This window comes from Streptomyces sp. FXJ1.172 (assembly GCF_001636945.3).
GTDB lineage: Bacteria > Actinomycetota > Actinomycetes > Streptomycetales > Streptomycetaceae > Streptomyces.
Window position 1 is genome coordinate 7102501 of record NZ_CP119133.2, and the last position, 230686, is coordinate 7333186.

The 230686-nt window shown below is 71.8% G+C and carries 206 protein-coding genes, 1 tRNA gene, 2 rRNA genes and 3 pseudogenes (2 of these 212 running past the window's edge); 131 read left to right on the forward strand and 81 right to left on the reverse strand.

Annotated features, from left to right (window positions below):
* The 4 genes and pseudogenes from A6P39_RS31935 to A6P39_RS31945 form a co-directional block, all read left to right on the forward strand.
* Positions 1-2675, forward strand: a 23S ribosomal RNA gene (locus A6P39_RS31935) (it extends 434 nt beyond the left edge of the window).
* Between the two features lie 104 nt (positions 2676-2779).
* Positions 2780-2896, forward strand: a 5S ribosomal RNA gene (rrf, locus tag A6P39_RS31940).
* Between the two features lie 62 nt (positions 2897-2958).
* Positions 2959-3849 (forward strand): annotated as a pseudogene (locus tag A6P39_RS45595) (tetratricopeptide repeat protein); the annotation flags it as partial.
* 300 nt (positions 3850-4149) lie between these two features.
* Positions 4150-4932: a tetratricopeptide repeat protein gene (locus A6P39_RS31945; RefSeq protein ID WP_067052916.1), complete on the forward strand. Its 783-nt coding sequence runs from the start codon at positions 4150-4152 to the stop codon at positions 4930-4932.
* A gap of 102 nt (positions 4933-5034) precedes the next feature.
* Here the strand turns inward: A6P39_RS31945 and A6P39_RS31950 are convergent, their stop codons facing one another.
* Positions 5035-6318: a DUF1015 domain-containing protein gene (locus A6P39_RS31950; protein WP_067052721.1), complete on the reverse strand. Its 1284-nt coding sequence runs from the start codon at positions 6316-6318 to the stop codon at positions 5035-5037.
* A 73-nt stretch (positions 6319-6391) separates the two neighbouring features.
* Here A6P39_RS31950 and A6P39_RS31955 point away from each other — a divergent pair, with 73 nt between their 5' ends.
* From A6P39_RS31955 to A6P39_RS31970, 4 genes are all read left to right on the forward strand, one after another.
* Entirely contained in the window at positions 6392-7420 is a 1029-nt protein-coding gene (locus A6P39_RS31955) for an HAD-IIA family hydrolase (protein WP_067052724.1), read from the forward strand.
* An 86-nt stretch (positions 7421-7506) separates the two neighbouring features.
* Positions 7507-8550: a FecCD family ABC transporter permease gene (locus tag A6P39_RS31960; protein ID WP_067052726.1), complete on the forward strand. Its 1044-nt coding sequence runs from the start codon at positions 7507-7509 to the stop codon at positions 8548-8550.
* Between the two features lie 11 nt (positions 8551-8561).
* Positions 8562-9593, forward strand: a complete 1032-nt coding sequence (locus tag A6P39_RS31965) for a FecCD family ABC transporter permease (RefSeq protein ID WP_107304474.1) — start codon at positions 8562-8564, stop codon at positions 9591-9593.
* Complete coding sequence (locus A6P39_RS31970) at positions 9590-10441, forward strand: ABC transporter ATP-binding protein (protein WP_199840950.1); 852 nt, start codon at positions 9590-9592, stop codon at positions 10439-10441. Before A6P39_RS31965 ends, A6P39_RS31970 begins: the two co-directional genes overlap by 4 nt.
* A 12-nt stretch (positions 10442-10453) precedes the next feature.
* Here the strand turns inward: A6P39_RS31970 and A6P39_RS31975 are convergent, their stop codons facing one another.
* Positions 10454-10801 carry an SCP2 sterol-binding domain-containing protein gene (locus A6P39_RS31975; protein WP_067052731.1) on the reverse strand — a complete coding sequence of 116 codons (348 nt, stop codon included), beginning with the start codon at positions 10799-10801 and terminating at the stop codon, positions 10454-10456.
* 42 nt (positions 10802-10843) lie between these two features.
* Between A6P39_RS31975 and A6P39_RS31980 the strand changes: the two genes are divergently transcribed.
* The 6 genes from A6P39_RS31980 (at position 10844) to A6P39_RS32005 (ending at position 16854) form a co-directional block, all read left to right on the forward strand.
* Positions 10844-11122, forward strand: a complete 279-nt coding sequence (locus A6P39_RS31980) for a hypothetical protein (RefSeq protein WP_067052733.1) — start codon at positions 10844-10846, stop codon at positions 11120-11122.
* A gap of 33 nt (positions 11123-11155) precedes the next feature.
* Positions 11156-11971 carry a TlyA family RNA methyltransferase gene (locus A6P39_RS31985; protein WP_067052735.1) on the forward strand — a complete coding sequence of 272 codons (816 nt, stop codon included), beginning with the start codon at positions 11156-11158 and terminating at the stop codon, positions 11969-11971.
* Positions 11968-12885: an NAD kinase gene (locus A6P39_RS31990; protein ID WP_067052737.1), complete on the forward strand. Its 918-nt coding sequence runs from the start codon at positions 11968-11970 to the stop codon at positions 12883-12885. Before A6P39_RS31985 ends, A6P39_RS31990 begins: the two co-directional genes overlap by 4 nt.
* 39 nt (positions 12886-12924) lie before the next feature.
* Positions 12925-14667 (forward strand): DNA repair protein RecN, encoded by a 1743-nt coding sequence (gene recN, locus A6P39_RS31995; protein WP_199840951.1) that lies wholly within the window; start codon positions 12925-12927, stop codon positions 14665-14667.
* An 11-nt stretch (positions 14668-14678) separates the two neighbouring features.
* Positions 14679-15425, forward strand: a complete 747-nt coding sequence (locus tag A6P39_RS32000) for a hypothetical protein (RefSeq protein ID WP_067052739.1) — start codon at positions 14679-14681, stop codon at positions 15423-15425.
* 292 nt (positions 15426-15717) lie between these two features.
* Entirely contained in the window at positions 15718-16854 is a 1137-nt protein-coding gene (locus A6P39_RS32005; RefSeq protein WP_067052741.1) for a glycosyltransferase family 4 protein, read from the forward strand.
* Here A6P39_RS32005 and A6P39_RS32010 read toward each other — a convergent pair.
* The 3 genes from A6P39_RS32010 to A6P39_RS32020 all read right to left on the reverse strand — a co-directional run bounded on the left by A6P39_RS32010 (position 16851) and on the right by A6P39_RS32020 (position 21887).
* Positions 16851-18497, reverse strand: a complete 1647-nt coding sequence (locus A6P39_RS32010) for a PucR family transcriptional regulator (RefSeq protein WP_067052743.1) — start codon at positions 18495-18497, stop codon at positions 16851-16853. The two genes, A6P39_RS32005 and A6P39_RS32010, sit on opposite strands and share 4 nt — an antisense overlap.
* 68 nt (positions 18498-18565) lie before the next feature.
* A complete protein-coding gene (locus A6P39_RS32015) occupies positions 18566-19948 on the reverse strand; it encodes an FAD-binding oxidoreductase (RefSeq protein ID WP_067052745.1) in 1383 nt (460 codons plus the stop codon).
* 136 nt (positions 19949-20084) lie between these two features.
* Entirely contained in the window at positions 20085-21887 is a 1803-nt protein-coding gene (locus A6P39_RS32020; RefSeq protein WP_067052748.1) for a glycoside hydrolase family 15 protein, read from the reverse strand.
* 573 nt (positions 21888-22460) lie between these two features.
* On the opposite strand from A6P39_RS32020, the gene A6P39_RS32025 reads away from it, so the two are divergent.
* The 10 genes from A6P39_RS32025 (at position 22461) to A6P39_RS32070 (ending at position 34263) form a co-directional block, all read left to right on the forward strand.
* Positions 22461-24131 (forward strand): CTP synthase, encoded by a 1671-nt coding sequence (locus A6P39_RS32025; protein WP_067052750.1) that lies wholly within the window; start codon positions 22461-22463, stop codon positions 24129-24131.
* Positions 24132-24214: 83 nt separating this feature from the next.
* Positions 24215-24841, forward strand: a complete 627-nt coding sequence (locus A6P39_RS32030) for an NUDIX domain-containing protein (protein WP_067052752.1) — start codon at positions 24215-24217, stop codon at positions 24839-24841.
* A 206-nt stretch (positions 24842-25047) separates the two neighbouring features.
* Positions 25048-27114 (forward strand): tetratricopeptide repeat protein, encoded by a 2067-nt coding sequence (locus tag A6P39_RS32035; protein ID WP_067052754.1) that lies wholly within the window; start codon positions 25048-25050, stop codon positions 27112-27114.
* Between the two features lie 148 nt (positions 27115-27262).
* Positions 27263-28378, forward strand: a complete 1116-nt coding sequence (gene ald / locus A6P39_RS32040; protein ID WP_159396163.1) for an alanine dehydrogenase — start codon at positions 27263-27265, stop codon at positions 28376-28378.
* A gap of 424 nt (positions 28379-28802) precedes the next feature.
* Positions 28803-29936: a ParA family protein gene (locus tag A6P39_RS32045; protein ID WP_079133690.1), complete on the forward strand. Its 1134-nt coding sequence runs from the start codon at positions 28803-28805 to the stop codon at positions 29934-29936.
* Complete coding sequence (locus A6P39_RS32050; protein ID WP_079133691.1) at positions 29921-30472, forward strand: hypothetical protein; 552 nt, start codon at positions 29921-29923, stop codon at positions 30470-30472. Before A6P39_RS32045 ends, A6P39_RS32050 begins: the two co-directional genes overlap by 16 nt.
* 18 nt (positions 30473-30490) lie before the next feature.
* Complete coding sequence (locus tag A6P39_RS32055; RefSeq protein WP_067052759.1) at positions 30491-31699, forward strand: segregation and condensation protein A; 1209 nt, start codon at positions 30491-30493, stop codon at positions 31697-31699.
* Positions 31696-32346: an SMC-Scp complex subunit ScpB gene (gene scpB / locus A6P39_RS32060; RefSeq protein ID WP_067052761.1), complete on the forward strand. Its 651-nt coding sequence runs from the start codon at positions 31696-31698 to the stop codon at positions 32344-32346. The genes A6P39_RS32055 and scpB overlap by 4 nt, the downstream gene beginning before the upstream one ends.
* Positions 32347-32358: 12 nt before the next feature.
* Positions 32359-33420 (forward strand): pseudouridine synthase, encoded by a 1062-nt coding sequence (locus A6P39_RS32065; protein ID WP_067052763.1) that lies wholly within the window; start codon positions 32359-32361, stop codon positions 33418-33420.
* A gap of 99 nt (positions 33421-33519) precedes the next feature.
* Positions 33520-34263 carry a nucleotidyltransferase domain-containing protein gene (locus A6P39_RS32070; protein WP_067052765.1) on the forward strand — a complete coding sequence of 248 codons (744 nt, stop codon included), beginning with the start codon at positions 33520-33522 and terminating at the stop codon, positions 34261-34263.
* On the opposite strand, the gene A6P39_RS32075 is transcribed toward A6P39_RS32070, so the two are convergent.
* Together A6P39_RS32075 and A6P39_RS32080 are read right to left on the reverse strand one after the other, a co-directional pair.
* Positions 34189-34932 carry a nucleotidyltransferase domain-containing protein gene (locus A6P39_RS32075; RefSeq protein WP_067052922.1) on the reverse strand — a complete coding sequence of 248 codons (744 nt, stop codon included), beginning with the start codon at positions 34930-34932 and terminating at the stop codon, positions 34189-34191. The two genes, A6P39_RS32070 and A6P39_RS32075, sit on opposite strands and share 75 nt — an antisense overlap.
* A gap of 22 nt (positions 34933-34954) precedes the next feature.
* Positions 34955-35344: a Rieske (2Fe-2S) protein gene (locus A6P39_RS32080; protein WP_067052767.1), complete on the reverse strand. Its 390-nt coding sequence runs from the start codon at positions 35342-35344 to the stop codon at positions 34955-34957.
* 145 nt (positions 35345-35489) lie between these two features.
* Here A6P39_RS32080 and aroH point away from each other — a divergent pair, with 145 nt between their 5' ends.
* From aroH to der, 5 genes are all read left to right on the forward strand, one after another.
* On the forward strand, positions 35490-35852 hold the full coding sequence (gene aroH, locus A6P39_RS32085; RefSeq protein WP_067052769.1) for a chorismate mutase: 363 nt from the start codon (positions 35490-35492) through the stop codon (positions 35850-35852).
* Complete coding sequence (locus A6P39_RS32090) at positions 35849-36943, forward strand: prephenate dehydrogenase (protein WP_067052771.1); 1095 nt, start codon at positions 35849-35851, stop codon at positions 36941-36943. Before aroH ends, A6P39_RS32090 begins: the two co-directional genes overlap by 4 nt.
* A gap of 119 nt (positions 36944-37062) precedes the next feature.
* A complete protein-coding gene (cmk, locus tag A6P39_RS32095; protein ID WP_067052773.1) occupies positions 37063-37758 on the forward strand; it encodes a (d)CMP kinase in 696 nt (231 codons plus the stop codon).
* A gap of 62 nt (positions 37759-37820) precedes the next feature.
* Positions 37821-38408, forward strand: coding sequence for a lysophospholipid acyltransferase family protein (locus tag A6P39_RS32100; RefSeq protein WP_234379153.1), 588 nt, complete (start codon positions 37821-37823; stop codon positions 38406-38408).
* Positions 38409-38486: 78 nt separating this feature from the next.
* Positions 38487-39980, forward strand: a complete 1494-nt coding sequence (gene der, locus A6P39_RS32105; protein WP_067052777.1) for a ribosome biogenesis GTPase Der — start codon at positions 38487-38489, stop codon at positions 39978-39980.
* Positions 39981-40063: 83 nt separating this feature from the next.
* On the opposite strand, the gene A6P39_RS32110 is transcribed toward der, so the two are convergent.
* Positions 40064-40465, reverse strand: coding sequence for a hypothetical protein (locus A6P39_RS32110; RefSeq protein ID WP_067052925.1), 402 nt, complete (start codon positions 40463-40465; stop codon positions 40064-40066).
* 73 nt (positions 40466-40538) lie between these two features.
* Positions 40539-41333, reverse strand: a complete 795-nt coding sequence (locus A6P39_RS32115; RefSeq protein WP_067052779.1) for a hypothetical protein — start codon at positions 41331-41333, stop codon at positions 40539-40541.
* A gap of 537 nt (positions 41334-41870) precedes the next feature.
* Here A6P39_RS32115 and A6P39_RS32120 point away from each other — a divergent pair.
* Together A6P39_RS32120 and A6P39_RS32125 are read left to right on the forward strand one after the other, a co-directional pair.
* Positions 41871-42560, forward strand: a complete 690-nt coding sequence (locus A6P39_RS32120; RefSeq protein ID WP_067052782.1) for a LysM peptidoglycan-binding domain-containing protein — start codon at positions 41871-41873, stop codon at positions 42558-42560.
* Between the two features lie 370 nt (positions 42561-42930).
* Positions 42931-43146 (forward strand): I78 family peptidase inhibitor, encoded by a 216-nt coding sequence (locus tag A6P39_RS32125; RefSeq protein ID WP_067052784.1) that lies wholly within the window; start codon positions 42931-42933, stop codon positions 43144-43146.
* 123 nt (positions 43147-43269) lie between these two features.
* Here A6P39_RS32125 and A6P39_RS32130 read toward each other — a convergent pair whose 3' ends face one another.
* Both A6P39_RS32130 and A6P39_RS32135 read right to left on the reverse strand, forming a co-directional pair.
* On the reverse strand, positions 43270-44304 hold the full coding sequence (locus A6P39_RS32130) for a phosphatase PAP2 family protein (protein WP_067052786.1): 1035 nt from the start codon (positions 44302-44304) through the stop codon (positions 43270-43272).
* Between the two features lie 237 nt (positions 44305-44541).
* Positions 44542-45705 (reverse strand): glycosyltransferase family 39 protein, encoded by a 1164-nt coding sequence (locus A6P39_RS32135; protein ID WP_067052788.1) that lies wholly within the window; start codon positions 45703-45705, stop codon positions 44542-44544.
* A gap of 261 nt (positions 45706-45966) precedes the next feature.
* Here A6P39_RS32135 and A6P39_RS32140 point away from each other — a divergent pair, with 261 nt between their 5' ends.
* Both A6P39_RS32140 and A6P39_RS32145 read left to right on the forward strand, forming a co-directional pair.
* Complete coding sequence (locus A6P39_RS32140) at positions 45967-47574, forward strand: MFS transporter (protein ID WP_067052790.1); 1608 nt, start codon at positions 45967-45969, stop codon at positions 47572-47574.
* A gap of 116 nt (positions 47575-47690) precedes the next feature.
* Complete coding sequence (locus A6P39_RS32145; protein ID WP_067052792.1) at positions 47691-48884, forward strand: acyl-CoA dehydrogenase family protein; 1194 nt, start codon at positions 47691-47693, stop codon at positions 48882-48884.
* 37 nt (positions 48885-48921) lie between these two features.
* Here the strand turns inward: A6P39_RS32145 and A6P39_RS32150 are convergent, their stop codons facing one another.
* Positions 48922-49359 (reverse strand): cell division protein SepF, encoded by a 438-nt coding sequence (locus A6P39_RS32150; RefSeq protein ID WP_067052794.1) that lies wholly within the window; start codon positions 49357-49359, stop codon positions 48922-48924.
* Positions 49360-49625: 266 nt separating this feature from the next.
* Here A6P39_RS32150 and A6P39_RS32155 point away from each other — a divergent pair, with 266 nt between their 5' ends.
* Positions 49626-50753 carry a DUF5685 family protein gene (locus tag A6P39_RS32155; RefSeq protein ID WP_067052796.1) on the forward strand — a complete coding sequence of 376 codons (1128 nt, stop codon included), beginning with the start codon at positions 49626-49628 and terminating at the stop codon, positions 50751-50753.
* Here A6P39_RS32155 and A6P39_RS32160 read toward each other — a convergent pair.
* Positions 50750-51658 (reverse strand): ABC transporter substrate-binding protein, encoded by a 909-nt coding sequence (locus A6P39_RS32160; protein WP_234379149.1) that lies wholly within the window; start codon positions 51656-51658, stop codon positions 50750-50752. The two genes, A6P39_RS32155 and A6P39_RS32160, sit on opposite strands and share 4 nt — an antisense overlap.
* 472 nt (positions 51659-52130) lie before the next feature.
* Between A6P39_RS32160 and A6P39_RS32165 the strand changes: the two genes are divergently transcribed.
* The 9 genes from A6P39_RS32165 to A6P39_RS32205 all read left to right on the forward strand — a co-directional run bounded on the left by A6P39_RS32165 (position 52131) and on the right by A6P39_RS32205 (position 63959).
* Positions 52131-52988, forward strand: a complete 858-nt coding sequence (locus A6P39_RS32165; RefSeq protein WP_067052798.1) for an amino acid ABC transporter permease — start codon at positions 52131-52133, stop codon at positions 52986-52988.
* Positions 52985-54742, forward strand: coding sequence for an FAD/NAD(P)-binding protein (locus tag A6P39_RS32170; protein WP_067052800.1), 1758 nt, complete (start codon positions 52985-52987; stop codon positions 54740-54742). The genes A6P39_RS32165 and A6P39_RS32170 overlap by 4 nt, the downstream gene beginning before the upstream one ends.
* 52 nt (positions 54743-54794) lie before the next feature.
* Positions 54795-55556 carry an amino acid ABC transporter ATP-binding protein gene (locus A6P39_RS32175; RefSeq protein WP_067052802.1) on the forward strand — a complete coding sequence of 254 codons (762 nt, stop codon included), beginning with the start codon at positions 54795-54797 and terminating at the stop codon, positions 55554-55556.
* Positions 55557-55734: 178 nt separating this feature from the next.
* Complete coding sequence (locus tag A6P39_RS32180) at positions 55735-56604, forward strand: LLM class flavin-dependent oxidoreductase (RefSeq protein WP_067052804.1); 870 nt, start codon at positions 55735-55737, stop codon at positions 56602-56604.
* Positions 56601-57440: an LLM class flavin-dependent oxidoreductase gene (locus A6P39_RS32185; protein WP_067052806.1), complete on the forward strand. Its 840-nt coding sequence runs from the start codon at positions 56601-56603 to the stop codon at positions 57438-57440. The genes A6P39_RS32180 and A6P39_RS32185 overlap by 4 nt, the downstream gene beginning before the upstream one ends.
* Before the next feature lie 17 nt (positions 57441-57457).
* Positions 57458-58237: a DUF1684 domain-containing protein gene (locus A6P39_RS32190; protein WP_067052808.1), complete on the forward strand. Its 780-nt coding sequence runs from the start codon at positions 57458-57460 to the stop codon at positions 58235-58237.
* Positions 58238-58448: 211 nt separating this feature from the next.
* On the forward strand, positions 58449-59348 hold the full coding sequence (locus tag A6P39_RS32195; protein ID WP_067052810.1) for a S1 family peptidase: 900 nt from the start codon (positions 58449-58451) through the stop codon (positions 59346-59348).
* Positions 59349-59559: 211 nt separating this feature from the next.
* Positions 59560-62988 (forward strand): DNA polymerase III subunit alpha, encoded by a 3429-nt coding sequence (locus A6P39_RS32200; RefSeq protein WP_067052931.1) that lies wholly within the window; start codon positions 59560-59562, stop codon positions 62986-62988.
* Positions 62985-63959: a DNA polymerase Y family protein gene (locus tag A6P39_RS32205; protein WP_067052812.1), complete on the forward strand. Its 975-nt coding sequence runs from the start codon at positions 62985-62987 to the stop codon at positions 63957-63959. Before A6P39_RS32200 ends, A6P39_RS32205 begins: the two co-directional genes overlap by 4 nt.
* A 17-nt stretch (positions 63960-63976) precedes the next feature.
* Here the strand turns inward: A6P39_RS32205 and A6P39_RS32210 are convergent, their stop codons facing one another.
* Complete coding sequence (locus A6P39_RS32210) at positions 63977-64351, reverse strand: cupin domain-containing protein (protein WP_067052814.1); 375 nt, start codon at positions 64349-64351, stop codon at positions 63977-63979.
* Positions 64352-64438: 87 nt separating this feature from the next.
* Here A6P39_RS32210 and A6P39_RS32215 point away from each other — a divergent pair, with 87 nt between their 5' ends.
* Together A6P39_RS32215 and A6P39_RS32220 are read left to right on the forward strand one after the other, a co-directional pair.
* On the forward strand, positions 64439-64885 hold the full coding sequence (locus A6P39_RS32215) for a MarR family winged helix-turn-helix transcriptional regulator (protein WP_067052816.1): 447 nt from the start codon (positions 64439-64441) through the stop codon (positions 64883-64885).
* 168 nt (positions 64886-65053) lie between these two features.
* Entirely contained in the window at positions 65054-65917 is an 864-nt protein-coding gene (locus tag A6P39_RS32220; RefSeq protein WP_067052818.1) for an esterase/lipase family protein, read from the forward strand.
* 50 nt (positions 65918-65967) lie between these two features.
* Here A6P39_RS32220 and A6P39_RS32225 read toward each other — a convergent pair whose 3' ends face one another.
* On the reverse strand, positions 65968-66957 hold the full coding sequence (locus A6P39_RS32225; RefSeq protein WP_067052820.1) for a lytic polysaccharide monooxygenase auxiliary activity family 9 protein: 990 nt from the start codon (positions 66955-66957) through the stop codon (positions 65968-65970).
* A 168-nt stretch (positions 66958-67125) separates the two neighbouring features.
* Here A6P39_RS32225 and A6P39_RS32230 point away from each other — a divergent pair, with 168 nt between their 5' ends.
* Positions 67126-67575 carry a GNAT family N-acetyltransferase gene (locus A6P39_RS32230; protein ID WP_067052822.1) on the forward strand — a complete coding sequence of 150 codons (450 nt, stop codon included), beginning with the start codon at positions 67126-67128 and terminating at the stop codon, positions 67573-67575.
* Here A6P39_RS32230 and A6P39_RS32235 read toward each other — a convergent pair whose 3' ends face one another.
* The 3 genes from A6P39_RS32235 to A6P39_RS32245 all read right to left on the reverse strand — a co-directional run bounded on the left by A6P39_RS32235 (position 67576) and on the right by A6P39_RS32245 (position 69275).
* A complete protein-coding gene (locus A6P39_RS32235) occupies positions 67576-67710 on the reverse strand; it encodes a hypothetical protein (RefSeq protein ID WP_107304472.1) in 135 nt (44 codons plus the stop codon).
* A 157-nt stretch (positions 67711-67867) separates the two neighbouring features.
* Positions 67868-68368 carry a DUF402 domain-containing protein gene (locus A6P39_RS32240; RefSeq protein WP_067052823.1) on the reverse strand — a complete coding sequence of 167 codons (501 nt, stop codon included), beginning with the start codon at positions 68366-68368 and terminating at the stop codon, positions 67868-67870.
* Entirely contained in the window at positions 68349-69275 is a 927-nt protein-coding gene (locus tag A6P39_RS32245) for a GNAT family N-acetyltransferase (RefSeq protein ID WP_067052825.1), read from the reverse strand. Before A6P39_RS32245 ends, A6P39_RS32240 begins: the two co-directional genes overlap by 20 nt.
* Before the next feature lie 71 nt (positions 69276-69346).
* On the opposite strand from A6P39_RS32245, the gene A6P39_RS32250 reads away from it, so the two are divergent.
* Entirely contained in the window at positions 69347-69718 is a 372-nt protein-coding gene (locus A6P39_RS32250; RefSeq protein ID WP_067052827.1) for a GntR family transcriptional regulator, read from the forward strand.
* Positions 69719-69847: 129 nt separating this feature from the next.
* Here the strand turns inward: A6P39_RS32250 and A6P39_RS32255 are convergent, their stop codons facing one another.
* Positions 69848-70618: a DUF72 domain-containing protein gene (locus tag A6P39_RS32255; RefSeq protein ID WP_067052829.1), complete on the reverse strand. Its 771-nt coding sequence runs from the start codon at positions 70616-70618 to the stop codon at positions 69848-69850.
* Between the two features lie 15 nt (positions 70619-70633).
* The gene (locus A6P39_RS32260) at positions 70634-71743 is read right to left on the reverse strand and encodes a DUF5925 domain-containing protein (protein WP_067052831.1); all 1110 of its coding nucleotides are present in this window, start codon (positions 71741-71743) and stop codon (positions 70634-70636) included.
* 110 nt (positions 71744-71853) lie between these two features.
* On the opposite strand from A6P39_RS32260, the gene A6P39_RS32265 reads away from it, so the two are divergent.
* Positions 71854-73272 carry a GH39 family glycosyl hydrolase gene (locus A6P39_RS32265; RefSeq protein WP_067052833.1) on the forward strand — a complete coding sequence of 473 codons (1419 nt, stop codon included), beginning with the start codon at positions 71854-71856 and terminating at the stop codon, positions 73270-73272.
* A 16-nt stretch (positions 73273-73288) separates the two neighbouring features.
* Here the strand turns inward: A6P39_RS32265 and A6P39_RS32270 are convergent, their stop codons facing one another.
* From A6P39_RS32270 to A6P39_RS32290, 5 genes are all read right to left on the reverse strand, one after another.
* A complete protein-coding gene (locus tag A6P39_RS32270; RefSeq protein WP_067052836.1) occupies positions 73289-77113 on the reverse strand; it encodes a lipopolysaccharide biosynthesis protein in 3825 nt (1274 codons plus the stop codon).
* Positions 77106-77933, reverse strand: a complete 828-nt coding sequence (locus A6P39_RS32275) for a polysaccharide deacetylase family protein (RefSeq protein ID WP_067052838.1) — start codon at positions 77931-77933, stop codon at positions 77106-77108. The genes A6P39_RS32270 and A6P39_RS32275 overlap by 8 nt, the downstream gene beginning before the upstream one ends.
* Positions 77926-78915, reverse strand: coding sequence for a glycosyltransferase family 2 protein (locus A6P39_RS32280; protein WP_067052839.1), 990 nt, complete (start codon positions 78913-78915; stop codon positions 77926-77928). Before A6P39_RS32280 ends, A6P39_RS32275 begins: the two co-directional genes overlap by 8 nt.
* A complete protein-coding gene (locus tag A6P39_RS32285) occupies positions 78912-79733 on the reverse strand; it encodes a glycosyltransferase family 2 protein (protein WP_067052841.1) in 822 nt (273 codons plus the stop codon). The genes A6P39_RS32280 and A6P39_RS32285 overlap by 4 nt, the downstream gene beginning before the upstream one ends.
* Positions 79734-80126: 393 nt before the next feature.
* Positions 80127-80561: a hypothetical protein gene (locus A6P39_RS32290; RefSeq protein WP_067052843.1), complete on the reverse strand. Its 435-nt coding sequence runs from the start codon at positions 80559-80561 to the stop codon at positions 80127-80129.
* 266 nt (positions 80562-80827) lie between these two features.
* Here A6P39_RS32290 and A6P39_RS32295 point away from each other — a divergent pair, with 266 nt between their 5' ends.
* Positions 80828-81631, forward strand: coding sequence for an SGNH/GDSL hydrolase family protein (locus A6P39_RS32295; RefSeq protein WP_067052845.1), 804 nt, complete (start codon positions 80828-80830; stop codon positions 81629-81631).
* 55 nt (positions 81632-81686) lie between these two features.
* Here the strand turns inward: A6P39_RS32295 and A6P39_RS32300 are convergent, their stop codons facing one another.
* The 4 genes from A6P39_RS32300 to A6P39_RS32315 all read right to left on the reverse strand — a co-directional run bounded on the left by A6P39_RS32300 (position 81687) and on the right by A6P39_RS32315 (position 88323).
* Positions 81687-83330 (reverse strand): serine/threonine-protein kinase, encoded by a 1644-nt coding sequence (locus tag A6P39_RS32300; protein WP_079133693.1) that lies wholly within the window; start codon positions 83328-83330, stop codon positions 81687-81689.
* A gap of 43 nt (positions 83331-83373) precedes the next feature.
* Positions 83374-84993, reverse strand: coding sequence for a nickel/cobalt transporter (locus tag A6P39_RS32305; protein WP_067052847.1), 1620 nt, complete (start codon positions 84991-84993; stop codon positions 83374-83376).
* Positions 84990-86657, reverse strand: a complete 1668-nt coding sequence (locus tag A6P39_RS32310) for a tetratricopeptide repeat protein (protein ID WP_234379151.1) — start codon at positions 86655-86657, stop codon at positions 84990-84992. Before A6P39_RS32310 ends, A6P39_RS32305 begins: the two co-directional genes overlap by 4 nt.
* Before the next feature lie 112 nt (positions 86658-86769).
* Positions 86770-88323 (reverse strand): DUF4331 domain-containing protein, encoded by a 1554-nt coding sequence (locus A6P39_RS32315; RefSeq protein WP_067052849.1) that lies wholly within the window; start codon positions 88321-88323, stop codon positions 86770-86772.
* Positions 88324-88533: 210 nt separating this feature from the next.
* Between A6P39_RS32315 and A6P39_RS32320 the strand changes: the two genes are divergently transcribed.
* From A6P39_RS32320 to A6P39_RS32330, 3 genes are all read left to right on the forward strand, one after another.
* Positions 88534-89076 carry a sigma-70 family RNA polymerase sigma factor gene (locus A6P39_RS32320; RefSeq protein ID WP_067052851.1) on the forward strand — a complete coding sequence of 181 codons (543 nt, stop codon included), beginning with the start codon at positions 88534-88536 and terminating at the stop codon, positions 89074-89076.
* Positions 89073-89924: an anti-sigma factor gene (locus A6P39_RS32325; RefSeq protein WP_067052853.1), complete on the forward strand. Its 852-nt coding sequence runs from the start codon at positions 89073-89075 to the stop codon at positions 89922-89924. Before A6P39_RS32320 ends, A6P39_RS32325 begins: the two co-directional genes overlap by 4 nt.
* Positions 89925-90050: 126 nt before the next feature.
* A complete protein-coding gene (locus tag A6P39_RS32330) occupies positions 90051-90332 on the forward strand; it encodes a hypothetical protein (RefSeq protein WP_067052855.1) in 282 nt (93 codons plus the stop codon).
* A 61-nt stretch (positions 90333-90393) separates the two neighbouring features.
* On the opposite strand, the pseudogene A6P39_RS32335 reads toward A6P39_RS32330, so the two are convergent.
* The 4 genes and pseudogenes from A6P39_RS32335 to hmgA all read right to left on the reverse strand — a co-directional run bounded on the left by A6P39_RS32335 (position 90394) and on the right by hmgA (position 95051).
* A pseudogene (locus A6P39_RS32335) lies at positions 90394-91621 on the reverse strand (CaiB/BaiF CoA transferase family protein).
* 144 nt (positions 91622-91765) lie between these two features.
* A complete protein-coding gene (locus A6P39_RS32340; protein ID WP_067052857.1) occupies positions 91766-92920 on the reverse strand; it encodes a type ISP restriction/modification enzyme in 1155 nt (384 codons plus the stop codon).
* 25 nt (positions 92921-92945) lie between these two features.
* On the reverse strand, positions 92946-93695 hold the full coding sequence (locus tag A6P39_RS32345; RefSeq protein ID WP_067052859.1) for a GntR family transcriptional regulator: 750 nt from the start codon (positions 93693-93695) through the stop codon (positions 92946-92948).
* A 45-nt stretch (positions 93696-93740) separates the two neighbouring features.
* Positions 93741-95051 (reverse strand): homogentisate 1,2-dioxygenase, encoded by a 1311-nt coding sequence (gene hmgA, locus A6P39_RS32350; RefSeq protein WP_067052862.1) that lies wholly within the window; start codon positions 95049-95051, stop codon positions 93741-93743.
* A 185-nt stretch (positions 95052-95236) separates the two neighbouring features.
* Here hmgA and A6P39_RS32355 point away from each other — a divergent pair, with 185 nt between their 5' ends.
* The 8 genes from A6P39_RS32355 to A6P39_RS32390 all read left to right on the forward strand — a co-directional run bounded on the left by A6P39_RS32355 (position 95237) and on the right by A6P39_RS32390 (position 104642).
* Positions 95237-95863 (forward strand): hypothetical protein, encoded by a 627-nt coding sequence (locus A6P39_RS32355; protein WP_199840953.1) that lies wholly within the window; start codon positions 95237-95239, stop codon positions 95861-95863.
* 64 nt (positions 95864-95927) lie between these two features.
* On the forward strand, positions 95928-96545 hold the full coding sequence (locus tag A6P39_RS32360; RefSeq protein WP_067052873.1) for a TetR/AcrR family transcriptional regulator: 618 nt from the start codon (positions 95928-95930) through the stop codon (positions 96543-96545).
* Between the two features lie 123 nt (positions 96546-96668).
* Positions 96669-98900, forward strand: a complete 2232-nt coding sequence (locus A6P39_RS32365; protein WP_067052876.1) for a molybdopterin oxidoreductase family protein — start codon at positions 96669-96671, stop codon at positions 98898-98900.
* A 228-nt stretch (positions 98901-99128) separates the two neighbouring features.
* Positions 99129-99857: a hypothetical protein gene (locus tag A6P39_RS32370; protein WP_067052879.1), complete on the forward strand. Its 729-nt coding sequence runs from the start codon at positions 99129-99131 to the stop codon at positions 99855-99857.
* Positions 99844-100530, forward strand: a complete 687-nt coding sequence (locus A6P39_RS32375) for a class F sortase (RefSeq protein ID WP_067052882.1) — start codon at positions 99844-99846, stop codon at positions 100528-100530. The genes A6P39_RS32370 and A6P39_RS32375 overlap by 14 nt, the downstream gene beginning before the upstream one ends.
* 136 nt (positions 100531-100666) lie before the next feature.
* The gene (locus A6P39_RS32380) at positions 100667-102031 is read left to right on the forward strand and encodes an ABC transporter ATP-binding protein (RefSeq protein ID WP_067052885.1); all 1365 of its coding nucleotides are present in this window, start codon (positions 100667-100669) and stop codon (positions 102029-102031) included.
* Positions 102032-102154: 123 nt separating this feature from the next.
* The gene (locus tag A6P39_RS32385) at positions 102155-103543 is read left to right on the forward strand and encodes an aldehyde dehydrogenase family protein (protein ID WP_067052888.1); all 1389 of its coding nucleotides are present in this window, start codon (positions 102155-102157) and stop codon (positions 103541-103543) included.
* Positions 103544-103559: 16 nt separating this feature from the next.
* A complete protein-coding gene (locus A6P39_RS32390; protein ID WP_067052891.1) occupies positions 103560-104642 on the forward strand; it encodes a Zn-dependent alcohol dehydrogenase in 1083 nt (360 codons plus the stop codon).
* A gap of 4 nt (positions 104643-104646) precedes the next feature.
* On the opposite strand, the gene A6P39_RS32395 is transcribed toward A6P39_RS32390, so the two are convergent.
* The 3 genes from A6P39_RS32395 to A6P39_RS32405 all read right to left on the reverse strand — a co-directional run bounded on the left by A6P39_RS32395 (position 104647) and on the right by A6P39_RS32405 (position 107073).
* A complete protein-coding gene (locus tag A6P39_RS32395; RefSeq protein ID WP_067052894.1) occupies positions 104647-105597 on the reverse strand; it encodes a DMT family transporter in 951 nt (316 codons plus the stop codon).
* Between the two features lie 79 nt (positions 105598-105676).
* Positions 105677-106384, reverse strand: a complete 708-nt coding sequence (locus A6P39_RS32400; protein ID WP_067052939.1) for an ArsR/SmtB family transcription factor — start codon at positions 106382-106384, stop codon at positions 105677-105679.
* Between the two features lie 41 nt (positions 106385-106425).
* Positions 106426-107073 (reverse strand): TetR/AcrR family transcriptional regulator, encoded by a 648-nt coding sequence (locus A6P39_RS32405; RefSeq protein WP_067052897.1) that lies wholly within the window; start codon positions 107071-107073, stop codon positions 106426-106428.
* Positions 107074-107178: 105 nt separating this feature from the next.
* Here A6P39_RS32405 and A6P39_RS32410 point away from each other — a divergent pair, with 105 nt between their 5' ends.
* The 3 genes from A6P39_RS32410 (at position 107179) to A6P39_RS32420 (ending at position 109400) form a co-directional block, all read left to right on the forward strand.
* Positions 107179-108330: an acyl-CoA dehydrogenase family protein gene (locus A6P39_RS32410; RefSeq protein ID WP_067052942.1), complete on the forward strand. Its 1152-nt coding sequence runs from the start codon at positions 107179-107181 to the stop codon at positions 108328-108330.
* A gap of 85 nt (positions 108331-108415) precedes the next feature.
* Entirely contained in the window at positions 108416-108703 is a 288-nt protein-coding gene (locus A6P39_RS32415) for a YiaA/YiaB family inner membrane protein (protein ID WP_067052900.1), read from the forward strand.
* 73 nt (positions 108704-108776) lie between these two features.
* Positions 108777-109400: a TetR/AcrR family transcriptional regulator gene (locus A6P39_RS32420; RefSeq protein ID WP_067052903.1), complete on the forward strand. Its 624-nt coding sequence runs from the start codon at positions 108777-108779 to the stop codon at positions 109398-109400.
* Positions 109401-109413: 13 nt separating this feature from the next.
* Here the strand turns inward: A6P39_RS32420 and A6P39_RS32425 are convergent, their stop codons facing one another.
* A complete protein-coding gene (locus A6P39_RS32425; protein ID WP_067052906.1) occupies positions 109414-109875 on the reverse strand; it encodes a MaoC family dehydratase in 462 nt (153 codons plus the stop codon).
* Between the two features lie 105 nt (positions 109876-109980).
* On the opposite strand from A6P39_RS32425, the gene soxR reads away from it, so the two are divergent.
* Positions 109981-110439, forward strand: coding sequence for a redox-sensitive transcriptional activator SoxR (gene soxR / locus A6P39_RS32430; RefSeq protein ID WP_067052910.1), 459 nt, complete (start codon positions 109981-109983; stop codon positions 110437-110439).
* A 24-nt stretch (positions 110440-110463) separates the two neighbouring features.
* Here soxR and A6P39_RS32435 read toward each other — a convergent pair whose 3' ends face one another.
* The 3 genes from A6P39_RS32435 to A6P39_RS32445 all read right to left on the reverse strand — a co-directional run bounded on the left by A6P39_RS32435 (position 110464) and on the right by A6P39_RS32445 (position 113098).
* Entirely contained in the window at positions 110464-111531 is a 1068-nt protein-coding gene (locus A6P39_RS32435) for an RNA ligase (ATP) (RefSeq protein ID WP_275883927.1), read from the reverse strand.
* Between the two features lie 93 nt (positions 111532-111624).
* Positions 111625-112383 (reverse strand): 3-keto-5-aminohexanoate cleavage protein, encoded by a 759-nt coding sequence (locus A6P39_RS32440; protein WP_067050711.1) that lies wholly within the window; start codon positions 112381-112383, stop codon positions 111625-111627.
* A 112-nt stretch (positions 112384-112495) separates the two neighbouring features.
* Positions 112496-113098, reverse strand: coding sequence for a hypothetical protein (locus A6P39_RS32445; protein WP_067050689.1), 603 nt, complete (start codon positions 113096-113098; stop codon positions 112496-112498).
* Positions 113099-113328: 230 nt separating this feature from the next.
* Between A6P39_RS32445 and A6P39_RS32450 the strand changes: the two genes are divergently transcribed.
* A complete protein-coding gene (locus A6P39_RS32450) occupies positions 113329-116115 on the forward strand; it encodes a penicillin acylase family protein (protein ID WP_067050685.1) in 2787 nt (928 codons plus the stop codon).
* A 24-nt stretch (positions 116116-116139) separates the two neighbouring features.
* On the opposite strand, the gene A6P39_RS32455 is transcribed toward A6P39_RS32450, so the two are convergent.
* On the reverse strand, positions 116140-117435 hold the full coding sequence (locus A6P39_RS32455) for a serine-threonine protein kinase (protein ID WP_067050682.1): 1296 nt from the start codon (positions 117433-117435) through the stop codon (positions 116140-116142).
* 93 nt (positions 117436-117528) lie between these two features.
* Positions 117529-118752, reverse strand: coding sequence for an exo-beta-N-acetylmuramidase NamZ family protein (locus A6P39_RS32460; RefSeq protein WP_067050679.1), 1224 nt, complete (start codon positions 118750-118752; stop codon positions 117529-117531).
* Between the two features lie 105 nt (positions 118753-118857).
* On the opposite strand from A6P39_RS32460, the gene A6P39_RS32465 reads away from it, so the two are divergent.
* Genes A6P39_RS32465 through A6P39_RS32475 form a run of 3 tightly spaced genes read left to right on the forward strand, consistent with a single transcriptional unit; the run spans position 118858 to position 121915 of the window.
* Positions 118858-119631, forward strand: a complete 774-nt coding sequence (locus tag A6P39_RS32465) for an SDR family oxidoreductase (RefSeq protein WP_067050677.1) — start codon at positions 118858-118860, stop codon at positions 119629-119631.
* Positions 119628-121295 (forward strand): class I adenylate-forming enzyme family protein, encoded by a 1668-nt coding sequence (locus A6P39_RS32470; RefSeq protein ID WP_067050673.1) that lies wholly within the window; start codon positions 119628-119630, stop codon positions 121293-121295. The genes A6P39_RS32465 and A6P39_RS32470 overlap by 4 nt, the downstream gene beginning before the upstream one ends.
* A gap of 26 nt (positions 121296-121321) precedes the next feature.
* Positions 121322-121915 (forward strand): TetR/AcrR family transcriptional regulator, encoded by a 594-nt coding sequence (locus A6P39_RS32475; RefSeq protein ID WP_067050708.1) that lies wholly within the window; start codon positions 121322-121324, stop codon positions 121913-121915.
* Between the two features lie 63 nt (positions 121916-121978).
* On the opposite strand, the gene A6P39_RS32480 is transcribed toward A6P39_RS32475, so the two are convergent.
* The 7 genes from A6P39_RS32480 to A6P39_RS32510 form a co-directional block, all read right to left on the reverse strand.
* Positions 121979-123193, reverse strand: coding sequence for an acyl-CoA dehydrogenase (locus tag A6P39_RS32480; RefSeq protein WP_067050670.1), 1215 nt, complete (start codon positions 123191-123193; stop codon positions 121979-121981).
* Between the two features lie 7 nt (positions 123194-123200).
* A complete protein-coding gene (locus A6P39_RS32485; protein WP_067050668.1) occupies positions 123201-124232 on the reverse strand; it encodes a phosphotransferase family protein in 1032 nt (343 codons plus the stop codon).
* 165 nt (positions 124233-124397) lie between these two features.
* Complete coding sequence (locus A6P39_RS32490) at positions 124398-124697, reverse strand: hypothetical protein (protein WP_067050666.1); 300 nt, start codon at positions 124695-124697, stop codon at positions 124398-124400.
* Positions 124698-124813: 116 nt separating this feature from the next.
* A complete protein-coding gene (locus A6P39_RS32495; RefSeq protein WP_067050663.1) occupies positions 124814-125137 on the reverse strand; it encodes a DUF202 domain-containing protein in 324 nt (107 codons plus the stop codon).
* Positions 125125-125517, reverse strand: a complete 393-nt coding sequence (locus A6P39_RS32500; RefSeq protein ID WP_067050660.1) for a YidH family protein — start codon at positions 125515-125517, stop codon at positions 125125-125127. The genes A6P39_RS32495 and A6P39_RS32500 overlap by 13 nt, the downstream gene beginning before the upstream one ends.
* A gap of 21 nt (positions 125518-125538) precedes the next feature.
* The gene (locus tag A6P39_RS32505; protein ID WP_067050656.1) at positions 125539-126054 is read right to left on the reverse strand and encodes an NUDIX domain-containing protein; all 516 of its coding nucleotides are present in this window, start codon (positions 126052-126054) and stop codon (positions 125539-125541) included.
* A gap of 21 nt (positions 126055-126075) precedes the next feature.
* Positions 126076-126990 (reverse strand): DMT family transporter, encoded by a 915-nt coding sequence (locus A6P39_RS32510; RefSeq protein ID WP_199840892.1) that lies wholly within the window; start codon positions 126988-126990, stop codon positions 126076-126078.
* Positions 126991-127314: 324 nt separating this feature from the next.
* Here A6P39_RS32510 and A6P39_RS32515 point away from each other — a divergent pair, with 324 nt between their 5' ends.
* The 3 genes from A6P39_RS32515 to A6P39_RS32525 all read left to right on the forward strand — a co-directional run bounded on the left by A6P39_RS32515 (position 127315) and on the right by A6P39_RS32525 (position 129760).
* Positions 127315-128316 (forward strand): hypothetical protein, encoded by a 1002-nt coding sequence (locus A6P39_RS32515; RefSeq protein WP_067050653.1) that lies wholly within the window; start codon positions 127315-127317, stop codon positions 128314-128316.
* Positions 128317-128409: 93 nt separating this feature from the next.
* Complete coding sequence (locus tag A6P39_RS32520) at positions 128410-129150, forward strand: molybdopterin-dependent oxidoreductase (protein WP_067050650.1); 741 nt, start codon at positions 128410-128412, stop codon at positions 129148-129150.
* Entirely contained in the window at positions 129134-129760 is a 627-nt protein-coding gene (locus A6P39_RS32525; protein ID WP_067050647.1) for a cytochrome b/b6 domain-containing protein, read from the forward strand. Before A6P39_RS32520 ends, A6P39_RS32525 begins: the two co-directional genes overlap by 17 nt.
* 6 nt (positions 129761-129766) lie before the next feature.
* Here A6P39_RS32525 and A6P39_RS32530 read toward each other — a convergent pair whose 3' ends face one another.
* The 4 genes from A6P39_RS32530 to A6P39_RS32545 all read right to left on the reverse strand — a co-directional run bounded on the left by A6P39_RS32530 (position 129767) and on the right by A6P39_RS32545 (position 133594).
* Complete coding sequence (locus A6P39_RS32530; protein WP_067050644.1) at positions 129767-130786, reverse strand: L-idonate 5-dehydrogenase; 1020 nt, start codon at positions 130784-130786, stop codon at positions 129767-129769.
* A gap of 44 nt (positions 130787-130830) precedes the next feature.
* Positions 130831-131592: an SDR family oxidoreductase gene (locus A6P39_RS32535; RefSeq protein ID WP_067050641.1), complete on the reverse strand. Its 762-nt coding sequence runs from the start codon at positions 131590-131592 to the stop codon at positions 130831-130833.
* A gap of 10 nt (positions 131593-131602) precedes the next feature.
* On the reverse strand, positions 131603-133000 hold the full coding sequence (locus A6P39_RS32540) for a GntP family permease (RefSeq protein ID WP_067050638.1): 1398 nt from the start codon (positions 132998-133000) through the stop codon (positions 131603-131605).
* Positions 133001-133075: 75 nt separating this feature from the next.
* Complete coding sequence (locus tag A6P39_RS32545) at positions 133076-133594, reverse strand: gluconokinase (RefSeq protein WP_067050635.1); 519 nt, start codon at positions 133592-133594, stop codon at positions 133076-133078.
* A 140-nt stretch (positions 133595-133734) separates the two neighbouring features.
* Between A6P39_RS32545 and A6P39_RS32550 the strand changes: the two genes are divergently transcribed.
* Positions 133735-134436 carry a FadR/GntR family transcriptional regulator gene (locus A6P39_RS32550; RefSeq protein ID WP_067050633.1) on the forward strand — a complete coding sequence of 234 codons (702 nt, stop codon included), beginning with the start codon at positions 133735-133737 and terminating at the stop codon, positions 134434-134436.
* Positions 134437-134441: 5 nt separating this feature from the next.
* Here A6P39_RS32550 and A6P39_RS32555 read toward each other — a convergent pair whose 3' ends face one another.
* Complete coding sequence (locus A6P39_RS32555; protein ID WP_067050630.1) at positions 134442-134816, reverse strand: YchJ family protein; 375 nt, start codon at positions 134814-134816, stop codon at positions 134442-134444.
* 91 nt (positions 134817-134907) lie between these two features.
* Between A6P39_RS32555 and A6P39_RS32560 the strand changes: the two genes are divergently transcribed.
* Positions 134908-135219: a dsRBD fold-containing protein gene (locus tag A6P39_RS32560; RefSeq protein WP_067050627.1), complete on the forward strand. Its 312-nt coding sequence runs from the start codon at positions 134908-134910 to the stop codon at positions 135217-135219.
* A gap of 52 nt (positions 135220-135271) precedes the next feature.
* Here A6P39_RS32560 and A6P39_RS32565 read toward each other — a convergent pair whose 3' ends face one another.
* From A6P39_RS32565 to A6P39_RS32575, 3 genes are all read right to left on the reverse strand, one after another.
* A complete protein-coding gene (locus A6P39_RS32565) occupies positions 135272-136612 on the reverse strand; it encodes a M1 family metallopeptidase (protein WP_067050624.1) in 1341 nt (446 codons plus the stop codon).
* A 74-nt stretch (positions 136613-136686) separates the two neighbouring features.
* The gene (locus tag A6P39_RS32570) at positions 136687-140547 is read right to left on the reverse strand and encodes a Pls/PosA family non-ribosomal peptide synthetase (protein WP_067050621.1); all 3861 of its coding nucleotides are present in this window, start codon (positions 140545-140547) and stop codon (positions 136687-136689) included.
* 273 nt (positions 140548-140820) lie between these two features.
* Positions 140821-140908: transfer RNA gene (locus tag A6P39_RS32575), tRNA-Leu, on the reverse strand.
* Positions 140909-141122: 214 nt separating this feature from the next.
* On the opposite strand from A6P39_RS32575, the gene A6P39_RS32580 reads away from it, so the two are divergent.
* The 3 genes from A6P39_RS32580 (at position 141123) to A6P39_RS32590 (ending at position 143789) form a co-directional block, all read left to right on the forward strand.
* Entirely contained in the window at positions 141123-142448 is a 1326-nt protein-coding gene (locus A6P39_RS32580) for a M20/M25/M40 family metallo-hydrolase (RefSeq protein WP_067050618.1), read from the forward strand.
* Between the two features lie 148 nt (positions 142449-142596).
* Positions 142597-142830, forward strand: a complete 234-nt coding sequence (gene chpH / locus A6P39_RS32585) for a chaplin ChpH (protein ID WP_067050615.1) — start codon at positions 142597-142599, stop codon at positions 142828-142830.
* Between the two features lie 119 nt (positions 142831-142949).
* The gene (locus tag A6P39_RS32590; protein WP_067050613.1) at positions 142950-143789 is read left to right on the forward strand and encodes a chaplin; all 840 of its coding nucleotides are present in this window, start codon (positions 142950-142952) and stop codon (positions 143787-143789) included.
* Positions 143790-143946: 157 nt separating this feature from the next.
* On the opposite strand, the gene A6P39_RS32595 is transcribed toward A6P39_RS32590, so the two are convergent.
* Positions 143947-144135, reverse strand: a complete 189-nt coding sequence (locus tag A6P39_RS32595; RefSeq protein ID WP_067050609.1) for a DUF5703 family protein — start codon at positions 144133-144135, stop codon at positions 143947-143949.
* Positions 144136-144182: 47 nt separating this feature from the next.
* On the opposite strand from A6P39_RS32595, the gene A6P39_RS32600 reads away from it, so the two are divergent.
* Positions 144183-144920: a hypothetical protein gene (locus A6P39_RS32600; protein ID WP_067050607.1), complete on the forward strand. Its 738-nt coding sequence runs from the start codon at positions 144183-144185 to the stop codon at positions 144918-144920.
* Positions 144921-144974: 54 nt separating this feature from the next.
* On the opposite strand, the pseudogene A6P39_RS32605 reads toward A6P39_RS32600, so the two are convergent.
* Together A6P39_RS32605 and A6P39_RS32610 are read right to left on the reverse strand one after the other, a co-directional pair.
* A pseudogene (locus A6P39_RS32605) lies at positions 144975-147348 on the reverse strand (helix-hairpin-helix domain-containing protein).
* A complete protein-coding gene (locus A6P39_RS32610) occupies positions 147345-148328 on the reverse strand; it encodes an aldo/keto reductase (RefSeq protein WP_067050602.1) in 984 nt (327 codons plus the stop codon). The pseudogene A6P39_RS32605 and the gene A6P39_RS32610 overlap by 4 nt, the downstream one beginning before the upstream one ends.
* A 165-nt stretch (positions 148329-148493) precedes the next feature.
* Here A6P39_RS32610 and A6P39_RS32615 point away from each other — a divergent pair, with 165 nt between their 5' ends.
* Complete coding sequence (locus A6P39_RS32615; protein ID WP_067050599.1) at positions 148494-149549, forward strand: LLM class F420-dependent oxidoreductase; 1056 nt, start codon at positions 148494-148496, stop codon at positions 149547-149549.
* Positions 149550-149806: 257 nt separating this feature from the next.
* Positions 149807-150595 carry a hypothetical protein gene (locus tag A6P39_RS32620; RefSeq protein ID WP_067050596.1) on the forward strand — a complete coding sequence of 263 codons (789 nt, stop codon included), beginning with the start codon at positions 149807-149809 and terminating at the stop codon, positions 150593-150595.
* Between the two features lie 12 nt (positions 150596-150607).
* Here A6P39_RS32620 and corA read toward each other — a convergent pair whose 3' ends face one another.
* Positions 150608-151603, reverse strand: coding sequence for a magnesium/cobalt transporter CorA (gene corA, locus A6P39_RS32625; RefSeq protein ID WP_067050703.1), 996 nt, complete (start codon positions 151601-151603; stop codon positions 150608-150610).
* 62 nt (positions 151604-151665) lie between these two features.
* Between corA and A6P39_RS32630 the strand changes: the two genes are divergently transcribed.
* From A6P39_RS32630 to mshC, 4 genes are all read left to right on the forward strand, one after another.
* Entirely contained in the window at positions 151666-152364 is a 699-nt protein-coding gene (locus A6P39_RS32630) for a histidine phosphatase family protein (protein WP_067050593.1), read from the forward strand.
* Between the two features lie 90 nt (positions 152365-152454).
* Positions 152455-153045 (forward strand): DUF3090 domain-containing protein, encoded by a 591-nt coding sequence (locus A6P39_RS32635; RefSeq protein ID WP_067050590.1) that lies wholly within the window; start codon positions 152455-152457, stop codon positions 153043-153045.
* Positions 153042-153842, forward strand: coding sequence for an SCO1664 family protein (locus A6P39_RS32640; protein WP_067050587.1), 801 nt, complete (start codon positions 153042-153044; stop codon positions 153840-153842). The genes A6P39_RS32635 and A6P39_RS32640 overlap by 4 nt, the downstream gene beginning before the upstream one ends.
* Before the next feature lie 93 nt (positions 153843-153935).
* On the forward strand, positions 153936-155165 hold the full coding sequence (gene mshC / locus A6P39_RS32645; RefSeq protein ID WP_067050700.1) for a cysteine--1-D-myo-inosityl 2-amino-2-deoxy-alpha-D-glucopyranoside ligase: 1230 nt from the start codon (positions 153936-153938) through the stop codon (positions 155163-155165).
* A gap of 83 nt (positions 155166-155248) precedes the next feature.
* On the opposite strand, the gene A6P39_RS32650 is transcribed toward mshC, so the two are convergent.
* From A6P39_RS32650 to A6P39_RS32675, 6 genes are all read right to left on the reverse strand, one after another.
* Positions 155249-156247: a PAC2 family protein gene (locus A6P39_RS32650; protein ID WP_067050584.1), complete on the reverse strand. Its 999-nt coding sequence runs from the start codon at positions 156245-156247 to the stop codon at positions 155249-155251.
* A gap of 132 nt (positions 156248-156379) precedes the next feature.
* Positions 156380-157051, reverse strand: coding sequence for a FadR/GntR family transcriptional regulator (locus tag A6P39_RS32655; RefSeq protein WP_067050581.1), 672 nt, complete (start codon positions 157049-157051; stop codon positions 156380-156382).
* Positions 157052-157292: 241 nt separating this feature from the next.
* Positions 157293-158906 carry a glycerol-3-phosphate dehydrogenase/oxidase gene (locus A6P39_RS32660; RefSeq protein WP_067050578.1) on the reverse strand — a complete coding sequence of 538 codons (1614 nt, stop codon included), beginning with the start codon at positions 158904-158906 and terminating at the stop codon, positions 157293-157295.
* Between the two features lie 42 nt (positions 158907-158948).
* Positions 158949-160487, reverse strand: coding sequence for a glycerol kinase GlpK (gene glpK, locus A6P39_RS32665; protein ID WP_067050575.1), 1539 nt, complete (start codon positions 160485-160487; stop codon positions 158949-158951).
* Positions 160488-160558: 71 nt separating this feature from the next.
* Positions 160559-161353 carry an MIP/aquaporin family protein gene (locus tag A6P39_RS32670; protein ID WP_067050573.1) on the reverse strand — a complete coding sequence of 265 codons (795 nt, stop codon included), beginning with the start codon at positions 161351-161353 and terminating at the stop codon, positions 160559-160561.
* Positions 161354-161710: 357 nt separating this feature from the next.
* A complete protein-coding gene (locus A6P39_RS32675) occupies positions 161711-162475 on the reverse strand; it encodes an IclR family transcriptional regulator (RefSeq protein ID WP_067050570.1) in 765 nt (254 codons plus the stop codon).
* Positions 162476-162807: 332 nt separating this feature from the next.
* Between A6P39_RS32675 and metH the strand changes: the two genes are divergently transcribed.
* The 4 genes from metH to A6P39_RS32695 all read left to right on the forward strand — a co-directional run bounded on the left by metH (position 162808) and on the right by A6P39_RS32695 (position 170968).
* The gene (gene metH / locus A6P39_RS32680; RefSeq protein WP_067050568.1) at positions 162808-166323 is read left to right on the forward strand and encodes a methionine synthase; all 3516 of its coding nucleotides are present in this window, start codon (positions 162808-162810) and stop codon (positions 166321-166323) included.
* A 205-nt stretch (positions 166324-166528) separates the two neighbouring features.
* Positions 166529-167230: an HAD family hydrolase gene (locus A6P39_RS32685; RefSeq protein ID WP_067050565.1), complete on the forward strand. Its 702-nt coding sequence runs from the start codon at positions 166529-166531 to the stop codon at positions 167228-167230.
* A 455-nt stretch (positions 167231-167685) separates the two neighbouring features.
* Positions 167686-169290: an ABC transporter substrate-binding protein gene (locus A6P39_RS32690; RefSeq protein WP_067050562.1), complete on the forward strand. Its 1605-nt coding sequence runs from the start codon at positions 167686-167688 to the stop codon at positions 169288-169290.
* A 97-nt stretch (positions 169291-169387) separates the two neighbouring features.
* A complete protein-coding gene (locus tag A6P39_RS32695; RefSeq protein WP_067050559.1) occupies positions 169388-170968 on the forward strand; it encodes an ABC transporter substrate-binding protein in 1581 nt (526 codons plus the stop codon).
* 84 nt (positions 170969-171052) lie between these two features.
* Here A6P39_RS32695 and A6P39_RS32700 read toward each other — a convergent pair whose 3' ends face one another.
* On the reverse strand, positions 171053-171724 hold the full coding sequence (locus tag A6P39_RS32700; protein ID WP_067050555.1) for a response regulator: 672 nt from the start codon (positions 171722-171724) through the stop codon (positions 171053-171055).
* Positions 171725-171738: 14 nt separating this feature from the next.
* Positions 171739-172629: a RecB family exonuclease gene (locus tag A6P39_RS32705; RefSeq protein ID WP_067050552.1), complete on the reverse strand. Its 891-nt coding sequence runs from the start codon at positions 172627-172629 to the stop codon at positions 171739-171741.
* Between the two features lie 188 nt (positions 172630-172817).
* On the opposite strand from A6P39_RS32705, the gene A6P39_RS32710 reads away from it, so the two are divergent.
* The 3 genes from A6P39_RS32710 to A6P39_RS32720 all read left to right on the forward strand — a co-directional run bounded on the left by A6P39_RS32710 (position 172818) and on the right by A6P39_RS32720 (position 176406).
* Entirely contained in the window at positions 172818-174605 is a 1788-nt protein-coding gene (locus A6P39_RS32710) for a site-2 protease family protein (RefSeq protein ID WP_067050549.1), read from the forward strand.
* A gap of 52 nt (positions 174606-174657) precedes the next feature.
* A complete protein-coding gene (locus A6P39_RS32715) occupies positions 174658-175560 on the forward strand; it encodes a tRNA (adenine-N1)-methyltransferase (RefSeq protein ID WP_067050546.1) in 903 nt (300 codons plus the stop codon).
* A gap of 273 nt (positions 175561-175833) precedes the next feature.
* On the forward strand, positions 175834-176406 hold the full coding sequence (locus A6P39_RS32720) for a hypothetical protein (protein WP_067050541.1): 573 nt from the start codon (positions 175834-175836) through the stop codon (positions 176404-176406).
* 21 nt (positions 176407-176427) lie between these two features.
* Here the strand turns inward: A6P39_RS32720 and A6P39_RS32725 are convergent, their stop codons facing one another.
* The gene (locus A6P39_RS32725; protein WP_067050538.1) at positions 176428-176730 is read right to left on the reverse strand and encodes a ferredoxin; all 303 of its coding nucleotides are present in this window, start codon (positions 176728-176730) and stop codon (positions 176428-176430) included.
* A gap of 519 nt (positions 176731-177249) precedes the next feature.
* Between A6P39_RS32725 and arc the strand changes: the two genes are divergently transcribed.
* From arc to prcA, 5 genes are all read left to right on the forward strand, one after another.
* Positions 177250-179016, forward strand: coding sequence for a proteasome ATPase (arc, locus tag A6P39_RS32730; RefSeq protein WP_067050535.1), 1767 nt, complete (start codon positions 177250-177252; stop codon positions 179014-179016).
* Positions 179017-179257: 241 nt separating this feature from the next.
* On the forward strand, positions 179258-180769 hold the full coding sequence (dop, locus tag A6P39_RS32735) for a depupylase/deamidase Dop (protein ID WP_443053005.1): 1512 nt from the start codon (positions 179258-179260) through the stop codon (positions 180767-180769).
* 172 nt (positions 180770-180941) lie between these two features.
* Positions 180942-181160 (forward strand): ubiquitin-like protein Pup, encoded by a 219-nt coding sequence (locus A6P39_RS32740; protein WP_030744708.1) that lies wholly within the window; start codon positions 180942-180944, stop codon positions 181158-181160.
* A 202-nt stretch (positions 181161-181362) separates the two neighbouring features.
* Positions 181363-182208, forward strand: coding sequence for a proteasome subunit beta (gene prcB, locus A6P39_RS32745; protein ID WP_067050529.1), 846 nt, complete (start codon positions 181363-181365; stop codon positions 182206-182208).
* A 63-nt stretch (positions 182209-182271) separates the two neighbouring features.
* Complete coding sequence (gene prcA, locus A6P39_RS32750) at positions 182272-183027, forward strand: proteasome subunit alpha (protein WP_067050526.1); 756 nt, start codon at positions 182272-182274, stop codon at positions 183025-183027.
* Between the two features lie 99 nt (positions 183028-183126).
* On the opposite strand, the gene A6P39_RS32755 is transcribed toward prcA, so the two are convergent.
* Positions 183127-184164 (reverse strand): LacI family DNA-binding transcriptional regulator, encoded by a 1038-nt coding sequence (locus A6P39_RS32755; RefSeq protein ID WP_067050523.1) that lies wholly within the window; start codon positions 184162-184164, stop codon positions 183127-183129.
* 133 nt (positions 184165-184297) lie between these two features.
* Between A6P39_RS32755 and A6P39_RS32760 the strand changes: the two genes are divergently transcribed.
* From A6P39_RS32760 to A6P39_RS32835, 16 genes are all read left to right on the forward strand, one after another.
* Entirely contained in the window at positions 184298-185557 is a 1260-nt protein-coding gene (locus A6P39_RS32760; protein WP_067050520.1) for an MFS transporter, read from the forward strand.
* Between the two features lie 9 nt (positions 185558-185566).
* Complete coding sequence (pafA, locus tag A6P39_RS32765; RefSeq protein ID WP_067050517.1) at positions 185567-186928, forward strand: Pup--protein ligase; 1362 nt, start codon at positions 185567-185569, stop codon at positions 186926-186928.
* Between the two features lie 143 nt (positions 186929-187071).
* Positions 187072-188076 carry an FKBP-type peptidyl-prolyl cis-trans isomerase gene (locus A6P39_RS32770; RefSeq protein WP_067050514.1) on the forward strand — a complete coding sequence of 335 codons (1005 nt, stop codon included), beginning with the start codon at positions 187072-187074 and terminating at the stop codon, positions 188074-188076.
* An 84-nt stretch (positions 188077-188160) separates the two neighbouring features.
* Positions 188161-188532: an FKBP-type peptidyl-prolyl cis-trans isomerase gene (locus tag A6P39_RS32775; protein WP_067050697.1), complete on the forward strand. Its 372-nt coding sequence runs from the start codon at positions 188161-188163 to the stop codon at positions 188530-188532.
* A gap of 169 nt (positions 188533-188701) precedes the next feature.
* Entirely contained in the window at positions 188702-189727 is a 1026-nt protein-coding gene (locus tag A6P39_RS32780) for a helix-turn-helix transcriptional regulator (protein ID WP_067050511.1), read from the forward strand.
* 14 nt (positions 189728-189741) lie between these two features.
* Entirely contained in the window at positions 189742-190746 is a 1005-nt protein-coding gene (locus A6P39_RS32785) for a helix-turn-helix transcriptional regulator (RefSeq protein ID WP_067050508.1), read from the forward strand.
* A 165-nt stretch (positions 190747-190911) separates the two neighbouring features.
* Entirely contained in the window at positions 190912-191172 is a 261-nt protein-coding gene (locus A6P39_RS32790) for a hypothetical protein (RefSeq protein ID WP_107304432.1), read from the forward strand.
* A gap of 42 nt (positions 191173-191214) precedes the next feature.
* On the forward strand, positions 191215-191409 hold the full coding sequence (locus tag A6P39_RS32795) for a hypothetical protein (RefSeq protein ID WP_067050694.1): 195 nt from the start codon (positions 191215-191217) through the stop codon (positions 191407-191409).
* Positions 191410-191649: 240 nt separating this feature from the next.
* Positions 191650-191934, forward strand: coding sequence for a Sec-independent protein translocase subunit TatA (gene tatA, locus A6P39_RS32800; RefSeq protein ID WP_067050502.1), 285 nt, complete (start codon positions 191650-191652; stop codon positions 191932-191934).
* 47 nt (positions 191935-191981) lie between these two features.
* Positions 191982-192911 (forward strand): twin-arginine translocase subunit TatC, encoded by a 930-nt coding sequence (gene tatC, locus A6P39_RS32805; protein WP_275883928.1) that lies wholly within the window; start codon positions 191982-191984, stop codon positions 192909-192911.
* A gap of 83 nt (positions 192912-192994) precedes the next feature.
* Positions 192995-195847, forward strand: coding sequence for a DEAD/DEAH box helicase (locus A6P39_RS32810; protein WP_067046092.1), 2853 nt, complete (start codon positions 192995-192997; stop codon positions 195845-195847).
* 343 nt (positions 195848-196190) lie between these two features.
* Complete coding sequence (locus A6P39_RS32815; RefSeq protein ID WP_199840801.1) at positions 196191-197864, forward strand: sensor histidine kinase; 1674 nt, start codon at positions 196191-196193, stop codon at positions 197862-197864.
* Positions 197861-198265 carry a roadblock/LC7 domain-containing protein gene (locus A6P39_RS32820; RefSeq protein ID WP_067046090.1) on the forward strand — a complete coding sequence of 135 codons (405 nt, stop codon included), beginning with the start codon at positions 197861-197863 and terminating at the stop codon, positions 198263-198265. Before A6P39_RS32815 ends, A6P39_RS32820 begins: the two co-directional genes overlap by 4 nt.
* Entirely contained in the window at positions 198262-198684 is a 423-nt protein-coding gene (locus A6P39_RS32825; protein ID WP_067046089.1) for a DUF742 domain-containing protein, read from the forward strand. Before A6P39_RS32820 ends, A6P39_RS32825 begins: the two co-directional genes overlap by 4 nt.
* Positions 198665-199288 carry a GTP-binding protein gene (locus tag A6P39_RS32830; protein ID WP_067046087.1) on the forward strand — a complete coding sequence of 208 codons (624 nt, stop codon included), beginning with the start codon at positions 198665-198667 and terminating at the stop codon, positions 199286-199288. The genes A6P39_RS32825 and A6P39_RS32830 overlap by 20 nt, the downstream gene beginning before the upstream one ends.
* Before the next feature lie 50 nt (positions 199289-199338).
* Entirely contained in the window at positions 199339-200826 is a 1488-nt protein-coding gene (locus A6P39_RS32835; RefSeq protein ID WP_067046082.1) for a cytochrome P450, read from the forward strand.
* Positions 200827-200831: 5 nt separating this feature from the next.
* Here the strand turns inward: A6P39_RS32835 and A6P39_RS32840 are convergent, their stop codons facing one another.
* Complete coding sequence (locus A6P39_RS32840; RefSeq protein WP_067046080.1) at positions 200832-201758, reverse strand: pseudouridine synthase; 927 nt, start codon at positions 201756-201758, stop codon at positions 200832-200834.
* Positions 201759-201799: 41 nt separating this feature from the next.
* Between A6P39_RS32840 and A6P39_RS32845 the strand changes: the two genes are divergently transcribed.
* Entirely contained in the window at positions 201800-202738 is a 939-nt protein-coding gene (locus A6P39_RS32845) for a 5'-nucleotidase (RefSeq protein WP_067046096.1), read from the forward strand.
* 4 nt (positions 202739-202742) lie between these two features.
* Here A6P39_RS32845 and A6P39_RS32850 read toward each other — a convergent pair whose 3' ends face one another.
* Both A6P39_RS32850 and A6P39_RS32855 read right to left on the reverse strand, forming a co-directional pair.
* Positions 202743-203585 carry a siderophore-interacting protein gene (locus A6P39_RS32850; RefSeq protein ID WP_067046078.1) on the reverse strand — a complete coding sequence of 281 codons (843 nt, stop codon included), beginning with the start codon at positions 203583-203585 and terminating at the stop codon, positions 202743-202745.
* Positions 203586-203698: 113 nt separating this feature from the next.
* Positions 203699-204619, reverse strand: coding sequence for a 5'-3' exonuclease (locus tag A6P39_RS32855; protein ID WP_067046076.1), 921 nt, complete (start codon positions 204617-204619; stop codon positions 203699-203701).
* Positions 204620-204763: 144 nt separating this feature from the next.
* Between A6P39_RS32855 and A6P39_RS32860 the strand changes: the two genes are divergently transcribed.
* From A6P39_RS32860 to A6P39_RS32875, 4 genes are all read left to right on the forward strand, one after another.
* Positions 204764-205852: a quaternary amine ABC transporter ATP-binding protein gene (locus A6P39_RS32860; RefSeq protein WP_067046074.1), complete on the forward strand. Its 1089-nt coding sequence runs from the start codon at positions 204764-204766 to the stop codon at positions 205850-205852.
* The gene (locus A6P39_RS32865; protein WP_067046072.1) at positions 205845-207662 is read left to right on the forward strand and encodes an ABC transporter permease/substrate binding protein; all 1818 of its coding nucleotides are present in this window, start codon (positions 205845-205847) and stop codon (positions 207660-207662) included. Before A6P39_RS32860 ends, A6P39_RS32865 begins: the two co-directional genes overlap by 8 nt.
* 394 nt (positions 207663-208056) lie before the next feature.
* Positions 208057-208629 carry a helix-turn-helix domain-containing protein gene (locus A6P39_RS32870; RefSeq protein ID WP_067046070.1) on the forward strand — a complete coding sequence of 191 codons (573 nt, stop codon included), beginning with the start codon at positions 208057-208059 and terminating at the stop codon, positions 208627-208629.
* A complete protein-coding gene (locus A6P39_RS32875) occupies positions 208629-209348 on the forward strand; it encodes a helical backbone metal receptor (protein ID WP_067046068.1) in 720 nt (239 codons plus the stop codon). The genes A6P39_RS32870 and A6P39_RS32875 overlap by 1 nt, the downstream gene beginning before the upstream one ends.
* Here A6P39_RS32875 and A6P39_RS32880 read toward each other — a convergent pair.
* A complete protein-coding gene (locus tag A6P39_RS32880; protein ID WP_067046066.1) occupies positions 209260-210426 on the reverse strand; it encodes a TDT family transporter in 1167 nt (388 codons plus the stop codon). The two genes, A6P39_RS32875 and A6P39_RS32880, sit on opposite strands and share 89 nt — an antisense overlap.
* A 70-nt stretch (positions 210427-210496) precedes the next feature.
* Here A6P39_RS32880 and A6P39_RS32885 point away from each other — a divergent pair, with 70 nt between their 5' ends.
* The gene (locus A6P39_RS32885) at positions 210497-211420 is read left to right on the forward strand and encodes a LysR family transcriptional regulator (RefSeq protein ID WP_067046064.1); all 924 of its coding nucleotides are present in this window, start codon (positions 210497-210499) and stop codon (positions 211418-211420) included.
* Positions 211421-211965: 545 nt separating this feature from the next.
* Here A6P39_RS32885 and A6P39_RS32890 read toward each other — a convergent pair.
* Positions 211966-212652, reverse strand: coding sequence for a gamma-glutamyl-gamma-aminobutyrate hydrolase family protein (locus A6P39_RS32890; RefSeq protein WP_067054975.1), 687 nt, complete (start codon positions 212650-212652; stop codon positions 211966-211968).
* Between the two features lie 53 nt (positions 212653-212705).
* Positions 212706-213443, reverse strand: a complete 738-nt coding sequence (locus A6P39_RS32895; protein WP_067054978.1) for a FadR/GntR family transcriptional regulator — start codon at positions 213441-213443, stop codon at positions 212706-212708.
* Positions 213444-213539: 96 nt separating this feature from the next.
* Between A6P39_RS32895 and A6P39_RS32900 the strand changes: the two genes are divergently transcribed.
* The 3 genes from A6P39_RS32900 to A6P39_RS32910 are packed head-to-tail and all read left to right on the forward strand — an operon-like array spanning position 213540 to position 217074.
* A complete protein-coding gene (locus A6P39_RS32900; protein WP_067054982.1) occupies positions 213540-214898 on the forward strand; it encodes a glutamine synthetase family protein in 1359 nt (452 codons plus the stop codon).
* A gap of 23 nt (positions 214899-214921) precedes the next feature.
* The gene (locus A6P39_RS32905; protein WP_067054986.1) at positions 214922-216295 is read left to right on the forward strand and encodes an aldehyde dehydrogenase family protein; all 1374 of its coding nucleotides are present in this window, start codon (positions 214922-214924) and stop codon (positions 216293-216295) included.
* A complete protein-coding gene (locus A6P39_RS32910; protein ID WP_067054989.1) occupies positions 216292-217074 on the forward strand; it encodes a 3-oxoacyl-ACP reductase in 783 nt (260 codons plus the stop codon). Before A6P39_RS32905 ends, A6P39_RS32910 begins: the two co-directional genes overlap by 4 nt.
* Positions 217075-217080: 6 nt before the next feature.
* Here the strand turns inward: A6P39_RS32910 and A6P39_RS32915 are convergent, their stop codons facing one another.
* Positions 217081-218283, reverse strand: a complete 1203-nt coding sequence (locus A6P39_RS32915) for an amino acid deaminase/aldolase (RefSeq protein ID WP_067054992.1) — start codon at positions 218281-218283, stop codon at positions 217081-217083.
* A 270-nt stretch (positions 218284-218553) separates the two neighbouring features.
* Here A6P39_RS32915 and A6P39_RS32920 point away from each other — a divergent pair, with 270 nt between their 5' ends.
* The 3 genes from A6P39_RS32920 to mycP all read left to right on the forward strand — a co-directional run bounded on the left by A6P39_RS32920 (position 218554) and on the right by mycP (position 221601).
* Positions 218554-219144 carry a hypothetical protein gene (locus A6P39_RS32920; protein WP_067054995.1) on the forward strand — a complete coding sequence of 197 codons (591 nt, stop codon included), beginning with the start codon at positions 218554-218556 and terminating at the stop codon, positions 219142-219144.
* A gap of 127 nt (positions 219145-219271) precedes the next feature.
* The gene (locus A6P39_RS32925) at positions 219272-220441 is read left to right on the forward strand and encodes a hypothetical protein (RefSeq protein WP_234379231.1); all 1170 of its coding nucleotides are present in this window, start codon (positions 219272-219274) and stop codon (positions 220439-220441) included.
* Positions 220438-221601: a type VII secretion-associated serine protease mycosin gene (mycP, locus tag A6P39_RS32930; protein ID WP_067054998.1), complete on the forward strand. Its 1164-nt coding sequence runs from the start codon at positions 220438-220440 to the stop codon at positions 221599-221601. Before A6P39_RS32925 ends, mycP begins: the two co-directional genes overlap by 4 nt.
* Before the next feature lie 20 nt (positions 221602-221621).
* Here mycP and A6P39_RS32935 read toward each other — a convergent pair whose 3' ends face one another.
* Both A6P39_RS32935 and A6P39_RS32940 read right to left on the reverse strand, forming a co-directional pair.
* Positions 221622-222809 (reverse strand): alpha/beta hydrolase family protein, encoded by a 1188-nt coding sequence (locus A6P39_RS32935; protein WP_234379233.1) that lies wholly within the window; start codon positions 222807-222809, stop codon positions 221622-221624.
* 140 nt (positions 222810-222949) lie between these two features.
* Complete coding sequence (locus A6P39_RS32940) at positions 222950-223936, reverse strand: serine hydrolase (protein ID WP_443053007.1); 987 nt, start codon at positions 223934-223936, stop codon at positions 222950-222952.
* Here A6P39_RS32940 and A6P39_RS32945 point away from each other — a divergent pair.
* Positions 223920-224651: an SseB family protein gene (locus tag A6P39_RS32945; RefSeq protein ID WP_067055160.1), complete on the forward strand. Its 732-nt coding sequence runs from the start codon at positions 223920-223922 to the stop codon at positions 224649-224651. The genes A6P39_RS32940 and A6P39_RS32945 overlap by 17 nt on opposite strands.
* A 1-nt stretch (position 224652) precedes the next feature.
* Here A6P39_RS32945 and A6P39_RS32950 read toward each other — a convergent pair whose 3' ends face one another.
* Positions 224653-225009, reverse strand: coding sequence for a DUF1844 domain-containing protein (locus tag A6P39_RS32950; RefSeq protein ID WP_067055003.1), 357 nt, complete (start codon positions 225007-225009; stop codon positions 224653-224655).
* Between the two features lie 356 nt (positions 225010-225365).
* Here A6P39_RS32950 and infC point away from each other — a divergent pair, with 356 nt between their 5' ends.
* The 7 genes from infC to pheT all read left to right on the forward strand — a co-directional run.
* The gene (gene infC / locus A6P39_RS32955; protein WP_030654735.1) at positions 225366-226028 is read left to right on the forward strand and encodes a translation initiation factor IF-3; all 663 of its coding nucleotides are present in this window, start codon (positions 225366-225368) and stop codon (positions 226026-226028) included.
* Between the two features lie 112 nt (positions 226029-226140).
* Positions 226141-226335 (forward strand): 50S ribosomal protein L35, encoded by a 195-nt coding sequence (gene rpmI / locus A6P39_RS32960; RefSeq protein WP_003977225.1) that lies wholly within the window; start codon positions 226141-226143, stop codon positions 226333-226335.
* Between the two features lie 105 nt (positions 226336-226440).
* Positions 226441-226824, forward strand: coding sequence for a 50S ribosomal protein L20 (rplT, locus tag A6P39_RS32965; protein ID WP_006141703.1), 384 nt, complete (start codon positions 226441-226443; stop codon positions 226822-226824).
* Between the two features lie 198 nt (positions 226825-227022).
* On the forward strand, positions 227023-227880 hold the full coding sequence (locus A6P39_RS32970; protein WP_067055005.1) for a TrmH family RNA methyltransferase: 858 nt from the start codon (positions 227023-227025) through the stop codon (positions 227878-227880).
* Positions 227881-227930: 50 nt separating this feature from the next.
* Positions 227931-229073, forward strand: coding sequence for a sensor histidine kinase (locus A6P39_RS32975; RefSeq protein WP_067055007.1), 1143 nt, complete (start codon positions 227931-227933; stop codon positions 229071-229073).
* Between the two features lie 154 nt (positions 229074-229227).
* Complete coding sequence (gene pheS, locus A6P39_RS32980) at positions 229228-230349, forward strand: phenylalanine--tRNA ligase subunit alpha (RefSeq protein WP_067055010.1); 1122 nt, start codon at positions 229228-229230, stop codon at positions 230347-230349.
* On the forward strand, positions 230349-230686 hold the beginning of the coding sequence (gene pheT, locus A6P39_RS32985; protein WP_067055013.1) for a phenylalanine--tRNA ligase subunit beta. 2185 nt of this gene lie beyond the right edge of the window; the window shows 338 of its 2523 coding nt (coding positions 1-338); its start codon is at positions 230349-230351; its stop codon lies beyond the right edge, outside the window. Before pheS ends, pheT begins: the two co-directional genes overlap by 1 nt.

Consider the following 230686-nt stretch of genomic DNA (forward strand, 5'->3'; position numbering starts at 1 on the left):
GGCTCGTTTGAGAGATACCCAAGTAGCACGGGGCCCGAGAAATCCGTGTGAATCTGGCGGGACCACCCGCTAAGCCTAAATATTCCCTGGTGACCGATAGCGGATAGTACCGTGAGGGAATGGTGAAAAGTACCCCGGGAGGAGTGAAATAGTACCTGAAACCGTGTGCCTACAAGCCGTGGGAGCGTCGGATGCAGCTTGCTGTATCTCGTGACTGCGTGCCTTTTGAAGAATGAGCCTGCGAGTTTGCGGTGTGTTGCGAGGTTAACCCGGGTGGGGAAGCCGTAGCGAAAGCGAGTCCGAACAGGGCGTTTTAGTAGCACGCTCAAGACCCGAAGCGGAGTGATCTAGCCATGGGCAGGTTGAAGCGGAGGTAAGACTTCGTGGAGGACCGAACCCACCAGGGTTGAAAACCTGGGGATGACCTGTGGTTAGGGTGAAAGGCCAATCAAACTCCGTGATAGCTGGTTCTCCCCGAAATGCATTTAGGTGCAGCGTCGTGTGTTTCTTGCCGGAGGTAGAGCACTGGATAGGCGATGGGCCCTACCGGGTTACTGACCTTAGCCAAACTCCGAATGCCGGTAAGTGAGAGCGCGGCAGTGAGACTGTGGGGGATAAGCTCCATGGTCGAGAGGGAAACAGCCCAGAGCATCGACTAAGGCCCCTAAGCGTACGCTAAGTGGGAAAGGATGTGGAGTCGCACAGACAACCAGGAGGTTGGCTTAGAAGCAGCCACCCTTGAAAGAGTGCGTAATAGCTCACTGGTCTAGTGATTCCGCGCCGACAATGTAGCGGGGCTCAAGCGTACCGCCGAAGTCGTGTCATTCATATATATAGCCCCAACGGGTGTATGGATGGGTAGGGGAGCGTCGTCTGCCGGGTGAAGCGGCACTGGAAGGTAGTCGTGGACGGTTGACGAGTGAGAATGCAGGCATGAGTAGCGATTCACACGTGAGAAACGTGTGCGCCGATTGACTAAGGGTTCCTGGGTCAAGCTGATCTGCCCAGGGTAAGTCGGGACCTAAGGCGAGGCCGACAGGCGTAGTCGATGGATAACCGGTTGATATTCCGGTACCCGCTGTGAAGCGTCAAACATCGAGCATCGTGATGCTAAGGCCGTGAAGCCGTTCCGGACCCTTCGGGGAAAGGAAAGTGGTGGAGCCGCCGGACCAAGCGGTTAGTAGGTGAGTGATGGGGTGACGCAGGAAGGTAGTCCATCCCGGGCGGTGGTTGTCCCGGGGTAAGGGTGTAGGACGCTGTCTAGGTAAATCCGGGCAGCATGAGTCTGAGACCTGATGCCGAGCCGATTGTGGTGAAGTGGATGATCCTATGCTGTCGAGAAAAGCCTCTAGCGAGTTTCATGGCGGCCCGTACCCTAAACCGACTCAGGTGGTCAGGTAGAGAATACCGAGGCGTTCGGGTGAACTATGGTTAAGGAACTCGGCAAAATGCCCCCGTAACTTCGGGAGAAGGGGGGCCATTCCTGGTGAGGGGACTTGCTCCTCGAGCTGGGGGTGGCCGCAGAGACCAGCGAGAAGCGACTGTTTACTAAAAACACAGGTCCGTGCGAAGCCGTAAGGCGATGTATACGGACTGACGCCTGCCCGGTGCTGGAACGTTAAGGGGACCGGTTAGCTCCATTTCGGTGGGGCGAAGCTGAGAACTTAAGCGCCAGTAAACGGCGGTGGTAACTATAACCATCCTAAGGTAGCGAAATTCCTTGTCGGGTAAGTTCCGACCTGCACGAATGGCGTAACGACTTCTCGACTGTCTCAACCATAGGCCCGGTGAAATTGCACTACGAGTAAAGATGCTCGTTTCGCGCAGCAGGACGGAAAGACCCCGGACCTTTACTACAGTTTGATATTGGTGTTCGGTTCGGCTTGTGTAGGATAGCTGGGAGACTTTGAAGCAGGCACGCCAGTGTTTGTGGAGTCGTCGTTGAAATACCAGTCTGGTCGTGCTGGATGTCTAACCTGGGTCCGTGATCCGGATCAGGGACAGTGTCTGATGGGTAGTTTAACTGGGGCGGTTGCCTCCTAAAGGGTAACGGAGGCGCCCAAAGGTTCCCTCAGCCTGGTTGGCAATCAGGTGTTGAGTGTAAGTGCACAAGGGAGCTTGACTGTGAGACCGACGGGTCGAGCAGGGACGAAAGTCGGGACTAGTGATCCGGCGGTGGCTTGTGGAAGCGCCGTCGCTCAACGGATAAAAGGTACCCCGGGGATAACAGGCTGATCTTCCCAAGAGTCCATATCGACGGGATGGTTTGGCACCTCGATGTCGGCTCGTCGCATCCTGGGGCTGGAGTCGGTCCCAAGGGTTGGGCTGTTCGCCCATTAAAGCGGTACGCGAGCTGGGTTTAGAACGTCGTGAGACAGTTCGGTCCCTATCCGCTGTGCGCGTAGGAGTCTTGAGAAGGGCTGTCCCTAGTACGAGAGGACCGGGACGGACGAACCTCTGGTGTGCCAGTTGTTCTGCCAAGGGCATGGCTGGTTGGCTACGTTCGGGAGGGATAACCGCTGAAAGCATCTAAGCGGGAAGCCTGCTTCGAGATGAGGACTCCCACCCACTTGATGGGGTAAGGCTCCCAGTAGACGACTGGGTTGATAGGCCGGATCTGGAAGCCAGGTAACTGGTGGAGGTGACCGGTACTAATAGGCCGAGGGCTTGTCCTCAGTTGCTCGCGTCCACTGTGTTAGTTCTGAGGCAACGACCGTTGCCGGCTTAGAGCAGAACACACAACAGAAGAGTGTGCTTGTTCGCTCGAAACCATTAGGGTTTCGGTGGTCATAGCGTGAGGGAAACGCCCGGTTACATTCCGAACCCGGAAGCTAAGCCTCACAGCGCCGATGGTACTGCAGGGGGGACCCTGTGGGAGAGTAGGACGCCGCCGAACAATCTTTGGAGGACCCCTGGTCCCAGCGTTCAGCTGGGACCAGGGGTCCTTTTGTTTTTACAATGCTTGCGGTACCGAAGACAGGAGTCACCATGTCCACCAACTCTCCCGACGACCGACCGGAGCGCGACCAGCGGCGACGGGACAGTGGTGACCGGGGCGACCGTGGTGGCTACCGCGGAGACCGTCGGGACAGCGACCGTCGCGCCAACGACCGCGGTGGCTATGGCCGGCGCGATGACAACCAGGGCGGCTTCCGCCGTGACGACCGCCGTGACGACCGCCGTGATGATCGCCGTGATGATCGCCGTGGTGGTTTCGGCGACCGTGGTGACCGTGGTGGGTTCGGTGGTCGTAGGGACGATCGTCGTGAGGGGGACCGGGGTTCTCGTCCGGCGTTCCAGCGGGACGACCGTGACCGTGGGCCGCGTCGTGACGACCGCCGTGACGACCGTGGTTTCCGGCGTGACGACCGCGGGGGTGACCGTCCGGCGTTCCGCCGTGACGACGACCGCCGTGGCTACGACCGGCGCGACGACCGCCGTGACGACGACCGCCGTGGCTACGACCGGCGCGACGACCGCCGTGACGACCGGGGCGGCTACGGTCGGCGCGACGACAACCGCGGCGAGCGCGGTGGCTACCACGGCGATCGCGACCGCGGTGGCTTCCGCCGTGACGATCGCCGTGATGACCGGCGTGATGACCGTCGTGGTGGTTTCGGTGATCGTGGTGATCGTGGTGACCGTGGTGGGTTCGGTGGTCGTAGGGACGATCGTCGTGAGGGGGACCGGGGTTCTCGTCCGGCGTTCCAGCGGGACGACCGTGACCGTGGGCCGCGTCGTGACGACCGTCGTGACGACCGTGGTTTCCGGCGTGACGACCGCGGGGGTGACCGTCCGGCGTTCCGCCGTGACGACGACCGCCGTGGCTACGACCGGCGCGACGACCGCCGTGACGACCGCCGTGACGACCGGGGCGGCTACGGCCGGCGCGACGACAACCGCGGCGACCGCCGTGACGACCGGGGCGGCTACGGCCGGCGCGACGACAACCGCGGTGAGCGTGGTGGCGAGCGCGGTGGGTTCCGGGGCCGTGACGACCGCGGTGGCCGTGGGCCCCGCCGTGACGACCGCGGTGGCCGTGCCGGTGGCTTCCGCCGTGACGACAGGCGCGACGACCGTCGGGACGACCGCCGTGGTGGTGGCCGCTTCCGCGACGAGCGCGACCGGGACCGCGAGCCGATCAAGCGGCTGCCGATCCCGGAGGACGTCACCGGCGACGAGATCGACAAGGACGTCCGGCAGGAGCTGCAGAGCCTGCCCAAGACGCTCGCGGAGGATGTCGCCAAGAACCTGGTGATGGTCGCCCGGCTCATCGACGAGGACCCCGAGGGTGCCTACGGCTACTCCAAGGTGGCCCTGCGCCTGGCGTCCCGCGTGGCCGCCGTACGGGAGGCCGCCGGGTTCGCCGCGTACGCCAACCAGAAGTACAGCGAGGCCCTCGCCGAGTTCCGGGCCGCGCGCCGGATGAGCGGCAGCGTGGAGCTGTGGCCAGTGATGGCCGACTGTGAGCGTGGGCTCGGCCGGCCGGAGAAGGCGCTGGACATGGCCGGTGCCCCGGAGGTGCACAAGCTCGACAAGGCCGGTCAGGTCGAGATGCGGCTCGTCGCGGCCGGAGCCCGGCGTGACATGGGCCAGCTGGACGCGGCCATCGTGACCCTGCAGAGCCCCGAGCTGGCCTCCAACGCGGTCCAGCCGTGGACCGCCCGCCTGCGCTACGCCTACGCCGACGCCCTGCTGGCAGCCGGCCGGGACGGCGAGGCACGGGAGTGGTTCGCCAAGGCCGTCGAGGCCGACCGGGACGGCAGCACGGACGCCTCGGACCGGCTCGCCGAGCTGGACGGTGTGGAGTTCGTCGACGCCCTCGACACGAGCGAGACCGAGGCTGCCGGGGACGGCGAGGCCGCCAAGGCCTCCGAGGAAGACGCCGAGGACGGCGACCAGGACGTCGACCAGGACGGCGACCAGGACTGACGTCCGTCACCGAGACGAAGGACTGACGTCCGTCACTGAGAAGAGGGCAGGCTCCCTGGGAGCCTGCCCTCTTTCGTGTGCCCTCTTTCGCGTGCCGTCGGCTCAGATCTCCAGCGCTCGCAGCACCAGCCCCGACGCCGGTTTCGGGCCGAACGACGTCGACTTGCGGGGCATGGTGACTCCCTGGCGGGCCAGGTCGCGTACGACCTCCTCGCGGACCGGGTGCATCAGGACGGCCGTACCGCCGTCGCGTTCCGCCTTGGCGACCGTCGCGGCCGTGTCGTGGATGTAGGCGATGTGGGCGGGGGAGTCCTCGGGGATGTGCCAGACATGGTCGAGGAGCGCGGCGTGCAGGACGGTGGCGTCCAGGGAGCGCCAGGCGGCCGGGCGGTCGGCCGGGATCGTCCGGGCCAGCAGGTCGGGGTCGGGGTGGTCGAGCAGGTGGAAGGCGCCGTCGCCGGCCAGCAGGAAGGCGTTGCCCGTGCAGGTCGCGTCCGCGAGCACCTCCAGGGCCTCGGCGAGGGGCACCTCGAGGCGCCGTACCCGGAACAGGCCCTCCACCGCGGCCAGCGCGTCCGCCACCGGCAGGCCGTGCAGCAGGCGGTGGATGGCGCGGACGCGCAGCGGGTAGCGGGCGGTGTCGACGAGCAGGACCAGGCCGTAGTCCCAGGGGCTCGGGGCGGACTGTTCCGCGCGGAGCAGCCGGTAGGTGGCCCAGCGGTGGTGGCCGTCGGCGATCAGGGCCTGGTGCTGGGCGAGGTCCGTCCGGATGCGGTCCAGGTCGTCCGGGTCGGTGACCGACCAGAGACGGTGGTGGAAGCCGTCCTCGGTGGTCGTGGAGAGCAGCGGGGGTTTCTCCGCCGTGCGCTCGACGACCTCGGCGGTCCCTCCGTCGCCGCGGTAGGTCAGCAGCAGCGGTTCCAGGTTCGTGCGCGTGGCGCGCATCAGGGCCGCGCGGTCGGCGACCACCGGCGGCATGACGTCCTCGTGCGGCAGCACCACGCCCTCCGACGGCTCCGAGACCCGCAGCGCGCCGATCACACCGCGCTGCAGCAGGCCGTCGCCGTCCCGCTGCTCGTAGACGTACAGGCCGGGCTCCGGGTCCGCGGTGAGGATGCCCTCGGCCAGCCAGCGGCGCAGGGTGCCGGCCGCCTGCTCGGTGCGGGCGCTCGGGGTGCCGGCCTCGGGCAGGATCAGCCGGACGATGTTGTGCGGGTCGGCGGACTGGAGGTGGTGCACCCCGTCGGGGCGTACGACGACGTCGTACGGCGGGGAGGTGACGGCGGCGAGGCTGCCGACCCGATCGGGGTCGTAGCGAAGGCCTCGGAACGGCGTGAGTTCCAGGCCTCGGCGCACCGTTGCTTCCGAGTGACCTGCAGTGTTCATCCCGGCATCGTACGTGTGTCAGTGGTATGCGGGATGATCGGGGGAAAGGCCATCGAACGAGGAGCGATGTGGAATGAGCCAGGCGGTCAGGACGAGGCCCGAGGGCACTGGGCAGCCCCTGAACGAGGCGTACGACACGGCGCTGCTCGACCTGGACGGGGTGGTGTACGCGGGCGGGAACGCGATCGCGCACGCGGTCGACTCGCTGGCGGTGGCGCGCTCGGGCGGGATGCACCTGGCGTACGTCACGAACAACGCCCTGCGCACCCCGGACACCGTGGCCGCGCATCTGACGGAGCTGGGCATACCGACGGGCGCCGCGGACGTCATCACTTCCGCGCAGGCCGTGGCGCGGCTGATCAGTGAGCAGGTGCCGGCCGGGGCGCGGGTGCTGGTGATCGGCGGTGAGGGGCTGCGGGTGGCGCTGCGCGAGCGGGGGCTCGAGCCGGTGGAGTCGGCGGACGACGATCCGGCGGCTGTCGTCCAGGGCTTCGGCGGGCCCGATCTGACGTGGGGTCGCTTCGCGGAGGCGTCGTACGCGGTGGCGCGCGGGGTGCCGTGGTTCGCGTCCAACACGGACCTGACGATTCCGAGCGGGCGTGGGATCGCACCGGGCAACGGGGCGGCCGTGGAGGTCGTACGGATCGCGACGGGCAAGGAGCCCCAGGTGGCGGGCAAGCCGCTGCCGCCCATGCACAAGGAGACGATCATCCGCACCGGCGCCGAGCGGCCGCTGGTCGTCGGGGACCGGCTGGACACGGACATCGAGGGTGCGTTCAACGGCGGGGTCGACTCGCTGCTGGTGCTGACCGGGGTCACGGACGGCGCCCAGCTGCTCGCGGCGCCGCCGCAGCACCGGCCGACGTATGTCGACGCGGATCTGCGCGGGTTGCTCACCGGGCAGCCGGAGGTCACGGCGGAGGGCGACGGCTTTGGCTGCGGCGGGTGGACGGCGACGGCCGGGGCGGACCGGCTGGAGCTGGAGGGTGACGGCGAGGCGCTGGACGGGCTGCGGGCGCTGTGCGCGGCGGCCTGGACGGCGGCCGGACAGGGCTCCTGCGAGCTGGACGGAGGCAAGGCACTGGCGCGCCTCGGACTGTGACGGGCGGTCCCGGAGACCGAGCGGTCCCCGGGGCGGAGTGCACCCGGGGATCGAGATTGATAGCGAGGGTAGGCTAACCTAACTTCGTGTTGGTCGACAGTCCTCAGGAACAGCGCGCGGAGACCGCGCCCGCGCCCCCAACTCGACAGGCGGTAAGGGCCCTTGGGCTCCTGCTCTCCGTCGCGGCCTTGCTGCTCGTCGCCTTGGCGAGCATCGCGATCGGGGCGAAAGCGCTGTCGCCGGACCAGGTCTGGCACGGCCTGTTCCATGACACGGGGGCGTACGGCGACGTCGTCGTGGACGAGCGGCTCGCGCGCACCTGGCTCGGTCTGCTGTCCGGTGCCGCGCTCGGGCTGTCCGGCGCCGTTCTCCAGGCGCTCACCCGCAATCCGCTGGCCGATCCCGGGCTGCTCGGGATCAACGCGGGTGCCTCCGCCGCCGTCGTCACGGCCGTCACCTGTTTCGGCGTCACCAGCCTGACCGGCTATGTGTGGTTCGCCTTCCTCGGGGCCGCGGCGGTCGGTGCCCTGGTCTGGTTCCTCGGTGGCGGCCGGGGTGCCACGCCGGTCCGGCTCGCGCTCGCCGGTACGGCCATCAGCGCGGCCCTCTACGGCTATCTCCAGGCCGTGATGATCATGGACGACGCGGCTCTGGGCAAGATGCGCTTCTGGACGGTGGGTTCGCTGGCCTCGGCCACCGATGCGACCGTCCTGCAGGTGCTGCCGTTCCTCGCGGCCGGCATGCTCCTGGCACTCGCACTGGCCCGGCCGCTGAACGCCGTGGCGATGGGCGACGACACCGCCCGCGCCCTCGGTGCCAACCTGGGCCGCACCCGCGCCCTCGCCATGCTGGCCGCCACCGTGCTGTGCGGTGCCGCGACCGCCGCCTGCGGCCCGATCGTGTTCGTCGGCCTGATGGTGCCGCACGTCGTGCGCTCCTTCACCGGCCCCGACCTGCGCTGGATCCTGCCGTACGCCACGGTCCTGTCGCCCGTGCTGCTGCTCGGCGCCGACGTCATCGGCCGGGTCGTGGCCCGCCCCTCGGAACTCCAGGTCGGCATCGTCACCGCGATCATCGGCGGCCCGGTCTTCATCTTTCTCGTACGACGGCGGAGGACGGCCCAGCTGTGAAGACCCGATCCATGAACCGGGCCGTACGCACGCCGGGCGGCCTCTCCCTGCGCCTGGACCTGCGGGCCCTGACCGTCGTCGTCCTGCTGCTGGCCGCCGCCTGCGCGGCCGGCGTCGCGCTGATCGGCACCGGGGACGCGAAGATCCCCGCGGCCGACGTGCTCAGGACCCTCGCCGGCGACGGCAACGCGTACCAGGACTTCATCGTGCGCGAGCTGCGGCTGCCGCGCGTCCTCGTCGGCCTGCTGGTCGGCGCCTCGCTCGGCCTCGGCGGCGCCCTGTTCCAGTCCGTGTCCCGCAACCCGCTCGGCAGCCCGGACGTCCTCGGCCTGTCGCAGGGTTCGACGGCCGGTGCCCTGATCGTCATCGTGCTGCTGTCCGGCAGCAGCACGCAGGTCACCGTCGGCGCGCTGATCGGCGGCCTGGCGACCGGGCTCGCCATCTACGCGCTCGCCTGGAAGCAGGGGGTGCACGGATACCGGCTCGTCCTGGTCGGTATCGGTGTCTCCGCGATCGCCACCGCGGTCAACGGCTATCTGCTCACCAAGGCCGACCTGGTCGACGCCGCCCGCGCCGTCGTGTGGATGACCGGCTCCCTGGGCGGCCGCGACTGGGACCAGGTCTGGCCGCTGCTCGGCCTGTGCGCCGTCCTCGTCCCGCTGGTCCTCGTCAACGCGCGCGGCCTCAGGATGATGGAGATGGGCGACGACGTCGCGAACGCCCTCGGGGTGCGGGTGCAGCGTGTCCGGCTGGTGCTGATGGTCTGCGCCGTACTGCTCACCGCCGCCGCCACGGCCGCCGCCGGACCCGTCAGCTTCGTCGCGCTGACCGCGCCGCAGCTCGCCCGCCGCCTGACGCGCTCGCCGGGGCCGAACCTCGTGCCCTCGCTCTGCATGGGCGCCGCCCTGCTGGTCGCCGCCGACTGGGCCTCGCAGCGTGCCTTCGGCGCCGACCAGTTGCCCGTCGGAGTGGTCACCGGCGTGCTCGGCGGCGGCTATCTGCTGTGGCTGCTGGTCACCGAGCGCAGGGCGGGCCGGATATGAGCGCCGTCCCCGAGTCACTCAGCAAGAGGAGCACTGTGAACCGCCTGTCCGCCGAGAACGTCACCCTCGCCTACGACCAGCGCGTCATCGCCGAGCAGTTGTCGGTGGAGATTCCCGACAACTCCTTCACGGTGATCGTCGGCCCGAACGCGTGCGGCAAGTCGACGCTGCTGCGGGCGCTGTCGCGGATGCTCAGGCCGAGCGCGGGCCGGGTGCTGCTCGACGGGCAGGTCATCCAGTCGATGCCCGCGAAGAAGGTGGCCCGGACCCTCGGCCTGCTGCCGCAGTCGTCCATCGCGCCCGACGGCATCACGGTCGCCGACCTCGTCGGCCGGGGCCGCTACCCGCACCAGGGCCTGCTGCGCCAGTGGTCGGCCGAGGACGAGCGGGTCGTCCAGGAGTCCATGCGGCGGACCGGGGTCGCCGAACTGGCCGACCGGTACGTCGACGAGCTGTCCGGCGGGCAGCGCCAGCGGGTGTGGATCGCCATGGCGCTGGCCCAGCAGACCCCGCTGCTGCTCCTGGACGAGCCGACCACCTACCTCGACATCCAGCACCAGATCGACGTCCTCGACCTGTGCGCCGAGCTGCACGAGGAGCAGGGGCGGACGCTGGTGGCGGTGCTGCACGACCTCAACCACGCCGCCCGCTACGCCACTCACCTCATCGCGCTGCGTGGCGGCGAGGTCATCGCCGAGGGCGCCCCGAACGACATCGTCACGGCCGAGCTGGTGGAGAAGGTGTTCGGGCTGCGCTGTCAGGTCATCGACGACCCCGAGACCGGGACCCCGCTGGTGGTGCCGGCCGCGCGCGGGGCACGGGCGGAGCGGATCACGGCAGCTTCCTGAGCCGGAGGCGGATCACAGCAGCTTCCTGAGCCGGAACAGGTCCAGCAGGCTCGCCTCCAGCTTCACCCGGCCCGTGCCCCAGGCGGTCGCGAAGTTCAGCTCGCCGCCCACCAGGGTCACCAGGTCGTCCCCCGCCATGGCGAGCCTGATCTGCGCCTTCTCCCGTGGCGGACCGGTGTGGGTGTCGTCCACCTCGATCCGGCCGCCGGTCATCCGGCCCACGAAGGTGACGTCCAGGTCGGTGATGTGGCAGCTCACCGAGCGGTCCAGGGCGGCGGCCGCCCGGACGTCGCCCTCGGCGCCCTGCATGTTGTCCGAAAGCTTTCCCAGTGCGGCGCGGCACTCCTCGATCGTGGCCATCGCCCCCGACGGTACCCCAGCGGTTCGGGGTAGCGTCGGGGCATGAGCGAGTCCGTGTCCGAGGCCGACACCGTCACCGGGGCCGAGGCGGCCGTCGAGGCCGAACCCGAGTACGACCCTGCCGCGCCCGCCCCGTTGAACGTCCCGCGCACCCCCACCGGCAACGCCGAGGTCGACGCCCAGCTCGACCGGCTCGCCGACACCGACCACCTCGCCACCGACGGACATGTCGAGGTGTACGAGGATGTGCATCGGGGGCTGCGCGACGCGCTCACCGCGCTCGACGCCCGCCCGGGACCTCCGGCGCCCCCACGGTCGTAGACAACAACAGACAAAGCAGGAGCTGAACCGAACGTGGCAGGAGTCGCACGCCGTCGTCTGGACGCGGAGCTGGTCCGCCGGAAGCTCGCGCGCTCGCGCGAGCACGCCGGCCAGCTGATCGCCGCCGGGCGGGTCACCGTCGGCAAGACCGTGGCGACCAAGCCGGCCACCCAGGTGGAGACGGCCGCGGCGATCGTCGTGCGGGCCGACGACAGTGACCCCGACTACGTCTCCCGGGGCGGCCACAAGCTCGCGGGCGCGCTCGAGGCCTTCGTCCCGCTGGGGCTCGCGGTCGAGGGCCGGCGCGCGCTGGACGCCGGCGCGTCCACCGGCGGCTTCACCGACGTCCTGCTGCGCGCCGGCGCCGCCCACGTCGTCGCCGTCGACGTCGGATACGGACAGCTCGCCTGGTCTCTGCGAAACGATGAACGCGTCACCGTCAAGGACCGTACGAACGTCAGGGAGTTGACGCTCGATACGATCGATGGGGAACCTGTGGATCTTGTCGTGGGCGATCTGTCCTTCATCCCGCTCGGGCTGGTGCTGCCGGCCCTCAAGCGGTGCGTGAAGCCGGACGCCGACCTGGTGATGATGGTCAAGCCGCAGTTCGAGGTGGGGAAGGAGCGGCTCGGCAGCGGGGGTGTCGTACGGAGTCCGCAGCTGCGGGCGGAGGCCGTGCGGGCAGTGGCCGAGAAGGCCTGGGAGCTGGGGCTCGGGGTGCAGGGTGTCACCGCGAGCCCGCTGCCCGGGCCCTCGGGGAACGTCGAGTACTTTCTCTGGCTGCGGGCGGGGGCACCCGAGGTGGACCCGGCCGACGTCGACCGTGCAGTGGCGGAGGGGCCGCGTTGACACAGAACCTGGCGCGTACTGTTTTCCTGCTCGCCCACACCGGGCGGCCCGCGGCGATCCGCAGTGCGGAACTCGTCGTCAAGGGCTTGCTGCGGCATGACATCGGGGTGCGGGTGCTGGAGGAGGAGGCGCGCGACCTCCCGCTCCCCGAAGAGGTGGAGCTGGTCAAGGAGGCGACTCCGCAGTGCCTCGACGGATGCGAGCTGCTGATCGTCCTCGGCGGCGACGGCACGCTGCTGCGGGGGGCCGAGTTCGCCCGGGCGTCCGGGGTGCCGATGCTCGGCGTCAATCTCGGACGCGTCGGATTCCTCGCTGAGGCCGAGCGGGACGACCTCGACCGGGTGGTCGACCGGGTGGTGGCGCGGTCGTACGAGGTCGAGGAGCGGATGACCGTCGACGTCGTCGTGCACCGCAACGGGGACATCGTGCACACCGACTGGGCGCTGAACGAGGCGGCCGTGCAGAAGGCCGGCGCCGAGAAGCTGCTCGAGGTCGTGCTGGAGATCGACGGGCGGCCGGTGACGGGGTTCGGGTGTGACGGTGTCGTGCTGTCGACCCCGACCGGGTCCACCGCGTACGCCTTCTCCGCCGGCGGACCGGTGGTGTGGCCCGAGGTGGAGGCGCTGCTGATGGTGCCGATCAGCGCGCACGCGCTGTTCGCCAAGCCGCTGGTGACCTCGCCGGATTCGGTGCTCGCGGTGGAGGTTCTGCCCCATATTCCGCCGGGTGTGCTGTGGTGCGACGGGCGGCGGACCGTGGAGCTGCCGCCCGGGGCACGGGTGGAGGTGCGGCGGGGGGCGGTGCCGGTGCGGCTGGCCCGGTTGCACCATTCGTCGTTCACGGACCGGTTGGTCGCGAAGTTCGCGTTGCCGACCACGGGGTGGCGGGGGGCGCCGCACCACTCGACGGAGTGAGAAGGGCGGCCTGTGTGCACTCCCCGCCCCGGACCTCGTATGGTCTGTTCCGTGTTGGAGGAGATGCGGATACGGTCGCTCGGGGTCATCGACGATGCCGTCGTCGAGCTGTCGCCGGGGTTCACCGCGGTCACCGGTGAGACGGGTGCGGGCAAGACCATGGTGGTCACCAGCCTGGGGCTGCTGCTCGGCGGGCGGGCGGATCCGGCGCTCGTGCGGATCGGGGCCGGGAAGGCGGTCGTGGAGGGACGGATCACCGTCCCCGCGGGCGCGCCCGTCGTCGTACGCGCGGAGGAGGCCGGTGCCGAGCTGGACGACGGGGCGCTCCTGATCAGCCGTACCGTTTCCGCCGAGGGACGCTCGCGCGCGCACGTGGGCGGGCGCAGTGTGCCCGTCGGGCTGCTCGCCGAGCTGGCCGACGACCTGGTGGCCGTGCACGGGCAGACCGACCAGCAGGGACTGCTGAAGCTGTCCCGGCAGCGGCAGGCCCTGGACCGGTACGCGGGCGACGCCGTCGCCGTACCGCTGGCGAAGTACGCCGAGGCCTACCGGCGGCTGCGGGCCGTCTCCGCCGAGCTGGAGGAGATCACCACGCGCGCGCGTGAGCGGGCGCAGGAAGCCGACATGCTGCGGTACGGCCTCGACGAGATCGCCGGGACCGAGCCGCGGGCCGGGGAGGACGCCGAGCTGGCCGAGGAGGCGGAGCGGCTGGGGCACGCCGAGGCCCTGTCGGCCGCCGCGACGGCCGCGCACGCCGCTCTGGCGGGCAACCCCGAGGACCCCGAGGGGATCGACGCCCAGGCCCTCGTCGCGGGCGCCCACCGGGCGCTGGAGGCCGTGCGTTCGCACGATCCGGCGCTGGCCTCCCTCGCCGAAAGGATCGGCGAGATCGGGATCCTGCTCGGCGATGTGGCCGGCGAGCTGGCGGGGTACGCCGACGACCTCGACGCCGATCCGCTGCGTCTTGCGGCCGTGGAGGAGCGCAGGGCGGCCCTGACCGCCCTCACGCGCAAGTACGGCGACGACGTCAATGCCGTGCTGGCGTGGGCCGAGCAGAGTGCCGCCCGGCTCACCGAGCTGGACGGCGACGACGAGCGGATCGAGGAGCTGACCGCCGAGCGCGACGCCCTGCGGACCGGACTGGGCGGTCTGGCGCAGGCGTTGACGGACGCGCGGACGGAGGCCGCCGAGCGGTTCGCCGCCGCCGTGACCGCCGAGCTGGCCTCGCTGGCGATGCCCCACGCGCGCGTGTCCTTCGACATCAGGCAGACCGAGGACCCGGAGGGCGTCGAGGTCGGCGGGCGGACGGTCGCCTACGGGCCGTCCGGCGCGGACGAGGTCGAACTGCTGCTCGCCCCGCACCCCGGTGCTCCGCCGCGGCCCATCGCCAAGGGCGCCTCCGGCGGTGAGCTGTCCCGCGTGATGCTGGCCGTCGAGGTCGTCTTCGCGGGCACCGACCCCGTGCCGACGTACCTCTTCGACGAGGTCGACGCCGGTGTCGGCGGCAAGGCCGCGGTGGAGATCGGGCGGCGCCTCGCGAAGCTCGCCAGGACCGCGCAGGTCGTCGTGGTCACCCACCTGCCCCAGGTCGCCGCCTTCGCCGACCGGCAGCTGCTGGTCGAGAAGACCAACGACGGCTCCGTCACCCGGTCCGGGGTGAAGGTGCTGGAGGGCGAGGAACGCGTCCGGGAGCTGTCCCGGATGCTGGCCGGCCAGGAGGACTCCGAGACGGCCCGCGCGCACGCCGAGGAACTGCTGGCGACGGCCCGGGCGGATCTCTAGCGGGACTTAGGATGACCGGCAACCGAAAGTCCCGTTCCTTCCTGCTGTCCGCCGCGCTCACCCGGGTCGGCTACGCGATCGTGCGCGCCAACCCGCCAGGGGGAGCGGCGCGGTGGGAGAGGAAGAACCACGCCGGGCGGAGCGTCGGGCTGTACGCGGCGCCGGCCTCGGCGCTCGGCACGGCGGTCGCCGCCGCGCGGGTGCACCCCGGCGCCGGGCTCGCCGTGCTGGCCGCCGGGGCCTGCGGGGCGTACGACGATGTCGCGGGCGATCACCGGCGGGGCCTGCGGGCGCATCTCGGTGCGCTGCGCGACGGTGAAGTCACGAGCGGCACCGTCAAGTTGGCCGGGATCTCCGCGGCCGGACTCGTCGCGGGCGCGCTGCTGAAGGAGCGGCCGCTGGACAAGGTCCTCGCCGGGATCGTGATCGCGGGGACCGCGCACTTCGTCAACCTGGTCGACGTACGGCCGGGGCGGGCGCTCGGTGCCGTGCTGGCGCTCGGGGCGCCGGGGCTGCTGCGCAAGGGGCGGTCCGGTGAGCTGGCCGCCGCCGCGACGGGCGGCGCGGCGGCCGTGCTGCGGGAGGATCTGGGCGAGCGCGTCATGATCGGGGACACGGGGGCGCATGCCCTCGGTGCCGCGCTGGGGGCGGCCATCGCGGCGGGCAACCGGCGCGCGGGGTTGCTCGCGCACGCCGTCGCCGTCGTCACCGCCGCCGTGTACGGTGACCGGGTGACGGCGTGGGCGCGTTCGCTGTGACCGTCTGACCTCGTCGGACGCGTCGTACGGGATGGGTGCGCGCCGGGGGCTGTCCTCACCCGTGTGGGTGACGTGCTCCGGCGCATTGCCCCGGCCCACCGGACAGTGCGCCCGCCCGGGTTTCCCGGAACGACCGCACATCCTGGCATGCTTGGCGGGGAACGCGGGCGGTCGGCGGACCGGATCGGTCCGCGGGGGAGGCACGCGGGGTATGTCCTTCCGCCCCCTTGCGCCCGCTACCTTCTGTACGTTGCCTCGTGACCGCCCACGTCGAACCAGGAGCCCCGGCCCCGTGAGCCCCCTGAGCAGCAACGCGCCGCACGGCCAGTCGCCGCTGCGCACCGTGCAGGTGCTGGGCGGAGGCCACGCCGGCAGCAGCGCGCATGTGCGCTCCCTGGCCGAGGGGCTCGTGGCGCGGGGCGTGCGGGTGACGGTGTGCGCCCCCGTCGAGGCCGACCGCTTCTACGACTTCAGCGGCACCGGCGCCGAGCACGTGCACGTGCCGCGCAGCAGCGACCCCGTCTCCGTCGCCGCGCTCCGGGCGGCCTGCGCCCACGCCGACCTGGTGCACGCGCACGGGCTGCACGCCTCCTTCCGCACCGTGCTCGCGCTCAGCGGCCGGCCCACCCCGCTGGTGGTGACCTGGCACGACCGGGCCCGTGCGGAGGGCCCGCGGGCGCATCTGCTGCGGCTGCTGGAGCGCCGGGTGGTGCGCACCGCCGCCGTGGTCCTCGGCACCAGCTCCGACCTGGTGGAGCGGGCCCGGCGGACCGGGGCGCGGGACGCCCGGCTGGCCGCCGTCGGCCTGCCGGGACAGCGCACGCCCGTCGACCAGGACGACCCCGACCGGCGGCGCGCCAAGGTCCGGGCCGAACTCGGCGCGGGTTCGGGCCCGTTGCTCATCGCGGTCGGCTCCCTCGACCGGCACCGCGGCTACGACGTCCTGCTCGACGCCGCCCGCGCCTGGCGGGAGCTGGACCCCGTCCCGCTGGTCGTGATCGCGGGGGAGGGGACGCAGCGCCCGCACCTGATGCGGCGGATCGAGGACGAGGAGCTGCCGGTGCGGCTCATCGGGCGCCGCGAGGACGTGCCCGAGCTGCTCGCCGCCGCCGATCTGGCGCTGCTCACCAGCAGTTGGGAGTCGCGTTCCGTCCTCGCCCAGGAGGCGCTGTACGCGCGCGTGCCGCTCGTCGCGACCCGGGTCGGCGGCATCCCCGACCTCGTCGGCGACGCGGCCGAACTCGTCCCGTACGGCGATCCCGAGGCGCTCGCGGACACCGTCGTACGGCTCCTTGCGGACCCCGAACGCTGCCAGGAGCTGCGCGAGTCGGGGGTGCGGCAGGCCGCCAGCTGGCCGACCGAGGACGAGACGGTCGCCCAAGTGCTCAGCGTCTACGACGAGTTGACCCAGCCCCGGCCCCTCGCCTAGGGCACGTGGCGGCGGGCCCTGAGCGCCAGGCTCAACGCCAGTACCGCCTGCGGGTCGTCGAGGTCGGTGCCCAGCAACTCGCCGATGCGGGCGAGGCGGTTGTACAGGGTCTGCCGGTTCAGATGCAGTTCGCGGGCCGTCTCCGCCTTGCGGCCCGCGTGCGCCAGATAGGTCTCCAGGGTCGGCAGCAGCGGCGGCCGGGAGCGATGGTCGTGATCGCGCAGCGGGCCGATCGCGCGGTCCACGAAGGCGGCGAGGTCGGGGTGGTCGCGCAGCCGCCACAGCAGCAGGTCGATATCCAGGCGGCGGGCGTCGTACCAGGGGCGGTCCGTGAGGCCCTGGGCCGCCGTCGCGGTCTCCGCCGCGTGCCGCAGCCCGGCCGACGCGGCCGCCCAGCCGCCCGCCACGCCGACGACCACGACCGGCGGCGGCGAGCCCGGCCGGCGCATCCCGGCCCGCTCCACGCCCGCTCTGAGGGCCGCCGCCACCCGGTCGGCGACCGCCGCCCGCTCCGCCTCCGCGCGCAGCCCGAGCAGCACCGGCACCCGGCCCTCCACGGGCCGCACGCCCAGCAGCACCGGCACCCCGACCGAAGCCAGTTCCTCGGAGACCGCCCGCGCCAGCACCGCCCAGCCCCCGCCCGGGGAAAGGGAGTCGCCGATCCGCATCACCACGGGCAGCAGCGGGCTGTCGCCGGGCTTGAAGCCGAGCACGCGGGCCTGTGCCGGGGCGTCCTCCGCCGAGATGCGGCCCTCGGCGAGATCGGTGAGGAAGTCACCGCGCCCGCGGGCCGCCAGTTCCTCCTCCTGCCGGGCCTGCATCAGCACCACGGCCAGGATTCCCGCGGCCCGCTCCGCGGCGATCCGGTGCACGGGGGCCAGCGGCGAGCGGACCGGCAGCAGGGCGAGCCGGGCGCGCACCGAGCCCGCCGTACCGGGGCCGCCGCCGGGCACGTCCACGAGCACCGAACCGGCGGGCGGCGGCGCGTCCTTGTGCGGGTCGCGCAGCCCCTCCCACACCTGGAGCGGATCGGCGCCCTCAGGCCCCTCCCCGGCGGCGTACAGCAGCCGGCCGTCGGGTGTCTCCAGGAACACCGGGTTGCCGCTGAAGCCGGCCAGGATGCCCAGCACCTGCGGCACCCCGCCGCCGCCCAGCAGGGCCTCGGTGCAGCGCCGGTGCACCTCCTCGGCGCGCTGGAGCAGCGCGTAGTGGCCGTTGACGATCTCGGTGTGGACCTCCTCGGTCACCGTCACGAACGGCACCTCGCGGTGCAGCTGGACCAGTGGCAGCCCGGCGGCGCGCGCGGTGTCGACCAGAGCGGCCGGCAGCCTGGTGAACCGCGGGCCCAGCTCCACCACCAGGGCGGCGATCCCGCGCTCGGCGAGGGTGCGTACGAACGCCCGCTGCTCGGCCGGGCGGGTGCCGAGGCCGTAGCCCGTGGTCAGCAGCAGTTCGCCGCCCTTGAGCAGCGAGGCGATGTTCGGCACCTCGCCCGCGTGCACCCAGCGCACCGTCCGTCCCAGCCGGTCGGCACCCGCCAGGATCTCCGGCAGTCCGCTGCGCAGGCCCGGCAGCTCAAGGGCCCGCTGAACGGTGATCCCGGCGCCCTGGGTGTCGAATCGGCTGTCCGTACGGCTGTCCATGCAGCGGACGCTACCTGCGGGAACGCCCGGAGAACATCCCGGAGAACATCTCTGCGCACATCCGCGGGCTACACCGGTTTGACGTTGTGGCCGAAGCGGAAGACGTTGTCGGGGTCCCAGCGCCGTTTGACCTTCTCCAGGCGCAGGGTGTTGCCGGCGCCCAGTCCCGCCCGGACCCGCTCGGGGCCCTCGTCGCCGATGAAGTTGAGGTAGACGTCCCCGGTGCTCCAGGGCCGTACGTCCGAGCGGACCGCCCGTACCCAGGCGACGCACCGCTCGTCGTCGGCCGGGTCCTGCCAGATGCCGAACGGGTGCACCGCCCAGGGCGCGTCCCGGTACGGCACCGGGTACGCGTGCGGACCGGCCGCGACAGCCCCGCCCTGGGGGAACAGCATCTGCTGGTTGCCGGTCGGTACCGGCATGCTGTCCGCCCGGGCGCAGAAGACGTCCACCGCCTCGTCCGGCAGGGCGCTCAGGTACTCCGCCGACCAGTGGTTCCGCAGCCCCGGCGGCTGGTCGAGCATGCACTGCACCTCGGGGTACGGCATCGGGCCCACGACCTGCACCTCGTGCGGCAGCGCCAGCAGCGGCCCGGCGAGCTTGGGCAGGTTCTCCTCGCCGCCCGCGTAGGTCAGCAGCATCGCGCACAGCAGCCTGCCGACCAGCTCCGGCGGTACGAAGTCCCACGGCGGGCCGGTGAGGTACATCACCACGCCGCCCGCCTCGTCGGGGCCGGTGCGAAGGACCTCGCGGAAGGTGCGGACCACCCGCGGGCCGTACTCGGGCCGGCACAGCAGCAACGCGACGCAGAACTCCGGCAGTTCGTGCAGTTCCAGGGTGAGCGCGGTGGCGATGCCGAAGTTGCCGCCGCCGCCGTGCAGTGCCCAGAACAGCTCGGGGTTCTCGTCGGCGTTCGCGTGCACCCGCTCGGCGTCGGCGGTCACCAGCTCCACCGCGATGAGGTTGTCGACGGCGAGTCCGAAGGCGCGGTCCAGCCAGCCGGTGCCGCCGCCGAGGACGAAGCCGCCGACACCGGTGGTCGAGGCCCGTCCGCCGGTCGTCGCGAGACCGTACGGCTGGGTGGCCCGGTCCAGGTGGCTCATCGTGGCCCCGCCCTCGATCCGGACCGCCTCGTCCGCCGGGTCGACCGTGACCTGGTGCATCCGGCGCAGGTCCACCACCAGCGCGCCGTCGCCGAGTGCCGACCCGGCCACGCTGTGCCCGCCGCCACGCACCGCGATGTTCAGGTCCAGCTCCCGCCCGAAGCGCACCGCCCGGACGACATCGGTCACGTCCGAGCACTGGGCGATCACGGCCGGGCGCCGGTCGATCATGGCGTTGAAGACGGTCCGGGCCTCGTCGTAGTCCGGATCCCCCGGGGCGAACACCTCGCCGGATAGGTCCTCGCGCAGCGCGGCGAGAGCCGTGCGCGCCTTCGAGGGGGAAGCCATGGCCGCCCCTTCCGGAAGAGGGGTGTGCGTGCGTGCTCCCAGCCTAGGTGTGAGCCCCTCGACGGGGCGCGGGGAACTATGCGACCGGCCGCAACGGACCCGGGGACGGCCGACTCCCCGCCCCCGGGCCGAGCGCTCAGCCGCCGTACGCGCCCGAAGCCGTCAGCCGCAGGGCCGTGTCGATCAGCGGAACGTGGCTGAAGGCCTGCGGGAAGTTGCCGACCTGGCGTTGCAGACGCGGGTCCCACTCCTCGGCGAGCAGACCGAGGTCGTTGCGCAGCGCGAGGAGCTTCTCGAACAGCTTGCGCGCCTCGTCGACCCGGCCGATCATCGCGAGGTCGTCCGCCATCCAGAACGAGCAGGCCAGGAAGGCGCCCTCGTCACCGGGCAGGCCGTCGACGCCCGCGTGGGAGCCCTCGGTCGGGTAGCGCAGGATGAACCCGTCCGGGGTGGACAGCTCGCGCTGGATCGCCTCGATCGTGCCGATCACCCGCTTGTCGTCCGGCGGCAGGAAACCCATCTGCGGGATCAAGAGCAGCGAGGCGTCCAGCTCCTGGGAGCCGTAGGACTGCGTGAAGGTGTTGCGCTCCTTGTCGTAGCCCTTCTCGCACACGTCCCGGTGGATGTCGTCGCGCAGTTCCTTCCAGCGCTCCAGCGGGCCGTCCGCGTCCCCGGACTCGATCAGCTTGATGGTGCGGTCCACCGCGACCCAGGCCATCACCTTGGAGTGCACGAAGTGCCGGCGCGGCCCGCGCACCTCCCAGATGCCCTCGTCCGGCTCCTGCCAGTGGTCCTCGAGGTAGCGGATCAGCTTGAGCTGGAGCAGGGAGGCGTAGTCGTTGCGGGCCAGGCCCGTCATGTGCGCCAGGTGCAGGGCCTCGGTGACCTCGCCGTACACGTCCAGCTGGAGCTGGTGCGCGGCGCCGTTGCCGACCCGGACCGGGGCCGAGGCCTCGTAGCCCGGCAGCCAGTCCAGCTCGGCCTCGCCCAGCTCGCGCTCGCCGGCGATGCCGTACATGATCTGCAGGTTCTCCGGGTCGCCCGCCACCGCGCGCAGCAGCCACTCGCGCCAGGCGCGGGCCTCCTCGCGGTAGCCGGTGCGCAGCAGCGACGACAGGGTGATCGCCGCGTCGCGCAGCCAGGTGTAGCGGTAGTCCCAGTTGCGCACCCCGCCGATGTCCTCGGGCAGAGAGGTCGTCGGGGCCGCGACGATGCCGCCCGTGGGGGCGTACGTCAGCGCCTTGAGGGTGATCAGCGAGCGGATCACCGCTTCGCGGTAGGGCCCGTGGTACGTACAGTGCTCCACCCACTCGCGCCAGAACTCCTCCGTCGCCTCCAGCGAGGCCTCCGGCTCCGGCAGCGGCGGCGGCTCCTTGTGCGAGGGCTGCCACGAGATGGTGAACGCGATCCGGTCACCCGGGGCGACCGTGAAGTCCGCGTACGTCGTCAGTGACTTCCCGTAGGTCTCGGCCTCGGTGTCGAACCAGACCGAGTCCGGACCGGCGACCGCCACCGTACGGCCCTCGTTCCTGTGCACCCAGGGCACCACCCGGCCGTAGGAGAACCGCATCCGCAGGGCCGAGCGCATCGGCACCCGGCCGGTGACGCCCTCCACGATCCGGATCAGCTGCGGCGCGCCGTCACGCGGCGGCATGAAGTCCGTCACGCGCACCGTGCCGCGCGGGGTGTCCCACTCCGACTCCAGGACCAGCGAGTCCCCGCGGTAGCTGCGCCGGGAGGCCGCCGGCGGCTTCGCGTCGGCCGCGTGCGCCGGGCCGAGCCGCCAGAAGCCGTGCTCCTCGGTGCCCAGCAGGCCGGCGAAGATGGCATGCGAGTCGAAGCGGGGCAGGCACAGCCAGTCCACCGTGCCGTCCCGGCAGACCAGTGCCGCGGTCTGCATGTCTCCGATGAGTGCGTAGTCTTCGATGCGCCCGGCCACGTGCAACTCCAGTCGAACGGCCACGTCACCCCCGCGCAGGGGGGCTGTCGCTGATGCGGTCAAGGGGTCGTTGTTGTGCGTCGTTGAGCGGTGAAGCAAAGTAGCCCGCCGAGCCCTGAGGCAAAACGACAGTCCATGCTCAACGAACTGCCGCGCTCTCGTTGTTCCGGGGGTCTATCGGCGGGGGTGTGCCGTCGTTTCCGGCCTGGCTCGGCAGCGAATGTCCGAGCAGGATACGACGCACGTAGATGATCTGCGTGCCGCTCCGGGCAACCCGTGTGGGCCGAACGAGTGAGCAGCGGGTGATGACCATGTGACCGGCGCGTATCTGTGGTTGTGCCAGTACACCGCCCTGTGCCCGGCCAGGTGCGGAGCGTGGCCGTCCGCCATCGGGCCCACGCGCTGATACCCTGGTAGCCCGTGGACCGGTGGGCCCCCTTGACCAGCAGCGTCGAAGAATCAAGAAGGGTCCCCCGAACCGCAGCGACGGCGCCCCGCCCGGCAGTACAGCAGTGTCCGGGCCGGCAGCCGCACCGCACGACAGACAGCGACCACGGGAGCCCCCTCTTGGCCATGCCGCCGAAATCCACGACGACCAAGCACATCTTCGTCACCGGGGGTGTCGCCTCCTCGCTCGGCAAGGGCCTCACCGCCTCCAGCCTGGGCATGCTGCTCAAGGCCCGTGGCCTGCGCGTCGTGATGCAGAAGCTGGATCCGTATCTGAACGTCGATCCGGGCACGATGAACCCCTTCCAGCACGGTGAGGTCTTCGTCACCAACGACGGTGCCGAGACCGACCTCGACATCGGACACTACGAGCGCTTCCTCGACCGTGACTTGGACGGCACCGCCAATGTCACTACAGGACAGGTGTACTCGACCGTGATCGCCAAGGAGCGGCGCGGCGAGTACCTGGGCGACACCGTGCAGGTCATCCCGCACATCACCAACGAGATCAAGCACCGCATCCGGCGTATGGCCACCGACGAGGTGGACGTCGTCATCACCGAGGTCGGCGGCACGGTCGGCGACATCGAGTCGCTGCCGTTCCTGGAGACCGTCCGCCAGGTCCGCCACGAGGTCGGCCGGGACAACGTCTTCGTCGTCCACATCTCCCTGCTGCCGTACATCGGCCCCTCGGGCGAGCTGAAGACCAAGCCGACCCAGCACTCCGTCGCCGCGCTGCGCAACATCGGCATCCAGCCCGACGCCATCGTGCTGCGCTGCGACCGCGAGGTCCCGACCGCCATCAAGCGCAAGATCTCGCTGATGTGCGACGTCGACGAGGCCGCCGTCGTGGCCTGCCCCGACGCCCGCTCGATCTACGACATCCCGAAGACCGTGCACGGCGAGGGCCTGGACGCCTATGTCGTCCGCAAGCTGGACCTGCCGTTCCGTGACGTCGACTGGACGACCTGGGACGACCTGCTGGACCGCGTCCACAACCCCGACCACGAGATCACCCTCGCACTGGTCGGCAAGTACATCGACCTGCCCGACGCCTACCTGTCGGTCACCGAGGCGCTGCGCGCCGGCGGCTTCGCCAACCGCGCCCGCGTGAAGATCAAGTGGGTCACCTCCGACGACTGCAAGACCCCGGCCGGCGCCAAGGCCCAGCTCGGCGACGTCGACGGCATCTGCATCCCGGGCGGCTTCGGTGACCGCGGTGTGCTCGGCAAGGTCGGCGCGATCAAGTACGCCCGTGAGAACAAGATCCCGCTGCTCGGCCTCTGCCTCGGCCTGCAGTGCATCGTGATCGAGGCCGCGCGGAACCTGGCCGACATCCCGGACGCCAACTCCACCGAGTTCGACCCGGCGACCGCCCACCCGGTCATCTCCACCATGGCCGAGCAGATGGACATCGTGGCCGGCGAGGGCGACATGGGCGGCACCATGCGCCTCGGCATGTACCCGGCCAAGCTCGCCGAGGGCTCGATCGTGCGCGAGGTGTACGACGGCAAGGAGTACGTCGAGGAGCGCCACCGCCACCGCTACGAGGTCAACAACGCCTACCGCGCGGAGCTGGAGAAGAAGGCCGGCATCCTGTTCTCCGGGACGTCGCCCGACGGCAAGCTCGTCGAGTACGTCGAGTACCCCCGCGACGCGCACCCGTACCTGGTCGCCACGCAGGCGCACCCGGAGCTGCGCTCCCGCCCGACCCGCCCGCACCCGCTCTTCGCGGGCCTGGTGAAGGCGGCTGTCGAGCGTCAGCTGGAAGAGGGCGCGCGGAAGATCGCGAAGTAACACAAGAGCTGTACGGTGGCCGGGGCGCGGGTGTGCGACACGCCTGCGCCCCGGCCGCTTGCGCATGTGTGGAAGGACAGGGCATGACGATCAAGGACACCCCGCAGGAGTGGGAGATCCGGGCCACGGACACCCCCTTCGTGGGCAACAAGACCTCTGTGCGCACGGACGACGTGGTCATGCCCGACGGCTCGGTGGTCCGTCGCGACTACCAGGTCCACCCCGGCTCGGTCGCCGTCCTCGCCCTGGACGAGGAGGACCAGGTCCTGCTGATCAACCAGTACCGCCACCCCGTGCGGCACAAGCTGTGGGAGATCCCGGCCGGTCTGCTCGACGTCCCCGGCGAGAACCCGCTGCACGCGGCCCAACGCGAGCTGTACGAGGAGGCGCACGTCAAGGCCGAGGACTGGCGGGTGCTGACCGACGTCTACACCACGCCCGGGGGCTGCGACGAGGCCGTACGGATCTTCCTCGCGCGCCAGCTGTCCGAGGCCGAGGGCGAGCGCTTCGCGGCGGAGCACGAGGAGACCGACATGGAGCACGCGCGCGTGCCGGTCGAGGAGCTCGTGCGCCGCGTCCTGGCCGGCGACGTGCACAACAACTGCCTGGTCGTCGGCGTGCTCTCGCTGGTCGCCGCCCGCGGCGGTGACGGTCTCGACGCCCTGCGCCCGGCCGACGCCCCCTGGCCGGCGCGCCCCTTCACCTCCTGAGCCACCCGTCCGGGGCACGGAGCAATGCCGGTCGGCACCCGTGCGGCCCAGTGGTGTGACGAGTGGTGTGACGATCGCCTGATCCGATCAGGTGATCCGTTCGCCGCGCTCCACACAGGACGTCGCAGAGCGTGAACTAGGCTCTGAGACGCCCGTCTCGGAAGACCCGGCGGGCTTGCGCGTGCGGTGGGACGGGAGTGTGGCCCGTGACGGATCAGGTGGTGGACACAGGCGGGGCGCGACTGTCGGCGCACGAGGTCGCCCACGACCATTTCCTGGGCCGTACAAGGGAGTTGAAGGAGCTGCGCGCCGACATCGAGCGCGCCGGCCTGGACACCCTCTCCGGCCGCAAGGCACCCCGCGCGCGCGTGCTCCTGATCGCGGGCCGCCCCGGCTCCGGGCGGACCGCGCTCGCCGAGGCACTCGTGCGACGGATCGCCCACCGCTACCCCGACGGGGTGCTGCGCGCCCGGCTCAGCGAGCCCGACGGCACCCCCGTCCCGGTCGAGCGCACCGCCCGCGAGCTGCTCACCGCACTGGAGCTGCCGGCCCCGGCCGGTGCCGCCGAGGACGACCTGACCGAGGCGCTGCGCACCGCCCTGGCCGGCCGGCGCGCGGTGCTGCTCCTGGACGACGCGGCCCGTGCCGAGCAGGTCGACGCGCTGCTGCCGGACGCCCCGGACTGCCTGGCGGTGGCCGTCTCGAAGGGTCCGCTCACCGGCATCGCGGACGTCCGCCCCTGCACCGTCGGCGGCCTCGACACCAAGTCCGCGGTGGAGCTGCTCACCCGGTACACCGGCTCGGTGCGCATCACCGTCGACCCGCGCGCCGCCGAGAGTCTGGCCGAGGCCTGCCAGGGCCACCCGGCCGCGCTGATCCTGGCGGGCGGCTGGCTCGCCGCCCGCCCCAAGGCCGCCGTCTCCGACCTCGCCAAGCGGCTGCACGCGGCCCCCGACGACGGCCCGGACGGCACCCCGCCGGCCCGGGTCTTCCGGCATGTGTACGACGACCTGTCCGCTCCCGCCGCCAGGATCCTGCGGCTGCTCGCGCTCGCCCCGGCCGGCCTCGTCGACCCGCACACCGCCTCCGCGCTCGCGGGCTGCTCGGTCGGCTTCGCACGCGCCACCCTGGACGACTTCGTCGCCCTCGGCCTGCTGCGCGCGGCCGGCTCCCCGCTGCCCCAGTACGAGGTCCCCGGCTGCCTGCACCCGCACCTGCGTGCCCTCGCCGAGAGCCAGGAGCGGCCCGCGGAGCTGCAGCTGGCCCGGGCCCGGATGCTGGAGCGGACGGTACGGCTGCTGCAGGCCTGCCGGGCGATCACCGAGACGGACAGCCCGCAGGCCCGCGAGAAGCTGAACGCCATGCCCCGCGAGGTGCGCTTCCCGAACCCGAGGGCGGCCGCCGACTGGCTGCGCGTCCGCCGCCCCGCCCTGCTGGCCTCCGCGCGGCTCGCGGTGGCCGACGGCGAGCTGGACACGCTCGCCCGGCGGCTGATGTCCCAGCTGGTCAGGGCCCTGGTGGCACACGAGGGCACCCAGGCCGCGGCCGCCGACCTGTACGGCGTGCACAGCCTCGTCCACGATGTCGCCGAGCGGCGCGGACTGCCCCGTGAGCAGGCCGCCGCCCTGCTGAACCTGGGCGACGTGGACGCGCAGACCGGCCGTACCCGGGACGCGCTGGCCCGGTACCGGTCGGCACTGGCCGCCGGACGCAGGGCGAACGACCCGTACGCGACCGGCCGCGCGATGGAATCCGTAGGCGGCGCGTACCAGGAGCTGGGCGACTACGACCGGGCCGCCGACTGGTTCGGCCGGGCCCTGGCCGAGCGGCTGGCCCGGGGCGAGCGCGAGCAGGCCGCCCGGCTGTACGGCCGGATCGCCACCGCCCACACCTACGCGGGCCGCTACGGCGAGGCCCTCAGGAACTGGCGGGCGGCCGTCGTCGGCTACCGCAAGGGCGGCGATGTCGCCGCCCACGCCCGGGCGTTGAGCGAGCTGGCCCGGGTGCAGGAGTACGCGGGGCGGTTCGAGGAATCGCTGCGGACGTGCCAGGAAGCGGTGGAGTGGGCCCGGCGCGCCGATGACGTCCGGTTGCAGGCCGCGCTGCAGCTCAGGCTCGCCGACACCCTGGAGCACCTCGGCGACCCCGCCGCCGCCCGCCTGCACCGCACGGCGGCCGAGCGCATGCTGGGTGAGGAGGCCCTGGAAGGCGACACAAGGTCGGAACGAGACAGGAACGCCTGCGAAATCCGCAGCACATCCAGCGAAGATTGATGCAATGAAAGGCTAGACAGGCGGAACACCTTCATTAAACTGGCTCTGCCGCGCGTTCTCCTGCGGTGTCTCCCGGTGTGCCCCGGCATGCCTGGGTATGTCTTGTAATGCACCCCCCATACCCTCTGAGCCAAGGACCGTGATCGACGTGAAGGTCGGCATCCCCCGCGAGGTCAAGAACAACGAGTTCCGGGTGGCCATCACCCCCGCCGGTGTGCACGAGCTGGTGCGCAACGGCCACCAGGTCGTCATCGAGCGGGGCGCCGGCCTCGGCTCCTCGATCACGGACGAGGAGTACGTCTCCGCCGGCGCCGCGATCCTCGGCACCGCCGACGAGGTCTGGGCCACCGCCGACCTGCTGCTGAAGGTCAAGGAGCCCATCGCGGAGGAGTACCACCGCCTCCGCAAGGACCAGATCCTCTTCACCTACCTGCACCTGGCCGCCTCCAAGGAGTGCACGGACGCGCTCATCGAGTCCGGCACCACGGCCATCGCCTACGAGACCGTCGAGCTGCCGAACCGCTCCCTGCCGCTGCTCGCCCCGATGTCCGAGGTCGCGGGCCGCCTGGCCCCGCAGGTCGGCGCCTACCACCTGATGGCCCCGGCCGGCGGCCGTGGTGTGCTGCCGGGCGGCGTCCCGGGCGTGACCCCGGCGAAGGCCGTCGTCATCGGCGGCGGTGTCTCGGGCTGGAACGCCACCCAGGTCGCCGTCGGCATGGGCTTCGAGGTCACCCTGCTCGACCGCGACATCAACAAGCTGCGCGAGGCCGACAAGGTCTTCGGGACGAAGGTCAAGGCGATCATGTCCAACGCCTTCGAGCTGGAGAAGGCCGTCCTGGAGGCCGACCTCGTCATCGGTGCCGTCCTCATCCCGGGCGCCAAGGCCCCGAAGCTCGTCACCAACGAGCTGGTGTCCCGCATGAAGCCGGGAAGTGTTCTTGTCGACATCGCGATCGACCAGGGCGGCTGCTTCGAGGACTCCCGCCCCACCACGCACGCCGAGCCGACCTTCAAGGTGCACAACTCGGTCTTCTACTGCGTCGCCAACATGCCGGGCGCGGTGCCGAACACCTCCACCAACGCCCTCACCAACGCCACGCTGCCGTACATCGTCTCGCTGGCCAACAACGGCTGGGTCGAGGCGCTGCGCCGCGACGCCGCGCTCGCCAAGGGGCTCAACACTCATGACGGCAAGGTCGTTTACAAGGAGGTCGCCGAGGCCCACGGCCTGGAGCACATCGAGCTGGACTCGCTGCTCGGCTGACCCCCGACCGGCCCCGTGACCTGGTGAGTCGCTAAGTCGCCAGCAGGTAAAAGGCGATTCGTCAACACGTCACGTCAACGGCGCGCACCCGGCCGGACCTTGCCCGACAAGGTCCGGCCGGATGTGTGTATGGTCACTTTGCGACTCTCGGTCAACTCGCCTCGAACGTAACGCTTGGACCGATTCGCACACCGGTGAAACCTGCCGTGCGACGGCCGTACGCCCTTGACAGCGAGATGTTTCATTGCCGACACATCGTGCCGGGTCCGGCGGATTGTGTTGCTGCGGACCGCCGACACGCCATAGAGTCGCCAACCGTCGGCATGGTGCCACGCTGACCTTGTCTAGAAGTTCCCTGGTCACCAAGGAGGTAAGACGACTTGTGAATGAGTCGACATTTTCTCCCGGGGGTGGTCAACCAGGAATGCCCGCACGGGGCCAGGGCCCCGCGGGATTCGAGGCTGTCGGCTCCGTAGCTGTGCGCACCTTCGCAGCCCACCAGAGTTCCGGTCCGCAGGCGGCCGGGACAGCACACCAGAGCATGGATGGCCATCACGTGAACGCCATGGCCGGCGACGGAAGTGGCGCGCCCCACAACCACTTCGCCGACTACGACGAACTGCCCGAGGGGCACTTCTACGACCCCGACGCCGAGTACGAGCCCGATCCGGAGTACGCGGCCACGCTCGCGCCCGACGCGGCCCGCCAGCGCCGCGAGCGCATCGGCCCGACCGGACGCCCGCTGCCGTACTTCCCGATCCCCGGTCCGCTGACCGACCACGGCCCCGCGAAGATCATCGCGATGTGCAACCAGAAGGGCGGCGTCGGCAAGACGACGTCGACCATCAACCTGGGTGCCGCGCTCGCGGAGTACGGCCGGCGCGTGCTGCTCGTGGACTTCGACCCGCAGGGCGCGCTGTCGGTGGGACTCGGCGTCAACCCGATGGAACTCGACCTGACGGTCTACAACCTGCTCATGGAGCGGGGCATGTCCGCGGACGAGGTCCTGCTGAAGACGGCGGTCCCCAACATGGACCTGCTGCCCTCCAACATCGACCTGTCGGCCGCCGAGGTCCAGCTGGTCTCCGAGGTCGCCCGCGAGTCGACCCTCCAGCGCGCCCTGAAGCCGCTGATGGACGACTACGACTACATCGTGATCGACTGCCAGCCCTCGCTCGGCCTGCTCACCGTCAACGCGCTCACGGCCGCGCACAAGGTGATCGTGCCGCTGGAGTGCGAGTTCTTCGCGCTGCGCGGTGTGGCCCTGCTGACCGAGACCATCGAGAAGGTCCAGGAGCGGCTCAACCCCGAGCTGGAACTGGACGGCATCCTCGCCACGATGTACGACTCGCGCACGGTCCACAGCCGCGAGGTCCTGGCCCGCGTGGTCGAGGCCTTCGACGACCACGTCTACCACACGGTCATCGGCCGTACGGTCCGCTTCCCGGAGACCACGGTCGCCGGTGAGCCCATCACCACCTACGCCTCCAACTCCGTCGGTGCCGCCGCCTATCGCCAGCTCGCCAGGGAGGTGCTCGCCCGGTGTCACGCCGAGTGAGTCTGCCGGGGGCCGACGAACTCTTCCGTACGACAGGGGGGATGGCGCTTCAGCCGTCGACTCCCCGCCGCGGGGCCAACGGTGAGGCCCGGGTGCCGGCTCCCGCGGGGGAGAGCGACGACGTGGCCGCCGCCGAGGACGCACCGCAGTCGGTGCCCGTCCAGGGCGGCGACGGAGAGGGCGCGGAGCATGTCGCGGCCGAGGCCGAGCAGGCCGAGGCCGGCGAGTCCCGCACCCGTCCGGCTCGACGGCAGGCGGCACAGGACGGCTCCGGTGCCGCCGCGCAGCCGCGCAAGCGGGGGCGGGCGGCGAACCGGCGGCCCAGCGGGCGCGAGCGGCACGACGAGAAGATCACGGTGTATGTGTCCGCCGAGGAACTGATGGACCTGGAGCACGCGCGTCTGGTGCTCCGGGGCGAGCACGGGCTGGCGGTGGACCGCGGGCGCATCGTGCGCGAGGCGGTGGCCGTGGTCCTGGCCGACCTGGAGTCCCGCGGGGACGCGAGCATCCTCGTACGACGGCTGCGGGGACGGTAGGGGTAGCCTGCGGGGGCTATGACCTCGTCCGACGTTCCTGCCCCCGCTTCCGGCCCGGCTCCGGGGCGTCGGCGTGCGCTGGGGCGCGGCCCGGGGGCCGTACCGCCTCCGGAACCGGAGGCACCCGACCCCGAGGTCCGGCCCGAGGTCCGGCCCGGCGCCCGGTCCGGGACCCAGCCCGAGGCCGTCCCGGCACCGCGCCCGGAACCCGGATCCGGAGAGCCGGAGTCCGCATCGGGTCCCGGGCCCGGAGACCTCGAGTCCGCGCCGGGTCCCGGACCCGGAGACCTCGAGCCCGCATCGGGACCCGGACCCGAAGAGCCCGAGCCCGTCCCCGAGTCCGGACCCGAAGGCCCTGTCCCCGGGTCCGGACCCGAAGGCCCCGTCCCCGAGTCCGGAGGAGTCCGTGACGGTGTCTTCAAAGTCCGTCTCTCGAATTTCGAGGGCCCCTTCGACCTGCTCCTCCAGCTGATCTCCAAGCACAAGCTGGACGTCACCGAGGTCGCCCTGTCGAAGGTCACCGACGAGTTCATGGCGCACATCCGGGCCATGGGACCCGACTGGGACCTGGACCAGACGACGGAGTTCCTCGTCGTGGCCGCCACCCTGCTCGATCTGAAGGCGGCCCGGCTGCTGCCCGCCGCCGAGGTCGAGGACGAGGCCGACCTCGCGCTGCTCGAGGCCCGGGACCTGCTGTTCGCGCGGCTGCTGCAGTACCGCGCGTACAAGCAGATCGCGGACATCTTCAACGCCCGCCTGGAGGAAGAGGCCCGCCGCCATCCCCGTACCGTCGGCCTGGAGCCCCAGTACGCCGAGCTGCTGCCCGAGGTCGTCATCAGCATCGGCCCCGAGGGCTTCGCCAAGCTCGCGGTCAAGGCCATGCAGCCGAGGCCCAAGCCGCAGGTGTACGTCGACCACATCCACGCCCCGCTCGTCAGCGTGCAGGAGCAGGCCGGGATCGTGGTGGCCCGGCTCAAGGAGCTGGGCGAGGCCAGCTTCCGGGCCCTGGTCGAGGACACCGACGACACGCTCACCGTGGTGGCCCGGTTCCTCGCCCTGCTGGAGCTGTACCGGGAGAAGGCCGTCGCCCTGGAGCAGGAGGCCGCGCTCGGGGAGCTGCTGGTGCGCTGGACCGGCGGGGACACCGACACGGCACCGATGGTCACCGACGAGTTCGACCGGCCGCCCGAGCCGCCCGAGCCGCCCAAGGAGGAGAAGAAGCCGTGAGCGAGCGGACCACCGAGGTGCCGGACGAGCTGCGGGCCGTCGCCGGCCTCGACCTCAAGCCCGCCCTGGAGGCGATGCTCATGGTCGTGGACGAGCCGGCGGCCGAGGAGCACCTGGCGAAGCTGCTGGAGCGGCCGAGACGGCAGATCGCCGACGCGCTGCGGGAGCTGGCCGACGAGTACGCGGTCCAGGGCCGCGGCTTCGAGCTGCGCTACGTCGCAGGCGGCTGGCGTTTCTCCACGCGCGCGGAATACGCGCCGGCCGTCGAGAGGCTCGTCCTGGACGGGCAGACCGCCCGGCTCACCCAGGCGGCACTGGAGACGCTCGCGGTCGTCGCCTACCGCCAGCCGGTCAGCCGCAGCCGGGTCTCCGCCGTGCGCGGGGTCAACTGTGACGGCGTGATGCGCACCCTGCTCCAGCGCGGTCTGGTCGAGGAGGCGGGCGCGGAACCCGAAACAGGTGCGATCCTGTACAGGACGACGAACTACTTCCTGGAGCGGATGGGCCTGCGCGGCCTGGACGAGCTTCCGGAACTCGCGCCCTTCCTCCCGGAGGCGGAGGCGATCGAGGCCGAGACTCAGGAGGGGGTCCCGTCGTTCGACCCGGACGCGCCCGACGCGCCCGGCGTAGAGGACGCAGACGACTAAGACGGAACTTTGATGCGAAGCAGCGGCAGCGGCAAGAGTGGCGGGCGGGGTAACTACCGCGGCGCCGGCAACAACCGGGACGAGCGGCAGGGGCAGGGCCGTCCCCGCAAGCCCCGCCCCGAGGAGCGCCGCTACGACGTGGGCCCCGGCGCCACCCAGGACGGCCCCAAGTCCGGGCGCGGCGGTGCGGCCCGTGGCGGCGCGAAGGGCGGCCCGAAGAAGCCCCAGCAGGGCGGCCGTACGGCCCCCGCGCGCTCCCGCGAGTACGAGACGCGGGTCGAGGAGCGCAACCGGGAGCGCTACGCCGGCAAGAAGGACATCAAGCTCCCCAAGACCTTCCCGGGTGCCGAGCAGGAGGGCGAGCGGCTGCAGAAGGTCCTCGCGCGGGCCGGCTACGGCTCGCGGCGGGCCTGCGAGGAGCTGATCGAGCAGGCGCGGGTGGAGGTGAACGGCGAGATCGTCCTCGAGCAGGGCCGCCGGGTCGACCCGGAGAAGGACGAGGTCAAGGTCGACGGCCTGACGGTGGCGACGCAGTCGTACCAGTTCTTCTCGCTGAACAAGCCCGCCGGTGTCGTCTCCACCATGGAGGACCCCGAGGGCCGGCAGTGCCTCGGTGACTACGTCACCAACCGTGAGACACGGCTCTTCCACGTCGGCCGGCTGGACACCGAGACCGAGGGTGTCATCCTGCTCACCAACCACGGGGAGCTGGCGCACCGCCTCACCCACCCCAAGTACGGCGTGAAGAAGACCTACCTCGCCGCGATCGTGGGCCCGATCCCGCGTGACCTGGGCAAGCGCCTGAAGGACGGCATCCAGCTGGAGGACGGCTACGCGCGCGCGGACCACTTCCGGGTGGTGGAGCAGACCGGCAAGAACTACCTGGTCGAGGTGACCCTGCACGAGGGCCGCAAGCACATCGTCCGCCGCATGCTCGCCGAGGCGGGCTTCCCGGTCGAGAAGCTGGTGCGCACCTCCTTCGGCCCGATCACCCTGGGCGACCAGAAGTCGGGCTGGCTGCGGCGCCTGTCCAACACCGAGGTCGGGATGCTGATGAAGGAAGTCGACCTCTAGAACGCCTTGCTGTGATCACCATCTCCCTTTGCCGCCATGGTGGCGGCAAAGGGAGATGGGACCTTTTGGCGCCGGGAGCGCTCTGGGACGCTTGGGCCCATGATCGAAGACCTCGACCTCGCGCCCGTGGTCGCGGAACAGCCCGACCCGCTGCTGTTCGCGACCGTCTCCGGAGCCCATCTGTACGGCTTCCCCTCGCAGGACTCCGACGTGGACCTGCGCGGTGTGCATCTGCTGCCCGCCGCCGACCTCGTCGGACTGCGCGAGCCGGAGGAGACCCGTTCGCGGGCCTGGGTGCGGTTCGGCGTCGAGCTGGACCTCGTCACCCACGACCTGCGCAAGTTCGCACGGCTGATGCTCCGCCGCAACGGCTATGTGCTGGAGCAGCTGCTCTCGCCCCTGGTCGTGCACACCGGCGACGCCCACCGGGAGCTGGCCGCGCTGGCGCCCGGCGTCCTCACCAGCCACCACGCCCACCACTACCGGGGCTTCGCGGTGACCCAGTGGCGGCTGTTCGAGAAGACCGGCGAACTCAAGCCGCTGCTCTACACGTTCCGCGTGCTGCTCACCGGCATCCACCTCATGCGCAGCGGCGAGGTCCAGGCCCATCTGCCCACCCTGCTGGACGAGGTCGACGCCCCCGGCTATCTGCCGGAGCTGATAGCCGCCAAGGCGGAACGGGAGCACGGGAAGGCCGGCGTCGGGCACGCGCGCGTGGAGGCCGACGTGGAGCGGCTGCACGCCGTGCTCGACGAGGCCCAGGCCGCCTCAGCCCTCCCCGACGCCCCTGCCGCGTACGACGCCCTGCACGACTTCGTGGTCCGGACACGCCTGCAGGACTGACCGCCGGCGCACCCGGAACAGGAAGTCGGCCACGCGCGCGTGATCCGGCTCCGGCGGGAGCGGGCTGCGGTGCAGGGCCTGCTCCGTCTGCGCCCCCAGCCCGGCCATCCACGCCTGGACCTCGGGCCAGGGGACCTCGCCGCGCTTCACCGCGAGCAGCGGCTCGCGCTGGTCGCCGACGTCGATGCGCAGCTCGCCGGTGCGCAGCAGGTCACGGGCGCTCATCAGCAGCCGCAGCAGGTGCATGGCGTGCTTCCAGCGCGGGGCGCCCGTCGTACGGACATCGGCGTCGAGCTTCTTGCGCTGGCCGAGGGCGTAGCGGGTGAAGGTGCCGTAGCTGCGGCGGGAGAGGAAGGCGCCGCGCAGGGACAGCAGCTCCCGGCCGGTGTCGTCCACGTGCTCCACCAGCGGGGAGTGCAGACACTCCAGGATGTTCGGGTTGCCGCGCAGCGCCAGCTCGCAGAACCGCTCCAGCTCCCAGGAGAACTGCTCCTCGCCCGGCCCCTCCACATGCGTCGGCGGCTTGTCGAACCGCCAGAACAGGGGAGTGGGGGCGAGGAACACCCCCCGCCGGTCGGTGTCGCTCGTGTCCGTGGCCAGGCCGAACGCTCTTGAACCCATGACACAGGCGTAGATCGTGTGCTCGCGCACCAGGTCGTCGGGCTGCATGCCCGGAGCGTACGCGGGCACCTCAGGCCAGACGGATCGAATTTCCCTTCACCGTGATCGACTTCGCGGGCAGCGGCCGCGCCGCGGGGCCATGGGCCACCGCGCCGTCGGCGATGTGGAACTTGCTGCCGTGGCAAGGGCAGTCGATGGTGCCGTCCGCGACCCGGCTCACCGTGCAGCCCTCGTGCGTGCAGATCGCGGAGAAGGCCTTGAAGTCGCCCTTGGACGGCTGCGTGACGACGACCTTCTGTTCCTTGAAGACCTTGCCGCCGCCCTCCGGGATCTCGCTGGTGTCCCCCAGGGCCTGCCCGCCGCTCTTGGCGCCGCTGCCGCCGCCGCAGGCCACGAGGGGCACGGTCAGCACCGCCGCCCCCGTCACCAGAACCGTGCGCCGCTTCGCACCCTCGGTCATGCCACCCTCCGTACAGACGTCGAAATCGGTGAATACCGGATGCCTGGCATCGTCTCAGCGATCGGGCGTCGCGCGCCCGGCCCGCACGGGCTGACTACGCTGGACGGACCAACAACAGATCCGCACGTCAGCAAGGAGCAGCGCCGTGGCGGTACGAGCGGTCCGTGGGGCCGTCCAACTGGAGCGGGACGAGGCCGGGCACATGGACGAGCAGGTCGGAGCGCTGCTCACCGCCGTGCTGGAGCGCAACGGGCTGACCGCCGACGACCTCATCAGCATCTGGTTCACGGCCACCCCCGATCTGCACAGCGACTTCCCGGCGGCGGCCGCCCGCAAGCTCGGCATCGTCGACGTCCCCCTGATCTGCGCCCAGGAACTGGACATAGCGGGCGCCATGCCCCGGGTCGTGCGCATCCTCGCCCACATCGAGTCCGACAAGCCCCGCGCCGGCATCAACCACGTCTACCTGGGCGCCGCGGCCGCCCTGCGCAAGGACATCGCCCAGTGAGAACGGCACTCGTCATCGGCACCGGCCTGATCGGTACCTCCGCCGCCCTGACCCTCGTCCAGCGCGGTGTCACCGTCCACCTCGCCGACCACGACCCCGAGCAGGCCCGCACGGCCGCCGCGCTGGGCGCCGGCACCGACGAGACGCCCGAGGGCCCGGTCGACCTCGCGATCGTCGCCGCCCCGCCCGCGCACGTGGCCGGCGTGCTCGCCGACGCCATGCGCCGCGGTGCGGCCCGCGGCTACGTCGACGTCGCCAGCGTCAAGGGCGGCCCGCGCCGCGAGCTGGAGGCGCTCGGCCTGGACCCGTCCGTGATGTCGAGGTACCTCGGCACCCACCCCATGTCCGGCCGTGAGAAGTCCGGCCCGCTGGCCGCGACCGCCGATCTCTTCGAGGGCCGCCCCTGGGTGCTCACCCCGACCCGGGACACCGACACCGAGGTGCTGAACCTCGCCCTGGAGCTGGTCTCGTACTGCCGGGCCGTACCGGTCGTCATGGACGCCGACGCCCACGACCGGGCCGTGGCCCTCGTCTCCCACATGCCCCACCTGGTGTCCAGCATGGTCGCCGCACGCCTGGAGCACGCCGAGGAGGCCGCCGTACGGCTGTGCGGACAGGGCATCCGGGACGTGACCCGGATCGCCGCCTCCGACCCGCGCATGTGGATCGACATCCTGTCCGCGAACCCCGGCCCGGTCGCCGACCTGCTCTCCGACGTCTCCGCCGACCTCGACGACACCGTGCGGGCCCTGCGCGCCCTGCAGTCCTCCGACGAGGCCAAGCGGCACGAGGGCACCACCGGCATCGAGGGCGTGCTGCGCCGCGGCAACGCCGGCCAGGTGCGGGTGCCCGGCAAGCACGGCAGCGCGCCGCGCGCGTACGAGACCGTCGTCGTCCTCATCGACGACCAGCCCGGCCAGCTGGCCCGCATCTTCGCCGACGCGGGCCGGGCCGGGGTCAACATCGAGGACGTCCGCATCGAGCACGCGACCGGACAGCAGGCGGGTCTGGTGCAGCTCTCCGTCGAGCCGAAGGCGGCGGGGGTGCTGACGAAGGCGCTGCGGGAGCAGGGCTGGGCGCTGCGGCAGTAGGGCTCCCGGTACGGGCGGGTGCGCACGCGTCCGGACGAGTGACCCGCACCCAGTAACCTTGTGCAGGGCGCTCCTGCTCCCCGCACCCCGCCCACACCGCACCAGGAAGGTGTCCCTCCGTGGAAAACGGCGCCGCCCCGACCGCCAAGCCCGTGATCGTCGCGATCGACGGCCCCTCCGGCACGGGCAAGTCGAGCACGTCGAAGGCCGTGGCCGCGCAGCTCGGTCTGAGCTACCTGGACACCGGCGCCCAGTACCGGGCGATCACCTGGTGGATGGTGACCAACGGCATCGACCTGGAGGACCCGACCGCCATCGCCGCCGTGGCCGGCAAGCCGGAGATCGTCTCCGGCACCGACCCGGACAAGCCGACCATCACGGTCGACGGCGTGGACGTGGCCGGCCCCATCCGCACCCAGGAGGTCACCTCCAAGGTCAGCGCCGTCAGCGCGGTGCCCGAGGTGCGCACCCTGATCACCGAGCTGCAGCGCTCGATCGCCGCCGGCGCGGAGCCGGGCATCGTGGTCGAGGGCCGTGACATCGGTACGACCGTCCTCCCGGACGCCGACCTGAAGATCTTCCTCACCGCCTCCCCGGAGGCCCGCGCGGCCCGCCGCAGCGGCGAGCTGAAGGGCGCCGACGTCCACGCCACCCGCGAGGCGCTGATCAAGCGGGACGCGGCCGACTCCTCCCGCAAGACCTCGCCGCTCGCCAAGGCGGACGACGCGGTCGAGGTGGACACCACCGAGCTGACCCTCGCCCAGGTCATCGAGTGCGTCGTCACCCTGGTCGAGGAGAAGCGGGCCGGGAAGTGACCCAGCTGTCCGAGCCCTCCGCGAAGGGCGCCGAGGTCGGGCGGCGCATCGGCGTCGGCCTGATGTACGGGCTGTGGAAGCCGCGGGTGCTCGGCGCCTGGAAGGTGCCGGCCACCGGCCCGGTGATCTTCGCGGTGAACCACTCCCACAACATCGACGGCCCGATGGTCATGGGCGTGGCACCCCGGCCCACGCACTTCCTGATCAAGCAGGAGGCGTTCGTCGGCCCCCTGGGTTCCTTCCTGACCGGCATCGGCCAGCTGAAGGTGGACCGCACCACCGCCGACCGCACCGCCATCACCCGGGCGCTCGGTGTGCTGGAGGCCGGCGGCGTGCTGGGCATCTTCCCGGAGGGCACCCGGGGCGAGGGCGACTTCGCCTCCCTGCGCTCCGGGCTCGCCTACTTCGCCGTCCGCAGCGGGGCGCCGATCGTGCCCATCGCCGTACTGGGAAGCGCGGAGGAGCCCGGGCGGTTGATAAAGGCGCTGCCCCCGCTGCGCTCCCGCGTCGACGTCGTCTTCGGCGACCCCTTCGACGCGGGCGACAGCTCCGGGCGGCGTACGCGCAGGGCGCTGGACGAGGCGACCGAGCGCATCCAGAAGCAGCTCACCAGCCACCTGGAAAACGCCAGGCGCCTGACCGGGCGCTAGGCGACACTTGAGTAGTGGATCAGCCCATGCGGGGCTTTTCCACCGATCACCACGAATGAACGACGAGGTACGGACTTCATGAACGACGACATCCAGCCCGACGGCTCGGACGCGTACGACGCCGCGCACGAGTACGACCACGGGGCTCTCGGCGACGCCGAGTACGCGGAGTTCATGGAGCTCGCCGCGGAAGAGGGCTTCGACCTCGCGGACGTCGAGGGCGCCATCGAGGCGGCGGGCCACGGCCCGCTGCCCGTGCTCGCCGTCGTCGGCCGCCCCAATGTCGGCAAGTCGACCCTGGTGAACCGGATCATCGGCCGCCGCGAGGCCGTGGTCGAGGACAAGCCCGGTGTCACCCGCGACCGCGTCACCTACGAGGCCGAGTGGGCCGGCCGGCGCTTCAAGGTCGTCGACACCGGCGGCTGGGAGCAGGACGTCCTCGGCATCGACGCCTCCGTGGCCGCCCAGGCCGAGTACGCGATCGAGGCGGCCGACGCGGTCGTCTTCGTCGTGGACGCCAAGGTCGGCGCGACCGACACCGACGAGGCGGTCGTCCGGCTGCTGCGCAAGGCCGGCAAGCCGGTGGTGCTGTGCGCCAACAAGGTCGATGGTCCGAGCGGCGAGGCCGACGCCGCGTACCTGTGGAACCTGGGCCTCGGCGAGCCGCACCCCGTCTCCGCCCTGCACGGCCGCGGCACCGGCGACATGCTGGACGCCGTCCTGGAGGCGCTGCCCGAGGCGCCCGAGCAGACCTTCGGCACCGCGATCGGCGGCCCGCGCCGCATCGCGCTCATCGGCCGCCCGAACGTCGGCAAGTCCTCGCTGCTGAACAAGGTGGCCGGCGAGGAGCGCGTCGTCGTCAACGAGCTGGCGGGCACCACCCGCGACCCGGTCGACGAGATGATCGAACTGGGCGGCAAGACCTGGAAGTTCGTGGACACCGCCGGTATCCGCAAGCGCGTCCACCTCCAGCAGGGCGCCGACTACTACGCCTCCCTGCGCACGGCCGCCGCCGTGGAGAAGGCCGAGGTCGCGGTCGTCCTCATCGACGCCGCCGACAGCATCTCGGTGCAGGACCAGCGGATCGTCACCATGGCCGTCGAGGCGGGCCGCGCCCTGGTCCTCGCCTACAACAAGTGGGACACCCTGGACGAGGAGCGCCGCTACTACCTGGAGCGGGAGATCGAGACGGAGCTGGGCCAGGTCGCCTGGGCTCCGCGCGTGAACGTCTCGGCGCGCACCGGCCGTCACATGGAGAAGCTGGTCCCGGCGATCGAGACCGCCCTCGCCGGCTGGGAGACCCGGGTCCCCACCGGCCGCCTCAACGCCTTCCTCGGCGAGCTGGTCTCGGCCCACCCGCACCCGATCCGTGGCGGCAAGCAGCCGCGCATCCTGTTCGGCACGCAGGCCGGCACCAAGCCCCCGCGCTTCGTCCTGTTCGCCTCGGGCTTCATCGAGGCGGGCTACCGCCGCTTCATCGAGCGCCGGCTGCGCGAGGAGTTCGGCTTCGAGGGCACCCCGATCCACATCTCGGTGCGGGTGCGCGAGAAGCGCGGCGCGAAGAAGAAGTAGTACCGCCACGGCACGAAGCCGTACCGCTGCGGCACACAGGGCGGCCCCCGACCACGAAGGTCAGGGGCCGCCCTTGCCGTGCCTCACAGGCCCTGGCGCGGCCCTGGCGGCAGCGCCGCCGGGACGTGCAGCATCCCGGTGTCGTGCGGCTGCCGCCCCAGGGTGCCGATCCGCTGCCACTGCGACTGCTGCCGCGCGCTGTAGGCCCCGGCACTGTAGGCGCTGTACGAGCTGCTGAACGATCCCGCCCGGTGGCCTCCGTAGGAGCCCGTGACGCCCGGGAGTTCACCGAAGGGACTGAACCTCAGCCCCTCCTCCCCGCTGCGGTCCCCCGGAAGTGTGCGGAAGGTCTTGACCCATTCCGCGTAGAGCATGTCGTAGATCGGCGTGGCCGAGCCCCCACCGATCCCGTCCTGCGCCAACCGGGCGGACGGAACGGAGACGAAGGCGGACCGGCGTGGGGGAGGAGTGTCGTATGCGTGCACGTATGTCCAAACGACCGGGACCTCAAAGAGATGCGGCCGTACCACTCCCAGCAGCTCCCCGCCCGGCGGCGAATCAGGTCCCGGCGAGCGGCAGCGCCGCAGCGACCAGCTTCCCCTGCGCCGCGGCCTTGTCGAGGGACTCCCGCAGCAGATCCTCCCGGGGCTGCCGCCCGATCGACCCGACCGGTGCCGCGAACATGAGCACCTGCTGGTGCTTGTTCGCGGCGGCCCGCCAGCTGTCGGTCACCTGGAGCGGCTGGTGCGCCTGCCACCAGGCCACCGGCTGGCCCCCGTTCACCCCCGGCTGGAGCACCGCGTGCAGCTGGCCCATGGCGAGCAGCACCGACCAGCCGTGCAGCACCGGCGGCACGGACGTCAGCTCGGTCACCGGCAGGAACCGCTGCTCGATGAGCAGCGGGAGGAATTCGTCGTCGGTCGACGCGGAGCCGGGACGCACGATCGGCGTGGTCGGCTCGACGACCAGCGCGGGGTGCAACTCGCCCTCGATCAGGACGAGTCCGCTGGTCACGCCGAGCACGGCCTGCTCGGGTGCGGACTTGTGCGGCTCGCCGGGGGCGCCACCGCCGGGAGCGACGCCGCCGATGGACCGGACGGCACCCTGGAGCTGCTCCTCGGTGACCTGGACGACCTGCGAGGGCAGGCAGCTGGCGTGGGCGAAGGCGAGGACGGCGGTCTCGTCGCCGACGAACAGGACGGTGCTGGTGCGCTCCTGTCCGGAGTCGCCCGGAGTGCGGCAGGAGGTGCAGTCGTAACTGCCCGGGGTGTTCTCGTCGGCGAGCAGCCGGTCGGCTTCTTCGTCGCCGATCTCGGCGCGTACCTCGTCACTGACGTCGAGCATGCGCGGCACGGTGGCTCCCTCGGGATGCTGTGCTGGGTCGGCCGGGTGGCTCCCGGCCGATGAGCCCCGGGTGTCCGGGCTCATGAAGAAGACAACGGACGTCCTGTGGTGGGAGTCACGCCCCGACAGGAACCGGTTCGCACCAACCGCCGCACACAGTCACCAGGCGTGCGGAATCGGCCACTCATCGTCAACTCCCCGGCCAGTCAAGGAGCTTGAACGGGTGAAGTGAATCACAGATCACCTCGGCCGTTGGTCGACATATAGGGAAATCGGCGGATGTAGTGGGTGGCTGAAAATTGTCGCTACCGGCGGTAACGGCCAACTGGCCTGGAAGGACGGGGAGTTGGTTGATTCCAGCAGGTCACCCTCCCTACATTCCTCCGCCGTGTGCAACGAGCACCGCTCGGGTACGTCCACCGCCCGGCACCGGCAGCACGATCGCCGGCACCGGACACGGCGGACGGGGCGGGCGCGAGGAGCCGCGTCCATGCGCGGCGAGACGTGTTCCGCCTGGGGGATCCGGGTTCGTGGAGAGGGAATTACATGTCCGAGTGTGCCGATACCACCCGCAACACCGCCCGTCACGACGGCACCCGCAGGGGCCGTACGACGGCCGCGCTCGCCTCGGCCGCGCTGCTCGCACCGCTGGGGCTGCTGGCCGCGACCGGCAACGCCGCGGCGGCGGACAACGGGGTGTGGGACCGCATCGCGGCGTGCGAGAGCGGCGGCAACTGGCACATCAACACCGGCAACGGCTACTACGGCGGGCTCCAGTTCTCCGCCTCGACCTGGCGCGCGTACGGCGGCACCGCCTACGCCCCGACGGCCGACCAGGCCTCCAGGAGCGCTCAGATCGCCGTCGCCACCAAGGTCCAGCAGGCCCAGGGCTGGGGCGCCTGGCCCGTCTGCTCGGGCAGCGCCGGAGCCTCTGGCGCGGCTCCCGCGGCCGACCGCACGAGTTCCTCCGGTACGGCCGACCCGAAGGGCGTGACGACGAAGTCCGCCCCGGCCCGGTCCGCCCCGGCCGCGTCCGCGGCGGCGCAGACCCCGCAGGCGTCCACCGGTCGCAGCGCCGCCCCCGGTGACCGTGACTACGTCGTCCGCGAGGGCGACACGCTGAGCGCGATCGCCGCCCGGCACGGGACCACCTGGCAGCGGATCTACGCCGCCAACAAGAAGGTCGTCGGCGGCGACCCGAACCTGATCGTGCCCGGCCAGCGCCTGGCACTCTGAGCGCCGAGCACCCGCGGGACAGCCGCTGCCCACCCAGGGCAGTGGCTGTCCCGCGTCCGGCGGTGTGTGAGGAACCCGTGAAATTCCCATGCGGTGTCAGATGTCCGGGTACCGCGAGGGATTGCACGGGGAATGCCGCCCCCGACGCGCTCCGGTCCCTGCCGGGTCGCTTTCCGCCGGGCAATTCGAAGCGGCCCCGCGTGAGGCGTGAATTCCGTTCGATTGTCCCGGCGGGCCGTACGGAAACCCCCGTACGTGTGATGCCCGGTGGGGAGTAGTTGATGTCAGTGCGAAGGAAACGCGGGCCGCGAACCTGTGACAGAAGTGTGACCCAGGACTGATGTTCTTCTTACCTTGCTAGCTTGGTGACATGGCACCGATTCCCACTCCGCCAGCGGAGCCCCAGGACAGTCCGGACGGGTACGTCGGCCTCGATGCCGCGCAGGCCGAGCGGCTCGCCCGGCAGCGGGGGTGGTCGACGGTACGGTCGCTGCCGCCGGGCGCGATCATCACCATGGAGTACCGGGCGGGGCGGCTGAACTTCGAGGTGCGCGAGGGCCTGGTGGCCCGCGCCTGGAAGGGCTGAACGCCTCCGTTGTACGGCACGGGACGCCAAAGGGGCCCCGCTCCCGGAGAGGGAGGCGGGGCCCTTGCCGCGCCGGAGGCGGGGCGGGTGTGTGCGTACCGGACCCCGCCGCCGAAGCGGCCGTCAGCCGCCCGTGAGCGGGCGGGCCGGCTGGGACGTGCCGCGCGGGACGCGGTGGTCGGTGTGCGGCGGGCGGCGGCTGCCCACCGGGGTGACCGGAGTGCGCTCCGAACGCGTCGTGTGCGGCCCCGGGGCCAGGTGCGCCAGGCCCCGGGAGGCGCGGGTCGAGGCGACCGGCTCGCGCGCCGGGGACGGCTGCTCGGCCGGCGGGGCGCTGCGCGGCTTGAGCACCACGGGGGTGACCGGGGGGAGGGCCGGTTCGGCCGCGGGACGGCTGCGGCGGGCCCGCCAGCGGTCGCGCAGGTCGAACAGCCAGTCCTCGGTCCTGGCGATCAACGGCTCGAACCAGGGCAGGGCGAGCAGGATCAGCAGGCCCGCGGCCCAGCCCAGCAGCACGTCGCTCAGCCAGTGCGTACCGAGGTAGACGGTGGTGAGGCCGACGCCGAGCGCGGTGATCGCCGACAGGGCCGACAGCCAGCGGCGGGCTCGCGGGGTGGAGGCCAGATACGCCAGGATTCCCCAGGTCACGACCGCGTTGGCGGTGTGGCCGCTGGGGAATATATCGCCGCCCAGGCCCATCTCGTTCGAGCCGATCACGGTCGCGTAGTGCGGACCGAGCCGCCCCATCCCGTACTTGGCGGCGCCGACCGTGATGTTCAGCAGCAGCAACGAGGCGCCCAGGGTCAGCAGCGGGCGGAGCGTGTGCTGCCGCCAGGAGCGCCAGCCGAGCCAGGCCGCGACCATCACGGCGGTGGGGCCGCGCTGGCCGAGCACCACGTAGTAGTCGAGGAAGGCGTGGATCTGGGGCCACTGCTGGTACGGCCGGAAGAACATGACCTGCCAGTCGAGCCGGACCAGCCAGGACGTGATCACGATGGCCCACACGATCGCCACATAGAAAGCCAGGGTCGCCGTGAACAGCACGACCCGGTGCCGGCTCATCTTCGGCACATCGATGTGGGCCGGTCGTTCCGGCTCACGGTCGAGTCTGGCGAACACCCGGTCCAGACGCCGGGTGAGGTTTCGTTCGGTACGCACCCAATCGACGTTACAGCGGGTGAGCTGTGGTCCCCGTCGAAACTGCGGCTTTGTGATGACGATGTGATGTGGCAAACCTCTCAAGGACCGCTCGAATTCCGGGGATTCCACAATCCGCTGACGCGACTGACTTCAATTCCTTTGATCATGCCGGGTGTTGTTTATATGGCGCTTATGAATGCGTTAACCCGGCCCTGGCGCGGAATTACCCGCGGCGTCACCGCCCGTAGAAGTCGATCATGGTGGGCCGGAGCCGTTCAGCCAGAACGCCCCGTAGACCGCCGAGACGGCCGTCAACCCCGCCGTGACCAGCACGAAGCGCGAGGTGTGCAGCCGGGCGAGGGCGCGGGCGAGCGGCAGCAGCACCGGGAAGGCGGGCAGCAGCAGCCGGGGCTTGGAGCCGAAGTAGCTCGACGCGCACAGGGCGAGCGCGAGGACGACACCCGTGTACACCAGCAGTTCGACGGGCTGACGCTGGCGTACGCCGGTGACGTAGAGCCACAGCAGCAACGCGACCCCGACGATCAGGCCGACGCCGGCGAGCGCGGACGGAAATGACGTGAACTTGTCGGCCACGAAACGCGCGAAGGCGTAGCCGCCGTCGAACCCGTTGCGCCAGCCGGCCTGGACGTCCAGATAACCGAGCGGGCCCCTGCCGGTGCGGTGCCCGACCCACAGGACGTAACCGGCGGCGCCGAGCGGAGCGAGCAGCATGCCGAGGGCGCGCCGCCGGGCGGGAGCCTGTGCGCCGTGCGCACCGCGGTCGCCTCTGAACGACAACACCCCCGCGACCCACACCGCCGCGACCACCGCCGCCCCCACCGGCCGGGTCAGCCCGGCCAGGGCCGCGAGCGCACCGGCGCTCACCCAGCGCCCGGTCAGCAGCGCGTACAGCGACCAGGCCGCCAGCGCGGTGAACAACGACTCGCTGTACGCCATCGACTGCACGATCCCCACGGGCAGCGCGGCCCACAGCAGCACCGCGCAGGCCCCGGCCCGGGGGCCGTACACCCGGTCCGCGACCGCGAAGATCCCGCAGGCCGCAGCCAGCGAGGCGAGCAGGCTGATGACGAGACCCGCGTCCGCGTACGACAGCGGCATCAGTGCGTGCAACAGCCGCTCCAGCCACGGCAGCAGCGGGAAGAACGCCAGATTGGAGTGCACGTCGCCGTTCGGCAGCCGCACCTGGTAGCCGTAGCCCAGCTCGGCGACCCGGGTGTACCAGAGGGCGTCCCAGCGTGCGGTCAGCAGGGTGTGCGCGCTCTTGCCGCGCGCGGCGCTCCACACCGCCAGTACCACCAGCCCCAGGGCGCGCACCACGGCATAGCCCAGCAGGGCCGGGGCCGCCCGGCGCAATACAGGGGCGCGGGGCGGGGTCACGCGCGCTTCAAGATCGGTCACGGGCTCGATTATCGACCGGGCGGGGAACCGAACCCGTCCCCGGACCGTGGTCAAGAGGGGGCGAAGTGGGGTACGCCACACGGGTTCGGTCAGGCGTGTGAGAGGTCCGCCACGTGCCCCCGTGGTGAACTCGCGTACGCTGACGAGTCACCCGCGTGGGTTCGAGCGGGCCGGAGACACCGCTCCTCTCCGGTCGTACGACAGGGAAGTCCCCACCCCGTCGGTCCGCCGCACGCGAGGGATCAGCTGGGAGGTACGTGCATGTCCGGGACGACCACGGCTGCCGTGCGCCCGCGCCCTCGGGCGGCCGGAGCCGGTGCCAACCGCTGGGTCGTCCTCGTCGTCCTCTGCGTCAGCCTGCTGCTCGTCGCCCTCGACGCGACCGTGCTGCACGTGGCGGTCCCCGCCGTCACCGAGGACCTCAGGCCGGGCGCCATAGAGCTGCTCTGGATCGTCGACGTCTATCCGCTGGTCTGCGCCTCGCTGCTGATCCTCTTCGGCACCCTCGGCGACCGGATCGGCCGCAGGCGCGTCCTGCTGCTCGGCTACGGTCTCTTCGGTGTCGCCTCCGGCGTGGCCGCCTTCGCGCAGAGCGCCGAGATACTCATCCTGGCCCGGGCGCTGCTCGGCGTCGGCGGCGCGATGATCATGCCCGCCACCCTGTCGATCCTGCGTCAGGTCTTCCCAAACCGGCGCGAGCGCGCGCTCGCCATCGGCATCTGGAGCGCGGTCGCCGCCGTCGGGGCGGCGGTCGGCCCGCTGCTAGGCGGCTTTCTGCTGGAGCACTTCTGGTGGGGCGCGGTCTTCCTGGTCAACATCCCGCTGATGCTGGTCAGCCTGCCGGTCGGCCGGACCCTGCTGCCCGAGTCCCGGGGGGAGCAGAGCGGCCCCTGGGACGTGACCAGCGCCCTGATGGCGGCCGGCGGTCTGTTCGGTGTCGTCCTCGGCGTGAAGCGGCTGGGCGGGGGGGAGGCGCCGGCCAGTGCCTTCACCGTGCTGCCGCTGCTGGTCGGCGCGGTTCTCCTCCTCTTCTTCGTACGGCGCCAGCGGCGGCTGCCGCATCCGCTGGTGGACCTGCGGACGTTCCGCCGGCCCGCCTTCAGCACCTCGGTGGGCTGCATCGTGCTGGCGATGCTCGCGCTGGTCGGCCTGGAGCTGATCGCCGCGCAGTATCTGCAGCTGGTGCTCGGACTGTCGCCGCTGCAGACCGGCCTCAGGCTGCTGCCGCTGACCGTCGCGGCGATGGCGTCGGGCCTGGCGGGTGCCCGGATGCTGCGCCGCTTCGGGCCACGCCGGATGGTGTGCGCCGGGTTCCTGCTGACCGCCACCGCCGTCCTGACGCTCACCGCGATGGGCGCCACCGACAACGCGCCCCTGCTGCTCTGCGGATTCCTGCTGCTCGGCTTCGGCCTGGAGACCACGCTCTTCGGGGCGTACGAGTCGATGCTCAGCGAGTGCCCGGCGGACCGGGCCGGCGGCGCGGCGGCGATCGGCGAGACGTCGTACCAGCTCGGGGCCGGCATCGGGATCGCGCTGCTCGGCAGTGTGATGAACGCGGCCTACGCGCCGGGCCTGCGCTCGGTGCCGGGTGTGTCACAGCACACGTCGGACGCGGCCGGGCACTCGCTCGGCGAGGCCTACGACATCGCCGGACGGCTCGGCGGCGGCGCCGGGGCCGCGCTGCGCCGGGCCGCGCGCGACTCCTTCGTGCACGGACTGCATGTGACGCTGCTGGTGAGCGCCGGGCTGTTGCTGCTGGGCGCGGTGATGGCGCTGCGGCTGCCGCGGATCATGCACTGCCCGCAGTCCACGGCGGCCGTGGAACTGCCCGCACCGAGGGAAGTGGCGGAGTCCCGCGTCTCGGCCTGACGTCCCGCACGTCCTGACCGACGCACCGGACGTACTGGACGTGCGAGGCGGTGCGCCGTAACGTCGGCGGCAAAATGTGACTAGCGCTGCTAGTTTTCTGTGCCGGAGGGTGTCTCATGTCCGCGTCCTCGAAGTTGCCCGCCTTCGATCCCGCCGACCCGCTCGGGATCGACGACCTGCTGGAACCGGAAGACCTGGCCGTCCGGGACACGGTCCGCAGCTGGGCCGCCGACCGCGTGCTGCCGTACGTCGCCGACTGGTACGAGAAGGGCGAGCTGCCCGGCATCCGGGAACTCGCGCGCGAACTCGGCTCCATCGGCGCCCTCGGCATGTCCCTGACCGGGTACGGCTGCGCGGGCGCGACGGCCGTGCAGTACGGCCTGGCCTGCCTGGAACTGGAGGCGGCCGACTCCGGTATCCGCTCCCTGGTCTCCGTGCAGGGCTCGCTCGCGATGTACGCGATCCACCGGTTCGGCAGCGAGGAGCACAAGCAGCAGTGGCTGCCCCGCATGGCGGCCGGCGAGGTGATCGGCTGCTTCGGTCTCACCGAACCCGACCACGGCTCCGACCCAGCCGCCATGCGCACCCACGCCAAGCGCGACGCCGGGGGAGACTGGGTGCTCAACGGGCGCAAGATGTGGATCACCAACGGCTCCGTCGCCGGGGTGGCCGTCGTCTGGGCGCAGACCGAGGACGGCATCCGCGGCTTCGTCGTCCCGGCCGGCAGCCCCGGCTTCTCGGCGCCCGAGATCAAGCACAAGTGGTCGCTGCGCGCCTCGGTCACCAGCGAACTGGTCCTGGACGACGTACGGCTGCCCGCAAACGCCGTACTCCCGGAGGTCACCGGCTTGCGCGGCCCGCTCAGCTGTCTGTCCCACGCCCGCTACGGCATCGTCTGGGGTGCGATGGGCGCGGCTCGCAGCAGCTTCGAGACGGCCCTCGACTACGCCAAGTCGCGTGAGCAGTTCGGGCGGCCCATCGGCGGCTTCCAGCTCACCCAGGCCAAGCTCGCCGACATGGCGGTGGAACTGCACAAGGGAATCCTGCTCGCCCACCATCTCGGGCGGCGGATGGACGCCGGCCGCCTGCGCCCCGAGCAGGTCAGCTTCGGCAAGCTCAACAACGTCCGCGAGGCCATCGAGATCTGCCGTACGGCGCGGACGATCCTCGGTGCCAACGGGATCTCCCTCGAGTACCCCGTGATGCGGCACGCGACCAACCTCGAGTCGGTGCTCACCTACGAGGGCACCGTCGAGATGCACCAGCTCGTGCTGGGCAAGGCGCTCACCGGGCTCGACGCCTTCCGCTGATCCCCGTCAGCAGGCAGGGCCGGTGAGCGGCCCTGCCTCAGCTCTGGTTGAAGAAGCCGTCCTCGCGGCGCGCGGCCGGCTCACCGCTGACGATCTCGGTGTTGGCCGGCGTCAGCAGGAAGACCCGGGTCGCCACCCGCTCGATCGTGCCCCGCAGGCCGAAGGTCAGCCCCGCCGCGAAGTCCACCACGCGCTTGGCGTCGGCGGGCTCCATCGCCGTGAGGTTCATGATCACGGGGACGCCCTCCCGGAACAGCTCGCCGATGGCGCGGGCGTCCCGGAAGCTGTCCGGTGTGACCGTGCCGATCCGGCGGCCCCTCTCCTCGGCCGTGTCCGTGGCCACCTTCACCCGCGGGTCCGTGACCCAGGCGTCCCCGGACTCCGTGCCCTCGGAGTACTCGTCGTCGTAGTAACGCTCGTCATCGTTGTCGTCGACGAGGCCGAGCCACGCACTCGCCTTGCGTACCGATCCCATGGACGCCTCCTCTCACAGCGGTCTTTCTGCTTTCCGCATCCCTATGGTCATCCATGATGCGGACGGCGCGCCAAGTGGATAGACGCCGCGCGGGGGGTTTGTGACGGTACTGGTGCACAGCCGATCCGTCGAGAGCCCTTGTGCCTCAAGGGTCATGACTCATATGGCTGCTGACTGAGAGTGAAATATGATCGTCGGCGGCGGACGGGTGATCAGCACTGCGTACGGGTGAAGCCAACGCCGCACCACACCACGGGGGATCGAGAGTGTTCGGAATCGTCAGACCCTGCTCACATCGGCTCGGTGAGCGGCTTAAAACCGACTGGATGGCGCACTTGTGCGGGCTGTGTCTCGCGCTGCGCCGAGACCACGGACAGTTCGCGCGTGTCGTGACCAACTATGATGGCCTGCTCATCTCGGTCTTGACGGAGGCTCAGACCGGCCCGGCCGCCGACGCCCGCCGCACGGCCGGACCGTGCGCACTGCGCGGGATGCGGACGGCGTCCGTCGCCCAGGGCGAGGGCGCGCGGCTCGCCGCCGCGGTCTCGCTGGTGCTCGCCTCGGCCAAGCTCCGCGACCATGTCGCCGACCAGGACGGGCTGCTGGCCCGCCGGCCCGTGGCCGCCGCGGCGCGCAGGGTCGCCGCGGGCTGGGACCGGGCCGGCGCCCGTGGCGGGGCGTCGGTCGGCTTCGACACCGGCGTCCTCGTCGAGGCCGTGGACCGGCAACTGGGCCTCGAGGCACTCGCCGGGTACGGCACTGCGGTCCTGTCGGTCACCGAGCCGACCGAGACCGCGACCGCCGCCGCCTTCGCCCACACCGCGGTGCTGGCCGGGCGGCCGGGCAACGTGCGGCCCCTGGAGGAGGCCGGCCGGCTCTTCGGCCGGCTCGCGCACCTGCTGGACGCCGTGGCGGACCAGGAAGCCGACGCCGCGTCGGGTGCCTGGAACCCCCTCACCGCCACGGGCACGTCCCGCGAAGAGGCCCGTCGTCTCGCCGAGGACGCCCTGCACGGCATCCGGCTCGCCCTGCGGGAGGCCGAGTTCGCCGACGGCAAGCTGGTCCATCTGCTCCTCGTACACGAGTTGCGCCGCTCGGTGGACCGCGCGTTCACCCCTCATCCCCAGCACCCCCACTCCCGTCCCCCGCATCCGCAGGGGCGCATGGAGCCGCGCGGGTTTCTCCCCGGGTGCGGGATGTTCCTGCTGCTGTGCTGCAGCTGCCAGATGTGCTGTGCGGACGAGTACGAAGGGCCCTGGTCGCGGAAGAAGCGGGAAGGGTGCTGTTCGAACTGCGACGACTGCGACTGCCCTTGTGACGGCTGCGACGGGTGCGACTGCGACGGATGCGGCTGCGACGGGTGTGACTGCTGCTGTCCGTGTGACGGGTGTTAGCCCTTCAGTTCCGGCGGGCTGATCCGGGACTCCTTGATCGCTGAGCCCGTCGTGCCCCACTTCCGGAGGATCCTTTCGTAGGTGCCGTCGGACAGGAGCCTGTTCACCGCCGCCCGGAAAGCCGGGGCCAGTTCCGTGCCCTTCTTGAAGGCGAAGCCGACGTCCAGGCGGTGGTACTCGTTCAGGAACTTCAGGCCCGGCTGGTGTGCCACGGCGTAGCGCAGGCCGTTGATCGTGGACATCACGACGTCACTGCGGTCCTGCTGCACCGAGGACCACATCGCGCTCGGGTCGGCGTACGTCTGCACCTGGTACGCCTTCTTGCCCGCGTCGGTGCACACGTGCTTGTTCTCCTCCAGCGTGGCCTCGAACGTCGTGCCGGCGCCGGTCGCGACGTTCAGGCCGCACAGCTGCCCCAGGCCGGTGATCCTGGACAGCTTGCTGTCCTTGCGGGCGGCGAAACCCTGTCCGTCGTTGACGTAGGTGACGAAGTCGATGGTCCTGCGGCGCTCGTCCGTGACGCCGAAGTTGCTCGCGCCGAAGTCGTACTTGCCGCTGTCCAGGGCGGGCAGGATCGCCTCGAAACTCGCCTGCTCCACCTTCAGCCTGATGCCGAGGACCTTGGCCACCGCCTTGGTGAAGTCGACGTCCTGGCCGGTCAGCGTCCTGCCGTCGGAGAGGTAGGTGGTGCCGGGCGGGGTGCCGCCGACGCTGATCGCGACGGTGAGGCTCGTGGTGCCGGCGGGCAGCAGCCGCGCGGCCGCCTCGTCCTTCTTCTCGGCCGAGACGACATCCGTGGTGGGCACCTCGCCGGACTTGGCGGCGACCCCGGACGCGTCCGTCCCGCCCGGGCCGCTCGAGCCGGAGCCGCAGGCGGTGAGGAACAGGGTGGCCGACGTAATCATGACAAAAGGCAGCAAAAGACGTGAACGCATCGGACAGCGGTCTCCTGTGAGCAGCGATGTGCGGAAGCGCGAGGGGAGGGGTGCGCGTGTGAAGGCACGGAGGAAGGGGTGGCGCAAGGGCGGAGCAAGGGGTGGCGCAAGGGGGGAGAACGCGGATACGCCTGCTTCGGACGCAGGCGTGCGCAGGGGGTCAGCTCAACAGGAACAGGACCACACGCGACCGAAGTCGATGTGGGAGCGGGTGACCAGCCACTGCTGTGGATGCATGGGCCAAGTGGAACAGGCATGCGGTTCCGCGTCAACTGACTTGAGACGTACGGCTCACAGTGTGGACGGCCTTGACAGCGCGCGGAAACGCCCACGTACTCTCTGGGAACGGCCCTGCTGAGGGGCTCGGCCGTGTCCGCGCCGCGCGGCGCGCCCGTGTGAAGGCATCACTTTCCGACGATTCCACGCGTCACGGAGCCTTCGCATGTCATCCGACACCCTCGCCAAAGCCCCCGCCGCCCCCGGGACACCCGGGCCCGCGGACATCCCCCGGATCGTCCCGCGGCGCCGGTACGGACAGTGGGCCGCCGCCGCTGCCGTCCTCGTCCTGCTGGCCTTCGCGGCCAACTCCGTCGCGCGCAACCAGGCGTTCCAATGGGGCGTCGTCGCCGACTACTTCACCACCGACTCCATCCTGCGCGGACTGTGGCTCACGCTGTGGCTGACCGCCGTGGTCATGGTCCTCGCCTTCGCTCTCGGCGCCCTGCTCGCCGCCTTCCGGCTGTCCGCCAACCCCGTGCTGCGCGCGGTCAGCTGGGGCTACGTCTGGCTGTTCAGGTCGATCCCGATCCTGGTGCAGCTGCTGCTGTGGTTCAACATCGGTGCGCTGTACCCGCAGGTGTTCGGCGTCAAGACCGTCAACCTGCTCACCCCGGTCGCCGTCGCGATCGTCGGACTCACCCTGCACGAGGCCGCCTTCGCCGCCGAGGTGGTGCGGGCCGGCGTCCTCTCCGTGGAGCGCGGGCAGATCGAGGCCGCCCAGGCGCTCGGCCTGAGCCGGTGGCGGCGCCGGCGCCGGATCGTCCTGCCGCAGGCGATGCGCTCCATCGTGCCGCCCGCCGGCAACATGCTGATCGGCACCCTCAAGGGCACCTCGATCGTCAGCGTCATCGCCGTCAACGACCTTCTGTTCTCCGCCCAGTTGATCTACCACCGCACCTACCAGGTCATCCCCCTGCTGATGGTCGCGACCCTCTGGTACGCCGTCGTCACCTCGCTGCTCGGCATCGGTCAGGCTTACGTCGAGAAGCACTACGCGCGCGGCACGGAGCGTGCCCGGTGAGGCCGCAGCTGGTGATCGTGGGAGCCGGGCCGCGGGGGACCGGACTCCTCGAGCGCATCGCCGCCAACGCGCCCGAGCTGTACGCCGGTACGGGCCTGGACATCCATCTGGTCGACCCGCACCCGCCGGGCGGCGGGCGCATCTGGCGCGAGGAGCAGTCGCCGCTGCTGTGGATGAACTCGCACGCCGAGGACGTCACCATGTTCACCGACGAGACGGTGGCCATGGACGGCCCGGTGCGCGAGGGCCCCACCCTGCACGAATGGGCCGGACTGCACGGCGGCACCTTCGCCGGCCGGCAGCTTCAGGGCCGCTATCTGCGCTGGGTGTACGAGCGCGCGCTGGCCGCACTGCCCGAGGGCATCACCGTGCACCACCATTCCCGGCGCGCCCTCAGGGTCAGCGGTCCGCGCGAGGGCCGTCAGCAGGTGTGGCTGGAGGGCCGCCCACGCCCCCTCCTCGCCGACCTGGTGATCCTCGCCCTCGGCCATCTCGACGCCGAACTCCCCGACGAGCAGGCGGAGTTGGCCGCCTATGCCCGCGAGCACGGGCTGGTGCACCTGCCGCCCGACTTCACCGCCGACACCGACCTGTCCCCGTTGCGGCCCGGCGAACCCGTGCTCGTGCGCGGCTTCGGGCTGGCCTTCGTCGACCTGATGGTGCTGCTGACCGAGGGGCGCGGCGGGCGCTACGAGGGGGACACCTACGTCCCCTCGGGGCGCGAGCCGGTGCTGTACGTCGGCTCGCGGCGCGGGGTGCCGTACCACTCGAAGATCGGCTACGACTGGAGCGGCGACCGGCCCCCGCTGCCCCGCTTCTTCGGCCCCGCCGAGGTCGAGGGGCTGCTGGCCCGGCCGGCCGGCTTCGACTTCCGGCGCGATGTGTGGCCGCTGGTGGAAAAGGAGCTGGGCTTCGCCCACTACCACCGGCTGTTCACGGCCCACCCGGAACGCACGGCGATGGCCTGGGCCGGCTTCGAGGAGAAGTACACGGCCGCGGACGGCCCCGCCGAGACCCGGGCGCTGGTCGGCGCCGCCGTACCCGACCCGGCCGACCGGCTCGACCTCGCCGCGCTCGACCACCCGCTGGAGGGGGTGCGGTACGCCTCGCACGAGGCGTTCCAGGACGGCCTGCGCGCCTATGTCGAGAACGACCTGAACCGGCGTCATGACCCCTCGTACAGTGCCGACTTCGCGGTGTTCCTCGGACTGCTGTCCGTCTACGGGCAGATCGTGCGGCTCGGGAACGCCGGGTCCTGGTGGCACGGGTTCTTCAGCTATCTGGCGTCCGGACCACCCGGACCCCGGCTGCGGCAGATGCTCGCGCTGTCCCGGGCCGGGCTGCTCAGGTTCGTCGGCGCCGGCATGACCGTCACCGCCGAGGACGGGGTGTTCCGGGCCGCCAGCCCCACCGTGCCGGGCTTTTGCGTCGAGGCCCGGGCGCTGGTCGAGGCCCGGCTGCCCGCGCCCACCGTCGGGCGGGCCCGCGACGACCTGCTGCGCGACCTGCACGCCGACGGGGCCGCCGAGACCGCCGACGGGCTGCTGCGGGTCGACCCCGGCGACGGCCGCGTCCTCGACGGAGCCGGGCGCCCGCATCCCCGGCGCTTCGCGCTCGGCCCGTACACCGACGCCCGCACCCCCGGCGCCTTCACCCGGCCGCGCACCGGCGGGCCCGCCTTCCGGCAGAACGACGCCACCGCCCGGACGGCGCTGGTCTTCCTGCGCGGCCTGTCCGGCCGGGCCGCCGCCTGACCCGGCTTTCCCGACCAGCTCCGACCAGTTCTGACCAGTAAGGGAATCGTCTATGAGTGTCATGGTGGACATCAGCTCCGTGCACAAGAGCTTCGGCTCGCTCGAGGTCCTCAGAGGCATCGATCTGACGGTGCGCGCCGGTGAGGTCACCGTCGTGCTCGGCCCCTCCGGCTCCGGCAAGTCGACGCTGCTGCGCACCATCAACCACCTGGAGAAGGTGGACCGGGGCGAGATCAGCGTGGACGGCACGCTGATGGGGTACCGGCGCGCCGGGAACAAGCTGTACGAGCTGCCCGAGCGCGAGGTGCTCCGGCAGCGCACCCGGATCGGCTTCGTCTTCCAGAACTTCAACCTCTTCCCGCACCTCACGGTCCTCGACAACGTCGTCGAGGCGCCCGTCTCCGCGCTGCGACGGCCCCGCAAGGAGGCGGTGGAGCAGGCGCGCCGGCTGCTGGCACGGGTGGGGCTCGGCGACAAGGCGGACGTCTATCCGCGGCGGCTGTCCGGCGGGCAGCAGCAGCGGGTGGCCATCGCCCGGGCACTCGCGCTGGAGCCGAGGCTGCTGCTGTTCGACGAGCCGACCTCGGCGCTCGATCCCGAGCTGGTCGGTGAAGTCCTCGATGTCATGAAGGACTTGGCCGGCCAGGGCACGACGATGATCGTCGTCACGCACGAGATCGCGTTCGCCCGGGAGGTCGCCGACACGGTGGTGTTCATGGCCGACGGAAGGATCGTCGAACAGGGGCCGCCGGGCGAGGTGCTGGACCGGCCGCGGCACGAGCGGACACGGGCGTTTCTTTCGAAGGTGCTGTGAGGGTGGGTGCGGTCGTGAGGCGCGGTGGGTCCGGGTGCGACGGGCTCGGGGCCGGTGGGCCGGAGTGCGGCGAGGTCAGGCGCGGTGCGTGCGGCCGCGGTGGGTGCGGCAGCGGTGCGTTCGGTGCCGCTGGGCCGTGTTGTCGCGGTGGCTCGCCGTCGCGGCGGGACGAGGCCCGGTGAGCGGGCGGTATGCCCGGGGGCTGCTCCATCTCGCCGCCGGTATCGATCAGGCGGGTTCCTTCGACGCCGGCTCCTACCTCGAGCTGGCCCTGCTCGCCGAGCGCGGCGGGCTGGACTTCGTGACGCTGGACGACGCCCGCGGCGGGCTCGGGCCCGACGCGCTCGGAGTGCTGTGCCGGGTGGCGCCCGCGACCAGGCGGCTCGGCCTCGTCCCGGCGGTCACCGCCACCCGCACCGAGTCCGGCCGGGCGCGGGCCGCTGTGGCGACGCTGGACTGGGTCAGCCGCGGCCGGGCCGGGTGGCGGATCGACGTGTCCGCCGAGGTGTGGGACGGCTGGGAACCGCCGCAGGGCCGTCCCGTCCGCGTGGCCGACGCCACCGAGGACCACGGCCGAACCGTCGCCGCCCGGTACGCGGACGTGGCCCTGGTGCGCGCCGCCACCGCGGAGCGGGCCGCCGCAGTCCGCGGCGAACTGCGCCGGCTGGCGGCCGAGTCGGGGCGCGGGCCGGATGCACTGCGGGTCCTGGTGAGCCTGCTGATCGACCTCGGCGACGGGGAGTACGCGGCCGAGCCCGTACACGGCGGGGGAGGGCTCCGGCCGACCGCGCGGGGCCCGCTGTACCGGGGCGGTCCGGTCGACCTCGCGGACCTGCTCGCCGGCTGGCACGCCGACGGTGCCGCCGACGGCTTCCATCTCGTGCCCGTGGAGCCGCGCCGTGACCTGGAACGGCTCGTCAACGGCACGGTGGCACTGCTCCAGCACCGCGGCCTGTTCCGCACCTTCTACCCGGGCAGCACCCTGCGCGACCACCTCGGCCTGGCCCGGCCCGCCCACCGGTACGCCGTGACAGGGGGAACGTCATGACCGTACGGCGGCGGCAGGTGCACCTGGCCGTGCGGGTACCGGCCGCCGACGGCACCGCCGACGCCGATGTCTCTGCTTCCTCCGCTTCCTCTGATTCCTCTGGTCTCTCTGGTTTCTCCGGTTTCGAGCGTCTCGCCCGCGTCGCCGAGCGCGGGCTGTTCGACTTTCTGCTGGTCGACGCGGGCCCGGAGGGCCGGCCGGAGCCGATCGCCCTGCTGAACGCGCTCGCCGGGGTCACCGCCCGGGTGGGGCTCGCCGCCGTGGAAGGCACCGGTGGCGAACCGTACGAACTCGCCCGCAGGCTCGCCACCTTGGATCATCTCAGCGGGGGGCGGGCGGGATGGCCGGGGAGTGGCTGGACGGCCGACGGGGTGCCGGACGGGTCCGGGCCGGCGCGCTGCCCGCAGGGGCGGCCCGTGGTGATCCGGACGGGGGAGGACGAGGGGGCTCTCGAGGCGGCCGCGGCCACGGCCGATGTGATCGTCGTGCCGCACCGGTCCTTGGCTGCGTCCCGCGCCCGGTACGCCGACGTCAAGCGGCGGCTCGTGGCGCACGGCCGTGCGCCGCAGGAGCTGAAGGTCATGGCCGGGGTGCGGGCGGGGGTGCGGGCCGGCCCCGGGGACGCCGCCGGGGCCGTCGCCGCCGAGCTGCACTCCTATGTCCGCGAGGAGGCAGCCGACGGGTTCCTGCTCCTCGTCCCCGGGGCGGCGGAGCTGGAGGAGTTCGTGGACCGGGTGGTGCCGCTGCTTCAGGCACGTGGCGCGTTCCGCAGGAAGTACACGGGGACCACGCTTCGGTCGCATCTCGGGGCCGACGTCTTCGGGGCTGACATCTGATGAGAGGGACGGACGGTATGGCTGACGCCCACGACGCGTGGAAGCAGTGGCACGAGCGGCGTGTGGAGGCCGTCTCGGCGCCCTACGGGCCGCTCGCGCTGACCGCCACGCACTGGGTCGAGGACTATCCGGAGGGGCGACTTCCGGACATTCCCGGGATCTGGGTGGCGGACGATGACGGGATCGTCCTCACCACCACCGACGCCGAGGGGCTGACCGTGGACGGCCGGTCCTTCTCCGGTGGGATCCGCCTCGCCGCCGACCTCGGACCGGAGGCCGGATCCCGCGTCGCCTTCGGCGCGAAGCGGCTGGTGGTGCTGGTGCGTGAAGGGGTCTGGGGGGTGCGGGTCTTCGATCCCGCGTCCGCGGGCCGGCGCGCCTTCGGCGGCATCGAGGCCACCCCCTACGATCCGCGCTGGTCGGTGCCGGGGCGGTTCACACCGTACGACGGCACGCGCACCGTGCGGGTCGGCAACGCGGACGGGCGGGAGCGGGGGCTCGCCCTCGCCGGCGAGCTGGCCTTCGTCCTGGCCGGGCACGAGCTGACGCTTCAGGTCGCGCGGCAGGGCGACGGGGCGCTGTGGGCGGTGTTCGCCGACGCCACCAGCGGTGACACCAGCTTCCGGTTCCGTTTCCTCCATCCGGCCGCGCCGGACGCCGAGGGCCGTGCGACCGTCGACTTCAACCGTGCCCAACTCCCGCCCTGCGCCTTCGCCGACCACTTCATCTGCCCCTTCCCGCCGCCCGGCAACGCGCTGGACCTGGCCGTCGAGGCGGGGGAGCGCGGGGTGAGGTGATGTCAGGGCAGCTTCGGGCAAAGAGGGTTCCAAGCCGACCTAAAGCGCGACGGCCGAAAGGCACTCTTGTGGCGACCGGTCGTCCGGCCGAATACTGCCCCTCAGCGCTTGTCAGGGGCATGCGTGGCACGGGATCCGGTCGCGTCCCTGACTGCGCCTCACGGGCCCCCACCCCACGCGGGCCCCCGACTTCCCTTGGAGGGAACGAAACGTGAGGATCAAGCGCACCACTCCCCGCAGCGGCACTGCCAGACGGACCCGGCTGACCGCCGTGGCCACCGGCCTCCTCGCCGCGGCTGCGTTCGCCGCCCCCACCGCGAACGCCAGCGACGCCCACACGTTCAGCGCGACCCAGCTCACCAGGGCGAGCGACTCCGTCCGCCAGGCCGACGTACCCGGTACGGCCTGGGCGGTGGACAGCAGGACCGGGCGTGTCGTGGTCACCGCCGACAGCACCGTGTCCCAGGCCGGGATCGCCAGGATCAAGCGGCAGGCCGGTGCCGAGGCGGGCGCGCTCACCATCAAGCACACGCCCGGCAGGTTCAACAAGCTGATCACCGGTGGTGACGCCATCTACGGCGGCGCCTACCGCTGCTCGCTCGGCTTCAACGTGCACAGCGGCAGCACGTACTACTTCCTCACCGCGGGTCACTGCGGACAGGTGGCCTCCACCTGGTACAGCAACTCCAGCCACAGCACGGTGCTCGGCACCAACGTCGGCTACAGCTTCCCGGGCAACGACTTCGCGTTGGTGCGCTACACCAACTCCTCGATCGCACACCCGAGTTCGGTGGGCAGCCAGTCCATCACGAGCGCGGCTACGCCGTCCGTGGGAACCACCGTCTACCGGCGTGGTTCCACCACCGGTACGCACAGCGGACGGGTCACCGCGCTGAACGCCACCGTCAACTACGGCAGCGGGGACATCGTCTCCGGGCTGATTCAGACCACGGTCTGCGCCGAGGGCGGTGACAGCGGCGGTCCGCTGTACGCCGGGTCCGTGGCGTACGGGCTGACCTCTGGTGGCAGTGGTGACTGCACCTCCGGCGGTACGACCTTCTTCCAGCCGGTCACCGAGGCGCTGAGCTACTACGGGGTGACGCTGCCGTAGCTGGTCCGGTTCCGGGTTTCCTGGGCCCCCGTGCGCTTGACGCGTGCGGGGGCTTCGGTGTCGCAGGCCCTCTCTGTGGCATGTCTCCACGGTTCGCGCGGGGTGTTTGTGCAGGTGGGAGAGGGTCTCGTGGATGTCGTACAGATGTTCGAGATTGGAGGTATGGTGGAGGCGGAAGTAGGGAACTGATGTTCGAGTGCAGGAGGTGCGTGTGCCGGGCTTCGCGCATCTGCACACCGTCTCCGGGTTCTCCCTGAGGTATGGGGCGTCCCATCCGGAGCGGCTGGCCGAGCGCGCCTCGGAGCGGGGCATGGACACGCTCGCCCTCACGGATCGTGACACCGTCGCGGGGGCGGTGCGCTTCGCCAAGGCCTGCGCCCGGGCGGGGGTGCGTCCCGTCTTCGGGGTGAATCTCGCCGTGGAGGGGGCCGAGACCGTGCGGCGGGAGCGTCGGCGGGTGCCGGTACGGGGCGGAGCCTTCGTCGATGAGTCGGCTCCCCGGGTGACCTTCCTCGCGCGTGATGGCGCCCGGGGGTGGGCCGAGCTGTGCCGGATCGTCACCGCCGCGCATGCGGGGACGGCCGCTGCGCCACTGCTGGCCTGGGGTGACAACCATGGCGACGGGCTCGTGGTGCTGCTCGGGCCCGGTTCCGATGTGGGGCGTGCTCTTGCCGCGGGGCGCCCCGACCGGGCCGCCCGGCTGCTCGTTCCCTGGCGTGAGACCTATGGGGACGCCCTGCGGCTGGAGGCCGTCTGGCATGGGCGTACGGGGACGGGGGACGGTTCGCTGCGGCTCGCCGCCCGGACGGCCGGCTTCGCCGCCGAGCAGGGGGTGCGGCCGGTGCTGACCAATGCCGTCCGGTATGCCGATCCGGGGATGGGGCCCGTCACCGATGTACTGGATGCCGCCCGGCGGCTGGTGCCGATCGATCCGCGCGGGGAGCTGAACTCCGGGGAGGCCTGGCTCAAGGGGGCGGGCGACATGCTGCGGGTCGCCGAGCGGGTCGTGGAGGCCGCCGGATATCGGCGGGACGCCGCGCATCGGCTGCTGGAGCAGACCGTGGGGACCGCTGCCGAGTGCCTCGTCGATCCCGAGGACGATCTCGGGATCGGCACGGTTCATTTTCCCGAGGCTCACCTCGTGGGCGCCGGGCGGCGGACCGCTCAGCGGGCCCTTGCCTCGCGGGCGGCGGCGGGGATGGTGCGGCTCGGGTACGGCGGGCGGCGGGCGTACTGGGAACGGATGCACCAGGAGCTGGACATCATCGGTCATCACGGGTTCGCGTCCTATTTCCTCACCGTGGCCCAAGTCGTCGATGACGTACGGGAGATGGGGATCCGAGTGGCCGCACGGGGATCCGGGGCCGGGTCTCTCGTCAACCATCTCCTGGGGATCGCGCACGCCGACCCGGTCGAGCACGGGCTGCTGATGGAGCGCTTCCTGTCCAAGGAGCGTGTGGTGCTGCCCGATATCGACATCGACGTGGAGTCCGCGCGGCGGATCGAGGTGTACCGGGCGATCATCGGGCGGTTCGGTGAGGAGCGGGTCGCCACCGTTGCCATGCCGGAGACCTATCGGGTGCGGCACGCCGTCCGGGACGTGGGTGCCGCCCTGTCGATGGATCCGGCCGAGATCGACCGGGTCGCCAAGTCCTTTCCGCACATCCGGGCCCGGGACGCGCGGGCCGCGCTGGAGGAGCTGCCCGAGCTGCGGCAACTGGCCGGGGAGAAGGAGCGGTTCGGGCGGCTGTGGGAGCTGGTCGAGGCGCTTGACGCCCTGCCGCGCGGGGTCGCCATGCATCCGTGCGGGGTGCTGTTGTCCGACGCCTCGCTCCTCGCCCGTACGCCGGTGGTGCCGACCAGCGGCGAGGGGCTGCCGATGTCGCAGTTCGACAAGGAGGACGTGGAGGACCTCGGGCTGCTCAAGCTCGATGTGCTGGGCGTGCGGATGCAGTCGGCCATGGCGCACGCCGTCGCCGAGGTGGAGCGGGTGACCGGGGAGCGGATCGATCTGGATGCGGTGCCGGCGGGGGACCCGGAGACGTACCGGCTGATCCGTTCGGCCGAGACGCTCGGGTGTTTCCAGATCGAGTCGCCGGGCCAGCGGGATCTGGTGGGCCGGCTGCAGCCGAGCACCTTTCATGACCTCGTCGTGGACATTTCGCTGTTCCGGCCCGGGCCCGTCGCCGCCGACATGGTCCGGCCGTTCATCGAGGCGCGGCACGGGCGGGCGCCGGTGCGCTACCCGCATCCGGATCTGGAAGAGCCGTTGAAGGGCACGTACGGCGTCGTCGTCTTTCATGAGCAGGTCATCGACATCGTCGCCGTCATGACCGGGTGCGGGCGGGGTGAGGCCGACCGGGTGCGGCGGGGGCTGTCCGATCCGGAGTCGCAGGGGCGGATCCGGGTGTGGTTCGCGCAGCAGGCCGCGGCCAGGGGATACGGGGCGGAGACGATCCAGCGGACCTGGGAGATCGTGGCGGCCTTCGGGTCGTACGGGTTCTGCAAGGCGCATGCCGTCGCCTTCGCCGTGCCGACCTATCAGTCCGCCTGGCTGAAGGCCCATCATCCGGCCGCCTTCTACGCCGGGCTGCTCACGCATGACCCGGGGATGTATCCGAAGCGGCTGCTGCTGGCCGATGCGCGGCGGCGTGGGGTGCCGATCCTGCCGTTGGACGTGAATGTGTCCGGGGTCGCCCATCGGATCGAACTGGTGTCCGAGCCTGATGGATGGGGGCTGCGGCTCGCTCTTTCCGATGTGCACGGCATCGGCGAGGCCGAGGCGAAGAGGATCGAGGACGGGCAGCCGTACTCCTCGCTGCTCGACTTCTGGGAGCGGGCCCGGCCGAGCCGGCCGCTTGCCCAACGGCTGGCCCAGGTGGGGGCACTGGACGCCTTCGGCGCCAACCGGCGTGATCTGCAGCTGCACCTGACCGAACTGCACCGGGGAGCCCGGGGTGCCGGTGGCGGGCAGCTGCCTCTGGCCGGTGGGCGGAAGACCGCTCCGGCCGGGCTGCCGGATCTTTCACCGGCCGAGCGGCTCAGCGCCGAGCTGGGGGTGCTGTCCATGGACGCCTCGCACAATCTGATGGACGACCACCGGGAGTTCCTCGAGGAGCTGGGCGTGGTCTGTGCGCGCCGGCTGCGCGAGACCCGGCACGGGGAGACCGTGCTGGTGGCGGGCGCCAAGGCGGCCACCCAGACCCCGCCGATCCGCTCCGGCAAGCGCGTCATCTTCTCCACGCTGGACGACGGCACGGGCCTGGTCGACCTGGCGTTCTTCGACGATTCGCATGACGCGTGCGCCCACACCGTCTTCCATTCGTGGCTGCTGCTGGTGCGCGGCGTGGTGCAGCGGCGTGGTCCGCGCAGCCTGAGCGTGGTGGGCTCCGCCGCCTGGAACCTCGCCGAACTGGCCGAACTGCGCGCCGAGGGCGGGCTGGACGTGGTGGCTGCACGGCTCGCGGAGCCGGTGGCCGAGGGGGCGGGTGGCGATGCCACGGGTGGGCGGCGGATCCATATGCCCACCGGATACGCGATGCATCCGTGGGCCGATCTGCGGCCCGCGGGACAGGAGGCCGCACAGGGACCCGCGGCCGTGAGGAAGTTGTGGCACCAGAGCCCGGGGAGTGCGGGATGACCATCCTCTGCGTACGTTTCCAGCTGCCGCCGATGTACGAGGCGGCCCTGCCCGGACTGCTCGGGCTGCTGGAGGACTTCACCCCCGTGGTCGAGGCGCTGCCCCCGGACGGGGCGCTGGCCGATCTGCGCGGCGCCGAGCGGTACTTCGGGCGCAGCGCCGTCGAACTGGCCGCGGTGATCCGGGTGCGGGCCCTCGCGCGGTACGGCGTCGACTGCGCGATCGGCGCCGGTCCGGGGCCGGCGCTGGCCCGCGTGGCGCTGCGCGACGCCCGGCCCGGGGTGACCTGCGCCGTGCCCGAAGACCCGGGCGGCATCGCGGAGTTCCTCGCCGGGCGGCCGGTGTCCGCGCTGCCCGGCGTCGGCGCGGCGACCGCCCGCACCCTCGGTGAGTACGGCCTGGACACCCTGGGGCTGGTCGCCGCCGCGCCGCTGTCCACACTCCAGCGGCTGATCGGCGCGCGGGCGGGCCGTGAGCTGCAGGAGAGGGCGAGCGGCATCGATCGCGGCCGCGTGGTGCCGAATGCCGTTTCGCGGTCCCTGGTGGCCGAGCGTCCCTTCGACATCGACGAGCTGGATCCGGGCCGGCATCGCAGGGCGCTGCTGTCGGCCGCCGAGGAGCTGGGCTCCCGGCTGCGTGCGGTGGAGAAGGTCTGCCGCACACTGACGCTCACCGTGCGCTACGCCGACCGCTCCTCCAGCGTCCGCAGCCGCACCCTGAAGGAGCCGACCGCGCACTCGGCGGCCCTGACGAAGGCGGCCTACGGCATGTACGAGGCGCTCGGTCTGCAGCGGGCCCGGGTCCGCGCGATCGCCCTGCGCGCCGAGGGCCTGGCCCCCGCCGGCCAGGCCTCCCACCAGCTCACCTTCGACCCCGTGGACGAGAAGGTCCGCCGTATCGAGGAGGTCGCGGACCGCGCGCGGGCGAAGTTCGGGCCCCGGGCGGTGATGCCGGGGACCCTGGCGGCGTAACTCGGTTCAGCCGGACGTCAGTTGGCCCAGGGCGGGGTGATGCGGGTGCCGTCCGCCAGCTGAGCCTCCAGGCCGATGGAGGTGGTGACCCAGGAGATCGCCGTGTGGTCGGCCGGGTTCTCCACGGCGAGGGTCGCGCCCGGATTGACGATCACCGTGTCACCCGCGCCGATGCGGTCGGTCCGGCCGTCGACGGTGATCAGCAGTTCGCCCATGAGCAGATGGAAGATCTCCTCGCGGCTGACGGTGTGGGCCGGGGCCCTGGTGCCCGCCGGGATCTCCCCGCGCCAGGCGCACAGCTCCTTGCTGCCGGTGAGGGGGGTGGCGTACGAGACGAAGCGGGCGCCGTGGATCTCATGGGTCGTGGCCTGTGCTGCGCGGATGACGGGCATGGCGGTGATCTCCGTTCCAGTGGTCAAGCGGCTTGACCATATGGTCAAGCCGCTTGACTGATGTGTCAAGGGTGTTTCAATGCCTCCGTGCAGAACTCCGAAGCCATGACCCTGTCCGCCTCCGTGCTCGCCGCTGCCGGTGACCTCACGCAGCGCATCCATGAGGGGGTGGTCGCGCGCGGGTTCACCGACCTGAGGCCGGTGCACGGCTTCGCCTTCGGGCGGCTCGCCCCGGACGGTGCCACGGTCACCGAACTCGGCGTGCATCTCGGGGTGACCAAGCAGGCCGCGAGCCAGCTGGTGGACGAGATCGTACGCAAGGGGTACGCCGAGCGCCGGCCGCATCCGCAGGACGCCCGGGCCCGGCTGGTCGTGCTGACCGGGCGCGGCTGGGCCTGCACCCGGGCGGCGGAGGAGGCGGCGGCCGAGGCGGTGCAGGGGTGGGCCGACCTGTTGGGCGAGGGTGAAGTGCGGCTTTTGGGGGAGAAGTTGGCGCGTATCGCCCCGCATGGCCCGATCAGGCCTGCATGGTGACGATCCGTCAGGCTTCAGTGGGGCTCTACTAGCACTGGAAGTTTTTACTGGCGCGTAACTTCACACTTGCACTACTCGCCCGTAACTTGACGAGTGAACAGCATCCTCGTGATCCGGATCACAGGGTAAGGCCGTCGCACCTCCCTTGAGCCGCAAGGAGATCACCCGATGCTGCCCTGGAAGCGAGTTCTCAGACCCCTGGCCGCGCTCCTGCTCACCGCCGCCGTCGCCGCCGTTCCCGCCGCCACCGCGAGCGCTTCCGATGCCGCTCCCAGCAGCGGCTGGAACGACTTCTCCTGCAAGCCCTCCGCCGACCATCCCCGCCCGGTCGTCCTGGTGCACGGCACCCTGGGCAACTCGGTCGACAACTGGCTCTCCCTCGCCCCTTACCTGGAGGCCCGCGGATACTGCGTCTTCTCCCTCGACTACGGACAGCTGACCGGCGTCCCCCTCTTCTACGGCCTCGGTCCCATCGACAAGTCGGCAGAGCAGCTGTCCGCCTTCGTCGACAAGGTGCTCACCGCGACCGGCGCCGCCAAGGCCGACCTCGTCGGCCACTCCCAGGGCGGCATGATGCCCCGCTACTACCTGAAGTTCCTCGGCGGCGCCGCCAAGGTGAACGCCCTCGTCGGCCTCGCCCCCGACAACCACGGCGCCACCCTCAGCGGCCTCACCAACCTGCTGCCGTACTTCCCCGGCGCCGGGGACCTGATCAAGGCCACCACTCCCGGCCTCGCCGACCAGATGCCCGGCTCGGACTTCCTCACCAAGCTCAACGCGGGCGGCGACACCGTCCCCGGAGTGCACTACACGGTCATCTCCACCAAGTACGACGAGGTGGCCACGCCCTGGCAGAGCCAGTACCTGAGCGGCTCGGACGTCCACAATGTCCTGCTCCAGGACCTGTGCCCGCTCGACCTCACCGAGCACGTCGCGATCGGTCTGTTCGACCGCATCGCCTTCCACGAGGTGGCCAACGCGCTCGACCCGGCCCACGCGAGTGCCACCACCTGCGCGTCGGCCTTCAGCTGACGCGCGCCGGGGCCTGTCCGACCTGAGCCGCCGGACGGGCCCCGGAACCCTCAGCGGCGGCCGGCCGCGCGCCGCCGCACCGACAGGAACAGTGCGGCCGAGCCCAGCGCCAGCGCGGCCGCGCCGCCGAGCGCGAGGTACGAGGTACCGGTGGAAGCGCCGGTCTCCGCCAGGTTCCGTGAACCGCCCGCGGTCGTGGGCGCGTCGGCCGCGTCCGGTCCCGGGGACGCCGCAGTGGGCTGCCGGGCCGGTGCGCCGGGCGCGTAGCCGCCGTGATCGTGGTGGCTCATCGTCGACTTGTCGGCACCGGCCGCAATCTGCCGGTCGGTGGGCGCGGAGGCGGCCGGGGCGGGAGCGGCGTCCGGCTTTCCCGCGCCCGCCGTGTCTCCCGCGCCTGCGGTGCCTCCCGCGGTGGCGCCGCCGAAGTCGACGTCCGAGCAGGAGTAGAACGCCTCCGGACTGTCCGAGCGCTGCCAGATCGCATACAACAGCTGCCTGCCCGAGCGCTGGGGAAGCGTGCCCGGGAAGGTGTAGAAGCCGCCCGAGGCGACCGGGTCGGTGGCCGTCGCGACCGGGTGCGCCAGATCCAGCCCGGACCAGGCCAGCGGCTTCGCCGGGTCGTAGCCCGGCTTGGTCGGATAGACCGTGAAGGTGCCCTTGTGCGGGGCGGTCACCCGGTACCTGAAGGTGTACGGCCCGCTGCGCACGCTCGTCGCCGGCCAGTCGGTGCGGGCCAGGTCGAGGCCCTTGAACTCCTCGTTGCCGGCGCTGCACAGCTTGCCGTCCGGGATCAGCTGCTGGTGGTGGCCGGCCGCGTCGCCGATCCGGATGCCGTTCCAGTCGTAGAGAGCCTGGGTGCCGCCGGCCGCCACGGCCGCCTTGCACGCGGCCGACTTCGGGCTCTCGGGCCCCTCCGCGTAGCACTGCGAGACCCGGCTGACCGGGTCGCCCATCGAACCGTGCGCGGACGCGGGAGCGGCACAGAGCGCGAGGACGGCGCCGCCGAGGGCGGCGACGACGGCCGTGCGGCGTGTGGACATGGGGGAACTCCTCGCAACGGTCCTCGGGGGCGGGCTGGATCCCGTGGGGGCGATCCGAAGCTAGCTCCAAGAAACCGCGAAATCGCCTGCTGGGGGCGGGCGATGGAGATCCTTATGGTGGCGTTAAGGGAGTGCTCAGACTGCGCTGAGGTAGATAGCGTTCGCGCCATGACGCACGACGAGATCCGGCCCGCCCGGGCCACGGACGTACCGGCCGTGAAGGCCGTGACCGACGCGGCCTACCACCACTACATCGAGCGCATCGGGGTGGTGCCGCAGCCCATGGGGGCGGACCACGCGGCGGACGTGGCCGCGGGCAGGGTGTTCGTCCTCGGGGAGCCGGTGACCGGACTCGTCGTCGTCGACGCCCACGACGACCACCTGTTCCTCGACAGCATCGCCGTCCACCCGGACGCGCACGGCAAGGGGGCGGGACGGCGCCTGCTGGAATTCGTGGACGCCCGCGCGCGTGCGCTGGGCCTCGGCGAGATCAGGCTCTACACCAACGCGCTGATGTGGGAGAACCGGCGGATCTACCCGAAGTTCGGCTACGAGGTGGTGGAACGGCGCGTGGACGGACCGTACGACCGCGTCCACTACCGCAAACGGCTGGTCTGATCAGCCGTCGGGCCACCAGGTGCGCGCGATGTCCTTGCGCACCTCGGGACGTCCCGCGGGGCGCTCCTCCGCCTCTTCACGGGTCCGGCGGCTGTCCGTCCTCTTCAGGGGCTTCTGCACGGTTGCGCGGCGCATGGCTGCCTCCTTCAGTGCCTGCCGGGTCCCGCGTGTCGGCGGAGGCAGACGCTTGGGGGGAGAGAGTTCCTCATCGCAGCCGGATTGTCAGTGGCGGGTGTCACTCTTCGGGTATGACGCACACGAACGACCGCCCGGCAGGCTGCCGCCGACGGGATCAGGTCAGAAGCTGCGCGAAGCCGCCGGCCCGGGCCAGCCCCTCCAGCTCGTCCAGGGCGGCCACGGCGGCGGCCGCGGCCACGGGATCCGTCCGCGCCAGCCCGCTCGCGGCGAACTCGTCCTCGTCCAGCCGTCGTACGTCCCTGCCGTCGGCGGAGCGCCACAGGTCCAGGTCCAGGTCCTCCACGACCAGTTCGGCGCCGGTGCGCACCGCCGGGCGGGTGATGTCGCAGTACCAGCCCTTCACGGTGCCGTCCCCGGCGCGGACCTCCTTCACCGAGTACCAGCGGTCCCGCCAGTAGTACTCGGTGAAGACGTCACCCGGCTCGAAGCGGACGAAGCCGAAGTCCCGGACGCCGGCGCCCGCCCACGGCGCGCGGACGGCGACGCGGGTGCCGTCGTCGTGGAGCAGCTCGGCCGGGTAACGGATCTTCGTACGGCCGGCCTTGACCAGGACGACCTCCAACCGGTCGGCCGGCTCAGCCGAGTTCGCGGACATAGCGGACCTCCGTCGCACAGATCTCGTACCCCAGGGACTTGTTGATCGCGAGCATCGGTCCGTTGCCGGAGTCGTTGCCCGTCAGCGCCTCGGTGCAGCCGGCGGCGCGGGCGCGGTGCAGCGCGTGGGTCTTGGCGAGCTTGGCCAGACCGCGCCCGCGGCGGCTGCGGGCGGTACCGGTCATGGCCGTGGCGTACCGGGACCCGTCGGTGTACGCCACGCTGAACGCGGCGGGGCGGCCGTCGGCCAGTACGACGGTGGTCAGGTCGCGGTCGAGCAGCGGATGCTTCCAGGTCTCCTCGAGCCAGGCCTCGTAGTCGGTGAACTCGTAGTCCACGTCGCTCGGTTCGTCCGCCGCCGCCTCCGCGTCCAGCCGGAACAACGGGCGCGGGTCGGCCAGGAAGTCGGCGGCCGTGCGCACGTCGACACCGGCGGGGAGGGCGGGCAGCGGCGGCAGGGCGGCCTCGGCCAGGTCCAGGCGCAGGAAGTGCGCGGTCCGCCCGGCCCGGTAGCCGCGCCGCTCGGCGAAGGCCCGGTTGGCCGGCTCGTCCAGGAGCCAGGCGAACAGCTTCGTCGCCCCGTGCGCGGTCAGGTGCTCCTCGGCCGCGCGGACCAGCAGCCCGCCCGCGCCGCGCCCGGTCCGCTGCGGGTGCACATAGATGTTGAGCAGCCCCTGGCCCGGTTCCGGACCGTCCTGCACGAGGGACACCTGGGCGGTGCCGATCGTCTCGCCGTCCTCCTCCGCGACCAGGGACCTGAAGCGGGCCTCGGGCGGGGTGCGGGTGAGGTGGTGGAGGATGGCTTCCGGGGTCCACAGGATGTGGGGCAGGGCCAGGTGCCGTACCCGTGCGAAGGTCTCGACATCGGAGCGGTCGCCTGGGCGCAGGTCGCGCACGATCACTGTCATGGGCAGGGACGGTAGGCGCAGGCGGCCCGGGGATGCCTCCCATTTTCCGGCGGGTGCGGGAGAATCGGGCCGTGAGCCTGAAGATCCGCATCGATGACAGCGCGCCCCCGTACGAGCAGGTACGGGCGCAGATTTCCGAGCAGGCGCGGGCCGGGGCGCTGCCGGTGGGGTACCGGCTGCCGACCGTGCGGGGGCTCGCCGAGTCCCTCGGACTCGCGGTGAACACGGTGGCCAAGGCGTACCGGGCCCTGGAGACCGACGGGGTGATCGAGACGCGGGGGCGCAACGGCACGTTCGTGGCTGCCGCCGGCTCGGCCGCGGAGCGGGAGGCGTCCTTGGCCGCGCAGGCGTACGTGGAGCGGGTGCGGCGGCTGGGGCTGGGGGAGCCGGAGGCGCTGGCCGCGGTGCGGGATGCGCTGCGGGCGGCTTACGGAGAGGGCTGAGGGGAGTCCGGCACCGCCGGGGTCCGCCGCCTGGGCCGAGCACGGCACAGGGCCGCGGTGGCAAGGAGCCGGCGGCGGGAACGGCGTGGGAACGACGCGCACACGACGGGGAACGACGCGCACACGACGTCAGGAGCGTTGCGACAGCTCCGGGGTCCGCGTCACCGTCCATCCCGCCCGCTGCGCCGCTCTCCCGAACGCCACCGCGTCCTGCACCGCCGCCCCGCCCGGGTCGTTGTTGAAGTACGCGTACACGTCGTCCCTGCGGGACCACGTCGTCGCGACGCGGTCCACCCACGTCTCCAGTGAGCGGCGGCCGTAGCGGGGCCAGGGGTGGGCCCGGCCCTCGTGGAAGCGGACGTAGCCCCAGCCGGTGGTGCGCCACAGCGGGGTGACCGGGCGGGCCAGGACGTCCGCCCAGCACAGGGCCGCGCCCCGGGCCGACAGCACCTCGCGCACCTCGGGTGTCCACCAGGAGTCGTGGCGTGGCTCGACCGCGACCCTCGTACCTGACGGGAAGCAGGCCAGGCAGGCGTCCAGCAGGGCCGGGTCGGCGCGCAGGGTCGGGGGCAGCTGGAGCAGGACCGGGCCCAGGCGGTCGCCGAGGCCCGCCGCGTGGGTCATCAGGCGGTCGACCGGTTCGGCGGGATCCTTCAGGCGCTTGATGTGGGTCAGATAGCGGCTCGCCTTGACCGCGACGACGAAGTCTGCCGGGACCCGCTCGCGCCAGGCAGCGAAGTTCTCGCGGGACGGCAGGCGGTAGAACGCGTTGTTGATCTCCACCGTCGCGAACAGGCGCGTGTACTCCTCCAGCCACAGCCGCGTGGGGACCCCGGCCGGATAGACGCGGTCCCGCCAGTCCTTGTACTGCCACCCGGAGGTGCCGACCAACAAGGTCACAGCACCATCAAAGCACTACAGGTACAGCCCCGCGTCCGCACCGTCCCGGGCCCCCGGGACCGAGGTGGGGGCGGTGCCCCGGCGCAGCGCGTACAGCTCGGCCAGCGTGGCGCCCTCGCGGCCGACGGCGGCCTCCTTGTCGCTCGCCTCGCCGCCGAGCCAGTCCATCGCCTCCCGGCGGCTCAGCGGGCCCACCTCGATCCGGGCCAGACAGCGGCCGGGGCGGACCACGGCCGGGTGCAGGCGCTCCAGGTCCTCGTTGGTGGTGACGCCGACCAGGACGTTGCGGCCCTGGCCGAGCAGGCCGTCGGTCAGGTTCAGCAGCCGGGACAGGGCCTGGCCCGCCGTGTGCTTGGCCTCGCCGCGGATCAGCTCGTCGCAGTCCTCCAGGAGCAGCAGGCGCCAGCGGCCCTTGCCGGCGCTGTCCTCCTCGCCGATCGCGATGTCCATCAGATAGCCGACGTCGGAGAAGAGGCGCTCGGGGTCCAGGACGCAGTCGACCTGGCACCAGTCCCGCCAGGAGCGGGCCAGCGTGCGCAGCGCGGAGGTCTTTCCGGTGCCGGGCGGGCCGTGCAGCAGCAGGAGGCGGCCGGCGATGTCCTGCGGCGTCGTCTTCATCAGGCGGTCCATCGCGCCTGCCACCGGCGCCGAGTAGTTGCACCGGACCTCGTCCCAGGTGCCGGCGGAGATCTGGCGGGTGGTGCGGTGCGGGCCGCGGCGCGGGGAGACGTACCAGAAACCCATCGTCACGTTCTCGGGCTGCGGCTCGGGCTCGTCGGCCGCGCCGTCCGTGGCCTGGTCGAGGACCCGCTTGGCCAGCTCCGCGGTGGTCGCGGTGACCGTGATGTCGGCGCCGCGGTTCCAGCGGGAGACCAGCAGGGTCCAGCCGTCGCCCTCGGCCAGGGTGGCGCTGCGGTCGTCGTCGCGGGCGGCGCGCAGCACCCGGGCGCCGTCGGGCAGCAGGGTCGCGCCGGAGCGGACCCGGTCGATGTTCACCGCGTGCGAGTACGGCTGCTCGCCCGTCGCGAAGCGGCCGAGGAACAGCGCGTCGACGACGTCGGACGGCGAGTCGGAGTCGTCGACGTGGAGCCGGATCGGCAGAGCGTCGTGTGGGTTAGCAGACATGCCGCCATGATCGGGCACGGATGGGCTCCGCGCACGGCATTTCCTCCCCTTGTTCCAGGTGTCCCGAAGTCCTCCCGGACCCGCTCCCTCCGCCGTTACTGTTGTCCTTGATGGGACGTCATGGGTGGGAATCGCATACTCGGCGGTGGCGGCTCACCGCCCTGCTCGGTGTCGGCGCGGCCGCGCTGGCCCTGGTGGTGACCCTGTTCGGCACGCTGTCCGGCGGCCCCGGCACCGCCGGCACCACCCGCGACGGCGACAAGGTGCACGGCACCCCCGCAGTCCCCGGCGCGAAGCCGCAGCCGTACGTCGGCTGGGGCTTCACGCACACCCAGTACAGCGCCGACGAGGGCGCCGCCACGGCCACCTCGCGCGTGGAGCGGTTGCTCGCACGAAACCGCGGGCTGGCGCAGAACCAGCACATCATGGGCTGGGGCGCCGACAATCCCGAACCGGTCGAGGGCCACTACGACTTCGGCGCCCTGGACCGCCGTGTCGACTTCATGCGCGCTTCGGGCGGCACCCCGGTGATCACCCTGTGCTGCGCCCCGGACTGGATGAAGGGCGGCAGGGCCGGGGTCGACCACACGAACTGGAGCCAGGCCGCCCTGGAGACCGCCCCCACCCCCGGCCACTACCAGGACTTCGCCGACCTCGCCGCGACCGTCGCCCGGCGCTACCCGGACGTGAAGCACTTCATCGTCTGGAACGAGTTCAAGGGATTCTGGAACGACGCCAAGTCCCGCTGGGACTACGAGGGGTACACCAAGCTGTACAACCTCGTGTACACGGCGCTGAAGAAGGTCGACAAGGACATCATGGTCGGCGGGCCCTACCTGGTCATGGACAGCGTCGACCCACGCGACCAGAACGCCTCCGCCACACTGAAGGGCCCCTGGGGCGCCATGGACCGGCGGGTCCTGGACGCGTTCGCCTACTGGAACGCGCACCGGGCGGGCGCCGACTTCACCGTGGTCGACGGCTCCAGCTACACCAATGACGACGAGCTGCTGCCCGACGAGTTCGCGGCCACCGACAAGCTGACGGCCGTCAGCCGGTGGATCCGGCAGCAGACCCATGACCTGCCGCTGTGGTGGGCCGAGTACTACGTCGAGCCCGGCGACGGCAACGGCAACCGCACCGGCTGGACCGAGCCGCACCGCGTCGCCGTCCAGGCCACCGGCCTGATCGCCATGGTCAGGGGCGGAGCCGGCTCCGGCTTCTACTGGAACCCGCAGCAGAAGACCGGCGCCGGCTGCGGCGGCTGTCTGTGGACACCGACCGACGGCGCCGACGGCGGCCGGGAACTGCCGATGTACGACCTGGTGTCCCGGTTCGCGAAGGCGTTCCCGCCGGGGACGGCGTACGAGACGGTGTCCGTCGCCCCGGACGACCAGCCGAACCTCCGGGTGCTGGCGAGCAGCAGGACCGTCCTCGTGGTCAACACGCGGAACCGGACGATCAGCACACAGGTCGACGGCCACCGGTTCGCCATGGGGCCGTACGAGGTGAAGTGGCTCGACCGCTGAGCCACCCCACCACCTCTCATTTCATCGTCAGGAACCGCTGCACCAGCGAGGCCAGCACCACTGCCAGCAGCGGCAGTGCGAACCAGAACGTGCTCTGCAGCAGCCGCAGTTGGCGCACCCCCGGCCGCAGGGCGACCCGGGCGGCCTCCCGGGCGGCCAGCAGCAGGATCAGCACGACGGCGGCCAGCGCCCCGACGACCGACCACGGCGTCCAGGTCACCCGCGGCCCGATCGGACCGGGGTGTGGCAGCGGCACTGCGCCCGCCGGCTGCTTGCGCATGGCGTACACGGTGACGTCGTCGTTGACGTAGGCCTTCGTCAGCTCCCGCCGGCCGTCCAGGTTCCCGGTCAGCCGGTGCTCCCAGGTGGCGGGGTAGCCCGCGTCCAGCTGCAGATAGGTCGCCTGACTTCGGTTGATCATCAGATACGAGTTCGGGCCGGCGTCCTTCAGCGCCTTGACCAGGCCCGACACCAGCACCGGGTCGGTCGGCGCCAGGGTCGGCACATAGTCGACCCGCTCCATGTCCCGCGCGCCCCACGGCATCGCCGGGGTCACGTCGTTGACCGGGTCCTGCGTCAGCCACAGCAGCCGCACCGTCGGCCTGTCGTGGGCATACACCCAGTTCATCGCCGCGACCTCGCCGGGCCGGGTCCGCTCGAACGTCTCGTTGCCCCAGCGCGCCACCAGGAAGCCGCCCATCAGCAGCAGCCCCGCGAGCAGCGCGGCCAGCGGGGCGAGGCTCAGCCGGTCCTTCTCGCGCTCCTTCGCGGTGGCGCCGGTACGCGGGAACAGGGCGAGGGCGCCGAGCAGGGCCGCGCCCGGCACCGCGAACATGAAGACGCGCAGCGCCATCTCACCGCCGTACGACTGCATGCCGAAGCCCAGGAACGGCACGAAGGTCAGCACCAGCAGCGAGCGTTCGCGGTAGCGGTTGGAGCGCCGGCGCCACCAGCCCCAGCAGGCGAACGCCAGTACCGAGCCGGCCAGCAGCACCCGGACGTACAGCACCAGCTTGTGCGTCGAACTGCCGCCCTGGATACGGCCGGAGACGGAGGTCGAGACATTGCTGCCGACCCCGCCGACCCCGCCGAACAGGTCGTTGAAGTGCCCGGACCAGTACGGCTCGGCCATGAACCCGACCCACACCGCCACCACGACCGCGAACAGCAGTGGCAGGCCGCGCAGTTCGGACCGGCCGAGCAGGACGAGGGCCGTGAGCACGCCGAGCATGACGAACGGGGTGAGCTGGTGCGCGGGTACGCTCGCCGCGTACAGGCCGATCAGCACCAGCAGGAGCACGGGCCGCCCGCGCCGGCCGGCCGGTGCCGGCTCGGCCTCGCCCGGGCGGAGCCTCGTCCAGATCATGCGCGGCGGGCGGAACCACACCAGCAGGATCGCCACGAACATCAGGTACAGCAGATAGGTGAAGCCCTGCGGGGAGAAGTAGTCCTGGCCGACCCAGCCGCACAGCACGAACAGCCAGACGCCGGTCCACTTCGCCCGCCAGCTCGCCCGCAGCGACCGGGTGAGCAGGAACATCGGTGCCAGATAAGCGAGTTGGACGGCGGTCGGCCACCAGCGGATGACCTCGGTGAAGTCCGTGACCCCGCAGGCCCGGCCGGCGAACGCGGCCACCGCGAAGAAGCCCGGCCAGCTCCAGCGGGCGTCCAGGTACGGTACGGCCGAGCCGGTGCGGTCGATGTAGTCGATGAAGCCGAGATGCTGCCAGGCCGTCGGGAAGCGCGGCTCGGTCTCGATCACGGCGGGCAGCGCGTGCAGGGACACCACGGTCGCGAGCAGGGTGAGCAGCAGCAGTGCCCGGTGTTCGCGGCGCAGCCACAGCAGCGCGGCGAACACCGTGACGAGAAGCCCCGCCCCGGCCAGGGTCGGCAGCGGCAGTACGGAGACCAGGCCGAGCCCGCCCATCCGGTCCAGGTCGGCCTCGCCGAGCCGCAGCGCGGGCACCCAGTACAGCAGCAGCGCGGCGATCAGCAGACAGCCGAGGACGAGTCCGGAGCGGGTGGGCCGCAGCCGCTGCCGCGGCGGCACGGGAACCGGCGCCTCCCCGGGCACGGCCTCGTCCGCCGCGGCGGGGCCGGGAGCGGTCCTGGCGGTCGGCGTGTCGGCCCTGGCCAGGGACGCGTCCAGTTCCTCCGCCGTGAACGGCGCGTCGACGCCGGCCGCCTCCGCTTCCCGCAGCAGCGCCGCCTCCGCCGGACCCAGCGAGGCCTCGCTGCCGGGCTCCCGGGCCTCCACCGGAAGTCCCAGCACGGGCACGGGCGTACCGGCGGGCGGGGTGCCGGGGCCCGGACGGACGTCCGGCCGGCGCTCCACATGGTCGAAGTCGACATGGATGCCGAGGGCGAGGGTGTCGGAGTCCAGCGCCCAGGCCGGGCTGTGCCGACGCGTCGTCGCGGCGGGGACGGGGACGGGCGGGGCCTCGCGCGCCCCCAGGTCGGCGAGGTCCCCGTCGGGTGCCGCCGTGTCGGGCACGGCGGCGGGCGCGGTCCGGATCGTCCGCCACAGCCTCGGTGCGGCGATCGCGGCGATCACCGCGAGGCTGCCGGCCTCGGCGACGCCCGCGCCGGTCAGCCCCATGCGGGGCAGGAGCAACAGGGTCAGACCCAGCACCAGCGCGCACAACAGGCCCTGGAACACGGCGAGTCCGGCGGTGCGGCTGCGTGCCCGCAGCACAGCGAAGTACGTCTCGATCACGACCCGCAGCACGGAGCCGACCGCGAGCCAGCGCAGCAGTCCGGTGGCCGCATGCGCGTAGCCCGCGCCGAACACGCCGAGGATCCAGGGCGCGCCGATGATCAGCAGGCCCGCGATCGGCAGCATGATCCGGGCCATGCGGCGCAGCGCGGCACGGGTGTGGGCGGCCAGGCGTTCGGGGTCGTGCGAGCCCTCGACCGTGAGGGACGCGCCCATGTTGATGGCGAGCAGGTCGGTGGTGCCGCCGATGGTGGTGGCGATGTAGAAGTACGCGTTCTGCGCGGAGCTGACCTGCGCGGCGACGATCACCGGGACGAGGTAGATCACCGCGAGCGAGAACAGCGAGCCGGTGTAGTCGCCGGCCAGGAACCTGCTGACCTGTTTCAGCGTGGGCGGCTCTGTGCGGCCCTCGGTCGCCTTGACGTGCCGGGGCACCAGCCGCCGGAACACCAGCCAGCCCAGCGGCACCACCGAGGTGGCGATCGCGGCCACCCAGGAGACGAAGACACCGGTGGCGGGGATGGCGGCGGCGAACGCGGCGAGCAGGGCCAGCTTCACGGCGGAGAACACGGTGTTGCCGACCGGCACCCAGGTCGCGCTGCGCAGCCCGGTCAGCACCCCGTCCTGGAGGGTGAGCAGGTTCCAGGCGACGACGGCCACGATGAAACCGAGCCCGTTCAGCGTTCCGTGCAGGAAGCGGTACGACGGCCCCCAGGTGTTCAGGGTGAGCAGGAAGACCCCTGCCGCGAGCGCCACCAGCAGGGAACTGCCGGTGTAGGTGCGGAAGATGAGCCTGCCGGTGTGCTTGCCGGACACCGGGATGAAACGGGCGAGGGCGCCGGTCAGGGTGACCGCGGTCAGTCCGGCGAGGAACTTCATCGCGGCGATTGCGGCCGAGCCCTGCCCGACCGCGGACTCGGAGTAGTAGCGCGCCGCGGCCAGCCAGAAGCCGAGCCCCAGGACGGCGGAGATGCCGGTGTTGAGCATCAGCGCGTAGGCGTTGCGGAACAGGGGGCTGCCGCCGGAGGACCGGCCCGTCCCGGGCAGCCGTAGGCGGCGCCCGGACCTGCCGGGCGCCGCGGTACCGGTCGTCGTGGCCTCGGTGGTGGTGGTCGTGTCAGACACGGGAACGGATGGCCTTCCGGCTGACCTGGCGGATCTGGCTGACCTGGCGGATCTGACGGGCTCTGCGGACGAGGGCGTACCCCTTGGTGAGGACGCGGTCCCTGGCGAAGGTGCGGGCGACGGCACGGCCCTGGAGCAGCCGCTCGAACTCCTCGGCACCCGTGGCGCGGCGGACCGTGACCCGCTCGAGCGCGTACGGCCCCTGGCGGCGGCGGGCGAGGGCGTTGCCGACGGCGAGCGCCTGGGCGTAGCCGTTCGCGCGCACGGCCTGGCGGACCCGGCGGCTGGAGTAGCCGTACGGGTAGGCGAACGACACCGGCCGGGCCCCGAGTTCGGCGCCCACGATCTCGGTGCACCGCTCCAGCTCGCCGCTCAGTTCCCCGTCGCCGAGCTGGTCGAGCTGCGGGTGGGTGTGGCTGTGCCCGCCGATCTCGACCCCGGCGGCGGCCAGTTCGCGCACCTGCCGCCAGTCGAGCATGGTGTCGAGGCCGCCTCCGGTGTCGTAGGCGCCCCTGATCCAGCCGGTGGAGACGAACAGCGTGGCCGGGAAGCCGTGCTTGGCGAGCACGGGCAGCGCGTGCCGGTGCACGCCCTCGTAGCCGTCGTCGAAGGTGATCAGCACCGGCCGGGCGGGCAGCGGGCGGCGGCCGCGCCAGCGGTCGGCCAGCTCGGCGGTGGTCAGGGGGGCCAGGCCCAGGTCGCCGATGAGCGCCATCTGCTCGGCGAAGGCCTCCGGCGCGACCGACAGGGCACGGGTGGCGTCGTTGGGCGCGGTGGCGACGGAGTGGTACATGAGGATGGGCACGGGTGCGTCACTCATGGGCGGCCTCCTCGATCCGTACCACCGAGAACGTGGTCCCGCCCCGTCGCGCCCGCACGCTGCCCACCGCGTAGCCGCCCGCCGCGGTGAGCACCCCGGCGACGATGGCGCCCGCGCGGCCCGCGCCGCCCGGGCGGGCCAGCAGGGCGTCCCGCAGGCCACGGGCGATGCCCGCGGGCAACACCCGGGTGGCGTACCGGCGTTCGGACTCCAGCCCCTTGCCGGTGCCGACACTGCGGGCGACCAGCGCCTTGGACAGGCCTTCGGCGTAGGCACGGGTGCGGAAGTAGGCGAAGTGCTCGCGGGGCGCGGGCACCCGGTGGTGAATGACGGCGCGGTCGTCGATGAGCAGGACGGCGTCGGGGCGGGCGCGGGTGAGGCGGATGCACAGTTCCGTCTCCTCGCAGCCCAGCGGGCGGCGGTCGCCGTCGCGGCCGATGCCGGTGGCGAAGCCGCCCGCCGCGTCGAACGCCGTACGCCGGAACGAGGCGTTTCCGCCGAGGACGTTGCGGACCCGGACCCGGCCGGGCGGCAGCCCCCGGTAGGTGCAGCCCACCACCCAGTCGAACTCCTCCGGGAACCAGGCCGGCCGCCGGCCCGACGCCCAGACCGGCACCGTACGGCCGCCGACCGCCATGACGCGCGGGTCGGCGTAGGATTCGGCGAAGCGGCGCAGCCAGTCGCGTTCGGCCACGGCGTCGTCGTCCAGGAAGGCGATCACGTCGCCGCGGGAGGCGGCGATGCCGGTGTTGCGGCCGGCGGACAGGCCGCGCGGGCCCGCGTTGGCCAGCACCCGGACGCCCTCGGCCGCCTTGTACTCACGGGCCAGCCGGTCCCTCAGGGCCGGGTTGTGGTCCACGACCAGAAGTGTCTCCAGCGCCGGGTACGACTGTGCGCGCACCGAGGAGACCGCCGCGAGGATGTCCTCCCAGCGGTCCTCGGTGTACACACAGATCACGACGCAGATGCCGGGATCTCTCAAGACACCTCTCCCCGGACCGCGTCGAGCATCGGCGAGTGGTGTTCCTGGCGGCGCAGTTCACGCCGGTTGGAACGCTCCCCGAGGATGACCTTGAGCACCCGGATGCCGTCCCGCACGGCGCGCAGGTTGCTGGTGCCGTGGATGCGGAGGTACTCGTGGCTCGGGATCTCCTGGACCTTCAGGCCGGCCTTGACCACTCTGATGTTCATCAGCGTCTCGACCTCGAAGCCGGTGCAGTCGAGGTCGATCTTGTCGAGGCAGTGCCGCCAGAAGGCGTTGTAGCCGTAGCACAGGTCGGTGTAGCGGGCGCCGAACTTGCGGTTGACGACCGTGCACAGCGCCCAGTTGCCCAGCTTGCGGATGAAGGTCATGTCGTCGGTGCCGCCGCCGTTGGCGAATCTCGAGCCCTTGGCGAAATCGGCGCCGGAGACGAGGGCGGAGACGTACGACACGATCTCGCCGCCGTCGGCCGAGCCGTCCGCGTCGACCATCACGATGATGTCGCCGCCGCACGCCTCGAACCCGGTGATCAGGGCATCCCCTTTGCCCTTGCCGCGCTGTTCGACGACCTTGACGCCGGGCCACAGGGACCGGGCCACCTCGACCGTGTCGTCCGTGGAATTGCCGTCCACCAGAACGACTTCGTGTATCCAGTCCGGAAGGGTCTTGAAGACGTAGGGCAGATTCTCCGCCTCATTCATGGCGGGAATCACCACGCTCACCGGCGGAGTGATCGCGAGGTGAGAGGAGATCGGCCGGTAATGCGTGGCGATTAACGGATCTTGCCCGGAACTCGGCGGGCGCAGAACAGAACTCATGAATCTCTTTTCCCTCTCGTCCGGTGGACCGCCCGCCCCTGGGCGGCCCCGTTGTGTGTCCGGTTCGAAAGGGGGGTTCTCATCTTCGGCACGGCGAATCGATCTCCGTGCACGCCGATGAGCTGGCAAAGCAGGCCGGTCTGCCCGGGAAAAACGGCAGCCGGTCGCGCGGCACGGCCCGGAGACGATTGCGGTCACCGAGCACGGCACCCCCCTACCGCGCCCCGCGCCGGTGACGCCGTGGCCCTGAGCCCTCCCCTGGAGCCATGTGCCGACGTGCCGGTGCGGGTGAGATGTACGACGGTATTGACGATTGAACCCGAAAGGCAAGACCTGTGAGGCTGCCTCACATTTTTGTTGGTTTGGCCGTTACACAACTTTGGCCTATGTTGCTCAGACTTGTGTTCGCTTCCTCGAACTGGTTTTTTCCCTGACGAGGACCGATCCGAGCAGCAGCAGGCTGAGCGCGGTCACGGCGATCACTCCGCCGCGGACCGACCACCGGTGTACGGCCAGCATGCCCTGGGCAACCAGCATGTTCAGGACGACGGCGCCCGCAAGTGCGGTGAGCGCCCGGCCGAACGGATCCAGCCCGCGCAGCGCCGTGCCGACCGCCGCCGCCGGTGCGGCGAGCAGGAAGAACAGCGTGCACGGGCCGCGCAGCGGTGAGGCGGAGCCGAGCAGGGCGAGCAGCGCGCCGGCCCCGGCGACGGCGGTCGCGGCCCCCGCGAGCAGCGGTGTCAGGGCCCCCCTCGGCCCCGGCCGTGCCCCGTCGGTGTCCTCTGTACTGCCGTCCGATGAACGTGACTTGATGCGTAAGGTCTGCATTGGCGACCGTGCCCCCCGATTTGACCCCGACGCGCCGGATGTCGGGCTTCAATGTGGCGCAGGCCGGGGCGGGCCGTCAAGACGACGGCCGAGGGCGAGTTGACCCGTAGTCAACATGTTTGACATGCCCACGCAAGATGTGGGTCGGTGAAATTCTCCGGTTGATCTGGTTCAGGCTTCAAAAAAGTCTTGGCATGGACACTTCCGGTCAACGCGCGTAGGAGTTACCACAGTTGTAGGCAGAGATCCTGCTATAGGGAGGCACCATGAGTCGTTTCAGACTTACCGGATATGTGACCTCACTCCTCCTCGCCGCCGGCCTCGGGCTCGGCGGGGCCGCCACGGCCCAGGCCTCGACCGCAGCAACGGGCGGTTATGTGGCGCTCGGTGACTCCTACTCCTCCGGAGTGGGAGCGGGCAGCTACATCAGCTCGAGCGGCAGCTGCGACCGCAGCACCAACGCGTACCCGTACCTGTGGAACGCCGCCCACTCCCCGTCGTCGTTCGCCTTCAACGCCTGCTCGGGCGCCACCACGGACGACGTCATCAACAACCAGCTCGGCTCGCTGACCTCCGGCACCTCACTGGTGTCCCTCACGATCGGCGGCAACGACGCCGGATTCTCCGACGTCATGACGACCTGTGTGCTGCAGTCCGACAGCGCCTGCATCAGCCGGATCAACACCGCCAAGGCGTACGTCGACTCCACGCTCCCGGGCAAGCTCGACAACGCCTACAACGCGATCAGCGCCAAGGCCCCCAACGCCAGGGTGGTCGTGCTCAGCTACCCCCGCTTCTACCTGCTCGGGCAGACCTGTCTCGGGCTCTCCGACACCAAGCGCTCCGCGATCAACGACGCGGCCGACTACATGGACGCCGCCATCCAGAAGCGCGTCGCGGCGCACGGCTTCGTCTTCGCCGACGTCCGCTCCGCCTTCTCCACCCACGAGATCTGCTCCGGCGACTCGTGGCTGCACAGCGTGAACTGGCTCGACATCAGCGAGTCGTACCACCCCACCGCGGCCGGCCACTCCGGCGGCTATCTGCCGGCGTTCACGGACAACGCGTGAGCCGGAACGACGCGTGACCCGCAACGGCAACGCGTCACCCGTATGGGCTCGCCCGTCAGGGTGAACTTCCCGGCGAGCCCGACGCGGAAGCGGAGGCCCCGCCCGACGGGGTCTCCGTCGGCGTCGTACAGCGCACCGAGAACGGCACCGGGTCGGACACCGCCCGCACCGGGGCGCGCACCTCGACGCTGATCGCGTTGCCGGCCGTCCCGCCGCCGGTGCTTCCCGGGTACGCGGTCACGGTCACCCGCACCCGCTGCGTCTTCCCGCCACCCGCCGCGAACGACAGCGTCCGCCAGCCGGGGTCCGCCACCGAGCCGTGCGCGAGCACCCACCGGTACTGCACCTGCGCCGGCACCCGCCCCACCGTGAACACAGCCGTGAACACGGGCGCCTGCGCGCCCGGCGGCGGACAGGAACCGGCGTACGCCGTGTGCGCGCCGGCCAGGGCGACCTGCACCGACTGGGCGGGCTGGGCCGACGAGGAGGTACTGCTCCGGGAGGCCGTCGGGCTCCCGGTGTCCGAGCCGGTGTCGCTGCTCGGCGGGTGCGAGGACGTCGTCGCCGTGGTCGGACCGCCGCCCGCCTCGGCGTTCCCGCTGCCGCGGTGCATCAGCGCGTACGCCAGCCCCGCCAGCGCCAAGGCGAGCGCGAGCAGCCCCGCCACCAGCGCGACCACGGCCCCGCGCCCGCGCCGGGGCGGGTCGGAGGGGACAGGGGCGGTGTCGAAGGCGGGGGCGGCGGGCTGGGGCAGCGGCGGTGTGGCGGACGGCTGCCGGGGCGGCCACGGCTCCTGGCCGGCGACCGGCGGGCCGTACGCGAAGGGCCCCGGCGCCGTGTCCGCGCGGAACGCTCCTTCCTGGGAGGGTGCGCCCCCGGCCGCGACGAGCCGCAGCTCCCGCTCCGCGCGCTCGGCGTCCATCCGCTCGGCGGGGTCCTTGCGCAGCAGCCCCTCGATCACCGACGCGAGCGGCCCGGCCCGGTGCGGCGACGGCAACTCCTCGTCCACCACGGCACGCAGCGTGCCGATCGGGGTCTCGTACCGGAACGGGGAGACGCCCTCGACGGCCGCGTACAGCAGTACGCCCAGGGACCACAGGTCCGACTCGGGGCCCGGGGTCCGGCCCAACGCCCGCTCCGGAGAGAGGAATTCGGGCGAACCGACCACTTCGCCGGTCATGGTGATCGCCGAGCTGCCCTCGACCGAGGCGATGCCGAAGTCGGTCAGCACCACCCGGCCGTCGTTCGCGAGCAGCACGTTGGCCGGTTTCACGTCCCGGTGCAGTACGCCGGCGGCGTGCGCGGCGCGCAGTGCGGACAGCACCTCGGCGCCGATGTGCGCGGCCCGCTGCGGTGGCATCGGGCCCTCGGCCTCCAACTGGTCGGCCAGCGACAGCCCGCGCACCAGCTCCATCACGATCCACGGCCGGCCGCCCTCCACCGCCACGTCGTACACCGTGACCACGTTGCGGTTCGCGACCCGGGCCGCCGCCCACGCCTCCCGCTCCAGACGCGCGTACATCCGCTCGACGTCGAAGGCGGGCAGCCCGGCCGGGGCCCGCACCTCCTTGACGGCCACCTCCCGGTGCAGGACCTCGTCGCGGGCCCGCCAGACGGTGCCCATGCCGCCCTCGCCCAGCGGGGACAGCAGACGGTAGCGGCCCGCGATCACACGGTCGCGGTCCGGTTCTCCGGACACGGGCGCCCCCAGGCATGTCGCGTGATTCCTCCACAAAAGTAGCTCAGCCGAGGGCCGATGCGGCCCCCCTGAGCACCAATCCGGCCCCCAGGGCCAGGACGGTGAGCGCGGACGCGAACGGCAGGGTACGGCGCACCAGCGCGGCCAGCGGGTGCCTGCTCCAGCGCGGGCGCCGCGTCAGCACCCGGCTCGCCCCGGAACCCAGCCGGACCACGGCGAAGCCGGCCGCGGTGAGCGTCAGCGCGAGCCCGGCGCCGTAGGCCACGACGAGCAGCAGCCCGAACCAGGCCTTTCCGAGCGCGGAGGCGCCGACGAGCACGACCACGGCCGACGGACTCGGCACGAGCCCACCGGCGAAGCCGAGCAGGATGGTGCCGCGGAGGGTGGGGGCGGTGGGGTGGGTGTGGGTGTGACCGCCATGGGTGTGCGTCATGGCGTGTTCGTGTGCGTGGTGGTGCTGATGCACATGCTCTTCGTGCACGTGGTCCCCGCGCCCATGGTCTCCGTGCACATGTTCCCCGTGCACATGGTCTCCGTGTCCATGGTCCCCGTGCACATGGTCCGCCGCCGGGTCCGTGTGGCCGGCGCCCACCAGGGCCAACTGCCGTGGTGCGGCGGGCTGCACGGGGTGCGGGTGGGCGTGGGCCCGGTTGCGCCACGCTCGCCGTACGAGGTTCGCGCCCGCCGCCAGGACCAGGGCGCCGCTCGCCAGGCCCAGCCAGGCGATCACCGACGGCGTGGCGGCGGATCCGGCCGTGACGAGCAGGCCCAGCGCGACGACGCCGAGGGTGTGGGTGACGGTAACGGACGCCGCCAGTGGCAGGACGTCACGGAGCCTGGCCTTCCCGCCGCGCGCCACCGCGGTGGCCGCCATCAGGGTCTTGCCGTGGCCCGGGGCGAGGGCGTGCAGCGCGCCGAGGACGACCGCGACGAGCAGCGCGAGGGCGGCGAAGCCGAGGGTGAGGTCACGGCGGGCCACCAGGCCGTTCAGGGCCTGCGTCCAGCGGTCGGCGCCCCGGGGCAGCACGGAGGCGACCGGGCCGTCCTGACGGTCCTCGGCGAGGGCCGGGCCGCCGGGCCGCACCCGCAGGGACGCGGTGGAGGTGTCGGCCGGGGAGGACAGCAAGTCCTTGGGATAGGTGGTGAGTTCGTGCGAGACGGACGTCTTCGGCACGTTCGACCCGGTGAGCGTCATCCGGTCCCCGCGCGCGGTGATCTCCCGCCAGCCGGGGCCGGACCAGCCCGTCTCGGCGTGGAAACCGAGGGCGACCGAGCCGGCCCGCACGACAGGCGCGGTCCAACGGCACTGCACGCGCAGGGTGTTGAGACCGGCCTGGCCCGGGCGCAGGGCGGCCGAGCTGTCCCGCACGGTGAGCGGGACCCGGCGCCCGGCCACGGTCAGCTCGCTGCCCCCGGCGGCCCGCTCGCAGCGCTGCCGGGCCCACCGCGTCATGCCCAGCCGCCCGATGTCCGGCTTGGCCTGGGTCGCCGGGATCTCGGCCAGGTCCTCGACGTGGTCGACCCGGAGCAGACCCGGCGCCGCGACGAGGCCGTCGTACCGGTTGACGGTGAAGTTGCCGAGGGGATGGGCGCTCGCGCCGGTGGCGGGCAGGAACACGAGGGCGCACACGGCGACGAGGACGAACGGCAGCCGCAGTCTCACTTGGCGGCCTCCAGTGCCGTACGGGCCTTGGCCGCGCCCAGCGGGGAGAAGCCGGGGTTCAGCTTCAGGGCCGAGGCCAGTGAGGCGCGGCCCGCCGCGCGGTGGCCGGTGGCCAGCTCGATCACGCCGCGGTGGTAGAGGAAGACGGCGTTGCGGTAACCGGTGGCGGTGGCCTGCCGGGCGTAGCGGAGCGCCTCCTCGTCATGGCCGTTGACGTGCAGGGCCCAGGCGAGCGCGTCGGCGGTGTGCACGGTGTGCCGGCGGGCCCATTCGGCGCGGGCCGCGCGCAGGGCGGCCGCCTTGTCACCGTGGTCGGCGGCGGCCAGCGCGGTGTCGAGGTCGGCGTTGACGCCATTGGCCCGGGCCAGCGAGATCCAGGCGTCCACCAGGGCGTACTGCTCCTTGGCCCTGGCCCGGTCGCCGGCCGCGCCCCGTGCCTCGTACAGCTCGCCCAGTTCGACGAGCGGGCCCGGCAGCGGATAGCGGGACACCACCGTCTCCATGCCCTTGATCGCCGCGGCCCGGTCACCGCTCGCGGCCTGCGCCCGGGCCCGGCCCTCCAGCGCGGGAAGATAGGTGTCGTCGGCGGCGAGGGCGCGGGCGTAGCAGGTGAGGGCGGTCTTGTAGTCGCCCTGGTTCCAGGCGAGCTGGCCGAGCTGGGCCGCCACGTAGGCGATGTCGCCGGGTGAGGTGGCGCCGGACAGCGCCTGCTGGAGGACCCGGCGCGCGGTGGCCACGTCGCCGCGCAGCTCGTGCACGTACGCGTACCGCGTGAAGACCGGGACGCCCGGCTTGCGGGCGTCGGCGGTCTCCGCGGCCTGCGACGCCTCGGCGTAGCGGCCGAGTTCGACCAGGGCGTCGATGCGGGAGGACAGCGCGCGCTCGCTGTACGGGTTCTGCCGCAGGGCCTGGTCCGCGTAGGTCAGGGTGTCCGCGAAGTCGTGCCGCGCGGCGGCGAGGGCGGCCCGGCCGGCCAGGGCCTGGTCGTTGTCCGGGGCCAGTGCCAGGGAGCGGCCGAGCGCCTTGTCCGCCTGCGGATACCGGGAGGGATCGCCCTTGGTCCGGGCCTGCTCGACATAGGCCAGACCGAGAGTCGCCCAGCTGCCGGAGTCCTTCGGCTGGGTCCGCAGGTGCGCCTGGACCGCGGCGATGCTCGCGTCCAGACCGCCACTGCCGAGGACCCCGGGGTCCACGGCACTGGATGCCGTCGGCACGGACGCGGGCGCCCGGTCCGCACCCACGGCGATCGCACCACCGGTCAGGGCTATCGCCAGCAGCACGACGGACCCGCCGAGCTGAAAGGCCCGCCAGCGCCGCCCGGCAGCGGCGACGCGCCGTACGGCGATGACGCGGTCGTCGCGGTCGCGGGCAGCGGACTCCTCGGCGCCGGAGGCCGCAGACTCCTCGGTGCCGGAGGCCGCAGACTCCTCGGTGCCGGAGGCCGCGGGGGTGTCGGTGCCGTGGTGCGCGGGCCTGTCCGGTCCGGCGGCGGCCGAGGGCTCGTCCGCGGGGCGCGGGCCGGGCTGTGCGGATGCGGTGTCCGAGGGGGCCTCGGGGCCGAGAGGCGAGGCCGCTGTAGGGGAGGCCACCGCGAGAGCGGGGCCGTCGGCGCCGTCCACCCTGTTCCCGCCCTTCTCGTCGTCGTCCTGTGTACGCGGGCCCATGCCCTGCCTCCTGCTGCTGCGTCTGCTCGTCTGCTCGGCCGGTGGTGCAAAAGGCGCGGCCCGCCGTGGGGGAAGGAGATACGGGCCGCGCCGGTCTGTGGTGGGGGCGGGATCAGTAGGGGCGCTGGATGCGGCGGCGCCACCAGGCGACGGCGGTGCCGAGCAGCAGGATCCCGGCCGCGCCCGAGGCCGCCGAGGCGGCGATCAGCACGGTGTTGCCGGAGCCGGACCCGGACCCGGCCGGCTGGAGGGCGTCGCCGAGCTGGCTGCGCACGTCCGTTCCCGCGGTCGTGCCCTTGGCGAGCGGGCCGCGCGAGCCGGAGGTGGGCTCGGCGACGTACGGGAAGTACTTCTCGAAGTTCTGGTCGTTCTTGTCGACCCCGTCGCCCAGGTTGTTCTTCATGCCGACCAGCGAGCCCTCCATGACCTGGAGCGCCTCGTCCACCACGTCGTCGGTGAGCCGGCGCCCGTTGGGGAAGCCCGCGTTGTCGCCGTCCAGGACGCCGAGCCGCTTGGGGTGCATGCTCGGCTTGATCGAGGTGTTCAGCCGAAGCATCTCCGAAGGCCGCACGTTCGGCGGCTGGTTGAGGCCCTTGACGCCCTTCAGGAACACGTCGACCAGGTCGTTGCGCGGCTCGCTCGGCGCCTTGATCTTGTAGATCTGCTCGATGAGCTTCGGCAGCTCGGGGTTGGTGACGTTCTTGAGGAACTGGCCGTCGTACGCGGGCTGCGAGGCGTTGAACCTGTCCTTGTCCTTCTGCGGGTTCACGACCTCGTTGACCAGTGGGTTGCCCAGGCGGGAGACCTGGGTGTAGTAGCCCTGCGCGTTACGGCGCTGGGTCGTGGACCAGACACCGACCACCGGCTGGCCCGCCGACTCGCGGATCAGGGCGGTGGGCACCTGCAGGGCGATGGTGTTGACGTTGTAGCCCTTGAGGGTGTCGTTGCCGACCTCGCTGAGGTTGCCGCCGTACAGCAGGTCGAAGACGCGCAGATCGGCGAAGAACGGGTCGTCCGCCTGCCCGGCGAAGGTAGTGCCACCCCCGGCCGTCTTGTAGACGGCCTGCGAGCGCAGCTTGGCGTAGTCCGGCATGGAGGCCTTGCCGACGTTCGAAGGCGCCGCCGGCACGTCGTCGGCGAGCTTGGTCCGGTACACCACCCGGTCGTGCTTGAGCCGGAGCAGTTCGAGGTCGTAGGTCTGCGTGATGTTGAGGTTCGGGTCGTCGAGGCTCTTCACGGCGCCGGTGTTGTAGAGGAACGTGTTGCGGTTCTTCGTGTGCGTCTTGAAGGTGTAGCGGAAGATCAAGTCGTCGTGCGCGTCACCGTTGTTGTCGACGTGGATGTCGTACTGGGCGTCGTCCGCGAACGTGTAGAAGTTCGGCCCGCCGGCCGGCTCCTCGAACGGGATCCAGTTCGCCACGATCGTCGTCGTGTCGGGCTTGTCCGGGCTGACGAACGCGTACAGGTCGGTGTTGTCGTACTGCGGGGTCCCCGAGATCAGCGGGGCCTCTCGGTGCGAGGAGGCAAAGGCCGCCCCGGGTGCGAGCGTGGCGACGCCGGCGGCGGCGAGCCCGCCGGCCGCGAGTGCCCCGCACAGCAGCGCGACCAGGCCCCTGCGCCCCGTACCGCGCCCCGGTCCGCCACTCCTGGAAACAAGAGGTGTCATGCCGTCCGTCCTCAGTGCCGACTTGCCTTTGACGGACGGGTATACGGAGCGGGGACGCCGATCGGATTGGCCCGGCGCGAAAAAAGTTTTGGATGTCCTCGGACCCGCGTTTTCGGCCCGCTGATACGTATCACCTGCGGGAGGTGGGCGTTCATGCGGATGCGTGGAACGCGGGGAAGAGCCGGCTGCGGTCACGGAGAAGGGGCCCGCATGCAGGCCGACGAGCTGCTGGTGCTCGTCGCGGACGGCGACCAGAGGGCGTTCGAGGACCTGTACACCCTGGTGTCCGGCCCGGTGTACGGACTCGTCCGGCGGGTGGTGCGCGATCCCGCCCAGTCCGAGGAGGTCGCCCAGGAGGTGCTGCTCGAGACCTGGCGCTCCGCCGCGCGGTTCGACCCCGGCCGGGGCAGCGCGCTGTCCTGGATCCTCACCCTCGCCCACCGCCGCGCCGTCGACCGGGTGCGCAGCGCCCGCGCGGCCGGCGAACGCGAGCAACGGGAGGCGCTGCGCGCCGGGGAGACCGCGTTCGACCAGGTCGCCGAGGAGGTCGAGGCGGGACTGGAACGCGAATGGGTGCGCCGCTGCCTGAAGCGGCTCACGGACCTCCAGCGCCAGTCGGTGACCCTCGCCTACTACGACGGTTACACCTACCGTGAGGTGGCCGAGCGGCTCTCGCTGCCGCTCGGTACCGTCAAGACGCGGATGCGTGACGGACTCACCCGGCTGCGCCAGTGCCTGGGAGGCGCCGCATGAGCATCCTCGGCAGGCTGACGGGCCGTGGGGACCTGCACACCCTCGCCGCGCCCTACGTGCTCGACGCCCTCGAACCCGGTGAGCGGCGCCGGTTCGAGAAGCATCTGCGGGGCTGCGACCGCTGTGCCGCCCAGGTGCGTGACCTGGCCGAGGACGCGGTGCGCCTCGCCTGGTCCACGGCCGCCCCCGCGCCGGCCGGCCTGCGGGACCGGGTGCTGACCGCCGTACGCGCCACACCGCAGGAGCCGGCCCCGGGCGGGGTGGCGGGGCGCGCGCCGCGGGAGCGGAACCGGTCGCGCGAGCGCACGCCCCCGCTGCCGCCGCACGTCTGGGGCACCCAGCCCCTGCCGGGACGCACCCGTACACCTCGCACGCGCCCCTTGTTCGTGCCGCTCGCCACGGCCACCGCGGCGGCGGCCCTCGTCGTCGCCTCCCTCTTCGCGGTCCAGGCGCACCACGCCCAGGACCGGCTCGACGCCGCACAGGTGCGGGCACGTGAGATCGCCCACGTTCTGGCCGCTCCCGACGCCCGCGCCACGAACGGCAAGGACGCGCGGGGCCGCGGTATCGGAGTGATCGCTTCCGCCTCGCGGCGCGAAGCCGTCGTCACCCTCAGCGGGTACGCCACCCCGCCGGGCGGGCGCGTACGCCAGCTCTGGCTCATGCGCCCCGGTGCGCCACCGCGCTCCCTCGGGCTCTTCGCGGGCGACACGCCCCTGCTCGCCAGGGGGCTCGACAGCTCCTCGACGTCACTCGCCGTAACCGTCGAACCTGACGGCGGCTCAGCGCAGCCAACCAGCCAGCCCATTGTGCAACTCACCCTGAAATCGGTCGGATTCGGAGAGTAGTCGAAGCGGCATGGTCAACCGCCTTGTGGGGAAGGTGAATCCTGTGGGCGCGATACACGCGTGCCGCCTTGGGGCGATAGGGTTACTCTGCCCGGGCCGGGTGGACTCGTACGGGTGGGGAGTGACATGGATCAGATAACAGTGCGCAGCAGGGCCAGGGTCCCTGCGATCACCTGCGGGAGCAGCGCGACCAGTTCGCGTCTCGACCGTCATCTGTCGGTGCTGGCGGGTCCCGCCATACCGCAGCAGAAGGCCGCCGAGGCGACCTCGCTGATGCGTGAGCTGACGGCGCGTGACACCGCGCAGCAGCGCAGCGACCGGGGCAAGCGGGTCAGCCGCGTCTCCCTGTTCGCGCCGCTGCGCCGGCTGCGCCGCTCGCTGTTCGGCGGGCACGGACGCGGCCATTGAGCGGGCGGAGCCGCCGCTGACCTGGCGAGCGGCCCCCTGAACCCGTCCGGGGTGCCCGTGCTCAGGCCGCCACACCATCCCGGCGCATCGCTGCGATCTCCTCGTCCGTCATCCCCACGGCACGCAGCAGCGCCTCGGTGTGCTGTCCGAGCGCGGGCACATCACCCATCCGTGCCTCGTCCCCGCCCGGCAGTGTGATGGGGGGCAACAGCGCCTTCAGCGGCCCGACCGGCGATCCCACCTGACGCCACCGCTCCCGGGCCGCCAGCTGCGGATGCGCCGCCACCTCGGGCAGGTCCCTCAGCCGGGCACAGGCGATGCCCGCCCGCTCCAGCCTCTCCAGCGCCTCCTCGGTGGCCAGCGCGCCGAGCGCCCGCGTCACCAGCTCGTCCGTCCTGTCCCGGTGCGCGACGCGCGAGGCGTTCGTCGCGAACACCGGATCCGTCCCCAATTCCGGGCGGCACAAGACCTGTTCGGCCAGCCGCCGCCACTCCCGGTCGTTCTGCACGGACAGCAGCACCCGCCCGCCGTCCGCCGTGACATAGGCGTCGTACGGCGCGATGACGGAGTGCGCGAGTCCGGTCCGCGCCGGGGGTTCGCCCCCGTGCATCGCATGGTGCAGGGGATGGCCCAGCCACTCGGCGAGCGCCTCCAGCATGGACACCTCCACCGGCCCGCCCCGCCCGGTCGTGCCGCGCCGTACCAGGGCCGCCAGCACGCCCGAGAACGCGTACATGGCCGCCGCGATGTCCGCCGCCGGGATCCCGGCCTTCACCGGCTGCTCCGGCGTCCCCGTCACCGACACGAGCCCCGCCTCGCACTGCACGAGCATGTCGTACGCCCGCTTGTCCGCGTACGGGCCGAAGGAGCCGTACCCGGAGACGTCCACGGCGACCAGCCGGGGGTGCGCCGCGCACAGCGTGGCCGCGTCGAGCCCGAGCCGGGCCGCCGCCCCGTGCGCGAGGTTCTGCACGAACACGTCCGCGTCCGCGATCAGCCGCCGCACGGCGTCCAGGCCGCGGGGGTCCTTCAGGTCGAGCGCGAGGGACTCCTTGCCGCGGTTGCACCACACGAAGTGTGAGGCGAGGCCGCGGGCCGCCGTGTCGTAGCCGCGCGCGAAGTCGCCGCCGTCGACCCGCTCCACCTTGATGTGCGCCCAGGTCGGCGAGCTGCCGGGTCGCGAAGGGCGCGGCCACGGCCTGTTCGACGGCGACGACGGTGATGCCCTCCAGGGGCAGGGGCTGTTGGTCCGCGGGCTGGTGCCCGGGCCGGTCCTTGGGCTGGTCCATGAGCGGGATCATGCCCCTGAGCGGCGGTTTTGTCAGCAGTGCGGTGCTGCTCGCCGCGACTGTGGCGGCGCACGGCCGGCGGCAGGAACACGGCGACCAGGGCGAGGCTCCGGGCGAGCGGCCCGGCGGCCGGCGCGGGGGCCGTCAGAGCAGGGTGAACTGGCCCTCCGGGCCCTCCTCGTGGTGGTCGAGGACCGAGGCGGGGCGCCGGGCCGCCTCCGGTGCCGGCAGGACGCCCGCCGCCCGCAGATCACCGGCGGTGAGGGGCGAGGTCACCTTCAACTCCGCCCGCAGCGGGCGCAGTTCGGCCAGCAGGGTCAGGACGGTGATCAGTTCCAGCAGCTCCGACGTCCAGGTCTGCGGCCAGGTGGCCGGGCGGATCGCCGCCAGGGTGCCGGGCTCGGCCTGGGCCGTACGGGCCGTGAACCAGGATTCCAGGACCCGGATTCCGGCCACCTCGAACTCCCAGGCCTGCGGCGGGACGGGGGAGACACGGCCCTCGTCCAGGTGCAGGGTCTCCTCGCCGGGGTCGTAGTGGAGGGTGCGGGGGAGGCTCGGCAGGGGTGCGCGGACGTAGGGGCGGCGGCCGCCCGGCAGCTTGGGGCGCTCGCCGTCACGGCGCATCAGCCATAGCAGGCGGTGCCCCAACTCGGTTCCGGAGCGCCATACTTCGGGGTCGCCCGTGAGCGGGACGGTGAGGTCCGGGCGGATCGCGGCCAGGATCCAGGCCAGCACGTCGGGTGCCGTGGGGCGGCTGCCGAGGCGGTCCGCCAGGTGGTCCAGCAGACCCGGGGCCAGGTTCGGTTCCGTGCCGCCCGGGCGGCGGTACAGGGGGCGGACGCGGCCCGTGCGGAGCGTCGGCAGGAGCGAGGTCGCCAGCAGGGGGGTGCCGTCGTCGGCCGTCTCCGCCGTGAACACCTGGCGGGCGTCCGCCACCCGCCACAGCTCCGGGCGGGCCGCGTCGAGCAGCCGGTGGTCCGGGATCAGCCACTGTTCGTCGAAGGGGGCCGTCAGGACCCGTACCGGCTCCGCGCAGGGTCCGCCGGCGCGGGCGAGCCGCTCCGTGCCGGACGGCTGACCCGGCAGCTGGCCCACCGCGGAGTCGAGGGTGCGGGCGCGGCTCGGCTCGAACAGGGCCCGGCGGTCCGGGCCCTCGGCCTTCAGCAGCGCCTGCCAGCGGGCCTTCAGGGAAGCCGGATCGGGGCCCGCCGGCCAGGCGCGGCCCGGCCGCAGCGGTGCGACGGACCACGGCATGAGGTCCGCCAGCGGCGGAGCGTCGTCGTACGTCACGCAGGGCATGGTACGGCCTCACCGGGAGCCGGGATCAGGTCGCCTCGAGTGTCACCGTGAACGAGAACCGGTCCCCCCGGTAGTGGATCACCGCCACGTCCAGCACCCGCCCCTCGGTGTCGTACGTCACGCCCGTGTAGTGCAGGATCGGGCTGAGCAGCGGGACTTGGAGGAGACGGGCGGTCTCCGGATCGGCGAGTCTTGCCTCCACCGTGTCCGTGATGCGGCTGATGTCCGCCCCGACCACGTCCCGCAGCACCTTCGTCATCGGCCAGCGGATCAGGTCCTCCAGGTCGATGCGCGCGGCCAGGTCGGGGCGGACGTGGTTGACGGCGTGGTTGGTCGGCTCGCCGGTCTTCTCGTCGCTGCGCAGCCGGTGGTACGCCGCCACCTCCTCGAAGTCCGGGAAGTACTCGGTCAGTCCGGCCGGCACGGGCACGGTGCCGTGGTCCAGCAGCTCGGTCGTCATGCCCGACTGCTGGGCCACGATCGCGTCCACCGAGCCCAGCAGCCGCACCGGGGCGCCCCTGCGGACGCCGGGCTCGATGAACGTGCCGCGCCGCCGGTGCCGGCTGATCAGCCCCTCGTCCTCCAGTTCCTTCAGCGCCTGCCGCATGGTGAGCACGCTCACCCCGTAGTGCTCCGCCAGCTGTTCCTCGGTGGGCAGCCGCAGCGGGTCCTCCGTCGAGCGGCCGAGTATCGAGGCGCGCAGCGACTGCGACACCTGGTACCAGAGCGGCAGCTTGCGGTTCAGGACGATCGAGTCAGGGGCGAAGGAGGTCACGCGATTATCCGTACCTGTCGATGAACATCAGGCGCAACCGAGGTGTCATGCGCGGAAGTGGGGCTCGAGGCCCCGCCATACGTCGTCGTAGCGCTGCTGGAGGTGGTCCGCGGCGGCCGCGTGCGGGGCGAGGGTCACCGGCCAGCGGGTCTCGAACATGAACGCCAGCCCGTCGTCGATCTTCTGCGGCTTCAGCTCGGCCGCGCTCGCCCTGTCGAAGGTCTCCCGGTCCGGGCCGTGCGCCGACATCATGTTGTGCAGCGACCCGCCGCCCGGCACGAAGCCCTCTGCCTTCGCGTCGTAGGCCCCCTCGATCAGGCCCATGTACTCGCTCATCACGTTCCGGTGGAAGTACGGCGGCCGGAAGGTGTCCTCGCCCACCAGCCAGCGTGGGGCGAAGACGACGAAGTCGACCCCGGCCAGGCCCGGGGTGTCCGACGGAGAGGTCAGGACCGTGAAGACGGACGGGTCCGGGTGGTCGTAGGAGATGGAGCCGATCACATTGAACCGGCGCAGATCGTAGACGTACGGCACATGGTTGCCGTGCCAGGCGACCACATCGAGCGGGGAGTGGTCGTAGGTGGCCGTCCAGAGATTGCCGCAGAACTTGTTCACCACCTCCACCGGACCCGCCACTTCCTCGTACGCGGCGACCGGCGCCCGGAAGTCCCGGGCGTTGGCGAGCCCGTTGGCGCCGATGGGCCCGAGGTCCGGCAGCCGGAACGGTGCCCCGTAGTTCTCGCACACATAGCCGCGGGCGGACTCGTCCATCAGCTCCACACGGAAGCGCACCCCACGCGGGATCAGTGCCACGTGGGCGGGCTCCACATGGAGGCGCCCGAACTCCGTGTGCAGCAGCAGCCCGCCGCGCTCCGGCACGATCAGCAGCTCCCCGTCGGCGTCGGAGAAGACCCGCTCCATCGAGGCGTTGGCGTGGTACAGGTGCACGGCCATGCCGGTGCGCTGGGTCGCGTCGCCGTTGCCGCCGAGCGTCCACAGGCCGGCGAGGAAGTCGGTGCCGGCGGGCGGCTCGGGCAGCGGGTTCCAGCGCAGCCGGTTGGGGTCGGGCACGGCTTCGGCGAAGGGGGCCGTACGGATCGCGCCGTTGCCGGTGCGGGTGAACGCGGGATGCGCGGCCGACGGGCGGATGCGGTAGAGCCAGGAGCGCCGGTTGTGCGCCCTCGGCTCGGTGAAGGCCGCACCGCTCAGCTGCTCCGCGTACAGGCCGAGCGGCGCGCGCTGCGGCGAGTTGCGGCCCTCGGGCAGGGCGCCCGGCACCGCCTCCGAGGCGTGTTCGTTGCCGAACCCGGTCAGGTACGACAGTCCCGCGGCGGTCTTCCGCGCGTCCCCGCTCATGATCGCTCCCTTGCGCTCCTGCGGCGCGTCTGATGCGCTCCCGATTCCTATGCATCACCGTAGGAATGAGTGGGGGGTGGACGCAAGAGGGGCCCGGCTACTCCGTCCGGGGGATCACGAAGGACGGCCGGAACCAGACTTCAGAGGGATCCGGAAGACCGGAACGGTGTTCTACTCTCGCGAGCATGTCGTGGACGCCGTGGACCCGCAGAACTCTCGCCGCGCTCGCGGTGTGCGTCCTGTTGCCGCTCGGAGCGGCGGGCTGCGCGACCGGGCACGCCCGCCCATACGTGCAGTCGCCCGCGCCGGTCGGCAAGGTCTTGGGCGACACCGACGAGACCGGCCGGCATCTGCGCGAGGTCGGCAAGAAGGACGCACCCGAGGTCGGCGTCGAGGTCACCCCGGACACGCGCGGCGGCTGGGACGTGCGCCTCACCTTCGGCCACTTCCGCTGCTCCGCGCCCGGCGCCGGACGCACGGCGGTCACCGGGCGCGGACTCGCGTACCTCTTCGTCGACGGCCATGAGGCCGCCCGGCTGCGCTCTCCCGACTACCACCTGCCCGACCGGCTCGTCCCGCGCGGCACCCACCATGTCACCGCCCGCCTGTACGCCGACGACGGCACCGCATGGGCCGTGCACGGCAAGCCGGTCCAGAGCACGGCCGACATCACGGTGTCGGACCCGCAGCCCCCGCAGGCGCCCCCCGCACCGTCCTCGGCGCCGCCCTCGTCCCCGGCCTCGAAGGCGACTTCCGCGCGGTCTCCCGGAGCGGCGGCCACGCCCACCATGGGGGGCTCCCCGGTGCGATGAGTGCACCGGCCACCTTTGCCCGTAAAGGAGGGCGAGGTTCACCGGAACCCGGCGGAGAGGCATCATGAAGCCCGTGCCCCACGCGACATCGCTCCGTCGCGCGCCCGTCCAGCGGCGCAGCGCCGAACGGCTGACCCGGATCCTCGACTCCTGCGCCGAACTCCTCGACGAGGTCGGCTACGACGCCCTGAGCACCCGCGCGGTCGCCCAGCGCGCCAACGTGCCCATCGGCTCCGTCTACCGCTTCTTCGGCAACAAACGGCAGATGGCCGACGCCCTCGCGCAGCGCAACCTCGAGCGGTACACCGAGCGCGTCACCGAGCGGCTGAAGCAGGTCCGCGAGGGGGACTGGCGGGCCGCGACGGACGCCGTCCTGGACGAGTACCTCGCCATGAAGCGCACCGCGCCCGGCTTCTCCCTGGTCGACTTCGGCAATCAGATCCCGGTCGGCGTCCGCCAGGCCGAGCCCAACACCCTGGTCGCCGACCGGCTGATCCACCTGCTCTCCGGCTATGTCGGGCGCGCCCCGGACGACGATCTGCGCCGGGTCTTCCTGGTCGCCGTGGAGAGCGCGGACACCCTCGTCCAGCTGGCCTTCCGTACGGATCCGGAGGGGGACGAGGCGATCATCACCGAGACCCGGGAACTGCTGCGGGCGTATCTGGGGCGCGTGCTCGACTGAAGGATCCCCGCTGCGTTCATCCCAGGGGGCTCCGGGGGCTCCCCTCCATCCCTACCGGTCGGTATGCTCGCCCCGAGCCCGTACGCGCTCGCCCGGCACCGCCGCCGACCCCCGGGAGGATCCGTGTCCCGCACCGCCCTGCGCATCTGCCCGCTCTGCGAGGCCACCTGCGGGCTGACCCTCAGTATCGAGGGCACCCGTGTCACCGGCGCCCGCGGCGACCGCGAGGACGTCTTCAGCAAGGGGTTCATCTGCCCCAAGGGCGCCTCCTTCGGCGCCGTCGACGGCGACCCCGACCGGCTGCGCACCCCGCTCGTCCGGGTCGACGGCCGTCTGCGCGAGGCGAGCTGGGAGGAGGCCTTCGACGCGGTCGCCGCCGGCCTGCGCCCGGTCGTGGAGCGGTACGGCCCCGACTCCGCCGGCGTGGTCCTCGGCAACCCCAACGTGCACACCGTGGCCGGCGCCCTCTACCCGCAGGTCCTGCTCGCCGCCCTGCGCACCCGCAGCGTGTTCACCGCCTCCACGCTCGACCAGATGCCCAAGCACGTCTCCAGCGGGCTGCTCTTCGGCGACGCCAACGCCATCCCCGTACCGGACCTGGACCACACCGGTCATCTGCTCCTCATCGGCGCCAACCCGCTGGAGTCCAACGGCAGTCTGTGCACCGCCCCCGACTTCCCCGGCAAGCTCAAGGCGCTCAAGGCCCGCGGCGGCCACCTGACCGTGATCGACCCGCGCCGCACCCGCACCGCCAAGCTCGCCGACCGGCACCTGGCGATCCGCCCCGGCACCGACGCCCTGCTGCTCGCGGCGATGGCGCACACCCTCTTCGAGGAGGACCTGGCCGACCTGAAGGCCCTCGCCCCGCACGTCCAAGGAGTCGATGAACTCCGGCACGCCCTGGGCGACTTCACCCCGGAGGCCGTGGCCGAGGCCTGTGACGTCGACGCGGACCTCATCCGCACCCTCGCCCGCGAACTCGCCGCCGCCCCCACTGCCGCCGTCTACGCCCGCATCGGCAGCTGCACCGTCCCGCACGGCACCCTGGCGAGCTGGCTGGTCGACGTGCTCAACATCCTCACCGGCAACCTGGACCGGCCCGGCGGCGCCCTGTTCCCGCAGGCCGCCACCGACAAGACCCCTCGCCCGGCGGGCCCCGGGCACGGCTTCGCGCTCGGCCGCTGGCACTCCCGGGTCCGCCGACTGCCCGAGGCCAAGGGCGAGTTGCCGCTGTCCGCGCTCGCCGAGGAGATCGACACCCCGACCCGTGAGGGCGAACCGATACGCGCGCTGATCGCCGTCGCCGCCAACCCGGTCCTGTCCGCGCCCGACGGCGACCGCCTCGACAAGGCCCTGGACTCCCTCGACTTCATGGTCTGCGTCGACCCGTACCTCAACGAGACCTCGCGCCACGCCCACGTCGTCCTGCCTCCGCCGCCACCGTCCCAGAGCCCGCACCACGACTTCGCCTTCAACACCCTCGCGGTCCGCAACCAGGTCCGCTACAGCCGCCCCGCCGTCCCGCTGGAGCCCGGCCGCATGGCCGAGAGCGAGATCCTCGCCCGGCTGATCCTCGCGGCCACGGGCATGCACGGCGCCGAACCGGACACCGTGGACGCGATGGTCGTCGACCAGACCCTCGGCAGGGCCGTACGGGAAAAGCACTCCCCGGTGCACGGCCGTGATCCGAAGGAACTCGCCGCCCGGCTCACCGGTGACACCGGCCCCGAGCGGCGGCTGGACATGATGCTGCGCCTCGGCCCCTACGGCGACGGCTTCGGCGTACGGCCCGACGGGCTGACCCTCGCGAAGCTGCTCGCCCACCCGCACGGCATCGACCTCGGCCCGCTGCGCCCCCGGCTGCCGCAGCCGCTCAAGACCCGCAGCGGCAAGGTCGAGCTGCTGCCCGAGCCGATCGCCGCCGATCTGCCCCGGCTGCGGCAGGCGCTGGGGGAGCGGCCCGCGGGCCTCGTCCTCGTCGGCCGCCGGCATCTGCGCTCCAACAACAGCTGGATGCACAACGTGCCCGCGCTCACCGGCGGTTCCAACCGCTGCACGCTGCACATCCACCCCGAGGACGCGGCCCGGCTCGGCGTGCGCGACGGGGCGGACGTACGCGTCAAGGGCGCCGGGGGAGTGGTGGTGGCCCCCGCCGAGGTCACCGACGGGGTCCGGCCGGGTGTGGTGAGCCTGCCGCACGGCTGGGGCCACGACCGCCCCGGCACCCGCCTCTCCCACGCCGCGACCAGCCCGGGCGTCAACGTCAACCAGCTCCTCGACGGCAGCATGCTCGACCCGCTGTCGGGCAACGCTGTGCTCAACGGCATCCCCGTCCAGCTCACCGCAAGCCTGTGACCTGGAGTTTCGCGCTTATTGCTGTCCTCAGGGGTCGGGCTGCGCTCACCCGGGAAGTCCGAGGGGCGCGGGCGCCCTCGCGGCAGGGGCCGAAGCGCTCCGGATTGCGCCGCACGAGCGATCTCTGACGGCGCACCGGGTGTCGGTTCGTCAGAAGAGGTGTGCATCAAGCACAGTCCAGTCGAAAGAACGATTTGTATGAAAATCGTCTAACTCGGAGGAATGTGCATGCCCACCACGACCTCACCACGTGCCTTTGCCGCCCGTGCGGGTGCCACTGCCGTCCTCACCGCCCTTGCCGCGGTGGGTGCGTCGTGGGTGGCGGCCCCGAACGCGGCGGCCCAAGGGGAAAACGGAGACATCAGGGTGCACAGCGTGGGCGTGCCCTACGGTGTGACGAGGGACGAGCCGACGGTCTGCAAGTTCTACCTCGACGCCGTCAACTTCGACATCCTGCCCAACATCCCCTACATCATCCAGGCGCAGCCCCCGCTGCCCAGCGCCGCCACCGTCACCGGCGTCATCACGCTCGCCGGCGGCGCCGGACACACCGACGCGATCGGCCTGACCGACGGACAGTACAAGCTGACCTGGGTCGCGGCGGGCGCCGTGAAGGAGAAGCTCTTCCGCGTCAACTGCCACGACGGCCGGCACGAGGGGGCGAACGGGCAGATCGAGGACCACCAGGAACACCGGGACCACGACGACCACGACGAACACGGCGACCGCGGCGACCATGGCGACCGCGGCGACCGCGAGCGGCACGACGGCCCGGGCTGGGGCAGGGGAGACCACGACGATCCGCCGAGGGGCGGTGTGCACGCGGGCGGCGGCGGTCTCATGGACACGGCGGCCGCCTACTCGCCGGTGGCCGCCGCGGGTGCCGTGGGCCTGATCGCGGTCTGCGGCGCCGTGTACGTCCGGCGGAACCGCCGTCGGCCTCATGGCGCCGCGTAGGCGCAGCCGCAGGCCCTGGTACCGCACCCGCGCCTACCGCCTCACCAGGACGGCCCTGCTGGTGACCGTCCTGGTGACGGTGGGGAGCCGGTGCGGGAGCGGGCACACCGGGCCTGGCCGTGCGGGCGGCCCGGACGCGGTGGCAGCCGCCGGCGGACCGGGCGCGAGCGGGGAGAAGTCCTGCACCGCCCCTTCCGGGCCGCCGCCCCGCCCGCTGCCCCGGTCCCGGCCGACGTCCTTCCGCATCCCCTCCCTGGACGTCGACGCCCCGGTCGCGGCCCTCGGGCTGGACAACGGGCGGCAGCTGGAGACTCCGCCCGTGGACAACCCCAAGCTGGTCGGCTGGTACGAGGGCGGCCCCACACCGGGCGAGTCCGGCACCGCGATCGCCGTCGGCCACCGGGACACCATGACCGGCCCGGCCGTCTTCGCCGCGCTCGCCCAGGTCAAACCCTGCAAGCTCATCGAGGTCGAGCGCGCCGACGGACGCACCGCCCTCTACACCGTGGACCGGATCAAGGTCTACGACAAGGCGGGCTTCCCGGACAAGGAGGTCTACGGCCCGGCCCGGCGACCGGAACTGCGCGTGCTGACCTGCGGCGGCCTCTACAGCCGCCGGACGGGTTACACCAGTAACGTGGTGGTCTTCGCGCACCTGACCGCCACCAAGTGACGAGACGTGCCGTGTGATGTCTTCCCCCGGCCCGCCACATTCCGTTAACTTCCGTGACTCACAGGCCCCGTTCGACCCACGGGGCCTTCGGACCACGGAGCAGCGGCGCTCCGGACAGCCCCCGGGGGCAGCAGTCATGACACGCGCCATCTCACTGCACGACGTGAGCAAGTCCTACACACGCGGCACGCGCGTGGTCGAGGGGCTGTCGCTGGACATCACGCCCGGCGAGTTCCTGGTCCTGCTCGGCCCGTCCGGCTGCGGCAAGACCACCGTGCTGCGGATGATCGCCGGCCTGGAGGACATCGACGAGGGCGAGCTGCTGCTCGACGGCGAGTACGCCAACGACTGGCTGCCCGCCGAGCGGAACATCGCCATGGTGTTCCAGAACTTCGCCCTCTACCCGAGCATGACCAGCCGCGACAACATCGGCTTCCCGCTGCGCATCGAGGACCCCGGCGCCGACCCCGGCCCGCGCGTCACCGCCACCGCCCGCAAGCTGGGCGTGGAGGAGCTGCTCGACCGCTTCCCGAGCCAGCTCTCCGGCGGCGAGCGGCAGCGCATCGCCATGGGCCGGGCCATCGCCCGGCACCCCTCGGCCTTCTTGATGGACGAGCCCCTGTCCAACCTGGACGCCAAGCTCCGAGGCCGGCTGCGCGCCGAAATATCCCAGCTCACCCGGGAGCTGGGGGCCACCACGGTGTACGTCACGCACGACCAGGCCGAGGCGATGTCCCTCGGCGACCGGGTCGCCGTGCTGCGCGGGGGAGTGCTCCAGCAGGTCGGCACCCCGCGCGAGGTCTACGCGCTGCCCCGCACGGTCTTCGTCGCCGCCTTCATCGGCACCCCGCGCATCAATCTGCTCCAGGGCGTGGTCCGCGCCCCGCTCGACGGCGCCATGACCGTCAGCCTGGGCAAGCAGGCCCTGCGGCTGCCCGAACCCCTCTCCCTGGACCACCGGTTGCTGCGGGTCCAGCAGGGCCGCGAGGTCATCGTCGGGCTGCGCTCGGAGGCGGTGCGCATCGCCGGCCGGGACTCCGCCCGGCCGGAAGAGGTGCTGATCACCGGGCTGGTGGAGCACATGGAGTTCCAGGGGCACGAGGTCCTCGTGCACTTCAACACCGGCTCGCGGCCCGCCGTCGTACCGGAACTGGAGGCCCCGCGCCCGGCCGCCCGGCCTCCGCGCCGGCGGCGCAGGCAGGGACCGGGCATGCTGGACCGGCTGCGGGAGCGCGCGGGGTCCCTGCGGCCGGGCCCCTTGCGGGACGGACCGGTGGCCGGGCCCGTCGTCGTCCTGGAGCAGGCGCCTCAGGATCCCGAACCGGCGCCGTCGGCGGTCCGCGTCCCCGGCGACCTGGTCGTACGCACCACCCCGGAGGTCCGGCTGCACCACGGCATGCAGGTCCCGCTCCTCGTCGACCTCGACCGTCTCTTCGTCTTCGACCAGCACGGCGAGCGGATCTGCCCGTGCCCCGACCGGCTGCCGGACCTGGACGAGTGAGCGCGGCCCGGCCCGGCGATGATGTCCGGGAACGTCCGGCAACGGCAGGGCACGTATGGCGCAGAAAAACTAACGCCGCTAGTTTGTGTGCCGGACGACGCGGACCCGCCGGGAGGAAGCAGCATGAAGGCACATGACGCCCTGTACATCGACGGCGCCTGGCGCCCCGCCGAGAACAGGGACGTGATCGAGGTCGTGAACCCGGCCGACGAGCAGATCATCGGCCGCGTCCCGGCCGGCGGCGCGCTGGACGTCGACACCGCCGTCCGCGCGGCCCGGGCCGCCCTGCCCGCCTGGGCCGCCACACCCCCGGCCGAGCGCGCCGCACGCCTGACCGCGCTCCGGGACGTCCTCGTGGCCCGCAAGGACGAGATCGCCGAGACGGTCACCGCCGAACTGGGCGCGCCGCTGCCGTTCTCGCAGGCCGTGCACGCGGCCGTGCCGATCGCGGTCGCCGGCTCCTACGCCGAGCTGGCCGCCGCCCACCCCTTCGAGGAGAAGGTCGGCAACTCCACCGTCCTGCACGAGCCGGTCGGTGTGGTCGGCGCGATCACCCCCTGGAACTACCCCCTGCACCAGATCGTCGCCAAGGTCGCCCCGGCCCTCGCCGCCGGCTGCACGATCGTCCTCAAGCCCGCCGAGGACACCCCGCTCACCGCCCAGCTGTTCGCCGAGGCCGTCCATGAAGCGGGCGTCCCGGCAGGTGTGTTCAACCTGGTCACCGGCCTCGGCCCGGTCGCCGGCCAGGCCCTCGCCGAGCACCCGGGCGTCGACCTCGTCTCCTTCACCGGCTCCACGGCCGTCGGCCGGCAGATCGGCGCGGCGGCCGGCGCTGCCGTGAAGCGGGTCGCCCTCGAACTCGGCGGCAAGTCCGCCAACGTCATCCTGCCGAGCGCCGACCTCGCCAAGGCGGTGAACGTCGGCGTGGCCAACGTGATGTCCAATTCGGGCCAGACGTGCAGCGCCTGGACCCGCATGCTGGTCCACCGCGACCGGTACGACGAGGCCGTCGAACTGGCCGCCGCGGCCGCCGCCAAGTACGGGGACCGCATCGGCCCGGTCGTCAACGCCAAGCAGCAGGCGCGGGTGCGCGGTTACATCGACCAGGGCCTCGCCGAGGGCGCCCGCCTGGTCGCCGGCGGCTGCGAATCCCCGCACGAGAAGGGCTACTTCGTCAGCCCGACGGTCCTCGCGGACGTCACCCCGGAGATGACCGTCGCCCAGGAGGAGATCTTCGGCCCGGTCCTGTCGATCCTGCGGTACGACGACGAGGAGGACGCCCTGCGCATCGCCAACGGCACGGTGTACGGCCTCGCGGGTGCCGTCTGGGCCGGCGACGAGGCCGAGGCGGTCGCCTTCGCCCGGCGCATGGACACCGGCCAGGTCGACATCAACGGCGGCCGGTTCAACCCCCTCGCCCCCTTCGGCGGTTACAAGCAGTCCGGGGTCGGCCGGGAACTCGGCGCGCACGGACTCGCCGAGTACCTCCAGACCAAGTCCCTCCAGTTCTAAGGAAGCACGCGAACCCATGGCCGTACGAGCCGCCGTCCTGCCCGCCATCGGCGCCCCCCTGGAGATCACCGCCGTCGACCTGCCCGACCCGGGCCCCGGACAGGTCCGCGTCCGCCTCGCCGCCGCCGGTGTCTGCCACTCCGACCTGTCCCTGTCCAACGGCACCATGCGGGTGCCGGTCCCGGCCGTCCTCGGCCACGAGGGCGCGGGCACGGTCGTGGCCGTGGGCGAGGGCGTCGCCCATGTCACCGAGGGCGACCCCGTGGTCCTCAACTGGGCCCCGTCCTGCGGGGGTTGCCACGCCTGCGCGCTCGGCGAGGTCTGGCTGTGCGCCAACGCCCTGGGCGGCGCGGCCGACGTCTACGCCCGCACCGCCGACGGCACCGACCTGCACCCCGGGCTGAACGTGGCCGCGTTCGCCGAGGAGACGGTGGTCTCGGCGTCCTGCGTCCTCCCGCTCCCCGAGGGCGTACCGCTGGCGGACGCCGCCCTCCTCGGCTGCGCCGTCCTCACCGGCTACGGCGCCGTCCACCACTCGGCGAAGGTCCGCCCCGGCGAGACGGTCGCAGTGTTCGGCGTGGGCGGGGTGGGTCTCGCCACCCTCCAGTCGGCCCGGATCGCGGGCGCGTCCCGGATCATCGCCGTCGACGTCTCCCCGCAGAAGGAGGAACTGGCGCGGGCGGCGGGCGCGACGGACTACGTCCTCGCCTCCGGCACGACCGCGCGCGAGATCCGCGCCCTCACCGGCAAGCAGGGCGTGGACGTCTCGGTGGAGTGCGTGGGCCGCGCGGTGAGCATCCGCGCCGCCTGGGACGCCACCCGCCGGGGCGGCCGTACGACGGTCGTCGGCATCGGCGGCAAGGACCAGGAGGTCACCTTCAACGCCCTGGAGATCTTCCACTGGGGCCGCACCCTCTCCGGCTGCGTCTACGGCAACACCGACCCGGCCCGCGACCTGCCGGTGCTCGCGGAGCACGTGCGGGAGGGCCGCCTGGACCTGGCCGCCCTGGTCACCGAACGCATCACCCTGGAGGACATCCCGACCGCCTTCGACAACATGCTGGCGGGGAAGGGGGGCCGGGCGCTGGTGGTGTTCTGACGCCTCAGACGACCTTCTCGGGTCGCTCGGGACGCGGCTCCTCACCGGCCGCGACCCGGACCGTCCGGCCGCCACGGGCCCGGGACCGCGACACCGCCACGCCCGCGAGACACAGCACACCGCCGCCCAGCGTGAGCAGGCCTGGCACCTCGCCGAGCACCAGCCACGACATCAGCACGACCAGCGCCGGCACGGCGTACGTCGTCACGCCCATCCGGCTGGCGGTCGTGCGGGCCAGCGCGTAGGCCCAGGTGGTGAAGGCGAGGGCGGTCGGGAAGATGCCCAGGTACACCATGTTCAGCGTCGCCGACGCGGGCGCGTGGGCGACCTCGTGCGCCAGCTGCCCGGCGAACGGCAGACAGGCCACGGCGCCGACCAGGCACCCGAACGTCGTCACCTGCAGGGCACTCGCGTGGCCCAGGGCCGGCTTCTGCGCGACGACACCGGAGGCGTACGCCACGGCGGCGAGCAGGCACAGCAACACGCCGAGCACCGAGTTGCGGCCGCCGCCCGACATCGACAGCCCCACGGTCACCGCGCCCGCGAACGACACGGCCATCCCGGCCAGCAGTCGCGGCGGCATCGGATCACCGAGCAGCCGGGCGCCGAGCAGGGCTATCAGTAGCGGGCCGACGTTCACCACGAGGGCGGCGGTGCCGGCGTCCACCTGCTGCTCGCCCCAGTTCAGGGCGACCATGTAGAAGCCGAACCACAGGAGTCCGGAGACCAGGATCCCGCGCCAGGCGGCCCTGGGCGGCAGCCCTTCCCGGCGTACGGCCCATATGACCCCCAGCGCGAGGGCCCCCGACGCCAGCCGCCCCAGGGCCAGCGCACCGGGGGAGTACTCCTGCCCCGCACTCCGGATCGCCACGAAGGCGGAGGCCCAGAGGACGACGGTCACGCAGGCAGCGCCGGTGGCGAGCAGTCGGGCGCGGCTTCGGTTGGCGTTCATCATGCTCCTGAGGTTAGGTACGGATCGTTGACTGGGCTGGCGGATATCGGACGGCCACACAACGTCCCCCCGGTGGCCGGATTCAGCGCAACGCCTCCGAAGTGATCCCCAACAGGTCCGACAGCACCCGCTCCCCCGAGGGAGTCACCTTCACTGCCCGTTCCGACCCGATCCGCACGCACCACCCCGCGTCCAGCGCATGCCGGCACAACGCGGCCCCCGCCGCCCCCGCGAGATGAGGCCGCCGCTCGGTCCAGTCCAGGCACGCACGGGCGAGCGGACGCCGGCTCGACACGTTCAGCGGAATACCCGCCGCGCCGAACCACTGCACCCCCGCATCCGTGAGCGCGAACCCCGTGTCCTGCCGCAGCAAGCCCCGCCGGGTCAGCGCATCGGTGACCGCGATCCCGAGCCGCCCCGCGAGATGGTCGTAACAGGTACGCCCCCGGGCCATCGCGGACCTCGCGCTCGACTCCCCCAGCGAACGTGGCCGTTCACCCGACGCGGGCACAAGCGCCGCGAGTTCCTCGACCAGCCCCGCCGCACGCGCGTCGGCCAGCCGCACATACCGATGGCGCCCCTGGCGTTCCTCCGCGAGCAGGCCCCCGGCCACCAGCTTGCCCAGGTGCTCGCTGAGCGTGGACGCGGCGACCCCGGCGTGCCGGGCCAGTTCACCGGCGGTCCAGGCCCGCCCGTCGAGCAGTGCCAGCAGACACGCGGCCCGGGTCTCGTCGGCGATCAGCGCGGCGAGCGACGCGAGTCCGGCGGCCTGCGGATCCTTCGTGGTCATGCCACCCAGCATGCGGTACGGACACTTCGGCGCCCACCGAACTATCGCTGCACGCTCTGCCGTGCCTGCTCGAACTGCTGCGCCAGCCCGTCCAGCAGTGCCGTCAGCCCCGTCTCGAAGGCCCTCTCGTCGATCTTCTCCTGCTGCTCGGCGAGGAGGTGGGCCTGGCCGAGGTGGGGATAGTCGGCGGGGTCGTACGCGCTCGCGTCGTCCACGAAGCCGCCGGCGAACGAGCCGAGCGCCGAGCCCATGATGAAGTACCGCATCAGGGCGCCGATCGAGGTGGCCTGGGCCGGCGGCCAGCCCGCGTCGACCATCGCGCCGTACACCGCGTCGGCCAGCCGCAGCGCGGCCGGGCGGCGGCCCGGCCCACGGGCGAGGACCGGGACGATGTTCGGGTGGTCGCGCAGGGCGGCCCGGTAGGAGACGGCCCAGTCGTGCAGCGCGGTGCGCCAGTCGCGGCCGTCCTCGAACATCGCCAGGTCCACCAGTGCACTCACCGAGTCCGCGACCGCCTCGAGGATCTCGTCCTTGGTGCGGAAGTGGTTGTAGAGCGAGGGCCCGCTCACCCCCAGCTCGGCGGCGAGCCGGCGGGTGGAGACGGCCGCCAGTCCCTCCCGGTCCACGAGGTCCCGGGCCGTCGCGACGATCCGGTCGGTGCTGAGGAGGGGCTTGCGCGGTCGGGCCATGGCGCACATAGTAGGGCTGCGAACGGAAACTAGCAGTGCTAATTTAAATGTACGGCTTTCAAGATCCATCCGGTGTGGATCCATCTGGTGTGGGGTGATCTCGTGGTGAACCTGGAGCTGAGCGAGGAGCAGGCCGCCGTGCGGCAGCTCGCCCGGGACTTCGTGGCACGCGAGATCGCCCCGCACGTCGTGGCGTGGGACCGTGCCGAGGAGGTCGACCGGGGCATCGTGAAGAAGCTCGGCGAGGTCGGCTTCCTCGGGCTGACCGTCGACGAGGAGTACGGCGGCTGTGGCGGCGACCATCTCGCGTACTGCCTGGTCACGGAGGAGCTGGGGCGCGGCGACTCCTCCGTGCGCGGCATCGTCTCCGTCTCCCTCGGGCTCGTCGCCAAGACGATCGCCGCCTGGGGCGACGAGGAGCAGAAGCGGCGGTGGCTGCCCGGGCTGACCTCGGGGGAGTACGTCGGCTGCTTCGGCCTCACCGAGCCCGGCACCGGCTCCGACGCGGGCAATCTCACCACCCGTGCCGTACGCGACGGCGACGGCTACGTCATCAACGGCGCGAAGATGTTCATCACGAACGGGACCTGGGCGGATGTCGTCCTGCTCTTCGCCCGCTCCACCGACGCCCCCGGCCACAAGGGCGTCAGCGCCTTCCTCGTGCCCACCGACACCCCTGGCCTGACCCGCCGCACCATCCACGGCAAGCTCGGCCTGCGCGGCCAGGCCACCGCCGAACTCGCCTTCGAGGACGTCCGGGTGCCCGCCTCGGCGATGCTGGGACAGGAGGGCAAGGGCTTCTCCGTGGCCATGTCGGCGCTCGCCAAGGGGCGGATGTCGGTGGCGGCCGGCTGCGTCGGCATAGCCCAGGCGGCACTGGACGCGGCCGTGCGGTACGCCGGTGAGCGCGAGCAGTTCGGCAAGCCGATCGCCCGTCACCAGCTGGTTCAGGAGCTGATCAGCGACATCGCCGTCGACGTGGACGCGGCCCGGCTGCTGACCTGGCGGGTCGCCGATCTGATCGACCGCGGGCAGCCCTTCGCCGTCGAGTCCTCCAAGGCCAAGCTGTTCGCCTCCGAGGCGGCCGTCCGCGCCGCCAACAACGCCCTGCAGGTCTTCGGCGGTTACGGCTACATCGACGAGTACCCGGTGGGCAAACTCCTGCGCGACGCCCGGGTGATGACCCTCTACGAGGGCACCAGCCAGATCCAGAAACTCCTCATCGGGCGTTCCCTGACCGGGGTTTCGGCATTCTGAGCGGCTGTCCGGCCGAGTCCGGCTGAGTACGTCCCTGAGTACTTCGGCGGATGTGGTGCAGGCCACCTCCGCCGATGCTCTTCCCATGAGTGACACACCGGTCAAGCAGCAGAGCACGGCCGCCTTCTACGGCCAGGCCGTCGCCTCCTTCGCCGTCGCGATGTCGGCCACCGCCATCGGCATCTACCAGCTCGACACCAGCGCCTGGGTCAGGGCGTTCCTCGCCATCGCGGTCCTGTACCTCGTCACCTCCGCCTTCACCCTCGCCAAGGTGATCCGGGACCGCCAGGAGGCCGGGCAGATCGTCAGCCGGGTCGACCAGGCGCGCCTGGAGAAGCTCCTCGCCGAGCACGATCCCTTCGAGAAGATCTGAGCAGGCACGCTAAGCGCCCGCTCACCTTCGGCGGTATGGTGGTGCTCCTGTCACCGAGAGGGGCGAGCGAGCGATGAGTACGGCGGAGGAGACGACCGGCGGCGAGATGGAGCCGTGGGAACAGGTCACCCCTGACGCGGCCCGGCGGCTGCTCGTCGCCGCCGTGGAGGCCTTCGCCGAGCGCGGCTACCACGCGACGACGACCCGTGACATCGCGGGCCGCGCCGGCATGAGCCCGGCCGCGCTCTACATCCACTACAAGACCAAGGAAGAGCTGCTCCACCGGATCAGCCGGATCGGCCACGACAAGGCCCTCGACATCCTGCGTACGGCGGCGCAGCGGGAGGGCACCGCGGCCGAGCGCCTGGCCGACGCGGTCAGCTCCTTCGTCCGCTGGCACGCCGGGCGGCGCACCACCGCGCGCGTGGTGCAGTACGAACTGGACGCCCTCGGCCCCGAGGCCCGCGCCGAGATCGTCGCGCTGCGCCGCCAGGTCGACGCCGAGGTGCGCGGGATCATCGAGGACGGTGTCGCCGCGGGCGAGTTCGAGGTGCTGGACGTCCACGGCACCACGCTCGCCGTGCTGTCGCTGTGCATCGACGTGGCCCGCTGGTTCACCGTCAACGGCCCGCGCACCCCCGAGGAGGTCGGCGCGCTCTACGCCGACCTCGTGCTGCGGATGGTGGGCGCCGGGTAGGGCGCCCGCCACGTCACAGGTAGTACCGGGACACCGACTCCGCGACGCACACCGGCTTGTCGCCGCCCTCGCGCTCCACGCTGAAGGCGACCGTCACCTGAACACCACCGGTGACGTCCTCGACGCCGGTGATCTTCGCGGTGGCGCGCACCCGGGAGCCGACGGGGACGGGGGCGGGGAAGCGGACCTTGTTCGTGCCGTAGTTCACGCCCATCTTCACGCCCTCGACCTGGATCAGCTGCGGGCCGAACAGCGGCAGCAGCGAGAGGGTCAGGTAGCCGTGGGCGATCGTGGTCCCGAAGGGCCCCGCCGCTGCCTTCTCCGGGTCCACGTGGATCCACTGGTGGTCCCCCGTGGCGTCGGCGAACAGGTCGATCCGCTTCTGGTCGACCTCCAGCCAGTCGGTGTACCCCAGCTGCTCGCCCACGGCCGCCTTCAGCTCGTCGGGGGAGGTGAAGGTCCTCGGTTCTGCCATGTTCCCGGCCTCTCGCTCGCATGTCTAAGCAACTGCTTAGCATGCTCGGGTGTGCGGCGCCTGTCAACGGACCGCGGCCGGGATCGGATCGGTAGTCTCGGAGGAGTGCCCCAGATTCCCGAGAAGATCCACGAGCTGACCGTGGGCCAGCTGTCCGCGCGCAGCGGCGCCGCCGTCTCCGCCCTGCACTTCTACGAGTCCAAGGGGTTGATCAGCAGCCGCCGCACCACCGGCAACCAGCGCCGCTACAGCCGGGACACCCTGCGCCGGGTGGCCTTCGTCCGCGCGGCCCAGCGGGTCGGCATCCCGCTGGCCACGATCCGGGACGCCCTGGCGGAACTTCCCGAGGAACGGACGCCGACCCGCGAGGACTGGGCCCGGCTGTCGGAGAAGTGGCGCTCGGAACTCGACGAACGCATCAAGCAGCTGAACCGTTTGCGCGATCATCTGACCGACTGCATCGGCTGCGGATGCCTGTCCCTGGAGAACTGCGTCCTGTCCAACCCGGACGACGTGTCCGGCGAACGGCTGACGGGATCCCGGCTGCTGGCGGAGGGGCGCTGACCGCCGCGCCCCTCGCGCACGTGCCTACTCGTACTCGGTCCCGCCCTTGCGCGTCAGGTACGCCGGGCTCACCGCCTTCGCGATCGCCCGGCCCCCGGTCGCCGCGCTGTACCGCTCCACCGCGGGCCGTATCACCACTCCCTCCCGCAGGTGCAGCCCCCGCCCGGACACGGTCTCCCGGCCGCTCGCGAACTGCCGTACCCGCTCGATGTCGTACGGCCCCGCGTACAGCCGGGGCACCACCGGCAGCGCCCCCTCCAGCAGTTCGGCCGCGTCCAGCCACCGCACCGCCCCGTCGATCTCGGCCGACACGTCGAACGCCGCGTACCCCAGCGTGTCCCGCCGCCCGTCCGCGCCGTACGTCAGGTCCTGCACCCCCGCGCCGTACACCTCCCCGAAGATGCCCGCCCGCGTGGCGCCCAGCCGCTCGCAGAGCCTCGCCGCGGCCTCGGCGACGCCGTGCGAGCGCACCGCCCGCCAGTACAGGTTCCGCGGGTCCTCCCGCAGCGCCAGGGACTTGGCGCCGAAGCCCTTGGAGGACACGTACACCCGTTTCTCGTCGGCGACGTACGTGACCAGGCATGCCGAACCGTGCAGCTTCTCCGTCAGGACGACCGGCTCGCCCGGCGCGAAGATGTCCGGATAGCGCTGGATGTTCTCGATGTCGACCCAGGGCAGCAGTGCGGGGGCGGCCTCCACCTCGCCGTTCATGGTCGGCGGGATCGGCGGCACCCACTTGGTGACGCCCAGCCGCTCGGCGAAGTCCGTCCCCTCGGCCGCCGCGCGTGCCAGGTCGACGCCCGCGAGCGCCCGCGGCCGGCACACGATGCCCTGGGACAGCTCGCCGCGCAGCCGCACCGCCTTGACCCGGTTGGCCTCGCCGCCCGCCAGCCGCCCGGTCAGCCCCAGCTCCTCGATCAGCCCGGGCGTCAGCACGGACTGCTCGGGGATGTAGACGGCGGCAACACCGGTGCGGTAGGCACCCTTGGCGACGACCGCTCGGTACAAGCCCACCTGGGCCAGTTCCAGCGCGTCGGCGTTCGGATGCTCGTGGACGGTCAGCACTTCGGCGGTGACGCGCAGCGTCGACATCACAACTCCTCGGACGAGTGGGCACGTTGACGGCCCTCAGGCGTGTTTCATCGCGTCCCACTGTCCGGGCCGCAAACGGGTGGAGCCAGCGGATTAGCGGCTGGTACCGTCGCGGTCCCCGGCCGGGCGTGCAGGCCGGGACCGTGCGTACTGGACGAGTCCCTGCGCGACCAACTGCCCGTTGCCGCCCGCCCGTCGGCCGTCCGGCAGGAACAGGGTGTCCTCCAGGCCGATCCGGGTCGCGAGCCCGAGCCGGCCGGCCAGGCGCAGCACCGGCCAGGTGCCGCCCTCCTCGCCGTGCAGCAGGACCGGGCGGGCGAACGCCCCGCCGAGGCCGGACAGCAGGGCCCGCGCCGAGGACTGAGCGGTCGCCGGGTCCGGGTCCGTCACCTCCGCCAGCACCCGCAGCACTCTCGGCCCGAGCGGGGAGCGCGTGAACCGGGCCGCGCCGTCGGTGCCGGACCAGATGCCCGCCTCCACGCCCACGCCCATGTCCAGCAACTGCGCGGCCACGGCTTCGGCGCCCGGCTCGTGCCAGTTGACCGAGGCGAAGTCGGGCCGCACCGGCCAGTCGCGCACCCGGGCGAGCCGGGCCGCCGGATCGGGCTCCGCCCAGGCGCCGGTCGTCACCCCCACCGGCACCGCCACCCGCGCCCGGATCGCCTCCAGCACCGGCGCGAGCACCCGCGGGGAGAGACTGTCCCTGCCGCACGGCGTCTTCGGATGGACATGCACCGCCGTGGCCCCGGCCGCGACCGCCTCCGCCGCCGAACGCGCCATGTCCTTCGGCGACATGGGAACCCCCGCGCCGTCGGCGGCCGTACGGCGCCCGTTCAGACATACCTGCACCATGGCCCCGATCGTGTCATCCGCCACTGACAACGGCTCCTCGGCCGCGGCGCCGTCGGGGGCACGGCATCCCCTGCGCACCCCCGGAAAAGCCCCCCGTTGCACCACCGGCCCCTCAGGCCGACATCAGCAGTCCCCCGCGCCGCGCGTACTCCAGCGTCTGCGGGGTGAGTACCGGACGGGGGACGAGTATCCCGCAGTCCGTGCAGACCGGGCCGGACGAGGGTTCGTGGTCCAGGCCGTAGCGCCAGACCAGGCGGTCCGCGCCGCACACCGGGCAGGACGCGCCCGGCTCGCGCTTGAGGGCGGCGATCAGCCGGCGCAGCACCTCCGCGAGGGGCTCGCCGGGGTGCACCCGCGGGTCGTCGCACCAGGCGACCCCGAAGCCGCCCCAGGTCAGCCGGTGCCAGTCGTCCACGGTGCCCGGCCGGCGCAGCCCGTCGTGCTTCTCCTTCCTGCGCCGCTCGGTGAAGTCGGTCTCGTAGGCGAGCCAGACGGAACGGGCCTCCTCCAGCTCCTCCAGTGCGGCCACGAGCCGCGCCGGGTCGGGGGAGCGGTCCTCGGAGCCGAAGCCCGCCCGGGAGCACAGATGGTCCCAGGTCGCCCGATGCCCGTAAGGGGCGAACTTCTCAAGGCACTTGCGCAGTGAGTACCGCCGCAGTGCCAGATCGCAGTCCGGATCGCGTACCTGTCTCGCCAGACTCCGGAAACCGGCCATCGCCCTGCACCTCCGTCACACCTGCACCTGTACTTCGGTCACTTCGGCGTTGTCGCACGGACTTCGCACGACGTCGACGAGTAGACGTATCGACAGGCGATTCGGCTCCATCTCTTCGCGTGCGGTTCTCTTGCGTTCTTCTTGCGGACTCCAAAAAGTGACGCATGTTCATCTTCAAACTCGGGGATACCGGCGGTAACGTTCGCGCACCCTTGCCGCTAGGAGCTGCCATGTCACGGCGAACCCCACGCACCGCCCTTGACAGACTGAGAACGTCCCGCCGCTTCACCAGGTTCCTGAAGTCCGCGTCGATCTGCGTCCTCGTCGCCGGACTTCTCTCCCCCCTCACCCAGACGGCGTCCGCCGCCGCGGCCACCGCGTCGAACGACTACTGCGGCGGCCAGTGCTCGGACATCCTGCCGCCCGGCGAGAACGGCAACGCGACGCTCGCGCAGATCCTGCTCAACCAGGCCTTCGGCACCCAGCCTTCGCACGCCGAGGACCAGCTCGGCCCGTACGCCGGCCTGGCCAAGGGCTACTCGGGGCTGACCGACGCCACGATCAACAACTTCTTCAACGACTCCTCGTTCGGCGTCCCGTCCGACCAGGTCGCCTCCACCGAGAACCCGAGCGGCCGCAGCGATGTGACCATCGTCCGGGACAAGAAGACCGGTGTGCCGCACATCACGGGCACCACCCGCTACGGCACCGAGTACGGCGCCGGCTACGCGGCGGCCGAGGACCGGCTGTGGCTCATGGACGTCTTCCGGCACGTCGGCCGTGGCGAGCTGACCTCCTTCGCCGGCGGGGCCGCCGCCAACCAGGGCCTGGAGCAGCAGTTCTACCGCAACGCGCCGTACACCGAGGCCGACCTGCAGGCGCAGATCGACAACGCGGTGGCCGGCAACGGCGCCCGCGGCCAGCAGGCCCTCGCCGACGCCAATGCCTACCTCGACGGCATCAACGCCTATATCGACGCTTCCGACAGCGGCCGTTACTTCCCCGGCGAGTACGACCTGACCGGTCACAAGGACGCGATCACCAACGCCGGCACCATAGACCACTTCAAGATCACCGACCTGGTGGCGCTGGCCTCCGTCATCGGCTCGCTGTTCGGCTCCGGCGGTGGCGGCGAGGTCAGCAACGCCATCTCGCTGATCGCCGCGCAGTCCAAGTACGGCGTCGAGGAGGGCACCAAGGTCTGGGAGTCCTTCCGCGAGCGCAACGACCCCGAGGCCGCACTGACCGTCCACGACGGCGAGAGCTTCCCGTACGGCGGCAAACCGGACACCGCCAAGGGCCAGGCCCTGCCGGACGCCGGCTCGGTCACCCAGGAACCGCTCGTCTACGACCGCACGGGCAGCGCGGCCTCCGCGGCCGCCAAGAGCACCTCCGCCTCGGCGACGAAGACCACGCTCAGCTCGGCCCACCGAGGGATGTCCAACGCCCTTGTCGTCAGCGGCAAGTACACCGCCAGCGGTCATCCGGTCGCCGTCTTCGGGCCGCAGACCGGGTACTTCGCCCCGCAGCTGCTCATGCTCCAGGAGATCCAGGGCCCGGGCATCAGCGCACGCGGCGCCTCCTTCGCGGGCCTGGGCATGTACGTCGAACTCGGCCGCGGCCAGGACTACTCGTGGTCCGCGACCACCTCCGGCCAGGACATCATCGACACCTACGCCGTCGAGCTGTGCCAGGACGACCACCACTACCTGTACCACGGCACCTGTACCGCCATGGACGAGGTCGAGCAGAAGAACTCCTGGTCACCGACCACGGCCGACAGCACGCCGGCGGGGTCGTACACCATGCGGGTCTGGCGCACGAAGTACGGGCCGGTGGAGTACCGGGCGACCGTCGGCGGCAAGAAGGTCGCCTACACCACCCTGCGCTCGTCGTACCTGCACGAGGCCGACTCGATCATCGGCTTCCAGATGCTGAACGACCCCGGCTTCGTCAAGGGTCCGAAGGACTTCCAGAGCGCGGCCCAGCACATCAACTACACCTTCAACTGGTTCTACGCCGACTCCCAGCACACCGCGTACTACAACAGCGGTGACAACCCGGTCCGGGCCGCCGGGGTCGACGCCGAGTTCCCGGTCTGGGCGCAGGCGGCGTACGAATGGCAGAACTGGAACCCGGACACCAACACGGCCGACTACACCCCGGCCTCCGCCCACCCCAACTCCGTCGACCAGGACTACTACGTCTCCTGGAACAACAAGCAGGCCAAGGACTACACGACCGCCTCCTGGGGCGACGGCTCGGTGCACCGCGGCAATCTGCTGGACGACCGCGTGAAGAAGCTGGTCGCGGCCGGCGGGGTGACCCGGACCAAGCTGGTGCAGGCCATGGCCGATGCGGCCCTCGCCGACCTGCGCGCCGAGGACGTACTGCCCAAGCTGCTGAAGGTGATCAACTCCTCGGCGGTGACCGACTCCACGGCCGCCGCCGCGGTGAGCAAGCTCCAGGCCTGGATCACCGCGGGAGCGGGGCGCACCGAGACCTCGGCGGGTTCGAAGACGTACGCCGACGCCGACGCGATCCGCATCCTGGACGCGTGGTGGCCGCTGCTGGTCAAGGCGGAGTTCGAACCAGGGCTCGGCAGCGACCTGTACACCGACTTCACCGGCAACCTGTCGGTCGACGAGGCCCCGTCCGCCGGACACGGCCCGACCGGCTCGCACGCCGGCAGCTCCTTCCAGTACGGCTGGTGGAGCTATGTCGACAAGGACATCCGGGCGGTGCTCGGGGAGAACGTGCAGGGCGGCCTCGCCGAGAAGTACTGCGGCGGCGGCAACCTCGGCGACTGCCGGAACATCCTGATCAGCACCCTGGACCAGGCCGCCGGCATGACGGCCGCCCAGGTCTACCCGGGCGACAGCCTGTGCTCGGCGGGCGACCAGTGGTGCGCCGACTCGATCGTGCAGCGCACCCTGGGCGGCATCAAGCACGGCAACATCAGCTGGCAGAACCGGCCGACGTTCCAGCAGGTGGTCGAGTACACCTCGCACCGGTGAAGTGACCCGGGCGGCGGGCCGCGCTCAGCCGATGCGGCCCGCCGCCAGGATCACCTGGGCCAGTTCGGGGTGCACGATGTCGCTGTGCGCCCCGGCCGGCGCCCCGCCGCGGCGGACGACCGAGGCCGCGTCGATGCTCACGCACCCCGTCGCCGGCAGCCCCGAGGCCAGCGCGGCCGCCAGGTCCAGCCGCGCGGTCCCCGGCACCGCCTGCACCCCGTCGTGCCCCATGGCACCCCACTGCGGCCCCAGCACGGCCGCGATCTCGCTGCCCACGCACGAGCGGTCGTCCCCGGACAGCCGGGAGGCCAGCGGATAGAACGTGCCGAGCGCCGCGTCGAAGTGCGAGTAGCAGCTCACCAGCGGACCGTCGATCCGCCCCTGCAGATCCTTGAGCGTCCCCGCCTTGTCCGGGGCCTGCGGCAGCCGCTCCGCGAACGCGTAGTGCGAGAAGGCGCCTTGCAGGAGGGTCACGGACTTCACCGAGCGCACCCCCTCGGGCAGCCCGCGCAGCGCGAACGACACCAGCCGCCCGCCGAAGCTGTGCCCGGCCAGGTGCACGCGCACCCCGGGCGCCGCGCCGGCCAGCTTCCCGATCACCGGCCCGAGCCCGTGCTCACCGACCGTCCCCGCGCGCCGCTTCATCGTGTAGTACGCCGCCTGCCGCAGCAGTTCCTTGGCGCCGTTCCAGGGATTCGGGATGCTGAACCCCTCGGAGGGCGCGCCAGGGGCGCCGACCGACGCGAGCGCCTCGGCGAACTCCTCGCACGCGCTCGCCGGGTCCCCGGTGAACACGCCCGGCTCGCCGTCCTCCTCGGTGTCGGCCACGCCGGGCCGTCCCTCCCCGTCGATCAGCTGCCGCACCAGCCGCCCGAACTCCGTCACCCCCTGGGCGCCGTCCGGCCGTTCGTCCAGCATCCGGGCCAGATGGCCGAGCAGGGGCGCCCGGTCCGGGAAGACCGCCAGCAGGGCGCGCCGGGTGTCCGGATCCAGCCCCGCCGTCTGCGGTGCCGCGGCCACGGCCGGCTTCGGGAAGTCCGGGATCGGCTCGTCGCTGAAGCGCATCGACGGCCAGATCACACCGGCGTACCCGAGCCGGGCGTGCGGGGCGAGCCCCGGGAGCGGGGCGAAGAAACGGCGGTACAGCGCGGTCGCGCTCGAACGGTCGTCGTTCCAGCCGTGCGCGAAGACGATCAGGTCACGGACGCCGTACTCCGTGACCTGCGCCACCAGCTGGTCGCGTTCGGTGCCGTCCACGTCCCCGTCGGCGTCGAAGGTCAGCTCCCAGTAGGGAGTCACGCTCATCCCAGGATCCGCCATGCCAGGCTCCCTCGTCGCCCCGGAAACGATGCGCAGCGATGTGGTGCGGACACATCGTCCTGCTCCGGGGCAACCTTGGCCATACACCTCGCCTCACCTGTAGAGGAGATATTCCCTTCGGGTCCGCCGGAACGCGGCCAGTTCGTCCTGCCAGGCCGCGGTCACCTCGTCGGCGGTGGCGCCCGCGTCGATCATCGTGCGCACCCGGGCGGAACCGGTGAGCCTGTCGATCCAGTCGTCCGGCCGCCAGGCGAACCCGTCCCAGACCTTCTTCGCGGTCACCAGCAGCGCGATCCCGGTGCGTACGGGGTCGTAGAGCGTCCGGTCCGTCACATGGATCTGCACCCCGCCCACCGTCCTGCCCGCGAACTTGGAGAACGTGGGCGCGAAGTACGCCTCCCTGAACCGCGCGCCGGGCAGGGCGAGTTCGTTCGCGGCGGCGGCCCAGCGGCCGTCGATGCCCTCGGCGCCGAGCAGTTCGAAGGGCCGGGTCGTGCCCCTGCCCTCCGACAGGCTGGTGCCCTCGAACATGCAGGTGCCGCAGTAGACGAGCGCCGTGTCCGGGGTCGGCATGTTCGGGCTCGGCGGCACCCACGGCAGCGCGGACGTGTCGTACCAGTCGGAGCGCCGCCACCCGCTCATCAGGACGGTGTCCAGCGCGACCGGCCTGCTCAGGAACTCGCCGTTGAACAGCCGGGCCAGCTCCGCGACGGTCATCCCGTGCGCCTGCGCGATCGGCTGCCGCCCGACGAAGGTGGCGAACTCCTTGTGGAGGACCGGCCCCTGGGCCGTGCGGCCGGTCACCGGATTGGGCCGGTCCAGGACGACGAACCGCTTGCCCGCGAGCTGCGCGGCCTCCATGCAGTCGTAGAGCGTCCAGATGTACGTGTAGAAGCGCGCGCCGACGTCCTGGACGTCGAAGACGATCGTGTCGACGCCGGCGGCGGCGAAGACGCCGGCGAGCGCCCGGCCGCTCTTGAGGTACGTGTCGTAGACCGGCAGGCCGGTCGCCGGGTCGGTGGAGCGGCCCTCGGAGCCGCCCGCCTGCGCGGTGCCCCGGAAGCCGTGTTCCGGGCCGAAGACCGCCGTCAGCCTCACCCGGGGGTCGGCGTGCATGACGTCGACGATGTGCTGGACGGTGCGCGTGACGCCCGTGGGGTTGGTGACGATGCCCACGCGCCGGCCCTCGAGGATCGCGTAACCGTCGGCCGCGAGTCTTTCGAAACCGGTGCGGAGCCGTTCGCGGGGGTGGGCTGCGCCTGCGGGGGCGGCTGCCAGCGTGGCCGATGCGAGGAGGTTCCGTCGGGACAGATGCATGTCCGGAGGTTGGCGCCGTCACCCTTTCCCTTACACATACCGACCGGTTAGTCTGGGCCGATCAGGGCCGATGCGCGTCGCGCTTTGTCGTGTCGAAGGAGACCGATGGTGGAAGCCGTGCAGGATGCGGGAGTGGTGGTCACCGGGGCCGGTGGGGGGATCGGGGCCGCGCTGGCCCGGCGGTTCGCCGCCGAGGGGGCGCGGGTCGTCGTGAACGATCTGGACGCCGAGAGGGCGAAGGCGGTCGCCGAGGAGATCGGCGGGATCGCCGTGCCCGGCGACGCCTCCGCGATCGTCGGCGACGCCCGGGACGCGCTCGGCGGCACCGTCGACGTCTACTGCGCGAACGCCGGGGTCGCCTTCGAGGACGGCGGCGAGAGCGGGCCGGCGGCCGAGAAGTCCTGGGCGACCGCCTGGGACGTCAATGTGATGGCGCACGTCCGCGCCGCCCACGAGCTGCTGCCGCACTGGCTGGAGCGCGGGCGCGGGCGGTTCGTGTCCACCGTGTCGGCCGCCGGGCTGCTCACCATGATCGGCGCCCCCTCCTACAGCGTCACCAAGCACGGTGCCTACGCCTTCGCCGAGTGGCTGTCACTGACCTACCGCCACCGGGGCCTGAAGGTGCACGCGATCTGTCCGCAGGGCGTGCGGACGGACATGCTGGCCGCGACCGGCAGCGCCGGGGACCTGGTGCTCCAGCCGACCGCGATCGAGCCGGCGGCCGTCGCGGACGCCCTGTTCCGGGGGATCGAGGAGGACCGCTTCCTGATCCTGCCGCATCCGGAGGTCGCCGAGTACTACCAGGTGCGGGCCACCGATCCGGACCGCTGGCTGAGCGGCATGAACCACATCCAGCGCAAGTGGGAGGAGGCCCGGTGAGCACCTCCCGCTACGCCGACCGGCCCTGGCTGGCCCTGCTCGACGACGCCCAGCGCGGTCCCGTCGACCCCGCCGACTCGCTGGTGCACGCGCTGCGCACCGCCGTCGCCGAGGCCCCCGACCGCACCTTCCTGGCCTACTTCGACGCCCGCCTGAGCTACCGCGAGGTGGACGAGCTGAGCGACTCCGTCGCCGCCCACCTGGCCGCGCGCGGGCTGGAGCGCGGCGACCGGGTGGCCGTGCTGCTGCAGAACTCCCCGCACTTCGTGCTCGCCGTCCTCGGCGCCTGGAAGGCGGGCGCGACCGTCGTCCCGGTCAACCCCATGTACAAGTCGGCCGAGGTGGCGCACGTCCTGCGGGACGGCGAGGTGACCGCGCTGGTCTGCTCCGACCGGGCCTGGGAGGCGTACCTGAGGGACACGGCCGCCGAGTCGCCGGTGCGGATCGTGCTCACCGGGTGCGAGCTGGACTTCCAGACGCGCAACGACGCGCGCGTGCTCGGCTTCGAGCGGCTGCCGCACGCGGCCGACGCCGACGACCTGGTCACCGTCGCCCGGCAGGGCGGCACGGCGCCCGCCGGCCGCGATCCGCGCCCCGGCGACACCGCCCTGATCAGCTACACCTCCGGCACCAGCGGCACACCCAAGGGCGCCATCAACACGCACGGCAACATCATGCACAACGCCGAGCGGCAGAGCACCGGGCTCGGACTGCCCGCGGCGCCGGTCTACTACGCGCTCGCGCCGCTGTTCCACATCACCGGCATGGTCTGCCAGTTCGGGGCCTGCCTCAACAGCGCCGGCACCCTGGTGCTCGCCTACCGCTTCGAGCCCTCACTGGTCCTGGAGGCCTTCGCCGAGCACCGCCCGCACTACACGGTCGGCCCGTCCACCGCCTACATGGCGCTCGCCGCCCACCCGGACGCCACCCGCGAGCACTTCGCCTCGTTCGTGAACATCTCCTCGGGCGGCGCCCCCGTGCCGCCGGCCCTGGTGGAGGGGTTCCGGGAGCGCTTCGGGCCGTACATCCGGGTCGGCTACGGCCTCACCGAGTGCACCGCCCCGTGCGCCTCCGTCCCGCCCGGCCTGGAGGCGCCCGTGGACCCGGTCTCCGGGACGCTGTCCGTCGGTGTGCCCGGCGCGGACACGCTCGTGCGGATCCTGGACGAGCAGGGCGCGGAGGTGCCGTTCGGGGAGCAGGGCGAGATCGTCGTACGAGGTCCGCAGGTGATCCCCGGCTACTGGCGGCGCCCGGACGCCACCGCCGAGACCTTCCCCGACGGCGAGCTGCGCACCGGCGACATCGGCTTCATGGACGAGCAGGGCTGGCTCTATGTCGTCGACCGCAAGAAGGACATGATCAACGCGTCCGGCTTCAAGGTGTGGCCGCGCGAGGTCGAGGACGTGCTGTACACCCATCCGGCGGTGCGCGAGGCGGCCGTCGTCGGTGTCCCCGACGGCTACCGGGGCGAGACCGTCAAGGCCTATATCAGCCTGCGTCCGGGCGCCGAGGCGGACCCGGATGAACTCGCGGTGTACTGCAAGGAGAGACTTGCCGCTTACAAGTACCCGCGCCAGGTGGAGATCCTGACCGACCTGCCCAAGACGGCGAGTGGCAAGATCCTCCGACGGGAACTGCGTTCCCGCGCGCACGAGACTCGATGATCAGCAAGGAAAGGCAGGTGGCGGCTGTGCCCAGAACGACGGACGGGGACGGCACCCCCGTCCCGCAGCGGCTGCTGGCCGCCGCCACCCGGCTCTTCGCGGAGCAGGGCTACGACCGCACCTCCGTGCAGGAGATCGTGGAGGCGGCAGGCGTCACCAAGGGGGCGCTGTACCACTACTTCGGCTCCAAGGACGACCTCCTGCACGAGGTGTACGCGCGCGTGCTGCGCCTCCAGATGGAGCGGCTCGACCACTTCGCCGACATGGACGCGCCGGTGGAGCAGCGGCTGAGGGGCGCCGCGGCGGACGTGGTGGTCACGACGATCGAGAACCTCGACGACGCGATGATCTTCTTCCGCTCGATGCACCACCTGAGCCCGGAGAAGAGCAAGCAGGTCCGTGCCGAGCGCCGGCGCTACCACGAGCGGTTCCGCGCGCTGATCGAGGAGGGCCAGAAGGAGGGCGTCTTCTCCACGGCGACCCCGGCCGACCTGGTCGTGGACTACCACTTCGGCTCGGTCCACCACCTGTCGACCTGGTACCGCCCGAACGGCCCGCTCACCCCGCAGCAGGTCGCCGACCACCTCGCCGACCTGCTGCTGCGGGCGCTGCGGCCGTAATGCCGTCCCGCTGTGCCGGGTGAGGGGCGCTCCCCCCGGGCGACCGCCCCTCACCCGTGTTCCTCACAGGTACTTCTTCAGCTCCCGCCGCGCCAGCGACCGCTGGTGGACCTCGTCCGGGCCGTCGGCGAGCATCAGGGTGCGGGCGCTCGCGTACAGCTCGGCCAGCGGGAAGTCCTGGCTCACCCCGCCCGCGCCGTGCAGCTGGATGGCCCGGTCGAGGATGCCGACCACCGCGCGCGGGGTGGCGATCTTGATGGCCTGGATCTCGGTGTGGGCGCCCTTGTTGCCGACGGTGTCCATCAGCCAGGCCGTCTTCAGCACCAGCAGCCGCAGCTGCTCGACGGTGACCCGGGCGTCCGCGATCCAGTTCTGGACGACTCCCTGCTGGGCCAGCGCCTTGCCGAACGCGGTACGCGAGACCGCCCGCCGGCACATCAGCTCGATCGCCCGCTCGGCCATGCCGATCAGCCGCATGCAGTGGTGGATCCGGCCGGGGCCGAGCCGGGCCTGGGCGATGGCGAAGCCGCCGCCCTCCTCGCCGATCAGGTTCGTGACCGGCACGCGCGCGTGGTCGAAGACGACCTCGGCGTGGCCGCCGTGCGAGTGGTCCTCGTAGCCGAAGACCTGCATCGCGCGCCTGACGGTCACGCCCGGGGTGTCGCGCGGGACCAGGACCATCGACTGCTGGCGGCGGATGTCGGCGCCGTCCGGGTCGGTCTTGCCCATCACGATGAAGATCTTGCAGTCCGGGTTCATCGCGCCGGAGATGTACCACTTGCGCCCGGTGATGACGTAGTCGTCGCCGTCGCGCTCGATGTGCGTGGTGATGTTGGTGGCGTCCGAGGAGGCCACCTCCGGCTCGGTCATCGCGAACGCCGAGCGGATCTCGCCGGCCAGCAGCGGCTCCAGCCACTGCTTCTTCTGCTGCTCGTTGCCGAACTGGGCCAGCACCTCCATGTTGCCCGTGTCGGGCGCGGCGCAGTTCGTCGCGGTGGGCGCGAGATGCGGGGAGCGCCCGGTGATCTCGGCGAGCGGCGCGTACTGGAGGTTGGTCAGCCCGGCGCCGTGCTCGGCGTCGGGGAGGAAGAGGTTCCACAGGCCCTGCCTGCGGGCCTCGGCCTTCAGCTCCCCGACCACGGCCGGGGTGTCCCAGGGCGAGGCAAGCGCGGCCCGCTGCTCCTCGGCCACCGCCTCGGCCGGGTAGACGTACTCGTCCATGAAGGCGAGCAGCTTGGCGCGCAGCTCCTCGGTGCGCGCGTCGAACGCGAAGTCCATCTCTGGATCAGCCTTCCTGAAGAGTGGTCAGCCCGTGGTCGATGAAGACGGGTACGAGGTCGCCGATCCGGTCGAAGCCGCGTCCGACCGTCTGGCCGAGCGTGTACCGGAAGTGGATGCCCTCCAGGATCACGGCGAGCTTGAACCAGGCGAACGCCGTGTACCAGGAGACGGCGGACACGTCGCGTCCCGAGCGCGCGGCGTACCGCTCGATCAGCTCCTGCGGTGAGGGGTGTCCGACGGCCGTGGCGGTCGTGGAGATGGGGGAGTCGGGCAGCTCCAGCGGCCGGCTGTACATCACCAGCAGGCCCAGGTCCGTGAGCGGGTCGCCGAGGGTGGACATCTCCCAGTCGAGGATCGCCTTGATCCGGTCGTCCTCGCCGATCAGGACGTTGTCCAGCCGGTAGTCGCCGTGGACGACGGTGGGTGCGGGGGAGTGCGGCAGCTCCCGCCCCAGGGCCGCGTGCAGCTCGTCGATGCCGGCCAGTTCGCGGTTGCGGGAGGCGTCCAGCTGCTTGCCCCAGCGGCGCAGCTGCCGGTCCAGGAAGCCCTCGGGGCGGCCGAAGTCGGCGAGGCCCACCTCGGCGGGGTCCACCGCGTGCAGCTCTACCAGCGTGTCGACCAGGGACAGCACCGCGCCCCGGGTGCGTTCGGCGCCGAGCGGGGCGAGCTGGTCCGCGGTGCGGTACGGGGTGCCCTCGACGAACTCCATGACGTAGAACGGCGCCCCGAGCACCGCCTCGCCCTCGGGGTTCTCACACAGCAACACGGGGCGCGGGACCGGCACCCGGGTCGGGTGCAGGGCGCTGATCACGCGGTGCTCGCGCTTCATGTCGTGCGCGGTGGCCAGCACATGGCCGAGCGGGGGCCGCCGGACGACCCACTTCGAGGTGCCGTCCGAGACCGCGTAGGTGAGGTTCGACCGTCCGCCCTCGATCAGCCGGCCGGTCAGAGGGCCGCTCACGAGACCGGGGCGCTCTCGGTCGAGCAGGGCGCGCAGCCGGTCCAGGTCGAGTCCGGGCGGGTGGTCGGCGCTCATACATCACTCCTACGAACGGGTGAACAGGACCCATTCATGATGCCGACCGGTCGGTATGTCGTCCAGTGGGTGCGCCCAACATCAGGCCGAACGTGACCTGAGCCACGATATGCCGACGGCCCCCCGGCGCGCTGCCCGGGGAGCCGTCGGCCTTGTTCCGCTGGGTCAGTGATCGTCCCAGTGGCCCTCGTGCTCGGCGTGCCGGTGTCCGTCGTGCAGGTAGTCGACGTGGTCGCCGTGACGCACCTGCGCGTGTCCGCACTCGTCGTGGTGCACGTGCTCATGGCCCGCGTGCGGGGTGTGCCCGGCCGGTTCGCACTCGTCCCAGTGGCCCTCGTGCTCGCGGTGCAGGTGGCCGTCGTGCGCGTAGTCCAGGTGGTCGCCGTGCCGCACGGCGTTGTGCCCGCAGCCCGGACCGTGGCGGTGCGTGCCGTGATCGGTGTGTTCCTGGTGAAGGGTGGTCATGGTGCTCACCTTCGGGGGCGGGGTCTCGCATTCAGGGGCGGGTTTCCAACGACGCACAGGCTACGCGCGATTCACACATATCCCGGAATATCGGTCGCGTGGCGACGAAGGGCGAGCTAGACGACCAGGAGCGCGGCGCACACCGCCAGGCCGACCGCGTACAGCACCGCCGCCGTCGCGTGCCGCGGTGCGAGCGCGGGCGGCCGGGAACCGGTCGTGAGGGCGCGGATCCGGTGGTGCGCCACGCCCAGGAAGCCCAGGAAGAGCATGCAGCACAGGCCGCAGACGGCGATGCCGGGCGCCGAGGCACCGCCGTGCAGGGCGGTCTTGACGGCGAGTACGGCGGCCACGGCGGCCGAGAGGGTCGTACGACGCCAGGCCAGCCGGGTGCGCTCCGGCTGCAGCCCCGGGTCGCGCCCGGGCGTGCTCACCCCGCCCATCCGAGCAGCACCACGACGATCATCGCCACCGCCACCACGGCGACGACCAGGCTCAGCACCGCGGGGAACCGGGAGGCGGGCAGGTCCTCGCCGCGCCGGATCGCCCGCTCGCAGCGCACCCAGTGGTTCACGGCGCGCAGGGAGCACAGCACACCGGCCACGAGCAGGGCGAGCGCGAGCCCCACCCGCCAGGCCCAGCGCAGGTCCGGCAGGAACTGGTCCACCGCGAATCCGCCGCCGATCAGCGCGAGCGCCGTCCGCAGCCAGGCGAGAAAGGTGCGCTCGTTGGCCAGCGAGAACCGGTAGTCGGGCGTGTCGCCCTCCTCCCGCACCCGCTCCGGTGCGAACCACAGCTGGACGTTGCGCACGAATTCGCTCACGCCGCCGACCCTACCGGCGTCTCACCTGCCGGAACGGAACGCCCTCAGCCTCTCGTAGGCCGCCAGCCCGTCCGGCACCCACTCCCACTCGCGCAGCCGCCGCTCGACCTCCTCCTCGGCCAGGAAGCCGTGCCACTGCACCTCCTCCGCCTGGGGCCGTACGGGCAGTTCGCAGCGGACCTCGTACACCGCCGACCACCAGCTGTTCCCGGCCCCGTCTTCGTACAGGAACTTGAAGAGGAACGAGGGGCGGGGCAGCCCGGTCACACCCAGCTCCTCCTCGGCCTCCCGCAGCGCCGCCTCGTCGTAGGACTCGCCGGCCCCGACGACCCCGCCGACGAAGGTGTCGTACAGGGAGGGGAAGACCAGCTTGGTGGCGGTGCGCCGGTGCACGAAGAGCCGGCCGGCCGCGTCCCGGGCCTCGACAAATACACAGCGGTGGCGCAGACCCCGGGCGTACGCCTCGCCGCGCGGAGCCCGGCCGATGACCCGGTCGTTCTCGTCGACGATGTCGAGGATCTCCTCAGCAGGGTTCATGCCCCCATCCAAGCAGGGGGCTCAGCGGCGCTCGAGATCCCGTGCCGAGGGCTCCGTCTCCGCCGTTCCGCACGGCAGCGCCGGGTGCAGCCCGAGCAGCACGATGCCCGCGACCACGGCCGCGAGTCCCGCCGCCTCCCAGGCCAGCGCCCCGGTGTCGGTACGCAGCCGGTCCCCGAGGAAGCCCACCCCGCACAGGATCCCGGCCAGCGGCTCGGCCGCGGTGAGCGCGGGCAGCGACATGCGCAGCGGGGCCGTCTCGAACGCGCTCTGCACCAGGACCAGGCCGGTGACCCCGCACACCAGCACGCCGTAGGGCTGCCAGCCGGTGAACAGCTCCGTGAGGCCGCCCGCGGAGAAACGGGTACCGCTGACCCGGGTCAGCGCGTCCTGCACGCCGTACAGCAGCCCGGCCGCGGTGGCCAGCAGCACCGGGCCCCAGCTCAGCCGGGAGCGTTTGCCGTACGTCGTGAGCACCAGGGCCGCGCCGACCATCGCGCCGATGATCAGCCAGTGCCGCAGCGGATCGGTGACGACGTGGCCGGCGCGCGGCTCGCCCGCCGTGATGAACGCGCTCACCCCGCCCGCGAGCAGCAGCAGACCCGCCCAGCCCTGCCGGCCCAGGGGCTGCTTCGTCTGGCACCGGGAAAGGGCGAGCGCGAACAGCAGGTTGGTCGCCAGCAGCGGTTCGACGAGGGAGATGTCGCCCTTGCCGAGGGCGATTGCGCCCAGCACCATGCCGGTCACCATCAGCGCGAGCCCGCCCAGCCAGCGCGGCACCCGCATCAGGTCCAGTAGCAGCCGGAAGGACAGGAAGTCGCCGAGCGGTGCCTTCTGTGCGGCGTTCTGCTGGAGCACGAACCCGAAGCCCAGGCAGCAGGCCGCACTCACGGCGAGAAGGAGAACCAGAACGGACACGCTGCGTACCTCGATCATCCGGGGGGGGGACCACGGGCGTGTAATGGCCGACTGTAGCGCCCCCGGAACGGCATTGACCCGGAAGAACCCGCAACCGGGCGTCGGCGGGCGCTCGGCCCGCCATGCTGCGTGGCTTCGCCGTCCCGCGCCATGGCGTACGCCACAGCGGCCGGCCGGGTATCGCGTCCACGGCCGGGCCCACCTGCAAGGGAGAGGCTCAAGTTCCGCTTGTGGAACGCTAGTTGAAGCCAGTAACACCAGCGTTCCGCTTGACGCAAACCTTGGCTGGGGGTTTGCTGTGCGTGATCGGTCGATGGCAGCCCGAGAAACAGGAAGTCCGCGGTGCCCCCACTCCCCCCTCTGCTCGGCACCGGCCGGGCCCTGACGGACCAGTCCGGCGACACCGCCCCGGACGACTCCGCCGCGGACGGCCCGGGCGCCTACGACGCCGCCCTGGACGACGCCGAACTGCGCACCGCACGCGCCGCGTTGGCCCAGGGCCGCCGGCAGGCCGCCCGCTCCCTGCTGCTGCACACCGGCGACGACTGGGACCGCCGGGGCCACCGCCTCACCGTGCTCGCCCAGGAGCCGTACGCCGTCGCCTGGGCCCGGGAGTGGCTGCTCGCCGAGCCCGGCTCCGCCGACGCCGGCGTGCTCTTCGCCCTCGCCCAGGTCCACCGTGCCCTGCGCGGCAAGGAGGACCCCGACCGGGCCCGCGAGGCCTGCGCCGCGGCCGCCGCGCTCGCCCCCGCCGACCCCACTGCCTGGCTCGGCCTGCTGCAGCTCGCCCGCACCCTCGGTCCGGAGCGCGAACTGCTCGCCGTCTTCGCCGAGCTGCGCCGCCGCCACCCCGAACACCACCACGGCCACCATCTGCTCCTCGCCCGGCTCGCCGAACGGCCCGCAGGCGGCCGGGGCGCCGAGACCCACGAGGTGTACGACCTCGCCGAGCTGGCCGCAGCCACGGCCCCGGCCGACTCCCCGCTCGCCGTCCTGCCGCTCGTCGCGTACGCCGAGCGCTACCGGGTCCTCGCCGCCACCGGCCTGGCCCCCGCCGACCCGGCCGCCTCCGGGCACTGGTCCGGCCCCCGCGCCCGCCGGATCCTCAGGGCCTGCTTCGACTGGTGGCTGGAGTGGGAGCACGACGAACACCCCCGCCGCCACATCGACCTCAACCACCTGGCGTTCGCGCTGTCCGGCGCCGGCCGCCACGCCGAGGCGGCGGCCCTGTTCCGGCGCATCGGCGCCCACGCCACCGAGGCGCCCTGGTCCTACGCGCACCGCGACCCGCGCGCCTGCTTCCGCGAGGCCCGCGCCCGCGCACTGAACGGCACGGCGGGCTGAGCCGTAAGACTCGTACGTAAGAAGTGATTACGGAAGTCTGACCAGTGACCCCATTGTCTGGCTCCACACAGCCCCGAGTGCTCGAATGAATACGTGAACTCTGAACAATCCGAGGAGCGGGGCGGCGAGCCGGGCGGCAGGCCCATCGGCCGCCGCGTCCTCCTCGGCACCCTCGGCCTGGGCGCGCTCGGCGTGGTCGCCGCGCCCACGCTGCAACGCGGCCTGGAGGGCTTCCTCGGCAGCGTCGCCGGCAACGACCCCACCGGCCTGACCGGCCTGCTGCCCAACGGCGGCGGCTTCCGCTACTACTCCGTCGCCGCGTCGGTGCCGCACAAGAACGCCGCGGACTACCAGCTGAAGATCGACGGCCTCGTCGACCACCCGCGCACCTACACCCTGGACGACCTGCGCGCCCTGCCGCAGACCCGGCTGGTCAAGGACGTCCAGTGCGTCACCGGCTGGCGGGTGCCCGGCACCCCCTTCGAGGGCGTCCGCCTCTCCCGGCTGCTGGACACGGCAGGGGTGCACGGGACGGCGAAGGCGATCCGCTTCACGTGCTTCGACGGCACCTACACCGAGAGCCTCACCCTCGACCAGGCACGCCGCCCGGACATCCTGGTCGCGCTGCGCATGCAGGACAAGGACATCGGACACGACCACGGCGGCCCGGTCCGCCTCTACGTCGCCCCCATGTACTTCTACAAGTCCGCCAAGTGGCTCTCCGGCATCACGGTCACCGACCGCGTCGAGCCCGGCTACTGGGAGCACCTCGGCTACGACGTCGACGCCTGGGTCGGCAAGTCGAACGGACGGACCGATGACCCTACAAGCTGACACACCGGCCCCGGCCGCCGCCCGGCTCCGCCGTTTCAGCCGGGCCGAACGCTGGGTGCACCGTACGACGGCCGTGCTGATGGGCGTGTGCGTGGTGACGGCCGCGATCCTCTACATCCCGCAGCTGGCGATCCTGGTCGGCCGCCGGGAACTGGTCGTCCGGGTCCACGAGTGCGCGGGCCTCGCCCTGCCGGTGCCGGTCCTGCTGGGCCTCGCCTCCCGTGCCTTCCGGGCCGACCTGCGCTTCCTCAACCGCTTCGGGCCGCACGACCGGATCTGGCTGCGCGCGGCGCTGGTCCGCGACAAGCGCCGCTCCTCGCGTCCGGCCGGCAAGTTCAACGCCGGCCAGAAGGTCTACGCCGCCTGGATCGCCGGCGCCACGCTGGTCATGCTCGGCACCGGTCTGCTGATGTGGTTCACCCACCTCGCCCCGCTGATGTGGCGCACCTCGGCGACCTTCGTCCACGACTGGCTGGCCCTGACGATCGGCGTGGTCCTGGCGGGCCACATCGGCATGGCCCTGGGCGACCCGGAGGCGAGAAGGGGCCTGCGCACCGGGACGGTGAACGAGGACTGGGCGAAGCGGGAGCACCCGCTCTGGCGTCCCTGACACCGGTCAGAACTCCAGCAGCACCTTGCAGGACCGCTCCCGGTCGGCGGCCAGCGCGAACGCGTCCCCCGCCGCCCGCACCGGAACCACCCCACTGACGAGCCCGTCGAACTTCCCCTCGGCCGCCAGCAGCCGAAGCGCGTCGTCGAACTCGGCATCGAAGCGGAACGCGCCCCGCAGCTCGATCTCCCGGCTCACCAGCAGGTTCCCGGCGAACGGGCTCGGCCCCGGCGGCAGCATCCCGAGCTGGACGACCACACCCGCGCGCCGTACGTGCCGCAGGCAGGTGTCGAGCCCGGCCGCGGCGCCCGACGCCTCGACGGCCACGTCGACCTCGTCCGGCCGGCCGGCATCCTCCGGATCGTCGGCCCGTACGAGCGTGTCGGCGCCGGCGACGGCCGCGTACCCGAGCGCCTGGGGCACCAGGTCGGTCACCGTCACCCGTGCCGCGCCGGCCGCCTTCGCCGCCGCGACCACCAGGCACCCGATCGGCCCGGCCCCGGTCACCAGCACATGCCGGCCGGAGACGTCCCCGGCCCGCCGCACCGCGTGCAGCGCCACCGACAACGGCTCGGCGAGCGCGGCCCGGCGCAGCCCGAGCCCGTCCGGAAGCTCCCTCAACTGCCCGACGGGTACGGCAACTTGGGCCGCGAATGCGCCCTGTACGTGCGGAAAGCGGGCCGCGCTGCCCAGATACCGCACGTCCCGGCACACGTTCGCCCGCCCGTCCGCGCACTCCGGGCAGCGCCCGCAGGGCGTGGCGGGGTGCACGGCCACCGCCGTGCCCGGTGCGGGACCGGTGGCCCCGGCGCCGTAGGACACCACCGTGCCCACCACCTCGTGCCCGGGCACCATCGGCTCGCGGAGCCGGAAGTCCCCGACCCCGCCGTGCCGCCAGTAGTGCAGATCGGAGCCGCAGATGCCGCCGTAGCGGACGGCGACCAGGGCCTCGCCGGGCCCGGGGACGGGCACCGCAAGCTCCGCGACCCGCAGGTCGCCCGCGCCGTGAAGCACACAACCCAGCATTGCCGCAGCCCCTTTCCACAAGGACGACAAGGACGCTCGTCTTCCTAAAGGACGCTCGTCATGCCGCCGTCGACGTAGAGGATCTGCCCGCTCACGAAGTCGGCCGCGGGCGAAGCGAGGAAGAGCACGCCGCCCACCAGGTCCTCGGTGCGGCCCCAGCGGCCGGCCGGGGTGCGCCGGCGCACCCAGGCGCTGAACTCCTCGTCCTCGACGAGGGGCTTGGTCAGCTCGGTCTCGATGTAGCCCGGTCCGAGCCCGTTGACCTGGACACCGTACGGTCCCCAGTCCGCGCACATGCCCTTGGTGAGCATCTTCAGCGCGCCCTTGGCCGCCGCGTAGGGCGCGATGCCGGGCCGGACGACCTCGCTCTGCAGCGAGCAGATGTTGATGATCTTGCCGTGGCCGCGCCCGGTCATCCGGCGGGCCGCCTCCCGGCCGACCAGGAAGGCGCTGGTGAGGTTGGTGTCCAGGATCCGGTGCCAGCCGGCGTCCGTGAACTCCAGCAGCGGGGCGCGCAGTTGCATGCCCGCGTTGTTCACCAGGATGTCGAGCGGGCCCACCCGCTCCTCGACGTCCGCGATCCCGGCGGCCACCGAGGCCGCGTCGGTCACGTCGAAGACCGCCGTGCGGATCCGGTCCCCGGGCAGGTGGGCCGCCGCCTCGTCCAGCCGGCCGCCGTCACGTCCGTTGAGGACCACCGTGCACCCGGCCTCGGCCAGGCCCCGGGCCAGCGCGAGGCCGATGCCCCGGCTCGAGCCCGTGACCAGGGCCGTACGGCCGCCGATGTCGAAGAGCGGGTGACTCATCGCGGTGTCCCTAGATGATCAGTGAGAGGAGCAGGACCAGTCCGCCGCCGACCACCGAGAGGATCGTCTCCATCGCCGACCAGGTCTTGATGGTCTGCCCGACGTCCAGCCCGAAGTACTCCTTCACCAGCCAGAAGCCGGCGTCGTTGACATGACTGAAGAAGAGCGAGCCGGCGCCGATGGCGAGGACCAGCAGGGCGGTGTGGGTGGTCGACATGGTCGCCGCGAGCGGCGCGGCCAGACCGGCCGCCGAGACCGTCGCCACCGTCGCCGAGCCCGTGGCCAGCCGGATCACGACCGCGATCAGCCAGCCCAGCAGCAGCGCCGGGATCGACCAGTTCTTGGAGATGTCCAGGATCATCTGGCCCACACCGGAGTCGATCAGCGTCTGCTTGAAGCCACCGCCCGCGCCGACGATCAGCAGGATGCCGGCGATCGGCATCAGGCCCTTCTCGACCGTCTGCTGGAGCCGCTCCTTGCTGAACCCGGCGGGCCGGCCCAGCGTGAAGAAGCCGACGATCACGGCCGCGAGCAGCGCGATCAGCGGGGAGCCGACGACGTCGAAGACGCGCTGCGTCCTGTTCGCCGGGTCGTCGACGACGATGTCCACCAGCGCCTTGGCCAGCATCAGCACCACCGGCAGCAGCACGGTGGCGAGCGTCGCGCCGAAGCCGGGGCGGCGCTCCAGCTGCTCCGAGGCGCGCTGCGGCAGCATCCGGTCGGGCGCCTGGACGTCCACCCAGCGGGCCGCGACCCTGGAGAACAGCGGACCGGCGATGATCACCGTCGGGATCGCGACCACGATGCCGAGCGCCAGGGTCACACCCAGGTTGGCCTTGACCGCGTCGATCGCGACCAGCGGGCCGGGGTGCGGCGGGATCAGGCCGTGCATCACGGACAGACCGGCGAGGGCCGGGATGCCGATGCGCATCAGGGAGTAGTTGCCGCGCTTGGCGACCATCAGCACGACCGGGATCAGCAGCACGATGCCGACCTCGAAGAACAGCGGCAGGCCGATCACGGAGGCGATGAGCACCATCGCCCAGGGCATCGCGCGCCCGCCGGCCTTGGCGAGGATCGTGTCGACGATCTGGTCGGCGCCGCCGGAGTCGGCGAGCAGCTTGCCCAGGATCGCCCCGAGCGCGATCAGGACGCCGACGCCGGCCACCGTGGAGCCGAGTCCGGTGGTGAAGCTGGTGATCGTCTTGTCGAGCGGTGCCCCGGCGGCCGCCCCGAGCGCCAGCGACCCGATGGTCAGCGCCAGGAAGGCATGGAGCTTGAACTTGGTGATGAGCAGGACGATCACGGCTATGCCCACCAGGACGGCGATGCCCAGCTGGGCGTGTCCGGCGGAGGTGATCGGCGGAGGCGTGTCCGCTGCCAGCATCTCGACGCTGAGTCTGGTCACGGGGGTTCCCTTGCGGTTACGGGGGACTTTTCGGGGGTGTCCCGCGGGGAGCGGGGTGTACGCGGATGCGGCTGCTCAGGCGGATGCGGCGGGAAGCGCGGCCAGCGCCTGGACGGCGCGTTCGGTGATCTCCTCGGGGCTGCCGCTGACGTCGACGGCGACTCCCGCCTCGTCCGGCTCCAGGGGCTGGAGCGTCGCGAACTGGGAGTCCAGCAGGGCGGTCGGCATGAAGTGGCCCTGCCGGTGGCCCATCCGGTCCTCGATCAGCTTCCGGTCGCCCGTGAGGTGCACGAACACGACCCCGGGAGCCGCGGCCCTGAGCCGGTCGCGGTACGACCGCTTCAACGCCGAGCTGCTGACCACCCCGCCCAGCCCGGCCCGCCCGTGCGCCCAGTGCCCGATGGCGTCCAGCCACGGCCACCGGTCGGTGTCGTCCAGCGGGGTCCCGGCCGACATCTTGGCGATGTTGGCCGGCGGGTGGAAGTCGTCGCCCTCGGCGTACGGGACGCCCAGCCGCGCGGCGAGCAAGGGACCGATGGTGGTCTTGCCCGTCCCCGCGACGCCCATCACGACGACGACCTGGGGGGTACGCATTACTGCCTCGCTGTCTTCCTCGACATCCGACGCCACATCGGCGTCGCCACACTGAAACCCATTAGGTCCGACGAATTCAAGAGTCTGTGACGTATAAGTCTGACTTTTTCAGCGGGTGATCCACGCCGTACGCTGAGTGCATGAGCACACCGGGCCGGGGGCTGCACGGCCATGTACTGGACACCCTCGGCCCCGCGATCACCGCGGGCGAGTACCCGCCGGGCAGCGTCCTGCGCACGGACGAACTCGCCCAGCACTTCGAGGTGTCACGCTCCGTGATGCGCGAGGCGGTCCGCGTGCTCGAATCCATGCACCTGGTCGAGTCCCGCCGCCGGGTCGGCGTGATCGTCCGCCAGAAGTCCGAGTGGAACGTCTACGACCCGCAGGTCATCCGCTGGCGCCTCGCGGGCGCCGACCGCCCGCACCAGCTGCGCTCGCTGACCGTGCTGCGCTCCGCGGTCGAACCCGTCGCCGCGGGCCTCGCCGCGCGGCACGCGACGGCCGGGCAGTGCGCCGAACTCACCGAGTGCGCGCTCGGCATGGTGGCCAACTCACGCGGCCACCAGCTCGAGGGGTACCTGATACATGACATGGCCTTCCACCGCGTCATCCTGACCGCCTCGGGCAACGAGATGTTCGCCCGCCTCGGCGACGTCGTCGCCGAGGTCCTGGCCGGCCGCACCCACCACGAGGTCATGTTCGAGGACCCCGACCCGGCGGCGGTCACCCTGCACGTCCAGGTCGCCGAGGCGGTGCGCGCGGGCGACGCGGCCCGCGCCGAGGAACTGACCCGGCAGATCACCGTGGGCGCCCTCCAGGAACTGGACATCCTGGCGCCCTGACCGGATCAGTCCAGGAACTCCCCGTCCACGTACACCCAGGCCCCGTCCACCCGCTCGAACCGGCTGCGCTCGTGCAGCGAACCGCCCCGGTAGGAGGCGCGGAACGTCACCGTGCCCGTGGCGTGGAAGGCGGACCCGTCGGTGCTGTCCAGGATCTCCAGCCCCGTCCACCGCATCCGCGGATCGAGGTCCAGCCGCCCCGGCCGGGTCCGTGGATGCCAGGTGCGCAGCAGATACCCGGCGTCCCCCGTCACGAACGCGCTGTACCGCGAGCGCATCAGCAACTCGGCACTCGGCGCGGTGGCCGCTCCGGCGTGGAAGCGGCCGCAGCAGGCGTCGTACGGCCGGGGGAGCCCACAGGGACAGGTGCGCGAGGTCATGCCCCACATTCTGCCCGGCCGAGGAGAGGCGCCCGCCCCTGGCCGGGTGCACAGTGGAAAGGAAGTCCGGTACCGGGAGGCGAGAGGGACGATGACCGATCCCATGCGCGGCCGTCCTCCGGCCGTCAAGGAGTGGCGGCTGAACCTGTATCTGTCCGAGCACGACCCGGACACCACGGCCCGGATCGTGCTGGACACCGGTGACAACGTGATGGAGAGCCGCGCCGAGGCCCGCCGCAACCCGTACGACCCCGACGTCCCGGAGATCGGCGACGAACTGGCCGCCGGGCGGGCACTCATCGCCATGGGAAGGATCCTGCTGCGCGCCGCCGACGGGGACATGAAGGCGGTGGGGGCGGTCGACCTGGAGGACCCTTCGCCGCTGTGGCTGGACCGGGAGTGAGACCCGCCGCTCCCGCTCGCGCAGGAAAGTGACGACAGGACCTAGGTGTGACCTAGGTGTGCTGTCCCGGGACGACCGGCAGCGGCGGCAGCTTCGCCCCGTACACCCATGCCTCGAACAGTCCGGCCGGTGACTCGTCCGCGAACCTGGTCACGTGTTCGACGAACGCCGCCGTCGTCACCGACCCGCCCCGGTGCTGGCGCACCCAGCCGCGCAGCATGCGGAAGAACGCGTCGTCGCCGAGCGCGCAGCGCAGCGCGTGCAGGGTCAGCCCGCCCCGCTCGTAGAGCCGGTCGTCGAACATCGACCGGCGCCCCGGATCGGCCAGCCGCAGATCCTGCGGCTGCCCGGCCAGCAACCGGTGGGCCGCGGCGGCCAGTTGCTGGGCGCTGCGACCGCCCGAACGCTCGGACCACAGCCACTCCGCGTACTTGGCGAAGCCCTCGTTCAGCCAGATGTGCCGCCAGTCGGCGATGGACACGCAGTTGCCGAACCACTGGTGCGCCAGCTCGTGCGCCACCAGCCGCTCCGAACCCCGGTTGCCGTCCACGTGGTTGGAGCCGAACAGCGACAACCCCTGTGCCTCGACCGGCACATCGAGTTCCTCCTCCGTCACCGCGACCGCGTACTCCTCGAACGGGTACGGCCCGAACAGCTCCTGGAACAGCTCCATCATCGCGGGCTGGCGCGCGAAGTCCCGGGAGAACGCGGGCAGCAGATGGGCCGGGATGTGGCCGTGCTGCGGCACCCCGCCCGGCCCCGGATCGCCCAGCAGCACCGTCTGCAGCTTGCCGATCGCGAGTCCGACGAGATAGCTGGACGTGGGCGCGGACTGCTCGTACACCCAGGTGGTCGTGGACGCCTTCGTCGTCCGGGTCAGCAGCCGCCCGCCCGAGACCACGGCGTACGCCGACGGCGTGGTGACCTGGATCAGGTACGACGCCTTGTCGGCGGGCCGGTCGTTGCACGGGTACCAGGACGGCGCCCCGGTCGGCTGGCTCGCCACCAGCGCCCCGTCCGCCAGCTCCTCCCAGCCGATCCCGCCCCAGGGGCTGGTCACCGGCTTGGGATTGCCGGACCAGTGCACCTCCACGGTGAAGGCGGCCCCGGCGCGCAGCGGCTTCGCCGGCTTCACCCGCAGCCTCCCGCCCCGGTGCGTGTAGTGCGGCTGTCGGCCGTCCACCCGGATCCGGCCGATCCTGAAGCCGGCCAGGTTCAGCTGGAACTCGGCCAGCGGCGCCCGGCCCGCGATGGCGTTGATCCGGGCGGTGCCGGCCAGCCGGTTGGGGCCCGGCCGGTAGTCCAGCGTGAGTTCGTAGCGATGCACCCGGTACCGGGGATCGCCGTTGTCCGGGAAGTACGGGTCCGGGCCGGCCGACTGCTGAACTGCCACTGCTGTGTCTGCTCCCTGCGCTGTGCCACCACCGCGTGCCGGTCCACCGCCCACCGGTTCCGAAGGGGGTGCGCTCACGGGCGCCATGCCTCGATCGGGTTGCCGAGCCAGCGGGTGTCGTCCGGAACGGACTCCGCGGCCATGACGAGCGACGCGGGACCCAGTGTCGTACGGGCCCCGACCGTGCTGCCGGGCAGCACGATCCCGCCAGGCCCCAGGGTGGCGCCCGCACGGAGAACCACAGTATCCGTCCGCAAGATCCGGTCATGGAAGAGGTGGGTCTGCAGCACACAGCCGCGGTTCACGGTGGCGCCGTCCTCCAGCGTCACCAGGTCCGTCTCCGGCAGCCAGTAGCTCTCCACCCACACGCCCCTGCCGATGCGCGCGCCGAGTCCGCGCAGCCAGGCCGTCATCACCGGCGTGCCCGGTACGGACCCGGCCAGCCACGGCACGGCCAGCACCTCGACGAAGGTGTCGGCCAGCTCGTTGCGCCACACGAACGCGCTCCACAGCGGATGCTCCCCGGCCCGGTGCCGCCCCACGAGCAGCCACTTCGCGACGACCGAGACCAGCCCCGCGACGACACCCGCCACCAGCAGCACCGGACCCGACAGCGCCCAGGCCCACGGGCCCAGCGCACACAGCGCCGACACCGTCGCCGCGGCCAGCGCCGCCGAGCACAGCACCGGAACGATCCGGCACAGCTCCACCAGCCCGCGCGCCCACAGCAGCCGGGCCGGCGGGTCGTAGGTACGGCTCTGGTCCGCGTCGGCGGCGCTGCGCGGCAGCTTCACCGGGGGCAGCCCCAGGTACGAGGTGCCCTTCTTCGCCTTCTTGGGCGTCGCCGACAGCACACCGACCAGACCGCCGTCCGGCACCCGCCGCCCCGGCGCGGTCATTCCGGAGTTCCCGAGGAAGGCCCGGCGCCCGATCTGCGCGCGTCCGATCCGCATCCAGCCGCCGCCCAGCTCGTACGGCGCGGTCAGCGTGTCGTCCGCGAGGAACGCCCCGTCGCCGACGGTGGTCAGGCTCGGCAGCGCCAGCACGGTCGACACCTCGGCACCCCGCCCGATCCGCATCCCCAGCAGCCGCAGCCACACCGGTGTGACCAGCCCGGCGTACAGCGGGAACAGCGTCTCGCGGGAGCGGTCCATCAGCTGCGTCACGGCCCACGCCTGCCAGCCCACCCGGCTGTGCGTCGGATGCGTGCCCTCGCGCAGCCCGAGGCTCAGCACGCGTACGGCGACGAGGATCAGCAGCGCGTACGCCAGCCCGTAGGCCAGCGTGGCCGGGACCAGCGCGAGCGCGGCCCCGCGCAGGGCACCGGCCGCGAAGGCGCCGGGCGCCACGAAGAGCCGGGCGACCAGCAGCGCGGCCACGCCCGCGACCAGCGGCAGCGCGCTCAGCGCATGACCGGTGACGCCGTACATCACCCGCCAGTACGTGCCCCGCTGCGGGCGTTCCTGCGGCCAGTTGCGCTTGGCCTTGCCCAGCTTGACCGCGGGCGCGCCCGCCCACCGCTGACCGGTCGGTATCTGCCCGCTGACCGCCGAGCCGGGGGCCACCTCGGCCCGCTTGCCGACCCGGGCGCCCGGGAAGAGCATGCTGCGGGTGCCGACGGTGGCGTGCGCGCCGACCTTGACCGGGCCGACCACCAGCCGGTCGCCGTCCAGCCAGTACCCCGACAGATCGACCTCGGACTCCACGGCCGCGCCCCGGCCCAGTTTGAGCATGCCGGTGACCGGCGGCAGCGAGTGCAGATCGACCTCGGGCCCGACCTTGGCGCCCAGCGCGCGGGCGTACCGCTCCAGCCAGGAGCCCGTCAGGGTGGTGGCCCCGCTGAACTCGGCCAGCCGCTCGGCGGTCCACAGCCGCAGATGCAGGCCGCCACCGCGCGGATACCGCCCTGGTTCCAGGCCCCGCAGCAGCAGCCGCGCCCCGCCCGCCGCGATGGCGATCCGGCCGGGCGGGGTGAAGAGCAGCAGGCCACCGACGGCGATGAGCCACCAGGGCGCGGTCGGCAGCCAGGCGTACCCGGTCAGCAGATTCCCGACGGCGGCCAGCACCAGCGTCCAGCGCAGCCCGAGCACCGTGAACAGCGGGAGGAGCAGCAGCAGCTGCAGCGCCTGGGCACGCACCGGCACCGGCGCCACCGTGCGGGCCTTGCCGTCGTCCTGCGCCGAGTCCTCCAGCCGCCGGGCCAGCTTGCGCAGGACGGGCTGCTGGTAGATGTCGAGGACGGCGGCACTCGGGTAGCGGGTGCGCAGCCGGGTGGTGAGCTGGGCGGCGGCCAGACTGCCGCCGCCGATCGCGAAGAAGTCGTCGAAGGCGCTGGTCACCGGGATGCCGAGGACCGCGGCCCACTGCTCGGCCAGCCAGGCCTCGGTGCCGTACAGGCCGGCCTTGGGCGTCTCGACGCCCTCCAGCGGCCACGGCAGGGCGCCCCGGTCCACCTTCCCGGACGTCCGGGTCGGCAGCTCGGCGACGGGCGCGAGCAACGGCACCAGCGCGGCCGGCAGCTCGGCGCGCAGCTTCTCCACGGCGGCCGCGTGGTCCCAGCCGTCCTGGGTGACGACATAGCCGACGAGCAGCTGATTGCCGCTGCGGGCGGTGCGCACGGCGGCCGCGGCCCCCGCCACCTGGGGCAGCGCCTGCAGCGCGGCGTCCACCTCGCCCAGCTCGATCCGCCGCCCGCCGAGCTTGATCTGCTCGTCGGCCCGGCCCAGGAAGACCAGCCCTTCCGGCTCGGCCCTGACCAGGTCACCACTGCGATAGGCCCGCTCCCAGCCGAGGGATTCCAGGGGCGCGTACTTCTCCGCGTCCTTCTCGGCGTCGAGATACCGCGCGAGCCCGACCCCGCCGATCACCAGCTGCCCGCTGCCGCCCATGGCCACGGGCTCACCGGCCTCGTCGACGACGGCCAGCTCCCAGCCGTTCAGCGGCAGCCCGATCCGTATGGGCTCCTCGCCGGTGAGCAGCGACGCGCAGGCCACGACGGTCGCCTCGGTCGGCCCGTAGGTGTTCCACACCTCGCGCCCCTCGGTGACCAGCCGCTGCGCCAGCTCGGGCGGGCAGGCCTCGCCGCCGAAGATCAGCAGCCGTACGTCGTTGAGCGTCCCGGGCTCCCACAGCGCCGCCAGCGTCGGCACCGTGGACACGACCGTGATCTCCTGCTCGACCAGCCACGGTCCCAGATCGGCACCGCTCCTGACCTGCGACCGAGGCACCGGCACCAGACAGGCGCCGTACCGCCAGGCCAGCCACATCTCCTCGCAGGAGGCGTCGAAGGCGACCGACAGCCCCGCCATGACCCGGTCTCCGGGCCCGATCGGCTCCTCGGTGAGGAAGAGGGCGGCCTCCGCGTCCACGAAGGCGGCGGCGCTGCGGTGCGTGACGGCGACGCCCTTGGGCTTCCCGGTGGACCCGGAGGTGAAGATGATCCACGCGTCCTGCCCGGTGCCGGGCCGCGCGGCGGGAGAGCCCCCGTCGCCCTGGACGTCGATGGCGTGCCCGGCCCCGACGACGGCCCGCACCGCCGCCTCCCCGAACACCAGCTCGGCCCGCTCGTCCGGGTCCTCGGCGTCGACGGGGACGTACGCGGCACCGGCGGCGAGCACCGCGAGAATCGCGATGTACAGCTCGTTCGTCCCGGACGGGACCCGCACCCCGACCCGGTCCCCGAGCCCGACCATGTGCCTGGCGAGCCGCAGCCGCAGCCGCTCCACCTCGACGGCCAGCTCGCGATAGGTGAGACACGTCGTACCGTCGTCCAGGGCGGGCTCGTCCGGATGGGACCGCACGGTCGCCTCGAAGACGTCGACCAGGGTGCGCGGAGAGGCGGCGGCCCCCGCCGAGAAGCGCGCCCGGTCGCCGAACTGCGTGCGGATCTCTTCGTCGAGCAGGCCGAGAGCGCTGCTCTCGTCTATGGCTGCCATCGGGTCCTCACGTCGGTCCGGCTGAAGTCACAAGCCGGAAATTTTAGTACGACGCTAGGCTCCGGCTCTTCGTCCGGCCACTCGGCAGGGCCTCGACGGCGGCTGCGGGAGAGCCGGCCCGAGACCGCTGAGCTGCCGCTCTTCCCGCGGTACGAGACATGCCCCACACACCGCCAAGGAGCGGACAACCAGGGGCAGTTCGCGGGAAGCGGGGCCGGGAGCGGGCCGCTGCGGGAGAACGCGGAAGGCCCCTGCGTGAGCAGGGGCCTTCGCTGGTGTCCGAGGGGGGACTTGAACCCCCACGCCCGATAAAGGGCACTAGCACCTCAAGCTAGCGCGTCTGCCATTCCGCCACCCGGACAAGGTGTCTGTCGTGCGCGGGATCCCTTTCGGCGGGGTTTCCCTCGCGGCGACGAAGGAAACATTACCAGGCTTTCGGGGGTGTCTGATCACCCCGCCTCCGCGGCAGGCCGGGCGTGAACGGCGTGTGACGGGCCGGGACCGGCCTTGGGCCGTGGGCGGGGGAGAGGGAGGATGAGGAGGACCACCAGCAGCTGCACCGCGGGAGGAAGCACGTGAGCGAGACGGACACGGCCAGGAGCGTCACCGGCGAGGACGAGGTCGTGGACCTCTGCCGCGAGCTGATCCGGTTCGACACCAGCAACTACGGCGACCACTCCGGCCCCGGCGAGCGCCAGGCCGCCGAGTGGGTCGCGGAGAAGCTCGCCGAGGTCGGGCTGGAGCCGGAGATCTACGAGTCGCATCCGGGCCGCGCCTCGACGGTGGCCCGCATCGAGGGGGAGGACCCCTCCCGGCCCGCGCTGCTGATCCACGGCCACCTGGACGTCGTACCGGCCAACGCCGGCGACTGGACGCACCACCCGTTCTCCGGCGAGGTCGCCGACGGGTGCGTATGGGGGCGCGGGGCCGTCGACATGAAGGACATGGACGCGATGACCCTCGCGGTCGTGCGCGACCGGCTCCGCAGCGGCCGGCGGCCCCCGCGGGACATCGTGGTCGCCTTCCTCGCCGACGAGGAGGCGGGTGGCACCTACGGCGCCCGCCACCTGGTCGACAACCACCCCGGCCTCTTCGAGGGCGTCACCGAGGCGATCAGCGAGGTCGGCGGCTTCTCGTTCACCGTGAACGAGCAGCGGCGGCTCTATCTGATCCAGACGGCCGAGAAGGGCATGCACTGGATGAAGCTGACCGTGGCCGGTACCGCCGGGCACGGCTCGATGATCCACCGGGACAACGCCATCACCGAGCTGTCCGAGGCCGTGGCCCGGGTCGGCCGGCACAAGTTCCCGGTGCGGGTCACCAAGACCACCCGGGCCTTCCTGGACGAGCTGGGCGACGCGCTCGGCACCGAGCTGGACCCGGAGGACATGCAGTCCACCCTCGCGAGGCTCGGCGGCATCGCCAAGCTGATCGGCGCGACCCTCAGCAACACGGCCAACCCCACCCAGCTGAACGCCGGCTACAAGGTCAACGTCATCCCGGGCGAGGCCACCGCGCACATCGACGGACGGTTCCTGCCGGGCTACGAGGAGGAGTTCCTCGGCGACCTCGACCGGCTGCTCGGACCGAACGTCCGCCGCGAGGACGTGCACGCCGACAAGGCCGTCGAGACCGGCTTCGACGGGGCGCTGGTGGAGGCCATGCAGTCGGCGCTGCTGGCCGAGGACCCCACCGCCAAGGCGATCCCGTACATGCTCTCCGGCGGCACCGACGCCAAGTCCTTCGACCACCTCGGCATCCGCGGCTTCGGCTTCGCCCCGCTGAAGCTGCCGCCGGAGCTGGACTTCGCGGGCATGTTCCACGGCGTGGACGAGCGGGTGCCGGTGGACGGCCTGCAGTTCGGCGTGCGGGTGCTGGACCGGTTCATCGACGCGTCGTGAGGCCCTGCCCCGGAGTAATCGGGCGCGCGTACGAGCCCGACTGAGAAGGGTGAATGCGACCATAAGCTCGTAGCTCCATTACTCCCTCCTCGTTACAGCTGACGTGATCCCCGCGCCTTGGGATCGCATTGCCAACTAGGAGGAAGTAATGATCAAGAAGGTCGTCGCTGCTGCGGCTGCCACCGGTGGGCTGGTTCTCGCGGGCGCGGGCCTGGCTGTCGCCGATTCCGGTGCTCAGGGTGCCGCCGTGCACTCCCCGGGTGTCATCTCCGGCAACGTCGTCCAGGTGCCCGTACACGTCCCGGTGAACGTGTGCGGCAACACGATCAACGTGATCGGGCTCCTGAACCCCGCCTTCGGCAACACCTGCATCAACAAGTGACGCAGTCTCCCTGAGGGGCGTGCGTGACAGCCGTCGGCCCCGGAGTGCGCCCTACGCGCTCCGGGGCCGACCGGCCTTTCAGAGAGATCCGAGAGAAGCGAAGGCAGGGGGGAATCAGCATGCGACACAGCACACGCAAGGGCCTGATGACGATGGCCGCCGCGACCGGTGTGATCGCCGCCGCGAGCGGCTACGCCCACGCGGACTCCGGCGCCATGGGCGCCGCGGCCGGCTCACCCGGCGTACTGTCCGGCAACGTGGTGCAGGCGCCGGTGCACGCGCCGGTGAACATCTGCGGCAACACCGTGAACGTCGTCGGACTGCTCAACCCGTCGATGGGCAACAAGTGCGCCAACGGCGGCGGGACTTCGGGGGGCCACGGCGGCTCCGGGAGTTCCGGGGGCTCACACGCGGGCGGCCACACCAGCGGCTCGCCCGGCGTCGGCTCCGGCAACACCGTGCAGGTGCCGGTCGACGTCCCGGTGAACGTCTGCGGCAACAGCGTGAACGTCATCGGCGCGGGGAACGCCGCCATGGGCAACGACTGTGCCAACGGCGGCGGCGATCAGCACGGCAACCCGCCGGGTCAGCCAGGGCACCCCGGTCAGCCAGGGCACCCCGGTCACCCGGGCCATCCCGGACACCCGGGTCACCCCGGTCACCCAGGGCACCCCGGTCACCCGGGCCATCCCGGTCACCCGGGCCACCCGGGGCACCCGGGAGGTCCGACGACCCCGCCCGGTCAGGGGGGCCACACGCCTCACGGGCCCCAGGGATCACACGGGTCCCACGGGGCCTCGCAGGTCGCACAGCAGGGCGGGCGTGGCGACCAGCTCCCGGCCGCGGCCCAGCTCGCGCACACCGGCAGCGATGTGCCGCTCGGCCTCGCGCTGCCGGTCGCCGCGGGCGCGCTGCTCGCGGGCGCGGTGCTCTACCGCAAGGCGCGGGCCGCGGCCTAGGCGCGTCCCGGGCGGCAACACCGGCTGCGGACAAGGCCGTACGGCACTGTGGGTCGTACGGCGGCGGTGAACCGTGCGGCTCGCCGAGCCGCCCGGTGCGGAAAACGGAGCGGGCCCTGCCATGCCGGCGGGGCCCGCTCCGTTCATGTGCCCGGCCTCACCACGTGGCCCGCACCTGGCGGATGATCCGTCGGCGCAACCGCACCTTGCGGCTGCCGTCGCGCATCAGGCTCAGTCGGTCCAACTCCCAGTGTCCGTACTCGGCATGGTCCGTCAGAAGACGTGTGGCCTCCTTGCGGGAGACCCCGCGAGGCACGTACACGTCGACAAATTCGTATTCCGGCATCGCATCTATTGTGCGGTCTGGGGCCCGGTACGGATAGCGTCTGCACTATGTCTGATGCTGCGCAGCCCACCGCTGCCGAGGTACGTGCCGCCGCCGAGGCGGTCAAGACCGCGCTCGACCGTCATCTGGCGGCGGTCGAACGCAGGTCGGGGGAGGACGACCCGGCCGTCTCCGAGGCGTTCAACCAGCTGGCCGCGGCCGCCGAGGTGTACGACGAGCTGCTCTACGACCGCTACGACGAGGTCACGCCCTTCGAGATCCCCGGTACGGACGAGCTGCCGCCGTACGCGGGCCCCGAGGAGCCCAACGCGATCAGCGTGCTGATCCGCCGCGACTACGCCGTCGCGGAACCCCAGCGGCTGCTCGCCCAGGCCCAGCGGGTCGAGGCGGCGGACTACGAGGAGGCCGCCGGCACGGCCGAGGGCGCCGCCGGCACGGTCCCCGGGGCGCTCGGCGTTCTCTTCGGCGAGTTCGAACCGGACGAGATCGCCTCCCGGCACAAGGAGTTCGGCCTGGAGGAGGGCGACTCCACGCTCTGGGTCACCGCGGCCGAGGAGCCCCTGGAGGCCGGGGAGTGGCTCGAGGCGCCGTTCGAGCACATCGACCAGCAAGGGGTGGTGTGCCGGTTCGACGTGAGCGCGGTCTTCGACGACGAGGACGACACCGACGAGGACGACGAAGACCTCGAGTTCGTGGAGGAGGACGAGGAGGACGAGGACGACGGGGTGGAGGGAGCCGACGACGTCGACGAGGTCGACGGGGTCGGGGTCGACGCCGAGCGGTGAGGCCGGCCGCGGTGCCGTGCGGCCCGAGGCCGGTACGGCACCGCCGGACCCGGTTCAGCCGCCTGCCGGCACCTGCGTGCGCAGCAGCGTCTGCAAGCGGGTCGTGCGGGGCTTGGCCAAGGTCTCCGCCACCGCCTTCGGCAGGGCCTGCTCCACCCCGTGGACCACCGACAGGTGCCGCTCCGCCCGGCCGAACGCCGTGTACACCCACGGCCGGCTGAGCGCCTGCGCCGCGTCGCCGGGCAGCACCACGACCGCCGCCGGCCAGCGGGCGCCCACGGCCTGGTGCGCGGTCAGCGCCCAGCCGTGCCGTACGGACGCCTCCACCCGCTCGCGCGGTACGACCACGGGGGTGCCCGCGCACGACAGGTGCAGTCCCTCGGCGTCGGCCTTCACCACCACGCCCGGCACCGTACGACCCGGTGCGGGGGCGTAGGCGATCCGGTCGCCGGGGTCGAAGCCGCCGAAGCGGCCGGGGCCGGGGTTGAGACGCTCCTTCAGGGCGGCGTTGAGGGCGCGGGTGCCCGCGGCTCCGCCGTGCCCCGGGGTGATCACCACGGTCTGGTCGGCAGGGATCCCGATCGCCCGCGGCACCGAGTCCGCGACCAGCTGGACCGTCCGGTGCACGGCCTCGCCCGCGTCCCGCACCGGGACGATGACGATCTCCTTGCCGGGGGCTTCGACCTGGTTCAGCTCACCGATGCCGATGCCCGAGACCAGCTCGCCGACCGGGCCCGGGTCGGGGACGCGGGAGGCGATCTGCGGGCAGGCACGGGCGGCGAGCAGATCGGCGAAGACCCGGCCCGGGCCGGCCGACCACAGCACCGCCGGGTCGCCGCTGAGCACCAGCCGGGCCCCGTCCGGCAGCGACTCCACCAGCATCGCGGCGCTCTCCACGTCGAGCTGCGGCGCATCCAGCACGATCAGCAGGTCCAGCTCCAGGGCGCCGTCCGCGTCCCGGCCCGGACCCTCGGCGCCGGACAGCAGACCGGCCACCGTGCCCACCCCGCGCTCGGCCGGGTCCGCGTTCGCCTCCGCGCCCGGCGGCGCGGCCAGCCGCCGGCGGCCGTCGGGCGTGTGGCAGACGGCGAAGGCCCGCAGGTACGGCGCGGGCGACGTCGAGCAGCGCGGCCGGCTCGGCACGGGCCGCCTCCGCGCCGGTGTGCAGCACCAGACCGTGCCCGGCGACCGCGCGGACCAGCTCGGCCGCACTGCCGCGGGCCGCGCCGGCAGCCGCCTGCCAGGCCTCCTCGGCGTCCTTGGACAGTGAGTTGACCAGCCGGGCCAGGCCGTCGGCGAGGCTCTCCTCGGCCAGCGCGCAGCGCTCCAGGCCGACGAGAACGCGGACCGGGCGTTCCTCTTCCTCGTCGTCGCCCTCGTCCGCCGCCTGGGGCGCGGCGCCCGTGGGGTCCTCCAGCGCGTCCTGGAAGGCCAGGGCCTCGGCCTCGGCGAGCGTGCTCTGCACCGCCGCGTCCGGGTCGGGCACGCCCTGCCGGCCCAGTGCCTCGGTGAGCGTGGACAGGTCCAGTGCGGTGTGCCCGGCCAGGGCCGCCTGCTCCAGCAGCCAGACGGTCACCGCACGGCCCCGCCGCTCGTCGTCCGGGCCGCAGGCGCCGCCGAGCAGCGCCCGTGCGAAGCCGTCGGCCTGGTCGGGCCGTACGCCGCCGATCCGCAGCAGCTGCCAGGGGTCCTCGCGCAGCGCGGCCTCGGCGCCCTCGCCGAGCGCCGCCGCAACCTGCGGGGCCAGGGCCTCGGGCGCGCCGCCCTCGGCCAGCACCCTGCGGACGCTGTCCACCCACTCCGGCGCGGGCGCGCCGGGCGCGACGGCGGCCGGGGGAGGTGTGGGCTGCGGCCGGCGCACCGGCTCCGGGGCCGGGCGGCGCGGGGCCGGTGCGGGCTCGGCGAACACCGTGGCCGCCGGCTTCTCGCCGCCCTCCACGGCCCGGACCGCCGCGAGCAGGTCGGCCGCCGTGCCGCTCAGCTTGGCGCCGCTTTCGACCGGGCCCTTCTTCTCCGCCTTGCGCCGCTCGATCCGCTCCCGTTCGACCCGCTGCGCGGCCAACTCGGCCTCCGCCTCGGACACCTGGCCTTCAGCGCCGTCACCGCTGTCGCCGCCGTCACCGCTGTCGCCGGAGCCGGTTCCGCCTTCGATCCGGTCGGTACCCGTCGTGCCGCCGGCGCCTTCGGCCCCGCTCTCGCCGGATTCGCTTCCGGGCCCGCTCTCGCCGGATTCCCTTCCGGGCCCGCCCGCGCCGGTCTCGTCGCCGGCTCCGCCCGTGCCCGGGCCGGGCTCGCTCCCGGCCCCGCTCGCCTCGGTGCCGTCGGCACGGCTCTCCTCGGGCGCGGGTGCGGGTCCGCCGCCGCGGGCCCCGGGTGTGTCCGGCGTCCCCGGCCCGGCTTTCTCCGTGGTCTCCGGCTCCGTGCTCACAGCGTGCTCCAGTCGTGATCGGGATAGCGGTGCACGGGCGCCGACACATCGTCCAGCGCCCGGCAGATCTCGTCAGGAAGATTAAGGGCCTCCACTGACAATGCCGCCGTGAGCTGCTGTGCGTTGCGCGCGCCGACGATCGGGGCGGCCACGCCGGGCCGGTCCCGGACCCAGGCGAGGGCCACCTGCAGCGGGGTGACGGCGAGCCCGTCGGCGGCCGTCGTCACCGCGTCCACGATGCGGGTGGCCGTGTCGTCGAGATACGGCTCGACGAAGGGCGCCAGATGCTCGGAGGCGCCGCGGGAGTCGGCGGGGGTGGTGTGCCGGTACTTGCCGGTCAGCACGCCCCGGCCGAGCGGCGAGGAGGGCAGGAGGCCGACGCCGAGGTCGAGCGCGGCGGGCAGCACCTCGCGCTCGACGCCCCGCTGGAGCAGCGAGTACTCCATCTGCGTGCTGGCCAGCCGGGTGCGGGTGCCGGGCGCCGCGAGCTGCCAGGTGGCCGCCTTGGCGAGCTGCCAGCCGCAGTAGTTGGAGACTCCCGCGTAGCGGGCACGCCCGCTGCTGACCGCTATGTCCAGTGCCTGGAGCGTCTCCTCCAACGGGGTGCCGGGGTCGTAGGCGTGGACGTGCCACAGGTCGACGTGGTCCGTGCCCAGGCGGGCGAGGGAGGCGTCGAGCGCGGCGAGCAGATGGCCGCGCGAGCCGTCGAAGCGGCGGTCGGGGTCGGGGACGCTGCCCGCCTTGGTGGAGATCACCAGGTCGCGCCGCGGCACCAGACCGTCCATCAGCTGCCCGAGCAGATACTCCGACTCCCCGTCGCCGTACACGTCCGCGGTGTCGACGAGCGTGCCACCGGCTTCCCAGAACGCCTTCAGCATGTCCGCGGCGTCGTGCTGGTCGGTGTCCCGGCCCCAGGTGAGGGTGCCGAGTCCGATCCGGGACACGCGCAGGCCGGTACGGCCGAGATGCCTCTGCTCCATGACCGCGAGATTACTGGCCAGAACTGCTGCCGTGGGTTGCCTGTGGACAACCCGCGCCCCACCGGCACCGGTGCCGAGCGGTGCGAGTCCTCTGCCCCCGACCCCCGCCCCCGCGCTAAGGTCGCCCCCACAGGGACGTTACTCATGGGTAAGGGGAAATCGGCCATGCAGCTCGGGATCAACCTCGGCTACTGGGGTGCCGGAATGGACGGGGATAATCTGGCCGTGGCCCAGGAGGCCGACCGGCTGGGGTTCGCCGTGTGCTGGGCCGCCGAGGCGTACGGCTCCGACGCGGCCACGGTGCTCAGCTGGGTCGCCGCACAGACCGAGCGCATCGACATCGGCTCGGCCATCTTCCAGATCCCGGCCCGGCAGCCCGCGATGACCGCGATGACGGCCGCGACGCTGGACTCGCTGTCCGGCGGACGGTTCCGGCTCGGGCTCGGGGTGTCCGGGCCGCAGGTCTCCGAGGGCTGGTACGGCGTCAAGTTCGACAAGCCGCTGGCACGCACGCGTGAGTACGTGGAGATCGTACGCAAGGCGATGACGCGCGAGCGGCTGTCGTACGAGGGCGCGCACTGGACGCTGCCGCTGCCGGGCGGACCGGGCAAGCCGATCAAGCTGACCGTGCACCCGCAGCGCGAGCACATCCCGCTGTACATCGCCGCGATCGGCCCGAAGAACCTGGAGCAGACCGGCGAGATCGCCGACGGCGCCCTGCTGATCTTCCCCTCCGCCGAGCACCTGGAGGAGACCACGATCACGTACCTGCGCGCGGGGCGCGAGAAGGCGGGCAAGACCCTCGACGGGTTCGACGTCTGCCCGACCCTGCCGATCGCCGTCGGCGACGACAAGGACGTGGCCCGGCTCGCCGACACCTTCCGCCCCTACACCGCCCTGTACGTCGGCGGCATGGGCAGCGCCAAGCAGAACTTCTACAACCAGCTCGCCCGGCGCATGGGGTACGAGAAGCAGGCCGCCGAGATCCAGGAGAAGTACCTGGCCGGGGACAAGCAGGGCGCCGCTGCCGCGGTCCCGCAGGACCTCATCGACAAGACGGCGCTGCTGGGCTCCGTCGACCGGATCGCCGACCGGATGAAGGCCTACGCCGCCGCCGGAGTGACGACCCTCAGCCTCAACCCCGCGGGCTTCACGCTGGAGGAGCGGCTCGCCTCCCTGCGGGCCGGCAGCGAGGCACTGGAGCGCGCCGGACTCGCGTAACGGGAGCGGGTCGAAGAATTCAGCGGCCGTGGTGGGGGCTCGGGGGTCTTCCCCGCCACGGCCGTCACCGGGAACAACGCGCCGGGCGCCGTGCGGTTACGACCCCGCTGTTCCTTCTTTCGGCCCAGTCGCCGGACATCCGTGTTGCGACTCCGCTCCGCCCGCACTTGACTCGTTCTTTGCGGAATGTCGCTGAAGAACGCTGAATGTCGCGGAATGCCGGGGAAGCCGCGGAGTCTTGCGGAGAGGTGGCCTCGATGCTTTCGGCCAGGAGTCTGTTCCAGGAGATCCTCGACCACGACGAGTCCTTCCGGCTCTTCTGCTCCATCGCCGCCGGCGGTGAGTCCCAGGGCGGCTGGGAGAACGGAAGGATCGCCGCACTCGTACCGCAGAGCGAAGGCGCGCTCGCCCCCAGGATCGCCCGCCACGGTGCCGACGAGGACAAGCACGGACGCATCTTCCGCGCCCTGCTGCACAAGCGTGGACTCACCCCCGTCGCCGTGCCGCCCGAGACCGACTACACGATGCTCCTGGAGCGGCGCGGCATCGGTCTCGCCCACGACAGGCTCCGCCGCGACGAGCCGCTCTGTGTGCGGGACATCATCGTCTACCTCTCGCACAGCCGCGTCACCGAGCAGCGCGCCGCCGACCAGATGGTGATGCTCCGCCGGCACTTCGCCGACCATCCCGAGGTCGGCAGGGCCGTACGGATGATCTCCGCCGACGAGGACGACCACCTCGCCTATACCCACGAGGAACTGCTGCGCTTCGCCGCCGCCGGGCACGGCCGGCTGATCCAGCGCACCCTGCGCGCGTGCGCGCTCGCCGAGATCGCGGTCTACCGGGACGTCAGCCTCGCCGTGACGGCCCGCATGGGCCGCATCCTGGGCTGGCCCCGGGCCAAGTCCGCGCTGCTCGCCGCCGGCATCCACGCGCTGTACGCCTACGAACGCCTCGCCGGCTGGCACCGCATGGTCCGCCTGCGCATGCCCGAGCGCCGTGACCCCCTCGGCGGGCCCGCCACGCCGGCCCGCGAGTTCGCCTGAGCCGCACCGGCCTCACAGCCAGCCGCGCGCCTTGAACAGCCGGTACAGCAGCACCTCCAGCGCCGCCATCAGCAGGATCACCGCCGGGTACGACCAGAACCAGTGCAGCTCCGGCATGTGGTCGAAGTTCATGCCGTAGACACCGGCGATCATCGTGGGGACCGCGGCCATCGCCGCCCACGCGGAGATCTTCCGCATGTCGTCGTTCTGCCTGACGCTCATCTGCGCCAGATGTGCCGCGAGGATGTCGGACACCAGCCGGTCCAGCGCCTCCACGGACTCGTTCACGCGCAGCAGATGGTCGCCCACGTCCCGGAAGAAGGGCCGCGCCTTGTCGTGCACGAACGGCACACCGGTGCCGAGCGGCCCGGTGCCGGCCAGCCGGGTCAGCGGCACCATCAGGGGATGGGTGCACCGGCGGAACTCCAGGACCTGCCGCTTGAAGGTGTAGATCCGGGACGCGGTGTGACGCGAGCCGCCCCGCTCCGGCTGGAACACCTCCGTCTCCAGCTCCTCCAGGTCGGCCTGCAGTTCCGACGCCACGTCCAGATAGTGGTCGACGACGGCGTCGGCGATCGCGTACAGCACGGCGGTGGGGCCCTTGTCGAGCATCTCCGGCTCCGCCTCCAGCCGGTGCCGCACGCCCGCGAGCGGCGACTCCACGCCGTGGCGCACGGTCACCACGAAGCAGTCGCCGACGAAGATCATGATCTCGCCGGCCGAGACCGTGTCGTGCTCGGCGTCGTAGACGACCGGCTTCAGCACCATGAACAGCGAGTCGTCGTAGACCTCCAGCTTGGGCCGCTGATGTGCCTTGAGCGCGTCCTCGACGGCCAGCCGATGCAGCCCGAACTCCTGCGTGACCAGGTCGAACTCGCGCTCCGACGGCTCGTACAGCCCGATCCAGACGAACCCGCCCACCGCCCGCGCCTCGTCCAGCGCGTCGGACAGGTCCTCGGGGCCCTCGGTGCGGTGCCCGTGCCGGTAGACGGCGCAGTCCACGATCACGGAGCGCATTCTCCCCTCGCCCGGCCACCGGCGCACGTGCTGATACGCCTACCCTGGGCCGCATGCCCACGCTGATCCTCCTCAGGCACGGACGTTCCACCGCCAACACCTCCGGCGTGCTCGCCGGGTGGACGCCAGGCGTCGCCCTGGACGAGCGGGGCGCCGCGCAGGCTGCCGCGCTGCCCGCGCGGCTCGCGGGCCTGCCGCTCTGCGAGGTCGTCGCCAGCCCGCTCCAGCGCTGCCAGGAGACCCTGCGGCCGCTGCTCGAGGCCCGTCCCGGACTGCGCCTGAGCACCGACGAACGGATCGGGGAGTGCCACTACGGCGACTGGTCCGGCCGCAAGCTCGCCGAGCTGAAGGACGAGCCGCTGATGGAGGTCGTGCAGGCCCACCCGTCGGCCGCCGCGTTCCCCGGCGGAGAGTCCCTGCGGGCCATGCAGACCCGCGCCGCCGAGGCCGTACGCGAGTGGAACGCGCGCGTGGAGAGCGATCACGGCGCCGACGCCGTCTATCTCATGTGCTCGCACGGTGACATCATCAAGTCGCTCGTCGCCGACGCCCTCGGCCTCCACCTCGACCTCTTCCAGCGGATCTCCGTGGAGCCCTGTTCCGTCACCGCGATCCGCTACACCCGCCTCAGGCCGTACCTGATCCGCCTCGGCGACACGGGGAACTTCGCCTCCCTCGCCCCGCGCGAGGAACCGGGCGAGGGACCGGCCGAGGGCGACGCACCGGTCGGGGGTGGTGCGGGCGCACCGTGATCGTCGGCCGCAGTAGGGTGAAGCGATCCACCACAGTCGCGTACCCGCGTGGCCAGCACCGCTGAAGCTCTCGAATCCAGGAGACAGGACGTGTCCCGTCAGGTGTTCCTCTACGACCCGCCGGACCGCTTCGTGGCCGGCACGGTCGGACTGCCCGGGCGCCGTACGTTCTTCCTCCAGGCCACGGCAGGTTCCCGGGTGACCAGCGTGGCGCTGGAGAAGACCCAGGTCGCCGCGCTCGCCGAGCGCATGGACGAACTGCTCGACGAGGTCGTGCGGCGCAGCGGCGGCAGTGCGGCCGTCCCCGCCGTCGCGCCCGCCGAGATCGCCGACACCGCCCCGCTGGACTCCCCCGTAGAGGAGGAGTTCCGCGTCGGCACCATGGCGCTGGCCTGGGACGGCGAGGAACAGCGCATGATCGTCGAGGCGCAGGCCCTCGTGGAGCTGGACGCCGACACCGAGGAGGACCTCGCCGAGGCCGAGGAGCGACTGCTCCAGGACGAGGAGAACGGGCCCCCGATGCTGCGGGTCCGGCTGACCGGCGCGCAGGCCCGGGCCTTCGCCAAGCGCGCCCTCGACGTCGTCAACGCCGGGCGGCCGCCGTGCCCGCTGTGCAGCCTCCCGCTCGATCCGGAAGGACACGTATGTCCGCGCCAGAACGGATACCGCCGCGGAGCATGAGCGTGACGGCCGCCGACGCGGCCCATGCCGAGCTGCTCGCCCGGGGTGAGCTGAGCGTACGCGGCCGGATCCGCGAGGCGTCGAACGCGGCGCTGTTCTGCACGATCGCGTACGACGGCCGGGAAGCCTCCTGTGTGTACAAGCCGGTGGCCGGGGAGCGCCCGCTGTGGGACTTCCCCGACGGCACGCTCGCGGGCCGCGAGGTGGCCGCCTACGAGGTCTCCGAGGCCACCGGCTGGGGGCTCGTCCCGCCGACCGTGCTGCGCGAGGGGCCGTACGGCGAGGGCATGTGCCAGCTGTGGATCGACGTCCAGGCCGAGGCGGAGCTGCTCGCCCTGGTCGACGCCGAGGAACCGGAGCCCGGCTGGAAGGCGATCGGTCTCGCCGATGTCGGCGAGGGCCGCACCGCGCTGCTCGTGCACGCCGACGACGAGCGGCTGCGCCGGCTCGCCGTCCTCGACGCCGTGATCAACAATGCCGACCGCAAGGGCGGCCATCTGCTGCCCGCCCCCGGCGGCCGGCTCTACGGCATCGACCACGGCGTCACCTTCAACGTCGAGAACAAGCTGCGCACGCTGCTGTGGGGCTGGGCCGGCGAGCCGCTGACCGCGGAGGCCGTCGACGTCCTGAAGGGCCTGCGGGAGGGCCTGGGCGGACCGCTGGGCGCACGGCTCGCCGCACTGATCACCCCGGCCGAGGTCGAGGCCACGCAGGCGCGTGTCGAGAAACTGCTCACCACGGGCGTGCACCCGGAGCCGAACGGGGAGTGGCCCGCGATCCCCTGGCCGCCGGTGTGAGCACACCGGCCGCGGATGTACAAGAGCGCCGAACCGGCCATCCGACCAGATCCCGTTCGTATACGCAGCTCGCGGCCGGTTAGGCTCATGTACATGCATGCCTGGCCCGCTTCCGAGGTCCCCGCCCTGCCTGGTCAGGGCCGCGACCTGAGGATCCACGACACCGCGACCGGCGGCCTCGTCACCCTCGACCCCGGTCCCGTCGCCCGTATCTACGTCTGCGGCATCACCCCGTACGACGCGACCCACATGGGTCACGCGGCGACCTACAACGCGTTCGACCTCGTTCAGCGCGTGTGGCTCGACACCAAGCGGCAGGTCCATTACGTCCAGAACGTCACCGACGTCGACGATCCGCTGCTGGAGCGCGCGGAGCGGGACGACATCGACTGGGTCGCCCTCGCCGAGAAGGAGACGGCCCTCTTCCGCGAGGACATGACCGCTCTGCGGATGCTCCCGCCCCAGCACTACATAGGCGCCGTCGAGGCGATACCGGGCATCGTCCCGCTCGTGGAGCGGCTGCGCGAGATCGGCGCGGCCTACGAGCTGGAGGGCGACATCTACTTCTCCGTCGAGTCCGACCCGAACTTCGGCAAGGTCTCGAACCTCGACGCGGCCGCGATGCGGCTGCTGTCCGCCGAGCGCGGCGGCGACCCGGACCGCCCGGGCAAGAAGAACCCGCTCGACCCGATGCTGTGGATGGCGGCCCGCGAGGGCGAGCCCAGCTGGGACGGCGCCTCCCTCGGCCGGGGCCGGCCCGGCTGGCACATCGAGTGCGTGGCCATCGCCCTCGACCACCTCGGCATGGGCTTCGACGTCCAGGGCGGCGGCTCCGACCTCGCCTTCCCGCACCACGAGATGGGCGCCTCGCACGCCCAGGTGCTCACCGGCGAGTTCCCGATGGCCAGGGCGTACGTCCACGCCGGGATGGTCGCGCTGAACGGCGAGAAGATGTCCAAGTCCAAGGGCAACCTCGTCTTCGTCTCGGCACTGCGCCGCGACGGCGTCGACCCGGCGGCGATCCGGCTCGCCCTGCTGGCCCACCACTACCGCGCCGACTGGGAGTGGACCGACCAGGTCCTGGCGGACGCCGTGGCCCGCCTCGGCCGCTGGCGCGCGGCCGTCTCCCGGCCCGACGGCCCGTCCGCCGACGCCCTCGTCGAGGAGATCCGCGAGGCCCTCGCGAACGACCTCGACGCACCCGCCGCGCTCGCCGCGGTGGACCGCTGGGCGGCGCGGCAGGAGCAGGAGGGCGGCACGGACACCGGCGCCCCCGGTCTGGTGACCCGGGCGGTGGACGCGCTGCTGGGCGTGGCGATCTAGTTCCGGAACAGGCTCCGGTACCCGGAGCCGGCTCCGGTACGAGCGGCAGGGGCGGTACGCATCACGCGTACCGCCCCTGCCGCTCACTCCTCCGAGTCGTCCTCGTCGTCGCCCGCCGAGCCGCCGGAGGCATCCGCATCCGGCCGCGGCGGCCTGGGCGGACGCGTCTTCCCGCTCGGGTTGTCCCGCAGCCAGGAGCCCGTGTCCGTGCCGTCCGCCGTGGCGTGGCCGCCCGGCGGGCTGCCGTCCCGGCGCCGCAGATACCGCTCGAACTCGCGGGCGATCGCCTCGCCGGACGCCTCGGGCAGCTCGGCGGTGTCCCGGGCCTCCTCCAGCGTCTGCACGTACTCGGCGACCTCGCTGTCCTCGGCGGCCAGCTGGTCCACCCCCACCTGCCAGGCACGCGCGTCCTCGGGCAGCTCGCCCTGCGGGATGCGCAGGTCCAGCAGGTCCTCCAGGCGGTTGAGCAGCGCCAGCGTGGCCTTCGGGTTGGGCGGCTGGGACACGTAGTGCGGTACGGCCGCCCACAGCGACACCGCCGGGACGCCCGCGTGCGTGCACGCCTCCTGCAGGACGCCGACGATGCCGGTCGGGCCCTCGTACTTGGTCTCCTCCAGGTCCATCCGCTGGGCCAGGTCCGGGTCGGACGTGACCCCGCTGACCGGCACCGGACGCGTGTGCGGGGTGTCACCGAGCAGGGCGCCCAGGATGACCACCAGCTCCACACCCAGCTCGTGCGCGAAGCCGAGCAGCTCGTTGCAGAACGAGCGCCAGCGCATGGACGGTTCGATACCGCGGACCAGCACCAGGTCGCGCGGCTTTTCGCCGCCGACCCGGACCACCGACAGCCGTGTCGTCGGCCATGTGATCTTTCGCACTCCGCCGTCCATGAACACCGTGGGGCGGTTCACCTGGAAGTCGTAGTAGTCCTCGGCGTCCAGCGCCGCGAACACCTCGCCCTTCCACTCGCGTTCCAGATGCGCGACCGCCGTGGAGGCGGCGTCACCGGCATCGTTCCAGCCCTCGAACGCGGCCACCATGACTGGGTCGATCAGCTCGGGAACCCCCTCCAGCTCGATCACCCAGTGCCTCCTTCCGACGTGCCCTCGCCTGACTCACCAACCTTACGGCGTCCGGCGGGGGCGCCCGCAGCCCCCTTGCACGGGGGAGTGAACGGATCACTGCCCCGATCGCCTGTGCGGAACACCCCGGCCTCACAGAGTGGACCGCAGCCACTGCTCCACACTCGCGATGTGCACGGTCGCCCAGGAGCGGGCCGCCTCCGCGTCCCGGTCGCGCAGTGCGGCCAGGATCGCCCGGTGCTCGCGCAGCGTGCGGCCGACCGCGTCCTCCTGGGTGAGGCCCCGCCAGATCCTGGCCCGCGTGGTCGGTCCCGACAGGCCGTCCAGCAGCGAGCACAGCACCGAGTTGCCCGCGCCGCGCACGATGCCGCGGTGGAACTCCAGGTCGGCCGCGACCAGTTCCTCCACCGAGGGCTCGGCGCCCAGCGCGTCCAACTGGGCCGACAGCGCGTCCAGTTGCTGCTCGCTGATCCGGAAGGCCGCCATCGCCGTCGCGGCCGGCTCCAGGATCCGGCGCACCGCCAGGAACTCCAGCACGGTGTCGTCGCGGTGGAAGTCCACGACGAAGCTCAGCGCCTCCAGCAGCAGTTGCGGATCCAGGCTGGTGACGTACGTGCCGTCGCCCTGGCGCACGTCCAGGATCCGGATCAGCGAAAGAGCCCGTACGGCCTCGCGCAGCGAGTTGCGGGACAGGCCGAGTTCGGCGGCCAGCTCGCTCTCCTTGGGCAGCCGGTCGCCCGGGTGCAGCGCACCGGAGACGATCATGCCCTTGATCTTCTCGATCGCCTCGTCGGTGACTGCCATGACCGGCCTCCCTGTCCCCAGACATCGGATGTCTCAGCGGCCATTATGCGGGCGGCGCGTCGAACCACTCTCTGCCGTCCGCCGTAACCCCGGGTACTGACAATCCCCCCGGGCAAGGCGAGAGGGGCGGCCCCATCGGCGTGGGGTCGCCCCTCTCGGGTCGTCCGGACCCGGTGCGGCGGTCCGGCGCTGCGGCGGCGGCCGGTCCCGGTCGGGGGAGCGGACCGGCCGTCACCGGGGTCTACTTCTTGTCGAGCAGGTCCTGCACCTTCGCCCGTACCTCGTCCGTGGCCAGACCCCGGATCGTCAGCGTCGTACGGCGGCGCAGAACGTCGTCCGCCGTCTCGGCCCACTCGTGGTCACGGGCCCAGACGACCTGCGCCCAGATCTCCGGCGCGTCGGGGTGGACGCGCTCGGCCAGCTCCGGGTTCTCGTTCGCCAGGCGGGCGATGTCGAAGGCCAGGGAGCCGTAGTGGGTGGCCAGGTGCTTCGCGGTGTCCGCCGCCATGCGCGGACCCGGGGCCGGGTGGTCCACCAGCAGACGGTGGGCGACGGCACGCGGGTTGGCGACACCGGGCAGCGGCAGCTTCTTCGGCAGCGAGGAGATCGGCTCGAAGTCGTCGCCGAGCGGGTGACCCGGCAGCGCCTCCAGCTTCTGCATCACCGTACGGCCGATGTGCCGGAACGTCGTCCACTTGCCGCCCGCGACGGACAGCATGCCGCCCTTGCCCTCGGTCACGACCGTCTCGCGCTTGGCCTTGGCGGTGTCGCCGGGGCCGCCCGGCAGCACGCGCAGACCGGCGAAGGCGTAGGTGATCAGGTCGCGCCGGAGCTGCTGGTCGCGGACGGAGAACGCGGCCTCGTCCAGGATCTGGGCTATGTCCTTCTCGGTGACGGACACGTCCGCCGGGTCGCCCTCGAACTCCTCGTCGGTGGTGCCGAGCAGCAGCATGTCCTCCCAGGGGAGGGCGAAGGTGATGCGGTACTTGTCGATCGGGGTGGCCAGCGCGGCCTTCCACGGGGAGGTCCGCTTCAGGACCAGGTGCGCGCCCTTGGACAGGCGGATGGACGGCGCCGCGTTCGGGTCCTCCATCCTGCGCAGGTGGTCGACCCAGGGGCCGGTCGCGTTGAGCACCAGGCGGGCGTTGACGCCGAACTCCTCGCCGGAGACCGCGTCCTTCAGCTCGGCACCGGTCACCCGGCCCTGGGTGAAGCGCAGGCCGGTGACCTGGGCGTGGTTGAGGACGACCGCGCCCGCCTCGACGGCCGCGCGGACCGTCATCAGCGCCATGCGCGCGTCGTTCATCTGGTCGTCGCCGTACACGGCCACGGCCTTGAGGTTCTCGGTGCGCAGCTCGGGCACGTCCTGCGCCGCCTTGGCGGGGGAGAGCAGGTGACCGACGCCGTCGCCGAACGCGGAGAGCGCGGAGTAGGCGAAGACGCCCGCGCCGAGCTTCGCCGCGCCGTGCGGCCCGCCCTTGTACACGGGGAGGTAGAAGGTGAGCGGGTTCGCCAGGTGGGGGGCCACCTGGCGGGAGACCGCACGGCGCTCGAAGTGGTTCTCCGCCACCAGCTTCACCGCGCCGGTCTGCAGGTAGCGCAGACCGCCGTGGAGGAGCTTGGAGGAGGCGGAGGAGGTGGCACCGGCGAAGTCGCCGGCGTCGACCAGCGCCACCCTGAGCCCGGACTGCGCGGCGTGCCAGGCGGTGGAGATGCCCAGGATGCCGCCGCCGATCACAAGAAGGTCGTACGACGCCTTGGAGAGCTGCTCCCTGGTCTCGGCGCGGCTCGGGTTGGAGCCGGAGGCCGGGTGCGTCCCCAGGGCAGGCACGGACAGGGTGGACTGACTGGTCATGTCGGGTACTTACTCCTCGTCAGAGCTGATCTGTGGGGCAGCTCAGCTCTCGTCCTCGATCCAGCCCATGGTCCGGTCGACGGCCTTGAGCCAGTTCTTGTACTCACGGTCGCGGGTCTCCGCGTCCATGCGGGGGGTCCATTCGGCGGCCCGGCGCCAGTTGGCGCGCAGTTCGTCGGTGCTGGACCAGAAGCCGACGGCCAGGCCGGCGGCGTAGGCGGCGCCGAGGCAGGTGGTCTCCGCGACCATCGGGCGCACCACGGGCGCGTCCAGGACGTCGGAGAGCGTCTGCATCAGCAGATTGTTGGCGGTCATGCCACCGTCGACCTTGAGGGCCACCAGTTCGTCGCCGGAGTCCTTGACCATGGCGTCGGCGATCTCCCGGGTCTGCCAGGCGGTGGCCTCCAGGACGGCGCGCGCGAGGTGCGCCTTGGTGACGTACCGGGTCAGACCGGCGATCACACCGCGGGCGTCGGAACGCCAGTGCGGGGCGAACAGGCCCGAGAAGGCCGGCACGAAGTAGGCACCGCCGTTGTCCTCGACCGAGAGCGCGAGCGTCTCGATCTCGGCGGCGGTGGAGATGAGGCCCATCTGGTCGCGCATCCACTGCACCAGCGAGCCGGTGACGGCGATCGAGCCCTCCAGGGCGTAGACCGTCGGCTGTTCACCGATCTTGTAGCCGACCGTGGTCAGCAGACCGGCGTAGGAGTTGATGATCTTGTCACCGGTGTTCATCACCATGAAGGTGCCGGTGCCGTAGGTCGACTTGGTCTCGCCCTCGGCGAAGCAGCACTGGCCGAACAGGGCCGCCTGCTGGTCGCCGAGCGCGGAGGCGACCGGGATGCCGCCGAGCAGGTCGCCGAGCTTGCCGCCGATGACCTCGCCGTAGACCTCGGCGGAGGAGCGGATCTCGGGGAGGATCTGCAGCGGCACACCGATGGACTCGGCGATCTTCTCGTCCCACTGCATGGTGTGCAGGTTCATGAGAAGGGTGCGGGAGGCGTTGGTGACGTCGGTGACGTGCTTGCCGCCGTTGACACCGCCGGTCAGGTTCCAGATGACCCAGGTGTCCATGGTGCCGAAGAGGATGTCGCCGGCCTCGGCGCGCTCCTTGAGGCCCTCGACGTTGTCGAGCAGCCAGCGGGCCTTGGGTCCGGAGAAGTACGAGGCCAGCGGCAGGCCGGTCTCGCGGCGGAAGCGGTCCTGGCCGACGTTGCGGCCCAGCTCCCGGCACAGGCCGTCGGTACGGGTGTCCTGCCAGACGAGGGCGTTGTAGACGGGCTCACCGGTGTTCTTGTCCCACAGCACGGTGGTCTCGCGCTGGTTGGTGATGCCGATGGCCTTGATGTCGTCACGGGTGATGCCGGCCTTGGCGATGGCCCCGGCGACGACTTCCTGGACGTTGGTCCAGATCTCGTTCGCGTCGTGCTCGACCCAGCCCGGCTTGGGGAAGATCTGCTCGTGCTCCTTCTGGTCGACGGAGACGATACGGCCGTCCCTGTCGAAGACGATGCAGCGCGAGGAGGTGGTGCCCTGGTCGATGGCGGCGATGAAGGGGCCTGCGGTGTGGGCGTCGGTCACTGTGTACTCCTGAAATCCGTGTGAGGGGCGATACGTACGGCGCGTGTCAGCTTCTTCAGCGGGTCTGCTGCCTAGGCGAACGCGACGTTGTAGATGCCTGCAGCGATCGCGCCGCCGATGAGCGGACCGACCACCGGGATCCAGGCGTAGCTCCAGTCGGAACCGCCCTTGTTGGGCAGCGGCAGGAGGGCGTGCACGATGCGCGGGCCCAGGTCACGGGCCGGGTTGATCGCGTAGCCCGTCGGGCCGCCGAGGGAGAGACCGATCGACACCACCACGAGCGCGGTGACCAGGCCACCGAGGACGCCGAGGCCGTTGCCCTTGTCGTTGAGGCCCTGGGTGAGGACCGCGAGGATCAGTACGACGGTGCCGATGATCTCCGTCGCGAGGTTCTGCGCCACGTTCCGGATCTCCGGACCGGTGGAGAAGATGCCGAGGACCGGGCCGGCGCCCTTCTCCTGCGCCTCGACGGCCTTGGCCGCGGTGGCCTGCGCCCCCGGACCGCCGACGATCTCCTTGTCGGTCAGGTGGGCGTGGAACTGGCCGTAGTAGGCGACCCACACCAGGGTCGCGCCGATCATCGCGCCGAGCAGCTGCCCGGCGAGGTAGACCGGGACGTTGCTCCAGTCACTGTTCTTGATGGCAAGGGCGACGGTGACGGCCGGGTTGAGGTGCGCACCGGAGAGCGGTCCGGAGATGTACACGGCCGTCAGTACGGCGAAGCCCCACCCGAAGGTGATGGCGAGCCAACCGGCGTTACGGGCCTTGGAGGCCTTCAGCGTGACGGCCGCGCAGACGCCGCCGCCGAGCAGGATGAGTATGGCGGTACCGATGGTCTCGCCGATGAAGATGTCGGAGCTGGACACCCGCGACTCCTTTGTCCTTCGTCCAGGGGTAAGCCGAACCCCGGGTCCCTCCGGGAGTTCAGGCGCCCTCGGGGGTGAGAGCGATGCCGGCCCTTGGCGTTGTCACACTCTAGCGCGTATTGCCGGTAGGTGTTCGACAATGCCGACCGATGGACGGGAGTCTTGCTTCGGCGTTACGCACGCGTCAAGGGTTCTGTTATCGAAAACAGGATCGTTATTGATCGCTTCCGGCTATCTCTCGTCGCGCGCGGACATAGGCGCTGGTGGGGTTGTCGCCCGATATGTCCACTTCAGGGTAGGGCGAGAACCGGAACGCCGCCCGGCGTCCCGGTCAACCCGCAGTAGTGCGCCCGGCGCTCAGAACCGTCCCGCGCCCAGGTCCCTGGAGACCGCGCGGGCGCAGTCGCGCACCGCCGCGATCAGCTCGGGACGCAGCTCGCCGTCCCGGCACAGCCGCTCCACGGCGCCGGTGATGCCGACCGAGCCCACGGGCATGCGGCGCCGGTCGTGGATGGGCGCGGCGATGGACGCCACGCCCTCCCAGGTCTCCTCCACGTCGGCCGCGTACCCACGCGCGCGCGTGACGTCTAGGAGGTGCTCGAAGTCGTCCTGGTCGCACACCGTGCGGTCCGTGAAGGGCTTCCGCTCGGCTTCCATCGCCTCGCTGTGCGCCACCGGGTCGTAGGCCGAGAGCACTTTGCCGAGCGCGGTGGAGTGCAGCGGCTGCATGGCGCCGATCTCCAGCACCTGCCGGCTGTCGTCGGGCCGGAAGACGTGGTGCACGATCAGCACGCCCTGCTGGTGCAGGACCCCCAGGTGCACGCTCTCGCCGCTGGAGCGGGCCAGGTCGTCGGTCCACACCAGGGCTCGCGCCCGCAGCTCGTGGACATCCAGATAGGTGGTGCCGAGACGCAGCAGCTCCGCGCCCAGCTGATAACGCCCGGAGGCGTCGTCCTGCTCCACGAAACCCTCCTGCTGGAGGGTGCGCAGAATGCCGTGGGCGGTGCCCTTGGCGAGGCCCAGGGACGAGGCGATGTCCGACAGGCCCAGTCTCCGCTCGCCGCCCGCGAGCAGCCGCAGCATCGCGGCCGCCCGTTCGAGCGACTGGATGTTCCGTGCCATCGCCGTCCTGCCTCCGTCCCCTTTGACCGCCGACGAACGCGGGGCATGCTGACTCCCCGTGTCGACTGCCGTCGTACACCGTCTTACGTCGCGCTACCCAGCGTTCGGCAATGTCGAACACTACCGGTCCATGTCGACCTCCCGCTAATGGTCGGTCGACACCTGTTACATCACACGTGGCCCGAGTGTGGCGCGGGAGCCACCCGCGTCCGCCACGTGGACGCCGGTGCCCATCCAAGCGGACTCCCGGTTACCCTGACGCCGTGCGGCATCTCCGCCTGTCAGGAAAAGAGCCGCATAGCCGACAGCCGTCGCATCTAGGGAGCCCTTTCATGGCCTCGTTGCCACCGTCCCCTTCCGCCGACAGCCGGACCCGTGCGTCCGCGCTCCGAGAGGCGCTCGCCACCCGTGTGGTGGTCGCCGACGGGGCGATGGGCACGATGCTCCAGGCGCAGGAGCCCACGCTCGACGACTTCCAGCAGCTCGAGGGCTGCAACGAGATCCTGAATCTGACGCGTCCCGACATCGTGCGTGCGGTGCACGAGGCGTATTTCGCGGTGGGCGTGGACTGCGTGGAGACCAACACGTTCGGTGCGAACCATTCCGCGTTGGGTGAGTACGACATCTCGGGGCGGGTGTTCGAGCTGTCCGAGGCGGGTGCCCGGGTGGCGCGGGAGGTGGCCGACGCGTTCACGGCGGGGGACGGCCGGCAGCGCTGGGTGCTGGGTTCGATGGGTCCGGGGACCAAGCTGCCGACGCTGGGCCATGCTCCGTACCCGACGTTGCGTGATGCGTATCAGCGCAATGCGGAGGGTCTGGTCGCGGGTGGTGCGGATGCGCTGCTGGTGGAGACGACGCAGGATCTGCTGCAGACGAAGGCGGCGGTGCTGGGTGCGCGGCGGGGTCTGGAGGTGCTGGGTCTCGATCTGCCGGTGATCGTGTCGGTGACGGTCGAGACGACGGGCACGATGCTGCTGGGTTCGGAGATCGGGGCGGCGCTGACGGCGCTGGAGCCGCTGGGCATCGACATGATCGGGCTGAACTGTGCCACCGGCCCGGCCGAGATGAGCGAGCACCTGCGCTACCTCGCCCGCAACGCACGCATCCCGCTCGCCTGCATGCCCAACGCGGGCCTGCCCGTGCTCGGCAAGGACGGCGCCCACTACCCGCTGACCGCGCCCGAGCTGGCCGACGCGCAGGAGACCTTCGTCCGTGAGTACGGCCTTTCGCTCGTCGGCGGCTGCTGTGGTACGACGCCGGAGCACCTGCGGCAGGTGGTCGAGCGCGTCCAGGGCCTGACCCCGCCCGCTCGTGACCCGCGCCCCGAGCCCGGCGCCGCCTCCCTCTACCAGTCGGTGCCGTTCCGCCAGGACACGTCCTACCTGGCGATCGGTGAGCGGACCAACGCCAACGGCTCGAAGAAGTTCCGCGAGGCCATGCTGGAGGGCCGCTGGGACGACTGTGTGGAGCTGGCGCGGGAGCAGATCCGTGAGGGTGCGCACATGCTCGACCTGTGCGTGGACTACGTCGGGCGCGACGGCGTCGCCGACATGGAGGAACTCGCCGGCCGCTTCGCCACCGCCTCCACCCTGCCGATCGTGCTGGACTCCACCGAGGTCGAGGTGATCCGGGCGGGCCTGGAGAAGCTCGGCGGCCGTGCGGTGATCAACTCGGTGAACTACGAGGACGGTGACGGCCCCGACTCCCGCTTCGCCAGGGTCACCAAACTCGCCCAGGAGCACGGCGCCGCCCTGATCGCCCTGACGATCGACGAGGAGGGGCAGGCCCGCACGCCCGAGAAGAAGGTCGAGATCGCCGAGCGGCTGATCGCGGACCTGACGGGGAACTGGGGCATCCGTGAGGAGGACATCCTCATCGACGCCCTGACGTTCACGATCTGCACCGGTCAGGAGGAGTCCCGTAAGGACGGCCTGGCCACCATCGAGGCGATCCGGGAACTCAAGCGCCGTCACCCGGCGGTGCAGACCACTCTCGGCCTGTCGAACATCTCCTTCGGTCTGAACCCGGCCGCCCGGATCCTGCTCAACAGTGTCTTCCTGGACGAGTGCGTGAAGGCGGGCCTGGACTCGGCGATCGTCCACGCGTCGAAGATCCTGCCGATCGCCCGGTTCAGCGAGGAAGAGGTCGCCACGGCGCTGGACCTGATCCACGACCGCCGCTCGGAGGGCTACGACCCCCTGCAGAAGCTCATGCAGCTCTTCGAGGGCGCCACCGCGAAGTCCCTGAAGGCCGGCAAGGCCGAGGAACTGGCCGCCCTGCCGCTGGAGGAGCGGCTCAAGCGGCGGATCATCGACGGTGAGCGCAACGGTCTGGAAGCCGACCTGGATCTCGCGCTGGCGGACCGCCCGGCCCTCGACATCGTCAACGACACCCTGCTGGACGGGATGAAGGTCGTCGGCGAGCTGTTCGGCTCCGGTCAGATGCAGTTGCCGTTCGTGCTGCAGTCCGCCGAGGTGATGAAGGCGGCCGTCGCCTACCTCGAGCCGTACATGGAGAAGTCGGATGCCGAGGGCAAGGGCACGATCGTACTGGCGACTGTGCGCGGGGACGTGCACGACATCGGCAAGAACCTGGTCGACATCATCTTGTCCAACAATGGCTACAACGTGGTCAATCTCGGTATCAAGCAGCCGGTGTCGGCGATTTTGGAGGCGGCCGAGGAGCACCGGGCCGATGTGATCGGTATGTCGGGGCTGCTGGTGAAGTCCACGGTGATCATGAAGGAGAACCTGGAGGAGCTGAACCAGCGTGGTCTGGCGGCCCGGTTCCCGGTCATCCTGGGCGGCGCGGCCCTGACGCGGGCCTATGTCGAGCAGGACCTGCACGAGGTCTACGAGGGCGAGGTCCGCTACGCCCGCGACGCCTTCGAGGGCCTGCGCCTCATGGACGCCCTGATCGCCGTCAAGCGGGGGGTGCCCGGGGCCAGGCTGCCCGAGCTGAAGCAGCGCCGGGTGCGGGCCGCGGCCGCGGTCGAGGTGGAGGAGCGCCCGGAGGAGGGCCACGTCCGCTCCGACGTGGCCACCGACAACCCCGTGCCCGTCCCGCCGTTCTGGGGCACCCGGATCGTCAAGGGCATCCAGCTCAAGGAGTACGCGTCTTGGCTGGACGAGGGCGCGCTGTTCAAGGGGCAGTGGGGGCTGAAGCAGGCCCGTACCGGTGAGGGGCCGTCGTACGAGGAACTGGTCGAGAGCGAGGGCCGGCCGCGCCTGCGCGGTCTGCTGGACCGGCTCCAGACGGAGAACCTGCTGGAAGCCGCCGTGGTCTACGGCTACTTCCCCTGCGTCTCCAAGGACGATGACCTGATCCTCCTTGACGAGCGCGGCAATGAGCGGACCCGGTTCACGTTCCCGCGGCAGCGCCGGGGCCGGCGGCTGTGCCTGGCGGACTTCTTCCGCCCGGAGGAGTCGGGGGAGACCGACGTGGTCGGCCTGCAGGTCGTCACCGTGGGCTCGCGCATCGGCGAGGAGACGGCGAAGCTGTTCGAGGCCAACTCCTACCGTGACTACCTCGAACTGCATGGCCTGTCCGTGCAGTTGGCGGAGGCACTCGCCGAGTACTGGCACGCCCGCGTCCGCGGCGAACTCGGCTTCGCGGGTGAGGACCCGGCCGACATCGAGGACATGTTCGCCCTGAAGTACCGGGGCGCGCGCTTCTCCCTCGGCTACGGCGCCTGCCCGAACCTGGAGGACCGCGCGAAGATCGCCGAGCTGCTGGGGCCGGAGCGGATCGGCGTGCACCTGTCCGAGGAGTTCCAGCTGCACCCGGAGCAGTCCACCGACGCGATCGTGATCCACCACCCGGAGGCGAAGTACTTCAACGCCCGCTGAGCCCGCCAGGGGGCCGGGACGCCCGGCCGCCGGGCCGGATCAGGCCGAAGCTCCGCTTGCCCCTGCCGGGGCTGTTTCACGGGCTGTCCCCGGCCTCGAGTGGTGAACGAGGCGCTTCGTGCGTCGGAGACGTACACTTGTCGGTCCACTGCAGGCCGGCTCCCGCGCGGGAGCCGGCCTGCTCGTCCCGCAAGGAGGTGCGTGGATGACCAGCACGGTCCCCGCGCTCGGAACCCGTACGGCCGAAGGCTCGACGCTGCAGGCGGTGCTCCTCGACATGGACGGCACCCTGGTGGACACCGAAGGATTCTGGTGGGACGTCGAGGTCGAAGTCTTCGCCGCCCTCGGCCACGTCCTGGACGCGTCCTGGCGCCATGTCGTGGTCGGCGGGCCCATGACCCGCAGCGCCGGGTTCCTCATCGAGGCAACCGGCGCCGACATCACCCTCGCCGAGCTGACCGACCTGCTCAACGAGGGCTTCGAGGACCGCATCGGCCGCGCCCTGCCGCTGATGCCGGGCGCCGCCCGCCTGCTCGCCGAGCTGCACGAGCAGGCCGTCCCCACCGCCCTGGTCTCGGCCTCCCACCGGCGCATCATCGACCGTGTGCTGTCCGTGCTCGGCCCGCACCACTTCGCCCTGTCCGTCGCGGGCGACGAGGTCTCCCGCACCAAGCCCTACCCGGACCCCTACCTGCTCGCCGCGGCGGGGATCGGCGCGGAACCAGCCCGCTGCGCCGTCGTCGAGGACACCTCGACCGGGGTCGCCGCCGCCGAGGCCGCGGGCTGCCGGGTGGTCGCCGTACCCTCCGTCGCCCCCATCGCGCCCGCCGAGGGACGCACCCTCGTGACCTCCCTGGAAGAGGTCGACCTGGCATTTCTGCGCGGTCTGATGACGGAAATGCGCTAGCCGTTCACCCAGCGTGCAAAGTCCGCCGTCCAGCGGCGCACAAAGCCCATTGACCGTGCTGGACAAATTTCCGGGGAAGTACACCCGGGCGGAATTCGCGCCCGGCCGCGCGGCCGAATTCCACTGACTGCCCGCACAGTTGCGAGTGTGACGTTCCCCACCTCGGCAGGCCTCGACATCATGGCCGGAGTGTGCTGGTCGGCCCGGCTGGAGAGGGATCGGCGGATCCTTGTGTCCCGATTGGGGGGATGCTGCACTAATCCTGTCGCAGTCGGGTTTTCAGTGTGTCCACACCCGGTTCCACTGCGTGATGATGGGTCAACTCGCGCGGCCGTGAACCCTGCTGCGAGCGCGGACTAATCTCATCGCGAGAACATCGCCGCAACACCCGCGTTCCGCCGCACCACCCCTGCATGCCGGATACACGGACCGAACTGCTCTGGAGAAACTCCCGCATGAACCGCAAGACTTTGGTGCTGCCGGCGGTCGTCGGCCTGCTCACGCCGGTTCTGGCCGCGTGCGGCGGATCCGGCGGCGGGGGCAAGAGCGGTAACGCCATCGTCGTCGGTACCACCGACCAGTTCGCGGCCACCAAGGACGCCCCGGCGCCCCTCGACCCCGCCTACGCCTACGACGTCGGCACCTGGAACATCCTGCGCCAGACCCAGCAGACGCTGATGGCGCAGCCCAAGGGCGAGGGCGACCCCGTCCCGGACGCCGCGGAGAGCTGCGGCTTCACCGACAGCGGCAGCGAGCGCTACGCCTGCAAGCTGCGGGACGGCCTGAAGTTCGCGAACGGCGACACGGTGACCGCCGAGGACGTCAAGTACTCCATCGAGCGTGTCCTGCGCATCAAGTCCGACAGTGGTGTCTCCTCGCTGCTCAACACCATCGACACGGTCGAGACGCAGGGTGACCGCGAGGTCATCTTCCACCTCAAGACGGCCGACGCCACCTTCCCGTACAAGCTGTCCACGCCGGTCGCGGGCATCGTCAACCCGAAGGACTACGAGAAGGACAAGCTGCGCGACGGCTTCACGGTGGACGGCTCCGGCCCCTACACCTTCCAGGCCGACGTCAAGGACAACGCGATCGTCAGCGCCACCTTCACCAAGAACCCCTCGTACAAGGGCAGCGTGACGGTGAACAACAGCAAGGTCGTGATCCGCTCCTACGACTCCGCCGAAGCCATGGGCGCGGCGATCGACAAGGGCGACATCGACGTCATGACCCGCACCATGACGCCCGCGCAGATCCAGAAGCTGGACGCCGGCAGCAGCAACAAGGTCGACCTCGTCGACATGCCGGGCCTCGAGATCCGCTACCTGGCCTTCAACACCAACGCGCCCAGCGTGAAGTCCAAGGCCGTCCGCCAGGCCATGGCCCAGCTCATCGACCGCGGCGAACTGGCCAACAAGGTCTACGGCACCGAGGCCGAGCCGCTGTACTCGCTGGTCCCGGCCACCATCACCGGCCACTCGAACTCGTTCTTCAACAAGTACGGCAACCCCAGCGTCGCCAAGGCCAAGGCCCTGCTCGCCCAGGCCAACATCACCACCCCGGTCAAGCTGACCCTGCACTACACCACCGACCACTACGGCGCGGCCACGAAGCAGGAGTTCGAGGACCTGCAGAAGCAGCTCAACAACAGCGGCCTGTTCGACGTCTCCATCCAGGGCCACCCCTGGACCGAGTTCCGGCCGGCCGAGCAGAAGGGCCAGTACGACGTCTACGGCATGGGCTGGTTCCCCGACTTCCCGGACGCCGACAACTTCCTCGCGCCCTTCCTCGACAAGGACAACTTCCTCGGCTCGCCGTACTCCAACACGACGATCCAGCACACGCTGATCCCGGACTCCCGCCGCGAGGCCGACCGGCTCGCCGCCTCCAAGAGCCTGACCGCGATCCAGGACACCGTCGCCGAGGACGTCCCGGTCCTGCCGCTGTGGCAGGGCAAGCAGTACGTCGCCGCACGGGACGACATCACGGGCACCGCGTACGCCCTCAACTCCTCCTCGACCCTTCAGCTGTGGGAGCTCGGCCGTGGTGTGAGCGGCTGACGGCTCTCCTCATCCGGGGCCAGGGACGGCTGCCCCGGGATCCCGGGGCCAGGACGGTGGCCCCGGGATGACGGAACCGACGACAAAGGCACATGCAGTGAACATGCGCAACCAGTGGCCGGTCCTGCCCATCGTGGCGGGACTGGCCTCCGGCCTGTTGACCGGCTGCGGCTCGGGGAGCGGTGATTCCGGGGGTACCGGCTCCTCCGTGGTGATGGGGATGTCCGACGACGTCCTCGCCACGGACCCGGCCTCCGGCTACGACCCCGGCTCCTGGCTGTTGTTCGACAACGTCTTCCAGTCGCTGCTCAGTTTCCCGAAGGGAGGGACCGAACCCCAGCCCGAACTGGCCAAGCAGTGCACCTTCACCGACAGCCGGGCCATGGTCTACCAGTGCGAACTGAAGGACGGCCTGAAGTTCAGCAACGGTGACGCGCTGACCTCCGAGGACGTGAAGTTCTCCTTCGACCGCATGCTGAAGATCAACGACCCCTCGGGGCCCGCGATCATGTTCCCGATGCTCGGCTCCGTCGACACCCCGAACGCGAAGACCGTGGTCTTCCGCCTGAAGGTCCCCGACGCCACCTTCCCCAGCAAGCTCGCCTCCGGCGCCGGCTCCATCGTGGACCACCGCCAGTACGACGCGAGCGGGCTGCGCAAGGACGGCAAGGCCGTCGGCTCCGGACCCTACAAGCTGGACTCCTTCGACGGGGACCAGGCGGTCTTCTCGGTCAACGGCAACTACAAGGGCACCGCCGAGGTCAAGAACTCCGGCGTCACCATGAAGTTCTTCCACGGCGACCGCGCCGCCCTGAAGAAGGCCCTCCTCGACAGCAAGATCGACATCGCCTACCGAGGCCTGTCCGCCTCCGACATCGCCGGTCTCGACCAGCAGGGCGGTAGCAAGGGCGTGAACGTCATCGAGGGCAGCAGCGCCGAGGTCCAGCACCTCGTCTTCAACATGAAGGACCCGGTCGCCGGAAAGCTCGGCGTCCGCAAGGCCATGGCCTACCTCCTCGACCGCGACGCCCTGATCAAGAACGTGTACCAGGGCACCGCCACCCCGCTGTACTCGATCATCCCGGCGGGCATCGTCGGCCACAACACGGCCTTCTTCGACACCTACGGCGCCCGCCCGTCCCAGGCCAAGGCCGCGGCCGCGCTGCGCGCCGACGGCATCACCGGCAAGGCGAAGCTCACCCTGTGGTCCACGCCGTCGCGCTACGGCCCCGCCACCGACGAGGAGCTGAAGGCCATCGCCGGACAGCTCAACGCCAGCGGCCTGTTCGACGCCGACGTCAAGTCGGTCGCCTTCGACCAGTACGAGAAGGACATCGCCGCCGGCAAGTACGGCGTCTACGTCAAGGGCTGGGTGCCGGACTACCCGGACGCCGACAACTTCACGGCGCCCTTCTTCGGCAAGGGCAACGTGCTGGACAACAACTACAGCAACCGCACCATCACCGGCTCGCTCATCCCCGACACGGCCGCGCAGAGCGACCGCGCCGCCACCGACAAGGACTTCGGCAGGCTCCAGGACATCGTCGCCGCCGAACTGCCCGTCCTGCCCGTGTGGCAGGCCAAGCAGTACGCGGTCGCCCGCGACGGCGTCTACGGTCTTGAGTACTGCCTGGACGCCTCCACGGTGTTCCGGTTCTGGGAACTGAGCAAGGGCTGACGCCCGGACACACGCCGAGGGTGCGCTTCCCGTGCGGGAGGGGCGCCCTTCGCCGTGGTGGAGAGACCTCCGTGGTGGAGAGACCTACTGTGCGCCGGGGCGCACCAGCCCGCTCTCGTACGCGTACACCGCCGCCTGCACCCGGTCCCTCAGCCCCAGTTTGGTGAGCACATGCCCCACGTGGGTCTTCACCGTCGTCTCGCTGACGAACAGATCGGCGGCGATCTCCGCGTTGGACAGCCCGCGCGCCACCAGCTTCAGCACCTCCACCTCACGGTCGGTGAGGGTGTGCAGGGTGTCCGGCACCGGCTCCTCGCCGGAAGGCAGATGCGTGGCGTACTTGTCCAGCAGCCGGCGCGTGATGCTCGGTGCCAGCATCGCCTCGCCCGCCGCCACCACGCGGATCGCCTGCACCAGCTCGTTGGCGGGGGCGTCCTTCAGCAGGAAGCCGCTGGCGCCGGCGCGCAGCGCCTCCACCACGTACTCGTCGAGATCGAACGTGGTCAGCACGAGCACCTTCGCCGGGCCGGACCGGTCGGGCCCGGTGATCTGCCGGGTCGCCTCCACCCCGTCCATCCGCGGCATGCGGATGTCCATCAGCACGACGTCCGGCTGCAGGGCCCGCACCTGATCGAGGGCCTGCAGGCCGTCACCGGCCTCGCCCACGACCGCGATGTCCTGCTCGGCCTCCAGGATCATCCGGAAACCCGTACGCAGCAGGGGCTGGTCGTCGACCAGTAGGACGCGGATGGCCACGTGACACTCCTTCGCTAGTCGGGCCCCATTCTGCCCTGCGGCCCGGCCTCCGACTCGGCCGCCCTCACCGGCAGCGGATAGGGCGGGGGAGTGCCGCCGAACTCCGGGCAGTGCGCCTGGTGGTCGCACCAGCCGCACAGCTTGGTCCGGCGGGGGCGCCACTCGCCGCTCTCCGTGGCCTGCCGGATGGCGTCCCACAGCGCGTGCAGCTTGCGCTCCACCCGCTCGAGATCGGAGAGGACCGGGTCGTACGTCAGCACGTCGCCGCTGCCGAGATAGACGAGCTGGAGCCGCCGCGGCACGACCCGCTTCAGCCGCCAGACCACGAGGGCGTAGAACTTCATCTGGAACAGCGCGCCCTCGGCGTACTCCGGTCTGGGCGCCTTGCCCGTCTTGTAGTCGACGATCCGCACATCACCGGTGGCGGCCACGTCGACCCGGTCGATGATGCCGCGCAGCCGCAGCCCCGACTCCAGCTCGGCCTCGACGAACAGCTCCCGCTCGGCGGGCTCCAGGCGCGTCGGGTCCTCCAGCGTGAACCAGCGCTCCACCAGCCGCTCTGCCTCGCCGAGCCACCGCGCCAGCCGCTCGCCCTCCGGATCGTCGGCGAACAGCTCGGTCACCTCCGGCCTGCTCTCCCGCAGCCGGTCCCACTGGCCCGGGATCAGTGCCTTGGCCCGCGGCGCGGTCCGTTCCGCGGCGGGGGCGTCGAAGAGCCGCTCCAGGACGGCGTGCACCAGCGTGCCTCTCGTGGCCGCCTCGCTCGGCTTCTCCGGAAGCCGGTCGATCACCCGGAACCGGTACAGCAGCGGGCACTGCATGAAGTCACCGGCCCGGGAGGGCGACAGGGAGGTGGGCGCGACGGCGGCGGGCCCGGCCGCCGCGTCCTCGAAGCTGCTGTCCATGCCCACAGACCTTACGGCCCACCACTGACAGTGACCCACCCCGCCGCCCGCGCCGCCCGCGCCGGCCGCGCGAGCGCGGGGCGAACACAAGGGGTGCCGGGGCGAAACGTGCCGCCACGGCCGCATACCATCGACCTCAGAACCTTCCGCCCGGCAGGTGCGGGAGACGCTTCGAACGAGGGGACACCGTGGACGTGAGCGGCGGGAGCGGGCAGCCGCGGTCCGGCAACGAGGAGCCGGCCGAGCACCCCGCAGGTCCTACGGCCCCGGCAACCGGCCCCGCCGACCACCCCGGGCCACCGCCCCACCACGCCCCGGCGCCCCGGCCCCTGGACAGCGACCGGGGACCCGTGAACGAGGACACCGGGGACGGCCGCCCCCCGGACACGGACGCGCACACAGGCCGGGAGAACGCCGCACACGACGACAGCACTCGGGGGAAGAACACCGGGGACCGCGACACCAGGGACACGGATTCCCGGCACGACGACGTCCCGGACCAGGACACCGGGGCAGCTGCGGAGGCCCAGGACGGGGACGCTGCGGTGGACGGTGCCGGGGAGGCGTCGGCCCGGCGCGAGGGCGCCCAGGACCGGGGCACTGGCGCTGACGGTGCCGTGGCTGCGGAGGCCCAGGACGGGGACGCTGCGGTCGACGGCGACGGCGACGCGGGCGACCCCGGTGACCCGGGCGGCCCGCCCCGCGACGCGGCCCCCACCGACCCGGCCGCCGTCCGGAACGATCAGCACCACAACGCGGAACACCGTTCCCTCGCCCACTCCGGCATCGCCCGGAGCGAGCCGCCGAAGCCGCGGCCCAAGGAGCCCGGCGGGGGCATCCTCATGGGCCGGCCCTTCGGGGTGCCGGTGTACGTGGCGCCCAGCTGGTTCCTCGTCGCCGCGCTGATCACCTGGGTCTTCGGCGGCCAGCTCGACCGTGTGCTGCCCGAGCTGGGCGCCGCCCGCTACCTGGTCTCCCTGTTCTTCGCCGTCGCCTTCTACGCCTCCGTCCTGGTCCACGAGCTGGCCCACACGGTCGCCGCGATCCGCTTCAAACTCCCCGTCCGCCGCATCCAGCTGCAGTTCTTCGGCGGCGTCTCCGAGATCGAGAAGGAGGCCGAGACCCCGGGCCGGGAGTTCGTCCTGGCCTTCGTCGGGCCGCTGCTCTCCCTCGTCCTCGCCGCGCTCTTCTACCTCGCCATGAAGCCGGTCGAACCCCGCTCCGTCCCCGGTGTGCTGCTCGCCGGGCTGATGATCTCGAACCTGATCGTGGCGGCCTTCAACCTCCTGCCCGGCCTGCCCCTCGACGGCGGCCGCATGCTCCGCGCCGTCGTCTGGAAGATCACCGGCAAGCCGATGAGCGGCACCGTCGCCGCCGCCTGGGTCGGCCGCGCCCTCGCCGTCGCCGTCCTGATCGGCCTGCCCCTGCTCAACCAGTCCGGCGCGCTCGGCGGCGACGGCGCGGACACGGGCGGCATGGACACCGTCACCGACGCCCTGCTCGCCGCCATCCTCGCCGCGATCATCTGGACCGGCGCCGGCAACAGCCTGCGCATGGCCCGGCTGCGTGAACACCTCCCCGAGCTGCGCGCCCGTACCCTCACCCGCCGGGCCGTACCGGTCGAGACGGACACCCCGCTCTCCGAGGCCCTGCGCCGCGCCAACGCCGCCGGTGCCCGCGCCCTGGTCGTGGTCGACGCCGACGGCAACCCCCTCTCCCTCGTCCGCGAGGCCGCCATCGTCGGCGTCCCCGAACACCGCCGCCCCTGGGTGACGGTCAGCGGCCTCGCCCAGGAACTCACCGACGGCATGCGTGTCTCCGCCGAGCTGGCCGGCGAGGACCTGCTGGACGTCCTGCGGGCCACCCCGGCCACCGAGTACCTGGTCGTCGAGGAGACCGGCGAGATCTACGGCGTGCTGTCCGCCGCCGACGTCGAGCGCGCCTTCGTGAAGGCGATGGCCCGCCCGTCCGTCTAGTGTCCAGTGTCTGGTGGTCAGAGCCTCCCGCTCGGGCCGGTAGTCTGTTCACATGTCCGAACCGACCGGTGCCGCCCGCAGGCGCGGGCCCTTCAAGGTCGGGGACCAGGTACAGCTGACCGACCCCAAGGGCCGCCACTACACGTTCACGCTCGAAGCCGGGAAGAACTTCCACACCCACAAGGGCTCCTTCCCGCACGACGAACTGATCGGCGCTCCCGAGGGCAGCGTTGTCCGCACCACCGGCAACGTCGCCTACCTCGCGCTGCGCCCCCTGCTCCCCGACTACGTCCTGTCCATGCCCCGCGGGGCAGCCGTCGTCTACCCCAAGGACGCGGGGCAGATCCTCGCCTTCGCCGACATCTTCCCCGGCGCCCGCGTCGTGGAGGCCGGCGTCGGCTCCGGCTCGCTCAGCAGCTTCCTGCTGCGCGCCATCGGCGACCAGGGCATGCTGCACTCCTACGAGCGCCGCGAGGACTTCGCCGAGATCGCACAGGCGAACGTGGAGCGCTACTTCGGCGGCCCGCACCCCGCCTGGCAGCTCACCGTCGGTGACCTCCAGGACAACCTGTCCGACACCGACGTCGACCGCGTCATCCTCGACATGCTCGCCCCCTGGGAGTGCCTGGAGGCCGTCTCCAAGGCGCTCGTCCCCGGCGGCATCCTGTGCTGCTACGTGGCCACCACCACCCAGCTCGCCCGGACCGTGGAGTCCATCCGGGAGATCGGCTGCTTCAACGAGCCGACCGCCTGGGAGACCATGATCCGCAACTGGCACATCGAGGGTCTGGCCGTCCGCCCGGACCACCGGATGATCGGCCACACCGGCTTCCTGCTCACCGCCCGCCGCCTCGCGGACGGCGTCGAGCCGCCCATGCGCCGTCGCCGCCCCGCCAAGGGCGCCTACGGCGAGGACTACGCCGGACCCAACGCCGACGGCGGCACCGGCCGCTGACCGGCCGCGCACACATCCCAACGCGAGGGCGCCGTGCCCGAGTTCCCGCCGAGCGAGGGGAACTCGGCCACGGCGCCCGTTCGTTGAGAGCGCACAGGGTGCCCCGTGTCGCCGCGGTCGCGCACGCCCCGCACGCGAGCGCGTCGGCGTACGCCCGCACACGCGCGGGCGGTTCGCCTGCGGGAATCCCGGACCCCGCCGTTCCCCCGCACTGTGACGTGTGGCACCATGCTGGCCACCCCACCGGCACAGCCCTCACGGGAGACACTCCTAGTGCAGCAATCCGCCGTTCCGGAACTCGCCCACACCCAGACCAGGCCCATCCACTGGGTCGCCACCGCCACGGCCGTCGCCGGCGTCGTGGCCCTCTCCTCCGTCGTCCAGCCAGGATCGGCCACGGCCGCCACCGGCACGCACACCGCCTCCGCTCCCGCCGCCGTCGCGGCGCCCAGCACCACCGGCGTGGACTTCCCGCTGAGCTGCGGCCGGGTGAAGGCGGTGGTCGCGAAGAAGGCCACCGGGGACCTGGACGGCGACGGCAGACCGGAGACGGTCGCGGTCGTGCACTGCGACTCCGCCATGGGCACCCCGCCCGACGGGGTCTACGTCGTCACCCGCCCGTCGGACGGCGGCAAGCCGCGCGTGGTCGCCACCCTCGTGGCCCCGCAGGACAGGGTCACCGTCACCGGGTTCTCCATACGCGCGCGCGGGGTCGACGCGACCCTGCTCGGCTACTCCTCGAGCGCCGTGCCCAACTGCTGCCCCGACCTGAAGACCCCGGTCAAGTGGCAGTGGAACGGCAGCGCGTTCGTCCGCTCCACGCCCGCCTCGGCCCACAGCGTCTGACACCGGGCCCGGCGCCGGGACTCACTCCGCGTCGGGCCCGTACACCTCGACCTTGTCCGAAACCCGGCGCACATGGATGCACTCGCCGGGACACTCCTTGGCCGAGTCCACCACATCGGTCAGCAGCGGCAGCGGTACCGGCACGGTGGCCCCCGCGTCCTGGAGCAGTGCGTCGTCCGCGCCCTTCACATAGGCCAGCCCGTCGATGTCCAGCTCGAACACCTCGGGGGCGTACTGGGCGCAGATCCCGTCGCCGGTGCACAGGTCCTGGTCGATCCAGACCTCCAGCGCCTCGCCGCCCGGGGCCTCCTGCTGTACGGTCACTTCTCCTGCCCTTCCGGTTCGCCGGGCGGTCGGCCGGCCCGAGGCCAGCCTGGTCCGCTCCGGCGGCTGTTGAACACCCTCGACCCTACCTCCGCCGCTTTCGGGCCTTCTTCCGCCGGTGACCGGGTTTCCGCCCGATCCCGCTCGGGTACGACCGCCCGGCCAGGACAGGTGTGTCCCGGCCAGGGGACGACCACTTCAGCGCCGGTCGGCGGTGACACCGTCCGCCCGGACCGTCGCTCTGCGTGATGGCTGCGCGGGCGCGCTGCGGGTTGCCCGCATACGGGCCGACCGGCCCGGAGTGGACAACTCCGGCCAGCGTTGAAGGAATTCGACCACGCGATGCCCGGAACAAGCTGCTTCCACATCACGTTGAGTGGGTATCCCCTCCGTGCGAGGGAGAGCGCACCGGGTGACCGACGACACACCTTGACAGTCTTGGTGATCTAGGGGTTTCAATCGACACCCACCCAGGTAGGGTCTGGAAGCGTCCAGCTCCCCTTGGAGGAGGTGAGGACCGTGGCAGCCCACGACGACGACATGAACCGCGGCATCCGCCCGGGACGAGGGTCCGAAGACCCGGCCGGGCAGATCGCCTACCTTGAGCAGGAGATCGCCGTCCTGCGACGCAAGCTCGCCGACTCTCCGCGACACACGAGGATTCTCGAAGAGCGGATCGTCGAGCTGCAGACCAACCTGGCCGGCGTGTCCGCCCAGAACGAACGACTGGCCAACACCCTGCGCGAGGCCCGCGACCAGATCGTGGCCCTCAAGGAGGAGGTCGACCGGCTCGCCCAGCCGCCGGCCGGCTTCGGAGTCTTCCTGGAGGCGAACGAGGACGGCACCGCAGACATCTTCACCGGCGGCCGCAAACTGCGGGTGAACGTCAGCCCAAGCGTCGACCTCGACGACCTGCGGCGCGGCCAGGAAGTCATGCTCAACGAAGCGCTCAACGTGGTCGAGGCCATGGAGTTCGAGCGCGTCGGCGACATCGTCACCCTCAAGGAGATCCTCGAGGACGGCGAGCGCGCCCTCGTGCTGGGGCACACCGACGAGGAGCGGGTGGTGCGGCTCGCCGAGCCGCTGCTGGACGTCACCATCCGCGCCGGCGACGCCCTGCTGCTCGAGCCCCGCTCCGGCTACGTCTACGAGGTCATCCCCAAGAGCGAGGTCGAGGAACTCGTCCTCGAAGAGGTCCCGGACATCGGCTACGACCAGATCGGCGGTCTCGGCAACCAGATCGAGGCCATCCGCGACGCGGTCGAGCTGCCGTACCTCTACCCGGACCTGTTCAAGGAGCACGAGCTGCGCCCGCCCAAGGGTGTGCTGCTCTACGGCCCCCCCGGCTGCGGCAAGACACTGATCGCCAAGGCCGTCGCGAACTCGCTGGCCAAGAAGGTCGCCGAGGTCACCGGCCAGGCCGCGGGCAAGAGCTTCTTCCTGAACATCAAGGGCCCCGAGCTGCTCAACAAGTACGTCGGCGAGACCGAGCGGCAGATCCGCCTCGTCTTCCAGCGTGCGCGTGAGAAGGCCGGCGAGGGCACCCCCGTCATCGTCTTCTTCGACGAGATGGAGTCCCTCTTCCGCACCCGCGGCTCCGGTGTCAGCTCGGACGTGGAGAACACCATCGTCCCGCAGCTGCTGGCCGAGATCGACGGTGTCGAGGGCCTGCAGAACGTGGTCGTGATCGGCGCCTCCAACCGCGAGGACATGATCGACCCCGCCATCCTGCGCCCCGGCCGGCTCGACGTGAAGATCAAGATCGAGCGGCCGGACGCCGAGGCGGCCAAGGACATCTTCGGCAAGTACCTCACCGAGCGCCTCCCGCTGCACGCCGACGACCTCGGCGAGCACGGCGGCAGCAAGGAGACGACCGTCCAGAGCATGATCCAGACGGCGGTCGAGCACATGTACGCCGAGTCCGAGGAGAACCGCTTCCTGGAGGTCACCTACGCCAACGGCGACAAGGAAGTCCTCTACTTCAAGGACTTCAACTCCGGCGCCATGATCGAGAACATCGTGGGCCGTGCCAAGAAGATGGCGATCAAGGACTTCCTCGAGAAGAACCAGAAGGGTCTTCGCGTCTCCCACCTGCTGCAGGCCTGCGTGGACGAGTTCAAGGAGAACGAGGACCTGCCCAACACCACCAACCCGGACGACTGGGCCCGGATCTCCGGAAAGAAGGGCGAGCGGATCGTATACATCCGTACGCTCATCACCGGAAAGCAGGGCGCGGACACCGGACGCTCCATCGACACGGTGGCGAACACCGGTCAGTACCTGTAAAAGCAGGGCGGCTGCGGGTGCCCTCGCCGGGTACCCGCAGCTCTCTGTTTTCCGGCCACGGCCGGCCACGACCGGAGCAGGCAATGACGCAAATGATCTCCCCACCAGCGCAAAGGCGTTCTAGGCTCGTTCCTACCGCCGAGTCGCGCAGTGCGGGGACGGGCACCGCACACGCACCGGAGCGCCAGCGGTACTTGAGCGGCGCCCACGACCGAGGGTGCCGCCGGGCAAGGAGGGCCGCATGACCGTACGGCGAGTAATGGGCATCGAGACGGAGTACGGGATCTCCGTCCCCGGCCACCCCAACGCCAATGCCATGCTCACCTCGTCCCAGATCGTCAACGCCTACGCGGCGGCGATGCACCGGGCCCGCCGGGCCCGCTGGGACTTCGAGGAGGAGAATCCGCTGCGCGACGCGCGAGGCTTCGACCTCGCCAGGGAGGCCGCCGACGCCAGCCAGCTCACCGACGAGGACATCGGCCTCGCCAATGTGATCCTCACCAACGGCGCGCGTCTGTACGTCGACCACGCACATCCCGAATACAGCGCCCCCGAGGTGACCAATCCCCGCGACGCCGTCCTGTGGGACAAGGCCGGCGAGCGCATCATGGCCGAGGCCGCCGAGCGGGCCGCACAGCTCCCCGGCGCCCAGCCGATCCACCTCTACAAGAACAACACCGACAACAAGGGCGCCTCCTACGGCACGCACGAGAACTACCTGATGAAGCGGGAGACCCCCTTCTCGGACATCGTGCGCCACCTCACGCCCTTCTTCGTCTCCCGCCAGGTCTTCGCCGGAGCGGGCCGCGTCGGCATCGGCCAGGACGGGCACGAGCACGGCTTCCAGATCAGCCAGCGCGCGGACTACTTCGAGGTCGAGGTGGGCCTCGAGACGACGCTGAAGCGCCCGATCATCAACACGCGGGACGAGCCGCACGCGGACGCGGAGAAGTACCGCCGGCTGCACGTGATCATCGGCGACGCCAACCTGTCGGAGATCTCGACGTACCTGAAGCTGGGGACGACGGCGCTGGTCCTGTCCATGATCGAGGACGGCTTCATCGCGGTGGACCTGGCGGTCGACCAGCCCGTGCGCACCTTGCACCAGGTCTCCCACGACCCCGGCCTCAAGCGCCTGGTCACCCTCCGCAGCGGCCGCACACTCACCGCGGTCCAGTTGCAGATGGAGTACTTCGAGCTGTCGCGCAAGTACGTGGAGGAGCGCTACGGCGCGGACGCGGACGAGCAGACCAAGGACGTCCTCAGCCGCTGGGAGGACACCCTGAACCGCCTGGAGAACGACCCGATGAGCCTGGCCGGCGAGCTGGACTGGGTCGCCAAGCGCGAGCTGATGGAGGGCTACCGCCGCCGTGACGGCCTCGACTGGGACGCCGCCCGGCTGCACCTGATCGACCTCCAGTACGCCGACGTACGCGCCGAGAAGGGCCTCTACAACCGCCTGGCGGCCCGCGGGCGCATCAAGCGGCTGCTGGACGAGGCCGAGGTCGACCAGGCCCGTACGAAGCCGCCGGAGGACACACGCGCGTACTTCCGCGGCCGCTGCCTCGAGCAGTACGCGGACGACGTCGCCGCCGCGAGCTGGGACTCGGTCATTTTCGACCTCCCCGGCCGGGACTCGCTGCAGCGCGTCCCAACCCTGGAACCGCTACGCGGAACGCGAAATCACGTCAAGGAGCTGCTCGACCGCTGCCGCACGGCGGAAGACCTGGTCAGGGTCCTGTCGGGCGGCTGAGCCGGGCCGGCGGGCACGGGCGGCGCTCCGGGCGGCCGGGGTGGAAATCCCGCCGTCCGGGAATCATCGAGGTGGCCCTCGTACGTTGTGGAAACTGCGGGGCCGATGTCGGACCCGGCTTGTAGGGTCTGATCATCACCGATCGGCAGGCGAACTGAGCGGGGTGAGGGTTATGGCAACCAAGGACACCGGCGGCGGCCAGCAGAAGGCCACACGCTCCACCGAGGAGGTCGAGGAGCAGGCGCAGGACGCGCAGGCCCAGGGCGACCTCAAGGAGCGGCACGAGAAGCTGTCCGACGACGTGGACTCCGTCCTGGACGAGATCGATGACGTCCTGGAGGAGAACGCCGAGGACTTCGTGCGTTCCTTCGTGCAAAAGGGCGGGCAGTAGGCCGTCCTTGCCTTCGAATCACAGGTTCGAGGGTGGGGGAGTCGTGAGTGGCCGATGAGTGGACGACGGAGAGCTGCTCGCGGACGGACAAGTCCGGGCCGCGAGCAGTCTTCGTTTCCGGTACCTGTTCCGGCCGGGCAGGTGGATCACCGCCACCACCCGGGTAGGGTCCGTGGCATATCGCTTACTTGGAAGGAAACTTGTGGAAGCCAATACTCGTGGCACCGGGCGTCTACCAGCTGCCTTCCTGACGCCAGGCTCTTCTTCGTTCATGGACTTCCTCTCCGAGCACCAGCCCGAGCTGCTGCCCGGCAACAGGCAGCTGCCGCCCACACAGGGCGTGCTCGAGGCGCCGCACGGCACCACGATCGTGGCCGTGACGTTCCCGGGGGGCGTGGTGCTCGCCGGTGACCGCCGGGCGACCATGGGCAACGTCATCGCGCAGCGGGACATCGAGAAGGTCTTCCCGGCGGACGAGTACTCGGCGGTCGGCATCGCCGGCACCGCCGGTCTGGCCGTCGAGATGGTCAAGCTCTTCCAGCTGGAGCTGGAGCACTTCGAGAAGGTCGAGGGCGCCCAGCTGTCCCTGGAGGGCAAGGCGAACCGGCTGTCGACGATGATCCGCTCCAACCTCGGCATGGCCATGCAGGGCCTGGCCGTGGTCCCGCTCTTCGCCGGATACGACGTGGACCGCGAGAAGGGACGCATCTTCTCCTACGACGTCACGGGCGGCCGCAGCGAGGAGCACAACTTCGCGGCGACCGGCTCCGGCTCGATCTTCGCGCGCGGTGCGATGAAGAAGCTCTTCCGTGACGACCTGACCGAGGAGCAGGCCACCACGCTGGTGGTCCAGGCCCTCTATGACGCGGCAGACGACGACTCGGCGACCGGTGGTCCCGATGTCGCCCGCCGGATCTACCCGATCATCACCGTGATCACCGAGGACGGCTTCCGCCGGCTCACCGGGGACGAGTCCTCCGAACTCTCCCGCGCGGTGCTCCAGCGCCGCCTGGAGGAGCCCGACGGCCCCAAGGCCGCCCTGCTCTGAGCGCCGGCCCCGGCTTCTTACCAAGGCGATCCAGTGACCATGACAGAAAGGGACGGATAACCGGTGTCGACGCCGTTCTATGTCTCACCCCAGCAGGCCATGGCCGACCGCGCGGAGTACGCCCGCAAGGGCATCGCCCGCGGCCGCAGCCTGGTCGTGCTCCAGTACGCCGACGGCATCGTGTTCGTCGGCGAGAACCCGTCCCGCGCGCTGCACAAGTTCAGCGAGATCTACGACCGGATCGGCTTCGCGGCCGCCGGCAAGTACAACGAGTACGAGAACCTCCGCATCGGCGGTGTCCGCTACGCCGACCTGCGCGGTTACACCTACGACCGGGACGACGTCACGGCCCGCGGTCTCGCCAACGTCTACGCCCAGACGCTGGGCACGATCTTCTCCTCGGCGGCCGAGAAGCCGTACGAGGTGGAGCTGGTCGTGGCGGAGGTGGGCGAGACCCCCGAGGGCGACCAGATCTACCGGCTGCCGCACGACGGCTCGATCGTGGACGAGCACGGCTCGGTCGCGGTCGGCGGGAACGCGGAGCAGATCAGCACCTACCTGGACCGTGAGCACCGGGACGCCATGCCCCTGGCCGAGGCGCTGCGGCTCGCCGTACAGGCCCTGTCCCGCGAGTCCAGCGGCAGCCAGCGGGAGATCCCCGCCGAGCGCCTGGAGGTCGCGGTGCTGGACCGCACGCGCCCGCAGAAGCGCAAGTTCAAGCGCATCGTCGGCCGTCAGCTCGCCCGCCTGCTGGAGGCGGGGGGCGCGGCCACCGAGGCGGAGAGTGCCGAGGAGTCCGAGCAGTCCGAGGACGAGTAGTCCGCCGCCCCTCCCGCTCGTGTGTGCCCCGGCAGCCGTCCTGACCGGGGCACACCCGTGTCCGGGCGCGCCGGGCGGCCGCGCCCCGGACGCGGACTCCTACGGCGCCCCGGGCGGTGCCTGGCGGCCCGGTGGCGGCGCCGTGGATCCCCGGACGACCAGTTCTACGGGGATGTCACCGCTCTCGGGTGTCCGGTCCTCCAGGACGGCCAGCAGGGCCCGCATGCCGCGCTCGCCGAACAGCTCGGCGTCCAGTCGTACGGTCGTCAGCTCCGGGTCGAGGGCCGTGGCCAGGCCGAGGTCGTCGACGCCGGTGACCGAGATGTCGTCCGGGACGCGCAGGCCGAGGCGGCGCACGGCCTTGTAGGCACCGGCGGCGAGTTTGTCGTCGTCGCAGACCACGGCGGTGGGGCGGGGGCCGGGCGCGGTGAGCGCGGCCTCGGCGGCGGACAGGGCGCCCTCGATGGAGATGGGCGCGCGGGCGGTGCGGACCTCCGTGCCGGGCACGGCCGCCATGCGTGCGGCCAGCTCCCGCGCGCGCAGCTCGAAGGTCCAGGACGGCACATCGGCAGCCAGGTGCAGCACCCGGCGGTGTCCGAGGCCCAGCAGATGGCCGGTGACCTGGCGGATGCCGTCGGCGATGTCCAGGTTGACGGTGGCCGCGCCGAGACTGCCCCGGGGGTCGCTGTCGAGCATGACGAGGGGGAGCTGGTCGCCGCGGATCGTGGTGAGGGCGTCGGCGGCCATGGAGGAGGCGATGACGCCGTCCAGGGCGGCCTGTGCGGAGGCGAAGGGGTCGCGGGCGGGGCCGATGCCCTCGGGGGAGGGGTAGAGCACGACGCCGAAGCCGTTCTCCGCCGCCACGCGCGCGGCGCCCGTGTACACACCGGCGAAGAACTCCGTCGTCAGGGCCGGGACGACCAGCAGGACCGTGCGGGTGCGGCCGAGGCGGAGGTTGCGGGCGGCGAGGTTGGGCCGGTAGCCGAGGTCGCGTGCGGCCTCGCGGACGCGCTCGGCGGTGGCCTCGGAGACCCGGCCGCGCCACTTGTCGCCGAGTACGAGCGAGACGGCGGCCTGCGAGACCCCGGCCGCCTGGGCCACGTCACGGCTGGTCGGGCGGGTGCTGCTGTGTGCCACCGCGGGCCTGCTCCCCTCGTGCGGATCGTTCGCCTGGACTGTGAACAGCCCACATGGTACGTATGAGCGGAGAAGTTATACGTAACACGTCGGGTCGTAGAGGCGCCCCGGGCGACCCAACGGAGGGCGGGACATGGCCACGGGATACCTGGAGATACTCCGGGCGCGGCACGCACTGCGGCTGCTCACCGGCACTCTGGTGGGCCGGCTGCCCAACGCGACCGCCGCGATCGCCATGGTGCTGTTCGTCCGTGCCCAGGGCGGCACCTACAGCCTCGCGGGCGCCCTCGCGGCCGTCTACGGAGTCGCCAACGCCGTCGGCCAGCCGCTCCTCGGCCGGCTCGTCGACCTGCACGGCCAGCCGCGCGTCCAGCTGCCCGCGGCGGTCCTCGCGGCCCTGTCCATGACCGCCTTCGCCTTCTGCGGCATCGACCCGCTGCCGCTCGCCTACGCCGCCGTCGCCGCGGCCGGACTGTTCGCCCCGCCGCTGGAGGGCGGCCTGCGCGCCCTGTGGCCGTCCGTGGTGCGCGGCGAGGAGCAGGTGCACACCGCGTACGCCATGGACGCGATCGCGCAGGAGGTGATGTTCACCGTCGGGCCGCTGCTGGTGACCCTGTGCGTGTCCCTGTGGGACGAGCGCGCCGCCCTGCTGGTGCTCAACGTCCTCGGTGTGCTCGGCGCGCTCTGCGTGGTCCTCTCGCCGCCCTCGCGCGCGTGGCGCTCCGGCCCCCGCGAGGCGCACTGGCTCGGCGCCCTGCGCTCGCCCGGCCTGCTCGTCCTGCTCGGCGTCTTCCTGTTCGTCGGCATCGCGCTCGGCTCCATCACGGTCGCGTCGGTGTCGTACGCCGACGGGCACGGCGGCGACGCGGTCTACGGCTGGATGATGGCCGGGATCGGCCTCGGCGCGCTCGTCGGCGGCACCGTCTACGGCGCCCGCCGGTGGGCCGGTGCGCCCGAGCGGCGACTGCGGTTCCTGGTGGCGCTTCTGGCGGTGTGTTACCTGCCGCTGACGCTGGTGCCGGGCGCGGTGCCCATGGTGCTGCTCACGGTGCTCGCCGGGGTGTTCCTCGCGCCCTGCATCGCCTGCGCGTTCATCGTCGTGGACCGGCACGCGCCGAGCGGGACCGTCACCGAGGCGTTCTCCTGGCTCGTGACGACGTTCACCGTGGGCGCCTCGGTCGGAACGGGCCTCGCCGGCCCCGTGGTCCAGGCCGGCGGCACGCAGTGGGGCTTCGCGGTTCCCGGTGCCGCCGGGGCCGTGTCGCTGCTGGTCCTTTTCGCCACCGGACGGGTCCTCGCAGCTCCCGCGCGGGGCGGGGTCGTTGCGGCTTCATCGGAAAATGATCCAAATCGTGCCGTCGAACCCCGTTTCAGCTCGGAGGATCGGGCGTAATGTTCAGTCATGGACCGCCGCATTTTCGGGCTGGAGAACGAGTACGGCGTCACGTGCACGTTCAGGGGACAGCGGCGCCTGTCTCCTGACGAGGTGGCGCGGTACCTCTTCCGCCGTGTCGTGTCATGGGGCCGCAGCAGCAATGTCTTTCTGCGAAACGGCGCCCGGCTCTATCTCGACGTGGGCTCACATCCGGAATACGCGACACCCGAATGTGACAACGTGATCGAACTGGTCACCCACGACAAGGCCGGCGAGCGCATTCTCGAAGGACTCCTGGTGGACGCGGAACGACGCCTGCACGAGGAGGGAATCGCAGGCGACGTCTACCTCTTCAAGAACAACACCGACTCGGCGGGCAACTCCTACGGCTGCCACGAGAACTATCTGGTGGCGCGCCACGGCGAGTTCTCCCGGCTCGCGGACATCCTCATCCCCTTCCTGGTCACCCGGCAGCTGCTGTGCGGTGCCGGCAAGGTGCTGCAGACGCCGCGCGGCGCCGTGTACTGCGTCAGCCAGCGCGCCGAGCACATCTGGGAGGGCGTCTCCTCGGCGACGACCCGCTCGAGGCCCATCATCAACACCCGTGACGAACCGCACGCGGACGCCGAGCGCTACCGCCGGCTGCATGTGATCGTCGGAGACTCCAACATGTCCGAGACGACCATGCTGCTCAAGGTCGGCGCCACCGACCTGGTGCTGCGCATGATCGAGGCGGGCACCGTGATGCGCGACCTGACCCTGGAGAACCCGATCCGGGCGATCCGCGAGGTCAGCCACGACATCACCGGCCGCCGCAAGGTGCGCCTGGCCAGCGGCCGGGAGGCCTCCGCCCTCGAGGTGCAGCGCGAGTACTTCGACAAGGCCGTGGACTTCTGCGACCGCCGCGGCATCCGCACCGGCACGGTCGCGCAGGTCCTGGAGCTGTGGGGCCGCACCCTCGACGCGATCGAGACCGAGGAACTGGACCGGATCGCCACCGAGATCGACTGGGTCATGAAGTACAAGCTCATCGAGCGGTACCGGGCCAAGCACAACATGACCATGTCCCACCCGCGGGTCGCGCAGATAGACCTCGCCTACCACGACATCCACCGCCGTCGTGGCCTGTACTACCTGCTGGAGAAGAAGGGCCAAGCCACCCGGATCTGCAACGACTTGAAGATCTTCGAGGGCAAGTCGGTGCCCCCGCAGACCACTCGGGCGCGCCTGCGCGGCGACTTCATCCGCAGGGCACAGGAACAGCGCAGGGACTTCACCGTCGACTGGGTCCACCTCAAGCTCAACGACCAGGCCCAACGGACCGTGTTGTGCAAGGACCCGTTCCGTTCGGTGGACGACCGGGTGGAGAAGCTGATCGCCGGAATGTAGCGAAAAGCGTGTGAGTCAAGCGTTTCCGTACCGAAATGCCGGAACGCCACACGGGCGTCGTACGTTTCCCGTACGGCGCCCTTCTCGCGTCGTAGAGTTGCGCGCACGCCAACCACAAGATCGACCGATTACGAGGCCCTTCCGTGCGCCGACGCTCACTCCTCCTCGCCGCCGTACCCGCAGGACTGGTCACCCTCTCCGCGTGCGGTGACAACAAGTCCGAGTCCAGCAAGGCCAGTGTCTCGCCGTCGCCCTCGGTGTCCACGACGCCTCCGCCGAAGATCGTGGAAGGACCGCTGCCGGCGATCACGGCGGGCACGAAGTTCGGCGAGAAGCCGACCGTGGCCAAGGGCACGGGCGAGCCGTCGAAGAACCTGGCGGTCAGGACGGTGATCGCGGGCACCGGCCGCACCGTCGCCGAGAACGACTTCATCCGGGCCAACTACCTGGGCCAGATCTGGGACACGGCCAAGGTCTTCGACAACTCCTACGACCGCAAGAGTCCGCTGGTGATGCAGCTCGCCCGGGGCAGCATCATCGACGGCTGGCTCTACGCGCTCACGGGCAAGAAGACCGGAAGCCGCATCGAGATCGCCGTGCCGCCGGACCTGGGCTACGGCAAGTCGGGCAACGCGCAGGCGGGCATCAAGGGCACCGACACGCTGGTGTTCGTCATCGACCTGATCGACTCCTTCAACTCCAAGAGTTCCGCCAAGGGCAAGGAGGTCCCGCAGACCGACGTGGCCCTGCCGAAGGTGGCCACCAACACCGACGGCAACGTCCCCAAGGTCACGATCCCCGGGACGAACCCGCCGAAGAAGCTCGTCTCGGAGTATGTGCTGGAGGGCGACGGCGACCAGCTGAAGGCCGACCAGACGGTCCTGTGCCAGTTCCAGGGCCTGGTCTGGGACGGTGGCAAAACCTTCCAGCGCACGTACGGCTCGGGCCGGCTCAGCCAGTTCTCGCTCCAGCAGATGCAGCAGGCGGTCAAGGGCCTGGCCGAGGGCCTGACCGGCAAGAAGGTCGGCAGCCGGGTGCTGATCGTCGTCCCGCCGGAGCTGGGCTACGGCAACACCCCGCCGAGCGGCGGCGTCATCAAGAAGGGCTCCACCCTCGTGTTCACGGTGGACATCCTCGCGGCGATGTAGTGCCCGGTGCCCGCGGCGGGCGCACGGGCCGCGAGGATGAAAGACTGTCCGCGTTTCATGACGTACACAAGCAGGAGCTTCGACGTGAACAACGACAAGCCCGAGATCGACTTCCCGGGCGGCGAGCCCCCGGCGGACCTCGAGATCAAGGACATCTGGGAGGGTGACGGGGAGGTCGCGAAGGCGGGCCAGACCGTCACCGTCCACTACGTGGGCGTCGCCTTCAGCACCGGCGAGGAGTTCGACGCCAGCTGGAACCGCGGCACCCCGTTCCGCTTCCCGCTGGGCGGCGGCCGTGTGATCCAGGGCTGGGACCTGGGCGTGCAGGGCATGAAGGTCGGCGGCCGTCGCCAGCTGACCATCCCGGCCCACCTCGCCTACGGCGACCAGAGCCCGACCCCGGCGATCAAGCCCGGTGAGACCCTGATCTTCGTGGTGGACCTCCTCGCCGTCTGATCGTGTCCGTTCCCGTTGGATCGACCCCTGAACCGGTGGCCTGATCCGACCGGATCCGATCACCTGGGGCCCATGCCCGTGCGGGCGTGGGCCCTCGGCTTTTGTCCCCGTGCCCAGGAGCGGTACGGTCGTCGGTCGGAAGCATGAAAAGGGGAGGCGAAGGGCGTCGATGGCCATTGCCAAGGCCGAGCGGCTGATGAACCTGGCGCTGTGTCTGCTCGGGGCGCGGCGGCCGCTCAGCAAGCGTGAGCTGCGGGACTCCATCGAGGCTTACGTCGAGGCCGCCAGGCCGGGAGGAGGGGCGGCCGCCAGGCCGGGGGGAGGGCCGGCCGCCAGGCCGGACAAGGGTGCTTCGGGCGGTGACGACTCCTTCAACAGGATGTTCGAGCGGGACAAGGACGACCTGCGCGAGCTGGGCCTGGTCATCGAGACGGTGGAGAACCTCGACGGCGAGGTCGGGTACCTCGCCCGCCGTGACAGCAACCGCCTGCCCCCGATCACCCTGGACGCCGAGGAGGCCGCTGCTCTCGGCCTGGCCGCCAAGGTGTGGCAGCAGGCCCGGCTCGCCGGTGCCGCCAGTGGCGCCCTGCAGAAGCTGCGCGCCGCGGGGCTCCCTGAGGACGTCGACCCGTACGAGGCGCACGGCGCCCTGGAACCCCGTATCCCGGTGCACGAGGCCGCCTTCGAGCCGCTGATGCTGGCCTGCCGCGACCGCCGCCCGGTCGTCTTCGATTACCGCAAGGCCTCCGCCGCCCGCCCCGAGCCCCGGCATGTGGAGCCCTGGGCGCTGGAGTGCTGGCGCGGGCACTGGTACCTGGCCGGTTTCGACCGTGACCGGGGTGCGGAGCGCGTCTTCCGGCTGTCGCGGATCACCGGCAAGGTCCGCTCGCGCGGCACGGGCTTCACCGCTGCCGTGCCCGACGTCGTCACCGTGCGGGAGACCGTCGCCGGCTGGGCGGGCGAGATCGCCGACCGCTCGGCGCTGATCCGGCTGCGCTCCGGTTCCGGGTACCCGCTTCGGGCGAAGGCCACCAAGGTCCGGGAACTCGGCGACGGCTGGGACGAGTTGGAGATTCCGTACGGGCACGGTCTGGACGCCTGGCTGGTCGAGTTCGGGCCGGACGTGGTGGTCCTGGAGCCGGCCGAGCTGCGCGCGGACGTGGTGGACCGGCTGCGTGCCGTGGCCAAGGGCTGAAGGGAAGCGCAACCATGGCAGGCAAACCGGCCAGGCCCGTGAACGCCATCGACCAGACCCGGCGGATGCTCTCGCTCGTCACCTATCTGAGAGAGCGTCCCGGCGCGCGGATCGCGGACGTCGCCCGCGCCTTCGGCATCACCGAGGACGAGCTGGTCGCCGACCTCGATCTGCTCCCCATGTGCGGCACGAGCTTCCGCGGCGGCGACCTGCTGGACATCGACACCGACGGTGAGCGCATCTGGTGGCACAACCCCGCCGCGCTCGGCGAGGAGGCGGCCGAGCCGCTGCGGCTCGCCGCCGACGAGGCCACGGCCCTGCTGGTCGCCGCCCGTGCGGTCGCCACGCTGCCGGGTCTGCGCGAGGGCGATCGCCAGGCCCTGCTGCGGGCCACCGCCAAGGTGGAGGCCGCGGCCGGCGAGGCCGCCGGTGCCAGCTCCCGGCTGTCGGTGACCTTCGAGTCCGAGGGCGGTGTCTTCGCCGACGTCGACCGGGCGATCTCGGAGCGCCGCCGGCTGTGGATCCGCTACTACTCCCCGGCCCGCGACGAGGTCACCGAGCGCGAGATCGACCCCATCCGTCTCGTCAGCGTCGGACACACCTACGTCGAGGCGTGGTGCCGCCGCTCCGAGGCCCGGCGGACCTTCCGGCTCGACCGGGTCGCCGAGATCCGGATCCTGGACGCGCCGTCCGCGCCGCCCGAGATGGAGCTGCGCGACCTCTCCGAGGCCCTGGTGCAGCCGGCCGCCGAGGACCCGGAGGTCGTCGTGGAGGTCGGCCCGGGCGGCCGCTGGGTCGCCGAGTACTACCCGCACGACAGCGCCGATGAGCTTCCCGACGGCGGGCTGCGTATCACTTTGCGCACCCCCGATCCGGCTTCCCTGCGGCGTCTGGCGCTGCGACTCGGCGCGGATGGCCGGATCGTCTCCCCGCCGGAGCTGGCCGCGAGCGCCCGCGAGGCGGCCCGCGAGGCCTTGGCGGCGTACGACACAGGGCAGCCGGCCGGCGCCGGGCGGTGAGGCGCGCCCGGAGGGGCGCGGGGCTGTGTCGGACACGCGGCTCCGTTGCGTGGGAGCGACCAGCCACGACGGCGTCGCGGACGATCGACGGCGGTAGCGGAGTGTTCGGTGCCGGCGAACGACCAGACAAGAGGAGCGAGGCCTGTGAGCGAGCGTGCGGGTGAGATGACGGTGGCGGCCGCCTTCGCCGGGATGAGGAGAGCGGCCCCCGTCGTGTTCAAGGCGGGCTGCCCGGACTGCCGGGGCCGCTTCGAACTCGCCGCGAGCGCGCTGCGCCTCGCCATCGGCGGGTCCAGCCGGACCACGTTCTACTCCTTCACCTGCCCCGACTGCGGCGTGGCCGTCCGCAAGCCCGCGGGGGAGCGCATCGTCGAACTGCTCACCGGCGGCGGGGTCAGGACCCTGCGGCTGCACTCCACGGTGTAGGTGGTCGCGGCGTGCGGGCGGGGACGGACTAGTCTCGGCGTCATGTTCTGGCCGATGTTCGCGGTAGCGGTGGGTTTCCTTGGTCTCGCGGTTCTGGGGGTGCTCGCCGTCCGGGTCTTCCTGGAGGCGCGGCGCCTCGGCGAGCAGGTCGCGGACTCCGCCCGTCGTATCAACAGGGCGGCCGAGGACCTGGAGCGGGCCGCGGTCAGTGCGGCCGGCGCTGCGGAGGCCCTGTAGATGCGCCGGCCCGTGCCCTTTGGGCCACTTCGCCCTGTCACCCTGCCGGTCCGGCCGGGTACGCTGCTGGTCGCGGCCCGGAAATCGAGGCGCGGTCCGCAGAGGGAGCGGGAGTACGCACGGGGATTGTCCTACGTTCACCCCCGGGCGATACGATCGCTGCCAGCACGATGGTCAGACACTTGTCCGACCGGTCGGACATGCTCCCGCCGCCCCGCCTCAGTGAGAAGGTGAAGACTTATGTTCCGCAACGCACTTGAGCCGTGGCACCTGGTGCTCCTGGTTCTGGTGATCGTCCTCGTGTTCGGATCCAAGAAGCTTCCGGACATGGCGCGCTCGCTCGGCAAGTCCGCGCGCATCCTGAAGAGCGAGGCCAAGGCGATGAAGGACGACGGCAAGCAGTCCACCACCTCCGCCCAGCCCGCCGAGGAGCAGTCCCCGGCTCAGCGCACGATCCAGGCGGCGCCCGGCGACGTGACCAGCTCCCGGCCGGTCAACGAGCCGACCGACACGACCCAGCGCTGACGCGAGGATCGGGGCACCCGGTCCGCTGCACGAGATGAGGATGTGGGTTGCTCAAGTCTGCCCGCAAGCAGGAGAGGGATCCCGAGGGGCGGATGCCGCTCGCGGATCACTTGCGTGAGCTGCGCAACCGGCTCGCGAAGGGTGTCCTGGCGATCGTCGTCGTCACGATCGTGGCCGCCTTCTTCTACCAGCACATCATCAACTTCATCACCGAGCCGCTCCTGCGCTCGGTGGGCTGCTCAGGCTCCTTCGGAGAGCTGGCGAAGACGAAGAACGTCCACTGCGCGCACCTCACGGTCAGTGGTCTGCTGACGCCCTTCACCCTGGCGCTCAAGGCCTCGCTGACCGCCGGTGTCGTCCTGGCGTCGCCGATCTGGCTCTACCAGCTGTGGGCGTTCGTCGCGCCCGGCCTGCACCGGCACGAGAAGAAGTACGCCTACGCGTTCGTCGGTTTCGGCGTCCCGCTCTTCCTGGGCGGAGGCTACCTCGCCTACCACGTGCTGCCCACCACGGCGAAGGTGATGATCGACCTCACGCCCAAGGGCGCGGAGAACCTGCTGCCGCTGGACAACATGCTCGACCTGGTCACGCGCATGATCGTGGTGTTCGGTCTCGCCTTCGAGATGCCGCTGCTGCTGGTCATGCTGAACCTCACCGGCATCCTGTCCGGCCGGCGCATGCTCGGCTGGTGGCGTGCCATGGTCGTCGGCATCGCCGCTTTCGCCGCCGTGGCCACGCCCGGTGCCGACCCGATCTCGATGCTGGCGCTGGCGACGCCGATCTGGGCGCTGTTCTTCATCGCCGTGGGCTTCTCACTGCTCAACGACCGGCGCCGGGCGCGCCTGGCGGGCAAGGGACCCGCGGACGACGAGGCGTCCGAGCTGGATCTCACCCCCGAGAGCATCGAGGAGCCGGAAGCCATTCCGGCGAGCCGGTCCGTGACCGACCAGGTGAACGGGTACGACGACATCACGTAGTTGCGCTGCGAGCACAAGCGGGACGAGCGATCCGGGGTCGCTCGTCCCGCTTGTGCGTATCCGCGTGCGACGGGCTTCGGATAATGATCGTCCGGTTGTCAGTGGGGCCCGGTACGCTCGAAAGCACGATGACAGAGGACCTCTCACCGGCCGAGCGGTACGCGGCAGCCCGCAGGCGGGCAGCCGAGCAGGCCACCGCGCTCGCGTCCTTCCGCGAGATGTACGACTTCGGCCTCGACCCCTTCCAGATCGAGGCCTGTGAGGCGCTCGAGGCGGGGAAGGGCGTGCTGGTGGCCGCCCCCACCGGCTCGGGCAAGACGATCGTGGGCGAGTTCGCCGTCCACCTCGCCCTGAAGCAGGGCAAGAAGTGCTTCTACACGACACCCATCAAGGCGTTGTCGAACCAGAAGTACGCCGACCTGTGCCGCCGCTACGGGGACGGCATGGTCGGCCTCCTCACCGGAGACAACAGCATCAACTCCGACGCCCCGGTGGTCGTGATGACCACCGAGGTGCTGCGGAACATGCTGTACGCCGGCTCCCAGACCCTGCTCGGCCTCGGCCATGTGGTCATGGACGAGGTGCACTACCTCTCCGACCGCTTCCGCGGCGCCGTCTGGGAGGAGGTGATCATCCACCTGCCCGAGTCGGTGACCCTGGTGTCACTGTCGGCGACCGTGTCCAACGCCGAGGAGTTCGGTGACTGGCTGGACACCGTCCGCGGCGACACCGAGGTGATCGTCTCCGAGCACCGGCCCGTGCCGCTGTTCCAGCACGTGCTCGCCGGGCGCCGGATGTACGACCTGTTCGAGGAGGGCGAGGGCCACAAGAAGGCCGTCAACCCCGACCTGGCCCGCCTGGCCCGTATGGAGGCCACCAGACCGTCGTACCAGGACCGCCGCCGCGGCCGGGCGATGCGCGAGGCCGACCGGGAGCGCGAGCGCAGGCAGCGCTCGCGGGTGTGGACCCCGGGCCGGCCCGAGGTCATCGAGCGGCTGGACTCCGAGGGTCTGCTCCCGGCCATCACCTTCATCTTCAGCCGCGCCGCCTGCGAGGCCGCCGTACAGCAGTGCCTGTACGCGGGCCTCAGGCTCAACGACGAGGAGGCGCGCGAGCAGGTCCGAGCCCTGGTCGAGGAGCGCACGGCCGCCATCCCGACCGAGGACCTGCACGTCCTTGGGTACTACGAGTGGCTGGAGGGCCTGGAGCGCGGTATCGCCGCCCATCACGCGGGCATGCTGCCGACCTTCAAGGAGGTCGTGGAGGAGCTGTTCGTGCGCGGCCTGGTCAAGGCCGTCTTCGCCACCGAGACCCTCGCCCTCGGCATCAACATGCCCGCACGCTCGGTGGTGCTGGAGAAGCTCGTCAAGTGGAACGGCGAGCAGCACGCCGACATCACGCCCGGCGAGTACACCCAGCTGACCGGCCGCGCCGGGCGCCGGGGCATCGACGTCGAGGGGCATGCGGTCGTCCTGTGGCAGCGCGGTATGAGCCCCGAGCACCTGGCCGGTCTCGCGGGCACGCGTACGTACCCGCTGCGCTCCAGCTTCAAGCCGTCGTACAACATGGCGGTCAACCTGGTCGAGCAGTTCGGCCGGCACCGCTCGCGCGAGCTGCTGGAAACCTCCTTCGCCCAGTTCCAGGCCGACAAGTCGGTCGTCGGGATCTCCCGCCAGGTCCAGCGCAACGAAGAGGGGCTCACGGGCTACAAGGAGTCGATGACCTGCCACCTCGGCGACTTCGAGGAGTACGCGCGCCTGCGCCGCGAACTGAAGGACCGCGAGACCGAGCTGGCCCGGCAGGGCGCCAGCGAGCGGCGCGCGGAGGCGGCCGTGGCCCTGGAGAAGCTCAAGCCGGGCGACGTCATCCACGTGCCGGCCGGCAAGTACGCGGGCCTCGCGCTGGTGCTGGACCCGGGGCTGCCGGCCGGCCGCGCCACCGGCCACCGCGGCTTCGACCACCACGACGGCCCGCGCCCGCTGGTGCTCACAGCCGAACGGCAGGTCAAGCGGCTGGCGTCGATGGACTTCCCGGTGCCGGTCGAGCCGCTGGACCGGATGCGGATCCCGAAGAGCTTCAACCCGCGTTCGCCGCAGTCCCGTCGGGACCTCGCCTCGGCGCTGCGCAGCAAGGCCGGGCACATCCCGCCGGAGCGGGCCCGCAAGAAGCGCTCGCAGGCCGCCGACGACCGCGAGATCGCCCGGCTGCGCACCGCGATCCGCGCGCATCCCTGCCACGGCTGCAACGACCGTGAGGACCACGCCCGTTGGGCCGAGCGCTACCACCGGCTGCTGCGCGACACCTCGCAGCTGGAGCGCCGCATCGAGGGTCGTACGAACACCATCGCGCGGACCTTCGACCGGATCGTGGCCCTGCTGACCGAGCTGGACTACCTGCGCGGCGACGAAGTCACCGAGCACGGCAAGCGCCTCGCCCGGCTGTACGGCGAACTGGACCTGCTGGCCAGCGAATGTCTGCGCGAGGGCGTCTGGGAGGGTCTCGGCCCGGCCGAACTGGCCGCATGCGTCTCGGCGTTGGTGTACGAGGCGCGGGTGGGCGACGACGCGATGGCGCCCAAGCTGCCCTCGGGCAAGGCGAAGGCCGCGCTCGGTGAGATGGTCCGGATCTGGGGCCGGCTCGACGGTCTGGAGGAGGAGTTCCGGATCAACCAGACCGAGGGCGTCGGACAGCGCGAGCCGGATCTCGGCTTCGCCTGGGCCGCGTACATGTGGGCTTCCGGGAAGGGGCTCGACGAGGTGCTGCGCGAGGCGGAGATGCCCGCCGGTGACTTCGTGCGGTGGTGCAAGCAGGTGATCGACGTGCTCGGCCAGATCTCCGCGGCTTCTCCTGCGGAGGGCTCGACCGTGGCCAAGGTCGCGCGCAAGGCCGTTGATCAATTGCTGCGGGGTGTGGTCGCCTACTCGTCCGTGGGATGACCTTCCCGGTGAACTGAAGGGGTCGCATTCGCGGCCCCTTCACTCGTTACTTCACTCATTACGGTGAGCGACTTTCGCATGCCCGCATGCCGTTACCGCATGTGTTCGAATCGCAGCCCTACGTATAAATGGAGATGAGCGTACTCCTGTTACGGGGGCGATTTCAGGTGCTTGCTGAATATGACACGGCGATGATCCGGTCGGACTAAGCTCGCCCGCGGCGCACCGAGTTGAGGTGAATTCGTGCGCCTGTTCCCAAACATCCGATAGATCCTGACTGTTCTATGAACCTTCCCCCCACAAGCTCTCCCGACACCCAGCCGATTCGTCTCAGAAGGCATCCATGGTGAGTGTTCAGAAGCCGCCCGGTCGCCGTGAACGTCCGTATGCGCGCGTGCTGTTGCCGCCGGCCATATTGATGGCCGCCGCGACCGGGGCGGCGGCCGCCCTGGCACCGGCGTCCGCCCGGATCGCCGTCGGTGCGGTCGGGGCCCTGGCCCTGCTCCTGGTCCTCGCCACGGGTGCGGAGGCCGCCCGTCGCGGCCGCAGGCTCCGCGAGCAGCAGGCCGAGTACGCCCGTCACGCCGCGTATCTGGAACACCGGATCGCCGCCCAGGACGAGCTGATCGACAAGTTCGCCACCGACATCATTCCCACCGGTCTGGCGCGACTGCGCGCCGGCGAGCACCTCCGGGACGTCCTCGCCAACATCTACGACCCCGACCCCGAGCTGCGCGCGCTGCCGCCCATGTACCGCGAGATGTTCCGGGTCGCGCTGCGCGGCGCCGACCGCGAGATCTCGATGCGTGACGCCACCGAGCGCTCCTTCGTCACCATCGCCCGGCGCGTCCAGGCCATCGTGCACCAGCAGGCCAAGGAACTGCGGGAGATGGAGGAGGACCACGGCCGCAGCCCCGAGGTCTTCGACGACCTGCTGCGCATCGACCACGGCACCTCGCTGATCGGCCGGCTCGCCGACACCATCTCCGTGCTCGGCGGCGGCCGTCCCGGCCGCCAGTGGCCCCTGCCGGTCTCCCTCTACAGCACACTGCGCGGCGCCATGTCGCGCATCCTGGAGTACCGCCGTATCCAGCTGAACTCCATCGTCAACATCAACATCAAGGGCACCGCCGTCGAGCCGGTCATCCACGCCGCCGCCGAACTCCTCGACAACGCCACCCGCTACTCGCCGCCCTCGACCAAGGTGCACGTCACCGCCACCGAGGTGCAGACCGGCATCGTCATCGAGATCGAGGACGCCGGTGTCAGCCTCAACGAGGAGTCCCGCATCCGCATCGAGCAGATGATCGAGGACGCCAAGAACGGCGACGACGCCCACAACCTCGGCGAGAACCCGCGCCTCGGCCTCGCCGTCGTCGGCCGCCTGTGCAAGATGTTCGACATGGAGGTCTCGCTGCGGGCCTCGGCCTACGGCGGCGTCCGCGCGATCCTCATCGTGCCGCGCGTCATGACGACCACCGAGCCCGGCGTGGGCGCCGCCCACGGCATCGGTGCCACCGGTATCCCCAAGCCGGAACTCGGCGCGGTGGAGGGCCCGAAGCGCCGGCCCAAGAAGCGGCGCCCGACCAGCCCCAAGATCCCCGCCGGCATCTCGATGGAGGACGACGTCCCCGTCGTCACCGAGTGGACGGCGGGCGGCCTGCCGCAGCGCCGCAGCCGGATGAAGACCCCGCTCAGCCAGCGCTATGCCGAACAGGCCGAGGTCGAGCGGGCCGAACGCGAGGGCAGGCCCAGCATCTGGTCGCAGACCAGGACCGAACCGGAGCCCGAGCCCGAGATGGACCCCGAGCGCAAGAAGCTCATGGAGCGGCCGATCGGCCAGGGGATCGAGGACTTCTGGAACGGCCTGCGCAAGGGCATGCCCGAGGACGCCACCGGGCCCGAACTCACCGACTTCACGCGGCACCCGGAAAAGTACGTGCACCTGCTCAACGACTATGCGGACGAGCCCGTCGAGGGCGCCACCGAGGCCTATGACGAGGGGGACCTCAAGTGATCCAGCAGCGAGGCAACATCGACTGGATGCTCAAGCAGCTCAACGACGGTGTGCCGGGCATCGAGATGATCGTCGTCCTCTCCGCCGACGGACTGCGCATCGCCCGCTACGGCGGCGACCCCGACGCCGCCGACCGGGTGGCCGCCGCCTGCGCGGGCGTACAGAGCCTCGCCGGCGCCATCATCCAGGAGCTTCCGGGCGCCGGCGACATGAAGGTCGTCGTCTTCGAGATCGAGGGCGGCTACTTCTACCTCATGAACGCCGGTGACAACGCCTACCTCGCCGTGCTCGCCGACGTGACCTGCGAGCCCGGCCGGATGAGCGGCATGATGCGCGACCTCGTCGTCCGGATCGGGGCCCACCTCACCAGTCCGCCCCGGCGGAACGGGCAGACCGTATGACTCCTCCACGACGCAAGCGGCGACAGCCGCCGCTCCCGCCGCCTGCGCAGCCGAAGCCTCCCGCGCCCGGGGCGGCGGACGGCCAGGCCGAGCCCAAGAACCCCGAACGGCTCTACGCCTTCGCCGAATCCGAGGACGGCGCGCGCGCCGAACTCGACCTCGTGACGTTAATCGTGGCGCGCTCCGCACCCCAGCCGGACGGCTCGCCGGAGCAGGCGGCGGTGCTGCGGTTGTGTGCCGCCCCGCTGTCCGTGGCCGAGCTGTCGGCCTATCTGAGCCTGCCGTTCAGCGCGATGACCGTACTGATCACCGCCATGATCACGGCCGGACTGGTCCAGGCGCGCGCCCCGATCGTCCGACAGGCGCTCCCCGACCGTTCCCTCCTCGAAGCGGTGATGCATGGACTTCAACGGCTCTGACACCCTCCCCGGCCCACGCACCGAGGACCATCTGCCGCACACGGCCCAGGCCGCGGTCAAGATCGTGATCGTGGGCGGCTTCGGTGTCGGCAAGACCACCATGGTCGGTTCCGTCAGCGAGATCAGGCCGCTGACCACCGAGGAGACCATGACCCAGGCCGGTATCGGCGTGGACGACAACTACGGCTCCGAATCGAAGACGGCCACCACCGTGGCCATGGACTTCGGGCGCATCAGCATCACCGACCAGCTGGTGCTCTACCTGTTCGGCACCCCTGGCCAGGAGCGCTTCTGGTTCCTGTGGAACGGGCTGTTCGAGGGCGCGCTCGGCGCGGTCGTCCTCGTCGACACCCGGCGCCTGGAGGTCAGCTTCGATGTGATGGGCCGGCTCGAGGAGTGCGGTGTCCCCTTCGTCGTCGCCGTCAACACCTTCCCGGACGCGCCCCGTTACCCGACCGAGGAACTGCGCACCGCCCTGGACCTGACCCCGGAGATCCCGATCATGGAATGCGATGTGCGCCGGCGCGCCTCCAGCAAGGACGTGCTGATGACCCTGATGCGCTTCCTGCACTCCATCGCGCTGTCCCGGGCCGCCCTCACCTGACCCACCAACGATCCGCCCCCGTACCCCTTTTTCCGTTCCGGAGCGACACCGTGACGTCTGAATCCCCGTCCCTGACCGGCACCGACCCCACTCCCGGCCCGCCCCCGGGCTGCCCCGCGCACGGCCTCGGCCCCGGCGCGCTGCACCGGCTCTACGGCCCCGACGCGGCGGATCTGGGCGACCTCTACGAGCGCCTGCGCGAGGAGCACGGCTCCGTGGCACCCGCGCTGCTCCACGACGACGTGCCGATGTGGGTGGTCCTCGGGCACGCCGAGAACCTCCACATGGTCCGCAGCTCCTCCGTGTACACCCGCGACAGCCGGATCTGGACCCCACTGGCGGAGGGCGCGGTCAAGCCCGACCACCCGCTCATGCCGCACATCGCCTGGCAGCCGATCTGCTCCCACGCCGAGGGCGACGAGCACCAGCGGCTGCGGGCGGCGGTCACCGCGGCCATGGCCACCATCGACCACCGCAGCATGCGCCGGCACATCGGCCGCTACACCCAGGGCCTGGTCAACAGCTTCTGCGAGCGGGGCCGGGCCGACCTGGTCGCCCAGTTCGCCGAGCACCTGCCCATGGCCGTCATGTGCGAGATCCTCGGCATGTCCGACGAGTACAACGACCGCATGGTGCAGGCCGCCCGGGACGCCCTGAAGGGCACCGAGACCGCCATCCAGAGCCATGCCTACGTCATGGACGCGCTGAGCCGGCTCACCACCCGGCGCCGCGCCCGGCCCGAGGACGACTTCACCAGCCACCTCATCACCCACCCGGCCGCACTCACTGGCGACGAGGTCCGCGAACACCTGCGGCTCGTCCTCTTCGCGGCCTACGAGGCCACCGCGAACCTCCTCGCCAACGCACTGCGCATGGTCCTGACCGAGCCGGGCTTCCGCGCGCAGCTCAGCGGCGGCCAGATGACCGTGCCGGAGGCGATCGAACAGTCCCTGTGGGACGAGCCGCCGTTCAGCACCGTCCTCGGCTACTTCGCCAAGCAGGACACCGAGCTGGGCGGGCAGCGCATCCGCAAGGGCGACGGGCTGCTCTTCGCGCCCGCGCCGGGCAACCTCGACCCGCGGATCCGCCCGGACCTGTCCGCGAGCATGCAGGGCAACCGCTCGCATCTCGCCTTCGGTGGCGGCCCGCACGAGTGCCCCGGCCAGGACATCGGCCGAGCCATCGCCGACGTCGGTGTCGACGCGCTGCTGATGCGGCTGCCGGACGTCCAACTCGACTGCGAGGAAGAGGAGTTGCGCTGGCGGTCGTCGATCGCCTCCCGCCATCTGGTCTCCCTGCCCGTGCGCTTCGAGCCCAAGCCGCAGCAGGACGTCGACCTCCCGCCGCGGCCCATGGCGGTCTCGGCACCGCACTCCACCTGGCAGGCCGGCACCCGCCGCACGGACCCGGCCCCGATGCCGGAACCCCGGCCCGCCCCCGCGCGCCCGGCCCTGCCCGAGCCGCCGCCCGCGGCGCCCGAGCCGGTCCGGCCGCGTGGGATCTGGAAGCGGCTGCTGCGCTGGTGGCGGGGCGAGTAACCGCGCTACGACGTCCAGGCGTGGAGTACCCGCTCGCTGACGAACGTGTGCTCCACGCCCGTGACCGGGTCGGTAAACTCCAGCCTCCGTGCGAGCAGTTGCAGCGGCTGCCGGAAGTCGTCGGCCGGTACCGGGCCGGTCACCTCGGGATACAGCGGATCGCCGAGGATGGGCACGCCGAGCGAGTTCAGGTGCACGCGCAGCTGATGGGTCTGCCCGGTGGCCGGCAGGAGCCGGTAGCGGCCCAACCCGCTCCGGTGCCCGGCCAGTTCCACATGTGTCTCGGCGTTCGGCTCGCCCTCGACCTCGCGGGCGGCCTGCACCCCGCGTTCCTTCACGATCCGGCTGCGCACGGTCCGGGGGAGGACCAGCGCGGGGTCGTACGGTGCGACGGCCTCGTACTCCTTGTGCACCCGTCGGTCCCGGAACAGGTTCTGGTAGGCGCCGCGCTCCTCGGGCCGTACGGTGAACAGCACCAGCCCCGCCGTCAGCCGGTCCAGGCGGTGTGCGGCGGTCAGCGCCGGGATGCCCAGCTCGCGGCGCAGCCGGGCCAGCGCCGTCTCGGTGACGTGTGTGCCGCGCGGAGTCGTGGCGAGGAAGTGCGGTTTGTCGGCCACGACGATGTGCGCGTCCCGGTGGACCACCTCGACCGGGAACGGCACCGGCACTTCGGCGGGCAGCTCGCGGTGGAACCACACGAACATGCCCGGCTCGTACGGCGCGTCCGGCGCCACCGCGAGGCCGTCGGCCCCGACGATCAGTCCCGCGTGGAACATGCCCTCGACCGTCCCGGGTCCGGCCCCGGTGAGCCGCTCCACCAGATGCTCCCGCACGGTGGCCCACGCCCCGCCGTACGGCAGCCGGACCCGCACGGGGTCCACTCCGTCGCGCTGGGGGAGCGGCGCGGGCGGGGGCGGGGTACGGCGTCTCATCGGGTTCAAGGGTACGAGGTTTCCCTGTGAAGATGTGGGGCATGCCGTCCTACGACCTCGCGGGCCGACTCGTCGTCGGTGTCGCCTCCAGTGCCCTGTTCGATCTGCGGGAGTCGGACGCGGTCTTCCGTGAGCAGGGCGAGGAGGCGTACCGGGCCTACCAGGAAGCGCACGTGGACGACACGCTCCGGCCCGGCGTCGCGTTCGCCTTCCTGCGCAGGCTGCTGTCGCTGAACGACCTCGGCGAGCCGTCGGACCCGCTCGTCGAGGTCATCATCCTCTCCCGCAACGACCCCGACACCGGCCTGCGGGTCATGCGCTCGATCCAGGCCCATGAACTGCCCATCAGCCGGGCCGTGTTCATGCAGGGCAGGTCGCCGTACGCGTTCATGACCGCGCTGAACATGTCCCTGTTCCTGTCCGCCGACGGCGACGACGTGCGCGAGGCCGTCGCCGCGGGCCTGCCGGCCGGGCATGTGCTCGGTTCGTCGTACGCGGACGACCCCGCCGACCGGGAACTGCGCATCGCGTTCGACTTCGACGGGGTGCTCGCCAGTGACGCCGCCGAGCAGGTGTACCAGTCGGGCGGGCTGGAGGAGTTCCGCGCGCACGAGGCCCGTAACGCGGCGACCCCGCACGATCCCGGGCCGTTGCGCGATTTCCTCGCCGGGGTGAACCGGATACAGCGCCGCGAGGAGGAGCGGCGGGCGGCCGACCCGGACCACCCGAGCCGGGTGCACGTCTCCATCGTGACCGCGCGCAACGCACCTGCGCACGAGCGGGCCGTGCGCAGCCTCAAGCAGTGGGGCGTGCGGGTCAACGGCGCCTTCTTCCTCGGCGGGATCGAGAAGGGCGCGGTGATGAAGGTGCTCCGACCGCACATCTTCTTCGACGACCAGGTGACCCACCTGGAGAGCACCTCGCGGACCACGCCCAGCGTGCACATCCCCTTCGGCAAGATCAACGAGACGGCACCGTAGGCCCTCAGGCCGCCGCGCCACCCTCCTGCTCGGCCTCGATACGGGCGTTCCACTCCCGCTTGGAGGCCTGCCAGCCGTCCTCGTTGTGGCCCAGGCGCCAGTAACCGGAGATCGACAGGTCCTCGCGCGGGATCTGCTTCTCGACCCGCAGCAGCCGGCGCAGCTCCTTCACGAAGCCCGCCTCGCCGTGCACGAACGCCTGCGCCCGGCCCTCTGGGAAGTCCAGCGCGCGTACGGCCGCCAGCAGGGCCTCACCGACCGGGCGGTCCCCGCGGTGCAGCCAGACGACCTCCAGATCGGAGTCGATCTTCTGCTCCTCCTCGGGCCCGGGCACCTCCACGAAGACATGCGCACGGGAACCGGCGGGCAGCTTCTCCAGAGCCCGGGCGATCGCGGGCAGCGCGCTCTCGTCACCGGCGAGCAGATGCCAGTCGGCCTCCGGGTCCGGGGCGTAGGCGCCGCCGGGGCCCATGAAACGCACGGTCTCGCCGGGCCGGACGCGGGTGGCCCACGGGCCGGCCAGGCCCTCGTCGCCGTGGACGACGAAGTCCAGGGTCAGCTCCCGCAGTTCGGGGTCCCAGGCGCGCACGGTGTAGGTCCGGGTGACCGGCCACTGCTCCCGGGGGAACTCCTCGCGGATCCGCTCCAGGTCGAAGGGCTCGGGATAGGTCACGCCCGCGGGGCCGAAGAGCAGTTTCACGTAGTGGTCGGTGCAGGTGTCCGCCGTGAAGCCGGCGAGGCCCTCGCCGCCGATCACCACGCGCTGCATGTGCGGGGTGAGCCGCTCGGTGCGGACAACCTGGGCGGTACGGGGCTTGCGAGGCTTACGTCCCGGGCGCTCTGCCATCACGGCCTCCTGCGAAATTGGTTAGGTTTACCTAAGTTAGCATCTCGCTCTCCCCTCACACCTCTTCTCAAAGGGCGCAGCGAGCGCCCTTTGCCGGAAATTTTCGGTCAAGGTCATCCGGCCAGCGTCGTCAGCAGCCGCTGCAGGGAGCCGCCGAGCCCCCACCGCCCGGCCAGCCGCTCCAGCTCCGCAGGATCGCGCGGGGTGTGCGGCAGGGCCGTGTCGACGTCCGGCAGCGGGACGTCGGCGGCCACCCGCACCACCTTCGGCGCGACCGCCACATACGGCCGGGCCTCGTCCAGCCGCTTGCGCTGCGACGGCGTGAGCCTGGCCTGCGGGTCGTCCAGCGCCGCCATGATCCTGTCCACGTCGCCGAACTCGGCGAGCAGCTTGGCGGCCGTCTTCTCGCCGATCCCGGCCACGCCCGGCAGGCCGTCGCTCGGGTCGCCGCGCAGCAGCGCCAGATCCGCGTACCCCCGCCCGTCGACGCCGTACTTCTCGCGCAGCACCGCCTCGTCGGTCAGCTGGAGCGTGCCGACGCCCTTGAGCGGGTACAGCACCCTGATCCCGCGCGCGTCGTCCACCAGCTGGTACAGGTCGCGGTCGCCCGTGACGATGTCGACCGGGCCCTTCGCGCGCGCGGTGAACGTGCCGATCACATCGTCCGCCTCGTACCCGGCGACGCCCACGCGCGCGATCCCGATGGCGTCCAGCACGTCCTCGATGACCGGCACCTGCGGGGCCAGGGTGTCCGGCACCTCCTCCTCGTCCGGCCCCGCCTCGTGCTCCTCGGCGACCCGGTGCGCCTTGTACGTGGGGATGAGGTCCACCCGCCACTGCGGGCGCCAGTCGGCGTCCATGCAGGCCACGAGCTGCTCCGGCCGGTGGTCCCTGACCAGCCGGTCGATGAAGTCCAGCAGCCCGCGCACGGCGTTCACCGGCGTGCCGTCGGGAGCCTTCACGGAGTCCGGGACGCCGAAGTAGGCGCGGAAGTACAGCGATGCGGTGTCGAGGAGCATGAGTCGTCCGGTCACGCTCGCATCATGCCGTACGGCACTGACAGTCAAGGCGATGTGAGGTGGGCCACTTAAAAGTTTGACCATGTCGATCGCGGGGAGGCGCGGCCTCGGTTCTAACCCCGGGACGCATCGGTTCGGTCCCCGAGACGAGAGGTACGCGTGTCAGCCAGGCTTGAGGCGGAGCACCTGTTCAAGGTGTTCGGCAGACGACCGGACGAGGCAGTGGAACGCCTGAGGCAGGGCACCGACCGGGAGGAACTGCGCGCCGACGGCACGACCGCCGCCGTGATCGACGCCTCCTTCAGGGTCGGCGAGGGCGAGATCTTCGTCGTCATGGGCCTGTCGGGTTCCGGCAAGTCCACCCTGCTGCGCATGCTCAACGGGCTGCTGGAGCCGACCGCCGGCAGCGTGCGCTTCGACGGCCAGGACCTGACCACGCTCACCGGCCGCGCCCTGCGCGAGGTCCGCTCCCGGAAGATCAGCATGGTCTTCCAGCACTTCGCGCTGTTCCCGCACCGCAGCGTCCGCGACAACGCCGCCTACGGCCTGGAAGTGCAGGGCGTGCCCCGCGCCGAGCGTGAACGCCGCGCCGACGAGGCGCTCGCCCTGTGCGGCCTGGCCGGCTGGGAGACGTCCTGGCCCGACGAGCTGTCCGGCGGTATGCAGCAGCGCGTCGGCCTCGCCCGCGCCCTCGCCACCGACGCCGACCTGCTGCTCATGGACGAGTCCTTCAGCGCCCTGGACCCGCTGATCCGCCGCGACATGCAGGACCAGCTCCTCGAACTGCAGCAGACCCTGAAGAAGACCATCGTCTTCATCACCCACGACCTCAACGAGGCGATGCGGCTCGGCGACCGCATCGCCGTGATGCGCGACGGCCGGATCGTGCAGACCGGCACCGCCGAGGACATCCTGCTGCGCCCCGCGAACGACTACGTCGCCTCCTTCATCCAGGACGTCGACCGCTCCCGGGTGCTCACCGCCGCCGCCGTCATGGACGACGATCTGCGCGGTGACGAGGCCGACTGCGGCTGCGAGACCGCCACCGCGGACACACCGTTCACCGAGCTGTGCGCCATCAGCGCGCGCGTGCCCCACCCGGTCGCCGTCCTCGGCGAGGACCGCACCGTCGTCGGCGTCGTGCCCCGGCAGCGGCTGGTCGCCTTCCTCGGCGACGAGGACGCCGAGCCGACGGCGTGCGACAACAGGGGCGACAAGAACGGGAAGAAGGTGACCGGCCGTGCCTAGGATCCACCTCGGTGACTGGGTCGACTCCGGCGTCAACTGGCTGGTCGGCCACCTCTCCTGGCTCTTCGACGCCGTCAAGGCCGTCATGGAGGGCATGTACAACGGGATCGACGCCGTCCTCGGCGCGCCCCAGCCGCTGCTGATGGCGGGCATCCTCGCCTTCATCGCCTGGTGGCTGCGCGGCCTGCTCGCCGGTGTCCTCGCCTTCGCCGGATTCGCGTTGGTCGACTCGCTCCAGCTGTGGGACCAGGCCATGTCCACGCTCGCCCTGGTCCTGGTGGCGACCGTGATCGCGCTGGGAATCTCCGTCCCGCTGGGCATCTGGGCCGCCCGCTCCAAGGCGGTCAGCGCGGCCGTACGGCCCGTCCTGGACCTGCTCCAGACGATGCCGTCGATGGTCCTGCTGATCCCGGCCATGCTCTTCTTCGGCCTCGGCACCGCCGCCGGTGTCGTCGCCACCCTGATCTTCGCGCTCGCGCCGGGCGTGCGCATGACCGAGCTGGGAATCCGCCAGGTGGACGCGGACCTGGTCGAGGCCGCCGAGGCGTTCGGCACCGCCCCGCGCGACATCCTGTGGCGCGTCCAGATGCCGCTCGCCCTGCCGACCATCATGGCCGGCGTCAACCAGGTGATCATGCTGGGCCTGTCCATGGTCGTCATCGCCGGCATGGTCGGCACCGGCGGCCTCGGCGGCGCCGTGAACGAGGCCATCGGCCAGCTCGACATCGGCTACGGCTTCGAGGCGGGCGTCGGCATCGTCGTCCTCGCCATCTACCTGGACCGGATGACCGGCGCCCTCGGCACCCAGCTCTCCCCGCTGGGGCGCAGGGCCGCCGCCAAGGCCCGCACGCGCGCGTGGTCGTACCGCCCGCGCCCGGCCGTCGCCATCGCCGGTGTGGTCGTGCTCGCGCTCGTCGCGGGAGGCCTCGGCATCTTCGGCTCCACCTCCGGCACCTCCTCCGAGGCCTCCGGCACGGACGTCGGCAAGGGCAAGCAGATCAAGATCGGCTACATCCCCTGGGACGAGGGCGTCGCCTCCACCTTCCTGTGGAAGGAGATCCTGGAGGAACGCGGCTTCAAGGTCACCACCACCCAGTACGCGGCCGGCCCCCTCTACACCGGCCTGGCCACCGGCCAGCTCGACTTCGAGACCGACTCCTGGCTGCCCACCACGCACGCCGAGTACTGGAAGAAGTACGGCAAGCAGCTCGACGACCTCGGCTCCTGGTTCGGCCCCACCTCCCTGGAGCTGACCGTCCCGTCGTACGTGAAGGACGTGAACTCGCTGGCGGACCTGAAGGACCACGCCTCCGAGTTCGGCGGGAAGATCGTCGGCATCGAGCCCAGCGCGGGCGAGATGGGCCTGCTCAAGAGCAAGGTCCTCAAGGCCTACGGCCTCGACGGCACCTACCAGGTGATCGACGGCTCCACCCCGGCCATGCTCGCCGAACTCAAGCGCGCCTACGCCAGGAAGCAGCCGGTCGTCGTCACCCTGTGGTCCCCGCACTGGGCCTACAGCGACTACGACCTGAAGAAGCTGCAGGACCCCCAGGGCGCCTGGGGCAAGGGCGACGGCGTGCACACCCTCGCCCGCAAGGGCTTCAGCGCCGGCAATCCGCAGGTCGGCGCGTGGCTGAAGAACTTCTCGATGACCGAGAAGCAGCTCACGGACCTGGAGTCGCAGATCCAGAAGGCCGGCAAGGGCAAGGAGCAGGACGCCGTGCGCGGCTGGCTGCGTGCCCACCCGGGCCTGGTCGACAAGTGGGCCCCGGTCGCCAAGGAGGCCGGCAAGAGCCAGGCGGCCGGGTGACCTGACCGCTGCGGACCGCCACCCGAGGGGCGGGCACCGCCGTACGCCCCAGGGCGTCCGGCGCGGCCCGCCCCTCGCGGTGTTCGGCGTCCGCAGAAGCGCCCGAATCACGCCCTTGAGCGTACGAGAAGGATCCGGCCAACCACGGAACGTGACCTCCCCTGGCCCGAGCCCGGGCTCCCGGCCCAGCTCGTCGGCATATTCCTCACCGGGTGGGAGAGCGCCCCGAGGGGGTGCACGACCGCGACATACTGGCGCGAACCGTGAAGGTGGGGACGCGGGGACATGACAGGGATGTGGCAGCGGCGTGAAACGGTTTGCCGAACATGCGTAGGGTGCAGAGAAGTCATCAGGAAAGTCCGCGGCACGACGAGCGAGGGAGGGAGCCGGAGCGATGGGCGACCACAAAGAGCAACAGCCCGTGCGGGTGGGCGCGGCCGTCCGGCGACGCCGCCGCGCGCTTGAGCTGACCCTCGCCGCCGTGGCCGAGCGCAGCGGCCTGTCCGTGCCCTTCCTCAGCCAGGTCGAGAACGACCGGGCCCGCCCCAGCCGCACCTCCCTGGAGAAGCTCGCCGACGCCCTGCGCACCACCGCCGTCGAACTCCTCGCCGCCGCCGACCCGGCTGCCAGCGTGGACGTCGTACGCGCCGAGCCCGTCGCTGAGGGCGACTTCGAGCCGCGCACGCGCTCCCTGGTCCGCGGTCACCACCAGCTGCACGCCTCCGAGTTCACCGGCGACCACGAGGCCGGCCGCGAGTTCCAGCACCGCAACGACGAGCTGATGTACGTCGCCGACGGCGCGGTGGAGATCGAGGCCGAGGGCCGTGCGTACCGCCTCGGCCGGGGCGACACCCTGTACCTGACCGGTGGGGTGCGGCACCGCTGGCGGGCGACGGTTCCGGATACACGGGTCGTCGTGGTGGCGGTGGCGGAACACATCGAGGCCATGCAGGACCGGTCCCGTTAGTGAAGGCCGTCTCCCTCGTCCCCTCCCTCACCGAGGCGGTGGCCGTGACCCTGCCCGGCGTCCTCGCCGGCGCCACCGACTGGTGCACCCATCCGGCAGACCTGGACGTCACCCGGATCGGCGGTACGAAGAATCCGAAGCTCGACCGCATCCTCGCGCTCGCCCCCGACCTGGTCATCGCCAACGAGGAGGAGAACCGCGCCGCCGACCTCGACGCCCTGCGCGCGGCGGGTTGCGAGGTGCTGGTCACCGAGGTGCGCAGCGTGCCGCAGGCCTTCGCCGAGCTGGCCCGGGTGCTCGCCGCGTGCGGTGCGCCGGGGCGACCGCGCTGGCTGGCGCAGGCGGAGGCGGCCTGGGCCGCGCTGCCGGAGCCGCCGGCGCGCAGGACGGCGGTCGTGCCGGTCTGGCGCCGGCCCTGGATGGTCCTCGGCCGGGACACCTTCGCGGGCGACGTCCTGGCCCGGCTCGGCATCGACCACGTCCACGCCGGTCACCTTGAGCGTTATCCCCGCGTCCCGCTGGACGAACTGCGCGCGGCGGCACCGGACTTGGTGGTCCTGCCCGACGAGCCCTACCGCTTCACCGCCGAGGACGGCCCGGAGGCCTTCCCCGCCCTGCCCTGCGCCCTGGTCAGCGGACGGCACCTGACGTGGTACGGCCCGTCGCTGGCCGAGGCGCCGCGGGTACTGGGCGAGGCGCTGCGAGCAGCTCGCCGCTGAGCAGGCCGCGTACGGTCCCGGTGGCGGCGGCCGCCCAGGCGGCGACCAGGGCGGCGTACAGACCGATGGCCAGCCCGTCGTAGCAGGCGAGGCCGGTGTGCCGGGCGAGGGCCGCGGCGCCGGTGACACAGGTGCCCACCGGGAAGGTGAACGCCCACCAGGTCATCGCGAACCCCATGCCGTGGCGCCGGGCCCGCACCACGTGCGCGACCGAGAACGCCAGCCACAGCAGGGCGAACCCCATGACCAGCACCCCGTACAGCACGGCGAAGACGGCGAGACCGCGGTCGTAGGGGGCCGGTACGACACCGGGAGCCGCGTCCGCGATCTTGCCGGCCGCGGTCGTGGACTGCCCGAGCGGGCCGAGGACCAGGAACAGCGTCGGGGTGAGCGCGAGCGGCAGCGGGCCCCGGCCGATCAGCCGGGCGAACACCAGCGGCAGCATCAGCAGCGTCGCGAACAGGCTCAGCCCGAACATCGCGAAGCAGGCCAGCAGCAGGGTCTCCCGCGGCTGCCCGGGCGGCAGCCGCGGCACGAGCAGCGGACCGAGCGCCGCCGACACCATCGGCGCGACCAGCGGCAGCAGCCACACCGGGGTCGCCTCGGACGGCTCCACCCGGTGCCGTACGGCCATCAGGTACGGCACGGCCACGGCGGCCGCGAGCCCGACCGCCGTACCGGCGGTGAACAGCACGGCGTCCAGGGCGACGGCCGTGCCCGTGCCGGTCAAGGGCCGCCCGGCGGTCATGGCGCCGCCGCCCACCGCCAGCAGGGCCATGGACAGGCAGCCGTAGAAGGGCGCCACGGCCGGGTCGAGGAGGTGGGCCCGGGCCTGGTCGCGATGGCGGGCCCAGTGCAGGGCGCGGGCCGCCAGCAGGACCGTCAGCGCGAGCAGGGACAGCGCCCAGGCCCCCGCGAGCACTCCGCCCGGCACGGTCCCGTGCCCCGGCAGCGCGACGCCGGCCGAGCCGACGACGGCGGTGCCCATGACGGCGGCGTACCAGTTCGGGCCGAGATGCCGGACCCGGGCGGCGCGCGGGACGGAGGGGGCGGGGGCAGGCGGGAGCGCGGTGACCATGACTCAACCGTCGCGCCGACGTGCGCCCCTGACCAGGGAGTTCCTCTGTATCAGGGCATAAGCTGGTCTTATGAGCGAGGTGGAGGGGCAGTACGAACGCACACGATCCCTGGCACACCGGGTGCCGGACCTGGCCGCGCTGGAACTGCTGCTGGCGGTGGCACGGCTGGGCAGTCTCGGCGCGGCGGCACGCGAGGTCGGCATCACCCAGCCCGCCGCGAGCAGCCGGATCCGCTCGATGGAACGGCAGCTGGGCGTGGCCCTGGTCGACCGCTCGCCGCGCGGCTCCCGGCTCACCGACGCCGGCGCCCTGGTGACGGACTGGGCCCGCCGGGTGGTGGAGGCGGCGGCGGCCTTCGACGCGGGCGCGCGGGCGCTGCGGGACCGACGGGACTCACGCCTGCGGGTCGCGGCGAGCATGACCATCGCCGAGTACCTGCTGCCCGGCTGGCTCCTCGCCCTGCACGCAGAGCGCCCCGACACGGCGGTGTCCCTGCTCGCCGGCAACTCGGCGAAGGTGGCGGAACTGCTGCTGTCCGGCGAGGCGGACCTCGGCTTCGTGGAGGGGCTGACGGTCCCGACGGGCCTGGACTCGACCGTCATCGCCCACGACCGGCTGATCGTCGTCACCGCCCCCGGTCACCCCTGGGCCCGCCGCCGGCGTCCCCTGACGCCCGAGGAACTCGCCTCCACCCCCCTGATCCTGCGCGAGCGCGGCTCGGGCACCCGCCAGGTCCTGGACGCGGCCCTCGGCGGCCTGGCCCGCCCCCTGATCGAACTGTCCTCGACCACGGCGGTCAAGGCCTCGGCGGTCAGCGGCGCGGGCCCCTCGGTCCTGAGTGAACTGGTCGTGGGGGAGGAGCTGTCGCTGCGACGGCTGGTCAGCATCCCGGTGGAGGGCGTCTCGCTCCGCCGCGACCTGCGAGCGGTCTGGCCGACGGGCCACCGGCCGACGGGGCCGGCGAGGGAGCTGCTGTCGCTGACGCGGGGGTGACGGGGTACGGCTGTGCGCGGGGCTGAACCGATATGCGCCACCGCGCCGCGCCACCGCGCCGCGCCACCGCGCCGCGCCACCGCGCCGCGCCACCGCGCCGCGCCACCGCGCCGCGCCACCGCGCCGCGCCACCGCGCCGCGCCGCGCCACCGCGCCGCGCCGCGCCACCGCGCCGCGCCACCGCGCCGCGCGGGCGTGCTCAGCGCCCACGCGCCCGCAGCGGCAGCGATCCGCACCCGCCCAGCGCCGACGCCCGCCGACGCGCCCGCCCAGCGCCCGCCGACGCACCCGCAGCGGCAGCGATCCGCACCCGCCCAGCGCCCACGCCCGCCGACGCACCCGCCCAGCGCCCCCGCGCCCGCCGACGCGCCCGCACCGGCAGCGATCCGCACCCGCCCATGCCCACGCGCCCGCACCGGCAGCGACCCGCAACCGCCAGCCCGCCGGCCCGCCCGGCACCCCGCCGAAGGCGTCCCACCGGAGACATCCCGCCGAAGGCATCCCGCGCCCGGCAGGCGGCCGCAGGCCCGACGGCGCCGTTGTGCTCAGCTCGCGGCAGCGATCAGTGCCCGCATCACCCGCGGATCCTCGTCCATCTCGGGGTGCCACTGCACGCCCAGTACCCAGCCCCGGGCCCCCGGCAGTTCGATCGCCTCCACCGTGCCGTCCGCCGCGTGGGCCGAGGGCACCAGTCCCGTGCCGAGCCGGTCGACAGCCTGGTGGTGGTGGGTGGGTACCGTCGCCTCCTCCGGGACGATCCCGGCGTACAAGCTCCCCGGCACCGGCTTCACCGGGTGGTCGCCGAACACCCCGGCCGCCTTCGTGTGTCCGTCCAGGTGCTGCACCAGCGTCCCGCCGAGCGCCACGTTCAGCAGCTGCATGCCCCGGCAGATGCCCAGCACCGGCACCCCGGCGTCCAACGCGGCCTCGATCAGGGCGAGTTCCCAGGCGTCGCGGGCCGGCGCGGGCGGGCCCGTGCGGGGGTCGCGTTCGGCGCCGTACCGGGCCGGGGCCACGTCCGGACCGCCGGCGATCACCAGCCCGTCCAGCTGGGCCACGGTCTGCGCCGCGAACCCGGGCGCGTCCGGCGGCAGCATCGCGGCCAGGCCGCCGGCCCGCTGCACCAGCCGCGGATAGCCGGCCGGCAGCAGGGCCGCCTCCAGCTCCCACACGCCCCAGCGCGTGCGCGACTCCAGATACGTACTGATGCCGATCAGCGGTCGTACGGTCATGACGCCCTCCCCGGACAGTTAAAGGTGTTAATACATACCTTTGCAGAGCTGTCCTACGCCAGGAAGCCCCGCAGCAGGGCCGCCGTGCCCGCGCAGTGCTCGCGCATCATCTCCCGCGCCCCGTCCGCGTCCCCGTCCAGCACCGCCTCCACCAGCGCGGTGTGCTGCCGCTGGGAGTGCTCCAGGTTGCGCACCAGCAGCGGGATGCAGTCGAGCAGCTCGTTGACCGTGGCCCGGACCGCGGCGTACTGCGCGGTCAGGGACGGGGAGCCGCACAGCTCGGCGATCGTCAGATGCAGCAGGGTGTCCAGCCGCCGGTAGTCGGCGAGCGGGGCCTCGTGGGTGCGGTCCAGTGCCTCGCGCAGCCGGTCCGCCTGCTCGTCGTCGAGCCCGTGCGCCGCGCACAGCCCGGCCGCCCCCACCTCCAGCACCTCGCGGAAGCGCAGCACGTCCTCGATGTCGACCTCGGCGATCCGCCGCCGCAGCTCGTCCTCGCCGCCGACGTCCGCGCGCGGCCGGACGAACGTTCCGCCGTAGCGCCCGCGCCGCGCCTCCACCAGCCCCTGGTCCTGGAGCACCTTCAGCACCTCGCGCAGCGTCACCCGGCTGATCCCGAGCCGCTCGGCCAGCTCCCGCTCGGCCGGCAGCCGCTGCCCGCCGGGCACCAGACCGAGCCGTACGACCTGGAGGATCTGCTCCAGCGCCTCCTCGAAGCCGTTGCCGGCCCGCACCGGCCGCAACACCGGAGCGAGCCGGTCACCCAGCCCCTGAGCGTCACTCTCCCAGGACATCCGGCCGTACCCCCTTCCCAAGCAATGGTTCTGAGCAATACCTTATGGCTCCCGGCCCGGCCGAAAAAGCGCGAAGGCGCCGAAGGAGGCTCTCCCGTGGCAGACCGCACACCCCCGCTCGGCGTCGAGGAACTGCACGCCCTCGTCGCGAGCGGTGAGATCGACACTGTCGTCCTGGCCTTCCCCGATATGCAAGGGCGTCTGCAGGGCAAGCGGTTCGCCGCCCGCTTCTTCCTCGACGAGGTACTGCACCACGGCACCGAGGGCTGCAACTACCTCCTCGCCGTCGACACCGAGATGAACACCGTCGACGGCTACGCGATGTCCTCCTGGGACCGCGGCTACGGCGACTTCGCCATGCGCCCCGACCTGTCGACCCTGCGCCGTATCCCCTGGCACCCCGGCACCGCCCTGCTCGTCGCGGACCTCGCCTGGAACGACGGCTCCCCGGTCGTCGCCGCGCCCCGCCAGATCCTGCGCCGGCAGCTGGAGCGGCTCGCCGCCCTCGGCTACACCGCCCAGGTCGGCACCGAGCTGGAGTTCATCGTCTTCAAGGACAGCTACGAGGCGGCCTGGGACGCGGGCTACCGGGGGCTCACGCCCGCCAACCAGTACAACATCGACTACTCCATCCTCGGCACCGGCCGCATCGAGCCCCTGCTGCGCCGGCTGCGCAACGACATGGCGGGCGCCGGCCTCACCGTCGAGTCCGCCAAGGGCGAGTGCAACCCCGGCCAGCACGAGATCGCCTTCCGCTACGACGAGGCCCTCGTCACCTGCGACCAGCACGCGCTGTACAAGACCGGCGCCAAGGAGATCGCCGCCCAGGAGGGCGTCTCGATCACCTTCATGGCCAAGTACAACGAGCGCGAGGGCAACTCCTGCCACATCCACCTCTCGCTCGCCGGCGCCGACGGCACCAACGCCATGGCCGACGGGGACGGCATGTCCGACGTCATGCGGCACTTCCTCGCCGGACAGCTCGCCGCCCTGCGCGACTTCTCGCTCCTGTACGCCCCGAACATCAACTCCTACAAGCGGTTCCAGCCGGGCTCCTTCGCCCCCACCGCCGTCGCCTGGGGCCACGACAACCGCACCTGCGCCCTGCGCGTGGTCGGCCACGGCCGCTCCCTGCGCTTCGAGAACCGCCTGCCCGGCGGGGACGTCAACCCGCACCTCGCCGTCGCCGGACTCGTCGCGGCGGGCCTGTACGGCATCGAGCAGAAACTCGAACTCCCCGAACCCTGCCCCGGCAACGCGTACACCGCCGGCCTCGCCCACGTCCCGACGACCCTGCGCGAGGCCGCCGAGCTGTGGGAGAACAGCCCCATCGCCAAGGCGGCCTTCGGTGACGAGGTCGTCGCGCACTACCGCAACATGGCGCGCGTCGAGCTGGAGGCCTTCGATGCCGCGGTCACCGACTGGGAGCTGCGCCGCTCCTTCGAACGCCTGTGAGCCAGCCCGTGAAAGGTCGATCCGTGTCCGACTCAGACGAGTTGAAGGTCCTCAACCCCGCCACGGAAGAGGTCGTCGCCACCGTCCCCGCCGCGAGCGAACAGGACGTGGCCGCCGCCGTCGTACGGGCCGTACGCGCCCAGACCCGGTGGGCCGCCCTCGCCCCCGCCGACCGGGCCCGGCTGCTCAGGCGTTTCGCGGACGTGGTCGACGCCCACCTCGAGGAACTCGCCCAGCTGGAGGTCCGCGAGGCAGGGCACACCGTGGGCAACGCCCGCTGGGAGGCCGGCAACGCCCGCGACCTGCTGCTGTACGCGGCCGGCGGCGCCGAGCGCCTCCTCGGCAAGCAGATCCCGGTGCCCGGCGGCTGGAACGTGACCTTCCAGGAACCCCTCGGCGTGGTCGGTGTCATCGCCCCCTGGAACTTCCCCATGCCCATCGCCGCCTGGGGCTCCTTCCCGGCGCTCGCGGCCGGGAACGCGGTCGTCCTCAAGCCCGCCGAGACCACCCCGCTCACCGCGCTCCGCCTCGCCGGACTCGCCCTGGAGGCGGGCCTGCCCGAGCACGTCCTCCAGGTGCTGCCCGGCCACGGCCACACCGCCGGACGTGCCCTGGTGGACCACCCGGACGTCGCCAAGATCGTGTTCACCGGCTCCACCCGCACCGGCCGCGAGGTCATGGAGCGCTGTGCCCGCCTGGTCAAGCCGGTCACCCTGGAACTCGGCGGCAAGAGCCCCAACGTCGTCTTCGCCGACGCCGATCTCGAGGCCGCCCTGAACCCGTTCTCCTTCCTGGACAACTCCGGCCAGGACTGCTGCGCCCGCACCCGCATCCTGGTCCAGGAGTCCGTCTACGACGAGGCCCGCGAGTTCCTCGCCGACGCGCTGGCCGTCGTCGTCGTGGGCGACCCCGCCGACGAGAAGACCCAGATGGGCCCGCTGATCTCCCGTCAGCAACTCGACCGCGTACGGTCCTACGTCCCCGAGGGCGCCCCCGCTCTGCGGGGCAGCGCCCCCGACGGCCCCGGCTTCTGGTTCCCGCCGACCGTCCTGACGGGGGAGCGGCCGGACGGCGAGGCGGCCCGCGAGGAGATCTTCGGCCCGGTCGCCGTCCTCCTCCCCTTCGCCGACGAAGCAGACGCGATCCGCCTCGCCAACGACACCCCCTACGGCCTCTCCGGCTCCCTGTGGACCCGCGACCTCGGCCGCGCCCTGCGCGTCTCGCAGTCCGTCCGCGCGGGCAACCTGTCCGTCAACTCCCATTCCAGCGTGCGCTACTGGACCCCGTTCGGCGGCTACAAACAGTCCGGCCTCGGCCGCGAACTGGGCCCCGACGCCCTGACCGCCTTCACCGAAACCAAGAACGTCTTCATCAGCACGGAGGGCCCCGCACAGTGACCGCAGAAACTGTTTGCCGCCGCCTGGTCGGCCGCACCGCCGTCGTCACCGGAGCCGGCAGCGGCATCGGCCTCGCCACCGCCCGCCGGCTCGCCTCCGAGGGCGCCCACGTGGTCTGCGCGGACGTCGACGAGGCCCGCGGCAAGGCCGTCGCCGACGAGGTCGGCGGACACTTCGTGAAGACCGACGTCACCGACCCCGAGCAGGTCGAGGCGCTGTTCAAGGCGGCGTACGACACCTACGGCAGCGTCGATGTCGCCTTCAACAACGCGGGCATCTCCCCGCCCGACGACGACTCCATCCTGGAGACCGGTCTGGAGGCCTGGAAGCGCGTCCAGGAGGTCAACCTCACCTCCGTCTACCTGTGCTGCAAGGCCGCCATCCCCTACATGCGCCGCCAGGGCAGGGGCTCCATCATCAACACCGCGTCCTTCGTGGCCCGGATGGGCGCGGCCACGAGCCAGATCTCGTACACGGCGTCCAAGGGCGGCGTCCTCGCCATGTCCCGCGAGCTGGGCGTGCAGTTCGCACGGGAGGGCATCCGGGTCAACGCCCTGTGCCCCGGGCCGGTCAACACCCCGCTGCTGCAGGAACTGTTCGCCAAGGACCCCGAGCGGGCCGCCCGCCGCATCGTCCACATCCCGCTCGGCCGGTTCGCCGAGGCCGAGGAGATCGCCGCCGCCGTCGCCTTCCTGGCCAGCGACGACTCCTCCTTCGTCAACGCCACCGACTTCCTGGTGGACGGCGGAATCGCGGGCGCGTACGTCACGCCCCTGTAGGGCCTGTCAGAGGAAGGTCCGTCCCTCACCCCGGTAGGTGGGCACGGTCGCCGTGACCGTGTCCCCCTCGACCAGGTGCAGTGCCTCGAACCGCTCGCACAGCTCGCCCGCCTTGGCGTGCCGGAACCACACCTTGTCGCCGATCAGCAGATCGTCGGCGGGCGAGCCGAGCAGCGGGGTCTGCACCTCTCCGGGGCCCTCCTGCGGGTCGTACGCCAGCCCCTCGGGCAGGTACGGCACCGGCAGCCGGTCGCGGCCGGCCGCGCCGGAGGCCGGATAGCCACCGCCGAGCACGGTGACGACCCCGACGCCCGGCCGGCGTACGACGGGCTGGGCGAACAGGGCCGCCGGACGGCCGGTGAACGACGTGTAGTTGTCGAACAGCCGCGGCACGTACAGCCCCGAACCGGCCGCTATCTCGGTCACGGCGTCCTCGGCCGCGGTGTGCTGCACACTGCCGGTGCCGCCGCCGTTGACGAACTCCAGGCCGGGGACGACGGCCCGGACCGCACGCACGGCCGCGGCCCGCCGCTCGGCCAGCTCCCGGCGGGCCGCGGCCTGCATCAGCCGGATCGCCCGCGACCTGAACGGCCGCCCGGCCACCGCGTCCCCGACCCCGGCGATGTGTCCCTCGTACGCCATGATCCCCACCAGCCGGAAACCCGGACGCCGGGCCACCGACCGTGCCACGTCGGCCAGTTGGGCGGCGGAGTGCAGCGGAGAGCGCAGGGCCCCGACCCGCACCCGGCCGCCCAGCAGCTTCAGCGAGGTGTCCAACTCCAGGCACACGCGGATGAGTTCACGTCCACCGTCGCGGGCGGCGTCGATGAGGTCGAGCTGGGCGACGTCGTCCACCATCACGGTGACGGCGCCGGCGAGTTTGGGATCGGCCGCCAGTTCCGCGAAGCCGGCCCGGTCGGCGGACGGATAGGCCAGCAGGACGTCCTCGAAACCGGACCGTGCGAGCCACAGCGATTCGGCCAGGGTGAACGACATGATGCCCTGGAAGCCGTCCTTGGCCAGGACCCGTTCCAGCAGGGTCCGGCAGCGGACCGACTTGCTGGCGACCCGGACCGGCTTGCCGGCGGCGCGGCGGACCAGATCCTCCGCGTTGGCGTCGAAGGCATCCAGATCCACGATCGCGAGAGGGGCGTCGAGATGGGCGGTGGCCCGGTCGTAACGGGCCCGGTCAGCGGCGCGCGCAGTCATGACGGAAGCCTGCCAGAGAGGATTACCGCAGGGTAGGGGGACGTTCCGGGCAGATGCCCCCGGCGCGTGGACTGGTTCTCTTTCTCCGCGGGACAACCCGTAGAGTGACGCGCACGTACGGCGGAACACGCCCGGCCGCTTCGGCTGAACCGGGATGCCGGTCCGGCCGTACGGGTATGCGTGCCCGGGACGGAGCTTCCGCGCCGGGCACGGCCGAACGGTGGAAGGGCCCGCGTACGCGAGGACGGCCCGGGCACGAGGAAACGGGGGGTGCATGAGCACGGAAGCGCGCCACGCCCCCGTCCCGCCGCGCCCGTCGACTCCACCGAGCCCACCCACACCGCCGCCTGCACAACACCCCTCCACCACTTCCCCACCCCCCGCCCCGAGCCCGTCGGCTCCGTCGCGCCCGTCGTCTTCGCCGGGTCCGTCGGCTGCGGCGCGCCCGTCTGCGGCGCACGGGCCGTCGGCTCCGGCTGCTCCGCCGCGCCCGTCGTCTTCGCCGGGCCCGTCGTCGCCGAGCCCGTCGGCTCCGTCGCGCCCGTCGCCTTCGCCGAGCCCGTCGGCTCCGGCTGTGCCGCCGTATCCCTCGACCGCGCCGAGTCCGTCCGCGCCGGCCGGGCCCTCGGGCTCGGCGCGCCCGGCCGGTCTGGCGCGTTCGTCGGGTGGCGCCGGGACGCCGCGTCCCCCGGCTCCGCCGGTCTCCTCCGCTCCGTCAGCGCCGCTGACTCAGCCGCGTTCACCAGGTGCGCCTGGGGCGCCGCGTCCGGCGGGTCCGGCGGGTCGTCCTGTGGAGGCTTCGCGGGGGGCCGTCGCGGGCGGTGCCCGGGTGCCCGAGCCGGCTCCGGTCGACGACCCTGACGACCCCGACGACGAGCCTTCGGTCTTTGCTCCGCCGGCTTCCCGGACGTCCGCCGGGGGCGCCGTGCGTGACGGGCGGGGGAGCGAGGACGGGCGCCGGCCCGTGGTGCCCGAGGGAGCCGATCCCGTGAGCCCGCCTCCGCCGCCCGCTTCGGCGCGGTTCCCCGACACGCCGCCGCGTGCCGGACGGCAGCGGCGCGGAGCCCCGGCCGAGACCTCGCCGGAAACAACCACCCGGCTTCGCCCCGTACCCGCGTCGCAGACTACGGCGCCCGAGCCCACGGCGTCGGAGACCACGACCCGGCTGCGCCCGGTTCCCGGTGCCCCGAAGACCCGGCGCCCCGGTGCCGCCCCCGTCCCCGTCTCCGCCGGGCCCGTGCGGGAAACCACCGCCTGGAGTCCCCTCGCGCCCGCCCATCCCGTCACCGGTCCGCCCGGGCCGGGCGCCGTGCCGGACCCGGCGCTGTCCTGGAGTGCCGGCGCGGCCGTGCGGCCCGTCGTGTCGCTCGGGCAGCCCGAGGCCTTCACCGAGCCGCAGGGGCACCGGGTGGGTCACCGCACCGCCGCCGCTGCCGCCTGCCTCGTGCTCGGTCTCGGCCTCATCGGCGGTGCCGCGGCCGGGAGTTGGCTCACCGGGGACGGCGGGGACGACGCCGCCGTCGACCACTTCACCACTGCCTCCTCGCTCTGGCACAGCGTGCCCGTCGACCAGCTCTTCCCGCCCACCGTCGACGGCACCGGCGCCGGACCCGGCGGAGCCGACCGCACCTGGACCAGGATCGCCGTGGCCCCGGACAGCGGCTGCGGCCACGCCTTCGACCCGCTGCTGCAGAAGGTCCTCGCCCCGCTCGGCTGCCAGCGCCTGCTGCGCGCCACCTACACCGACGCCACACAGAGCTATGTCACCACCGTCGGCCTGCTGTTCACCAAGGCCGACCCCGCCGCCATGTCCGCGTTCGCCACCCGCCTGCGCACCGAGCGCCTGGACCGGCGCACCGACCTGATGCCCCGGCCGTACGCCGCCGAGGGCACCGTCGCGGCCGCCTTCGGCGACAAACAGCGCGCCTCCTGGACCCTCTCCGTCCTCACCGACGCCCCCGTCGTCGCCTACGCCGTCTCCGGCTGGGCCGACGGCCGCAGCACCGATGCGCCCCAGCCCGCCGCCGACGCCGTCGGCTCCGGCGCCACCACCGCACCCGCCCAGGCAGGTCTCGGCAACGAGGCCCAGGGCCTTGCCGACCGGATCGAACGGCGGCTGCGCGAGCACATCGGTACGGCCACGGAGAAACCTTCATGAAGCGATCCGCCGGGGCGGCGCTGAGCCTGCTGCTCACCGGCGCTCTCACGCTGCTGCCGTGCGCCGCGGCCCACGCCGACGGCATCCGCGCCCAGCAGTGGGGGCTCGACGCCCTGCACCTGGACGAGGCCTGGCAGACCACCAAGGGCCGGGGCGTCACCGTCGCCGTCCTGGACACCGGCGTCGAGGACGACCATCCCGACCTCGCCGGAAACGTCCTGCCCGGCAAGGACATGATCGGCTTCGGTGCCAGGCGGGGCGAGCGCACCTGGGCCCGGCACGGCACCGCCATGGCCGGCATCATCGCCGGGCACGGACACGGACCCGGCGGCTCCGCCGGCGTCATGGGTGTCGCCCCCGAGGCGAAGATCCTGCCCGTCCGCGTGATCCTGGAGGACGGTGACCCCGCCCGCACCCAGGCCCGTACCACCCGGGGCAATGCCCTCGCCGAGGGCATCCGCTGGGCCGCCGACCACGGCGCCGACGTCATCAACCTCTCCCTCGGCGACGACTCGGACTCCGCGCACCCCGAGCCGAGCGAGGACGAGGCCATCCAGTACGCCCTGAAGAAGGGCGTGGTCGTCGTCGCCTCCGCGGGCAACGGCGGCGACAAGGGCGACCACATCTCGTACCCTGCGGCCTACCCCGGCGTCATCGTCGCGACCGCCGTCGACCGCTACGGCACCCGCGCCTCCTTCTCGACCCGCCGCTGGTACGCCACGGTCAGCGCGCCCGGCGTCGACGTGGTCATCGCCGACCCGGACCACAAGTACTACGAGGGCTGGGGCACTTCGGCCGCCTCCGCCTTCGTCTCCGGCGCGGCGGCCCTCGTCAAGGCGGCCCACCCCACGCTGAGCCCGGTCCAGGTCAAAAGGCTCCTGGAGGACACCGCCGAGGACGCGCCGGTGGGCGGCCGGGACGACTCCCGGGGCTTCGGCATGATCGACCCGGCGGCCGCGCTGAAGGCGGCCGGCCGGATCCGGTCGCAGAGCCTGCCCTCGGCGTCGTACGGCAAGAAGTACTTCGGTGCGGGCCCGGACGCCCCCAAGGCCGCCTCCTCGCCCGCCGACTGGGCGGGCCCCCTGGCCGGCGGCACCGGCGGGGTCCTGCTGGTGGCGGGCGTGGTGCTGTGGGTGGGGCGCAGGCGGACGGCGGCCTGAGGGCGCCGGGGCAGCGGCCGCTAACCGGCGATGTACAGGATCTCCGGGTGGCGCCGCGAGGCACCCCGCAGCAGCTGCCCGGTGTCCGGGCGGCCGCGCAGCTGGAGATCGAAGAAGGCCCGCACGGCCGCCCGTACGGCGGCGACGGCCCGGTCGGCGGGGATCGTGCCGGCCTGCAACTGCTGCCGCACCGCCTCGGGCAGCTGGGGCGCGACGGCCACGATGTCGGTGTAGGAGTTGTGGTCGGCGTCCGCGAGCCGCAGGCAGCGGTGCCAGCCGGTCAGGTGCTCCCAGAACGAGGGCCAGGAGGGATCCTGGTTCAGCCCGTCGTGGATCGCCGTGTCCATCAGCAGGAACGGCCGGTCGAGGCCGTGCTGGACCACCGGCCCGGCGAGGCCGCCGTCCAGGTCGACGCCGGCCCGCACCCGCCCGTCCAGGTACATCACGGCCGCCGCCGCGGCGCCGCCCCTGGAGTGACCGAAGACGCCGACCCGGGTCAGGTCCAGCGTGCCGCGCAGCCCGCGCGGGAGCGGACGCCGCTCGGCGTCGGGGTTGCCGCCACGGTCCAGCACGGCCAGGGCGTCGAGGACGAACCGCAGATCGGCGGCGCGTACGTCGACCGCGGCCGTGACGGCCTCGACGCTCCCGTCGCCGGGACGGGTCACCACCACCCGGCCGTCCGGGAACTCCACCTCGCCCGAGTCGTAGGGATGGTCGACCGCGGCCACGACGTAGCCCCAGGACGCCAGTTCCTCGATGACCAGCGTGTTGAACGTGCGGTCCGCCTGGTAGCCGGGCGAGTGGAGCAGCACCGGCCGCCGGCCCGGCCGGGCCGGCGCGTGGTCCGCGCTGTGCGTCCGCGGGAGCGCGTAGCCGTCCACCGCGCCTTTGAAGCGGGCCTTGAGCGCGCGCTCGGCTCCCGCCGGCAGCCAGGGCAGCATCGCGCGGTCACGGACGTCGACGGCCGGGTACGTCACGGTCACCATCACCTCGCGCGCCTGCCCCGACCAGGGATCGGTCCGCGAGGGGTCGACCAGGTGCAGCTCCACCGCGCCCACCGGAGCGGGCCCGGTCGGCCCGGCCAGCCGGACGGGGACCAGACCGGCCGCCGCCGCCGGAGCGGGCAGCGACAGCGGAACGGCCGCCGCGGCGACGGCTCCGAGGCCACCGGCTATGAGGGATCGGCGAGTTGGGCGTACGGGAGGCACCGCACTCCTTCCGTGGCCGGATCCGAGGTGCTCAGCAAAACGGTAAAGAGGGCGCCATCGTCCGGCCTGCTCATCGTCAAGTACCTTGAAGGCTAGATCAATTGACGACGGAAACCCGATCGATCACCGGTTCACACCGATCACTTACCGGTGAACGCCGACAGCGCCGCCCGTGCCGCCGCCTCCACCAGCGCGACGCCCTCCTCCTGGCTCCCGGTGCCCTTCGACAGCACCGCCACCAGGTAGCCGGTGCCGTCCACCGTCACCCGCCCGATGCTGTTCACGTCCCACAGCCCCGTCGTACTGCGCGGCAGCCAGCCGTTCTTCAGAGCGAAGGAGCCGGTGTCGGCGGCAGCCGACACCCCCCACCGCTGGTCGGCCTCGACCGATCCCATCAAGTCCTGGAGGTACGCCCGGGAGGCCGCGCTCAGCCGGGTGCCGCCGACCCCGAACACCTGCCGGAGCAAGGTGAGTTGGTCCGTCGCCGTGGTCTGGGTCAGCCCCCACAGCTCACCGTCGCCGCCGGAGGTCGCCGTCAGCCCGAAGCGCTCGTTGGCCGCGTCCAGACCCTCCGCCCGGCCGATCGAGTGCCACAGCCGCGTCGCGGACGCGTTGTCGCTGTTCTCGATCATCTTCGTGGCGTACGCCTTCTCCGCCGCCGTCAGCCGCCGGTCCGCGTCCTGGGCCTGGAGCAGCAGCGTGGCCAGGATGTCGACCTTGACGATGCTCGCCGCGTCGAAGGCCGCCTCCCCGTACCCGGCGCTCTCGCCGGAGTCCACCGCCAGTACGGCCGCCGACACCTCGGCGCCCGACGGCACGCTCACCGCGGCCATCGCCTCGCTCAGCAGCGCGCCCCGGTCCACCGCCGCCTTCGTCACCGATGCCTCCTCGCCCGCCCCGGCCGAAGGGGAGGCCGAGGGCGTCGCCGCCGACGATACGGCCGCGGCCCCCGCGTGCGCCCGTGCCTTCACATAGACCGTGCCGCCGACGGTGACGGCGGTGACGGCAGTCACAGGGTGACGGCAGTGAAAGACAGCGGTTACGGCGGTGACAGCGGTGTCCGCGGCCCGGCACCGGTCCGGCCGGCCGCCCCCGATAGGGTCGGTGACCGTGGCGAACAAGAACATTCCCGACCCCGGCTTCTCCGACGACGACGGCTCCGCGGACCCCCGGCTGAGCGCCGCGCTCGCCGCCTGGGCCGAGGACCGCGGCGCCCTCGAGCCCGTCCTCGAGGCCCTGAAGGGCGCCCGCCTGCTCGTCCCGGTCGTCGCCGTGCTCGGCGAGGTCGAGGAGGACGGGAACGGGCTGCGTCGCGAGAAGACCAGCGACATGGCCGTACCCACCCTGAAGGCCGGCCACCGCACCGCGCTGCCCGCGTTCACCTCCACCGGCTCGCTCGCCCGCTGGGACCCCGAGGCCCGCCCGGTCGCCGTACCCCTGCACCAGGCGCTGCAGGCCGCCGCCCACGAGAAGGCCGACACGATCGTGCTGGATCTCGCGGGGCCCGTGTCGTTCGAGCTGACCGGCCCGGCGCTGCTCGCCCTCGCCGAGGGCCGCACGACCACCGACCCGCTCACCGACCCGGCCGTGCTGGCGGCCGTGCGTACGGCCGTGGCGGCGGAACCCGCCGTGCTGCGCGCCCACCTCGGACCCGGGCAGGCCGACGGCACCCTCGCCCTCGTCCTCGACCCGGCCGCGGCGCCCGCCCAGGCCGCCCGCGCGGTCGCCGAGCGCCTCGCCGCCGACGAAACACTGAGGGCCCGCCTGGTGCGCGGCCTCGACCTGGCACTGCTGCCGGCCGGGACCACGCCTCCGGGCGAGCCCCTGTACGTGAAGGAATGAGTCAGCCGTAGACCGGGCCGGTGTACTTCTCGCCCGGTCCCTGGCCCGGCTCGTCCGGGACGAGCGACGCCTCGCGGAACGCCAGCTGGAGCGACTTGAGGCCGTCACGCAGCGGGGCCGCGTGGAAGGAGCTGATCTCGGTCGCGCTGGCGTCCAGCAGACCGGCGAGGCCGGTGATCAGCTTGCGGGCCTCGTCCAGGTCCTTGTACTTCCCGCCCTCCTCGCTCAGCCCGAGCTTCACGGCGGCGGCGCTCATCAGATTGACGGCGACCGTCACGATCACCTCGACGGCGGGGACCTCGGCGATGTCCCGGGTCATCGCGTCGAAGTCGGGGTTCTCAGGAGGGGTCTCACTCATGCCCCACACCCTAAGCGGTTCCCGATTACGGCTTCTCGATTAGGCCTTGTCAAGCGATCCTGCTAACCTGGTTTACGACCGGCCGGACATGCCCTGTGTGCAACAGAGCGTTCGGCCCACAAGTGGAGGCTCCGATCTCCCACCTGACCGTCCTCAGGGACGGCGGGTCACCCGGTCAGGCGGCCACCATCGTTCCGTACGGACGATGGAGTCGCCCGAAAGTGCGCCCCGCGGTCACCGCGGCGGTGCTCCGGTTGTCGTTGGAGCCCCGCCTGTGATCGGCCGGGGCATTTTTTGTGCTTCGGCGCGGTTAGGTCTAACGAACACAGACTTACGCGGCTGTCCGCCAGACAACCGTGTGGTGCTACCGAGGAGGATCCATCAGCGCCGAGCCCCGCATCAACGACCGGATTCGCGTTCCCGAGGTGCGACTTGTCGGTCCCAGTGGCGAGCAGGTGGGCATCGTCCCGCTCGCTAAGGCACTGGAGCTTGCGCAGGAGTACGACCTGGACCTGGTCGAGGTCGCGGCGAACGCCCGTCCGCCCGTGTGCAAGCTCATGGACTACGGGAAGTTCAAGTACGAGTCGGCCATGAAGGCCCGTGAGGCGCGCAAGAACCAGGCGCACACGGTCATCAAGGAGATGAAGCTCCGGCCGAAGATCGACCCGCACGACTATGACACCAAGAAGGGTCACGTCGTACGGTTCCTCAAGCAGGGCGACAAGGTCAAGATCACGATCATGTTCCGTGGTCGCGAGCAGTCCCGGCCCGAGCTGGGCTACCGACTGCTGCAGCGCCTCGCGGAGGACGTCCAGGACCTCGGTTTCGTCGAGTCGAACCCGAAGCAGGACGGCCGCAACATGATCATGGTTCTCGGTCCGCACAAGAAGAAGACCGAGGCCATGGCCGAGGCCCGTCAGGCGCAGGAGGCCCGCAAGGCCGAGGCGAAGGCGAACCCCGGTAAGTCGCAGAACCCTGCCGAGGCTGAGGCGCCGTCCGAGGAGCCCGCCGAGGCGTGATCCCGGGGGACAGCGGTCCCCAGTGGATGTAACCGAAAGAAGAGCGACGCTCCACCGTGCCCGGTTTCACGACCGGGCACCGGAGCGCCACCGACGAGGAGATAACGGCGCTATGCCGAAGAACAAGTCGCACAGCGGTGCCAGCAAGCGCTTCAAGATCACCGGCTCCGGCAAGGTGCTCCGCGAGCGCGCCGGCAAGCGCCACCTGCTCGAGCACAAGTCGTCCCGCGTCACGCGTCGCCTCACCGGCAACGCCGAGATGGCCCCGGGCGACGCCGCGAAGATCAAGAAGCTTCTCGGCAAGTGACGTGACCGGCGCTCGCCATCCCTGAGCGCCGCACGTCAGGACCGGGACCCAGTCGTTTCCGGGTCGTGTGAGGACCACCACGACCCCGCTACAAGGAGTTAACAAGTGGCACGCGTCAAGCGGGCAGTCAACGCCCACAAGAAGCGCCGGGCGATCCTCGAGCAGGCCTCCGGCTACCGCGGTCAGCGTTCGCGCCTGTACCGCAAGGCCAAGGAGCAGGTCACCCACTCGCTGGTCTACAACTACAACGACCGCAAGAAGCGCAAGGGCGACTTCCGTCAGCTGTGGATCCAGCGCATCAACGCCGCTGCCCGCGCCAACGGCATCACCTACAACCGCTTCATCCAGGGTCTGAAGGCCGCGAACGTCGAGGTCGACCGCAAGATCCTGGCCGAGCTGGCCGTGAACGACGCGAACGCCTTCGCGGCGCTCGTCGAGGTCGCGCAGAAGGCGCTGCCGTCGGACGTCAACGCGCCGAAGGCCGCGTGACGCTGCGCCGGCATCGGCCGACGTGACTGAAGGACCCGCAGGCCTTATGGCTTGCGGGTCCTGCTGTTGGGGGCGCCGCGGCTGTTCGGCTGCGGGTCCGTCGTGGCCGGTCGCGCAGTTCCCCGCGCCCCTGGTGGGGGTGCAGTCGCCGCAGCCCGAGAGACACCCCGCGTTGAAATTCTCGTGAAAGTGAAGAGGATGCCCACCCCCGAGCTGATCTCCCCCCGGTCCGCCCGTGTCGCCGCTGCCCGGCGCCTCGCCAAGCGGAACTTCCGGGGCAAGGACCGGCTGTTCCTCGCGGAGGGGCCGCAGGCCGTCAGGGAGGCGGCCGGGCATCGGGCCGGCGGTGAGCCGACCCTCGTCGAGCTGTTCGCCACCGTCGAGGCCGCGGAGCGGTACGCCGACATCATCGGCGCCGCACGCAGCGCCGGGGCCCGGGTGCACCTCGCCTCCGAAGAGGTCATCGCGGACATCTCCACCACCGTGACCCCGCAGGGGCTGGTCGGGGTGTGCCGGTTCCTCGACACGCCCTTCGAGGGGGTGCTCGCCGCCCGGCCGAAACTGGTCGCCGTACTCGCCCACGTGCGCGACCCCGGCAACGCCGGCACCGTGCTGCGCTGCGCCGACGCCGCCGGCGCCGAGGCCGTCGTCCTCACCGACGCCTCCGTCGACCTGTACAACCCCAAGGCCGTACGCGCCTCCGTCGGCTCCCACTTCCATCTGCCCGTCGCCGTCGGTGTCCCCGTCGAGCGGGCCGTGCAGGGGCTGAAGGACGCCGGTGTGCGCATCCTCGCCGCCGACGGGGCAGGGGACCGCGACCTCGACGAGGAGCTGGACCGGGGCAGCACCATGGGCGGGCCGACCGCCTGGGTGTTCGGGAACGAGGCCTGGGGGCTGCCGGAGGAGACCCGCGCCCTCGCCGACGCCGTCGTACGCGTCCCCATCCACGGAAAGGCCGAGAGCCTGAACCTCGCCACCGCCGCCGCCGTATGTCTCTACGCGTCGGCCCGTGCACAGCGCGCCTCCGGAGGGTGCCGCTCCGTCACCGAGAGCTAGTAGGGTGACGTGCTCGGGGCCCTGCGCCGTCTGAGAGGTGGGGTACGGGGATGAGTGTGGCCGGCACGAGCAGCGCGCCGGGGGAACCGGGCGGACGGGACGCGCGGCGCGCGGCCGCGCCCCACTGCGGCGAGCACGCGGGCCTCGATCCCGACCAGCTGCCCGACGGCCTCGTCGTCGCCGACGAGCACGGGCGCGTCGTCTGCTTCAACGCCGCCGCCGAACGCATCACCGCCGTGCGCGCCGCCCACGCCCTCGGGCAGCCCCTGGAGAAGGCGCTGCCGTTGGAGGACCTCGAAGGCCGCCGGTGGTGGCAGCTCACCGACCCCTACGGCGGGCTCGCCATCCGGGTCCGGCAGCCGGAGCGGAACCTGCTGCTGCCCGGCGGGCGGGAGGTGCTCGTCTGCGCCCGCTACGTCCGTGCCGAGCCCCTCGGGCCCGTCCGCAGCGTCCTCGTCTCCCTGCGGGACACCGAGGCCCGCCGCCGCACCGAGCGCAGCCACGCCGAGCTGATCGCCACCGTCGCCCACGAGCTGCGTTCCCCGCTGACCTCCGTGAAGGGCTTCACGGCCACCCTCCTCGCCAAATGGGAACGCTTCACCGACGACCAGAAACGGCTGATGCTGGAGACCGTCGACGCCGACGCCGACCGGGTCACCCGCCTCATCGCCGAGCTGCTGGACATCTCCAGGATCGACAGCGGACGGCTCGAGGTGCGCCGCCAGCCGGTCGACATCGGGGCCGCCGTCTCCCGGCACATCCAGGCCTACGTCGCCGCCGGCCAGCCCGCCGACCGGTTCCTGCTCCGCATCGAGCAGCCGCTGCCCGCCCTGTGGGCCGACCCCGACAAGGTCGACCAGGTGCTCAGCAACCTCATCGAAAATGCCGTGCGGCACGGCGAGGGAACCGTCACCATTGACGTGACGCCCTGCGCATCCCCGCGCGACGGCGAGGAAACAGGCACGTCGGTCACGGTGAGCGACGAAGGGCCCGGCATCCCGGAGGAATCCATGAACCGCGTCTTCACCCGCTTCTGGCGGGGCAGCAAGCGCGGCGGCACGGGGCTTGGGCTGTACATCGTCAAGGGCATCGTCGAGGCCCACGGCGGCACCATCACCGTCGGCCGCGCCCAGGTCGGCGGCGCCGAGTTCCGATTTACGCTGCCCGTGGCGGTCCCGGCGTACCTCGCCTGACGGCCCACGGGCTCTTCGTCCACCTCCACCCCGTTAGACTCGGCCTTTGGCACCTTTGTGTCCTTCACCGGCCCTCGCGAGTCGGTGACGGGGACCATCCGCCTGGGGGCACCTCCCAGTGATAGCTGGGGGACAAACGGAAGCACGGGAAGAGATGTCGGCACCCAATAAGTCGTACGACCCTGTCGAGGTCGAGGCGTTGAAACCGGAAGAGATCGAGCGCATGCGGGACGAGGCGCTCGCCGCCTTCGCTGCCGCGGACTCCCTCGACGCGCTCCACGAGGCCAAGGTCGCCCACACCGGCCCGGCCTCCCCGCTGGCCCTCGCCAACCGCGAGATCGGCGCCCTGCCCCCGCACGCCAAGGCCGAGGCCGGCAAGCGCGTCGGCATGGCCCGCGGCGCCGTCAACAAGGCCCTCGCCGGCCGTCAGACCGAGCTGGAGGCCGAGCGGGACGCCCGCGTCCTCGTCGAGGAGTCGGTCGACGTCTCGCTGCCGTACGACCGCGTCCCGGCCGGCGCCCGGCACCCGCTGACCACGCTCTCGGAGCGCATCGAGGACATCTTCGTGGCCATGGGCTACGAGGTCGCCGAGGGCCCGCAGGTCGAGACGGAGTGGTTCAACTTCGACGCCCTGAACATCGGCCCGGACCACCCGGCCCGCGGCGAGGCGGACACCTTCTTCGTCCAGGGCCCGGACGGCGGCACCGAGTCCGGTGTCGTGCTGCGCACCCACACCTCGCCGGTCCAGATCCGTTCGCTGCTCGACCGCGAGCTGCCGGTCTACGTGATCTGCCCCGGCGTCGTCTACCGCACGGACGAGCTGGACGCCACGCACACCCCGGTCTTCCGCCAGGTCGAGCTGCTCGCCGTGGACGAGGGCCTGACCATGGCCGATCTCAAGGGCACCTTGGACCACATGGTCCAGTCCCTGTTCGGCGAGGGCATGAAGACCCGGCTGCGGCCGAACTTCTTCCCCTTCACCGAGCCGAGCGCCGAGATGGACATGCTCTGCTACGTCTGCAAGGGCGAGTCCGTCGGCAACCCCGACCGGCCCTGCCGTACCTGCTCCAGCGAGGGCTGGATCGAGCTGGGCGGCTGCGGCATGGTCAACCCGCGGGTGCTCACCGCCTGCGGCGTCGACCCGGAGAAGTACAGCGGCTTCGCCTTCGGGTTCGGCATCGAGCGGATGCTGATGTTCCGCCACAACGTCGAGGACATGCGAGACATGGTCGAGGGTGACGTCCGGTTCACCCGGCCGTTCGGGATGGAGATCTGATGCGGATCCCGCTTTCTTGGCTGCGGGAGTACGTCGACCTGCCGGCGACGGAAACCGGCCGCGACGTCCAGGAGAAGCTGGTCTCGGCCGGCCTGGAGGTCGAGACCGTCGAGCAGCTCGGCGCCGACCTCAAGGGCCCGCTGGTGGTCGGCCAGGTGCTGACCATCGAGGAGCTGGAGGGCTTCAAGAAGCCGATCCGCTTCTGCACCGTCGACGTCGGTCAGGCCAACGGCACCGGCGAGCCCCAGGAGATCGTCTGCGGCGCCCGCAACTTCGCGGTCGGGGACAAGGTCGTCGTGGTCCTCCCCGGCGCCACGCTGCCCGGCGGCTTCTCCAT

Coding starts and splice junctions, on each gene's coding strand:
- A6P39_RS32895 (WP_067054978.1), bottom strand. CDS start 213,443: ATGTCCTGGGAGAGTGACGCTCAGGGGCTGGGTGACCGGCTCGCTCCG.
- A6P39_RS32530 (WP_067050644.1), bottom strand. CDS start 130,786: ATGCTGGGTTGTGTGCTTCACGGCGCGGGCGACCTGCGGGTCGCGGAG.
- A6P39_RS32630 (WP_067050593.1), top strand. CDS start 151,666: ATGCCCACGCTGATCCTCCTCAGGCACGGACGTTCCACCGCCAACACC.
- A6P39_RS32415 (WP_067052900.1), top strand. CDS start 108,416: ATGAGTGACACACCGGTCAAGCAGCAGAGCACGGCCGCCTTCTACGGC.
- A6P39_RS32425 (WP_067052906.1), bottom strand. CDS start 109,875: ATGGCAGAACCGAGGACCTTCACCTCCCCCGACGAGCTGAAGGCGGCC.
- A6P39_RS32295 (WP_067052845.1), top strand. CDS start 80,828: ATGAGTCGTTTCAGACTTACCGGATATGTGACCTCACTCCTCCTCGCC.
- A6P39_RS32840 (WP_067046080.1), bottom strand. CDS start 201,758: ATGAGACGCCGTACCCCGCCCCCGCCCGCGCCGCTCCCCCAGCGCGAC.
- A6P39_RS32780 (WP_067050511.1), top strand. CDS start 188,702: ATGGCCATTGCCAAGGCCGAGCGGCTGATGAACCTGGCGCTGTGTCTG.
- A6P39_RS32615 (WP_067050599.1), top strand. CDS start 148,494: ATGCAGCTCGGGATCAACCTCGGCTACTGGGGTGCCGGAATGGACGGG.
- A6P39_RS32230 (WP_067052822.1), top strand. CDS start 67,126: ATGACGCACGACGAGATCCGGCCCGCCCGGGCCACGGACGTACCGGCC.
- A6P39_RS32355 (WP_199840953.1), top strand. CDS start 95,237: ATGTCGTGGACGCCGTGGACCCGCAGAACTCTCGCCGCGCTCGCGGTG.
- A6P39_RS32970 (WP_067055005.1), top strand. CDS start 227,023: ATGCCCACCCCCGAGCTGATCTCCCCCCGGTCCGCCCGTGTCGCCGCT.
- A6P39_RS32025 (WP_067052750.1), top strand. CDS start 22,461: ATGCCGCCGAAATCCACGACGACCAAGCACATCTTCGTCACCGGGGGT.
- A6P39_RS32290 (WP_067052843.1), bottom strand. CDS start 80,561: ATGCAGACCTTACGCATCAAGTCACGTTCATCGGACGGCAGTACAGAG.
- pheS (WP_067055010.1), top strand. CDS start 229,228: ATGTCGGCACCCAATAAGTCGTACGACCCTGTCGAGGTCGAGGCGTTG.
- A6P39_RS32620 (WP_067050596.1), top strand. CDS start 149,807: ATGCTTTCGGCCAGGAGTCTGTTCCAGGAGATCCTCGACCACGACGAG.
- A6P39_RS32325 (WP_067052853.1), top strand. CDS start 89,073: ATGAGCATCCTCGGCAGGCTGACGGGCCGTGGGGACCTGCACACCCTC.
- A6P39_RS32685 (WP_067050565.1), top strand. CDS start 166,529: ATGACCAGCACGGTCCCCGCGCTCGGAACCCGTACGGCCGAAGGCTCG.
- A6P39_RS32390 (WP_067052891.1), top strand. CDS start 103,560: ATGGCCGTACGAGCCGCCGTCCTGCCCGCCATCGGCGCCCCCCTGGAG.
- A6P39_RS32400 (WP_067052939.1), bottom strand. CDS start 106,384: ATGACCACGAAGGATCCGCAGGCCGCCGGACTCGCGTCGCTCGCCGCG.
- A6P39_RS32205 (WP_067052812.1), top strand. CDS start 62,985: ATGACCATCCTCTGCGTACGTTTCCAGCTGCCGCCGATGTACGAGGCG.
- A6P39_RS32570 (WP_067050621.1), bottom strand. CDS start 140,547: ATGGCAGCCATAGACGAGAGCAGCGCTCTCGGCCTGCTCGACGAAGAG.
- A6P39_RS32440 (WP_067050711.1), bottom strand. CDS start 112,383: ATGGTGCAGGTATGTCTGAACGGGCGCCGTACGGCCGCCGACGGCGCG.
- A6P39_RS32825 (WP_067046089.1), top strand. CDS start 198,262: ATGACTCCTCCACGACGCAAGCGGCGACAGCCGCCGCTCCCGCCGCCT.
- A6P39_RS32245 (WP_067052825.1), bottom strand. CDS start 69,275: ATGACAGTGATCGTGCGCGACCTGCGCCCAGGCGACCGCTCCGATGTC.
- metH (WP_067050568.1), top strand. CDS start 162,808: ATGGCCTCGTTGCCACCGTCCCCTTCCGCCGACAGCCGGACCCGTGCG.
- A6P39_RS32550 (WP_067050633.1), top strand. CDS start 133,735: ATGAGCACACCGGGCCGGGGGCTGCACGGCCATGTACTGGACACCCTC.
- A6P39_RS32420 (WP_067052903.1), top strand. CDS start 108,777: ATGAGTACGGCGGAGGAGACGACCGGCGGCGAGATGGAGCCGTGGGAA.
- A6P39_RS32100 (WP_234379153.1), top strand. CDS start 37,821: ATGTACGGGCTGTGGAAGCCGCGGGTGCTCGGCGCCTGGAAGGTGCCG.
- A6P39_RS32375 (WP_067052882.1), top strand. CDS start 99,844: ATGGCGCCGCGTAGGCGCAGCCGCAGGCCCTGGTACCGCACCCGCGCC.
- A6P39_RS31965 (WP_107304474.1), top strand. CDS start 8,562: ATGAACCGGGCCGTACGCACGCCGGGCGGCCTCTCCCTGCGCCTGGAC.
- A6P39_RS32830 (WP_067046087.1), top strand. CDS start 198,665: ATGGACTTCAACGGCTCTGACACCCTCCCCGGCCCACGCACCGAGGAC.
- A6P39_RS32010 (WP_067052743.1), bottom strand. CDS start 18,497: ATGGACAGCCGTACGGACAGCCGATTCGACACCCAGGGCGCCGGGATC.
- A6P39_RS32460 (WP_067050679.1), bottom strand. CDS start 118,752: ATGCATCTGTCCCGACGGAACCTCCTCGCATCGGCCACGCTGGCAGCC.
- A6P39_RS32690 (WP_067050562.1), top strand. CDS start 167,686: ATGAACCGCAAGACTTTGGTGCTGCCGGCGGTCGTCGGCCTGCTCACG.
- A6P39_RS32975 (WP_067055007.1), top strand. CDS start 227,931: ATGAGTGTGGCCGGCACGAGCAGCGCGCCGGGGGAACCGGGCGGACGG.
- A6P39_RS32080 (WP_067052767.1), bottom strand. CDS start 35,344: ATGACCGAGGGTGCGAAGCGGCGCACGGTTCTGGTGACGGGGGCGGCG.
- A6P39_RS32535 (WP_067050641.1), bottom strand. CDS start 131,592: ATGAGTCACCCGCTCTTCGACATCGGCGGCCGTACGGCCCTGGTCACG.
- A6P39_RS32320 (WP_067052851.1), top strand. CDS start 88,534: ATGCAGGCCGACGAGCTGCTGGTGCTCGTCGCGGACGGCGACCAGAGG.
- pafA (WP_067050517.1), top strand. CDS start 185,567: ATGGACCGCCGCATTTTCGGGCTGGAGAACGAGTACGGCGTCACGTGC.
- A6P39_RS32190 (WP_067052808.1), top strand. CDS start 57,458: ATGGCTGACGCCCACGACGCGTGGAAGCAGTGGCACGAGCGGCGTGTG.
- mycP (WP_067054998.1), top strand. CDS start 220,438: ATGAAGCGATCCGCCGGGGCGGCGCTGAGCCTGCTGCTCACCGGCGCT.
- A6P39_RS32000 (WP_067052739.1), top strand. CDS start 14,679: ATGACCGGCAACCGAAAGTCCCGTTCCTTCCTGCTGTCCGCCGCGCTC.
- A6P39_RS32795 (WP_067050694.1), top strand. CDS start 191,215: ATGTTCTGGCCGATGTTCGCGGTAGCGGTGGGTTTCCTTGGTCTCGCG.
- A6P39_RS32555 (WP_067050630.1), bottom strand. CDS start 134,816: ATGACCTCGCGCACCTGTCCCTGTGGGCTCCCCCGGCCGTACGACGCC.
- rpmI (WP_003977225.1), top strand. CDS start 226,141: ATGCCGAAGAACAAGTCGCACAGCGGTGCCAGCAAGCGCTTCAAGATC.
- A6P39_RS32210 (WP_067052814.1), bottom strand. CDS start 64,351: ATGCCCGTCATCCGCGCAGCACAGGCCACGACCCATGAGATCCACGGC.
- A6P39_RS32450 (WP_067050685.1), top strand. CDS start 113,329: ATGTCACGGCGAACCCCACGCACCGCCCTTGACAGACTGAGAACGTCC.
- A6P39_RS32705 (WP_067050552.1), bottom strand. CDS start 172,629: ATGGACAGCAGCTTCGAGGACGCGGCGGCCGGGCCCGCCGCCGTCGCG.
- A6P39_RS32760 (WP_067050520.1), top strand. CDS start 184,298: ATGGCCACGGGATACCTGGAGATACTCCGGGCGCGGCACGCACTGCGG.
- A6P39_RS32315 (WP_067052849.1), bottom strand. CDS start 88,323: ATGACACCTCTTGTTTCCAGGAGTGGCGGACCGGGGCGCGGTACGGGG.
- A6P39_RS32015 (WP_067052745.1), bottom strand. CDS start 19,948: ATGGCTTCCCCCTCGAAGGCGCGCACGGCTCTCGCCGCGCTGCGCGAG.
- tatA (WP_067050502.1), top strand. CDS start 191,650: ATGTTCCGCAACGCACTTGAGCCGTGGCACCTGGTGCTCCTGGTTCTG.
- A6P39_RS32370 (WP_067052879.1), top strand. CDS start 99,129: ATGCCCACCACGACCTCACCACGTGCCTTTGCCGCCCGTGCGGGTGCC.
- A6P39_RS32495 (WP_067050663.1), bottom strand. CDS start 125,137: ATGGGCGGGGTGAGCACGCCCGGGCGCGACCCGGGGCTGCAGCCGGAG.
- A6P39_RS32815 (WP_199840801.1), top strand. CDS start 196,191: ATGGTGAGTGTTCAGAAGCCGCCCGGTCGCCGTGAACGTCCGTATGCG.
- A6P39_RS32055 (WP_067052759.1), top strand. CDS start 30,491: ATGACCTCGTCCGACGTTCCTGCCCCCGCTTCCGGCCCGGCTCCGGGG.
- A6P39_RS32445 (WP_067050689.1), bottom strand. CDS start 113,098: ATGGCCGGTTTCCGGAGTCTGGCGAGACAGGTACGCGATCCGGACTGC.
- A6P39_RS32560 (WP_067050627.1), top strand. CDS start 134,908: ATGACCGATCCCATGCGCGGCCGTCCTCCGGCCGTCAAGGAGTGGCGG.
- A6P39_RS31970 (WP_199840950.1), top strand. CDS start 9,590: ATGAGCGCCGTCCCCGAGTCACTCAGCAAGAGGAGCACTGTGAACCGC.
- A6P39_RS32715 (WP_067050546.1), top strand. CDS start 174,658: ATGTCCGAACCGACCGGTGCCGCCCGCAGGCGCGGGCCCTTCAAGGTC.
- A6P39_RS32845 (WP_067046096.1), top strand. CDS start 201,800: ATGCCGTCCTACGACCTCGCGGGCCGACTCGTCGTCGGTGTCGCCTCC.
- A6P39_RS31955 (WP_067052724.1), top strand. CDS start 6,392: ATGAGCCAGGCGGTCAGGACGAGGCCCGAGGGCACTGGGCAGCCCCTG.
- A6P39_RS32360 (WP_067052873.1), top strand. CDS start 95,928: ATGAAGCCCGTGCCCCACGCGACATCGCTCCGTCGCGCGCCCGTCCAG.
- A6P39_RS32240 (WP_067052823.1), bottom strand. CDS start 68,368: ATGTCCGCGAACTCGGCTGAGCCGGCCGACCGGTTGGAGGTCGTCCTG.
- A6P39_RS32785 (WP_067050508.1), top strand. CDS start 189,742: ATGGCAGGCAAACCGGCCAGGCCCGTGAACGCCATCGACCAGACCCGG.
- A6P39_RS31950 (WP_067052721.1), bottom strand. CDS start 6,318: ATGAACACTGCAGGTCACTCGGAAGCAACGGTGCGCCGAGGCCTGGAA.
- chpH (WP_067050615.1), top strand. CDS start 142,597: ATGATCAAGAAGGTCGTCGCTGCTGCGGCTGCCACCGGTGGGCTGGTT.
- A6P39_RS32120 (WP_067052782.1), top strand. CDS start 41,871: ATGTCCGAGTGTGCCGATACCACCCGCAACACCGCCCGTCACGACGGC.
- A6P39_RS32310 (WP_234379151.1), bottom strand. CDS start 86,657: ATGGGCCCGCGTACACAGGACGACGACGAGAAGGGCGGGAACAGGGTG.
- A6P39_RS31980 (WP_067052733.1), top strand. CDS start 10,844: ATGAGCGAGTCCGTGTCCGAGGCCGACACCGTCACCGGGGCCGAGGCG.
- A6P39_RS32235 (WP_107304472.1), bottom strand. CDS start 67,710: ATGCGCCGCGCAACCGTGCAGAAGCCCCTGAAGAGGACGGACAGCCGC.
- der (WP_067052777.1), top strand. CDS start 38,487: ATGAACGACGACATCCAGCCCGACGGCTCGGACGCGTACGACGCCGCG.
- A6P39_RS32185 (WP_067052806.1), top strand. CDS start 56,601: ATGACCGTACGGCGGCGGCAGGTGCACCTGGCCGTGCGGGTACCGGCC.
- A6P39_RS32265 (WP_067052833.1), top strand. CDS start 71,854: ATGGGACGTCATGGGTGGGAATCGCATACTCGGCGGTGGCGGCTCACC.
- A6P39_RS32220 (WP_067052818.1), top strand. CDS start 65,054: ATGCTGCCCTGGAAGCGAGTTCTCAGACCCCTGGCCGCGCTCCTGCTC.
- A6P39_RS32525 (WP_067050647.1), top strand. CDS start 129,134: ATGACCCTACAAGCTGACACACCGGCCCCGGCCGCCGCCCGGCTCCGC.
- A6P39_RS32175 (WP_067052802.1), top strand. CDS start 54,795: ATGAGTGTCATGGTGGACATCAGCTCCGTGCACAAGAGCTTCGGCTCG.
- A6P39_RS32065 (WP_067052763.1), top strand. CDS start 32,359: ATGCGAAGCAGCGGCAGCGGCAAGAGTGGCGGGCGGGGTAACTACCGC.
- A6P39_RS32850 (WP_067046078.1), bottom strand. CDS start 203,585: ATGGCAGAGCGCCCGGGACGTAAGCCTCGCAAGCCCCGTACCGCCCAG.
- A6P39_RS32950 (WP_067055003.1), bottom strand. CDS start 225,009: ATGAGTGAGACCCCTCCTGAGAACCCCGACTTCGACGCGATGACCCGG.
- A6P39_RS32885 (WP_067046064.1), top strand. CDS start 210,497: ATGAGCGAGGTGGAGGGGCAGTACGAACGCACACGATCCCTGGCACAC.
- A6P39_RS32870 (WP_067046070.1), top strand. CDS start 208,057: ATGGGCGACCACAAAGAGCAACAGCCCGTGCGGGTGGGCGCGGCCGTC.
- A6P39_RS32435 (WP_275883927.1), bottom strand. CDS start 111,531: ATGTCGACGCTGCGCGTCACCGCCGAAGTGCTGACCGTCCACGAGCAT.
- A6P39_RS32465 (WP_067050677.1), top strand. CDS start 118,858: ATGGTGGAAGCCGTGCAGGATGCGGGAGTGGTGGTCACCGGGGCCGGT.
- hmgA (WP_067052862.1), bottom strand. CDS start 95,051: ATGAGCGGGGACGCGCGGAAGACCGCCGCGGGACTGTCGTACCTGACC.
- A6P39_RS32890 (WP_067054975.1), bottom strand. CDS start 212,652: ATGACCGTACGACCGCTGATCGGCATCAGTACGTATCTGGAGTCGCGC.
- A6P39_RS32275 (WP_067052838.1), bottom strand. CDS start 77,933: ATGAGTGACGCACCCGTGCCCATCCTCATGTACCACTCCGTCGCCACC.
- A6P39_RS32595 (WP_067050609.1), bottom strand. CDS start 144,135: ATGCCGGAATACGAATTTGTCGACGTGTACGTGCCTCGCGGGGTCTCC.
- A6P39_RS32545 (WP_067050635.1), bottom strand. CDS start 133,594: ATGCGTACCCCCCAGGTCGTCGTCGTGATGGGCGTCGCGGGGACGGGC.
- A6P39_RS32385 (WP_067052888.1), top strand. CDS start 102,155: ATGAAGGCACATGACGCCCTGTACATCGACGGCGCCTGGCGCCCCGCC.
- A6P39_RS32655 (WP_067050581.1), bottom strand. CDS start 157,051: ATGGCAGTCACCGACGAGGCGATCGAGAAGATCAAGGGCATGATCGTC.
- A6P39_RS32070 (WP_067052765.1), top strand. CDS start 33,520: ATGATCGAAGACCTCGACCTCGCGCCCGTGGTCGCGGAACAGCCCGAC.
- A6P39_RS32045 (WP_079133690.1), top strand. CDS start 28,803: ATGCCCGCACGGGGCCAGGGCCCCGCGGGATTCGAGGCTGTCGGCTCC.
- A6P39_RS32285 (WP_067052841.1), bottom strand. CDS start 79,733: ATGAGTTCTGTTCTGCGCCCGCCGAGTTCCGGGCAAGATCCGTTAATC.
- A6P39_RS32880 (WP_067046066.1), bottom strand. CDS start 210,426: ATGGTCACCGCGCTCCCGCCTGCCCCCGCCCCCTCCGTCCCGCGCGCC.
- recN (WP_199840951.1), top strand. CDS start 12,925: ATGGTCTGTTCCGTGTTGGAGGAGATGCGGATACGGTCGCTCGGGGTC.
- A6P39_RS32145 (WP_067052792.1), top strand. CDS start 47,691: ATGTCCGCGTCCTCGAAGTTGCCCGCCTTCGATCCCGCCGACCCGCTC.
- A6P39_RS32125 (WP_067052784.1), top strand. CDS start 42,931: ATGGCACCGATTCCCACTCCGCCAGCGGAGCCCCAGGACAGTCCGGAC.
- A6P39_RS31975 (WP_067052731.1), bottom strand. CDS start 10,801: ATGGCCACGATCGAGGAGTGCCGCGCCGCACTGGGAAAGCTTTCGGAC.
- A6P39_RS32225 (WP_067052820.1), bottom strand. CDS start 66,957: ATGTCCACACGCCGCACGGCCGTCGTCGCCGCCCTCGGCGGCGCCGTC.
- A6P39_RS32165 (WP_067052798.1), top strand. CDS start 52,131: ATGTCATCCGACACCCTCGCCAAAGCCCCCGCCGCCCCCGGGACACCC.
- A6P39_RS32485 (WP_067050668.1), bottom strand. CDS start 124,232: ATGAGCGCCGACCACCCGCCCGGACTCGACCTGGACCGGCTGCGCGCC.
- A6P39_RS32395 (WP_067052894.1), bottom strand. CDS start 105,597: ATGATGAACGCCAACCGAAGCCGCGCCCGACTGCTCGCCACCGGCGCT.
- A6P39_RS32075 (WP_067052922.1), bottom strand. CDS start 34,932: ATGCAGCCCGACGACCTGGTGCGCGAGCACACGATCTACGCCTGTGTC.
- A6P39_RS32675 (WP_067050570.1), bottom strand. CDS start 162,475: ATGGCACGGAACATCCAGTCGCTCGAACGGGCGGCCGCGATGCTGCGG.
- A6P39_RS32505 (WP_067050656.1), bottom strand. CDS start 126,054: ATGAACCCTGCTGAGGAGATCCTCGACATCGTCGACGAGAACGACCGG.
- A6P39_RS32490 (WP_067050666.1), bottom strand. CDS start 124,697: ATGACCACCCTTCACCAGGAACACACCGATCACGGCACGCACCGCCAC.
- A6P39_RS32600 (WP_067050607.1), top strand. CDS start 144,183: ATGTCTGATGCTGCGCAGCCCACCGCTGCCGAGGTACGTGCCGCCGCC.
- A6P39_RS32455 (WP_067050682.1), bottom strand. CDS start 117,435: ATGGCGGATCCTGGGATGAGCGTGACTCCCTACTGGGAGCTGACCTTC.
- A6P39_RS32260 (WP_067052831.1), bottom strand. CDS start 71,743: ATGTCTGCTAACCCACACGACGCTCTGCCGATCCGGCTCCACGTCGAC.
- A6P39_RS32030 (WP_067052752.1), top strand. CDS start 24,215: ATGACGATCAAGGACACCCCGCAGGAGTGGGAGATCCGGGCCACGGAC.
- A6P39_RS32340 (WP_067052857.1), bottom strand. CDS start 92,920: ATGCCCTGCGTGACGTACGACGACGCTCCGCCGCTGGCGGACCTCATG.
- A6P39_RS32590 (WP_067050613.1), top strand. CDS start 142,950: ATGCGACACAGCACACGCAAGGGCCTGATGACGATGGCCGCCGCGACC.
- A6P39_RS32330 (WP_067052855.1), top strand. CDS start 90,051: ATGGATCAGATAACAGTGCGCAGCAGGGCCAGGGTCCCTGCGATCACC.
- A6P39_RS32150 (WP_067052794.1), bottom strand. CDS start 49,359: ATGGGATCGGTACGCAAGGCGAGTGCGTGGCTCGGCCTCGTCGACGAC.
- A6P39_RS32140 (WP_067052790.1), top strand. CDS start 45,967: ATGTCCGGGACGACCACGGCTGCCGTGCGCCCGCGCCCTCGGGCGGCC.
- A6P39_RS32915 (WP_067054992.1), bottom strand. CDS start 218,283: ATGACTGCGCGCGCCGCTGACCGGGCCCGTTACGACCGGGCCACCGCC.
- A6P39_RS32640 (WP_067050587.1), top strand. CDS start 153,042: ATGAGCGTGACGGCCGCCGACGCGGCCCATGCCGAGCTGCTCGCCCGG.
- A6P39_RS32810 (WP_067046092.1), top strand. CDS start 192,995: ATGATCGTCCGGTTGTCAGTGGGGCCCGGTACGCTCGAAAGCACGATG.
- A6P39_RS32510 (WP_199840892.1), bottom strand. CDS start 126,990: ATGATCGAGGTACGCAGCGTGTCCGTTCTGGTTCTCCTTCTCGCCGTG.
- mshC (WP_067050700.1), top strand. CDS start 153,936: ATGCATGCCTGGCCCGCTTCCGAGGTCCCCGCCCTGCCTGGTCAGGGC.
- A6P39_RS32160 (WP_234379149.1), bottom strand. CDS start 51,658: ATGATTACGTCGGCCACCCTGTTCCTCACCGCCTGCGGCTCCGGCTCG.
- A6P39_RS32740 (WP_030744708.1), top strand. CDS start 180,942: ATGGCAACCAAGGACACCGGCGGCGGCCAGCAGAAGGCCACACGCTCC.
- dop (WP_443053005.1), top strand. CDS start 179,258: ATGACCGTACGGCGAGTAATGGGCATCGAGACGGAGTACGGGATCTCC.
- A6P39_RS32940 (WP_443053007.1), bottom strand. CDS start 223,936: ATGTTCTTGTTCGCCACGGTCACCGACCCTATCGGGGGCGGCCGGCCG.
- A6P39_RS32660 (WP_067050578.1), bottom strand. CDS start 158,906: ATGACCAGTCAGTCCACCCTGTCCGTGCCTGCCCTGGGGACGCACCCG.
- A6P39_RS32380 (WP_067052885.1), top strand. CDS start 100,667: ATGACACGCGCCATCTCACTGCACGACGTGAGCAAGTCCTACACACGC.
- A6P39_RS32480 (WP_067050670.1), bottom strand. CDS start 123,193: ATGGACTTCGCGTTCGACGCGCGCACCGAGGAGCTGCGCGCCAAGCTG.
- A6P39_RS32790 (WP_107304432.1), top strand. CDS start 190,912: ATGACGGTGGCGGCCGCCTTCGCCGGGATGAGGAGAGCGGCCCCCGTC.
- A6P39_RS32610 (WP_067050602.1), bottom strand. CDS start 148,328: ATGGAGCAGAGGCATCTCGGCCGTACCGGCCTGCGCGTGTCCCGGATC.
- A6P39_RS32405 (WP_067052897.1), bottom strand. CDS start 107,073: ATGGCCCGACCGCGCAAGCCCCTCCTCAGCACCGACCGGATCGTCGCG.